Source organism: Xanthomonas sp. WHRI 6108 (assembly GCF_040202385.2).
Lineage (GTDB): Bacteria > Pseudomonadota > Gammaproteobacteria > Xanthomonadales > Xanthomonadaceae > Xanthomonas > Xanthomonas arboricola.
Map to the genome: position 1 here is coordinate 3,602,919 of NZ_CP168198.1, position 230,686 is coordinate 3,833,604.

A 230,686-nucleotide genomic window follows, 5' to 3' on the forward strand; every position below is an offset into this window, starting at 1 on the left:
CTGCCGTGCGGCACGCTGCGCCGCATGCGTGCGCTGCGCCTGCAGCACGGCATCGGCCTGCGCCGGATAGTCGCGACGCAGCCGCGCCTGTGCACCCTGTTTGCCGCCGTATTCCAGCTCCTGCACCACATAGCCGATCAACAGCGGCACCTTGGCCTGTGCACCGTCGGCCAGCAACGCGGCCGGCGCACGCGGCAGCACGCGCCCATCGACGACCGCCTGCAGCCAGATGTAGCCATCGTCATCCAGTGCCGGCACGTCGACACCCTGCCCGGCCTTGATCAGCTGCTCCACCGGCAGCGCGCGCAACTGCGCCAGACGCGTGGCGGGGTCATCGATACCTGCGCGCTTGGCGATCTCCACGCCCAGCGCGCGATTGTCCTCCAGCGAACGCGCCGGCAATCCGAAACCGGCGGTGCCGCTTTGCTCGATCGCCGCCGAAAACAGACCACGTGCCAACGGGCTGAGCATCAGCAAGCCCACATCCTGGCCACCGGCCGACTGCCCGGCGATGGTGACCCGCGCAGGGTCGCCACCGAACTGCGCGATGTTGTCGCGCACCCATTGCAGCGCGGCGATCTGGTCGAGCAAGGCGTAGTTGCCGGCGGCTTGATGGTCGCCATCGCGCAGTTCCGGCAGCGACAGGAAGCCGAGCGCACCGAGCCGGTACTGCAGCGTCACCACCAGCATGTCCTGTGCGACCAGGTTGGTCGGCAGATGACCATCGGCGCCGCCGGCCACATTGGCGCCGCCGTGGATCCAGACGAACACCGGCAGCGGCTTGGCCGGCTGCAGCGTTGGCGTCTGCACTTCCACGTAGAGGCAATCTTCCGTACCGCGGCTGGCCATGGCGTTGTTCCAGCCCAGCGCCGGTTGCACGCACGGGGTGGCGGCCTGGGTCGCATCGCGCACGTCCGACCAGGCAGCGGCCGGTTGCGGCGGCTGCCAGCGCAGCGGGCCCAGCGGCGGCGCAGCAAACGGAATCGCGCGGAACACCGCACTGCCGTCGTCCTGCCACTGCCCACGCACCAGGCCGTGATCGGTGCGCACCTGTGGCGGTGCGGCAGGCGTGGATGCCGCTGCGGCATGCGCGCTGACGCTCAGCGCACAAGCGGCGGCAAGCAGACCGGCACACAGGCGCATCACGACTCTCCACCCAACGCACGGGCACGCCAGGCGGCCTGGAACACGGCGGTGGCCGAGGCCACGTTGAGGCTTTCGACCTTGCCGCTGCCGCGGATCGACAACTGCAGGTCGCAATCGCGCGCGAACTGGCGGTCCATGCCCTCGCTCTCCGCGCCCATCACATACACCAGCCGTTGCGGCAGCGCGGCGGCGAACACGTCCTGGCCGCCCTCCACCAGGGTGGCCGCCACTGCGAAACCGGCCTGACGCAGATGCGCCATCGCCGTTGCGGTGTCGGGCAGTTGCACCAGCGGCACCGCTTCGGCGCCACCTTCGGCCACGCGCGCGGCTGCGCCGGACAGACCCAGCGTGGAGCCGGCAGGCAGCAGCAGGCCGGCCACCCCGAAGTGCGCGGACGAGCGCAGGATCGCGCCGAAGTTGTGCGGGTTGCCCACGCCATCCAGCCACAGCGCCAGCACTGGCCCCTGCGGCAACGCGGCCAGCCAGTCCTGCAACGGCTGCGGGGCAACGCGCAGCACATCGGCCACCACACCCTCGTGGTGGGCGCTGGCGGCGAGCTTGCTGAGATCGGCTTCCTCGACCACGCGGTAACCGATGCGCTGGGCAACGCACCAGGCCAGCAAGGCCTTGAACTGCGGGATGCGCGCCTCGCTCAGGTACAGCTTGCGCACCGCCTCCGGGCGCGCCTTGAACACGGCCTGCACTGCGTTGATGCCGTACAGCCGCAGCTCGCGCGCATTGCCGCCGGACGACGAAGCCGCGGACTGCGGGGCAGCAGGCGTGTAAGCCGTTGGCGCCTGCCGTGCCGGCGTGCGCGCTGCCGGTGCGCGCGGCGCGGCGCGGCCCCAGGGATTGTGCGAGGCGCCGGAGCTGCCGCCATCGCGCGGCGGTCGTCCGCCCCGTCCATCATGCTGTGTCATCGTCGTATCCAAGGTTCGTGTTGCCTGCCGGCGCTGCGGGGACCGAATCGCCCCTTCCGCCACCAGCGGTGTTCGTCATCCTGCAGGCCGGCACAGCCGGCGGTGCAAACGCATTGGCGACGATGGTAAGCCACTGGCGCAACGAGCCGTATACGAGGTAGCCGAGGCGCTGCTTTCGAGGCCCTGCAACACAGGGACTCAGGTTGACGTTGACGCTATGCAGGACACGCGGGATCGGTGCCGATGCCGGTGACGGATCTGCGCCAACTCGCCGCGTGCAAATGCGCCTGGCCCACGCGTTCGCCAGCGCACGTGGCCGGGATCAGTCCAGATCGGCCGGCAACTTCACCCGCGCGAACACGCGCAAATCGTGCAGCCCATCCGGCCGCATGATCGCGCCGCGGCTGCAGCCTTCTTCGACAACGCCGTTGCGCAGCAGCACCCTGGCCGATGCCGGATGGTCCCGCCGCGCCCGACTGGCGGAACATGCAGTTGCCTGTAGCCGTTCCTGATGCGATGTGCGCGGTATCTATCGCCACTGCCGATACCGCGCACCCGGGCCGCAGGCCGCGGCTCAGCGCTTGGTGGTTTGCGCCTGCTTGAGCGCGGCGCACAGGCGGATGGTCTCGCCGGTCTGCGCCATACCGCGGTCGGCGCCGCTGAGCGTGGCCAGGCGCGGCTTGAAGAACGCATCCAGGCGGTCGGCTTCTTCCACGCTGCAACCGCCGGACGCGCCCAGCGCCGGCAATCCGCCGCCGTCGAACGAACCACTGCGCTGCACGATACGGTCGAAGTTGGCGGTGAACCACGGCCACATCGACGCGTGCGAGGCCTCATAACTGTGACCGCGCATCAGCAGGCTCTTCATCTCGCCCACCTTGATCGCATCGGTCAGCGCGAAATCACGCACCTGCTTGAGCAGCGCCGGGTCCTGCAGCGTGCCCAGGGCGGCGATCATGGCGTTGCGCTGCGCCGGGTCGGCATGCGTGCGCAATGCATCGATCAGGCTCTGCACTGCCGGTGCGCCGCGCTCCTGCGCGGTCACTGCCAGTGCGGTGCCGAGCAGATCCGGATTGGCTTTGGAGAAGTCCAGCGCGCCGTTGCCGCCGGCCAGGACCGCATCGCCCTGCGCCAGCAGTGCCTTGCGCACCTCCGCGTTCTGCAGGCGCAGCGCGAACAGCCCGGCCAGCGCCGAGCGCAGGCTGGTGTCGTCGATCGACTCGCCGCTACGCCGCGTGTAACCCAACTGACGCAGACGCGGCAGATACGCCTGTTCGGCCGCCTTGCGCAGTACGTCGCGCTGGGCCTGGCTGGTGGCCTGGTAGCGCCAAATCCACACGAAGCGGTTCAGCAGCGCGGTGGACACATCGGCCGATTCGGACGGCGCCAACTGCTTGAGCGCTGCCAGCACGGCGTCGCCGTCGGTATCGCCGTGGCGGTAGGCCGCATCGATCGCATCGGCATAGGCCAGCTGTTCGTTGTCGTCGAGCTGGCCGACCTGCTTGCCCAGTTCAGCCAGCTGCTTCTTGGGCAGGCTGAAACGGTAGTAGCCGGCGCCACGCGCGTTCGGGAACACCCAGGTGTTCTTGCCGGCGCCATCCAGCACGATGCTGCCGCTGCCGTCTGCGAGCATCTGGCAGGCAATGCCGACCTGGTTCTTGCCCTTGCCGTACTTGACGCACACCGGCACGCCCCATTGCTGCGCGGTGGAGCCGGTGGAACCGAGCGGCAGATAGCGTTGCTGCTGCAGCTTGACCACGGTCTTGCCGCCTTCGCGGGCGAGCTGGGTCTGCAGATACGGCACGCCCGGCTGATTGAGGAAGCTGCGGAAGGCGGCCTTGAACTCCTCGCCCTTGCCGGCGGCATCGGCGATCGCATCGACCAGATCGTCGGCGGTGGCGCTGCCGAACTTGTGCTTGGCGATGTAGGCGCGCATGCCCTGGCGGAACACGTCTTCGCCGACGAAAGCCTCGAACATCGCCAGCACCGCCGCACCCTTCTGGTAGGTGATGCCGTCGAAGGCAGTCTCGATATCGCCGTTGCCGGTGATCGGCTGGCGGATCTTGCGCGCGCTGACCAGGCTGTCGTTGTCCATCGCGTACTGCGCGCCGCCGATGCGGTCCAGATTGGCGCGATATTCCGGGTGCAGCTGCATGGTGATCTTCTGCTGCATCCAGGTGGCGAACGCCTCGTTCAACCACAGGTCGTCCCACCATTCCATGGTGACGGCGTCGCCGGTCCACTGGTGGGCCAGCTCATGCGCATTGGTGTTGAAGGAGCGCTGCACGTTCTCGGCCGGCGAGTCCTTGTCCAGCAACAGCAGCCAGTCGCGGAAGGTGACGAACCCGGGGTTTTCCATCGCACCGGCGCTGAAGTCCGGGGCGGCGACCAGATCGAGCTTGTCGAACGGATAACCGAAGGCGTAATAGTCCTCCAGCGCGGCGATGATCGCCGGGGTCTGGTCCAGCGCCGGGGTGATGCGCGGGCCCTGGCCCTTGGCGGCGATGCCGCGCAACGGGGTCGGGTTGGGGCGCTGCGGGGTGGCCGGCATGGCCGGTACGTCCACCACATCCCAGGGGCCGGCGGCGTAGGCGACCAGATAGGTCGGCAGCGGCACGGTCGGAGCGAAGGTCACCGTCTTCCAGCCCTTGCCGGCCGGCTTGCTCGAGGTGGCGATGGTGTTGGCCAGCGCCTGGTCGTCGGTGGGCACGGTCAGGCTGAGGTCGAACGGAGTCTTGAATGCGGGCTCGTCGAAACCGGGGAACGCGTAGCGCGCGCTGATCGGCTCCATCTGCGTCATCGCATAGGCCTGGCCCTGGTACTTCACCTGATACAGGCCCTGCAGCTGCTGATTGAGCGGCGCGCTGTAGACGATGTCCACGGTGAGCGTCTGCGGCTGCAGCGTGCGGCCGAAATCCAGGCGCACCACACCGGCCTGCGCATCGGCTTGCACGTAGCGTGCCGTCAGCGCCTTGCCCTTGACCGGCTTGACCGTGACCTTGCTGACCTTCAGTTCCTTGCCGTGCAGCCAGAGGTGATCGGAGGCCTGTTTGAGCTGCACGCGGATGCTGGTGCGGCCGCTGAACTCGCTCTGGTCCGGATCGATCTTGAACGACAGGCTGTAACGCTCGGGCACCGCCCAGGTCGGCAGGCGGCCATTGGGCACCGGCTCGCCGGAGGACTGCGCCAGCGCGGTGCCGCAGCACAGCGCAAGGAGGGAGGGAGCAAGCAGGCAGGCAAGACGACGCATTGGCGATTCCGGGCATGGTAACCGCCGAAGTCGACCACAGCAGGCCATGACTGTCATGTGACCTTAGTCATTGCACGACCGATGCGGTGAGCGCGCCGCCCCCAGAAGCAACCGGCCGCGCTGCGGCGTCGCATCGATCGCGCTGGCCTGGCGCTGCCGCGCTCGATGGACACAGCCTGCGCCCCGATGTTTGGGTTTTGTTTGCGATGCAGGCAATGCAAACACCGCGATCAACACCGATGCCGCAGCATTCCCGCGTCGTCGACCACCGGCAGCAGCGCACCGCTGCCGGTGTCACTCAGGCATGACCGCCTACCGACGGCGTCTGCGCCTCCAGGGTTTCCAGCTCGCGCGCCACCGCTTCGGGCGACTTGGTGAATGGCGCAATCAGGCTGTAGAACGCCGGCACCACGTACAGCGACAGCAAGGTGGACAGCGACACGCCGAAGATCACCACCACGCCGATCGTGGCGCGGCTGGCCGAGCCGGGCCCGCCGGCCACCACCAGCGGAATCGCGCCGACCACGGTGGCGATCGAGGTCATCAGGATCGGACGCAGGCGCACCGATGCCGATTCCACGATCGCCTCATGCACGCTGCGGCCTTCGTCGCGCAACTGATTGGCGAACTCCACGATCAGGATGCCGTTCTTGGCCGCCAGCCCCACCAGCATCACGATGCCGATCTGACTGAACAGGTTGAGCGTGCCGCCGGTGACCCACAACCCGACCAGCGCGCCCAGCACCGCCAACGGCACCGTGAGCATGATCACCAGCGGATGGGCGAAGCTTTCGAACTGCGCGGCCAGCACCAGATACACCACCAGCAAGGCCATGCCGAAGGTCAGCAGCACCGCACTGCCGGACTGCTGGTATTCGCGCGATTCGCCCTTCCAGTCCACCTGCGCATACTCGGGCAATTCCTCGCGTGCGGTCTGCTGCGCCCAGGCGATCGCCTCGCCGAGCGGGTAGCCCGGCGCCAGGCCGGCACTGATGGTGATCGCACGCAGGCGGTTGAAGCGATTCAGGGTGCCGGCTTCGGCCACTTCGCTGAGCGTGACCAGGTTGGACAGCGGAATCAGCTCGCCACGCGTGGAACGCACGCGGATGGCGGTGAGATCTTCCGGCGCCATGCGGCCTTCGCGGCCGGCCTGCAGCATCACGTCGTATTCCTCGCCGTTGTCCACGAACGTGGTCACACGGCGCGAGCCCATCATCGCCTCCAGCGCGCCACCGATCGCGGTGACCGGCACGCCCAGATCGGCCGCACGCAGGCGGTCGATGTTGACGCGCATCTGCGGGCGGGTTTCCTTGTAGTCCGAATCCGGGCCGACCAGGCCAGGATTGGCTTCCATGTGCTGCAGGATGCGATCGCGCCACTGTGCGATCTCCGCATAATCCGGCCCGCCCAGCACCAGCTGGAACGGCTGGCCGCGGCTGCGCACCAGGCCGCCGCTCACCTGCGTGCGTGCGCGCACGCCGCTGAGCACGTTGAGCTTCTGCTGCAGTTCGTCGGCCACCTCGGTGGTCGGGCGCGTGCGTTTTTCCCAGTCCTGCAGGAACACGCTGACCCGGCCGGTGTGCATTTCCTCGCTGCTGCCGAAGCCGCCGGGCACGCGTGGGTTGGCCCGCACGATGGGCTTGTCCGGGCCCACGTAGGGGCCAAGGATCGCCTCGACCTGATGCATCTGCCCCACGGTGTAATCGAAGCCGGCGCCTTCGGGCCCGTCGATCATGATCTGGAAGTTGCCTCGGTCCTCGGCCGGCGCCAGCTCGGAGGGAATCCGCCCCATCAACCACGCGCTGGCACCCAGCGCCAACAGCATCAGCAGCGCGAAGATCCAGGTGCGATGCACATGCCGCTCCAGCGAGCGCCCGTACGCCCCGGACACTGCCTGCATGCGGCCATCGAACCAGCGATGGAAGCGGTTGGGCCTGGCCTGCCCGTGCGAGCGCAACAGCTTGGACGACATCATCGGCGTCAGCGTCAGCGCCACGAAGGCCGAGATCGCCACTGCCGCGGCCAATGCCACCGCCAGCTCGCGGAACAGGCGCCCGGTATTGCCTTCCAGAAAGCCCACCGGCAGGAACACCGCCACCAGCACCGCGGTGGTGGCGATCACCGCGAAGGCGACCTGGCCGGTGCCGCGCTTGGCCGCCACCAAGGGCGGCTCGCCCAGATCGATGCGGCGCTGGATGTTCTCCACCACCACGATGGCATCGTCCACCACCAGGCCGATACACAGCACCAGCGCAAGCAAGGTCAGCAGGTTGATCGAAAAATCGAACGCGTACAGCGCGATGAATGCGGCGATCAGGCACACCGGCACCGTCACTGCAGGAATCAGCGCCGCGCGTGCGCTGCCCAGAAACACCCAGATCACCACCAGCACCAGCACCACCGCTTCGATCAGCGTGTGATACACGCGCTCCACCGCCGCATCGATGAAGGTCGTGGTGTCGAAGGCGACGAAGATGTTGGTGCCCTGCGGCAGCGATTTCTGCACTTCCTCGGCCTGCGCGCGCGCCTCGCGTGCAACGTCCAGCGCGTTGGCAGTGGAGTTGCGCACGATGCCCAGGCCCACATTGGGCACGCCGTTGCTCTGGAAGTAGGCGCGGCGCTCGGCCGAGGTCAGCTCGACCCTGGCCACGTCGCCCAGGCGCACCACATAGCCGCCCTCGCCCTTGCTGAGTGGCAGCTTGGCGAAGTCCTCGGGCTTGAGATAACTGCGCTCCACGCGCAAGGTGAAATCGCGCTGCGCCGATTCGATGCTACCGGCCGGCAGCTCCACGTTCTCGTTCTGCAGCGCCGCTTCCACGTCGGCCACGGTCAGTTCGCGCGCGGCCAGTTGATCGCGGTCCAGCCAGATCCGCATCGCATAGCGCTGGCGCCCGCCGATACGCACCTGCGCCACGCCGTCCAGGCTGGAGAAGCGGTCCACCACATAGCGCTCGGCGTAGTCGGACAGCTGCAGCGTGTCCATCGTGCTGGAGCTCATGTTGAGCCACAGGATGGGGTCGGCGTCGGCCTCGACCTTGGAAATCTCCGGCGGGCGTGCCTGGTCGGGCATGCGGTCGGAGACGCGGCTGACCGCATCGCGTACGTCGTTGGCGGCCGCTTCCACATCGCGCGACTGCACGAATTCGATACTGATATCGGAAGAGCCGTTGCGGCTGCGCGCCTCGATGGTCTCGATGCCTTCGATGCCGGCCAGCGCGTCTTCCAGCACCTGGGTGATGCGGCTTTCCACCACCGCCGCCGACGCGCCGGTGTATTCCACGTCCACCGACACGATCGGCGGGTCGATCGCCGGCAACTCGCGCAAGGTCAGCCGGGTGAACGACATCACTCCCAGCACGATCAGCAGCAGGCTCATCACCACCGCCATCACCGGGCGGGTAATGGACAGGTCGGAGAGTTTCATCGTGCTGCCTGCGGACGCGTCGCTGCAGATGCAGGCGCGGCCTGATCGACCACCTTCAGGCCCGGACGCAGCTTGCCGGTGCCGTCCACCACGATGCGCTCACCAGCCTTGACCCCGTCGAGAATTTCCACCTTGCCGTCGCGGCGCTCGCCCAGGCGCACGTCGGCGCGCTCCACGCTGCTGTCGGGCTTGACCCGGAACACGTAGGACTCGCGCCCCACCTGCACCACCGCAATCTCCGGGATCACCACCGCCTGCCGCGCCGGCTGGAACAGGCGCACATCCAGCAACATGCCCGGGCGCAGGCGGCGATCGCCGTTGGGGAAGTCGGCCCGCACCGTCACCGAGCGGGTGGTCTCGTCGATGCGCGAATCGATCGCCGCCACCACGCCTTCGAACTGCTCGCCCGGATACGCCGCCGCGGTGCCATTGACGGTATTGCCGAGCTGCACCAGGCCGAACTGCGACTCGGGCACCTGGAAGTCCACGTACATGCGCGCCACATCGTCCAGCGTGGCGATCACCGTGCTGGAGGTGATCAACGAGCCCGGGCTGATCTGGCGGATGCCGAGCACACCGGAGAACGGCGCGCGCACCTCGCGGTCGGTGATCTCCGCGCGCATCTGCTGCACGCGTGCCTGCGCTGCATCGCGCAGCGCGCGTTGCGTATCGACAGTGGATTTGGCCACCAGTTGTTGGCCAACCAGACTCAACTGGCGCCGGTACAGCTGATCGGTTTCCTCGAAGGTGGCCTGCGCGGCCGTCAGTGCCGCCTGCTGCGAATTGCCGCGCAGCCGCAGCAGCAGCTGCCCGGCCTTGACCTCGTCGCCGCTGTCGAAATTGACCTGCTCCACCACATCGCTCACCGCCGCGGTCAGCGCCACCGATTCGCGCGCACGCACGGTGGCGATCGACTGCACGGTCGAGTTCCAGGGCTGGGTGGTCACCGCCTGCACAGAGACCGGGATGGGTTTGGCGGCGGCCGGCGCGGCGGCCTCACGGCTACAACCGGCCAGCGCAACGGCCAACAAGAGCGCTGCGCCGAAACGCGCGCTGGGTCGAACAAGCATCAGAACATCCTGGCGGGGTACGTCGAAAGTTTAACGACCTAGCCGCCATGGAGTTGACAGAAAGGGCGTGCTTTGCACCATGACCAAAGACCCTTGCTGTGGTCGGCGCGATGCGCTGGCTAGCGCAGCCACCGACACGGCGGCGTGGCTGCCGGACGGGCGCGGCCACCGCTCGGCCGCTGCATGCACGCATTCATGCATGACGGCTTCGCGTTGCCCACACCCACCTGACGCCTGCCGCTATGTCCTGTCAGCCCCGCTCAGCGTTCCAGCCCGAGAAACTCGAGCACATGACGCGCCAGCGCCTCTACGTTCTCACCATCGGCGTGAAGATGGACCTCCGACGCCTCCGGCGCCTCGTAGGGCGAATCGATGCCGGTGAAATTGGGAATCTGCCCGGCCCGCGCCTTGCGGTACAGCCCCTTCACATCGCGCGCCTCGGCGACCGCCAGCGGCACGTCCACGAACACCTCGACGAACTCCCCGGCATCGAAGCGCTCGCGCGCCAGCTGCCGCTCGGCGCGGAACGGCGAGATGAAGCTCACCAGCACGATCAGGCCGGCATCGGCCATCAGCCGCGCTACCTCGGCCACGCGGCGGATGTTCTCCACGCGGTCTTCGTCGGTGAAGCCCAGGTCGCGGTTGAGCCCGTGGCGCACGTTGTCGCCGTCCAGGATGAAGGTGTGATAGCCCAGCGCATGCAGGCGCTTGTCGACCAGGTTGGCGACCGTGGACTTGCCCGCGCCCGACAGGCCGGTGAACCACAGCACGCGCGGGGTCTGGCCCTTGATGCGCGCGCGCGCGGCGCGGTCCACGTCCAGATGCTGCCAGTGCACGTTGCCAGCGCGGCGTAGCGCAAACTCCAGCGTGCCGGCGGCCACGGTGGCATTGCTCTGCCGGTCGATCAGGATGAAACCGCCCAGCACGCGGTTGCGTGCGTACGGCGAGAACGCGATCGGCTCGTCCAGCGCCAGATTGCAGTAGCCCACCTCATTGAGCTCCAGCCGCTTGGCGGCCAGCCGCTCCTGTGTGTTCACATCGACCTTGTGCTTGATCTCGCTGATGCTCGCGGTAACCGTGCGCGTGCCGATCTTCAGCCAGTACGGGCGCCCCGGCAGCAAGGCCGCATCGTCCATCCACAGCAGATGCGCGGCGAACTGGTCGGCCACTTCCGGCGGATCGTCGACGGCGGCAATGATGTCGCCGCGGCTGATATCGATCTCCTCGCGCAAGGTCAGCGTGACCGCCTGGCCGGCGCGTGCGCTGTCCACCTCGCCATTGGCATCCAGCACCGATGCCACCTGCGTGCGGCGCCCGGACGGCACCACCACCACGGCATCGCCCACCCGCACCTGCCCGGCCGCGATGGTGCCGGCGTAGCCACGGAAGTGCTGATGGGGGCGATTGACCCACTGCACCGGCAAGCGGAAGCCGCTGCCGGCTTCCGGCGTCTCCACGTGCACGGTGTCGAGATGCTGCAGCAGATGCGGGCCGCGGTACCACGGCATCCGCGCCGATGGGCTGGACAGATTTTCGCCAGCCAGTGCCGACAGCGGAATGCATTGCACATCGGCGATGCCCAACTGCGCGGCCAGCGCGCGGTAGCCCTCGGCGATATCGGCGAAGACCTGCGCGTCGTAGTCCACCAGGTCCATCTTGTTGACCGCCAGCACCACGTGGCCGATGCCCAGCAACGACACGATGTAACTGTGCCGGCGCGTCTGCGCCAGCAAACCCTTGCGCGCGTCCACCAGCACCACCGCGACATCGGCAGTGGATGCGCCGGTGGCCATGTTGCGCGTGTACTGCTCATGGCCGGGGCAATCGGCGACGATGAACTTGCGCTGGTCGGTATCGAAATAGCGGTACGCCACATCAATGGTGATGCCCTGCTCGCGCTCGGCGGCCAGCCCATCCATCAACAATGCATAGTCGATGCCCTCGCCCTGCGTGCCATGCCGCCGGCTATCGCTCTCCAGCGCGGCAAGCTGATCGTCGAACAGGCGCTTGCTGTCGTACAGCAGGCGCCCGATCAAGGTGCTCTTGCCATCGTCGACGCTGCCGCAGGTGATGAAGCGCAACAGCGGCTTGGCTTCGTGTTGATGCAGGTAGGCGCTGATGGCGCCGGGATTGGGGAGTGGGGATTGGGGATTGGCAAAGGCAGCTGCTTCCTCCGTTCCGTCCACGGCGAACCGCTGTTGCGAATCCCCAATCCCGAATCCCGATTCCCGGCCCATCAGAAATACCCCTCAAGCTTCTTCTGCTCCATCGACGCGCCTGGCGCATGATCGATCATGCGGCCCTGGCGTTCGGAGCTGGTGCTGACCAGCATTTCGGCGATCACCGCTTCCAGCGTGTCTGCAGTCGATTCGATCGCGCCGGTGAGCGGATAGCAGCCCAGCGTGCGGAAGCGCACCGAGCGCAGTTGCGGCGTCTCGCCGTCGTGCAATGGCAGGCGGTGGTCGTCGACCATGATCCAGGCACCGTCGCGCTGCACCACCGGGCGCGGCGCGGCGAAATACAGCGGCACCACCGGTATCCGTTCGCGGTAGATGTACAGCCAGATATCCAGCTCGGTCCAGTTGGACAGCGGAAACACGCGCACGCTTTCGCCGGGTTTGGTGCGCGCGTTGTACAGATTCCACAATTCCGGGCGCTGGTTCTTGGGGTCCCAGCGATGACGCGCGTTGCGGAACGAGAACACGCGCTCCTTGGCGCGCGATTTCTCCTCGTCGCGGCGCGCCCCGCCGATCGCCGCGTCGAAGCCGCCCTGCTCCAGCGCCTGCTTCAGGCCCTGGGTCTTCATGATATCGGTATGCACCGCCGCCCCGTGGCTGATCGGGCCGACGTCCTGGGCGATGCCGTCGGGGTTGATGTGCACGCGCAGGTCCACGCCGGTCTCGGCCGCGCGGCGGTCGCGGAAGGCGATCATCTCGCCGAACTTCCAGCGCGTGTCCACATGCAGCAGCGGGATCGGTGGCGGCGACGGCGCGAACGCCTTGAGCAGCAGATGCAGCAGCACCGAGCTGTCCTTGCCCACCGAATACAGCATCACCGGGGCCCGGAATTCGGCGGCGACCTCGCGCAGGATGTGGATGCTTTCGGCCTCGAGCCGATCCAGGTGTGACAGGGGCAGCAGAGTCATCAGGGTGTCGTGGGCGTCGGCGGGCAGACCAGCCGATGGTAGGGCAAGGCGCCGCAGTGTGTGGCGCGGGCCGCCCACACCCAAATAAGCGGCCGGCATAACGCGATAACGGCTCATCCTTTCTGGCCGCGGCAACGCTTCCCTAACATCACTGGTCTCATCAACCGCCCTGGATCCGAATGACCGCCGCCAGTTCCGCGCTACCGCCCAGCCCCTTGCCCGACGAGCGCAAGGCGCTGCTGGAACGGTTGGTCGACGGCCTGGATGCCGCATCGCTGTGGTGGCTGTCGGGCTACACCGCCGGGCTGGCACAAGGCCAGCCGCCGCGCTCGCTGGCGGTGTTGCCGGGCGGCCAGCCGCACGCGCCGGCGCAGGAAAGCCAGCGCCTGACCGTGCTGTACGGCAGCCAGACCGGCAATGCACGCCGGGAGGCCGAGCAGCTGGCGACAGAGGCCGAGGCCGCCGGACTGAGCGTGCGTCTGTTGCGTGCCGACCAGTACCCCACCCGCGAACTGGCCAGCGAGCGGTTGCTCTACGTGGTCATCAGCACCCAGGGCGAAGGCGACCCGCCGGACGATGCGATCGGGCTGGTGGAATTCCTGGCCAGCCGCCGCGCGCCCAAGCTGCCCGAGCTCAAGTACGCGGTGCTTGGCCTGGGCGACTCCAGTTACGCGGATTTCTGCGGCATCGCACGCCGCATCGACGATCGCCTGGCCGAACTTGGCGGCAGCCGCGTGCAGCCACGCGGCGAAGCCGATCTGGATATCGACAGTGTCGCTGCGCCCTGGCGCACGCAGGCGCTCAAGCATGCACGCGAGCAGCTCAGGAGCGGCCCGCCATCGGCCACCATCACGCCGTTGCGCAGCAGTGCAGCCGCACCGGTGTGGTCGCATCAGCAGCCCTTCCCTGCGGAATTGCTGGCCAACCAGATCGTCAGCGGGCGCGACTTCAAGGGCCCGCAGTTCCGCGTCTACGCCTTGCCGAGCAAGCGCGTGCGCCATCTGGAATTTTCGCTGGAAGGCAGCGGGCTGAGCTACGAGCCCGGCGATGCGCTGGGCATCCGCCATCGCAATCCGCCGGCGCTGGTGGATGCGGTGCTGGAGACGCTGCGCCTGGATGGTCATGCCGCGGTCACCGTCGGCGAAGAGACTCTGGCCCTGCACGAGTGGCTGGCCACCCGGCGCGAACTGACCAAGCTGTCGCGGCCGCTGCTGGCCGCACATGCCGAGCGTGCGCGCGCCGACGAGCTGCAAGCGCTGCTCGCCCCGACCCAGACCGCCGGCCTGGCGTCTTTGCTTGCCGATCACCAACTGATCGACGTGCTGCGACGCTGGCCGGCGGATTGGGACCATGCCGGCCTGCTGGCCGCGCTGCGTCCGCTCACCCCGCGCCTGTACTCGATCGCCTCCAGCCGCAAGCGCGTGGGCGAGGAAGTGCACCTGGTGGTGGACGAACTCACCTACCAGGCGCATGGGCATGCGCACCTGGGCTCGGCCAGCGGCTTTCTGGCCGCACTGCGCGAAGGCGATACTGCACCGGTCTACATCGAGCCGAACGCGCGCTTCCGGCTGCCGGCCGATACCGACCGCGACATCCTGATGATCGGCCCGGGCACCGGCGTGGCGCCGTTCCGCGGATTCGTGCAGGAGCGCGCCGAAACCGGCGCCAGGGGCCGCAACTGGCTGTTCTTCGGCGCCCAGCATTTCAATACCGATTTCCTGTATCAGGCCGAATGGCAACAGGCCTTGCAGCGCGGCGAACTGCACGCGCTGGAAGTCGCGTTCTCGCGTGACCAGGCCGAAAAGATCTACGTACAGCATCGCCTGCGCGCGCGCGGCGCCGAGGTCTACGCCTGGCTGCAGGGCGGTGCGCATCTGTACGTGTGCGGCGCCATCGGCATGGGCAAGGACGTGCACGCCGCCCTGCTCGACATCGTCGCCACCCACGGCGCCGTGGATGCAGAAGCCGCCGCGGCGTATCTCACCCAGCTGCAGGTGGAGGGGCGGTATGCGCGTGATGTCTATTAGTGCCGGGAATCGGGATTGGGGATTGGGGATTCGTAACTGCGGGTTCCCCGGGTCTGGTTGTTGTCGTGCTGCTGCTTGTTTGTTTTTGCCAATCCCCAATCACGAATGCCGAATCCCGTCATGAGCCACTCCGTCGAAGACATCAAATCCGAAAGTCGCCGTCTGCGCGGGTCGCTGGAACAGAGCCTGGCCGATGCGGTGACCGGTGCGTTGCGTGAGGACGATCAGACCCTGATCAAGTACCACGGCAGCTACCAGCAGGACGATCGCGACATTCGCGATGAACGGCGTCGGCAGAAGCTCGAACCGGCGTACCAGTTCATGATCCGCACCCGTACGCCGGGCGGGGTGATCTCGCCCACGCAGTGGCTGGCACTGGATGGCATCGCCACGCGGTACGCCAATCATTCGCTGCGCATCACCACGCGCCAGGCGTTCCAGTTCCACGGCGTGATCAAGCGCGAACTCAAGGCGACCATGCAGGCGATCAATGCCACCTTGATCGATACGCTGGCCGCCTGTGGCGATGTCAATCGCAACGTGCAGGTCGCGGCCAATCCGCTGCTGTCGCAGGCGCATGCCACGCTGTATGCCGATGCCGCGCGGGTGTCCGAGCACCTGTTGCCCAACACCCGTGCGTATTACGAGATCTGGCTGGACGAAGAGCGCGTGTCCGGCTCCGGCAACGAAGAAGAGCCGATCTACGGTGACCGTTATCTGCCGCGCAAGTTCAAGATCGGTTTCGCCGCGCCGCCGCTAAACGATGTGGACGTGTTCGCCAACGACCTGGGCTTCATCGCGATCCTGCGCGACGGCGAGTTGCTCGGCTACAACGTCAGCATCGGCGGCGGCATGGGCGCCAGCCATGGCGATGCGGAAACCTGGCCGCGCGTGGCCAATGTCGTCGGGTTCGTCACCCGCGATCAGTTGCTGGAGGTGGCCACCGCCGTGGTCACCACCCAGCGCGACTTCGGCAATCGTGCGGTGCGCAAGCGCGCGCGCTTCAAGTACACCATCGACGATCACGGGCTGGACACCATCGTGGCCGAGATCGAACGCCGTGCCGGCTTTGCGCTGCAACCCGCCCGGCAGTTCGCGTTCGAGCACAACGGCGACCGCTACGGCTGGGTCGAGGGCGACGATGGTCTGTCGCATCTGACCCTGGCCCTGCCTGCCGGGCGCATCGCCGATACCGACACCGCTGCGCATCTAAGCGGCCTGCGCGCGATTGCGCAATTGAACGTCGGCCAGTTCCGCATGACGCCCAACCAGAACCTCGTCATCGCCGGCGTGCTGGCCAGCGAGCGCGCGCGCGTCGATGCCCTGGTCGCGCAGTACGGCCTGGATGCCGGCAATCGCGCGCCCACCGCGCTGGCACGCGGCGCAATGGCCTGCGTGTCGCTGCCGACCTGCGGGCTGGCGATGGCCGAGGCCGAACGCTACCTGCCCGACTTCAGCGCGGCCCTGCAGCCGGTGCTGGAGCAACACGGGCTGGCCGACACCCCGATCGTGCTGCGCCTGTCCGGCTGCCCGAATGGCTGCTCGCGCCCGTATCTGGCCGAGATCGCGCTGGTCGGCAAGGCGCCCGGCCGCTACAACCTGATGCTGGGCGGCGACCGCCGCGGCCAACGCCTGAACACGCTGTACCGCGAAAACATCACCGAAGCGGACATTCTCGCCGCACTGGAACCGTTGCTGGCGCGCTATGCGGCCGAACGCGATCAGGCCGGCGACGAAGGCTTCGGCGATTTCCTGCATCGCAGCGGCCTGATCGCGCTGCCGCCCTACCCCACACACCGTCACCTCGACCTGGAATTGCTCGCATGACCGCGCTGCCCGCTGCATCGATCACTGCGTCCGCGCTGGACGACCTGGACGCGCTCAACGCGCAACTGGAAGGCCTGCGCGCCGACGAGCGCGTGGCCTGGGCACTGCAATACGGCCCGCAGGAGGCGGCACTGTCATCCAGCTTCGGCGCGCAGTCGGCGGTCACGCTGCACCTGCTCACCCAACAGCGCCCGGACATTCCGGTGATCCTGATCGATACCGGTTACCTGTTCCCGGAAACCTATCGGTTTGCCGACGCACTGGCCGACCGGCTCAAGCTCAACCTCAAGGTGTACCGCCCGCTGGTCAGCCGCGCCTGGATGGAAGCGCGCCACGGCCGCCTGTGGGAACAGGGCATGGTCGGCATCGACCAGTACAACAACCTGCGCAAGGTCGAGCCGATGCGCCGCGCATTGGACGAACTCAATGTAGGCACCTGGTTCACCGGCCTGCGCCGCAGCCAGTCCGGCGGCCGTGCACAGACGCCGATCGTGCAGAAGCGCGGCGAACGCTACAAGGTCAGCCCGATCGCCGACTGGACCGACCGCGACGTGTGGCAATACCTGCAGGCGCACGACCTGCCGTATCACCCGCTATGGGAACAAGGCTACGTGTCCATCGGCGACTTCCACACCACACGCCGCTGGGAGCCGGGCATGCGCGAGGAGGACACGCGCTTCTTCGGGTTGAAGCGCGAATGCGGCATCCACGAGGACATCTGAGCGCGGCGCGCGCTCGTTACGAAGCGGTCCTGCACCACTACGCGTCGAGTTTGCCGGTGGGCACACCGCCGAGCGCATCCCTGACTCGGCGCGTCCGCAGCGCATTGAGGTGACGCGCACGTACTCATGCCGCGGGAACACGTGCCTGACTGCGCTGCATCCAGTAGCGGTCGAACAGCCACATCAGCAACAACGACACCCCGACCAGCGGGAAGATCAGCCCGCAGATCACCAGCAGCGCCAGCAGACCGCGCAGCGTGCGCGGATCGGCCGGCAACGGCGGCACGCCCAGGCCACCGACCGGGCGACGTTTCCACCACATCACCGCCGCGCTCACGCACAGCAGCACGATCGCCGCGCAGGCCAGCAACAGGATCACCTGATTGGCAGTGCCGTATTGCTGGCCCAGATGCACATTGATGCCCCACTCCAGCGCGCGTCCCACTGGCCCGTAATCGCGATAGCGCATGTCCAGCAGCACCGCGCCGCTGTACTGATCCAGATGGATCACGCGCTGGCGCTGCAGGTCGGCCGGATAGACCGAGGCGGTATACACCCCGGTGGCGCCACGCGGTGGCGAGACGCTATAGCCCGGCACGATGCCGAGCGCATCGAACCGCGCCATCGCCGCATCCAGCCCGATGGCACCGTGACCGGGCGCAGCGACGTTGCCGGTGCCGCCGTGCGCGGCATGTTCCGACTGCATTGCATGTTCTGACGGGCTTGGCTGTTCCGCGTGTTCCGCGTGTTCCGCGTGTTCCGCGTGTTCCGCGTGTTCCGCGTGTTCCGCGTGTTCCGAATGTTCTGAATGTTCTGAATGTTCTGAATGTTCCGCACCCGACAGCGTCACACCCACCCGCCCGTCATGCAGCCCCTCATCCACCCCCGCGGTTCCCCGCCCAGGCACCACAGACTCCGGCACCTGCGCCTGCCGCAACGACCATGCCGGATCGGTCGTCTCGGACAAACGCTGTTGCGACATCGGCTGCTGCACTCGCACACCGGCCGGATATCCGAAGTCCTGCCCATTGACCCAGCGATTGACCTGCGCGCCCCACAGCCACGACCACGGCATCCCGGTCAGCGCCAGGAACAGCAATACCGCACCGACGCCGGCACCGGTGACCGCATGCAGATCGCGCCAGAACAGCCGCTGCCCCGGCGTGCCGCGCACGCTGACCACCCCGCCGCGGCGCCCACGCGGCCACCACAGATACACACCGGTCAGCACCAGCACGATCGCCCAGCCCGCCGCCATTTCGATCAAGCCGCGCGCAAACGGCCCGATCAACTCGAGACTGTGCAGCCGGCGAATCGTCCAGGCCAGGGTGCCGTGCTCGGGCAGCGCGCCGAGCACGCGTGCGCGATACGGGTCGACATACACCACCTGCCGCACACCGTGCGTGTCGACCAGCCCGATCTCGGCACTGGCATCGGCGCGTGCGGACGTGGTGTAGCGAAACAAGCTGCCGCCATACCTGCGCTGCGCCGCATCGACCAGGCGTTGCGCAGACACCCGCCGCTCGCCCACGGGCACGACCTTCAAGCCATGGTGCACGCTGCGGTCGATCGCATCCTGGTACAGGAACGCCGCACCGGTCAGCGCCAGGCAGACGATGAAGGGCAGCACCAGCAACCCGGCATAGAAGTGCCAGCGCCACACCGCGCGATAAAAGCGCCAGCGGCCGTCGCGGCGCGGATCGGTGACGCGGCCATCGCCCATAATTGCGCGCATCAGAAGCTCCAGTCCCAGGACAGCGACAACGCACGTCCATCGCCCGGCGAATAGCCGGAACTACCGGTGTCGTACCACGCATACACGTACGCGCGATCGGTGACATTGCGCAGCTGCAGGCTGAGCGCGTTGCGTGCGTCCAGATTCCAGCGCGCGCCCAGATTGAGCAGGGCGTAACCACCGGTGCGCCCCAGCGTATTGCTGCGCTCCAGATAATAATCGCCTTGCGCATTACCCCAGGCGCTCAGCTGCACGGCCGCAGTGAGCTGCCATTCCAGCCCGGCGGTGGCCAGCCAGTGCGGCACGTTTTCGATCTCCTTGCCGCGCGTGGCCGGCGCACTCGGGTCCGGCGTGGCGATGCTGGCCTTCTGCCGCGAGTACGACATCCAGGCCCGCCAGTGCTCGGCCGGCTGCAGGTTCAGTTGCGCATCCCAGCCGCGCCGCAGCGTGCGCCCCACGTTGGCCACATCGCCGACACCGGCCACGCCACTGACGCCCAGGATCGTGGCGACTTCGCCGGAGGCGCGTTGCTCCCAATACGCCAGGCGGCCGTCCATCAGCGCCGATGGCGCGAACTTGAACCCGGCCTCCCAGCCGTCGTTGATCGACGGGCCAAGATTTGCCGGCTGGCGCCGGTACGCGCCATCGCCGCTGCCGATCTGGAAGCTGCGCCCCCAGTTCGCGTACACGCTGCTCTGCCCGGCCAGCCGGTAGCTGGCACTGAACTTGGGCTGCTTGATGGTGCCGTAGTCGTACGTCGGTGCGTAAATGCCGGCACGCACATCGTGCAGTTGCCCATCGACACGGTCGATACGATAGCCCGGCACCAGCTGCAGCCGCTCGACCGGGGTCAGCACCGCCTGTACGTAGGCCCCGCGCGTGCGCAGGTCGTAATCCCAATCGCGCAATTGCGCGCCGCGCACCCGTGCCACGGTGCGGTAGCGCTGCGACTGATTGTCCTGCCACTGCGCATCCACGCCGGCTTCCAGATTGGCCGCCAGCGCGCCCCAATCCGGCTGCCAGTTGCCGCGCAACAGCAGGCCGCGATGGATCTCGTCGGTATCGCGTTCCTGCTGCAGGCCGGCTGCGGAAAAGCGTACCCAGCGCCGATTGCGGTAATCGTTCTGGTAGGCCTTGGCGCTCCACTGCGCAGCGGCGCCCAGCGTGCCGTCCGCGTGCAACGCGGTCTGCCGCAGCTGGCGTTCGCTGCGATCGTCCTGCGCATACGCCGGCGAACTGCGTGGCGCCGCGCGTGCGCTGGCCGCATCCAGATAACCGGCTTCCAGCGCGTGATTGTCGTAGTAACGCGTGGTGAGCCCGGCACGGAAGCCGCCATCGGGGTCGGTATAGAACCACTTGCCGGCAACGCTGCGTTTGCGCGCGTCGGCATGCTCGCGATAACCATCGGAATCGCGCCAGGCCAGCACATAGTTCTGGCTCCACGCGCCATGTTCGAAGCCCTTGCCCAACTGCACCTCGCGCGCACCGAAACTGCCCGCCGTCACGCTCAGGCGGCCATCGTTGCCGCCGGTACGGGTCAGCACATCCACGCTGCCGGCGATCGCATGCAGACCATAGCGTGCATCGTTGGTGCCGCGCACGATCTCGATCGCGCTGATGTCCTGCGCAAACACCGCATCCAGATATGGCATGCCGCCGGCATTGTCGTTGCTGGGGATGCCGTCGATCAGCAGCTTCACTGCGTTGATGCGCCCCTCGCCATTGAAACCACGGAACGAGAACCGCCCCGCATCGGTGCCCATGCGGAACTGGGTGACCTGCACGCCCGGCGCACGCATCAACAGCTCCCAGCTGTAGTCCACGTGCTGATCGTGCAGCAGCTCGCCACCGATCACATCCACCGAACTCAGCACGCGTGCCGTGCTCGGGCTGCGCTGGGTCTGCGCGCTCACCTGCACCTTGCCCAGGGTCAATGCCGCATCCTGCGCCTGCACAGTGCAGGCAGGCCCCCACACCAGCGCCAACGATGGCGCGTACCACAGCGTTTTCAATAATCGCAACCGCATGACCAACCCTTCGCCGTGCCGGCACGGCAACACCGCCGTGCGCCGCGGCAGCACGGCGGGCACAGGCATCACTTCAGGAGAGCGGGTCGTCCATGCAACTGCGTGCGGGCGCGCCGGAAGATCGGGCACGCAATCGCTACAACGCAGCGGACGCCCGCGATGGGGCCAGACTCACGCGTGCAGCGGCGGCCCACGTGCCCCGAGTGCGGCCCAGCGCACCGTCGATGTTGCGCGCGCCTGCCTGTGCGCCGGTGCCGGCGCCGGCCGCGCTTGCAGCAGGCACAGCACCAGCAAGGCCAGCCACGGCAGCAAACGCGCGGCCAGCACGCAGTAATCGCAGGCTTCACCATGCGCGCCTGTGTGTTGGCCGGTGTGCGGCTTGGCGGGCGATGCAGCGGCGGCGTGATGGTGCGCGGCCGTCTGCGCCGGCAGGGCCTGATGGTCCGCATGCAGCGACCCGCCCGCGTCCAGCGCCGGCCCGCTCATGCACATCGGCTCGGGCGACTGCGTCTGGCTCCAACGGCTGATCAGCGGCGCCACCAGCATCAGCAGCACCGCCAGACAGGCGAGCAAGTGCAGGCAAGGGTGGCGGCGGAGCGAAGGCATTGCGCGAGTGTAAGCCGCCGCATGCCGCAGGGGCGATGGTGGCGGCCGGTGCGCGACCGCATGTCGCACCCGTCGGCAACGGCCGCCTTGCCCGCCAGGCTGAGCAGTGGCGGAATCTGCCGATCAGGCACCCTGCAGGCGCGCAGACGCGAGTACAGACGAAGTCCTGAAGGGTCGATGCACGGCCGTTGTCGAGGTCGGTAGTCACAGTTCCAGCAGTGGACGTGACAGCGCGCACATGGCAGGCCCTGGCATGCCCTATGCTTATACGTCATCCATCCACCTGCGCGCGCATGAGCACCGTCCTGTCCGACCCAGCGGCCGAGCCCCTTCCCTGTGCTGCCAAGCCGCCGAGCGAGGCATTGCGCCTTCAGGCGCTGCGCAGTTACGGCATTCTCGACACGCCGCGCGAGGCCGCCTTCGAGGACATCACCAGGCTGGCCTCGATCATCTGCCAGACGCCGATCGCGCTGATCAGCCTGGTGGATGCCGAGCGGCAGTGGTTCAAGAGCGAACTCGGCATGGGCGAGCGCGAGACGCCGCTGTTCAAGTCGATGTGCGCGCATGCGCTGCTCGACAGCGACGTGCTGGTGGTGCCGGACACCCGCGAGGATGTGCGCTTCTCGCGCAATCCGTTGGTGACCGGCGAGGCGCCGTTGCATTTCTATGCCGGCGCCGTGCTCAAGACCAGCGAAGGTCTGCCGCTGGGCACGGTTTGCGTGCTCGACCGCCAGCCGCGCCAGCTCAGTGCCGAACAGGTCGATGCGCTGCGCGCACTCGCACGCCAGACCATGGCACAGCTGGAACTGCGCCGCGCGCTGCAGGTGGCCGAAGAATCCGACCGCTACCGCAGTCGCCTGATGGCCATCGCCGGGCACGACCTGAAGACCCCGCTGCGCACCGCCGCCTACGCCATCGACAAGATGCGCCGGCATGCCAATGTCGATTCGGTGCCGACCCTGGTCACCGCGCGCGATGCGATCAATCTGGTGGCGCGCAACCTCGACGAGCTGGCCACCCTGGCGGCCGCCAGCGAGACCGCCACGCCGGATCTGCAACCGCTGGCGCTGGAAGATGTGCTGCATTCGGTGCTGGGTGTGTGGCGGCAACCGGCGATCGACAAGTGCCTGGCCTTGCGCCACGTGCCCACCTCGCTACGCGTGCGCAGCCATCCCACGCTGCTGACCACCTTGCTCGGCAATCTGATCGGCAACGCGGTCAAGTACACCGAACGCGGACGCGTGCTGGTCGGCGTCCGGCGTCGCCCCGGCCACGCGGTGGTGGAAATCATCGACAGCGGCATCGGCCTGAACCTGGACCACCCCGAACAGGTGTTCCAGGCCTTCCGCCAGGCCGACCCGCGCAGCGACGGGCTGGGCATCGGCCTGTGGATCGTGCACCGCACCGCCGAGACCCTGGGCTGCGAAGTGGATGTGCGCCCACGCCCGGGCGGCGGCACCTGCTTTTCGGTACGCATCCCGCTGGCCTGACCACCGCTCGGTAGCGCCGGGCCAGACCGAGTCAGCGCAGCAGGTGGGCGCTGCTTGCCGGCATTGCGCAGACCGGCAACGCCATGCAGCCGATGCCACGCAAAAAAAAGGCGGACCCGGGCTCCCGACCCGGATCCGCCGCCAAGCACGCCAGGTCTCTCCCCAGGGACCCGGGTGCGCCAGTCGCTCCATTGCGCAGCCTCGCGCAACGGTGGTGCGACAGCGCTAGCAACCGCTTGGCGACACCGACAGACAAACCAGCGATGCGATGTGCCGCATCGCCAGTCCTGCGCCGTCCACCCCTAGACGTCCGAGAGTGTCGCGTGATGGTTGCTATAAGGATTTACGACAGCGCAGCGCGCAACTTGATGCGGCCAGACCACCCCGCCGCCACGGCCCTGACAGCTGTAGGGAGAATCACCGACAGCGCGCATTTTGGCGAGCGCGCGCCGCTTCCCAAGTGATTGATAGAAGAAAGGTTTTCTAGAAAGCGGACGCTGCAGCGCAGCATTCCGATGTGCGTTCGCAGGCTGTCTCAGAGCCCGGAATCGTCCGCATCCTGGCGCGCGAACCAGTCCGCCGAATGCACCTCTTCCGCCGCAACCTCCAGCAGCTGGCGCAGCACCGCCAGCGGAATCTGCACCTGGGTGCCATCGGCCTGCAGTTCCACCCACAACGATTCGTCCCGGGAATCGGCCAGCACCGTCAGTACCGCATGCTCGCGGCCCTCGACGCGTGCCGACAGCTGCAAGGCCATGCCGCCGTCCTGGTCGGGCGACCATAGCCGGCTGAGGGGCGGACGCAGTGGCTCGGTCATCGGTGGCAGTGCCTCACAGTGGCGAACAGGGACCACGCGCGCAGCCGAGGGGAATCGGTACGCCCGGCGCGCAGGTCGCAGTGTACGGACAGTCGTCATCGATTCCGCACACTGACCGCCAGCATGACGCAGTTGCACGGTTGCTACGTGGACGTACTTGCGGCGTGTCCCATGCCGGTACGCGTGCAGGCGCCCCTCAGCGACCGAAGCCCTCTCGCAAACACCGCAGACGTCGTGAGCGAGCGTGCTCGAGGCGCGCTGCAATCTTCGGCAGGCAGCTCAGCTGGTAATGGTCTGGGTCAGCGATTCCCAGGTCGGCGGCAGCGGCCAGGCCGGGGCCTGGTTGCCGTCCAGCACGCGGCGCAGGTCGCGCTTGTCGATCTGCGGCGCCAGCACGTGCACCAGGTCCAGGGCGTAGTCACGCAACACGCGGTCGCGCGGCAGCACCGCCCAGGCGATGCACTCGGCGATCGGCGCCGGTGCCGGCCAGGCGCGCAGGTCCTCGTCGCTGGCGCTGACCGCCATCTCCGCCACCAGCCCGACGCCCAGCCCGGCACGCACATAGGTCTTGATCAGGTCTGCGTCCAGCGCGGTCAGCGCGATGCTCGGCTCCAGCCCGACCTGGGCGAATGCGCGCTGCAGCGACGAGCCCGGCCGCGTGGAGGATTCGTAGCTGATCAACGGGTGCTGCGACAACGCCTGCATGTCCGGCGCAGTGCGCGCCTGATCCAGCGCATGGCCGCGCGGCACGATCACCAGCCGGCGCCAGCGATACAGCGGCACCGCGATGCCGGCGCTCGGTTCGCCGCCGGCGGTGCTGACCACTGCGATATCCGCATCGCCCTGGCTGAGCAGATCCAGCGCCGCACTTTCGGCGGCCTGCTGCAGGTGCACGCTGACCTGCGGATAGGCGTGCTTGATCTGCGCCACCGCCGGCGGCAGCACGAAGCGCGCCTGGGTGTGGGTGGTGGTCAGGGTCAGCTGGCCCTGGCTCTCGCGGCGCTGGTTGGCCGCGTAGGTGCGGATGTTGTTGGCTTCCGACAGCACCGAGCGCGCGCGCTCGATCACTTCCACGCCGGCCGGCGTCACCGCATCCAGGCTGCGCCCCTTGCGCACGAACAGCAGAAAGCCCAGTTCGTCCTCCAGCTGCTTGAGCTGCTTGGACAGACCGGGCTGGGTCGCATGCACACGCGCGGCGGCGAGCGTGATATTGAGCTCGGCATCGGCGATGGCGACCAGATAGCGAAGTTGGGTCAGCGTCATGGGCTTATATCCAAAAAAGCGCGAGGCGCCACGAAGGACTCGACTGTAGAGGAGTTCTGCGGGCCAGCTTATAACCGAACGCTATTTTCAGGGTGTATGAAGTCATTTCCGACCGCTATATGCCGGCGTTACGGTCTGGCCCTCCCCTCTCGATGCGCTGGCCGTGCCCTCTGTGTTCCCGCTTCTTGCCGACCTGCGTGGCCGTGCCGTCCTGGTGATCGGCGGCGGCGCCGAGGCCGAGCACGCCACCGCCGCGCTGCTGCAGGCCGGCGCCGTCCCCTTGGTCGGCGCGCCGGAATTAAGCCCGCAACTGCGCGACTGGGCGCAGGCCGGGCGGCTGCGTTGGCTGGTGGGACGGTTCGAGCCGGCATGGCTGGAGCTGCCCGACCAACCGGTCTGGCTCACCATCGCCGCCAGCACCGCGCCGGACCTCAACGATGCCTTGCGTACTGCGGCCAGCGCACGCCGCCTGCTTACCCACGACGCCACGCCCGCCGCGTCGGCAGCGCCACCTGCACGGTCCCCGGCGCCACGCACCGCGGTCGGCCGGCTCTCCTCCGGCAGCGTGACCCTGGTCGGTGCCGGCCCCGGCGACCCCGGTCTGCTCACCCGGCATGCCGTGCGCGCGCTACGGCAGGCCGATGTGCTGCTCTACGATCGCCTGGTCAGCCCGCAGATCCTGCAACTGGCCCGACGCGACGCGCTGCGCGTGGAAGTCGGCAAGGCCGCCCAGGGCCACAGCACGCGCCAGGAGCAGATCCACGTACTGATGCGCGAGCACGCGCGCGCCGGGCGCCGCGTGGTGCGGCTCAAGGGCGGCGACCCGTTCGTGTTCGGCCGCGGCGGCGAAGAGCTGGAATTCCTGCGCGACCACGGCATCGGCTTCCAGGTCATTCCCGGCATCACCGCCGCGATCGCCTGCGCCGCCTATGCCGGCATTCCGCTCACCCACCGCGACCATGCGCAATCGCTGCGGTTGATCACCGCGCACTGCAAGGATTCGCTGGACACGCTGGACTGGCAGGCGCTTGGCCAGGAACGCCAGACCCTGGCGTTCTACATGGGCGTGGCCGGCCTGGACGGCATCCAGCAACGCCTGCTGCAGGCCGGCCGCGCACCCACCACCCCGTTCGCGCTGGTGGAAAACGGCTCGCGCCCACAGCAACGCGTGATCACCGGCACCCTCGCCAGCCTGGCCGCCACCGCGCAGCAGCACGCCGTGCGCGCCCCGGCGTTGCTGATCCTGGGCGAGGTCGCCGGGCTGGCCGCCAGCCTGCACTGGTTCGGCGCAGCGCCACTGACCGCGCAGCCGCCCCCGCACTCACCCATCGCAACGCCCGACGCGCTCACACTCGCCCACGCAGCCTGATTCCGACGGAGACCCCATGGCCCTGTACGACAACATCCTCGACACCATCGGCCGCACCCCGGTGGTCAAACTCAACCGGCTCGCGCCCGAGCACGTGACCCTGTACGTCAAGGTCGAGTCGTTCAATCCGGGCGGCTCGGTCAAGGACCGCCTGGCGCTGGCGATCATCCTCGATGCCGAACAGCGCGGCCTGCTCAAGCCCGGCGACACCATTGTCGAAGCCACCTCCGGCAATACCGGCGTAGCACTGGCGATGGTGGCCGCCGCGCGCGGCTACAAGTTCGTCGCCACCATGGTGGAAACCTTCTCGATCGAGCGCCGCAAGCTGATGCGCGCCTATGGCGCCAAGGTGATCCTGACCCCGGCGGCCGAGCGCGGCAGCGGCATGGTGCGCAAGGCCAGGGAGCTGGCCGAGCAGCATGGCTGGTTCCTGGCCAGCCAGTTCGCCAACCCGGCCAATCCGGCCTACCACCGCAACACCACCGCGGCCGAAATCCTGCGCGACTTCGCCGGCCACCGGCTGGACCATTTCGTCACCGGCTGGGGCACCGGCGGCACGCTCACCGGCGTAGGCGAAGTGCTGCGCGTGGCCCGCCCGGAAGTGCGCATCACCGCCACCGAACCGGCCGGCGCTGCGCTATTGCAGGGCCAGGACTGGAAGCCGCACAAGATCCAGGGCTGGACCCCGGACTTCGTGCCGGAAGTGCTCAACCGCGAGGTCGCCCACGAAGTGCTCAGCGTGGAAGACACCGACGCGATCAGCGTGGCGCGCCGCCTGGCCGCCGAAGAAGGCATCTTCACCGGCATCTCCGGCGGAGCCACCGTCGCCACCGCCTTGCGCGTGGCCGAAAGCGCGGTGCCCGGCGCGGTGGTGCTGGCGATGCTGCCGGATACCGGCGAGCGCTATTTCTCCACGCCGCTGTTTGCCGACATCAACGAAGGCTCCGACGACGACTGGCTGGCCGGTCTGCCCTGACCGATCACAGCGTTGGTTTGCACGCACAGGCCGCGCCCACAGCGCGGTCTGTGTGTTTGTGGTCGTCCAGTCATTGCGCAGCTGCCCGGTGTGCTGCCGCGTGCCGGCGCGCACATGCCAATGTCGCGGCACTACGCCTGCGTGGATTTTCGTTCGCGTGCGGCGGACTCCGGCGTGCGCATACTCCCCTCCGCGTCAAGGAAACGTTAGGATGGCGGCCGACACAGGGAGAACCGTCGTGAGCAACCGGCCGTATGGATACAGCGACACCCGCGTGTGGCGGGCGCCATGGCTGGTCAAGATCACCTCGCCTGCGCACTTCGCGCTTGCCCTGGGCGTGGGCGCCTGGCTGCAGAGCGCACTGCGGCTGCCATTGCCTGCACCGACGCCACTGGCCTGGATCGAGCTGGCCGGCGGTGTGATCGCCTGTCTGGGGCTGGCGCTGGCGGTGAGCTGCTTCATGCTGTTCGCGCGCCGGCGCACCACCATCATGCCCAGCGGCCATCCCTCACGGCTGGTGCTCGATGGCCCGTATCGCTTCACCCGCAACCCGATGTACCTGGCGCTGGTGCTCAGCTATGTGGGCCTGTGCCTGCAGCTAGGCCTGCTGTGGGCAGTCGTCTTGCTGCCGCTGCCCTGGCTGGCCCTGCAGCGGTATGTGATTCCATTCGAAGAGGCGCGTCTGCGCAACGAATTCGGCCGCCAATACATCGCCTATTGCGCACGCGTGCGGCGCTGGCTGTAAGTCGCCAATCGTGGCGACATCGCTGCTCGGCGATTGAGCGGATCGATCGCAGCCGTGGGTTCGCATGCTTCCGCCGCACGACCGCCACAGCCGTTCCCGGCAATCGCAGCAGATGAGATGAATGGGCGCTAGCGTGCCTGTTCCGCAACGCGCGCCCCATCACGCGTTCCTCATGCAAATCCCATAATTATCTCGCCATGAAGATCGAAGTCTGGCAAGGCGACATCACCGAACTCGACGTTGACGTCATCGTCAACGCCGCCAACGAATCACTGCTGGGCGGTGGCGGCGTGGATGGCGCCATCCACCGCGCTGCCGGCCCGCGCCTGCTGCAGGCCTGCGAGGCATTGCCGCAGGTGCGTCCTGGCGTGCGTTGCCCCACCGGCGAAATCCGCATCACCGACGGGTTCGATCTCAAGGCACGCCACGTATTTCATACCGTCGGCCCGGTGTGGCGCGACGGCAAGCACAACGAGCCGGAGCAACTGGCCAACTGCTACTGGCAGTCGTTGAAGCTGGCTGAGCAGATGATGCTGCATTCGATCGCGTTCCCGGCCATCAGCTGCGGCATCTATGGCTATCCGCTGTACCAGGCCGCGCGCATCGCCGTGACCGAAACGCGCGACTGGCAGCGCTCGCACAAGGTGCCCAAGCACATCGTGCTGGTGGCCTACAACGAGGCCACGTTCAAGGCCTACCAGCAGGCGCTGGCTGCGCAGGAAACCGCTGCCGCCTGACGCCTGTGCGAGGCAGAGGTTGGAGATGACGAGCGCCGCAAGGCGCTCGTTGCGTTTGGGGACTCATGCGGGCGCGTGGCAACCAACACAAACAAAAACGCCGGCATCGCTGCCGGCGTTTTCGCTAGGTGTGCTCCGGCCATGAAGCGGCCGGCCTGCCGATCAACCCTTCCACTTGCCCAGCGCGGCCAGGCCGTTTTCCTTGGCACGCTCATAGATGACCTGCTGCGCCTTGGCGAAGTTGCCGGTCATGTCCTTGGCCCACAGCTTCAGTGCGGCCTGCTGCATCGCGCGGCCGTACGAGAAGCTCAGCGGCCACGGCAGGTTGCCGAGCTGGTGCATCTCGTTGAGGTGCGCGGTGGACTGCTCGTCGGTCTGGCCGCCGGACAGGAACACGATGCCCGGCAGGATCGCCGGCACGGTCGACTTCAGGCACATCACGGTGGACTCGGCCACTTCCTCGACGCTGGCCTGCTCTTCGCAGCCCTTGCCGGAGATGACCATCGAGGCCTTCAGGATGGTGCCTTCGAGCACCACATTCTGCTCATACAGTGCGCCGAACAGCGAACGCAGCGTGGCTTCGGTGACCTCGTAGCAGGTCTCGATGTCGTGGTTGCCGTCCATGATCACTTCCGGCTCGACCATCGGCACCAGGCCCTGCTCCTGGCACAGCGCGGCATAACGCGCCAGCGCATGCGAGTTGGCCTCGATGCAGGTGCCGGACGGGATGTCCTCGCCAATGTTGATGACCGCACGCCACTTGGCGAAGCGTGCGCCCAGCGTGTAGTACTCCTCCAGACGCGCGCGCAGCCCGTCCAGGCCTTCGGTGACCAGCTCGCCCGGCATGCCGGCCAGCGGCTGCGCACCCTTGTCGACCTTGATGCCCGGGATGATGCCGTGGGCGGTCATGTACTCGGCGAACGGCACGCCGTCCTTGGTCTTCTGACGGATGGTCTCGTCGAACAGGATCGCGCCGGAGATGTAGTCGCTCAGCTTGGGCGTGGTCAGCAGCAGTTCGCGGTAGGCGCGACGGTTTTCTTCGATGTTCTCGATGCCGACGCTGGCAAAACGCTTGGCGATCGTGCTGGTCGATTCGTCGATGGCGATGATGCCCTTGCCCGGGGCGACCATGGCCTGGGCGGTTTCGGCAAGCTGTTCGATGCTCATGTAGTTCCTGTGGCAGCTGCGGGGGAGAACGAAAGTATAGCGACGAAAGTTGCAGACATTCCTTCACGGAATGCCTGCAACCGATTACACGTGTCCGGCATGGCGGATGTGTGGCGCGGCTCCCAGCGTGATGCGCACGCTGCGGGCTGCGTGCCCCGCAGGCGCACTCGCACCGCAGACCCTGTCCCGCACAGCACAACGGCGACCCGCAGGCCGCCGCTGTGTCTGTACGCAACGATGTGGATGCAGCGCGTGTGTCGACCGACGACGCACGCGCTGCGCAGGCCGTGCGTTACAGCTCGCCCAGACCGCTGGCGCGGCCGTCTTCGCCCACTTCCAGCAGACGCAGCGTGTTGGTGGCGCCGTGGGTTTCCATATGCTCGCCGCTGGTGAACACCACGCGGTCGCCAGGTCCCATGCGCTCGTTCTCCACCAGCAGGCGGATCGCCGCACGTGCGGCTTCGCGCGGGGTCAGGCCGCGGCTGTCGAAGCTGATCGGGAACACGCCACGCATCATCGCCATGTGGCGGCGCGCGCCATCGTGACGGGTGAAGGCGTAGATCGGCATGTTGGAACGGAAGCGCGACAGATACCGCGGCGTGCCGCCGGACTCGGTCAACGCGACCACGCCGGCCAGACCGATGTGCTCGGACAGGAACATGGTCGCCATCGCGATCGCCTGGTCGGCGCGCTGCAGATTGCGTTGCGCCGCTTCGAAGTCGGTGTCGAACTCGAACTGGCGCTCGGCGCCCAGACAGATGCGCGCCATCGCTTCCACCGCACGCACCGGGTAGGCACCGGCCGCGGTTTCGGCCGAGAGCATCACCGCGTCGGTACCGTCGATGACCGCATTGGCCACGTCCAGCACTTCGGCGCGGGTCGGGATCGGGCTTTCCACCATCGACTGCAGCATCTGCGTGGCGGTGATCACCACTTTGTTCTGCGCCAGCGACTCGCGGATGATCTTCTTCTGCAGGCCCGGCAATTCGGCATCGCCGATTTCCACGCCCAGATCGCCACGCGCCACCATCACCACGTCGGAGGCTTCGACGATCTCGACCAGGTTCTCGATCGCTTCGGTGCGCTCGATCTTGGACACCAGCGCGGCATCGCAGCCGTGCTGACGCGCGATACGGCGCGCGTCATTCATGTCTTCGGCGTTGCGGCAGAACGACACCGCGATGAAGTCCACGCCGATCTTGGCGACGATGCCGATCAGCTCCTTGTCGCGCTCGGTCAGCGCGCCCAGCGACAGGCCGCCGCCCTGCTTGTTCAGGCCCTTGCGATCGGACAGCACGCCGTCGTTGAGCACGGTGGTGACGATGCGCTGCCCCTGCACTTCGGCCACCTGCAGCTGCACCAGGCCATCGTCCAGCAGCAGCACGTCGCCGGCGGCGACGTCCTGCGGCAGGCCGAGGTAGCTGACGCCCACCTGGTGCTGGTCGCCCGCGGGCGCATTGGGGTCGGCCACCAGGTCGAAACGCTCGCCGGTAGTCAGCTTGACCTTGCCTTCGGCAAAGCGTTCGACGCGGATCTTCGGGCCCGGCAGGTCGGCCAGGATGCCGACTTCGGCACCGACGCGCACGGCCGCCGCGCGCACTTCGGCCGCGCGCTTGGCCTGGCCGGACGGGTCGCCATGGCTGAAGTTGAGGCGCACCACGTTGACGCCCGCCTTGAACAAGGCTTCCAGCACACCGGGCGGATCCGTCGCCGGTCCGAGCGTGGCGAGGATCTTGGTGCGGCGTTGACGTTCTTTCATGATGGCCTCCCTGTAAAAGCCGCGAAACTTAACACACGCGTCACCTACCGAGGATGGCATTGCGGCATAGCCACCCTCGTATTCCGGCATGTCCTAAAGACAGTGCGGGACAGTACGTACGCTTTCCGCAGCGCGCTGGCGCGTCGCGGGATGTTGCTGTGGGCTGCCACCCTAACGCGGCAGCGGTGAAGGTCCTACGGGTTGCAGCAGCGGTCAGATGACGGCGAGCGGTCGTCGCAGCGCGGATGCTGCAAGACCCTCACCGCATCCGCGTGCCGCCACCCAACGACGAGCGCCGGCTGCGCTCGCCTGGCGATGCGCGCAGCTGCTCTGTTTGTCACTCCTACGACTGGATCAAGGCGCGCAACCCGGCAGGCGTGTGCGCGATCGCGCCGGCACCGGCGGCACGCAGCTCGGCTTCGTCGCCGAATCCCCACAACACGCCGATGCTGTGGATGCCGTGGTGGTTGGCGCCATCGATGTCCATCCGACGGTCGCCGATCATCACGCAACCGGTCTTGGCGATGTCCAGCCGCCGCAGCGCTTCGGCGATCAGGTCCGGCTTGAAGCGGCGTTCGCCGTCTTCGCTGGCCCCGATCACGTTCTCGAAGCAGGCCCCGAACGGCAGATGCTCGACGATGCGGCGCGCGTAACGCTCGTTCTTGGAGGTCACCACCGCCAGGCGATGGCCGGCGCGGTGCAGGTCGACGACGACCTCACCGATACCGTCGAACACGCTCAGTTCGGTCCAGCCGACCGCGTCGTAACGCCCGCGATACGCCGCCAGTGCGCGCTGCACCAGCTCCGGATCGTCGGGAAAGCAGTCGGTGAAGCTGTCGCGCAGCGGCGGGCCGATCCACGCGCGCAGGGTCTGCGGCGACGGACGCGGCTGGCCCACCGCGTCGAAGGCGTGCACGATGCTGGCGACAATGCCCGGCTCCGAATCGACCAGGGTGCCGTCCAGATCGAAGAACAGCGTGGCTGCACTCACTTGCCGCGTGCCTCGAGCGCCGCCACCGCCGGCAAGGTCTTGCCTTCCAGGAATTCCAGGAAGGCGCCGCCGCCGGTGGAGATGTAGGTGACGTCCTTGGCGATGTCGTACTTGTCCACGGCCGCCAGGGTGTCGCCGCCACCGGCGATCGAGAACGCCTTGGAGCTGGCGATCGCACGCGCCAGCGTCTCGGTGCCATGACTGAAGGGCTCGAACTCGAATACGCCGACCGGCCCGTTCCACACCACGGTGCCGGCGCTGGCGATCAGCTCGGCGTAGCGCGCGGCGGTCTGCGGGCCGATGTCCAGAATCAGGTCGTCGGCCTCCACGGCGTCGAGCGCCTTCACCGTCGCTTCGGCATCGGGCAGGAACTGCTTGGCAACGACCACATCGGTGGGCAACGGAATCTCCGCACCGCGCAGCTTCGCATCGGCGACGATCTGATTGGCGGTGGGAATCAGATCCGGCTCGCTCAGGGACTTGCCGACGCCATGCCCGGCTGCGGCAATGAAGGTGTTGGCGATGCCGCCGCCGACGATCAGCTGGTCGACCTTGTTGACCAGGTTGGACAACAGCTCCAGCTTGGTGGACACCTTGCTGCCGGCCACGATCGCCAGCAGCGGCTTGGCCGGATTATCCAGCGCCTTGGCCAGCGCATCGAGTTCGGCCATCAACAGCGGACCACCGGCAGCCACTGGCGCAAAGCGAATCACCCCATGCGTGGAGGCCTGCGCGCGATGCGCGGTGCCGAAGGCGTCCATGACGAACACATCGCACAGCGCCGCGTACTTGCGTGACAGCGCCTCGTCGTCCTTGCCCTCGCCGACATTCATGCGGCAGTTCTCCAGCAGCACCACCTGGCCCGGCGCGACGTCCACGCCGTCGACCCAGTCGCGCACCAGCGGCACGTCCACGCCCAGCAGCGCAGTCAGGCGCGCGGCCACCGGCGCCAGCGAATCTTCTTCGCTCCAGCTGCCTTCCTTGGGCCGGCCCAGGTGCGAGGTGACCATCACTGCGGCGCCCTTTTCCAGCGCCAGCTTAATGGTGGGCACCGACGCGGTGATGCGCTGCTCGGAGGTGATCTGGCCGTTGTCGATAGGCACGTTGAGATCCTGGCGGATCAGCACGCGCTTGCCGGAGAGATCGAGGTCGGTCATGCGGACGATGGACATGGGGTCAGCTCGCTAGGTCTGGGGATTGGGGAATCGGGATTGGGGAATCGAAAAAGCAGCCGGTAGACGTGGCGCCGATGCCTGGGCGCTGCGCGGATGGATGGCTTGGCGCAGCCGTTGCACGCTGGCGTTGCGCCCGCGTGCAGGTCGCGGAGATTGCAGCTTGCCTGCCGCGCATGTCGCTGCCCATACGGCTGGCGATGCGGGGGATGCTCGGTCGAAGACGACGGGCAATGCGGCTGCCTTGGCGACGGGGGATGCCCATTGTCGGACCTTCGCGCCGCAGCGGCAAACCACGGTGGGGCGCGCGGGTCCTCAGGGGCTGCGGTCGGTCGCCGAATTGCGCAGCAGGCTCACTGCGAAACCACCGACCAGCAAGGCGCCGCCGACCAGCAGCGCCCATAGCAACCAGCGCTTCCAGTCGCGTGGTGTGGCGGCCGGCTGCAGCGCGGCATCGCCGGCCAGCGGCTGTGCCTGCGCGGCGATGTTGGCCTGCGCCGGTTGCCATTGCGCTCCGCGTTCGCGGCGCAGTGCCTGCAGCATCGAGGCCAGCGGCGCATCGCCACGTTGCTGCCGCGCGCTGCCGGCGACCACCGCATACGGCGGCTGCCCCTGGGCGAGGAACATCATCCGCTCCGGCTGGTAGCCCACACGCAGCGTTGGCATCGCAGTGCTGCGCCCTTGCGCGGCGAGCAACCGCCACTGACGGTCGCGCACAGGCGCTGACAGCTGTTGCGGCGGCGACGCGGCGGCGGTGCCAGTACCCAGGCGATACGCCAACCATGGCCCGGCACGTTGCAGCCACGGTGCGTCCTCGGCATCGCGGCTTGCCACGGTCCATTCGACCGCCTCGGCCTGACCGCCGCTGACATCGACCTGGGTGATCGGAAAGCGCCCAGGCAAGGCATACACCACTGCCTTGTCCTGCGCAGTGCCCGGCAATTCCAGCCACAGCGATTGCGGCGGCGCCGAGACGCCGTCCAGTTCCGCATCGACCACGCGCAAGGCCGGCAGCTCGCCGGACACCGGCACGATGCGCAGATAGCGCGCGCCCGCGTCCAACGCGATGCGGCGCTGCCGCAGACGCTGCGCCTGGTTGTCCAGCGCCATCACGGTGGTATCTGCGGCGAGCAGGTGCCAGTCGCGCAGATCGTCGCTGCCTTCCACGCGCAGCCGGGCCTGCACCGGCGTGTTGCCGTCCCAGTCCAGCCACAGCGCGCGCGGACGATCGCGCAACGCGCTGGCATCGATCAGCCAGCTGCCACCGGCGCCTGCAACGGCAGCGGTGCCGGTGGCGAAACGGCCTTCCAGCCGACGCACCGCGCCACTGGCATCGCGTTCGGCGATCAGCTGCAGATCGCCGTTGGCAGGCGCCGCACCGGCCGGCAGCGCGAACAAGGGCAGGCGTTGCCGACGCGGCGCGGCAGCCGGCGCGGCATCCACCGGCAAGAGCGCGGCCGGCATCTCCTCGCCACGCGCATCGATCACCGTGACATCGCGCAGCGCCGGGTCATGGGCGGTGCGATAGATCGCCGCATTCAAGCGCAGCTGATACATGCCGGCGTCCGCGCCGGTTACCTGCAGCGGCCACTGTTGACGATAGTCCTGGCGCACATCGGCTGCCTGCGCCAGCAGCGGCACCAACAGCAGCCATCCCCATTGCCTCGATTTCATGCCTGATCCTTGTCCACGCCATCGTCTCCGCCAGCCTGCTCTTCGGCCACCGGCTGGCGCGGCGGCGCCGGTGCCAGATAGCCCACCACGGTGCACAACAGGCCATAGGCCATGAACGAGCCGATGCCGAGCAGATTGCCCAGATGCTGGCGGTCGACCAGCACCAGCTTGGCCAGCACCAGGCCCATCAACAGCGCACCACCCAGCCACAGTCCACGCTGACCGCGCCGCGAGCCGATCACCCAGCCCAGCACGCCCAGCACGCTCCACACGATGGTCAGGCTGGTCTGCGACAGGGTCGCGCCGATCAAGCCGGCATCCCACGCCACGCCACCCCAGTGATGCACGCTGTGCAAGGTGCTGCCGGTGATCAAGGCCCAGCCCGACACGCCCAGCGCAGTCACCCGCCAGCGTTGCACGGCCAACGGCGCCTGCGCAGACCAAGCCCAACGCGCCAGCAAGGCCAGCACCGCCAGTTGCGCCAGCTCGGCCGGATTGAGCACGGGCAGCCATGGCAATGGCGCCGCGCTCACCGGGTCCAGCAGCACGATCAACCAACCGATGCCCAGCACCGCGAACACACAGCCCAGCAAGGCATTGCGTGCCCGATCGAAACCGGCACCCTGCGGCCATGCCAGCCATGGCCAGCGCAACAGCCCCACTGCCGCCACGATCAGCCAGGGCGCGGCCAGCAAGGCGCAACGCCAGCCATTTGCCAGCACGAACGTATCGGCCAGCCAGGACACGCCCAACGACACCACCAGCGGCCACAGCAGCCACCAGATGAACTGTGCGGCCACCGCGCCGGCGCCGTGCTGCCTGCGCAGGCACCACAGCGCGCGCGTGCCGGCCACGGCGAACGCCAGCCAGGCCAGCGCCCCCCAATGTGCGAACGGTTGCGTATGCGCATGGCTCTGCCACAGCGCCAACGGCGCGGCCAGCGCCAGCCCGAACATCGCCGTCCACACCAGCGCCGTTGCCGGGCGACGCCGATGCACCTCGGCTGCCAGCCACACGCTGAGTGCGACAAAGCCCAGCAGCAGATCCGGCTCGCTGCGCAGATCGCCGGCAAAGCGCAAGATCTCGTGCACACCGCACAGCGCCCACCAGCCCAGCCCCCACAGATACGCCACCAGCGCGCGGCGCGGCTGGCCTGCATCGCGCAGGAACCAGGCACTGGCCCAGCCGGCCAATGCAAGCAGCAAGGTACTCATGCAGGTGGCGTTGGCAACGGCCACCGTGTCGTGGCGCCACGCATCCACACCGAAGGCGACCCCGACCGCCGCCAGCAACTGCAACGCCACCCCGCTGAACTGCGGGATGCGACGCTGCTGCCGCAGTCCCAGCCACAGCAAGCCGGCGCCTTCGAGCGCGAAGACGCTGGCAGTAGCGCGCGCCGACAATGCCAGCGGCACCGCCAGGGTCGCAAAACCGACCGCCAGCATCGCGTGCGCCTGACCCAGCAGGCGCGTGGAGGCACGTCGCAGCAACCAGCTGGCCAGGCCCGCGTACAGCGCCGCCACCGCCAGCGCACACAGCGCCAACGGCAGGCGCTCGCCATCCAGCAGGCGCGCCTGCAACGCGAAGGCCACCAGCGGGGTGCCGAACAACAGGCTGCCGTCGATGAGCTTGCCCGCGCTGCCATCGCCACGCCGCGCGTGCAGTACCGGAATCGCCACATACATGGCGAAGAACAACAGCAGGAACGGCTCGGTCGTGGCGAATTTCGCCGGGGCGTATTGCAGCGCACCCCACAGCGTGCCGATGCCGAAGGTGAAGGCGAATCCGAGCAGGTTCAGCACCCGCCACGGACGCGTCCAGGCGATCGCCACGATGCCGGCATTGAGCACCGCGTAGTACGAAAACAGCGCGACATGATTGCCGCTGCCGGTGGACAGCCAGATCGGCGCAAGGAAGCCGGCCAGCACACCCAGCACCGCCAGCGTGCGCGAATCCTGCACCACCGCCAGCACGCACATGCCGGCAATCAGCACCACGCTGATGCCCATCGCAAGACCCGCGCCGAGCAGCCCGTACAGCTTGAACGCGGCGAATACCGTCAGCAGCAAGCCGCCGATGGCGCCGCCCTGCAACGCCAGCGCAAAGCCCGGCCGCTGCAGCCGTTGCTTCCAGCCGAAGACCAGGCCAACCAGCGCCAGCACACTGATGCCGGCCAGCCGCAGCTCGATCGGCATGCGCATCCAGCCCTGGTCGCTGGCGTACTTCAACAGCGACGCCACACCGGCCAGCAACACCAGCATGCCGACCTTGACCGGCACATTGCCCTCGGTGAACCAGCGCTTCGCTGCGCTGGCCACGCGCGCCAGCGGGCCCGGCCCGGAGGGCACGTGCGCTGGCTGCTCGGACTCGGCAGGCGCAGCGATCAGGGGCGGCGCTTGCACTGCGCTGCGCGCCGCCGACGATGCGGGAGCTTCTGCCGGCAATGCTGGCGGCACTGGCAGTGGTGCGGCCGGCGACGGTGTCGGCGCGGCTTGCAGATCTGCTGCGCGCGGCAGCTCAGGCTCACCAGACGCAGACATACCGACGTCGGACGCCGCTTGCAGCTCCCACGCGCCGGCAGGCGATGGCGATGGCGCTGACCTGTGCACCGCCGCCGCGCCCACACCTGCTGCGCCGCTGGCCTGCCATTGCGCAAGCCGCTGTTCCAGCGCATCCACGCGCCGCCGCAGCCCGGCGATCCACACCAGGGCGATCACCAGCCCTACCGGCACCGCAAGCAGCAACAGCACCACCGTCACAATCATCGTTTCCAACGCACAGCCCCTGAGTCGGCATCCGGCCGACGCTAGCGCCATCATGCTACTCGGCACGCCGACGAAAGTCGCAGGCATAACAGACGTAGCGAGTGGTCGTCGGGTGGGTGAAGGCGCCGGGCGGACACGCAGCCGTTTTTGTTGGCCACTCCTGGAGTGGTTGGGCCGAGGACACCGCCTACCGGCGCGCCTGACCAAGTCGTCAGCCGGCACTCCCGCCAGCAGCAACGCCCCCGGATCGTCTGGTCATCGACCGATCGCGCGCACTACATACGCCACGTCGCGTGATCGCGCAGAGGATGCACGGCCCCACTCTATCCATTCCTGCCCGGCGGCACGCTTCAAGGCGCTACAGCACGCATAAAAAAACCCCGGACCAGCCGGGGTTCTTCGACCGAGCGGCGCGAGGTTTACTTCGCGACAACCCGCACCATTTCCAGGCACTTGTTGGAATAGCCCCACTCGTTGTCGTACCAGGACACCAGCTTGACGAAGGTCGAGTCCAGCGCGATGCCGGCGTCGGCGTCGAACACCGAGGTGCAGGTTTCGCCGCGGAAGTCGGTGGCCACGACCTTGTCTTCGGTGTAACCCAGCACGCCCTTCAAGGCGCCTTCGCTCTGCGCCTTCACTTCGGCACAGATCTCGGCGTAGGTGGCCGGCTTTTCCAGTTCGACGGTGAGGTCGACCACCGACACGTCCGAGGTCGGCACGCGGAAGCTCATGCCGGTCAGCTTCTTGTTGAGCTCGGGGATCACCACACCCACGGCCTTGGCGGCACCGGTGGAGGACGGGATGATGTTCTCCAGGATGCCGCGCCCACCGCGCCAATCCTTGTTCGACGGGCCGTCCACGGTCTTCTGCGTCGCCGTGGCCGCGTGCACGGTGGTCATCAGGCCGCGCTTGATGCCCCACTTGTCGTTGATCACCTTGGCCAACGGCGCCAGGCAGTTGGTGGTGCACGAGGCGTTGGAAACGATCGCTTCGCCCTTGTAGGTGTTGTCGTTGACGCCGAACACGAACATCGGCGTGTCGTCCTTGGACGGTGCCGACAGGATCACCTTCTTGGCGCCCGCGTCGAGATGCTTCTGCGCGGTTTCCTTGGTCAGGAACAGACCGGTGGACTCGATCACCACGTCGGCGCCGACTGCATCCCACTTGAGGTTGGCCGGGTCGCGTTCCTGGGTCAGGCGGATCTTGTTGCCGTTGACGATCAGCGTGTTGCCGTCGACCGACACATCGGCCTTGAAGCGGCCATGCACCGAGTCGTACTGCAGCATGTAGGCGAGGTAATCGGGCTCGAGCAGGTCATTGATGGCCACGATCTCGATGTCATTGGCGAAGTTCTGCACCGCAGAGCGCAGCACGTTGCGGCCGATGCGACCGAATCCGTTGATGCCAACCTTGATTGCCATGTTCACTAGCTCCTGCGGCCGCGATGGCGCGGCGGATGGAAAGGGACCGCCATTCTAGCAGCGTCGCACTCGCGCAGCCGTGCTGCGGCCAGCGCTGCGGCATGTGGCGCTAGGACGTTGTGCCTTGGTGCATGCGTGGTGGGGATTGGGGATTGGGGATTGGGGATTGGGGATTGGGGAATCGGGAATCGGGAATCAGAAGGTGGACACGCTGTGTGGGTACCGGCAACCGACAAGGTGATGGGTCCGGCGGTGCCGGAGCGATGAGGTATGGGCTGACGCCTGCCTGACTTGAGAGCACGTGACGATCTGAGGTGCGGCACGGACGCGGCAATCGAAACCACGCCTTATTTTTCGATATATCCAATCTAATTCAATCACTTACTTTTGACGTCGATACGCTGAAAGGCGTATCTAGGCATATGCCGAACAGCAGCATTTCGGCGCTCCGTGGATTTCGATACTGGCCCTGCCTGCTGAGGCACCCATCCATCACAACGGAGATTCCCCATGCGTCGCACCCTTCTCTCTCTGGTTCTGGCCCTTGCCGCCACCCCGGCGCTGGCTGGCGGCGTGATGCACTACACCGACAAGGCCGCGCTGCCCGCCGATGGCGAAGCGCGCGAAGTCGCTGCGCTGTTCGATACCTGGAACGCGGCGCTGGCCACCGGCAACCCGCACAAGGTGGCCGACCTGTACGCGCCGGACGGCGTGTTGCTGCCGACCGTCTCCAACGAAGTGCGCGCCTCGCGTGCGCAGATCGAAAAGTACTTCGAGATGTTCCTGACCAAGAAGCCGCAAGGCGTCGTCAACTACCGCACCGTGCGCGTACTCGATGACGACAGCGCGGTGGATGCCGGTGTCTACACCTTCACGCTGACCGACAAGGACGGCAAGAAGAGCAAGGTGCAGGCGCGCTACACCTTCGTGTATGAAAAGCGCGACGACAAGTGGCTGATCATCAACCACCACAGCTCGGCGATGCCGGAAGTGGATGCGCCCACGCTCGCCAAGGTCAAGTAAGTGCGCCAGCGCTGCAGCCACCGTCTCGCTGCCTGCTCCACCGCGCACCCAGACGGCGGCGCTCCTCCCCCGCCGCCGCCTGCGCCAGGCACGTCGCGTTGCAGACCGGACGCGATGCGCCGGTGCGATCACCGGCATGGCGCAGATCGCTGCTGCCGCTGCCGGTCCCTGCTCGTATCTGCGCATGACCCACAGCGTCCCTGCGCGGATGGATTGATCAGGATCAAGGCATCCAGCGGGCAAACCATCAAGACTTCACCCATCCCCTGCACACAACGAGAGTTTCCATGCGCATGCGCTCTACCCTTCTGCTCGCCGGCCTGGCCGCCGGCTTCGCCAGCGTCCCCGCACTGGCTCAATCCAAAGGCGACTGGACCGTTGCCGTCGGTGCCCACCAGGTCGCTCCCAAGTCCGATAACGGCCGCCTGGTCGGCGGCACGCTGGAGGCGGACGTCGGCAAGGACATCAAACCGACCTTCACCGCCGAATACTTCATCGCCGACAACCTGGGCATCGAAGTACTGGCTGCGCTGCCGTTCGAGCACGACATCGCGCTCCGTGGCCTGGGGCGTGTCGGCAGCACCAAGCATCTGCCGCCGGTGATCTCGCTGCAGTACCACTTCAACAGCCAGGGCAGGCTCTCGCCGTTCGTTGGCGCGGGCATCAACTACACCCGTTTCTTCAGCACCGACACGCGCGGCGCGCTGGCCGGCAGCGAGCTGGAACTGGACGATTCCTGGGGCCTGGCCCTGCACGCGGGCGTGGACTACAAGCTCAGCGACCGCGGCGCGCTGCGGGTAAACCTGCGCTGGATCGACATCGACACCGAAGCGCGCCTCGACGGCAACCGCATCGGCACCGTCAACATCGACCCGCTGGTCTACGGCGTGGCCTACGTGCACCGCTTCTGAGCCCGGCAGCGTGCGCGATGCATCTCTGGCACACTTGGCGCCCAGGGACGTGAATCCACCGCCGGAGTTGCGGACAGGTTGGTCACGTCGACCGCCTGTCCGACCTATCCGGGGATTCCATGAGCATGCTGATCCGTACCGCCCTCGCCATCGCACTGGCCGCCTCGGCCGCGCCCGCCCTTGCACAATCGGCCGGTCACTGGACCACGGGCTACGGCGCCGGCTATGTCTCGCCCAAGTCCGACAGCGGCAGCTTCGGTGGCACGCGTGCCGAGATCAAGGGCGCACCGGCGCTGTCGTTCACCTACGAATACTTCCTGCGCAACAACCTCGGCATCGAGGTGCATGCCGCGGTGTCGGGCAAGCACGATCTGGAGCTCGAGGGCGTCGGCAAGGTGGGCAGCTACTGGTCGGTGCCGCCGAGCGTGCTGTTGCAGTACCACATCAATGGCTACGGCACGGTGTCGCCGTTCGTGGGTGTCGGCATCAACTACACCACGTTTGTCGGTGAGGACGTCGATGACGCCTTCGGCAATGGCGACCTGAGCTTCGACGACTCGGTGGGCGCCACCGCGCATGTCGGTGTGGACTTCATCTTCAACGATCGCAGCGGCCTGCGGGTGGACGCGCGCTGGACGAATTCGCGCAGCAACGTCGACTTCAATGGCAGCCGGCTGGGCAAGGCGCGGATCGACCCGCTGACCTATGGCGTGTCGTACCTGGTGTACTTCTGAGCATGCCGCAGACGCCACGCTGAGCCGTGGCTGTGCTTCGCCCGGGGACGGCCATCAAACCGTCCCGGACCGATGCGTACAATTGCCGGATGAAGACCTTCTCTCCTCGCATCCTCCTTCTTGCCGCAACCGTGGTCGCGGCCCTCCAGCCCATCAGCGCCTTCGCCTGGGGGCCGCAAGGCCACCGCCTGGTGGCGCGCATTGCCGAGACCGAACTGAGCCCGCAGGCGCAAGCGCAGGTGGCGCAATTGCTCAAGGGCGAAACCAACCCGACATTGGCCGGTGTCGCCAGCTGGGCCGACGAGCTGCGCGAGCACGACCCGGAGCTGGGCAAGCGCTCCGGGCCCTGGCATTACGTCAATCTTGGCGAGCATGACTGCACGTATGCGCCGCCGCGCGACTGCCCGGACGGCAACTGCGTGATCGCCGCGCTCGACCGGCAGACCGCGCTGCTTGCCGACCGCAGCCAGCCGCTGGACGTGCGCCGGCAGGCCCTGAAGTTCGTGGTGCATTTTGTCGGCGACATCCATCAGCCGATGCATGCCGGCTACGCACACGACAAAGGCGGCAATGAATTCCAGCTGCAGGTCGCCGGCAAGGGCAGCAACCTGCATGCGCTGTGGGACAGCGGCATGCTCAACGACCGCCATCTTGATGACGATGCGTATCTGCAACGCCTGCTGGCGTTGCCGGCGACCGCTGCGACATCGCCGGTGCTGCCACCGCCGGCTGCGGCATGGGCGCAGGCCTCCTGCAAGATCGCGGTCACGCCCGGCGTCTATCCGAGCAAGCACGTATTGCCGGACGACTACATCGCGACCTATCGTCCGCTTGCCGAGACCCAATTGCGCGAGGCCGGCGACCGACTGGCCGCCGTGCTCAATGCGGCGCTGGCCGCGCCCTGAGATGGAGACGCCGATGCAGCCCGAGGTGCTTGCGTTCTTTCACGCCGACAGCAACACCTTCACCTATGTGGTCGCCGACGCGGCGACCGGCGCGGCAGCGGTGATCGATCCGGCGCTGGACTATGCGGCCGACACCAGCCAGGTCGGCACGCGCGCCGCGCAAGCCATCGTCGATGCCGTCACCCACCACGGCTGGCAGGTGCAGTGGCTGCTGGAAACCCATGCGCATGCCGATCACCTGTCTGCCGCGCAGTGGCTGAAGCAGCACTGGCCACAGGCACGCATCGGCATCGGTGACGGCATCCGCGATGTGCAGCAGACGCTTGCGCCACGTTGTGCGTTACCGGACGACTTCCGTGCCGACGGCTCGCAGTTCGATCACCTGTTCGCCGATGACGAGCGCTTCGAGCTTGGCACTCTGCAGGTACGTGTCATTGCGGTGCCCGGGCATACCAGCGACAGCATCGCGTACCTGATCGGCGATGCGCTGTTCCCCGGCGATTCGTTGTTCATGCCGGACGCCGGCACCGCACGCTGCGATTTCCCCGGCGGCGATGCACGGCAACTGTTCGCCTCGATCCAGCGCATGTACGCGCTGCCGGCGAACACGCGCGTGTTCGTCTGCCACGACTACGGCCCGGGCGGTCGTGAGGTGGCGTACCAGACCAGCATCGACGAGCAGCGGCGCAGCAATATCCACGTGCGCGACGGCGTGGAGATCGAGGCATTCGTGGCGCAGCGCCAGGCCCGCGATGCCACGCTGCCCGAGCCCAGGCTGATCCGGCAGGCATTGCAGACCAATCTGCAGGCCGGCCGCTGCGACGGCGTGCTTGGCTGACGCGCCAGCGTCGCCACCACGCGGCGCATGATGCACAGCCGCTATGATCGCTGCCTGACCTTGCTGGAGCTTCCCATGCGCACGATCGGTTTTTGGCAGCGCGCGTTCTGCGTGCTGATGCTTGCCCTGCCCGTCCTGGCCACTGCGCAGACCGCGCCGGTGACGGTGTTTGCTGCAGCAAGCCTGAAGGAATCCATGGACGAGGCCGCGGCCGCTTACGAAAAGGCGACCGGCACGCCGGTGCGCGTCTCCTACGCCGCCAGCTCAGCACTGGCGCGCCAGATCGAGCAAGGCGCACCGGCGGACGTGTTCTTTTCGGCCGACCTGGAATGGATGGACTATCTGCAGCAACGCGGCCTGGTCGTGCCGGCGCAGCGTCACAACCTGCTCGGCAATACCCTGGTGTTGATCGCCCCGGCCACCAGCAAGCTGCGCGTGGATCCGCGCCAGCCCGGCGCGATTGCCAAGGCGCTCGGTGACAGCGGTCGGTTGGCGGTTGGCCAGACCAACAGCGTGCCGGCCGGCAAGTATGCCGCCGCAGCGCTGCGCAAACTCGGTCAGTGGGATGGAGTAAGCAATCGCCTGGCCGAGTCGGAAAGCGTGCGCGCCGCATTGATGCTGGTCTCGCGCGGCGAAGCGCCGCTGGGCATCGTGTACGGCTCGGATGCACGCGCCGAACCCAAGGTCCGCGTGGTCGCCACCTTTCCCGCCGATAGCCACGATGCCATCGTGTATCCGGTGGCTGCGTTGAAGAACAGCAGCAATGCCGGCACGGCCGCGTTCGTGCAATGGCTGGGCAGCAAGCCGGCCAGGGCGATCTTCGTTCGCCGTGGCTTTTCGTTGCAGGATTGAGGCGCGCCGTTGTCGATGTTCACCCCGCAGGAGCTGACCGCGATCGGCCTGAGTCTCAAGGTCGCCATCGTTGCGGCCATCGCCAGCCTGCCGCCGGGCATCGCCTGCGGCTGGCTGCTGGCGCGGCGGCGCTTTCCGGGCAAGGCGCTGCTGGACGCCCTGCTGCATCTGCCGCTGGTGATGCCGCCGGTGGTGACCGGCTACGCGCTGCTGGTGGTGCTGGGCACGCAGGGGCCGGTTGGCAGCTGGTTGCTGGAACACCTCGGCATCCAGTTCGCGTTCCGCTGGACCGGCGCGGCGCTGGCATGCGCGGTGATGGGATTCCCGCTGATGGTGCGCGCGATCCGCCTGTCCATCGAAGCGACCGACCGCCGTCTTGAAGCAGCCGCCGCCACGCTCGGTGCGGGTCCGTGGCGGGTGTTCTTCAGCATTACCTTGCCGCTGGCCTGGCCGGGGCTGGTCGCCGGCATGGTGCTGGCGTTCGCCAAGGCCTTGGGCGAATTCGGCGCCACCATCACCTTCGTGTCCAATATTCCTGGCGAAACCCAGACCTTGTCGTCGGCCATCTACGGGCTGATGCAGGTGCCGGGCATGGAATCGGGCGTGTGGCGGCTGGCCTGCGTTGCGCTGGCGATCTCGCTGGCGGCGCTGCTGCTGTCCGAGTGGCTGGTGCGCAGGCCGCATCCGCGCGAGGACGGCTGATGCTCGATATCGACCTGCAGCTGCAGCGCGGCAACTTCCAGCGGCATCTCCACATCCAGGACCAGGCGCGGGTGGTGGCCCTGGTCGGTCCTTCCGGTGCGGGCAAGACCACGGTGCTCAATGCCATCGCCGGGCTGGTGCAGCCGCAGGCCGGGCATATCCGCATCGACGGGCGCTGCCTGTACGACGCCCGGCAAGGCATCAACCTGCCCACGCACAAGCGCAGGATCGGCTATGTGTTCCAGGATGCGCGGCTGTTCCCGCATCTGGATGTGCGCCGCAATCTGCGTTACGGCCGGCATGCGCGCGGCACGGCGCCATTCGGTTTCGACGACGTGGTGGCGCTGTTGGGGATTGGGCCGTTACTGCAACGCCGGCCGCGCAATCTGTCTGGGGGCGAAGCGCAGCGCGTGGCGATCGGCCGCGCCTTGTTGTCGCAGCCGGCGATCCTGTTGTTCGACGAGCCCTTGTCGGCACTGGATCAGGCGCGCCGCGAAGAACTGATTCCCTACCTGCAACGCGTGCGCGACGAGATCCGTCTGCCGATGCTGTATGTCAGCCACAATCCCGACGAAGTGCAGCGCATCGCCGATAGCGTGCATGTGCTGGAATGAGCGCATCGGCACCGGTGATCACCGCATTCAACCAGCTGGCGTGTCCATGAAACAGTATCGAAAACATGCATTCCCGGTGGAGCAGGCGCGCCGCTTCCTGGAACCGGGGCCGGTGGTGCTGGTCAGCTCGGCCCACAAGGGCCAGCGCGACATCATGACCATGGGCTGGCATATGGTGTTGGAGTTTTCGCCCTCGCTGATCGCGTGCTGCATCGCCCCCGGTAACCACAGTTTCGAACTGGTCCGGCGCAGCAAGCAATGCGTGATCAACCTGCCGACGGCCGAACTGCTCGACACCGTGATCGGCATCGGCAACAGCAGCGGTGCACAGATCGACAAGTTCGACCACTTCGGGCTGACTGCCGTGCCCGGCCAACGGGTCGCAGCGCCGGCCATTGCCGAGTGCTACGCCAGTTTCGAATGCCACCTGCACGACGGCCGGCAGATCAACCGCCACGCGCTCTTTGTCTGGGAAGTGGTGAGCGCGCAGGTGGCCAAGCGGCCTGCGCTTCCCAGGACGGTGCACTACCGCGGCGATGGCCGCTTCATGCTGTCCGGCGACGAAGTCTCGCGGCGGCGCCTGTTTGCCTCCGACATGCTCTGATCGCCGCGATGCGCGCGCTCAACGCGCCACCTTGCCGGTGCGCACGCTGACCTTGCCTTGCCGCACTTCGAAGGTGAACGCGAACGACAGCGTCACCGGTACCGGCTGCTGGCTGATGGCGCCGCTGCAATCGTCCAGCGCGGCCGGCTGCGCCACGCCTGCGGCAAACGTGCACAGCGTGGCCGGAACGAACTGCCATTGCTGCACCGTGGTACGCACCGACTGCACCAGATCGACATTGTCCGGCAACAGACCGGCCGCACATTCGTCGCGATCGGACATGGGGTCGACGCGCTGTACCGCGCCGTCGGCGGTCAGGATCACATGCGCGCACACGGTGGTCGGCGGCAAGCTCTGCCGCGGCGAATCGGCCGGCAGCACCGGCGCATCGCTGCGCAGCGCGCGCGGCATGCGAAAGCGCTGTGCTGGCGCCAACGTGTAAGACTGGATGGAGCCGCCACCATTGCCACCCGGTTGCGCGCTCAGCATGCGCTGGTCCACCGAATCTTCGCGCTGGCTGCGCTGCTGTTCCTGCACCCCTTGCGTTGCACATGCGCCAAGCGACAGCGCCAGGATTGCGGCGCAGGTCGGCGCAAGGACGGCCGACAACACGTGGCGAGCAGTTGTCGGGTAGGCGTGGCCAGCGCGCAGGAACCGGCGAGTATGCGCGGCACATGCCAATCCCGGACACCCGGCGCGCCCGCCAGACAGTTGTGCAGTCGTTTTGCTGGTTGCGCTGGATTGCATCACGGCCTCTCCCGCCTTGCGCAGCCCGCTGAAGCACAACCGGCAAGGCGGTTGGACGCTGGCGCCTCCGAGCGCGCGGCGGCGGCATCGGTAGACGTTTGCTCCGGCCCATCCAGTTCGAACTTCACCGGCACGCGCACCGTGGAAGCAATCGGCTTGCCATGTACATAAACAGGTTTCAGCCGCCACTGGCGCGCTGCCTCCAGGACCGCTTGATCGAACACGCCGGCCGGCCTGCTCTGCAAAATATCGATGTGCTGCGGCCTGCCCGCAGAGTCGATGTCGATCTGCAGTTCGACAAAGCCCTCGATACCGCCGTCAAACGCGGCTGCCGGATATCTCGGCGGTTGCATCGTGGCGAAATCCACCGCGTTGCCGGCCGCCAGCGCCGGTTGTGCCGCTAACGCAATGCGTGCCGGCTGCAGGGCCCAGGCGACGGTGCTGACCCCCGCCGCCAGCAGCAGGACCATCGCCACGCGCCAGCGCGCACGTCCGGCAGCGATGGGGGAACCGCGCAGCGCCGCGATCCGCTGCGCCAACGGATGCGATGCAGCCCAATGACAGGCGAGCGGCGTAAAGTCGCGTCCAAGCTGGGTCTTCAGCATGGCGGTGGCGTAACTGCGGCGCTTGCCCGGATGTTGCGTCAGCACGGCCGCATCGCAGGCCAGCTCCTGATCCAGCCGGAACGCACGCCAGCCCAGATGCATCAGCGGGTTGAACCAGCCGATGCAGAGCATCAGCGCCGCCAGCAGGTTGGCATGCAGGTCGCCGCGGCGCAGATGCATGCGCTCATGCGCCAGGATCAGGGCGCGCTCATCGGCGTTGTAGCGCTCACTGAAATCCGCCGGCAGCACGATGCGCGGACGCCAGAGTCCCAACGATGCAGGAAGACCGGCATCGCGCACGGCCGACCAGAGCCGGTCGTCGAGCCGGTGCAACGGCCCCAGGCTGCGCATGAAACGCCGTTGCCGCGTCCACAATCCGATCGCCATCACTACTGCGCCGCCCAGCCACGCTGCTGCCAGCCATGTTGCCCACGCACGACCTTCGCCATGCACGCTGGAGAGCGCAGGCATGGCGGTCAGCGCCGGAAATCCTGGCACCGCGATGCCCAGAGACGGGCCGGGCAACAAGGCCGCCACCAGCGCCAGCGGGACGCAGGACCAGATCGCATACGCCGCCCCGGCACCCGACCGCTTGCGCAGCGGGCGACGCAGGAGCAGGCAGACCAGCAGCGCAGCGGTGGTGTACAGCGTTGCGCGGGACAACAGGACCCAGGCCTCAGTGTTCATCGTCCAGCTCCTTGAGCAGTTGTTTCAGTTCCGCGATATCGGATGCGCTGAGTTTTCCGCGCTCGCTGAAGTGCGCCACCAGTGGCGCCACCCGTCCGCCGAACAGGCGCTGCAGCAATCCCTCGCTCTGTTGCTGCACCCACTGCTCGCGCGCCAGCACCGGCGAATAGAGATAGCGTCGCCCTTGCTTCTCGGCACGGATGGCGCCCTTGCCGAGCAGGCGGTTGAGCAAGGTCTTGACGGTGGGCTCGGCCCAGTCGCTGCGGCCTGCCAGCGCGGCGACCACCTCGTCGGCGCTGCGCGGCGCCGCATCCCAGAGCACCTGCATCACCACCGCTTCGGCGTCACTGATCGACATGCGATTACATCCGTAATTTTTATCGATTACACGCGTAATTAGAATCGATGTCAAACAGTGTGCGCGGGTGCGTCGGCAGCCTCGCCCCACGGATCGCCCTTCAGCCCGTCGCGTTGCCGGCAAAGTGCACGCTGACGCGCAAGCCGCCCAGAGTAGGTGCGTCATCCAGCTGTACGCGCGCCGCATGGGCCACGGCAATGTCGTGCACGATCGACAGGCCCAGCCCGCTGCCTTCCACACCGGTGCCCAGCTCCCGATGGAAGCGGTGGAAGACGCGCACGCGCGCGCCCTCGGGGATGCCAGGGCCGGAATCTTCCACGACCAGGGTCGGTAGCGGTGCGCATTGCGTGCTGACCCGGATGCGGCCACCCACCGGTGTGTAGCGCACGGCGTTTTCCAGCAGGTTGCGCAGCAGCAGCGAGAGTGCGGTTTCCTCGGCAACCACCAGGACCGGTTGCAGGGCCAGTTCCACAGTCTGCTGTCGCTGCATTGCAACTGCCAGCACGTCTTCGGACTCGCTTCGCACCAGGGTGTCCAGGCTCACGCTGCGCCGCGGCAGCGCGGCCACCGCTTCCACCCTGCTCAAGGCCAGCAGCTGCGCGACCATGCGTTCGATGCGGAGCACGTTGGCGTCGAGTTGCTGTTGCGATTCATCGCGTTCCTGCGCGTCGGCCGCCAGGCGCAGATTGGCCGCATGCACTTTCAGCGCGGCAATCGGCGTACGCAGTTCATGCGCGGCATCGGCGATGAAGCGACGTTCGCGCTCCAGCCCGGCCTGCACACGGTCCATCAACCCGTTGACTGCGCGCACCAGCCCGTGCACCTCGCGCGGCATATGCTGCGGTTGCAGTGGCTGCAGGCGCCTGGGATCACGCTCGCCGATCTCGTCGGAGACGCGCACCAGCGAGCGTGTGGCCCAGTTCACCACCGCCCAGATCAACAGCCCCATCAACGGCAGGGCCATCACCAGCGGCACCAAGGTTCCCAGCGCGATGTCTTCGGCAAGCTCCTGACGAATGTCGGCGCGTTCGGCCGACTGAAACCAGCGCCCACCCGGCGAGCGCAGCGTAAAGGTGCGCCATTGGCCATCGGCCAGTTGCACGTCCGCATAGCCGGCACGCAACGGCGCCATCGGTTGCGCCGGCGCGCTGTCCGAGCGCAGGACCAGCGCACCGGCCGCGTTGCGCACCTGAAATGCCAGTTTGGTTTCGTAGGCATGGCCGTCCTTGAACGCCAGCGCCTCGCCCACGCCTTGCGCCTGCCCGTGCCATCCACGGATCACGATCGGCTCGCCTTGCGGCAGATCGCCCAGAGGTTGGTCCACCAGCGACAGCAGCACGCGCGCCGATTGCACCAGACGCGCATCGAACATCTCGCCAGCTTCCTGCAGGCCGGCACGATAACTGAAACCGGCTGCGGCCAGCATCAGCAACGACAGCACGCCCAGCAAGGCCAGCAACAGCGCGCGGCGGATCGAGTTCATTGCGGCGCTTGCGGCGGCAGCGCCGCGGCAGCCTGTGCGGCCTGCTCGTCCAGTGCATAGCCAATGCCGCGAACGGTGCGGATCACCGCCGGCGACAACTTGCGACGTAACTGATGCACATGCACGTCCACCGCATTGCTGGCGACGTCTTCGTCCCATCCATAGAGATGTTGCTGGATGCGTTCGCGACCGGTCGGCCGGCCACGTTGCTCCATCAGCAGCCACAACAGTGCGAACTCGCGGCGGGTCAGGTCCAGATCGCGGCCATGCCAGCGCACCGACATGCCGGCCGGATCCAGCTGCAGCGCACCAGCCTGCAGTACCGGCTGCGCACGCCCGGCCGAGCGGCGCAACAATGCCCGTGTGCGCGCCAGCAGCTCATTGGTGTCGAACGGTTTGCCCAGATAGTCGTCGGCGCCGACATCCAGGCCGAGCGCGCGGTCGGCTGCACGCTCGCGTGCACTGAGCACCAGAATCGGGGTATCCAGCGCACGTGCGCGCGCCTTGCGAATGACCTCGATGCCATCCATGCGCGGCAAACCCAGATCCATGATGACCAGATCCACGGTGGCTTCCTGCAAGGCCATCAACGCACTGACACCGTCATGCACCCAATCCACTGCATAGGCGGCACGCCGCAATGCAGTGCGGATGCCCTCGCCCAGTGAAAGATCGTCTTCGACCAGCAGGATGCGCATATAGGCCAGTCTGGAAGTCGGCTCACGGCTTGGCAAGCTGCGCCCGCACATCTGCCAGCTTGGTGGCCACTTCCTTGCGGCGACCGGCGTCGGCCAGTTGACGTCCCGGGCGTGGCGGCGCAGCGGCAGCCTTCTCGAACGCCGCTGCCGCGCCCGCCCAATCCTTCTGGTCGCGCAGGAAATCGCCGACAAAGTAGTTGCTGTCCAGTCCGTCAGGGTCGATCGCCAGCCCCTGATACAGCAATGCGCGCGCCTTGGCGTCGTCGCCGAAGCCGATCGGCCAACCGGGCACCTGGTAATACAACGCGCCCAGGCTGGTGTACGCCGCGCCGTCGAGCGCGCGCGGCGCGCGCTTGATCGCTTCTTCGAAATCGCTGCGTGCGCGTTTGACCTCCGCCAGGGCGCCCAGGCCGCCTTTTTCCGCGGCCAGACTGGAGCGCACGATGCCGTCCCAGATCAAGGCATCGGCATCGTCGGGCAGGGCGTGGCGCACCTGATCGGCCTGCTGTGCGAGTGCTTCCAGTGCGGCGAGCCGCTGCGGTTTCGGCATCTGGTAGCTGATCGCCGCCCAGCGGTCCTGCACTTGCGCTACCTGCGGCTGCATGCCGGCTGCGCATGCGGCGCCGGCGACCAGGCACAGCCCGAGCATGGTGAAAAGACGCGAATTACGGTAATTGCGGTTCATGGGAAAGCTCCTGCGTGGCGACGCCGCCGCCGTGCCGCGCGTGGCGGCGGATGGTGGATAGCTGTTTGCGTAACGCGCGGTCGACCAGTTCCGGCAGTAGCCCGTTGAGCCGGGCAAAGGCCTTTTCCGGCCATCCCAACTGACGTCGCCTATCGCCGCGCACGATCGACTGCAGCAGCGCTGCTGCCACGTCTGCGGCACGATCCACCGCCGTGCCCAACTCCGCATTGAGCGCGTCCACCGCGGCAGGATTGAACGCAGTGGCCGTGGCACGCGGCGACAGATACTGGAAACGCACCCGCGTATCGGCATGCTCGCGCGCCAGGGCTTCGAACAGACCACGCAGACCGAACTTGCTGGCGCTATACCCGGCAAATCCGGCGAACCCCAGGCTGCCGAAGGTGGATCCGAGCGCCACCATCGCTGCCTCCGGCTGCCGCGCAAACGCCGGCAACAGCGCCTGCACCAGCAGCATCGGCACGGTCAGATTCAGATGCACCATGGCGCTCAGGCTGGCCGGATCCTGATCCTGCAACAGCCCGAACTGGCTCTGCGCATGCGCAAGCACCAGCACCGACGGTGCCGGACGCATCGCATGCACCTGCGCCAGCAGCAACGCACGGCCCGCCTCGCTGGCCAGGTCTGCCGCCACCGGCACCACGCGGCCGGGTGGATGCGCGGCAACCAGCCCTTGCAAGCGCCCGTCCGTACGTCCCACGGCCATGACCGTTGCGCCCGCCTCGACCAGGCCGGCGCACAGCGCGCTGCCGATGCCGCCGCTGGCGCCGGTCAGGATGACGCACTTGCCGCGCAGATCCATCACGCCGCCTCCGCCAGACGCGAGCCGTCGCTGCGCAGGGTGCGAAACAGGTCGCCGTACAACACGTAGAAACGCTTGGCCGCATGCACCACCGCGTGCTGGTCTAGCGGGTCGTCGAGCCGGTTCATCAGCGTCTCGAAAAAGCCGGCATGCTCCACGTCCAGATCGCCATGCGACAACAGATAACTGAAGGCATTGGGCGGCAGCGCCAGCGTTTGCGCGATGCTGTTGGCCGCGCGCGTGGCCAGTGCCACGCTGGTGCCCTCCAGTACCAGCACCATGCCGAAGAAGCCGACCGGGTTGCCGCGCTGGATGGTGTCGTAGGCGTAGCTGATCATCAGCTCGGTCGCCAGCGACGGGCCGGCGAGCACCGCCGCTTCGCGCACCTGCCCGCACGCCACCAGATCGTCCAGGATCCACTCCTGGTGGCCCATTTCTTCTTCGATGTATTCGCCGATGGCTTCGCGCAGCCATTCCAGCCGCGCCGGCAGACGCGCGCCGCAAGCCATCAGCAGCGGCACCGTGTGTCGCACGTGGTGATAGGCCTGGCCGAGGAACGCCACGTAATCGTCGCGGGCGATGTTGCCGGCCAGTGCCGCCTGGATGATCGGTACCTGGGTCATGCGCTCGCGTTCGGCCTGGGTCTGCGCCAGCAGGGATGTGTAAAACGTCATGGAGAAATGCCTTGAGAGAGGACAGTGGCCGGCAATCGATAACTGCGATCGATGGCGGAGTGATAGCGCGCGAGGATCGCGTCGCGGCGGGGGCGCCCGTTGGCCGTGAGCAGGCCCTCGTGTGCGCTGAACGGTGCATCGGCACGGACAAAGCGCGCCACGCGTGCGTAATCGGGCAAACCGGCATTGACCTCGGCCAGCGCCTTGGCGATTGCCGCGTCGTCGCTGCCAGGCCGACGCGGCCACAGCACCGCCACGTTGTCGGCCTGCGCCTCGCCCCACACCACCGCCTGCGCGAGCAATGGATGCTGCAGCAATTCGCTTTCCACCCATTCGGGCGAGACGTTGCGGCCGAAGGCGGTGATGAAGACATGCTTGCGGCGCCCGGTGATGTGGACGAACCCCTCGCCATCCACATGGCCCAGATCGCCAGTGCGCACCGGCCCTGGCGGCATGGCCTGCTCGCCCAGATATCCGAATGCGCGTACGCCGTCGACCTGGATCTCGCCATCGACGATCGCGACCTGCGCATGCGCCAGCGGCTGGCCGACACTGCCGGCACGCACGGCACCCGGCCGGTTGAGACAGACCACCGAGCCGCATTCGGTCAGGCCGTAGCCTTCGAATACCGGCAGCCCCGCCGCAGTTGCGCGCGCCAGCAGACTGGGGCCGACATGCCCGCCACCAACGGCGATGTAACGCAGCGATGCCGGCAAGGCCACGCCCTGCTCGGCAGCGCTGACCAGGGCGAGCAACAGCTGCGGCACCAGGATGACGCTCTCGGGCTGATAGTGCTGCAGGCAGCGCAACAGCGTGGGCACATCTAGCCCGCTGGCGCCGGTGTAGCCGATCTGCGCCAACGACGGCAGCGCCACCTGCGCACCGGACAACAAGGTCGCATAGAGCCCGGCCACGTTTTCCAGCAAGGTGGACAACGGCATCAGGCACAGATGCCGACGCGGCGCGATGGCAGCCGAAGCCTCTATCAGCGAGGTGGCCACCGTGAGCAAACCGTCCGCCGACAGACACACCCCCTTGGGGCGGCCGGTCGTGCCGGAGGTGTAGGTGATGCAGGCAGTGGCGTCCGGCAATGCGGGCCGCGCTGCGACCGCTTCGATCCGCCAGAACCGCAGCGCCTCGTGGTGCAGCGCCGGCAGCGGGCCGCTGCTGCCGGCCGGCGCAGCGGCGGCGGCGTCGGTCACCACGCATTGCGCGCCGCTGGAGGTCAACGCGTGCAGTACCTGGGGGCCGGAAAAGAAAGTCGGCAACGGCACGTGCACGGCATCGATCAGACGTAGCGCCAGATCCAGGATCAACCAGTCCGGGCCGTTGTCCAGCCGGCTGGCGACCCTTGTCAGCCCTGCGGTCTGCAACTGCGTTGCCAGTCGCGCGACAGCATCGGCCAGCGTCTGCGCGTCCAGGCTTCCCGCGGCGGTCAGCACCCGCGGCGCATGCGCGTGCGGCTCACCGAGCAATTGGGCGAAACGTGTGCTCATGCGCCCACTCCCATCTGGTACGCCATTGGCTCGACGCCCTGACGCGCGGCCTGCGGATACAGCGCCTGCCGCTCCAGCAAAAATGCATGACCGGCGGCGACATCGCCGCACACCACCTGCGGTTGCGTGGCGTAGTAGCTGCCCCAGTCGGTGTCGTCATCGCGCAGGCGTGACTGCAAGGCAGGCGCCAGCACCACCGGCTGCAGCTGTAGCCGGTCGAAGGTATTGCGCAGGCCGCGGGTCGCGGTAAACAACACCCAGCGCACGCCTGCGTTGTGCAGCGCATGGGTCATCTGCGGGATCAGCGCGCGTGCGCTGCCGGAGCTGATCGCCGCGAAGTTGCCCACCTCGGCCAGGCCCGAGCGTGCGACCGGTGCGGCCATGCGCCCGGCCAGCGCCGACTCGGCGGGCTCGTCCAGGTACTGCTCCACGAACAACCCGCCAGCGCTGCCAAGCCGCATCCCGACTGCCGCCATCAGCGTGCCGTGGGCATCGCGGTAGACCAGCAACTGCGGCAGGAAGCTGCGCAGCTGCGCACCATAGCGGCGCAGGTAGACCGCAGCGATGAAGCGTTCCGCCTCCTGGCGCTGCGGGTGACCAACCTCGACCAGGCTGGCACTGGCAAATCCAGGACGGGCATACAAACGGGAAGGCGTGGAGGTGATCATGCAGCGCATGCTGGGCCGGCTCGATTAAGTGACCATGAGCCGTGTGTTACCGAGTTGTAAGTTCTGCCGTAGCAATTCGTTGCGTGGCGTCAGGCATCGCCTGACAGCTGTCGGTGCCTGCACCACAGCGCTTTCGGCTACGCTTTCGCGCATGAGTACACATGTCACTGAATTGAGCGCTGCGGTTGCGCACATCCTGCAACGCCTCGATGGCCCGCTGCGCGTCGGCGCGCCGTTGGGCATCGGCAAGCCGCACCGGTTGTTGAACGCGTTGTATGCGCAGCTCAAGCACACGCCGACCCGGCCACTGGCGCTGTACACGGCGCTGTCGCTCAATCCGCCCAAGCCCGGCGCGGGACTGGAGGCACGCTTTGCGGCGCCGTTCATCGCACGCCATTTTGGCGAGGATTTCCCGCGTCTTGCCTATGTCGATGACATGCTGCGCGATGCGCTGCCGGCGCATGTGCAGGTGGAAGAGTTCTACATGCAGTCCGGCGGGCTGCTGCACTCCACCCAGGCGCAGGCCGACTACACGAGCCTCAACTACACCCACGCTGCTGCGGCGGTGGCGCAGCGCGCGCCGAACCTGATCGTGCAGAAGGTGGCGCGCGAACCGGGCGGCACGCGGCTGTCGTTGTCGTGCAACAACGACATCACCCAGGACACGCTGGATGCGGTGCAGGCGCTCGGACTGCCGCGCCCCATGCTGGTGGCGGAAGTGGACACGCAACTGCCGTGGATCGGCGGAACCGCGGCAGTGGAGGAGGCGTTCTTCGATCTGGTGATCGACCTGCCCGGTCCGTCGCCGCGCCTGTTCGGGTTGCCCAGGCAGCCGGTAACCAGCGTCGACTACGCCATCGGTCTGTATGCCAGCGCGCTGGTCCGCGATGGAGGCACCCTGCAGATCGGCATCGGCACCCTGGCCGATGCACTGAGCCATGCGCTGGTACTGCGACATACCGACAACTCCACCTATCGGCGCGTGCTGCAGGCGCTGGACCCGCAACTGGAACAGCATCCTGCGGTGCGCGCCAGCGGTGGCCTGGCGCCGTTCGAGATCGGCCTGTACGGCTGCAGCGAAATGCTCAACGAAGGGTTCAAGCAGTTGGTGGACAGCGGCGTGATCCGCCGCAAGGTGCACGATGATCTGGCGCTGATGCAGCGCATCGCCGACGGCAGCGCCGATGCGGCCGATCACGCGCGCCTGGCCCGCGAAGGCGAGTTTCTGCATGGGGCGTTCTATCTCGGCTCGCCGGATTTCTACCAGTGGCTACGCGAGCTGGATGCGGACACCCGCGATGCCATCGGCATGCGTCGCATCAGCGAGATCAACCAGCTGTATGGCGGCAACGAAGCGCTGGAGCGGCTGCAACGCCGCGATGCACGCTTCTTCAACTCCTGCATGATGGCCACCGCACTCGGCGCGGCGGTGTCCGACGGGCTGGAAGATGGCCGTGTGGTTTCCGGCGTGGGCGGCCAGTACAACTTCGTGGCGATGGCGCATGCCTTGCCGCAGGCGCGCAGCGCGTTGATGCTGCGGGCCACGCGCGATGCCGGTGCACATGCAGCGAGCAACGTACGCTGGAACTACGGGCACACCACCATCCCGCGCCATCTGCGCGATCTGTACATCACCGAGTACGGCATCGCCGACCTGCGCCACCAGACCGATCAGGATTGCGTGCTGGCGATGGCCGGCATCTGCGATGCACGCTTCCAGGACGCGCTACTGGCAACCGCCAAGGCATCGCGCAAGCTACGTGGCGACCCTGCACTACCTGCGCGTGCGCAACGCAACACGCCGCAGGCACTGGAACAGGCGCTGGCGCCGTTCCGCCGCGATGGCAGCCTGCCCGACTACCCGCTCGGCAGCGACTTCACCGAGGTCGAACAACACCTGCTGCGCGCCCTGAGCTGGCTCAAACGCGCCACCGCCGGCAATAGCGCAAAGCTGATGACCGTCTGGCGCGCACTGCTGTCACGCAAGAGCGACGATGCATACGAAGCCGCTGGTCTGCAACGGATGGCACTGGATGCGCCACGCAGCATCGCCGAACGCGTGCAGGCACGGCTGCTGGCGTATGCCTTGCAAAAGACCAGAATGCACTGAGGCGCCGGTGTCGCGAAAAGCGATGCCATGGCGCGTTTTTCGCATTGTGACGCAAGACGGCAACACGGCGGAAAGCCTTGCGTCAAATTTGGCCCGGATGATGGCGACCACCTTCTTTCCGGCCTGGCTGCATGCGCTGCTTATTCGTTGTTTCGGCTGTGAATCCAGGCGATGACCGCACAGCGAAGCCATCACGCGCAAGGCGAAGCAACACACGCAGCGCTGCATTCCTTGGCCTGCTGATGCTGGCCGGCGTGACCGCGCATGCCGCGCCTCGCCTCACCGATCTGCAATACATCGGCAGCCACAACAGCTACCACGCCGGCTTCGCCCCCAGCGAAGCAACGCTGCTGCAACGACTGAGTCCGGAGCTGTTCGCGGCACTGGATTACCGCCATCCGCCGCTGAGGCAACAACTGGACGATGGCGTCAGACAACTCGAACTGGATGTCTTTGCCGATGCCAACGGTGGTCGCTACGCACACCCGGCCAGCGTCGCGCAGATCGCCAAGGCCGGCTTGCCGCCCGCACCGCCCAGCGCACCGGCCGGAGTGATGGACAAGCCCGGCTTCAAGGTCATGCACGTGCAGGACGTGGACCAGCGCAGCACCTGCCAGCCCTTGATCGCGTGCCTGCAGGAAGTGCGCGCGTGGTCGAAGCAGCACCCCGGGCATGTGCCGATCTTCATCCTGCTGGAAACCAAGCAGGCGCCGGTGCAACTGGCGTTTCCGACCGTGCAGCCGGAGCCGTTCGATCCGGCGGCGATGGATGCATTGGATGCCGAACTGCGCTCGGTGTTTCGACCCGGCGAGTATCTCAGCCCCGATCAGGTCCGTGGCAACGCAGCCACGCTCAACGCCGCGGTGCTTGCGCATGGCTGGCCGTCGTTGAGCGAGGCACGCGGCAAGGTGGTGTTCCTGCTCGACCAACGCGCGGCCGGTGCCAGCTACCTGCCCGGGCATCCGTCGCTGCGCGGACGCGTGTGCTTCACCAATGCCGTGCCTGGCCAAGACGATGCCGCGTTCACCGAACTCAACGATGGCCCCGCCGAGACGATCACCCAATTGGTGAAAGCCGGCTACCTGGTGCGCACGCGTACCGACGCCGACCTGAAGGAAGCACTGCAACACGACACCACCCGCCGCGACCGCATGCTGGCCAGCGGCGCGCAGTTGCTCAGCACCGACTTCCCCGCACATGAGCCGGCCGGCAACGGTTACGTGGTGCGCTTCGAAGGCGATGCGGTCGCACGCTGCAATCCGCAGCTGGCGCAGGCGCACTGCAAGGGCGTCGACCTCGGGCACTGAGTCGGGGTCACTGCCGTCGTCGCAATCTCCGCACCACACACAGACCTGTCGCAACGGAAGGCGTCGGCGATGCACACCCGCACCCGCAGTAAGGGGCCGGGCACTCCATCTTCTCCAACCACGCGAGCCATTGCATGCAGTCCCCACGCACCACCCATCGCCTGACCTGCGCCATCGCGCTGGCACTGTCCGCGCCGGCGTTTGCCGAGACGCCGGAGCTCGGCACCACCACGCTGGATTCGGTCAACGTGCAGGCCAAGCACGCCGCCGCACCGGGATCGCTCAACGAACAGCGCCTGTCCAGCAGCGTCAACAGCGTGATGAGCAAGCAGCAGATCGATGCGATCCCTTCGGGCGGCATCGCCGATGTCGTGTCGCACATGCCGGGCCTATCCGCGTACAGCGATATGCACCTGGGCCAGGCCACCACCGGCGAAAACGCCTACGTCAGCATTCGCGGTATGGACGCCAGCTACAACGCCTACACGCTCAACGGCTTCGGCATGCCGGAAACCGATTCATCGACGCGCGCAATCTCGTTGAACATGCTGGCGCCGTTCGGCATCCAGTCGGTGCAGGTGTCCAAATCCCCAACGCCCGACATGCCCGGCGATGCGATCGGCGGCGCGATCGACATGCGCACGCCCAATGCCTTCGACTTTGAGCAGGATGTCTACGCCAAGAGCACCGCGCAGGGCCAGTTCAATGCGCTGGCCTCGAAGCTGGGCGGCAAGGACAGCGGCGGCACCTTCCAGCAGGAGCTGGCCTGGAAGTTTGGCGATGGCCATGCCTTCGGCCTCTACGCATCGGCGTATTACGGCAGGAACAACAACATGGCGCAGGCGCCGGCGCCCAACAGCAAATACGTACCGGCCGATCCCGCCCTCGCCACTGCAACCGACCTGCGCGATGTCGGGCCGTTGATCAGCACCCGCTACAAGTACAGCCTCTACACCAGCCAGATCGAACGCTACGGCGGCAATCTCTCGCTGGATTGGCAAGGCGACAACAGCGCGCTGTACGCGCGTGCGATCTACGGCAGCTACGGCGTCACCGGGCAGCAGGACCAGTCCAGCGCGCGCCTGGAAACCTATCGCAACCAGCCCACCGCCGTGCGTGGCGGCTATTTCAACACGCACGATATCGACGAGAAACTGGCGACGCTGCAGCTGGGAGGCCAGACCACGCTGGGCCGCTTGCGCTTCGACTACGGCAGCTCGGTCGGTCGCGGCACCCGCAGCCGCCCGGACTACGTATCGGCAAGCCTGTATGGCTTTACGCCCGGCAGCTTCGCCTTCGACCTCAGCAACCCCCGCTATCCCAGCATCGCGCCAAGCACGCCTGGCCTGCAGGACTTTTTCTACAACCTGGATTCGTCGTTGCTGTGGAAGGTGCAGGGGCACGACGCCGGCAGTCACGACAACCGCGTCAACGCACACACCGATATCACCTACCAGGTCGATGGCGATGTGCTGGACAGCGTCAAGCTCGGCCTGTCTGCCGACCACTCCGACCGCGGCGCCTACGATCACCCGTTCTTCCACAAGGACGGCAACTTCGTCACCAACGGGCCGTATTTTGGCGGACCCAATTACGCCTTCCCCACCGCAGGCGGGCCGCCACTGAGCGCGATCCCGGGCCGCGTCACCTATCACGCCTTCGACGGCCGCTACGCCGGCCCGTTCAAACTGCTGGACCGCAACTGGATGCTTGCGCAGGCGCTGCCCTACAAGTACGTCGACGATCCCAATGGCGCAGGCGTCTATACCGCCAACGACTACAACGCCAACACCACCTCCAGCACCGAGGCGATCTATTCCGGTTACGCGATGGCCGCGCTGCATGTCGGCTCGGTGAGCGTGCTGCCCGGTGTGCGCTACGAGTTGACACGCTATGCGGCCGAATCCTGGCAATCCAGCGGCGATGGCAGCACCGGCAGCTTCGTCGGCACCGGCAGCACCTATGGGCAAGTGCTGCCGGGCATCAGCATCAACTATCGGCCGGATGACCTCACCGTGTATCGCGCTTCGTTGCGGCGCAGTTTCAGCCGCCCGGCGTTCGGCCTGATCTCCGGCGAGACGGTGTACACCATCGACGATACCCAGAAGGTGGTCGGCATCTCCAGGCCCAATCCCGATCTGCAGCCGAGCAAGGCCGACAACGCCGACCTCTCCGCCGAGTTCTACGATCACAGCGGCGGCGTGCTCAGCGCATCGACCTATTACAAGCGCATCACCGGCTTCATCTACACCTCGCAATCGGCGACCAGCAACGACAACACCCTGGGCGGGCTGGTACCGACCGGCACCACCTTCGAAAACGGCGTACCGGTGACCATGCCGCAGAACGGCGGCACCGCCAAGCTCTATGGACTGGAGCTGGCAGCGAGCAAGCGCCTGCAGGAGTTGCCGGGCCTGTGGAGCAACGTCGGCGTCACCGCCAACCTCACCCTGCAGCACAGCGAAGCAGACAGCAGACGCAGCGACCAACCGGAAAAAACCTGGCTGCCACGCGCACCCGAGCGCATCTACAACTTGGATCTGTTCTACGACGATACGCATCTGCGCGCCGACCTGAGCTACAACTACACGGGCCTGCAATTGCTGGGGCTGACCAGCGACCGGCTCAACTATTACCTGCAACCGGTCAAATCACTGGACTTCACCGCGACCTATCATCTGCCGCACCACGTCGATGTCGGTGTGTCGGCCAAGAACCTGCTCAATGCCGCCACGTTCTACGAAACCCAGGGCAAGTCCAGGCGCTACATGGCCTACGACCCTGGCGCCGACGGCGCCTATGTACAGACCGGACGGGTATACATGCTGACGTTGGGCTACACCTACTGACGGCAGACCTGCAGACAGCTGCGGCGCGATGTCTGCAGCTACAGGGACCGGGTCTGCACCAATCCGTATCGATCGCCTGACTGACATGCAGGCGATCGATTAAGGCGTGGTGCACGACTCTCTCTGCCGCTCGGGTAGAAGCGGCAGGCAGCGGCATCTATGGCAGCTGTGCGGAGGCGAGATGACAGGTATCCACTTCTGACCCGCATCGCGACTGCGTCCCCAGTCAGTCCCGGTGCAGCCATTTCACGCAGACCACGCAGGCGGCTCGGGCAAGGTGCGCTCATGCCTCTTCCGGACCTGCTCATGCCACCACGCATCTACGCTCGCGCCTGCTTGCTCGCCCTTGCTCTGGGCACCTCCCTGTCCGCACTGGCGCAAGCGCCGCAGCCTGCCGCAGCACCTGCGCCGGCACCTGCAGCAACGCCCGCTGCGACCGTCGTGCCGACCGGCCCGCGTTCGGATCTGCATGCGCAGGTGCTGCTGGATCGCGTGCATTTCTCGCCCGGACAGATCGACGGCGAGCGCGGCTCCAACCAGAAGCGTGCGGTGTCCGGATTTCAGGCAGCGCACCAGATCAAGGTCACCGGTGAGCTGGATGACGCCACCTGGCAGGCCTTGCAGGCCGACACCACGCCGGCGTTGGTGCAGTACACGCTCACCGATGCCGATGTGGCCGGGCCGTTCCAGCCGATCCCGAAAGGGCCGGCCGAACAGGCCAAGCTGACGTCGCTGGGCTACACCTCGGTGGACGAGGCGCTGGGCGAGCGTTTCCATGCCGCTCCGGAACTGCTGCGCCAGCTCAACCCCGGCGTGGATTTGAACAAGGCCGGTGGCGTGATCCAGGTGCCCAACATCGACGGCGTCCCGCCACTGACCAAGCCGGCCAAGCTGGTGGTCGACAAGTCCGAGTCGACGCTGCACCTGTTCGATGCCGACGGCAAGGTGTATGCGCAGTTCCCGGTGTCCTCCGGCAGCAAGCACGACCCGCTGCCGATCGGCCGCTGGAAGGTGTTGGGCGTGGCGCGCGACCCGGTGTTCAAGTACAACCCCAAGCTGTTCTGGGACGCGAAGAAGGGCGATCAGAAGGCCACCCTGCCCTCCGGCCCGAACAATCCGGTCGGACGCGTGTGGATCGATCTGTCCAAGCCGCATTACGGCCTGCACGGCACGCCGGAACCCGGCCATGTCGGCAAGACCGAATCGCATGGCTGCGTGCGCCTGACCAACTGGGACGTGGTCAATCTGGCCAGCGTGGTTGGCCCGTCCATGCCGGTGGTGATGCAGGAGTAAGCATGAAACTGCTGATGATGCTGGTGGTCGGTGTCTTGCTCGGTGCAGCCGGCTATTGGTGGTTGGAACGCGGGGCGCCACAGGGGGCGCTGGCACCGGCGTCCGCAGCTGCACCCGCGGTGACAGCGCAGTCTGATGCGTCAGAGGCGGCAATGGCAGCACCTTCTGCAGCTCCAGCGGTTGCCGCTCCAGCCGTTGCCGCATCGTCGCCATCCACCGAGATGATGCCCGCCGCAAACACGCCAGCCGCGCCTGCGTCTGCAGCCGCTCCTGAAGCTGCGAGTTCAGGCAGCGGCCTGCTGATTCCGGTGCAAGGCATCGGCAGCGGCCAGCTGCAGGACACCTTTACCGACGCACGCAGCGAAGGCCGCGTGCACGATGCCATCGACATTCTTGCGCCGACCGGCACACCGGTCATTGCAGTTGCAGACGGCACGGTCGAGAAACTGTTCAACAGCGAGCGCGGTGGCCTGACCGTCTACCAGTTCGATCCGAACGGCACGTACTGCTACTACTACGCACACCTGGAACGGTATGCCGACGGCCTGGCAGAAAAGCAGTCGATCAAGCGCGGCCAGGTCATCGGCTACGTCGGCAGCACCGGCAATGCCGATCCTGCCGCACCGCATCTGCACTTCGAGATCCACCGCCTGGGGCCGGAAAAACAATGGTGGAAGGGAGAGGTCTTGAATCCCTACCCCGTATTGCATGGCGATCAAACCCTGCAGTGATTCACCGAGCGGTGATGCAGACACAGGCCTGCGCGTGATGCGCAGGCCTGTGCATTCAGATCAACATGCCGCCCGATACCTCGATGCGTTGCGCATTGACCCAACCGGTTCCCGGCGCGAGTAACGCAGCGACCACCGGCCCGATATCGTCCGGCAGCCCTGGGCGCCCCAGCGCCGTGACCGACGACACCATCGCATTGACCTGTGCGTTATCGCGCACGCTGCCGCCGTTGAAGTCCGTCTCGATCGCACCCGGCGCCAGCGTATTGGCACGAATGCCACGCGCGCCCAGTTCCTTGGCCAGATAGCGGGTGAACACCTCCACCCCGCCTTTCATCATCGCGTAAGCCGAGGCACCGGGCAGTGCGAAACGTGCCAGGCCGCTGGATACGTTGAGGATGCGTCCGCCGTCGGCGATCAGCGGCAATAACGCCTGGGTCAGGAAATACGGCCCCTTGAGATGGATGTTGACCAGGGCGTCGAACTGCGCCGGCGTGGTGTCGGCGATGGCCGCGTGCAGCCCGGTACCCGCATTGTTGACCAGCGCATCGAACTGCGTGCGATCCCAACCGGCCAGCACCTGCTTCAACTGCTCAGCGAATGCCGCGAACGAATCCGCGTCGGCAACATCCAGCGGCAGTGCCTGCGCACGGCGACCGAGCGTGTGGATTTCGGCGACCACCGCAGCGGCCTCATCTGCCTGGCTGCGATACGTCAGCACAATATCGCTGCCGTCCGCAGCGAGCGCAAGCGCGGCATTGCGGCCCAGGCCGCGGCTGCCGCCGGTGATCAGGGTGATCGGTGAGGTGGTCGACATGGATGGACTCCGGTACGTGTTGGGAAGCGATTGGGGCGATCACAGAGTTGGTCGGTGACCGCTGGCGGGGGTGACATTGCCTGGCCGTGCCAAGACTATTGCGCTTGCCGCGCCACATAAATCGGTCCAACCTGATTGCACCGTTCAAGAACGTCGACCAATCGATGGATACCCTGGAGTCGCTACGCGCCTTCCTGCGCGTCGCCGAGCTCGGCAGTTTCACCCGCGCCGCCGAAACGCTGGGCCTGCCCAAAGCCAGCGTTTCTACAGCCGTGCAGCGGCTCGAAGCCTCGCTTGGGACGCAGCTTTTGCATCGCACGACGCGCCGCGTGCAACTCACCGGCGATGGCACCGCGTTCTACCAGCGCAGCCGCGATCTGCTCGACGACATGGACGAATTGCAGAGCATGTTTCAGCGCGAGCGCAGCCAGCTGCGCGGGCGCCTGCGGGTGGACATGTCCTCCGGCATCGCACGCAATTTCGTGATTCCCGCATTGCCCACGTTCCTGGCGCAGCACCCGCAGCTGGAGGTGGAAATCAGCGGCACCGACCGCCGCGTCGATGTGGTGCGCGAAGGCTTCGATTGCGTGTTGCGCGTGGGCACGCTCGAAGACACCAACCTGGTCGCACGACCGCTCGGCGTGTTTCGCATCATCAACTGCGCCAGTGCCGACTACCTCGCACGACGGGGCACGCCGCAGCGCCTGGACGATCTGGTTCACCACGACCTGGTGCATTACGTGCCGACGCTGGGCCAGCGATCGTCCGGCTTCGAGTACCGCGATGGACCGGCCTACCAGCTACTGCCGATGCGCGGCCCGGTGACGGTCAACAACGGCGATGCCTATCTCGCCGCGGCATTGGCGGGCCTGGGCATCATCCAGGCGCCGGCCAGCCCGTTGCGCCCACACCTGGACAGCGGCGCCTTGATCGAGCTGCTGGCCGCCATCGCGCCAGAACCGATGCCGGTCACCCTGCTCTACGCGCAGCGTCGCCATCTGCCGCAACGCGTAGGTGCGTTCATGGACTGGGTTGCAGAGGTGATGGCACCGTATCTGGAACCGCTGTAGCCCTGACCGTCGATGCGATTACCGGCGCGTCTTCGCGTGTACGTTTGCGTAGGCAGGAAGTGTTTCTGTAGCGCGCCGACATTGGCGGAAGGCATCAGTCGCTTGCGCGTCACTTCGATAGCACCTACGCAAACCGATACCAGCAGGTAGCGCAGGCAGTGCGGCATGCGCCGCAGATCCACGATCACTCCGCTGGCGCCAGACACAAAAACAGGCACCTTCTGCAAGGTGCCTGCATCGTTGCAACACCAGGCCAGGCGCTGATATCGCGCCCGGCCCGGTCTGCGATCAGAACGTGTAGTTGAAGGTCAGCATGCCGTTGCGCGAGGCGCCCCATGCGCCATAGCCACCGTTGAACTGAGAGTAGTAGCGCTTGTCGAGCAGGTTGTCGACATTGAGCTGCACCGAGAACTGCGGCGACAACCGGTAGCGCGCAAACGCGCTGACCAGTGCATAAGCACTCTGCTGAAAGGCGCCGTAGACCGGGTCCACATAGTACGAGCGGTTCTGCCAGTTGACGCCACCACCCACGGTCAGATCGCTCCACGCACCTTGCGGGGTGTAGCTGTTGAACAGCTTGAGGGTGGTGCGCGGCAAATGCGTATTGATCGAGGTGCCGCTGTCATCGCGCGCGGTGTAGTGCGAGGCGCCGAAGGTGGTGTTCCAGCTCTCGGTCACCCGCCCGGACACCTCGAAATCGAAGCCTTCGCTGACCACGCCGTTGGCGGCTTCATACGCCGACTCGCTGCTACCGGGGACGAAGCCGCCGGTGGCCACGCCCAGGTTGTCCTGCTCGATGCGGAACACCGCAAGCGAGGCGTTGAGCCTGTCGTCGAACCACGCTGCCTTGACGCCGGCTTCGTAGCCCTTGCCGGTCAACGGATCCAGGTAGCCGCCAGTGGCATCGCGCAGGGTCTGCGGGTTGAAGATTTCGGTGTAGCTGACGTACGTCGACCACACATCGTTGATGTCGTAGACCAGACCGGCGTACGGGGTGACTTCGGTCTGGCTGTCGGAGAACGGCGCCAGTCCCTGCGTGGCATCGAAGTTGCCGCCATCGATCTGCCAGTCGGTGTAGCGCGCGCCCACCAGCAACTTCAGCGAATCGGCCAGCGAGAAGCGCGCAGCCACGTAGGCCGCCTTCTGCTTGATGGTGCCGGTGCTCTGCACCGTGCGCGGGCTCCAGTTGGGTTCCGGGTAGGCACCGGTCCAGCCGAGGTAGCTGTCCAGCGGCGCCGGGAAATCGAAGGTGCCGTTATTGACGTACTCGCGGCGGTTGTAGCTGGCGCCGGCAACCAGCTGATGCTCGCGACCGAACATCTGGAACGGGCCTTCCGCATAGACGTCGGCGCCATCGGCCTTGCGCTCGGTCAGGTAGTTGCCCGAATACGGCACCACGCCGCCACCGGTGGCACGGTCGAAGCCGAAGATCGTATAGAACGGATAGAACAGGTGATTGGCCGCTTCGGTCTTCTCATGGCTCAGATTGGCCTTGAGGGTCCAGCCGTTGTCGAAGCTCTGCTGCAGGCTGGCGAAGGTGCGCTGCAGGCGCGTGTCCCAGAACGTCCAGTCGGCCGCCGGGTTGAACGAACGGTCATAGTTGGTGCGGGTGCCATCGCTGTAGAACAGCGGGAAGCCGCCCCAGGTGACATCGTTCGATTCCTTCTTCTGGTACTCGTAGCCCACGCTCAGCAAGGTGCTGTCGGTGAGGTCGGCATCGATAATCGCCGAGCCGATCTTCTTGCGCAGGCCGTAGCGGTCCATGTCGGACTCGCCGTCCTGGTACACGCCGATCACGCGCGCACGCACGGTACCTTCGGGGCTGAGCGGCACGGTGACATCGGCCACGCTGCGGGTCTTGTTGAAATCGCCACCGCCCACCGACACGGTGCCGGTGAAGTCGCGGCTGAGCGCATGCTTGCGCACCAGGTTGATCGAGGCCGACGGATTGCCCGAGCCGGTCAGCAGGCCGGTGGCGCCACGCACCACTTCGACGCGGTCGTACAGCGCCACGTCCAGCGCCGAATCGCCGTAGCTCCAGGCCTGCTCCATGTACGCCGGGATGCCGTCGAACTGGTAGTTGTCGATGTAGAAACCGCGCGCGTAGAACTCCAGCCGCTCGCTGTCGCTCTGCGCCACCGAGATGCCGGAGACGTTGTTGAGCACATCGGTGATGCTCTGCAGGTTCTGGTCGTCCATGCGGTCGCGGGTGATCACGGTGACCGACTGCGGGATCTCCCGCAGCGACAGGTTCATGCGCGTACCGGCGGTGGTCTTCTCCACCGTATAGCCCTTGGCCTGCTCGCCCTGCACGATGAGCCGGTCCAGGGTGGTGACCTCGGCATCGCCGGCCGGCGTTTCAGCCAGCGCCTGGCCTGCCGACAACGTGCACAGCGCGGCGAACACCGCATGCGACAGCGCGCGCGGACGCTGCGCAATGGGAAGAAGACGCATTACGGTAGGACGATTCATCACAGCTCCAGCACAGACAGTCGAGGGCACCGGTCGCGGCAAGGCTGCCCGACGGCGAGACAAGGGGGAGGACGTGCCACGCGACCGTGGCAACGCGCCATTTTAATGGGAATGATTTACATTTTAAACAGGTAATTCAGGCCGCCCTGCATCGCGATAGCGGGGAGCGAACGCCACAGCGGCCTCCGGCCGCGACCCGGCGGGCAAACGCCTGCGCACCGGCCACCCGGGCGACGCGCGCTGAGGAAGCCGCCTGCATGCCACCAGGCACGTCGGCTTGCCCGGCCTTGCGGGCACGTTCGGCCAGGTGATCCTCACGCAACACGCCAGGCACCTTCCCACCCCCGCAAGAACCGCGGTTTCCCCGACCGAGGCGATACGTATATGCAAGGTCGCCACGTGCAGCGCAAACAAAAACGCCGGCTTTCGCCGGCGTTTCATTGGAAGCCACTCGGCGCTTCTACAGCGCCTTTGCCGCCTGCACCACATGCTCGGCGGTGATCTTGAAGTACGCGTACAGCTGATCGGCCGGTGCCGAGGCGCCGAAGGTGTCGATACCGACCACATCGCCATCCAGGCCCACGTACTTGCGCCAGAAGCCGGTCACGCCCGCTTCCACCGCCACGCGCTTGCGCACCGCATTGGGTAGCACCGACTCGCGATAGGCCGCATCCTGGCGATCGAACACATCGGTCGACGGCATCGACACCACGCGCGTCTTCAGCCCGGCCGCGTCCAGGGTCTGCTTGGCTTCCACCGCCAGACCGACTTCCGAACCGGTGGCGATCAGGATCACGTCGGGCGTGCCGCCTTCGGCATCGGCCAGCACATAACCGCCGCGCTCGATCAGCTTGAGCTGCTCGGCGCTGCGCGGCTGGTGCTGCAGGTTCTGGCGACTGAACACCAGGCAGCTCGGGCCGTCCTTGCGGGTGATGGCGGCCTTCCAGCTCACCGCCGATTCCACCGCATCGCCCGGGCGCCACACATCGTTGTTGGGGATGTAACGCAGCGAGGCCAAGTGTTCCACAGGCTGATGGGTCGGGCCGTCCTCACCCAGGCCGATCGAGTCGTGCGTGTACACGTGGATGGCATGGGCCGGATTCAACGCGCTCATGCGCACGCCGTTGCGCGCGTAATCGCTGAACACCAGGAAGGTGGCGTCGAACGGAATGAAGCCGCCATGCAGCGCCAGGCCGTTGGCGATGGCGGTCATGCCGAACTCGCGCACGCCGTAATAGACGTAGTTGGCATCCGGATCATCGGTGGCCACCGACTTGCTGGCCTTCCACAAGGTCAGGTTGGAATGCGCCAGGTCGGCCGAACCGCCGATCAGTTCCGGCAACAACGGCGCGAACGCTTCGATCGCCAGCTGCGAGGCCTTGCGCGAGGCGATGGTCTGGCCGTCCTGCTGCGCCTTGGCGATGTAGGCATCGGCCTGGGCGATGAAGTCGGCCGGCAGCTCGGCGTGCGAGCGGCGGGTCAGCTCGGCAGCTTCGGCCGCGTACTGCTTGCCGTACTTGTCGAACAGCTGCTCCCACTCGGCCTGACGCAGCGTGCCGGTGCCACCTGCGCGCCAGCCGGCGTAGATTTCTTCGGGAATCTCGAACGGGCCGTACGGCCACTCCAGCGCCTTGCGGGCGCCCTCGAGTTCTTCCTTGCCCAGCGGCGCGCCGTGCGAGGATTCCTTGCCGGCCTTGCTCGGTGCGCCGAAGCCGATCTTGGTGCGGCAGCAGATCAGCGTGGGCTTGTCGGTGTTCTCCAGCGCGGTCTCGATGGCGGCCTTGATCTTCTCGGCGTCGTGTCCGTCCACATCGCGGATCACATGCCAGCCATAGGCCTCGAAGCGCTCCGGGGTGTTGTCGCTGAACCAGCCGGCGGTGTTGCCGTCAATGGAAATCTGGTTGTTGTCCCAGAACGCGACCAGCTTGCCCAGGCCCCAGGTGCCGGCCAGTGAGGCGGCTTCATGGGAAATGCCCTCCATCATGCAGCCATCGCCCATGAACACCCAGGTACGGTGGTCGACGATTTCCAGCTCCGGGCGGTTGTAGCGCTGCGCCAGCAACTTCTCGGCCAGCGCGAACCCGACCGCATTGGCGAAGCCCTGCCCGAGCGGGCCGGTGGTGGTCTCCACGCCGGGGGTTTCGCTGCGCTCAGGGTGACCGGCAGTCTTGCTGTGCAGCTGACGGAACTGCTTGAGCTGCTCGATCGGCAGGTCGTAGCCAGACAGGTGCAGCAGCGCGTACTGCAGCATCGAGCCGTGGCCGTTGGACAGCACGAAACGGTCGCGGTTGAACCACTGCGGGTTGTTCGGGTTGTGCCGGAAGAAATCGTTCCACAGCACTTCGGCGATATCGGCCATGCCCATCGGCATGCCGGGATGGCCGGATTTGGCGGCTTCGACCGCATCGGCGGCGAGAAAACGGATGGCGTTGGCCAGCTGGCGGCGGGTGGGCTGGGTCATGGGCGTCTATGGAAGCGGAGGGGAACACCGCTGGAAGCGGAGACGCTTATTCTCCCACAGAGCGCGTCAGGGAGCCGGGATTGGGGATTCGGGATTCGGGATTGGTGAAGCCGGAGCCGACCTTGGCAGACTCGTCCGCTGGAAGCGATGCAATCAGTGTCAGACACCGTCGCAACATCGCAAGAACCAACCTGGCGCCTGACGATCGCAGCCCGCTGTGACGAATCCCCAATCCCGACTCCCTACTCCTCGCCCTTGGCAACCAAGGTCGTCAGCGCCAGATCGCCGGTCACGTTCAGCGCCGTCCGGCACATGTCCAGGAAATGATTGACGCCCAGGATCATGCCGATGCCGACCGGGTTGACCCCGACCATCGCGCAGATCAGCGCCACCACCGGCAGCGAGCCGGACGGCACGCCGGCGGTACCGATGCCACCCAGGATGCAGACCAGCATCACCATGAACTGCTGGCCGATGCTCAGGTCCACGTTGAAGAACTGCGCCAGGAAGATCACCGTCACCCCTTCGAACAAGGCAGTGCCGTTCTGGTTGGCGGTGGCGCCCACGGTCAGCACGAAACGCGACACCCGCGGCGGCAGGCCCATCTCGTCGGCCACGCGCAGGGCGGTCGGCAGGGTCGCGTTACTGGAGGCGGTGGAGAACGCCATCATCGTGGCCTCCTGGGTCTGCCTGAAGAAGCCGATCGGCGAACGCCCGGCAAACTTCACCGCCAGCCCGTAACTGACCACCATGTGCAGGCCCAGCGCCAGCACCACCACGCCCACATAAGCGCCCAGGCGGATCAGCAGATCAAAGCCGAACAGCGCGGCCAGATTGAACATGAAACAGGCCACCGCATACGGCGCCAGGCGGATCACCAAGCCGATCAGGGTCATCGAGATTTCGAAGATGCCCTCGATGCCGCGCTTGAGCGTGGCCACTTTTTCGTCGGCGGTCAGCACCATGCCCACGCCGAACATCACCGCAAAGAACATCAGCGACAGGATCGCGCCGTTGCTTGACGCGGCAGCGATCACGTTGCTGGGCACGATCGACAACAGCATGTCCATGCCCTGCGGCTGGGTGCCGGAGCTGGAGATGATCTCGCGGGTGCGTTCGGCGTTCTGCTGGATCAACTGGTTGGCCAGCTGCGGGTCCACGCCGGCACCAGGCTTGAGCGCATTCACCAGCACCAGCCCCAGCAACACCGCCACGCCGGACAGCACGACGGTGTAGCCCAGGGTGCGCCAGCCCACGCGCCCGAGCGCACGGATGTCGCCCATCTCGGAAATGCCCATCACCAATGCCGAAAACAGCAGCGGCACGATCAGCATGAAGATCAGATTGAGGAAGATCTGCGAGAACGGCGTGGTGACGTACTTGGTGACCACGCGCACCCAGTCGGCATCGCTGCCGGCCAGGTAGTAGACGGCCAGACCCAGCAGCAGACCGACGGCGAAGCCAATGCCCATCTTCCAATGCAGGGGCAGGCCCGGGCGGCGTGCGGCGGGGGATGCAGTCATCTGGTCGGGCCTTGATCTGGACACAAGCCCCGGAGCTTAACAAACGCCATCGAAGCGGCCACCTACCCGGCCTGCCGCGGTGCGCCTGCCCGAGGGTAGGTGCACCTCCACGTCAGCCGATACGGGCGCTGGAGCGTTCAACACATCTGGCGCGCTCATTGTGGGGCGGGCACAGCCGATATTTGGAACTGCCTGTACCGAGGCGCGATGCCCAAACGCCTTTGGGACGCCGTGGAATCCGGCCATGAGCTCTTGCTTGCAACCGTGCACACCGACCATCCCGACGGGTCCTTGCCCGCTCACCGTCGCGGGACCTTACGCGGCATGGATGCCGCGTAAGAGCCTACAGGGACGTACTTGCGGCGTGTCCCGCGAGGGTGGGCGGGCAAGGGCCCTGCAGCGAAGTCACAGACCCAACGCCTCGCTTCAGGCTGCACAGGTGAAGAAGTCAGAATGCAACCGGAATCAACACGTCAACGCGAGGCGCAGCATGCTGTTCATGAAGGACCTGCCCCTGTCCCCGCTGCCGATGCAGCGAAACCGATCAAGGCGCCGGCGGATACAGCGGCGCCAAGACCTCCGGCTCCGCAGCTGTGGCATGTCGCCAACGCGGGCCTTTGGCAAAGGCCTCGCGCAATGCCGAACGTGCACTGGTCACGTCGCCATCGCCGCCCCAGCGGGCGCGCTGCATCTGCGCCACCGCCGCCTGCTGCGCCGGGTCGCTCAACGCTGCCAGCACGCTGTCGATATCGGTAACGCCGGCCATGCCGCACAGCACCGCGGCCACGTCGTCCATGCCGCCGGTATCGAGCGCGCGTCGCAGCTCGGCCACACCGTGCGTCACACGCCGGCCGGGCGCAGCTGCATCGCTGGCATTGATCACCGGCGCGCCGTGCGAACCGCCCCGACGCCGTAACAAGGCCCACACCAGGGTGGCAATCCACAGCAGCGCAAAGCCGATCGCCGCAGCGATCCAGCCCCAAGGCCGTTGCGTGGCCGCAGCCTGCTGCAGACTCAGCGTGCCAGCCGCAACGGTTGGCGCAGCGTTATCCGGTGATGGATTGGCTGCAGGCGTTGGCGCGGGCGCCGCAAACGCGCCGCTGCCTGCCGCCACGTCCAGTGTGAGGTCCGGCAACGCCGCGGTCTTGGCTGCCGCCGCACCCACATCCCACCACGCCACCTGCAAGCCGGGCACCACCAGCGGGCCGGCGCGGTTGGGCACGATCGAATAGCGGCGGGTCAGCCGCAGCTGCGGCGAGCCATCCACGAAGCGTTCTTCGTATTGCGGCGGCTCGGCGAACACCTGCGCGTCGGGCACGCTCGGGGTCGGCAATTCGGGGAACTGCGCCTGGGTGGCGCCGCGTGCGCTGGCCTCCACCACGAGCTGTGCCGCTTCACCGGCGGTGGCGAGCTGCGGCGTGGTCGTATACCGCAACTGCAGGCTGCGCAGCGGCAACCACGGCTGCGGCGCGTTGGCCGGTTGTGCGCGTACCTGCAGCGGGATGCTGGCGCTGCGTGCGCTCAGCTCGCCGTTGCCACGACCAAAATAGTCGTCGAAGAAGCCGCCGACCGAGCGACCATTGAAGCGCGCCGACGGCAACACCAGCCGGCCGCTGCGCTCGGGCACCAGCAGATAGCGCCGCTCGACCACGTTGTATTGGCGGTTATTGAGTACCTTGACCGAACTGACGTCGTCGCCGATGCGCTGCAGCGATGCACCATCGGGCGCTTCCAGATCCAGCTCGCCGGACGCCAGCTGCGTGGCGAAATACAGCCGCACCACCACGCCCACACTTTGCTGCACATAGGGCTGCGGATCGTCCACCTGCGTCTGGACGAAGGCATCCTCGTTGCCTTGCGCCGCCGCTGCTGCGCCTGACGCGCTGCTGCCGGCATCGCTTGCCGACGCGCCCACCTGCAACCGCAACGGTTCGGTGCGCTCGTTACCCACGCGGATCGCCGGCACGATCAGCTCGCCGCTCTTGCGCGGCGTCAGCACCACACCGAACAGCGCGCGCACCGTCACCGACCCATTGGTCACCTGCATCTGCTGGTTGGCGCTCTTGGCCCCCAGCGCGAAATCGTTGCGCAACGGCGTGTAATCCGGATCGACACCGCGTTGATCGGTTTCGATATTCAGCATCACCACGTCGCCGGCATTGGCGCTGTCGCGGTCCAGCCACGCGCGCGTGACGGCACCCACCGGTGCACAGGAGAGCAGCATCACGCTGGTCAACATGCCGATCGCCGCGCGGCGCAAATGGTGTGTGCCGATCATCGTCCGTCCCGTTGCCTGCGTTCGTGTTCCAGCCTGAATTTGGTGCGCAGCAGGCTGCCCGGATCATCCGGCACCCGCCGCAACCAGGCATCCACTGCCTGGCGTTGCTCGCGTTGCTCCGGCGTTTCATTCGCCGATGCCGCAGCAGCCTGCTTGCCGTTTGCATCGGCGCCCTTGTCGCCAGCCTGCGCCATCGCCTGCTGCATCTTTTGCCGCTGCGCGGCATCGGCCTGCTGCTGCGCCTTGGCATCGGCCGATTGCGGCGCTGCGTCCTGCTTGCTCTGCTCGCCCTGGCCGTTTTTGGACTGCTGGTTCTGCGAGGCTGCGTCCTGCGGCGTCTGTGCAGACGGCTGATCCTTGCCGTCCTGTTTGCCTTGCGCATCCTGCTTGCCTTGCCCGTCCTGGCCAGGCTTTGGATCGTTCTGCTTGTTCTGCCCGGACTGATTCTGGCCGGAGCCGTTCTGACCGGATTGTTTCTGGTCGTCGGACTGGCCCTTGCCGTCCTTGCCCTTGCCGTCTTTATTGTTCTGCTGCTGACGCTTGCGCGCCGCCTCCACCGCCGCACGATTGGCGATGGCGTCGGGCTGATCCGGATGTTGCTTGAGTGCCCGGTCGTAAGCTGCAATCGCTTCGTCGTACTGGCCCTGCCTGGCCAGCGCGTTGCCGAGGTTGTACAAACCCTCATCGGTGGGCACATTTTCGAAGGCTTTTTGTGCCGCGGCGAAATCGCCCTTGCGATACGCCTGCACGCCGGCATCCAGGCGTTGCTGCTGCACCTGATCGGCGCGTTGCCACAAGGTGCCGTCGGCAGCATGCGCGGGTTGGGCCAATGGCAACACGCACACCAGGGCCAGGATCGCCACAACCGTACGCCGCCGGAACGCCAGCAGTGCCAACAGCATCACCGGCAGCAGCAGCCAGTAGCCCTCGTCCAGCCAGGTCTTGCCGCCGGTGGACTCGGCAGCTTCATCGGCCAGCGGCTGTTGCGCCGGATCGAGCACACCCAGCGCACGCAGGTCCGTATCGTCGGCGGTGATGCGCGCATAGCGACCACCGCCCTGCCCGGCAAGATCGCGCAGGCTGCCTTCATCCAGCCGTGTCTGCGCAATCTCACCGGTCGTGGTGCGATAGGCCGCGCCGCGCGTGCTCCCCACGCCGAGCGCGGACACGCTGAATCCACGCGAGCGCGCCAACCGTGCAGAACTTCCGGCCGCGCGATCGGCGCTGTCGCTGACCAGCAGGATGTCGCCCTGCTTGAAACCCGCCTGCAGCAGCAACTGCGTGGCCGCGTCGATCGCCGCATCGGCGCGTTTGCCGTCCACCGGCATCACCGATGGCGACAGCGCATCCAGGAACAACGCCACATTGGCGGTGTCTTCGGTCAACGGCGCAACGGTGAAACTCTCGCCCGCATAGACCAGCAATGCGACTTCGCCACCGGCCCGCTTGCGCAACAACGTGGCCAACTTGGCCCGCGCCTGCAGCAGACGCGATGGTGGCAGGTCGTTGGCGGTTATGCTGGAAGACAGATCCAGCGCCACCACCAGCGGCATGCTGGAGTGATACACCGGCCGCTCGGTCTGCCGCCAGCTCGGCCCGGTCATCGCCAGCACCGCCAGCGCATAGGTCAGCGCAGCCAGTACGAATCCCAGCCATCCCCGCCGACTGCCGGACACCAGCAGGGTCGGCAACAGATGGGCATCCACGCTTTGCCGCCACACGTCCGCAGCGCGTCGACGCAACTGCCACAGCACTGCCGCCGGCACGATTGCCAACAGCGCCCACAGCAGACCCGGGCGCAGCAGATGCAGCGACTGCAGCCAGCCTGCCAGTTCGGTCAGCGCGTTCATCGCCATCTCCGCGGCAACACATAGGCCAGCAGCGCAATCACGATGGCAGCGCCCAACGGCCAGTAATAGCGTTCCACGCGCGGCTGCACCGAGGGGCCGAGCGCCTTGACCGGCTCCAGCCGATCCAGCTCGGCATAGATGCCTGCCAGTTCTTCGGTATCGCGGGCACGGAAAAAGCGTCCACCGGTTTGCGCGGCGATCTTGCGCAAGCCGTCTTCGTCGATATCGTCGTTGCCCGTGGCCGGAATCGGCACGCCGAACAACGAATAGCCGCCATTGCCGCCGAAGGCGATCGTATGCACGCGCACGCCTTCGGCCTTGGCAAGCTCGGCGGCCTTGAGCGGATTGAGCACGCCTGCGGTGTTGACGCCGTCGGTGAGCAACACCACCACGCGCTGGCCCTGCTTCTGTTCGCGCAGCCGTTTGACCGACAACGCGATCGCATCGCCGATCGCCGTCTCGCGCCCGGCCAGTCCCACCACGCTGTCGGCCAACTGGTCGCGTACCGAGGTCAGGTCGGCGGTCAACGGCGTCAACGCGTAGGCGCGCTGACCGAACACCAGCAAGCCGACCCGATCGCCGTCGCGACGATCCAGAAAGTCCGACAACACCGCCTTGGCGGCGGTTAGGCGATCCACCACATTGCCGCCGAGCACCATGTCCGGCTCACTCATGCTGCCGGACAGATCCACCGCCAGCATCATCTGCCGCGCCTCGCGCGGCGGCTGGATCACATCGCCCAATTGTTGCGGGCGCGCAAGCGCCGCGCACAGGAAAAACCAGCCCAGCCAGGCAAGCCAGCGCGGCACCCGCAGTACCGGTGCCCTGTTTGCCTGTGCAACTGCATGCAGTTGATCGGCGTAAGGCACGCGCAGCGCCGCGGTATCGGCGCTGCGCTGCGGCCAGAACCACATCAGTAACGGCAGCGGCATCAACCACCATGCCCACGGCCATGCGCAGTGCGCCAGCGCATCCTGCCACTGCGACCATTGCAGCCAGTTCATCGCCGGCCTCGCATCAGACTCAGAAACCGCTGCCGCACCAGCGCCTGCACCGCATCCAGATCGGTCACCGCCGGCGTGCGTTGAAAACCGCCGTCCAGCAGCGCGCGCCCCGGTCCCTGCGAAAAGGCCTGCGTCTTGCTCTTGTGCCCGTCCAGAAACTGCAGCCATGCCTCGCCCTGCAGCCGGTCGGCCTGCGCATCGACGCTGCGCGCTGCGCGTCGCAGCAACACCGACAACGCGGCCAGACGCTGCGCAGGAGTCGTTGCGCGCTGCAGCTCGGCATCGAATGCCGCCAGCCAGCGCCGCTGCTGCTGACGACGGCGACGCCACCACCACCATGCGCTGCCAAGCACCAGGACCACTGCCGCGATCACCAGCCACCAGCCCGGCGCCAGCGGCCACCACGACGGCGACGGCGGCAGATGGACATCGCGTAGCGGCAGCGATTGCGGCGACATCGTCATCGGCTCCGCACGGCGCTGCTGCCGCCCAACCAGGCATCGCTGGCGTCGTCGGTGGACAGCCGATGCAAGCGCACACCGCGTGCCTGCAGGACCGCGGTCAATTGTTCCAGCGGCGCCACGAATTCGGCCTGCCAACGCGCGCGTCCGGCCTGCGTGGACAGATCGATCGCGATGCGCTCGCCGCGCACATCGAAGCTGAGTGCGCGGGCCGGTGGCGCCAGCTCCAGCGGGTCGACCAGCACGATCACCACCACCTCGTGATGCAAGGCCAGGCCCGACCAGCGCGTGGCAGAAATCCTGCTGGCGCTGCGCGCATCGGCCAGCACGGTCAGCCGCGCACCCGGGCGCAGCAGCCGCGCGGCATGGTCCAGTGCCACCTCCAGGCCCGCATCGCCGGACGGCGGCTGCGTGTACCAGCGCGCCAACGCATCCAGCACCGGCAACACGCCGCGTTGACCCGAGCGCGGTGCAATCGGCGCTTCGCTGGCAGTGCCACGCAGCGCGGCGATCCGGTCGCCCTGCCGCTGCGCCAGCCACGCCGCGACGGCGCCGGCACGGGCGGCCTGTACCGATTTGTAGCGCACCCGCGTGCCGAAGAAGAGCGCCGGTGCGGTATCGGCCACAATCAGGCTCAAGCGTTCGCGCTCGGCCTGGAACAATTTGGTGTGCGCGCGCCCGGTACGCGCGGTGACGCGCCAGTCGATATGCCGCGCATCGTCGCCGGCCACGTACTCGCGCGACTCGGCGTATTCCATCCCGCGCCCACGCGTTGCCGCCGGCACCGGCCCCACCAGCCCGTGGCGGCCACGCCCTGGCTGCCCGCGATGGGTCGTGGTGCCACGCAGCGCGATCAGCTCCGTCAGCGTCGGCCGCAGTCCATCGCCGGCGATCGACGCCGGAGCGGTGACAGGGGAAGAAGACGGCATCGAAGACATCGGATTCTGGTCAGAGGACGGCATACCTCGGCGACACGCTACCCGATCAGGGCAGCGGAATCTTTTCCAGCAAGGCGGCGACCAGACGCTCGCCATCCCAGCCTTCGGCAGTGGCTTCGTAGCTGGGCAGCACGCGATGACGCAGCACATCCGGCGCAATTGCGCGGATATCGTCCGGGGTCACGTAGTCGCGCCCGGCCAGCCATGCACGCGCCCGTGCGCAGCGCTCCAGTGCGATCGACCCACGCGGGCTCGCGCCCCAGGCAATCCGCCGCGCCAATGCCGGGTCGTAGCGCTGCGCATCGCGCGACGCGAGCACGATCTCGATCAGGTAGCGCTCCAGCTGCGGCGCCAGATGCACGTCCAGCACCACCCGACGCGCGGCAAAGACATCTTCCAGCGGGATCTTGTCGGGTACCGGCTCGTGCTTTTCCAGGGTGTCGCGCGCGGCCTCACGTGCCAGACGCAGGATCTCCGCCTCGGCATCGGCCTGTGGGTAGCCGATACGCACGTGCATCAGGAAGCGATCCAGCTGCGCCTCGGGCAACGGGAACGTGCCTTCCTGCTCGATCGGGTTCTGCGTGGCCATCACCAGGAACAGCTGCGGCAGCGCATAGGTATGCCGCCCGACGGTGACCTGACGCTCACCCATCGCCTCCAGCAGTGCCGACTGCACCTTGGCCGGCGCGCGATTGATCTCGTCGGCCAGCAGGATCGGATGGAAGATCGGCCCGGGCATGAACTCGAACCGGCTGTCCTGCGGCCGCCAGATCTCGGTGCCGGTCAGATCGGAGGGCAGCAAGTCGGGGGTGAACTGTACCCGCGCGAAATCCGCCTCCAGCCGCGAGGCCAGCGCGCGGATCGCGGTGGTCTTGGCCAGCCCGGGCGCGCCCTCGACCAGCAGGTGCCCGTCGGCCAGCAGGGCGATCAGCAATCGTTCGACCAGCGCGGACTGGCCCACGATGCGCTGCGCCAGCGACTCGCGCAGCAGGGTGAATTGACGATGCAACCGGTCCTGGGCGGGCGCGGCAGCGGCTTCTGGGGGCAACAGCGGCGGTGCGTTCATAGGACCAGTGTGACCGATTCGAATGTAATTGGTTCACTACGAAGCGGAAAGATGTTCAGTGAGTGACCGGGTTCATGCTCTCCACGGCCGGCCACACCGTGGGTGAATATCCCGGTGAACATCGCAGGCGGGCTTGAGTGATAGACATCTGGATGGATGAGGCGCGCATGCCACCTGGCGCAGATGACGTTTGCATGCGCCATGGGCATCACTCGAGCAGACCTGGAAAAGAAGAAGGCCGCTTTCGCGGCCCTCTTTTCTCATGGGTTGCGCTTATTGCGCTGCGCTTGCCACTCGCAACACCTTCGGAGTGACGAAAACCAGCAACTCAGCCTTTTCCTTGCTGCGCCCACGCTTCTTGAACAGATTGCCCAGGAACGGGATGTCTCCCAGGAACGGCACCTTCGACACGCTCTCACGGTCCGTGAATTCGTACACACCGCCGATCACCACCGTCTCGCCATCGGCCACCAACACTGCCGTATTGACTTCCCGGCGATTGATTTCCGGCACGGTGCCGTATTGCGGCAAGGTAATGAAGCGTGCCACTTCGTCCTTTTTAACATTCATGTTCAGGAAAACGCGGTTGTCATTGGTAATCGTCGGCGTCACCTTGAGTTCAAGCAGAACTTCTTTGAACTGCACATTGGCCTGCGACCCGCCACCTGCAGCGCCCGCGCCACTGATGGTCACGTAGCCGATTTCGCGGCCCTGCTTGATCACACCCTCACGCTGGTTGGCGGTCACGATACGCGGATTGGAAACGACTTCGCCGCGCCCTTCTTCCTGCATCGCCGACAGCTCGATATCCAGGTTGAAGTGGGAACCCAATAGGGTGTAGGCGAGACCTGCTGCGCCGCTGTTCGTGAAGCCGCCAGCCCCAAGATCGACGTTCAGCCCGGACGGAAACAGATGCGCCGGCAACGTCGTCTGTGTGCCGCCATTAGCGCGTTCCAGAGCAGCTTGCGCAGAGGTGTTGAGGTAGTTGACGTTACTTTCCAGCGAGCCACTCAAAATGCCCCGCCCCGTCGCACCGGTGACTCCAAACCGCGCACCTAAGTCACGTGCAAACGTATCGGTCGCGATCACGATGCGGCTTTCGATCAGCACCTGATCCACCGGCCGATCGATATGCGAAATCAGCTCGCGCATCTGCGCGACCTTCTTTGGAATATCGCTGATCATCAGGGTGTTGGTGCGTTCGTCGGCAACCAGGCGTCCGCGAGGCGACAAAAATCCGTTGTCCTGCTGCCCTGCGCCGCCTTGTCCACCCTGACCACCACCACCGCCACCAATCCCCTTGGCCTCCGTCAGCGCTTTGAAGATCACGGCCGCATTGTGGTAGTTGATCTGCACGTAATCGGTGATCAGATCCTCGCGGTTCTCGATCGCGATGCGGGCGTCTTCCTTGTCCTGCTCGAACTTGGCCAGCTCCGGCTGCGGGGCGACCCACACCACGCCGCCGTCGCGGCGCTTGTCCAGGCCCTTGGCGCGCAGCACGATGTCCAGCGCCTGGTCCCACGGCACGTTCATCAGGCGCAGCGTGACATTGCCCTGCACGGTATCGGAGGCGACGATATTGAGGTTGGATTCCTCGGCGATCAGCTGCAGCACGGTGCGTACCGGCACGTCCTGAAAGTTGAACGTCACCGGGCGGCCGCTGTAACCGCGCGCAGCGATCTGTGCGGCGGCCTGGGTGACGGCTGCGGCGCTGACGCCACCGACCGCAGGCTGGCCCTTGCGCGGAGTGATTTCGACCACGTATTCGTTGCCGGTCTGGTAGGCCAGCGAATCGAACGCGCCCTTGGTCGACAGCACCAGCTGCGACCCCGAGCCCGACGGCTTGACCTCGACGCGCTGCACCGGCGTTGCAAAGTCGGTGACGTTGAGCGGGCGCTGCAGTTCGGCAGGCAGGCGTGCGTTGCTGATGTCGACCAGCACGTTGTCGCCCTGCGTGCGCAGATCCGGGCTGGCGCCCTGGCCGTCGAACTGCAGGATCAGACGGCCAGCGCCATCCTCACCACGTTTGAAATCGATCTTGGACACCGCCAGGCTCGCCGGAGCGGTCTTGGCCGGGTCCTGCACAGGCTGCTTCAGTGCCGCCGCCGAGAACGCGCTACCGCTCGCCAGCGCCAGCGCGAACCCCATCGCGCAGGCCTGGAATACCGCGTGGCGTCGAACCGGACGCAGCCGCCGGGCATTGGAAAACGTCATCGTGCTATCCCCTATCACTTTATTGATCATCCAATGCGAGCGCGGCCGGCCGTTCAAGCCATCCGCCCGCACCGTCCGGCACAAGTTCAATCAGCTCGATGCGGTCTTCGTAGACCCCGGTGACCCGGCCATCGCTCTGTCCCAGATACACGCCCGGCCGCACCCGGTAGGTCACCTTGTCGGGTGCCATGACCAGCGCAACCAGGCCCGAGCCACCGCCAATGGTCCCCACCATGTCGAGGGCGTCGAGCGGATAGGCTTCCAACGGCTCCTTGCGCCGGTTCGGATCCGGACGCGTGCCGTTGCCGCCTTCGGCGCTGACCCAGGCATCGCTGAACGGGTCGCGCATCGACTGCGCCGCATATTCGAACGTCTCGAACTGCTGCATCACCGGCAATGGCTCCAACGGCGGCGCCGGCCGTGCGCGCACTTCGGCGACCCAGGCTTCCAGGTTCGGCGCATCGCCCGGTGTGCTGGTCACCCCGCGCGTACACGCCGGCAATACAGCAATTAACGCCACGCAGGACAGGATCTTGAGCAGTTTCATGGTCATTGGCCGCCCTTCTTCGCAGCGTCGGCCGCGGCCTTCTCCTGCTCTGCCATTTCCTCATCGTCAAGATAACGATAGGTCTTGACCGTGCCGGACAGTTCCAGCGCCCCGCGCGGGGTGATGCCGGCCTTGGGGTCCCTCGGCTTGAGGTTGATGTCGTGCATGGTCAGGATCACCACGCGCGGCAACGACGCCACACCGCTGACGAAGGCACCGAACTGGTGATAACTGCCCACCATGCGCAAGGCGATCGGCTTTTCGGCGTAGAACTCCTTCGGCGATTCCGGGCCCGGCTGGAACAACTCGTTGGACAGGCCGCTGGACAGCGCGGTCTGCGAGATGTCGATGATCAGATCCGGCATTTCGGTCTTGCTGGGCAGCTGCCGCAGCATCTGCTGCAGTACCTGCTCCATCTGCGCGAGCTGCTGCTTGAGCGGCTCCAGATTCACCGCGCGGCCCTGCTGGGTCTCGAACTCGGTGCGCAGCTGCGTTTCTGTGCCTTCCAGGCCTTCGAGTTCATCGCGCTTGCCGCTGATCAACAGGAACCAGGCCAGCACCATGATGAACAGGCCGACCACCACGCAGAACACGATGCGTGCCTGCTGCGGCCAGCCGCCGATGTTGTTGAAATCCAGATCGCTGAGCTTGAATGCTTTCTTACTCATGACGCCGCCCCCTCCTGCGGCCGATTGGCGGACGCCGGCGCTGGCTGCACGGGTGCAGGAGCAGCGGCCGGCGACGTGGCAGGCGCAGGTGCTGCAGGTGCCGCCGCTGGCGCGCCCGCAGGGGCCGTACCGGCTGGCGTTGCACCCGGCGCTTGCGCATCGACCGGTGCGGTGCCGTTCTTGTCGGCCTCGTTCGGATTGGCCAGCTTGACCTTGAGCGTGAACACGTACGGCAGCGTCTTGGTGTCCATCGACGGTCCCGCGGGCTGCCCAGCCTTGTCCTGGCTCTTGGCCTCGATGATCGACAGGTCCGGATTGGTCATCCAGCCCGAGCCTTCCAGGTTGCGCATATAGGTACTGACGCGCGCGTTGGACTGCGAACGCCCTTCCAGGGTCAGGATGTCGCCGTCCTGCTTAATGTTGGTCAAGGCCACGCCATCGGGGATGGTGCGCACCAGCGAATCGAACAGATGCACCATCTGCGAGCGATTGGCCTGCAGTTCCTCGATCACCTTCTTGCGGGCGAGCAGGCGGTCCTTCTTCTTGTCGAGCTCCTTGATCTCTTCGTTCTGCGCCTTGACCTTGTCGATCTCGGCGGTCAGGAACGCATTGCGCTCGGTCTGGCCGCTGATCTGCGCGTCGTAGTAGAACCAGATCAGGACCGACAGCAGCACGCCGCCCAACGCGGCGAAGCCCAGCATCGAATAGAACTCACGCTCGCGCGCCTTCCGGCGCTCGGCACGCCAGGGCAAAAGATTGATTCTTGCCATCAGTCAAAGCTCCTCAGGGCCAGGCCGGTGGCGATCATCAATGCAGGCGCATCCAGCGCCAGCGCGTGGGCCTGGACCTTCGGGCCCAGCGTCATCTGCGCAAGCGGGTTGGCGACCACGGTGGTCACGCCGAGCTGCTCTTCCACCATTTCCGGCAAGCGCGACAGCGCAGCGCAGCCGCCGGCCAACACGATGCAGTCGACGCGATTGAATTCGCTGCCCGCGTAGAAGAACTGCAGCAAGCGGCTGATCTGCTGCACCGTCGCCTCCTTGAACGGCTCCAGCACTTCGACCTCGTAGCTCTCCGGCAAGCCGCCCTGACGCTTGGCCAGGCCGGCCTCCTCGTAAGTCAACCCGTAACGGCGCATCACCTCGTCGGTGAGCTGCTTGCCGCCGAAGACCTGCTCGCGGCTATACAGGCTGCGACCGGAGCGCAGCACGCTCAGCGTGGTCATGGTCGCGCCGATGTCCACCAGCGCAACCACCGCATCGGCGGCCACCGGCAACTCGCTGGCGACCAGGGCGAAGGCGTTCTCGACCGCGAAGGCCTCCACGTCCATGACCTTGGCGGTCAGGCCACCGAGTTCCAACGCGGACTGGCGCAGTTCCACATTCTCAGAGCGCGAGGCCGCCAGCAGCACCTGGACCATGTCCGGGCTGTTGGGCATCGGGCCGAGCACCTCGAAGTCGAGATTGACTTCCTCGATCGGGTACGGAATGTAGTTGGTGGCTTCCAGTTCGACCTGGGCTTCCAGATCGCTGTCGTCCAGATCGGCCGGCATCGGAATCAGCTTGGTGATCACCGCCGACCCGGCCACCGCGGCTGCGGCGTTCTTGGCCTTGCTGCCGGAACGGTTGATGGCGCGACGAATCGCTTCGCCGACCGCCTCGACCTCGACGATGTTCTTTTCCACGACCGCATTCGGCGGCAACGGTTCCACCGCGTAATGCTCCACGCGGAAACGGTTCCCGCTGCGCGACAGCTGCAAGAGCTTGACCGCAGTGGAACTGATATCGACACCAATCAGTGGCGATTGACTCTTGGGTAGAAGCCCCACGGAAACTCCCCTGCCGATGGGCACTTGGACGCTTGTCTGCGCCCTCGTATTAATAATTAAATTTTAACAGGTGACAAGCCCTTCACGCGCATGGCAATGGCCCCGCGACGTGACCCCAGTGCTGTTTCCTGCGATCCCCAGAGTTCGGCCCCAGCCAAACCCGGCGTCATCTATACTCTGTGACCAAGAAATCTGCAATCGGAATCTCTCTTACATGCCCCGTATTCGCCGTTGGCTGGGCTGGATCCTGGCCGCGTTCGTGGTGCTCGCCCTGCTTGGCGCTATTGCTGCCGGCGGCCTGTATTACGCCATTTCCTCCAAGTTGCCGGACGTGCAGTCGCTCAAGCAGGTCGAGCTGCAGGAGCCGATGTACGTCTATTCCAGCGACGGCCGCCTGATGGCCGTCTATGGCGAGACCCGGCGCTACCCCATCCAGATGAAGGACGTGCCGCTGCGCCTGAAGCAGGCCTTCCTGGCGACGGAGGATGCGCGCTTCTACGAACACGGCGGCGTGGACTACAAGGGCATCGCCCGTGCGGTGTGGCTGCTGGCCAGCACCGATGCCAAGCGCGTGCCGGGTGGTTCGACCATCACCCAGCAGGTGGCACGGCAGTTCTTCCTCAGCTCCGAATACAGCTACACCCGCAAGCTCGCCGAGATCCTGCTGGCGCGCAAGATCGAGAGTGAGCTGAGCAAGGACGAGATCTTCGAGCTGTATCTCAACAAGAGCTTCTTCGGCAATCGCGCCTACGGCGTGGGTGCTGCGGCCGAGTACTACTACGGCAAGAAGATGAGCGAGTTGAGCCTGGACGAGATGGCCTCGCTGGCCGGCATCCCCAAGTTCCCGTCCAGCGGCAACCCGATCAGCAATCCGGAACGCGCGCAGGAGCGCCGCGATTACTACGTGCTGCAACGCATGGCCGACCTGGGCTTTGTCAGCCAGGCCGAAGCCGACGCCGCCAAGGCGGTGCCGATGCACGCCAAGCCGCACGAGCCGCCGGTCGAGGTCTACGCCCCGTACGTGGCCGAGCTGGTGCGCCAGGAAATGATCGCCAAGTACGGCGGCGATGTGCTCAACAAGGGTTACCACGTCACCACCACCATCGATGCCACGCTGCAGACCGGCGCCGATGCGGCGGTTGCCGAAGGTCTGCGCCTGTACGACCACCGGCATGGCTGGCATGGGGTGGAGCAGCATTTCGATGTCGCCGCCGATGCGGATGCCGCGGCACTGGCCAAGCATCTGTCGGGTGTGTTCACCCAGGGCGGCCTGCGCGCGGTGATCGTGGCACGCACCAATGCCGACGGCGGCGTGACCGTCGTGCAGAGCGACAAGACCGAGCTGACCCTGCCGGCCAGCGCCAGTCGCTGGACCAACAAGACGCCGGCCAAGCTGCTGACGCGCGGCGACCTGACCCGCATCCGCGCCGGCGAGAAGGACGGCGAGTGGATCATCGACCAGTTGCCGCGCGGCCAGGCCGCGCTGGTGTCGCTGGATGCCAACAGCGGCGCCCTGCGCGCGCTGGTCGGCGGTTTCAGCTTCGCCGGCAACAAGTTCAATCGCGCCACCCAGGCACGCCGCCAGCCGGGCTCCAGCTTCAAGCCGTTCGTGTATGCGGCCGCGTTCGAGAAGGGCTTCAACCCGGCCTCGATCGTGCTCGATGCGCCGGTGGTGTTCCGCGACCGCCGCGGCAAGACCTGGTCGCCGCAGAACGACGGCGGTGGCTTCCGCGGCCCGATGCGCTTGCGCGAGGCACTGGTGCAATCGCGCAATCTGGTCTCGGTCCGCTTACTGGATGCGATCAGCGTCGATTTTGCGCGCAAGTACATCAGCCAGTTCGGCTTCCAGGAAGCCGAGCTGCCGCCCAACCTGTCGATGTCGCTGGGCACGGCTTCGCTGACGCCGTTGTCGGTCGCGCGTGGCTATGCGGTGTTCGCCAATGGCGGCTCGCGGGTGGAGACCTGGATCGTGGACGAGGTCAAGGACCGCGACGGCAATGTAGTCTTCAAGGAAGTGCCGGCGGTGGCCTGCCGTACCTGCGCCCTGCAGGGCGGCAATGTCGCGCCGGTGAGCCAGGTGGTGGACGGCTTCAACTTCGGCGCCCCCGCGCTGCCCAAGTCGATCGAACCGACCACGGCGACGCCGGCCACGCCGGCGGAGACCGCCCCGGCAGCCACTGCCGAAACCAAGATCGCGCCGCGCGCCATCGACGAGCGTACCGCCTACCAGCTGGTCTCGATGATGCGCGACGTGGTCCAGCGCGGCACCGGCACCGCGGCCAAGGTGCTGGGGCGTGAGGACGTCGGCGGCAAGACCGGCTCGACCAACGATCACCGCGACGCCTGGTTCTCCGGCTTCGGCGGCCCCTACGCCACCACGGTGTGGGTGGGTCGCGACGACTTCCGTTCGCTCGGCTATCGCGAGTACGGCGGCAAGGCGGCACTGCCGATCTGGATCGACTACATGCGCGTGGCGCTGAAGGACAAGCCGATCGCCGCCAACGATCCGCCCGACGGCATGACCCAGGCCACCATCAATGGTGCGGTGGAATGGGTGAAGAACGAGGACCTGGATCGCCTGCAGGACTACGACTACGGCCTGCAGGAACAGCAGGACGAGAAGGCCTTCGATATCTTTTGAGGGCCGGGATTCGGGATTCGGGATTCGGGATTCGGGATTGGGGATTGGGGAATCGGAACGGCTTCGTCCGCCCGATTCCCCGATCGGGTTCGTGGCATCGACTGTTTCCGGTTGCAGCAGAAGGGGCCGGGCAATCGCCATTGCGTGATTGCCCTTGCAGGGAGACACCGGGGCATTCGCCACCTCTTCATGCCGCTGTTGTAGAGTCGAACCAGGTTCATTAGGGGAGCCCGGTCATGCATCACGCGCGCGAACACGCCGATACGCGAACCCGAGAACGTCGCCATCGCCTGGCGCACGAAGCGGCCCGGCTGATGGCCGAGGGTGGCATCCGTGATTTTCATCAGGCCAAGCTCAAGGCGGCCAGCCGGCTAGGCATCCACGACGACGCATCGCTGCCGCGCAACCGCGAGATCGAAGATGCGTTGCGCGAGCACCAGCGCCTGTTCGCCGGGCCTGCGCACGGGCTGCGGCTGCGCCAACGCCGCGAAGCCGCATTGCGCGCGCTGGAGTTTCTTAGCCCGTTCCAGCCGCGCCTGGCCGGCCCGGTGCTCGATGGCACAGCCGACGCCAATGCGCCGGTGCAGTTGCAGTTGCACAGCGACGATGCCGACGCCGTGCAGCGCTTTCTGGAAGAACACCGTATTCCGGCCGAATCGCGTACGCGCCGGCTGCGCCTGGACCGCGAGCGCACGGCCGAGTTCCCGGTCTGGCTGTTCAGTGCCGAGGAACTGAGCTTCGACCTGACCGTGCTGCCGTACGATGCCTTGCGCCAGGCACCGCTGTCGCAGCTGGACGAAAAACCGATGCAGCGCGCCTCGGCCGCCCAGTTGCGTCAGTTGTTGGCAGAAGAGGATGGTGGCCACGCCCTGCCGCGCACGCGCTGAGCGCAGCACGCCATGACGCGTGACCACTGACCACAACGCCAACCCGCAAAAGCAAACGCCCCGCAATGCGGGGCGTTCGTTCAAGCAGACAACCGCAGGCGCTTAGCGCTGGCCGGCGTCGGTGTAGTCGCGCTTGTCGTAGCCGGTGTAGATCTGGCGCGGACGGCCGATTTTCATTTCCGGGTCGACCTGCTGCTCCAGCCAATGCGACACCCAGCCGGCGGTGCGTGCAATGGCAAACATCACGGTGAACATTTCCACCGGGATGTTCAGTGCCTTGTAGATCAGGCCCGAGTAGAAGTCGACGTTCGGGTACAGCTTGCGCTGCACGAAGTAGTCGTCCTTCAGCGCGGCTTCTTCCAGCTTCAGCGCCACTTCCAGCAGCGGATCGTTGACGCCCAGTTCGCCCAGCACCTTGTGGGTCATCTCGCGGATGATCTTGGCGCGCGGGTCGAAGTTCTTGTAGACGCGATGACCGAAGCCCATCAGGCGGAACGAGGAGTTCTTGTCCTTGGCCTTGGCCACGGCCGACTCGACGTTGTCGGCGGTGCCGATCTCTTCCAGCATCTTCAGCACGGCTTCGTTGGCGCCACCGTGTGCCGGGCCCCACAGCGCGGTGATGCCCGCTGCGACCGAGGCGTACGGGTTGGCACCGGTCGAACCGACCAGACGCACGGTCGAGGTCGAGGCGTTCTGCTCGTGATCGGCATGCAGGATGAACAGCAGATCCAGCGCCTTGGCCACCACCGGATTGATCTCCAGCGGCTCGCTCGGCACTTCGAACATCATGTGCAGGAAGCGGTCGACGTAGTTGAGGTTGTTGCGCGGGTAGCGGATCGGCCAGCCGATCGAATAGCGGTACGCGGCAGCAGCCAGGGTCGGCACCTTGGCGATCAGACGGATGGCGGCCTGGCGGCGCTGCTCCGGATCGTTGAGGTCCAGGGTGTCGTGGTAGAACGCCGACAGCGAGGCGACCGAACCGGCCAGCATGGCCATCGGGTGGGCGTCATGGCGGAAGCCACCGAGGAAGTTCTTCAGCGACTCGTGCATCATCGTGTGATGCGTGACTTCGTGGTCGAACTTCTTGAATTCGTCCGCGGTCGGCAGCTCGCCGTTCATCAGCAGATACGAGACTTCGAGGAAGCTGGACTTCTCGGCCAACTGTTCGATCGGGTAGCCGCGATACAGCAGCACGCCGTTGTCGCCATCGATGTAGGTAATTGCCGACTTGCAGCTGGCGGTGGCGGTAAAGCCCGAGTCGTAGGTGAACAGACCGGTTTCTTTGGTCAGCTTTGAAATATCGACGCAATCATTGCCAAGCGTGGGCTTGAGAACCGGCAGAACGACCGACTTGTCGCCGGCGTTGAGCGTGACCTGATCAAGATCGGACACTGTGTACGCTCCTTCAGTGGAAGGCGCCTGTCACCAAATGGGCAGGCACGTGATGGAAGTCCAGGGCATCGCCCCGGATCACGTCATTATCGCACAGCAACATTTTGGCCGTCGCTTGGACAGAAGTCGTAGACGCCCCGTCGAAGGCGTGAAAACGAAGTTGCCGCCGCCCAAAAAACAACGGCCGCGCAATGCGCGGCCGCTGCCGGTACAGCCCGTCCTGCAAGCTCAGCGCGCGTAGCGCTTCTGGAACTTGTCGATCCGGCCGCCGGTGTCGATCACCTTGTGCTTGCCGGTATAGAACGGGTGCGAGGCCGAGGAGATATCCACCTTGATCAGCGGGTATTCCTGGCCGTCTTCCCACTTCACGGTCTCTTTCGAGCTCATGGTGGAACGGGTCAGAATCTTGAAATCGGACGTCACGTCGTGGAAGACGACGTCGTTGTAGCTGGGATGAACGTTATCTTTCATGGACTTGGCGCCGGGCTGCCTGGATAAGCCGGGCATTATAGCGGCCTCCAGACGCCCGGCGCAAGATCGCCTTAACCCGCCGCCAGAGCCGCGGCAACCAGGCCGAAGAATTGCGGGCGATCGTAGTCCAGCAGCAGGTTGGCATTGTCGGGGGTGCCATCCCGGCGCTCCCAGTCCACCAGGGTCATGCCGCGGGTGTGCGTACCGGTCAGCTCGATATGCACCGGCCGCTGCTCCAGCCGCTGCGCGCCCTCCGGATGCAGCGCGAACGCCATCGCCAGCGCGTCGGCGGCGTACCAGTGCTCGCCACGGCTGTCTTCGGACCACAGCCGGGTCTTGCGCGAAATCTCTTCGTAGAACCGCGCCTGCGCGGAGTCGGCCGCCAGCCATTGCTCGACATCGCGATGCAGCAGCCCGTGCGCGATGGTGGCTTCCCAGTCGGCCACGTCGAACTGCGGAAAACCGCGGAATACGATATGTGCCGCTTCCGGGTCGAAGCCGATATTGAATTCGGCCGCGGCGGTGATGTTGCCGTGCCCGGTCAGCGCCCCGCCCATCACCACCAGCCGCGCCACGCGCTGCGGCAGGGTCGGATCCAGCGTCAGGGCCAGGGCCAGATTGGTCAGCGGACCGAGCGCGACCAGCAGCAGCTCGCCGGCGTATTCGTGCGACAGGCGCAGGATGGCCAGCGCGGCGTGCTCGGTCTCGGCAGTGCGCTTGGCCGGCGCCAGGCCGACATCGCCGAAGCCGTCGATGCCATGCACATGCGCCGCGTCCACCGAGGGATGTAGCAGCGGCTGCGGGCAGCCCGCATAGACCGGCACATCGTCGCGCCCGGCAATCTCGCACACCTTCAAGGCGTTGCGCACGGTGTGCTCCAGGCCCACGTTGCCGGCGGCGATGGTCAGCCCAACGACCTCATGCCGGGTGTCGTTGAAGGCCATCAGCAAGGCCAGCGCGTCGTCCACGCCCGGGTCGGTGTCGATCAGCAGCGGTATCTTTTTGGTCATGGGATCGGAGATTGGTCATTCGGGATTCGTTGCCGCATCTTCGCAAGGATCGGCGAGGCACGCGAATCGGTTACCCATCCAGATCGCAGCGACCTGGCTCTGACGAATCCCCAATCCCGAATCCCCAATCCCCGCCACTCAAGCAGCGGCATAACGCACCGCGCTGCCGATCCAGCGCGCGACCACGCGGTCGGCAATGTCCGGCGCTTCGGCCAGCAGCCGTTCGGCGAGCACCTGCACGCGCGGCAGCAGCCCGGCATCGCGGGTGAGATCGGCGATGCGGAAACTGGCCAGGCCGGTCTGCCGCGTGCCCAGCAATTCGCCAGGACCGCGAAGCTCCAGATCCTTTTCTGCGATCACGAAGCCGTCGTTGGTCTGCCGCATGGTTTCCAGGCGTTGCCGCGCCATCATCGACAACGGGGCCTGGTACAGCAGCACGCAGCTGGACGCGGCCGCGCCGCGACCGACCCGGCCGCGCAACTGATGCAACTGCGCCAGACCCAGGCGCTCGGCATTCTCGATGATCATCAGCGAGGCGTTGGGCACGTCCACGCCGACCTCGATCACCGTGGTGGCGACCAGCAGATCGGTAAGGCCCTGCTTGAAATCCAGCATCGCCTTCTGTTTTTCCGCCGCCTTCATGCGCCCGTGCACCAGCGCCACGCGCACGCCGGGCAATTGCGCGGACAGCGCTTCGAAGGTGGCCTCCGCCGCCTGGGCCTCGATCCTCGGCGGGCCACCGGGGGGCGCGCCCTTGCCGGGCTCTTCGCTTTCTTCGATCAAGGTGCAGACCCAGTACGCCTGACGCCCTTCGGCGCAGGCGGCGCGGATGCGCTCGACCAGGTCCGGCCGGCGCTCGGCACTGAGCACGATGGTCTGCACCGGCGTGCGCCCGGGCGGCAGCTCGTCGATGGCCGAGACATCCAGATCCGCATAGGTGGACATCGCCAGGGTGCGCGGGATCGGCGTGGCGGTCATCACCAACTGATGCGGCACGCTGCCGGCGGCCGCACCCTTGTCGCGCAAGGCCAGGCGCTGATGCACGCCGAAGCGGTGCTGCTCGTCGATGATGGCCAGCGCCAGATCGTGGAAGACCACCGCGTCCTGCATCAAGGCGTGGGTGCCGACCACCACCTGCGCCTGGCCGGAGGCCACCTCGGCCATCGCCGCGGCGCGAGCCTTGCCGGTGACCTTGCCGGCCAGCCAGACGATGCGCACGCCCAGCGGTTCCAGCCAGCCACGCAGATTGGTCAGGTGCTGCTCGGCCAGCAGCTCGGTCGGCGCTGCCAGTGCGACCTGCTTGCCCTGCTCCACCGCCAGCATCGCCGCCAATGCGGCGACCACGGTCTTGCCGCTGCCGACATCGCCCTGCACCAACCTAAGCATCGGCGACGGTTTTGCCAGATCGCGGGCAATCTGCGCGAACACGCGCTGCTGCGCACCGGTAAGCTGGAACGGCAACGCCGCGCGCAGTTGCCGCACCAGGGTGCCGTTGCCAGGCAGCAGCGGTGCGCGGAAGCGCTGCAAGGCGATGCGCTGGCGACGCAGGCTGAGCTGATGCGCCAATAGTTCTTCGATCGCCAGGCGTTGCTGGGCCGGATGCCCGCCTGCGAGCAGCTGCTGCGGGTCGGTGTTCACCGGCGGGCGATGCATGGTCAGCAGCGCGCTGCGCAGCGAGGGTAGTTGTTCGTCCTGCAGCCAATGCGGCGGCAGCAATTCCAGCGCGGCCTCGGCCGGCAAGCGCTCCAGCGCCTGGCCGATGAGTTTGCGCAACGTGGCCGGGCCCACGCCTTCCAGCACCGGATAGACCGGATCCAGGCTGTCGCCCAGCCCGGCATCCTCGCCCGGTGCCAGCACGCGGTAACTGGGGTGCACGATTTCCCAGCCGTTCTGTCCCGGCTTGGGCGTGCCGAACACCCGCAGCCGCGTGCCTGGTGCGAACTGCGCGACCTGCGCCGCGCGGAAATGGAAGAAGCGCAGCACCACGCTGCCATGCGACTCGTCCGAGACCGCCACCCGCAACACCGGCCGGTAACGGAAGCCGCGCTCCACCGCATCCACACGCCCTTCGATCTGCGCCGGCACGCCGCTCTGCAACTGCGCGATCGTGGTCAGCCGGGTGCGGTCTTCGTAGCGCAACGGCAGATGCAGCCACAGATCCTGTAGCGTCGAGATGCCGCGCGCAGCGAATTTCTCGGCCACCTTGGGGCCGACGCCGGGCAGGCTGGCAAGCGAGGCCTGGCCTGCGACGGCCAGGCGCGGGGTGACGGTCGCTGCGCGCGGCACGGCAGGGCGCTCGAGTCAGCCGAGCTGGATCAGTCGAGCACCATCACCGCGTCGACCTCGAAGCCGGCACCCTTGGGCAGGCCGGAGACCTCGATGGTCGAACGCGCCGGGAACGGCGCCTGGAAATACTCCTGCATCACTGCGTTGACGGCGGCGAACTGACCGAGATCGGTGAGGTACAGGCCCAACCGCACGATCTTGTCGAGCGAGCCACCGGCGGCTTCGGCCACCGCCTTGAGGTTGTCGAACGCGCGGCGTGCCTGCACGCCGACATCGCCCGGCACGATCTCGCCGGTGGCCGGATCCAGCGGGATCTGCCCGGAGAAATACACCGTGTTGCCGGCACGCACGGCCTGGGAATACGGGCCAATGGCGGCAGGCGCCTGGTCGGTATGGATGATCTGGGACATGGCGACTCCATCAACACTGAAAACGAACGCGCATTGTATCGGCGCCTGCCATTGACGGGCGAATGGGGCGTGGGCGGTGACGGCGCGCAGGCGTTGGCCGCCGGCGTAGCGGCGTGTTGCCCGGTGGGCTGGGCATCTTGCAATGGGTTGGTGTCTGCCTGCTCTCGCCCGCCCGCCCGCCCGCGCGCGCGCGATGGCGTGGTGAGGCTGTGCGCGTGCGCCGCTGGAGGCCGCGCGACGGAGCACGAGGCTGCGCACGTCCCCTCATCCGCCCCGACGGGGCACCTTCTTCCGAAGGGAGAAGGGAACGGCGCGCCCCTCTTTTGCTGGACGCTAGCCCCTCTTCCGCTGGAAACGCTGGCCACTGTCCTGCGAAACAGGGCTTGGGTGAAGGCCCGGGCGAAGCCACGCCAAATGCGTTGCACTGTGGTGCGGCAGCGCTGCGGCGCGCGATGCTCCGGGGGTGCGACCTGTGCCGCAGGGTCGTCACGACGCGGTCACGACACCGAGAGACGTGCAGCGCCGCATCATTGCTACCGACTCGGGAACATCGCCTCCTGCGCGGCGGCGCAACAGTCGGCCTGAGCGCTGCGCCACCCAGCGGCCCGCCACTGCGGAAAACCGGCAGGGCTAGGTGATCGGCGCCGGATTGAACAAGGCCAGATCGTTGTGCAGGCGGTGTTGCTCGGTCCAGGTGCGCTGGCCGCTGGCCACGTCCAGATAGCGCCGGAACAACTCCCAGCCCAATTGCTCCAGCGTCTTGTCGCCGGTCGCCACGCCGCCGGCATCGATGTCCATCAGGTCGGACCAGCGCTGCGCCAATTCGCTGCGGGTAGCCACCTTGATCACCGGCACCATGCCCAGGCCGTAGGGCGTTCCGCGCCCGGTGGTGAATACGTGCAGGTTCATGCCCGCCGCAACCTGCAAGGTGCCGCAGACGAAATCGCTGGCCGGGGTGGCGCAATACTGCAGCCCGCGCCCCTTGACCCGCTCGCCGGGCGGCACCACGCCGTTGATCGCCGAGGAGCCGGACTTGGCGATCGAGCCCATCGCCTTCTCCACGATGTTGGCCAGCCCGCCCTTCTTGTTGCCCGGCGTGGTGTTGGCGCTGCGGTCGGCCTGGCCGCGCGCCAGGTAGGCGTCGTACCAGGCCATTTCGCGTACCAGCGCCCTGGCGACATCGGCATTGGCCGCGCGCGGCACCAGCAGATGGATGCCATCGCGCACCTCGGTGTTTTCCGAAAACATCACCGTGGCACCGGCGCGTACCAGCAGGTCCGCCGCCACGCCCAGGCCCGGGTTGGCGGTCACGCCGGAAAACGCATCGCTGCCGCCGCATTGCATGCCTACCACCAGTTCGCTGGCCGGCACGGTTTCGCGCCGACGCAGGTCCAGATGGCACAGGCGTTCTTCGGCCATGGCCATGATCGAACCGACCATGTCGGCAAAGCCCAGGCTGGCTTCCTGCAGACGGTAGACGCCGCTGTCGTCGGCGCTGGCATCGTCCGGCAGCAGGCGCTCGGGCGCGAGTTTCTCGCAGCCCAGGCCCACGATCAGCGCCTGCCCGCCGAAGTTGGGGCTGCGCGCGATATTGCGCAGCGTGCGGATGGGGATGATGGCCTCCGGCGCGGTGATTGCCACGCCGCAACCATAGACGTGATTGATCGCCACCACATCGTCGACATTGGGATACTTGGGCAGCAGCTCGGTGCGGATGCGCTCCACCGCGTGGCCGAGCACGCCCACCACGCACTGCACGCTGGTCATGATGCCCAGGATGTTGCGCGTGCCGACACTGCCATCCCGGTTGCGATACCCCTGGAAGGTGTAGCCATCCAAGGGCGCGGGTGCGGGTGCCGGCTGCAGCGACAGATCCAGCGCGGCCAGATCGGGCGCTTCGGGCATCGCCAGCAATTGCTCGCTCACCCAGGCCCCGCGTGCGATGTCGGCATTGGCGGTGCCGATCACCGCGCCCAGGCGGATCACCGGCGCGCCGGCGGCCAGGTCGCGTAGCGCCATCTTGTGGCCCTGCGGAATGTGTTCGACGGCGGTGAGCCCATCCGGAAAGGTGGCGCCGGCCGGCGCGCCGTCATCGTTGACGACGATGGCGACGTTGTCGCGCGCATGGGCGCGGATGCTGAGCCAACGGGTGGGTTGCTGGGTTGCGGACATCGTGGGGCTACCTTGCAGGCGTGGGGTGGAGTGCACTACCGGTCGGGGCTGTCGAACTGACGGCGGTACTGCAGGATCAAGCGGTTTTCATCGACATTGCGCTGGTAATTGGAGCGGAAGGTGCCGTTGAACCAGATGAGGCTCAAGTGCTTGAAGCGCTCGCTCTGGAATTGATAGGTGGTCAAGACATCGCGGGCCCACTCGCGGCCTTGGCCGGCATAGGTGGCCGGCTGCGCATGGTCGCCATTGATGTAGCGCGCCATGACGCTGAGACCGGGGATGCCGATGCTCTTGCCATCGATGCTGTAACGCAGCTGCCAGCTGCGCTCGCCGCGTTCGAGAAAGTCGTTGATGAAGGTCCAGTTGAAGACATTGCCGTCGGTGCCGCCCGGCCAGGGCATGGCGCTGGGGCCGGACAGGCGTTGATAGCCGGCGCCGAATTCGTGCCCGCCCTTGCGCCAGGACAGCATGCTGCTGAACATGCGGTTGTCGATCGGCCCGGCACGCGACTGGCCGATGTCATCGGTACGGAAATACCGCAGATCCACACGCAGCTGGTCCTTGCCGAAGGTGTGCGTCTGGATCAGGTTATAGAGCTGCTGCCGGTAGATGTCTTCCATCACCGCGCCCTGATAGCGCAGTTGCGTGCCGGGCACGACGCTGTAGGTTGCCGAGAGCAGATTCAACGCATCCGAATCCGGCGTGCCCAGAAAACGGCGATTCTTGTTGGTCAAGGTGATGGGGACGCGCGAATCGCCATCGCGATACCAGGCGCTGGTGAAGCGCGCGAGCAGCAGATCGAGCTTTGGCACGTCCTTGGATTCCAGCGTCACGCCCTGGAATGTTTCCGGCATGATGCGGGTGATGCTGGCGCGCACCAGCGGCTCGTTGGGAATGAAGCTGCCCCACTTCACTTCGGTTTGCGAGGCGCGCAGTTTGAGCGTGGGTGCCACCCGCGTCAGCGCATGTTGCGCAGTACCGTCGTCGTTGCTGGGCAGCAGGCCGGTGCCGCCTTCGGCGCGCACGCCATCGAGCTTGAAATCGCCGATACCCAGCAGATCCAGGCCCGCGCCGACCGGCCCGCGGGTATAGCCGCTACGGGCATCGACCACAAACCCCTGCGCCCACTCGGCACGCTTGCCCTGCCCGTCGCCGCTGCGGAAATCGCGGTTGTAGTAGAAGTTGAGTGCGGTGACTTCGGCCGTTGCGCCATTCCAGAACCCCTCATCGGGTTGTTGCGCACGCGCACGCCCGGCCGCGCCGACCGCCAGCAGCGCAGCGCCGCTGATCGCCATCATGCTTTTCATTACTCGGTTCTCCACCTGCGGTGAACTGGCGGCCGTGCTGCCGGCGCTCCGGCGGCAGGCATCGGGGCGCTTCAGCGCACTAGGCAGGGCCGCTTGTTGTCGAAGGTCCAATTGGGGATCAGCGCCTGCATGGCGGCGGCATCGTCGCGCGCGCCCAGGCTCAGGCTTTGATAGGTGCGATGCGCCGCCTCCAGCGCGTCCATGTCCAGCTCCACACCCAGGCCCGGCTTTGCCGGCACCTGGATCTGGCCACCGACGATCTGCAATGGGTCGTGGGTCAGGCGTTGGCCGTCCTGCCAGATCCAGTGCGTATCGATCGCGGTCACCCGCCCAGGCGCCGCGGCGGCGACATGGGTGAACATCGCCAGCGAAATATCGAAATGGTTGTTGGAATGCGAGCCCCAGGTCAGGCCCCAGTCGCGGCACAGTTGCGCCACTCGTACCGAGCCCTGCAACGTCCAGAAATGCGGGTCGGCCAGCGGGATATCCACCGACTGCAACTGGATGGCGTGGCCCATCTGCCGCCAGTCGGTGGCGATCATGTTGGTGGCGGTCGGCAAGCCGGTGGCGCGACGGAATTCGGCCATGATCTCGCGCCCGGAATACCCATCCTGCGCACCGCACGGATCTTCGGCGTAGGCCATCACGCCGTGCATGCCGCGGCACAGGGCGATGGCCTGATCCAGCGACCACGCGCCATTGGGATCGAGGGTGATGCGCGCCTGCGGAAACCGCGCGTGCAACGCGACAATGGCGTCGATTTCGTCTTCGCCGCGCAGCACGCCGCCCTTGAGCTTGAAATCGCGGAAGCCGTATTTTTCGTAGGCCGCTTCGGCCAGGCGCACCAACGATGCCGGCGTCAAGGCTTCCTGGTCCCGCACAGCCTCCCAGTCATCGCGGGCACCGCTGCCGTCGCGATAGTCGAACGCAGTCTTCCGCCGGTCGCCGATGAAAAACAGATAGCCCAGCACATCCACGGCGCTGCGTTGCTGGCCTTCACCGAGCAAGGCAGCGACAGGCTGGTCGAGGAATTGCCCGAGCAGATCCAGCAACGCCGACTCGATGGCCGTCACCGCATGGATGGTGATACGCAGATCGAAGGTCTGCAGGCCACGGCCGGCGCTGTCGCGGTCGGCAAAGGCGGTGCGCACCTGATTGAGGATGCGCTGATACTCGGCGATGGAGCGGTCGCGAATGAGCGGCGCTGCTTCCTGCAGCAAGCCGGCGATGGCCGCGCCGCCAGGCACTTCGCCCACGCCGGTGCGTCCGGACGAATCGCGCAGCACCAGCACATTGCGGGTGAAGTACGGCGCGTGTGCGCCACTGAGGTTGAGCAGCATGCTGTCCTGCCCGGCGACGGGCACCACGCGGATGTCGGTGATGCGCGGCGTGGCGCCGATGCTTGCAGGTGCGGTGTGGATAGTCATCGAAAGTCTCCCAGGACGGTCACAGCGTTGCGGGCACGGGCATGGACGGGCCGCCGGGCGGCGCCTTGAGTTCCACGCGCTTGATTTCGCCCACCACCACCAGATAGGACACCACCGCCAGCAAGGCATTGAGCCCGACGAAGACCAGCGCCCACTCGAAGGTGCCGGTGGTGGAGACGATGTAGCCGATGACGATCGGCGTGGTGATGCCGGCGATATTGCCGAAGGTATTGAACAGGCCACCGGACAGGCCGGCGATTTCCTTGGGCGAGGTGTCGGCCACCACCGCCCAGCCGAGTGCGCCGATGCCCTTGCCGAAGAAGGCCAGCGCCATCAGCCCGACCACCATCCATTCGGCCTGCACATAGTTGCAGCCGATCATCGTCACCGACATCAACATGCCGACAACGATCGGCTTCTTGCGCGCGACGGTGAGCGAGTAGCCGCGCCGCACCATGCGGTCGGACACATAGCCACCCAGCACGCCACCGATGAAACCGCACACCGCCGGCAACGAGGCCACAAATCCGGCTTCCAGGATCGACATGCCGCGCTCCTTGACCAGATACACCGGAAACCAGGTCAGGAAGAAATACGTCAGCGTGGTGATGCAGTACTGGCCGATGTACACGCCCAGCAACATGCGGTTGCACAACAACTGCTTGGCGTAATGCCATTGCGTGCCCTTGGGCTGGCGGCCGGGCTTGTTGCCCTGCTCCATGTCCACCAGCGCGCCGTTGCGCTGGATGTAGTCCAGTTCCTGCGCGCTCAGGCGCGGATGTTCGCGCGGGGCATAGATGGTCTTGCGCCACACCAGCGCCAGCAACACGCCAGCCGCGCCCATCACCAGAAACACATGCTCCCAGCCCCAGGCATGCACCAGCCAGCCCATCAACGGCGCGAACGCCACCGTGGCGAAGTACTGCGCGGAATTGAAGATCGACGCAGCCAGACCGCGCTCTGCAGTGGGAAACCAGGCCGCCACGATGCGGCTATTGCCCGGGAACGACGGCGCTTCGGCGATGCCGACCAGAAAGCGCAGCACGAACAGCGTGGTGACCGCCCAGGTCACCGGCACCCAGTCGATAAAGCCCTGCAAGGCGGTGAACAGCGACCAGATCAGCAGCGACAGGCCGTACACGCGCCGCGAGCCAAAGCGATCGAGCAACCAGCCGCCGGGAATCTGCCCGGCCACATATGCCCAACCGAACGCAGAAAAAATGAAGCCCATCTGCAGCGCGTCGATGCCCAGCGCATCCTGGACCGCGGAACCGGCGATGGACAAGGTGGCGCGATCGGCATAGTTGATCGTGGTGACCACGAACAGCATCAGCAAGATCAGGTAGCGCCTGCGCGGAACCGTCGTTGAACCGACCGTTTTTGAATCGATAGCCATCATCGTTCCTCACCTATGACGATGGAAGCGCACTGCGCTTCGGTACTCCACGTTGCGCCTGCGGATGGCGTACCGGACCCTCCTCCGGCACGCCTCAGGCATCGTTGCTGCGGCAGCCGTCAGTCGTGTCCCAGCGCGCCATCGACGCGTCGCCATAGCCCGAGCGGGTTGTCGTGCGCGACGGCGGCAGGCAACAGCGCAGCCGGCAGATCCTGGTAGCAGACCGGGCGCAGGAAGCGATCGATCGCCAGCGTGCCGACCGAGGTGCTGCGGCTGTCGGAGGTGGCCGGGAACGGGCCGCCGTGCACCATCGCGTGGCAGACCTCCACACCGGTGGGCCAGTCGTTGACCAGGATGCGTCCGGCCTTGCGCTCCAGCACCGGCAGCAATGCGGCGGCCAGTTCGGTATCGCCCACCTCCATGTGCAAGGTGGCGGTGAGCTGGCCTTCCAGGTGCTCGCTCAGCGCACGCAGCTGTTCGATGTCCCTGCAACGCACCAGCAGCGACGAGGCGCCGAAGACTTCGGCCTGCAGCGCTTCATCGGCCAGGAAGGCATCGGCGTCGGTGCCGAACAACGCCGCCGGACAGCGCCCGGCGTCCGCCGCAGCGCCGCGTGCCAGCGTGCTGACCTGCGGGTGCGCGGCCAGACGCTGCACGCCTTGCGCGTAGGCCTGGCCAATGCCTGCGGTGAGCATCGCTGCCGGCGACACGGCCTGCAGCGTTTGCGTTGCGGATGCGACAAATGCATCCAGCGCCGGCGAATCGATCGCCAGCAGCAAGCCGGGATTGGTGCAGAACTGCCCGCTGCCCAGGGTCAGCGAGCCGACGAACGCTTTGCCCAGATCCGATGCGCGCGCCTGCAGCGCCTGCGGCAACAGATACACCGGATTGATCGCGCTCATCTCCGCATACACCGGAATCGGCTCGCGGCGTGCGGCGGCAATCTTGACCAGCGCCATGCCGCCGGCCCGCGAGCCGGTGAAACCCACCGCCTTGATGCGCGCGTCGGCGACCAGTCGTGCACCGATCTCGATGCCGGCGTCGAACAGCAGTGAGAACACGCCCTCGGGCAGGCCGCATTGCGCCACCGCCGCCTGGATCGCACGGCCCACCAATTCCGAAGTCCCCGGATGCGCGCTGTGCGCCTTGACCACCACCGGGCAGCCGGCCGCCAGTGCCGAGGCGGTATCGCCACCGGCCACCGAGAATGCCAGCGGGAAATTACTGGCACCGAACACCGCCACCGGCCCCAGCGCGATATGCCGCTGCCGCAGATCCGCACGCGGCAATGGCGTGCGTTGCGGCAGCGCCGGGTCGATCCGCGCCTGCAGCCAGCTTCCTTCGCGCACCACGTTGGCGAACAGGCGCAGCTGCCCCACCGTGCGCCCCCGCTCGCCTTCCAGGCGCGGGCGCGGCAGGCCGCTTTCGTGCATGGCGCGTTCGATCAAGGCATCGCCCAGTGCCAGGATCTGCTCGGCGATGGTTTCCAGGAAGACTGCGCGCGCGTCCAGCGTCGTTTCGCGGTAACGATCGAACGCCGCCCGCGCCAACGCACAGGCCTGTTCCAGATCCTGTGCGCTCACCGAGCCGAATGCCGGCTGCAATGCCGCACCGCTGGCCGCATCCAGCGCATGAAATTCCTCCCCTGCGCCGCGCACGTCGCGCTGCCCGATCAGCGATTGGCCCGTGATGCTGTGCATCAGCGGCGTCCTCCAATCAGTTGCTTGAGCTGGGCGAATTCGTCCTCGTTGAGGTCGGCCAGCGGCGTGCGGACCGGACCGGCCGGGCGGCCGACCGCGCGCATGCCGGCCTTGACGATCGACACCGCATAACCGGCGCGGCGATTGCGCAGCACGGTGTACGGCAACACGAAGTCATTGAGCTCGCGGTAGATGGTGACGTGGTCGCGCGCACGCACCGCTGCATAAAACGTCAGCGCCCACTCGGGCAGGAAATTGAAGATGGCCGACGAATACGTGGTCACGCCCATTTCCAGATACGGCAGCGCGAAGGTTTCGGCGGTGGGCAGTCCGCCCACGTAGAGCAATCGGTCGCCAAGGCGTGCGTAGATGCGGGTCATGCGATCCACATCGCCGATGCCGTCCTTGTAGCCCACCAGGTTGGGGCAACGCTCGGCCACCCGCGCCAGCGTCACGTCGTCGAGCTTGGCGTTGGCGCGGCCGTAGACGATCACGCCCAGCCTGGTCGCCTTGCAGACGCGCTCGACATGGTCGGCCACGCCATCGGCATCGCACTCGGTGAGGTACGGCGGAAACAGCAGGATGCCGTCGGCAGCATTGCGCTCGGCAGCCTGCGCCATCTCCATGGCGATCGCGGTGCCGTAACCGGCCGGTGCGATGACCGGCATGCGGCCGGCGGTCTGGGTCACCGCTGCTCGCACGGCGCGATTCACTTCATCCAGCGTCAGCGAAAACAGCTCACCAGTGCCGCCGGCGGCAAACAGCCCCGCAGCCGGGTGCGAGGACAGCCAGTCCAGATTGCTGCGGTAGGCGGGTTCGTCAAAGGCCAGGTCGGCATCGAAATGGGTCACCGGAAACGACAACAGCCCGGCGCCAAGTGCTTGGGCCATTTCGGAAGGGGTGTATCTGCTGCTCATCGGACAAACGCTCCTGGGCGGGGGATGCGGTTGATCCTAGAAACGCAGATCGTTGCCGGTCCAAACCAAAGGACGTATTGTTTGATACACAAGTTGAATCAATCGCGTCATCGATCGATGTAGTGCGCCGCAAATGGCTGCTTTGCAACGCTTTTTCGACAGTACGTAATTATGGCCGGCTGCGCCCGCCAACGTGGTCGTTGGCGTGGCAGCGCCTATTCATCGGCGCTGGCGGCGGAAGGATGTTGCGGGTGCAGCATCAATTCACCTGTTTTGCCATGCGAGGCCCGTCCCCCATGTTCGATCTGCAGCAACTGCGTTGCTTTGTCGCCGTCGCCGACGAACTGCACTTCCGTCGCGCGGCCGAGCGCCTGAACATGACCCAGCCGCCGCTCAGCCGGCAGATTCAGTTGCTGGAGCACAGCGTCGGCACCGCGCTGCTAGAGCGCAACAGCCGGCATGTGCGGCTGACCCAGGCCGGGCGCAGCCTGCTTGCCGAAGCGCGCGCGATCCTGCGCATGGCCGAAAACGCCGGCCTGCGCGCGCGCCGGATCGGCACCGGCGATGCCGGTAACGTGTCGGTGGGTTTCACCGCAGGTGCCAGTTACCGCTTCCTGCCCGAGGCCATCGCGCGGTGGCGCAGGCAAGCGCCGGATGTGGATCTGCAACTCAAGGAGATGGTCAGCCTGGCGCAACTGGACGCACTGGATGCAGGCCGGCTGGATATCGGCCTGTTGCGCCCGCCGATCCAACGCCAGGGCCTGCACAGCCGCTGCGTGGCACGCGAACCGCTGATCGCCGCGCTGCCGGAAGACTCGCCGCTGGCGCACCGCGACAGCCTGCGTCTGCAGGATTTCCACGGCCAGCCGCTGGTCAATTACGCACCGGACGAGGCGCGTTATTTCTACGATCTGCTGGCGCAATTGTTCGGTGCGCGCGGCATCGCGCCGCGCTCGGTGCAATACGTCAGCCAGATTCATTCGGTGCTGGCGCTGGTACGCGGCGGCATGGGCATGGCGCTGGTGCCCGAAGGCGCCAGCGGCCTGCGTTACGCCGGCATCGTGTACCTGCCGCTGCGCGAGGAAACCCCTGCCACGCCGGTGGAGCTGCACCTGGTGTGGAAACAGGATAACGACAACCCTGCGCTGGGTCGTTTGATCGCCTGAGCCGGGCAAGGCGCGTGCGCTGTCACAGACGCACGGCAGCGCAGCCACTGTCCAACGCGGGGACCGGATTCGAAGCAACTGGCAACACGACTGCGCACCGCCGGGCGGGTGCGACCGGTGCCCGGTGCGGCATGGACCACGCGTACACGCCGGCTTTGAGCGCGACGCCGACAGCCACCTGACGACTGCTCGCCACGGTCTGCTCGCCGCTTCTACTGCCGCCCCACGCTCTGCACCACATGCAGGCGCCGCAGCCGGCGCATCACTTCGGCCAGATGGCGGCGGTCGCGGACCTGGATGTTGAAGCGCAGCACCGCCGCGTTGAAATCGCGGTCCAGGTAATCCACGCGCTCGATATTGGACTGGCTCTGCGCAATAGCCGCAGCCAGCTGGGCCAGCACGCCGGTGCGGTTTTCCACCTCGACGATCAAGGCGGTGTCGTAGTCGCCACTGACGCTGGAATCCCAGTCGATCGGCACCCAGCGTTCGGGCGATTTGCGCAGCTCGGCCAGGTTGGGGCAGTCCAGACGGTGCACCACGATGCCCTTGCCGGCGGTGTGGTAACCCATGATTTCGTCGCCGGGAATCGGCTGGCAACAGTTGGCGAAGCTGATCACGCCGCGCTCGCTGCCGTCGATCAGGATCTTTTCGTGCGAATGCTTGGAGTGGCCGCCACCGCGCAATTCGGCGTAGGCCATCAGCGCCTGCGCGGCCTGGGTCGGCATCCAGTTGCCCAGCGCCACGTCGGCCAGCAAGGCTTCCAGGCGTGGATAGCGGTGCTCGGTGAGGAAGGCGTCCAGGCGGCCCTTGGGCAGCCGCTCCAGCGAGCTGTCCATCGCTTCCAGCGCGCGATCGAGCATGCGGTGGCCGAGCTGCACGGCGTCTTCGTGTTCGAGCTGCTTGAGCTGGTGGCGGATCGCGGTACGCGCCTTGCTGCTGACCACGAACTCCAGCCACTGCGGCTTGGGCGTGGCCGAGCGCGCGGTGATGATTTCCACCGCCTGCCCGCTGACCAGCTTGGTGCGTAGCGGCACCAGCTTCTTGTCCACCCGCGAGGCGACCGCGCGGTTGCCCACGTCAGTGTGCACCGCATAGGCGAAATCCAGCGCGGTGGAGTTGCGCGGCAGCGCCAGGATCTTGCCCTTGGGCGTGAACAGATAGACCTCGTCCGGGAACAGGTCGACCTTGACGTTGTCCAGGAACTCCAGCGACGAGCCCGCCGCGCGTTGCGAATCGATCAGCTCCACGATCCAGTCGTGCGCGCGGCTCTGCGCGCTATTGGGCGAGGCCGAGCCGACCTTGTAGGTCCAGTGCGCAGCCACCCCGCGTTCGGCGATCAGGTCCATCTCCTCGGTGCGGATCTGCACTTCGATCGGCGAGCCATACGGGCCAAACAACACGGTGTGCAGCGACTGATAGCCGTTGGCCTTGGGGATGGCGATGAAATCGCGGAAGCGCCCGTCCAGCGGCTTGAAGGTGGCATGCACCGCGCCCAGCGCGTGATAGCAATCGGCCACCGAACGCACCACCAGGCGGAAGCCGAACACATCCATCACCTGGTCGAAGGACTTGTTCTCTTCGTGCATCTTGGAATAGATGCTCCAGGGCGTCTTGATGCGGCTGACCAGGCGGTGCTCCAGCCCTTCCTTGGCCAGCCGCTGCGACAGCTGCACTTCCACCTGCGCCATCGATTCGCGCCGCACCACCGGCTGGCTGCGGATATGTTTTTCGATGATGGCGTGACGCCACGGATACAGCGCGCGGAAGCCCAGGTTCTGCAGCTCGGACTTGATCAGGCTCATGCCCAGGCGCTGGGCGATCGGCGCGTAGATTTCCAGCGTTTCGCGCGCGATGCGGCTGCGCGCCTCGCTGCTCTGCGCGCCCAGCGTGCGCATGTTGTGCAGGCGGTCGGCCAGCTTGATCATGATCACGCGCAGGTCGCGCGACATCGCCAGCAGCATCTTGCGGAAGCTCTCCGCCGCCGCTTCCTGGCGGTCGCGGAACTTGAGCTTGTCCAGCTTGGTGACGCCATCGACCAGCTCGGCCACCGCTTCACCGAATTCCGACGCCAGCTCTTCGCGGGTCAGCGGGGTGTCTTCGATGGTGTCGTGCAGGATCGCGGCGATCAGCGATTCCATGTCCAGGCCGAGCTCGGCGAGTACGCCGGCCACCGCGACCGGATGGGTGATGTACGGCTCGCCCGACTTACGGGTCTGGCCGGCATGCGCGCTGGCGCCCACTTCCCAGGCACGGCGCAGGATCGGCAGCTGCTCCTTGGGAAGGTAGCTGGCCGCGCGTTCGAAGTGCAGGACGTAGTCGGGGATGGCCTGGTCGGAAGACGGAGACGTCACGACGGTCGCCTGGGCAGTGGGGCCTGGGTTCATGCCGGAAGACTATGCCAGCAACGCAGTCACGGCAAACGTTTGCACACTGCAGGCACCAAAGCGGGCCTGAAACGAAAACAGCCCGCGCGTGGCGGGCTGCTCAGATCGATCGCAGCGATGCGAACAATCAATCGTCGTTCTTGGACATGTCTTCGTCGGCAACGACTTCGGCAGCGGCCCATTCCAGCGCTTCGCGTTCGGCGCGCTCGCGCTCGGCCTTCTCGACTTCGTCGATCAGCGCGTTGTCGATCCGGCGTGCGGCGATCTCGCGCAGTGCCATCACGGTGGGCTTGTCGCTGGCGTCGGCATTTTCGATCAACGGCTGCACGCCGTTGGCGAGCTGACGGGCGCGCTTGGACGCCATCATGACCAGCTCGAAACGGTTGTTCACGACTTCCAGGCAATCTTCTACGGTAATGCGGGCCATGCGGGCTCCCGGCGACCAGCAACGGCCGCGCATCGAATGAGGGAAAGGGGGCGGAGTGTACGCCCGGGCCGCCGTCACGGCAACCTGGGCCCATTCAGTTTCCTTTGGAATCAGGGATTTGAGCAGCTCAGTCCAGCAAGGCCCGGATCAACGCCGCGTGCCGCTGCTGTTGCGCCTGCCGGCGCAGCCGGCTGGCGGTGAAGATCGCGCACATCTCCGAGACCGCGGTGTCGAAGGTCTCGTTGATGATGACGTAATCGAACTCTTCGAAATGCAGCATCTCTTCGCGGGCAGCGGCCAGCCGCTGCGCCATCACGTCCTCGCTGTCCTGGCCGCGCTTGCGCATGCGCTCGTCCAGCGCCTGGCGCGACGGCGGCAGGATGAACACGCTGACCGCGTCGGGCACCTTCTGGCGCACCTGGCGCGCGCCCTGCCAGTCGATCTCCAGCAGCACGTCGTGACCTGCGGCCAGCTGCGGCTCCACCGACTGCCGCGCGGTGCCCTTCCAGTCGCCATGCACCAGCGCGTATTCGAAGAAGTCGCCGGCTTCGATCATGCCCTGGAACTCGTCGGCGGAGACGAAATGGTAGTGCTCGGCATGCCGTTCGCCCGGCCGCGGCGCGCGCGAGGTGAACGAGATCGACAAGGCGATCTTGGGATCACGCGCCAGGGTGGCGTTGACGATGCTGCTCTTGCCGGCGCCGGAAGGGGCCGCAACGATATAGAGGGTGCCGCGCATAGGGTCAGGGATTCGGGCTTGGGGAGTCGGGATTCGCGAACGGGCTGCGGACCGGTACCACCGGGGTCGATATGCTACCGGTATTGGCCGCGCCCCGCTGAAACCCGGGATGGCCGTCGACCAATCCCGAATCCCCAATCACCACTCCCGGCTACTCGATGTTCTGCACCTGCTCGCGGATCTGGTCGATCAGCACCTTCAGATCCACCGCGGCGTTGGAGGTGCGGCTGTCCACCGACTTGGAGCCGAGCGTATTGGCTTCGCGGTTGAATTCCTGCAGCAGGAAGTCCAGGCGGCGGCCGACCGGCTCGCGCTGCCTGAGCACGCGGCGGATCTCGGCGATGTGGCTGGACAGGCGGTCGAGCTCTTCGTCCACGTCCAGCTTCTGCAGCCACAGCACCAGTTCCTGCTCGGCGCGCCCCGGGTCCACCGGATGCGGCAGATCGGCCAGCCGGGCGGCCAGCTTGGCACGCTGCCCTTCGCGGATGACGGGAATCAGCGTACGCACCTCGGCGGCGATACGTTCGATCGCATCGATCCGCTCGCTGATCGCATCGGCCAGCTTGGCGCCTTCGCGCTCGCGCGCGGCGACGAAACTGTCCACCACCTCATCCAGCAATGCCAGGGCCTGCGCCTGCAATGCCGGTGCGTCCACGTCCTGCACCTGCAGCACGCCGGGCAGCTGCAGCAGATCGGTGAAGCCGACCTGCAGCTTGGGGAACATGCCGTCAAGGCGCGTGGCCAGTGCGCCCAGTTCCTGCAGCAGCGATTCGTTCACGGCCAGGGTCTGCGCGTTGTCCGGCGCGCGCAGGCGCAGCGCCAGATCCAGCTTGCCGCGGCTGTTTTTCGCCGCCACGCGCTCGCGCAGCAGCGGCTCCAGCGCACGCAGTTCTTCGGGCAGGCGCACGCCCACTTCCAGAAACCGATGGTTGACCGAGCGCAGCTCGCAACCGAGCGTGCCCCAGGGCGTGATGCGTTCGCCACCCGCAAACGCGGTCATGCTTCGAATCATCGTCAGTCCCGTGCCTTCAAAGCGCGAATGGTACCCTAGCGGCCCGCGCTGGCTGACCGCCCCGCCACGCGCCGCCCCAGACCCACCTCCCGACTTCCGGACTCATCGCATGACCTTTTCCCGTCCCAGCGGCCGCACGGCCGACCAGCTGCGCCCGGTGCGCATCGAACGCGCCTTCACCCGTCACGCCGAAGGCTCGGTGCTGGTCAGCTTCGGCGACACCCGCGTGCTGTGCACCGCCAGCGTGGAAAACCGCGTCCCCGGATTCCTGCGCGGCAAGGGCGAAGGCTGGGTGACCGCCGAATACGGCATGCTGCCGCGCTCCACCCACACCCGTTCCGATCGCGAGGCCGCACGCGGCAAGCAGGGCGGACGCACGCTGGAGATCCAGCGCCTGATCGGCCGCGCACTGCGCGCCTGTGTGGATCGCAATGCCCTGGGCGAGCGCACCATCACCCTGGACTGCGACGTGCTGCAGGCCGATGGCGGCACCCGCACCGCCGCGATCACCGGCGCCTACGTGGCGCTGGCCGATGCGGTGAACCTGCTGCTCAAGCGCGGCGACATCAAGAAGCACCCGCTGATCGGCGCCGTGGCCGCGGTGTCGGTGGGCATCTATCGCGGCGAGCCGGTGCTGGATCTGGACTACCCCGAAGACAGCGACTGCGACACCGACATGAATGTGGTGATGAATGACGGCGGCGGCTTCATCGAGCTGCAGGGCACTGCCGAAGGCCACGCCTTCCGCCGCGACGAACTCAATGCACTGCTCGCACTCGCCGAACGAGGCATGAGCGAACTGTTCGCCCTGCAACGCGCTGCACTGGCCGGATGAGCCGGCGCATCGCCCTGACCACCCTGCTGGTCGCCGATTACGACGCGGCGATCGCCTGGTACACCGGTGCGCTGGGCTTCCAGGTGCTGGAGGATCGCGCACTTGGCGACGGCAAGCGCTGGGTGGTGATCGGCCCGGGCAGCGCGCAGGACGCCGGCTTGCTGCTCGCGCAGCCGGCCGACGCCGCCCAGCGCGCGCGCATCGGCGACCAGACCGGGGGGCGGGTGGATCATTTTCTCTACACCGACGACTTCTGGCGCGACCACGCGGCGATGCAGGCGTTCGGGGTGGAATTCTTGGAAACCCCGCGCGAGGAACCGTACGGCACGGTCGTGGTGTTCCGCGATCTGTACGGCACCAAGTGGGACCTGCTGGAGCCCAAGCAATGAAACAACTGGTCCTGGCCAGCGGCAACGCCGGCAAGCTGGAAGAACTGCGCGCCATGCTCGCCGACCTGCCACTGCGCATCGTGGAGCAAGGCGAGCTCGGCGTGGACGATGTGCCGGAAACCGGCCTGACCTTCGTCGAGAACGCCTTGATCAAGGCACGCCATGCCAGCGCGGTCACCGGCCTGCCGGCACTGGCCGACGACTCCGGCCTGATCGTCGATGCGCTCGGCGGCGCACCGGGCCTGTACAGCGCCCGCTATGCCGGCAGCCCGACCGATGCGCAGGCCAACAACGCCAAGCTGCTCGACGCCATGCGCGCCGTGCCGGCCGAGCGCCGCAGCGCGCGGTTTTACGCGGTGATCGTGCTGCTGCGTCACCCGGAAGATCCGCAACCGCTGATCGCCGAAGGCAGCTGGGAAGGGGTGATCACCACCGAACCACGCGGCACCGGCGGCTTTGGCTACAACCCGGTGTTCCTGGATCCGCTGCATGGCCTGACCGCTGCGGAGATGGATACCGCGCTGAAGAACCGGCTGAGTCACCGTGCGGTGGCGCTGGCCACGCTGCAGCACAAGCTGCATGCCCTGTCGCTGTGAACCATGGCCTGACGCAGTGCCCGACCTGATTCCACCGCCGCTGTCGCTTTACGTGCACCTGCCCTGGTGCGTGCGCAAATGCCCGTACTGCGATTTCAACTCGCATGCGGCCAAGGGCGTGCTGCCGTTCGAGGACTACGTGGATGCGTTGATCCGCGACCTGGATGCGGATCTGCCGCTGGTGTGGGGGCGCGTGGTGCATTCGGTGTTTTTCGGCGGCGGCACGCCGAGCCTGTTTCCGCCCGAAGCCATCGACAGATTCCTGCAAGCCGCCGCCGCGCGGCTGCGCTTTGCACCGAATCTGGAGATCACCCTGGAAACCAATCCAGGCACCGCCGAACATGGCCGCTTCGACGGCTATCGCGCCGCCGGCGTGAACCGCCTGAGCTTCGGCGTGCAGACCTTCGACGATGTAGCGCTGCAGCGGCTGGGTCGCATCCACGACAGTGCCGAGGCCGAGCGTGCGATCAAGCTGGCGCAGGATGCCGGCTACGACAATTTCAATATCGACCTGATGTACGCGCTGCCCGAGCAGACCCTGGCGCAGGCCGAGCGCGATCTCGAACGCGCCTTCGCACTGCAGCCTACCCACATGTCGCATTACCAGCTCACACTGGAGCCGAACACGGTGTTCTTCGCGCGGCCGCCCAAGGGCATTCCCGACGACGATGCGGCCTGGGACATGCAGGAACATTGCCAGCGTCTGCTGGCCGAGGCCGGCTACGCGCAGTACGAAGTGAGCGCCTACGCCAGGCCCGGGCGGCAATGCGCGCACAACCTCAATTACTGGCGCTTCGGCGATTACCTGGGCATCGGCGCCGGGGCGCACGGCAAGATCAGTTCCGGCGCCGAACAGCATGTGCTGCGACGCTGGAAGCACAAGCACCCACAAAGTTACCTGGCCAGCGCCGGCAGCGCGGCATCGATCGGCGGCGACGAGATCGTGCCGCGCGAGCGGCTGCCGTTCGAATACATGCTCAACCTGCTGCGCCTGCACGAGGGCTTCGCCCTGCGCGACTTCGAAGTCTCCACCGGCCTGGCCGCGTCGGTCATCGAGTTGCCTGTGGCGCGCGCGATTGCGCAAGGCTGGATGACCGCGCAGGACGGACGCGTGGTGCCGACCGAGCTGGGCCGCCGCTTCACCAATGACGTGGTCGAGCTGTTTCTGGCCTGATCGCGGCGATCGCGGCGCGGCACCGCAGCCAGCACGCCGCGCCATGATCGATAGCGCACACGACAGCATTGGCGCGCGGATCCAGCGAGCCGCGCCACGCGCGCCGTCCGCGTCCGGGTGGCGACCGAATCTGGCCAGGCACGTCTTGCGCCCGCGCGGTCGCTGCCCGGCGGAAAAACATGCTACATAGCTCACGCCTCGCACCGAGCCTGCCTCCCCCGGATGTCCACTCCCGCCTCCTCCCTGCAGCACACGCTCAGCGGCCCGATCGCCGATGCACCGGTTTCCGCGCGCGGACGGCGCCTGCTCGCCGCGCTGCATGCGCATTGCGTGCAGGCGCTCAGCGGGCCGCTGCGGCTGACCATCGTCGAGCTGGAACGCGAGCTGCTGCATCAGGCCGAGCATGCCCGCAACAGCCAGATCCAGGCCGAAACCTATGCGCAGACACGTGACCTGCGCGACCACATCGATCGGTTTCCGCAGGCGTTCCTGCAGCAGCTGGCGCAGGACCTGGCCACGCTGCGCGATCGCCCGTCGCTGATGCCAGCAGCCGATGCCTCAGCGCATCCGCAGATGCTCACCCTGGTGGAGGACACCGATATCGATCGCGATATCGTGCTCAGCGAGATTGCGCGCCGCGAAACCTCCCGCCGCGCCGATGCGCTGCAATTGCTGGCGCAGCGGGTGGCGGTGATCGGCGCGGTGGCCGAGTTCGAACTGGAGGCAGTGCCGCTGGGCCCGTACGCCCTGTGCCGCGTGCTGCGCCAGTGCGGCGAAACGCTGGGACTGAGCCTGGACGGGCAGCTGACGCTGTACCGCGTGTTCGAGCGTCAGGTCATCGAGCGTTTGAACGATCTGTACGAGCGCGCCAACGGCACGCTCGCGCAGGAAGGCATCCTGCCGGGGCTGATCTATCACCCTTACCTGGTCAAGCCCACCCAGGTGCAGACGCGGCGCGCACCGCCTGCAGCAGCCACCGCACCGAAGGATGCTGCGGCCGCCAGCGCGCGCGCGCTGCCGCCGCGCAACGGGCGGCCTGCAACTGGCTGGAGCGGTCAATCGGCACCGACACCGTGGCAGAGCGCCCTGCTGGATCCGCCCGCCATGCCGATGACACTGGCAGCGGCGACCGACGGTGAGCAGGCAGCACCTGCCCTGAGCGATGCAGTGCAGGCGCTCGGCGGCCTGATGTCGTCAGCGCGCCGGTCGCAGGCGGCGGGCAACGTAGGCGCAGCGGCGAATCAAAGCTCTGCAGATCACGGCGCAGCGCCTGCAAGCAGCGCCCAGGCAACACCCGAAAAAGCATCTCCCCGGCTCGCCTCCTCGGCCGTGCCCAAGGCCGCCGTCAGCGACGCACTGGCCAGCCTGCAGGGCACGCTGGCGGCACAGGCAGCGGCAGCGGCGCAGCCGACCGGCATCGATGCGGTGCAGCGCCAGCTGCTGGCGTTGCTGCGGGCGCAACACGGCCCCGACGCCGCGCTGTCGCCGCAGGACACCGACACCTTCGACCTGCTCGGCCTGCTCTACGCGCAGATGCAACGCGAAGTGCGCGAGCAGACCCCGGCGCAGGCCCTGCTCGCCAAGTTGCAGGTGCCGGTGGTGCGCGCGGCCTTGGCCGATACGCATTTCTTCGTGCGCGACCAGCACCCGGTGCGCGAATTGCTCAACACCGTGGCCGAGTCCGGCGCGGTCTGGCTGGGCGACGACGATGTCGACCCGCAGTTGCTGCACAAGCTGGGCAGCGCGGTGGACCGGATCGTCAACGACTACCAGGGCGACGAGGCCGTGTTCGCCGCGGCCAACGCCGATATCCAGGCGCATCTGCGCGCCTTGGCGCGCAAGGCCGACCTCGCCGAGCGCCGCCATGTGGATGCGGCGCGTGGCAAGGAGCGGCTGGAGTCGGCCAAGCAGCAGGCCGAGGCGCGCATCGAGCAGCTGTGCGAGCAGAGCGTCCCGCCGCGCTTCGTGCAGGCGCTGCTGCGTCAGGCATGGTCGGACGTGCTGACGCTGACGCTGCTGCGCCAGGGCGAGCAATCGCCCGAATGGGACGAGCGACAGGCGCTGACCGCGCGCATCGCCGAAGTCACCTGCCGCAGCAAGGGGCAACCTGCCGACATCGCGCTCGGCACCGAGATCGAAACCGCGCTGCTGCAGGTCGGCTATCACCACGATGAAGCGGCGGCGATCGCGCGGCGCCTGTCCACGCCCGGCGGCGAGGACGAGACGACCTCGCGCACCGAGCTCGCCGCCAGGCTCAAGGCGCGCACGCGGCTGGGCGACCAGGGCGACGGCGCACCGCGCAGGGACGTCGCCGGCCCGCGTTCGCCGGCCGAAGAGGCCTGCTACACGCAGCTGCGCAGCCTGCCGTTCGGCAGCTGGTTCGAGTTCGTGATCAACCAGCAGGGCGACCTGCGCCGGCAACGGCTGTCCTGGTACAGCCCGATGACCGGCAACGCGCTGTTCGTCAATCAACGTGGGCAAAAGGTCGCCGAGCACTCGCTGGATGGCCTGTCGCGGCTGATGGCCGGCGGCCAGGCGCGCCTGCTGGTCGAAGAGAAATCGCGGCTGATCGACCGCGCCTGGCATGCCACCGTGCGCACGCTGCGCAGCCTGGCCGGTCAGGCGCCCATTGCAGAGGTCAACCCATGATCCAGGACACCCGCCGCGCACCGCGCCGCCAGCCGTCCGACCTGATACCGGTGACCGACATGCTCAGCGAGGCGCAGATCGGCCGGGTCGGCAATGTCTCGGAAACCGGCATGCTGCTGCTGGCCTCGGTTCCGCTGCACGACGACGCCCTGTATCAATTGCGCTTCAGCCTGCCCGAGCGCATCGGCCGCGCCACCGAGATCGATGTCGGCGTGCATCTGTTATGGAGCGAAGCCGCGCACGCACCCGGGCAGGCCTGGGCCGGCTTCCGCTTCCTGACCATGTCCGAGCCGCATCGCCAACGCCTGCGCGCCTGGATCGCCGAAGAACACATGCTGGGCTGAAGGACAGCATCACCACGATTACGGCAAAATCGCGACCTGTCTTTGCATTGCCGATCGAGCCCCGCATGCCCCAGCCGTCCTTGAGCCACCTGTATTCCGACCACCTGCGCACGCTGACCGCGCGCGCCGACGAGGCGCTGCAGCGCGGCGGCTTCGACCACCTGGTGGTGCCCAGTGGCAGCCTGCATTACCAGGTGTTCGACGACCGCGACTATCCCTATGCGGTCAATCCGCAGTTCAAGGCCTGGGTGCCGCTGACGCGGGTGCCCAACAGCTGGCTGGTCTACACCCCGGGCAAGCGCCCGACGCTGATCTTCTGCCAGCCGTTGGACTATTGGCATGTGGTGCCCGAGGCGCCCAGCGGCTGGTGGGTGGAGCACTGCGACATCCACATCATCCGCACCCCGGACCAGGCCCTGGCGCTGCTGCCCAGGCAGACCGACCGTTGCGCCATCCTGGGCGAGGCGCAGAGCGCGCTAGGTGCGTATGTGCCCAACAATCCGCAGCCGGTGCTCGATTACCTGGACTACCAGCGCGCGTTCAAGACGCCGTACGAACTGGCCTTGCTGCGCATCGCCCAGCAGCTGGCAGTGCGCGGCCATCGCGCCGCCGAAGCGGCCTTCCGCGCCGGCCAGAGCGAGTTCGGCATCCATATGGCCTACTGCGCCGCCGTCGGTCAGGACGCCAACGAACTGCCCTACGGCAACATCATCGCGCTCAACGAGCACGGCGCGGTGCTGCACTACACCGAACTCGGCCAGCAGCCGCCGCAGCCGCTGCGCAGCTTCCTGATCGATGCCGGTGCTTCGGCCTACGGCTACGCCAGCGACATCACCCGCACCTACGCCGCCGACCCCGGCAGCGAATTCCAGGCCCTGATCGATGCGGTGGATGCCGCACAGATCCGCATGGGCCAGAGCGTGCGCAGCGGCGTGGATTACAAGCAGTTGCACGTGGATGCGCATCTGGCCCTGATGGGCATCCTCAAAGACTTCGGCATCCTCACCGTGTCGCCGGAAGCTGCGCTCGCCACCGGCGTCAGCGCGGCATTCTTCCCGCACGGGCTGGGCCATCTGATCGGCCTGCAGGTGCACGACGTGGCAGGCTTTGCGGCCAGCGACCGCGGCGGCCGCATCGAGCGCCCCGCCGGCCACCCGTATCTGCGCCTGACCCGCGTGCTGGAACCGGGCATGGTGGTCACCATCGAACCGGGCGTGTACTTCATCGACATGCTGCTGGACGAAGTGAAGAAGAACGGCCACGCCGCCAGCGTCGACTGGGCGCGCGTTGCGCAGTTCAAACCCTACGGCGGCATCCGTATCGAAGACGAGGTGGTGTGCACCGATGGCGCGCCCGAAAACCTGACCCGCCCGGTGTTTGCCGCCCCTTGAATCCTTCCGCACCGCACGGAGCATTGCCATGAACGATCCACGCCAGTCCTCGCACCCCGACCATCCGATGTATCAACAGATCCAGCGCGGCGTGCATGCAATCGATGCGGCACATGGACGCACACCCGACCAGACCAGCGACCGGCTCAGCGCGGCCTTGTTGCCGCTGGCCAAGGAAGGCGGCCTGTCGCGCGTGGATCATGTGCTGATGAGCGAGGCCAACAATCGCGGCGTGCACGGTGGCGAAAACGTGTTCGTGGTGCAGGGCGACCCGGCCAACCCGGCGCATCTGCGCGCGCACATGAAGACCGAGCAGGCATTGAGCACGCCGGAAGCGCAATCGTTCGCACGCGCACAGCAACTGGTGACGCCAGGCGAACAGGTCCAGCAGCCCGAACGCACCCAGACGCCCCAGCTGGGCCAGTAGAACGGCGCGCAGCACAACGGCCGGGCGCCTCATGTTTGCAAGGCGCCCGGCGCAGCGCGCGTCAAGCGACGCCGCCGGCCTCAGCCGGATACGCCGCGCAATCCCAACCAAACCGGCAGTGCGCGGGTCGCGTGCAGGGCAATGCACCGCTCCAGGTCACGACGGCTCATGGCGTCATGACCGCGCTATGCGCGCAACGCGTCGCGGTCCGCCATCTCCGCTTCGATCTCGTCGGCGCTGCGCGCCAGCGCATCGGTCAGCACCCGATGGCCGTCGGCGGTGATCAGCACATTGTCTTCGGTGCGGATGCCGATGCCGCGCCACTTGGCCTCCACCGTGGTGTCGTCAGCGGAGATATAGAGTCCCGGCTCGATGGTGAACACCATGCCGGGCTCGAGCAGACGCGAGTCGCCAGCCAACCGGTAGTCGCCCACATCGTGCACATCCAGCCCCAGCCAGTGGCCGGTCTTGTGCCGATAGAAGCGCTTGTAATGGCCGTCGGCGATATTGCGCTCCAGCTTGCCCTTGAGCAGGCCCAGCTGCAGCAGCCCCTCGGTCAGGGTCTGCACCGCGGCCAGATGCCCGGCTTCGTAGGGCAGGCCAGGGCGCGCCTGCGCCAGCGCGGCAGCCTGCGCAGCGCCGACCAGATCGTGCAGCGCACGCTGCGCCGGGGTGAAACGGCCGTTGACCGGAAAGGTGCGGGTGATATCGGCCGCGTAGCCGCGGTACTCGGCGCCGGCATCGATCAGCACCAGTTCGCCATCGCGGCTGCGCGCATTGTTGGCGCGGTAGTGCAGCACGCAGGCATTGCTGCCGGTGCCGACGATGCTGCCGTACGCCGGCCACGCATCGGCGGCGCGGAACGCGCACTCCACCTCGGCCTGCAGTTCGTACTCGTGCACACCCGGCCGCGCCAGCCGCATGGCGGCGCGATGCGCGCGCACGCTGATGTCGGCGGCGTGCTGCATCAACGCGATTTCGTCGCGCGACTTGAACAGCCGCTGCTCGTGCAGCAGATGCCCGAGCTCGAGGAATTCGTGCGGCGGCTGCGCGCCATGACGCACCTGCTCGCGCACGCGCTTGAGCCAGCCGATCAGCTTGAGGTCGAAGTCGACATCGCGCCCGAAGTGGTAATAGACGCGGCTGCGCCCTTCCAGCAGGCCCGGCAGGATCTCGTCGACATCGTCGATGGGGTACGCATCGTCCATGCCGTAGCGCTCCACCGCACCTTCCTGGCCCTCGCGCGGGCCATCCCAGGCTTCGCGCTCGGCATCGCGCTCGCGGCAGAACAGGATCGCCTCGCCATGCTTGCGGCCCGGCACCAGCACCAGCACCGCTTCCGGCTCGGGGAAACCGCTCAGATACCAGAAATCCGAATCCTGCCGATACGGGTAGTGGGTGTCGTGGCTGCGCACCCGCTCGGGCGCCGCCGGCAGGATCAGGATGGCCTGATCGCCGGCCATCTGCATCAGCTGCTTGCGCCGACGCGCGTACTCAGCCGCGCCGATCCCGGTGAGTTTTTTCATGGCGGTCGTGCGGTCAGTTCAGACGTTGGCGGAAGCGCGGCCCCATCACGCAGTCGCCATGCAGCAACAGCACCGCCACGCGCACGAACTCCTCGATCTCCGCCAGGGCGGTGTCGTCTTCGTCGGCCGCATCGAAATCGTCGCTGGACGCCTGCGCCAGCCGCGCCAGGTCCTGCAGCGCCTCTTCGCCCTCTTCGGTCAGTGCCGGGCGCTGCTGCGCCGCCAGGCCGAAGCCACCCAGAAAAGCACGACACCAGTCGAACAAGGCATCGGTGCGCGCCGCCAGCGGTGCGCCGTCGTCGATCAGCAGCAGTTCGAAGGCGAAATCGCGGTCTTCCAGCTGCGCCACCGTGGCCTGCCGCATCTGGTCCAGCGCCCCGCCCTGCCTGGGCGCCACCTGCGCGGTGTCGGCCAGGATGCGCGCCAGCCAGTCGCCGCTGTCGGCACCCCCACCGGAGAGCCACCCGCACAGCCCGCCATGCAACTCCGCTGCGGAGGAAGCCAACTCCAGCTGGCGACTTTCGTTTTGCACAGCGGTTACATCGGGCAGATCCATCGGGTCATCCAGGCTGGGAACAGGAGGTGCCGGCACATGGGCCGGCGATTTGACTTCCCAGTGTATCAAGGCACCCCGCGTCGGCCGCCAGCGGCGTGTTCCCTACGGGGTCCGCGCGCGTGACGCCGGCTGCGCCGGGCGCAGCGCAAGCCCTTGTCGGGATTGGCCTGACGGCGGGTAAGCGGGCTGCAATCGGGCGCTTGACCGCCGCGCGCACGCGCCCCTATCGTGAGCGCATGGACAACGCCGCTGCCCTCGCCCAGATCCGCGCCCTTGCCGCCCGTGTGGAGGCCCTGGTCGAGCGCAGCCAGCGGTTGACCGACGAGAACCGCAGCCTGCGTCACCAGCAGGAACAATTGATCGGCGAGCGTGCGCAATTGCTGACCAAGAACGAACAGGCGCGCTCGCGCGTGGAAGCGATGATCGTGCGGTTGAAATCCCTGGAGCAGCACACGTGAGCAACAACGAGCCGGTCAGCGTGCGTATTCTGGATCGTGAATACACCGTTGGCGTCACAGCCGAGGAACGCGAGAGCCTCACCGCTGCGGCGCGCCTGCTGGATCTGCGCATGCGCGAGATTCGCGGCAGCAATCGCATGGCAGCGGTGGACCGCGTTGCGGTGCTGGCCGCACTCAATCTGGCGCACGAATTGCAGCAGCTGCGCGATCAGCAAGCGTTGTACGACCGTGAACTGGCCAACACGCTGGACAGCTTGAATCGCCGCCTGGACAGCGTATCCGACACACCGCGTTGAGGTGCAGTTCGCACTGTCGTCGCAAATATGAACTTTCAATTGCGCCGGCCGACGAATGGGCTAGCCATCGCGCAGCAGAGGTTTATACTTCACCTGCGTTCTCTGCTGTAAACGACAGCGTGCAAAACATGCGCCTTGTCCCTTAATTACGACCACGGGGGCGCGACGAAGCCGGGAGTGCAAGTCCGCCTTGTAGCGGGAAGCCCGATGGCCTCACAACGTCCCCACTTGAACCCCGGGTTCAAGGTCGTTTCGCCCGCATCGTTCACGGCGGAGAATGCAAATCTGAAACGGCGCCTTCGGGCGCCGTTTCTTTTTGCGTGTCTGAAACGCACGGCACGCGCAGTTCGGCTGCGCCGCTGTTGCAATGACTACGCCAAGACATGCGTGCGCCGCAACGTTGCCAGTGCTGCACGCACGCGCTCAGCGACAGGCGAGAGACTTGCCGGCACCGGCGATCGGTGGGACACGCGCAGCTAGGCAGGCGCGTCCACGCCATCGACAATATCCCTCCGCCTATCGCTGCGAGACGCCATGACCGACGACCGAGACGCCTTGCGCCAGCAGTTGCGTGCGCTGCGCCGCAGCCTGCCCGCAGCGCAGCGCCTGGCAGCCGCCGATGCGCTGGCCGAGCGCCTGCTGGCGCTGCCGTTCGCGCCGCAGACCGGCGCGGTGGCCGGGTATTGGGCGATGGATGGCGAAATCGCGCTGCACCGCTGGCAACTGAGCCTGCCGGCCGGCGTGCGCTATTGCCTGCCAGTGCTGGACGGGCGCGTCCTGCGCTTTGCGCCGTGGCGGCCGGGCCAGGGGCTGGTCGGCAACCGCTACGGCATCCCCGAGCCGGACGTGGCACGCGCCGAGCTGCTCGCACCCGAGGAGATGGCGCTGGTGGTGACGCCGTTGACCGGCTTCGACGCGCAGTGCCGGCGGCTGGGCATGGGAGGCGGCTGGTATGATCGCAGCTTCGCGTTCCGGCACCGCCAGACGCCGCCGCCCTGGCTGGTCGGCGTCGGCTTCGCCGCGCAGCAGCGACCCGCCCTGCCCACCGAATCCTGGGACGTGGCGGTGGATGCGATCTGCACCGAACACGCCACCTTCCTGAAAGACGACGCCGTTTCCGTATGACTGCCCGCAAGCGCTACTGGTTGATGAAGTCCGAGCCGGACACGTTTTCCATCGATGATCTGGAACGCGTCGGCACCGAACCGTGGAACGGCGTGCGCAACTACCAGGCGCGCAACTTCATGCGCGACGGCATGCATGTCGGCGATGGGGTGTTGTTCTACCACTCCAACTGCAAGGTGCCGGGCATTGTTGGCATCGCCAAGGTCGCCAGCGCGGCGTATCCGGACGACACCCAGTTCGATCCCAAATCCGACTACCACGACCCCAAGGCCACCCGCGAAGATCCGCGCTGGATGCTGGTGGACGTGGCCTTCGAGCGCAAGCTCACGCGCACGATCGCACTGGACGAAATCAAGCAGCAGGCCGACGCACTGGGCGAAGGCTTCCCGCTGATCGCCCGCGGCAACCGCCTGTCGATCCTGCCGGTGACCGCCGCGCAGTGGAAATTGTTGCTGGCGATGGAGTAGCCGGGAGTAGAGATTCGGGATTTGCGATTTGCAAATCCCGCTCAGCCCAGCCGCTCTTGCGATTCCCCAATCCCGATTCCCCAATCCCGATTCCCGATTCCCCAATCCCGAGCCCCCAAATGTCCGAAGCAAAACGCCTGGCCGCCGAAAAAGCGATCGATTACGTGGAAGACGGCATGATCGTCGGGGTCGGTACCGGTTCGACGGTGGCCTACTTCATCGATGCCTTGGGCCGCATCAGCCACCGCATCAAGGGGGCGGTGTCCAGCTCCGAGCAGAGCAGCGCGCAGCTCAGGCGCCACGGCATCGAGGTGCTGGATCTCAACCACACCGGCAATCTGTCGCTGTACGTGGATGGTGCCGACGAGTGCGACCCGAATCGTTGCCTGATCAAGGGCGGCGGCGCAGCGTTAACGCGCGAGAAGATCATTGCAGAGGCCAGCGAGCGCTTCATCTGCATCGTCGACCCGAGCAAGCAGGTGCCGGTGCTGGGCAAGTTCCCGCTGCCGGTGGAAGTGATTCCGATGGCGCGCAGCCTGGTGGCCCGCCAGATCCTGGCGCTCACCGGCGGTCAGCCGGTATGGCGCGATGGCGTGGTCACCGACAACGGCAACGTGGTGCTGGACGTGCACAACCTGCAGATCACCGACCCGGTGGCGCTGGAGCGCAGCCTGAACCAGATTCCCGGCGTGGTCTGCGTGGGCCTGTTCGCGCGTCGCCCGGCCGATGTGGTGATCGTCGGTGGCGAGCCGCCGCGGGTGATCTGAGCGATCGCGTGCAAGCACGCGCATACGCAGTAGCGGCCCGCGTTGCGAAGCGACAGCGGGCCGGACTCCTGTCACCTGCGATGACGGTACGACGCACCACAGCGGCTTGACGCACGCGGCCGCTTGGCAGATGGTGCGGCATCCCCGCCCACTGGTATGCCGCATGCGCCGTCTTTGCCTCCCCGCCCTTGCGTTGTTGATCCTGCTCAGCGGCTGCGCCAGCAGCGGCGGCACCTGGGTGGAACTGGCCGGCACGCGCTACCAGGTGGAGCTGGCGCAGAACGATGCCGACCGCGCCAAAGGCCTGATGTTTCGCGATGCCATGGCGGACGATCACGGCATGCTGTTCGTCCACGACCGCCAGGAACCGCTGGCGTACTGGATGAAGAACACCAAGATCGCGCTGGATATCCTGTATTTCGACAATGAGCGCCGGCTGGTCTCGCAGCAGCGCGACGTGCCGCCGTGTTCGGCCGGCGACGCCTGCCCGCCCTACCCCAGCAAGCGCCCGGCCCGTTACGTGCTGGAACTCAATGCCGGCCAGGCCGCCAGGCTCAACCTGCAGGACGGCGCCAGCCTGACCCTGAGCCCGGATATCCCAAAGCTCAAGTGAATCTCACGCGACAGGCCCTTCCTGTCAGGAAGTACCGGACTTGAACCACGCGCCGCTTGCCGACACTCTTGGCAGCATGGTCGACATGCTCCCACTTCCCCATTGGACCGCGCTCGCCAGCCTGGACGACGACGCAGTGCCGTTGATGTCCACCGCGCTGCTGATTGCGCGCGACGAGTATCCGCAGCTGGACGCCGAGCTGTACGACACGCTGGTGCAAAGCCATGTCGAGCATCTGCGCCGCGAGGTGGAGGCGATCGACCTGTGGCCGCTGAAGATGGCCGCGGTCAATCGCTACCTGTTCGACGAGCTGGGCTATTCGGGCAATCACGACGAGTACTACGACCCGCGCAACAGCTACCTCAACCAGGTCTTCGAACGCCGCCTGGGCAACCCGATCTCGCTGGCGATGGTGCAGATCGAAGTCGCGCGCCGGCTGGGCATTCCGCTGGCGGGCGTGTCGTTTCCCGGGCATTTCCTGGTGCGTTTGCCGGTGGACGACGGCGTGCTGGTCATGGATCCGTTTAACGGCGGCCGCCCGCTGGGCGTGGACGAGCTGCGCGAGCGCGCGCGTCCGCACCTGGGTGGCGAGATCCCCGACGACCGCGCCCTGGCGCAGATCCTCGACCCCGCACCGCATCGCGCGATCCTGATCCGCATCCTGCGCAATCTGCACGGCGTCTACGCCGATGCCGAGCACTGGGACCGCGCCGCGCGCAGTGCCGACCGCATCCTGAAGCTGGTGCCGGACCAGCCCGAGGCGCTACGCGATCGCGGCATGGCCTATCTGCATCTGGGCCACCGCAACGGTGCACGCCACGATCTGTCGCGCTATCTGCAGCTCAACCCCAGTGCGCAGGATGCAACCAATCTGCATGAGCATCTGGTCGAGCTGAACAGTCAGCGCGCGCGCGCGCACTGAAAACACAGCCTGCGAGGCCATCGCCAGCACTGTGCGAACGTGTGCCGGCGATGTTGTGGCGCGAAAAACGCAGCGACCCAGCTGAGCCGCCAAGGCAGTAGAGCGGCTAATAAAACGTAGAGAGCGGTCGTCAGGTGGGTGCGGACGGCGCGCTCAGAACCGGAGTGTACGAATGGCACATGCCGATCCCGAGCACCGCAGCGCCCGCCTGACGGCGGCGCAGTAGTTTTGTTGGCCGCTCTCAGTCGATCTCTACCATCTCGAAGTCGTCCTTGGTCACGCCGCAATCCGGGCAGGTCCAGGTGTCGGGAACGTCCTGCCAGGCGGTGCCCGGGGCGATGCCCTCTTCGGGGATGCCGTCGGCCTCGTGGTAGAGAAACCCGCAGACGACGCACATCCAGGTGCGGTAGGTGGTCGTGGATGTCTCGCTCATCGGATAATCGCGGTCACGTAACGGTGGGGCTGCATTGTCCCATCCCACCCACCGCTTCCGGAAGCGCTGCCATGCCCGACCTGCACAACGCCCGCGGCGTCTACCTCATCACGCCCGACGAACCCGACACCGCACGCCTGATCGCGCGCACCTTGCCGCTGCTGCCCGCTGTCACCTGGCTGCAGTACCGCAACAAGCAGGCCACTGCGGCGCTGCGCCTGGAACAGGCCAGCGCGCTGCGCGAGGCGTGCGCTGCGCACGATGTGCCGTTGATCATCAACGACGATGCGCAGCTGGCACGACAGGTGGGCGCGCAAGGCGTGCACCTGGGCGAAGACGATGGCGAGGCGGCCGCGGCGCGTGCGCTGTTGGGCGAACAGGCCATCATCGGGGTGTCGTGCTACGACGAGATTGCGCGCGCGCGCGCAGCGGTCGCGGCCGGCGCCAGCTATGTGGCCTTCGGCGCGTTCTTCCCGACCACCACCAAGGTGACGACACGTCGCGCCACGCCGGCGTTGCTGCAGCAAGCCGCAGCGCTGGGAGTGCCGCGCGTGGCGATCGGTGGCATCGCGGCTGCGCAGGTGCCCGGCTTGGTGGCTGCAGGTGCCGAGTTGATTGCAGTGGTCAGCGGCGTGTACGCCGCGCCGGACTCGCTCGCGGCAGTGCAGGCATATCGGGCCGGGTTTGCACGCTAGCGTGGCTGGCAGACGACAGACGTTACCCGCGACACGCGCAAGCGAAGACTCAAGAGACCGAGACTCGAGTCGAAGCGTTGTTTATTAGATGCAGTCAAAAGTCTCGGTGGGTCGAGGGCGCAGTGCCCTCACCGCTCGCGGGACACGCCGTGAATCCGTCCGTGGAGGCTCCTTGGCGGCATCCATGCCGCCAAGGGTCCCGCAATCGGCAAGGACACCGCACCAGGAAATTTGCCGGCTATTTTCTTGAGAGCTTGTTGCGCGGCTTACAGTGGCAGATGAGGCGCTTGCAGGTCGCGTGTTGAAAGCTTGTCCACTGATCGGCTTGCGATAGGGAGGTGGCGGGAAGCTGGCTGACGCATAGTGATTCGACCAGCGCACGCCATGCCCTGCTTGCAACCACGCACACCGACCATCCCGACAGGTCCTTGCCCGCCCACCATCGCGGGACCTTACGCGGCATGGATGCCGCGTAAGAGCTACACGGACGTACTTGCGGCGTGTCCTGCGGTGGTGGGCGGGCAAGAGCCCCGCAGCCAAACTGCAGATCAACCGCTTTACGACTGATCTATGCGCGCGACCAATCCTCCATCAGCGCATACGAATGGCGACGTGACGTACAGACAACAAGGCAGCGACGCGTGCCATCACGCGTCGCTGCCTGGACCGACCTTACCGCCTGGCGCGATTAGAAGTCGTAGCTCAATGTCACCCGGCCCGAGCGCGGTGCCTGGTAGGCCACGACCTGATCCCAGAGCGGATTGGTGGTGTTGTCGGGCAACTGCGAGAACGGGTAGATGTTGGTTGCGGTCTGCTCGTTGGTGATGTTGAACACGTCAAAGCGCAGTGCCAGCTTGCCGGCGGCAAATGCCGGCTTGTAGGTCACGCCCATGTCGAGCTGCGCGATCCAGCCCAGCCGCCCCTGCGAGCCAGGAGGCGACGCCACGCCGGTGCCGGTCTCCGGGTTGTAGCAGTAGTGGTAAGGACCGCCGGTGATCGCGCTGCCACCGTAGCCGGCCGGGTCGGTGCCGGTGTAGTTGTCGCCGTAGTAGTTGCCCAGGCAATTGTGCGGCGCGCCCGAGATCAGGCTGAAGTTGGCCGACGCACCCCATTGCGGAGTGAACTGGTAGAAACCGAACAGCTTGAGCTGATGACGGTGATCGTTGGATTGATCGCCGTTGAAGTGTTCCATCAGCGCCGCGTGGTCCCAGCTCTGCGTGGTGGAAACCGAGGCCTGGCCCTGGTAGCTGCCCAAAGCGCCGCCGGTGCGCCACAGGTCAGAACGCACCTGACCTTCGGTGGTGCCGTAGCTATGCGACCAGACGTAGTTGACCTTGGCGTACCACTTGCCGTCGAACGGACGTTCCAGATTGAATTCGACCGCCGAGTAATTGCGCTTGAACTTCGGGAAGCCGGCCGCCTCGCGGCTCACCGACACCTCATGGAACTGGCCATCGGTGCCGATCACGCCCCAGGTGTTGGTCTGGCCCGGATTGATCAGCGATGCACCGGCAACCTGCGAGAAGTCGATGGTCACGCCCTGCGCGGCCGCAGCGGCGATCAACGCCGTATTGGAAACGTCGTAGTTCTGATCGTCGATCCCCGCATTGAGGCGGCGATGCGTGCCGCGCACGCCCAGCACCCAGCCGGTGTCCAGCTGCTTGGTGAAACCGAGGATGACCTCGTCCTGGTTCTCGCCCTCGATGTCCTTGACCACCGCGGTGCGCACGTCGGCGATGCGGCCGAAACGCGAGTTGGCCGACACGGCCGACCCCAGCTGCTGCGCCAGGATCGGCGTGCCATCGGCGTTGATGCCGCTGTAGGTGAAGTAGGTATCGGTGGTGGTGGCCGGGGTGAACAGGCTCACTGCCGACAACGGCAGGCCGAGGTAATAACGGCCCACGTTGCCGAACACCTTCAGGCTGGAATCGCCGTTGACGTCCCAGCTGAAGCCCAGCCGCGGCGCCCAGGCGTTATCCACTTCGATGTAGGGGTCGCCGAACGGGGTGTAGTTGGTGAACTCGTCCTTGCGCAGGCCGATGCTCAGCAGCAGGTTGTCGGTGACCTGCCACTTGTCTTCGATGTAATAGGCGCGTTGCTTGGCCTCGTACGAATACAGGCTGGTGTTGATGTTGCGCACCACGTAATAGCCGCTGGACCCGTTGACCGGATCGACCAGGCCCGGGCTAGGTGCGCCGATGCCGCCGGCTTCGTTGGCCGACTGGCTGACCAGCCCGCCCGTCCGCAGGCCATTGGGATCGTTGGTCTGGCCATAGGTCCATGCAAAGCCCGGGCCGGACAGCACCGAGCCCACATCGATACCCTCGGACTTCTGGTTATCGATACCGAAGTTGAGCGTGTGGTGGCCGATGCGCCATTCCAGATTCAGGCGTTGATTGTCTTTCTTGTATTCGCGATCCGGTGAACTGACCGAGGTGACCAGCTGATTGCCGATGCGCGGTGTGCCGCCGGTGTAGGCCGGATTCTGCAGCGCGGCACTGTTGATGACCGGCCCGCCGGCCGCGTTGTAGTTGAAGGGCGTCAGCTCATCGGGCGTTTTCATCTTGCCGTACAGCGCGGTCACGGTGAGGTTGTCGCTGAGGTAGCCGGTGTACTTGCCGGTGAACAGGGTCGGGCCGGTCTTCCAGGTGGACTCGTCGGTGAAATAGCTGCCACGCTGGCGATTGACGTAGTCGTAGCGGTAGATCGAACCGTTGGTCTCTGCCTCGTCGCTGGCGCCGGTCACCTCGATCAGGTGATTGTCGGTGATGTTCCAGTCCACCTTGGCGTACCAGCGCTTCTGCTTGTAGTCGTAGTCGGTGAGACCGCCGGTGCGGCCGTTGTCAGTGTCGCGATTGGTGCCGACGCGTACGCCGTCCGAATCCACCTGTTCGGCGGCCAGGAAGAAGAACAGCTTGTCCTGGATGATCGGCCCGCCGACGTAGGCGCTGTAGGTGGTCTGGTTGGCTTCGGCCTCGCTCGCCGGCTGATACAGGCCATTGGCCGAGCGCGCGTAGCGATAGGCGGCGTTGTTGATCGTGCTGCCCTGGCTGTCCGGGCGCCAATAGATGTCGCGCTGATTGGCCTTGAGACCGTTCGGCTCCCAGATCACCGCCGCGCCGAACTTCCACTCATTGGTGCCGCGCTTGCCGATCTGGTTGATCACGCCGCCATTGGCGCGGCCGTACTGCGCGCCGTAGCCGCCGGTGAAGATTTCCTGCTGGTCGATGGCGCCGTACGGCAGGGTCAGGCCGCCCAGATTGTTGCTGATGGTGGTGGTGTTGAAGCCGTTGAGGTAATAGGCGTTTTCGCTGGCGGCCGAGCCGCCGAAGCTGGGCAGCGAGCCACCGAGCGGGCCATTGTCGAAACCGCCGCTGTTGACCACCACGCCCGGTGCGAGCAGCGCGATTGCCTCGGCGGTGCGGCCCAGCGGCAGCTGCTGCAGCTGCTCGGCGGTGACCACGGTGCGGGTGTCCACGCTGCTGACGTCGATGGTGGTCAGGCCTGCGGCGGTGACGGTCACGCTGTCCAGGGTCTGCATGCCGCTGCCCGACGCGGCAGCGAACGAGACGTCGGTGTTGGCGCCGACGGTGATCGCGACGTTCTCGCGCGTCTCCACCACCGCGCCGTCGCGCTTGACGGTGACCTTGTAGGTGCCCAGCGGCAGGTTGCCGGCGGTGTAACGGCCGCGCGCATCCACCGGTACTTCGCGGCTGAACCCGCTGTTGTTTTCCACCAGCACGCTGGTGCCGCTGCTCTGCCCCACGCTGCCGACGATGCTGCCGCTGGTGGACTGCGCGTGGACGCTCCCCATGGCCATGACCAGCGCCAACGCCAAGGCACGCTTCTGGATACTACGGTTCATGCTGTCTCCCCCAAGTCTGGAACTGTCGGCAACGCGACAAAAATGAACGGCGCCAATGGCTACCGGAATCACACTCTCTGAACATCCGCCGCAGGAGGCCAATGACCGCAGGTCATCTGCTCATGCCAAACCGTCGATACCGTCCCGTTCGATCATAGGCAGCCGGGTTGCCCTACCCGCCCGCTCCGACGGGTAGGCAGGCACCTGGTGGGTAGGCGGACAGGGGCCGCAAGCCTGACAATGGCGAATGCGCTGCCCGCAGTCGGGCTGCGCCGCCCCCACTCGGTACCACTCAAGGATCTGCGCGCATGAACCACACCCGCTCCCACGCCCTGTTCGCCCAGGCGCAGACGCTGCTGCCCGGCGGCGTCAACTCACCGGTGCGTGCATTCAAGTCGGTCGGCGGCGAGCCGTTCTTCGTGGCGCGCGCCGATGGCCCGTATCTGTACGACGTGGACGACAACCGCTACATCGACTACGTGGGCTCGTGGGGGCCGATGATTGCCGGCCACAATCACCCGGCAGTACGCGAAGCGGTGGAGCGCGCGATCCGCGACGGCCTGTCCTTCGGTGCGCCGTGTGCGGCCGAAGTCACCATGGCCGAGACGATCCACCGGCTGGTGCCGTCCTGCGAGATGGTGCGCATGGTCAATTCCGGCACCGAAGCCACGCTGTCGGCGGTGCGCCTGGCGCGCGGCGCCACCGGGCGCAACCGCATCGTCAAGTTCGAAGGCTGCTATCACGGCCATGGCGACTCGTTCCTGGTCAAGGCCGGCAGCGGCATGCTGACCCTGGGCGTGCCGACCTCGCCGGGCGTGCCGTCCGGCCTCAGCGAGTTGACCGCCACCCTCAGCTTCAACGACTTCGAAGGCGCCACCGCCCTGTTCGACGAGATCGGCGCCGACGTGGCGGCAGTGATCATCGAACCGGTGGTCGGCAACGCCAACTGCATTCCGCCGCAGGCCGGCTACCTGCAGCATCTGCGCACGCTGTGCACCCGGCATGGCGCACTGCTGATCTTCGACGAGGTGATGACCGGTTTCCGCGTCGCGCTCGGTGGCGCGCAGGCGCATTACGGGGTCACGCCGGACCTGAGCACCTTCGGCAAGATCATCGGCGGCGGCATGCCGGTGGGTGCGTACGGCGGCCGGCGCGACTTGATGGAGCAGATCGCTCCGGCCGGCCCGATCTACCAGGCCGGCACCTTGTCGGGTAACCCGGTGGCGATGGCGGCCGGCCTGGCGATGCTGGAGCTGGTGCAGGAGCCCGGCTTCCACGCCCGCCTGAGCGAGGCCACCAGCGTGTTGTGCGAGGGACTGGAAGATGCCGCGCGCGCGGCCGGCATTGCCGTCACCACCAATCAGGTCGGCGGCATGTTCGGGCTGTTCTTCACCGACGAGATCGTGGAGAGCTACGCGCAGGCCACTGCCTGCGACATCACCACCTTCAATCGCTTCTTCCACGCGATGCTGCAGCGGGGCGTGTATCTGGCGCCGTCGGCGTACGAGGCCGGCTTCATGTCCAGCGCGCACGACGCGGCAGTGATCGAGGCCACACTGGCCGCCGCGCGCGAGGCGTTTGCGGAAGTGGCGCACTGAGGCGTCTTTAGATGTGGCGTTGCCTGCATGCTGGCACGGGCACGCTGACCTTGTGTGGCGTTGAAAGCCAGGCGTGATCGCGTGCCTCGCGATGCTCACCGATGGCGCTGGCCGCAAGGCTCGCGGCACCGATGATGCCTGATGTGTATCTCGACTCCGCGCCGACGCTGAACAGGCGCGGCGCCGGCGTCGTGTCCAGGCCCATGGCGTCCGGATGGACTCGGCTGTTGCCTGGCGCTTGCACGCACCCTGGGCCATCGCTTGCGCCATTCAGGCGGCGGCGCAACGACAAGCTTTGCTTTTGTCTTGTGGCTGTCATACCTTTCTGAAAGGTGTCCACGGATGGGCATGGGTGGGGACCCTCGAAGCAGCCGATATGACGTTGTCGCCGGTCACGGTGACGCGATCTGCATCGCCGCTGTTTCATCACGATCTGCAGCGTGTCGAGCCGGCGCGCTGCCGACGCTTGCCAGGGCCGCCCTCGCCTCATGCTCAAGCCTGTTGCGTTGCTCACACCGCGCCCCTCACCGTCGCGCGATTCCGCCCTTCCCGATTGGCTGCTTGCCAGCAAGCTGGAGCCGCCGCTGCCGCGTACCGGTGCGGTGGTGCGCGGCGCGTTGCTGGCGGCGCTGGATCAGGCCCAGGCCCGGCCACTCACCCTGCTGCTGGCACCGCCGGGATTCGGCAAGACCACGCTGCTGGCGCAGTGGCATGCGCAGCTGCGCGCACGCGAGCACGCGGCCGTGGCCTGGCTGTCGCTGGACGAAGAGGACGCCGATGCCGCGCGCTTCCTTGGCCATCTGGCGTTGGCGATCCAGCACGCAGGTGCCGATCCGGCGCTGTGCGCCGCAGTGCTGCACAACCGCGACCAGGATCCGCGCGAGGCGGTGACGGTGCTGATCCGCGCGCTGCGCACGGCGCCACGGCGCATCAGCGTGATTCTCGACGATTACGACCGGCTCGGCAGCGGCATCGTCGACGAGCTGGTACTGCGCCTGGTCGAACACGGCGGCGGACGCCTGCACCTGCTGCTGGCCACCCGGCGCGTGCCGGCACTGCCGCTGGCGCGGCTGGACCTGCAGGCGCAGCTCAGCCGTCTCGGCAGTGCGCAACTGGCGCTGGATGAACACGAGGCGCAGGCACTGCTGGGGCCCCAGGTCCCGGCGCCGGTGGTGGACGAATTGCTGCGCTACACCGAAGGCTGGCCGGTGGCGCTGCATCTGGCGCGCCTGTGGCTGGAGGGCGGCGCGCAGCGTCAACAGGAGCTGGCCGCGCGTTTCTCCGGCCGCAGTGCACAGATTGCCGCGTACCTGGCCGAACAGGTGGTCAACGATCTGGATGCCGATACGCGCGACCTGCTGTTGCGAACCAGTCCATTGGAGCGCGTCAACGCAGCGCTGGCCGATGCGGTGCGCCAGCGCGACGACAGCGGCCGGCTGCTGGCGCGGCTGGAACATTTCCACGGCCTGCTGGTGCCCATGGATGGCGAGCGCGAATGGTTCCGCTATCACCCCTTGTTTGCCGACTTCCTGCAGCAACTGCTCGATCGCGAACATCCCGGCCAGGCCACGCACCTGCATCAACGGGCCGCACGCTGGTTTGGCGAGCATCAGCATCTGGCCGAAGCGGTGCGGCACGCATCGCGTGCCGAGTGTGGCGACCTGGCCGCCAGCTACATCGCGCGCGCCGGCACCTGGCAACTGGTGCTGACCCACGGCACGCACGAGGTGCGCGCACTGCTCCGGCATTTCGAACACCGCACCATCCGCGACACCCCGGCGCTGAATCTCACCCAGGCGCATCTGCACGCAAGGCTCGGCGAGTTCAGCCATGCGCGCCTGCTGCTGGAACGCTTCCGCGACTTCCCGGCGGCGCTGCGTGAGCCCTTGCAGCGCGACTACACGGTGGTGGTGGCGCTGTTGCGCGATCGCCTCGACGAAATCTGCGGCAATCCGCATGGCCTGACCCAGATCGCCGCGCAGGCATCCGCGCTGGACGAAGACGATCATCTGGGCCGCGGCATGCTGCTGTGCATCTGCGCCACCACCGCCATTGCGCAGGGCGCCTTTGCATTGGCCGAACGCTACGCCCTGAACGCACGCGACGCGATGCAGCGCGGCGGCAGCGAACCGGGCGCAAGCCAGGCGTTGCTGGCATTGGGCCAGAGCTTTTTCTACCGCGGGCAACTCGGCGACGCCGAAGCCTGTTACCGGCAGGCCCTGAACTGGTGCGCGCGCACCCCGCAACTGGATCGCGTGCTGGAGGCCGCCGGCCAGTGCCTGCTCGCGCAACTGCATTACGAACGCGGCCACCACGACGATGCGGCCGACCTGCTGCATCCGGCGCTGGAACTGCTGGAACAGCACGACGGTGGCATGGACGTGCTGGCTTCCGCCTACGACACCGCGCTGGGACTGGAGCGTGTGCGCGACCACAGCGGGCGCAGTGCATTGGCGCTGCTCGAACACGTCGAACAGATCGCCCACGGGCGCAAGCTGACACGCCTGTCCGAGCTGGCGGCAGCATGGCGCTTGATGCTGTTGCTGGAACATCCGGGCAATGCCGCCATCGATGTGGTGATCGCCCGTACCGGCGGCGAATCCGGCTTGGCGCATACGCTGCGCTCGCCCCACCGCTGGCGCGATCGTGCGGCGATGGGCTTTGCGCTGGCACGCTGGCACCGGCTGGCCGGACGCAGCAGTGCCGCGCTGACCATCCTTGGCCAGATCGAACAGGCCTGCCTGGCCAATGACAACCTGTGCCACCTCGCGCGCACCCGCGCACGCATCGCACTGGTGCTGCAGCAGCGTGGCGAACTGGCCGCGGCGCTGCCGCATCTGTACAGCGCGCTCGATCATGTAGCGCTGACGCAAAGCTGGCAGGCGATCGTCGAACTCGGACTGCCGGCCAAGGCGATGCTGCGCTCGCTGCGTCAACACGACCCGCAGACCGTCGGCGGCACCACCCGCGCACTCACCATCCAGGCCCTGCTCGAACGCCTCAGCGGCGACGAGGACCCGGCCGGCGACATCTTCAGCGAGCGCGAGCTGGAAGTGCTCGCGCAACTGGCACGCGGGTATTCCAACAAGCAGATCGCGCGCTGTCTGCACCTGTCGGAAAACACGGTCAAGTTCCACTTGAAGAACCTCTATCGCAAGCTCGATGCACGCAGCCGCGAAAGCGCGTTGGCGCAGGCCTTGCAACGCGGGTTGTTGCGCGCAGCGGATCCGCCCGATAGTCCGGAGACGTCGCCAGGCTGACTACCAGCGCCGGGGCTGGCTTTCGCCGATAAAAATACATCATCTATGATGTATTTTTATCGGGAGCTCACAGCATGGCTGCTCGTATCCTTGTCACTGGCGCCAGCGTTGCCGGCACCACCACGGCCTGGTGGCTTGCCAGGTATGGCCGCGATGTTGAAGTCGTGGAGCGCGCGCCGGCGTTCCGCGACGGCGGACAGAACGTGGACGTGCGCGGCACCGCGCGAGACGTGCTGCGCCGGATGGGCCTGGAGGCGCTGCTGCTCGAACGCAGCACCCGGGAGCGCGGCACCGATTGGGTCACCGAAGACAATCACGTGGTCGGCCGCTTCGAAGCGGCGCACTCCGACACCGACGGCGGCCCGACTGCGGAGATGGAAATCCGCCGCGGCGATATCGCCCGGATCATCTACGAGGCCGCAGCGGCGCAAGGAGTGCGCTTTCGCTTCGGTGACAGCATCGAACACATTGAGCAGCACGACGGCGGCGTCCAGGTCACCTTTGCCGGCGGCCATCAGGAGACCTATGCACTTGTGGTGATCGCCGAGGGCGTCGGCTCGCACACCAGGGAGCTGGTTTTCCCCGCAGAGAATCGGCCGCGCTGGATGGACCTGACGATTGCCTACTTCAGCATTCCGCAGATCGCCAGTGACGGCGTCTATGCGCGGCAATACAACACGCTGGGTGGTCGGGGAGCGGTGGTGAAACCTGCACGCGACGGCAAGTTGGGAGTCTATCTTGGCATCCAGAAGCGACCCGGTCACGAGAACAGCTGGAGCGTGGCGCAACAGCGCGCCTTCATTCGTGCGCAGTTCTCTGCGCTGGGCTGGGAGTTTCCGCGCATCCTGGATGCGATGACGGACGTCGACGACTTCTACTTCGATGTGCTGCGCCAGGTACGCATGGACCGCTGGTCCAACGGTCGGGTGGTCCTGACCGGCGATGCGGCATGGTGCCCGACCGCACTGTCCGGCATCGGCACCACGCTTGCGATCGTGGGTGCCTACGTCCTTGCCGGGGAGCTTGCCAGGCCGGACACGCCGGCAACCGCCTTCGCTCACTACGAACGCATCATGCGTCCCTTCGTCAAACAGGGGCAGAACATTCCCAAGCTGGTCCCGCGCCTGCTGTGGCCGCATACCCGCTTCGGCCTGGCAGTGCTGCGCAATGCCATCCGCCTGGCCAGCCGGCCCGCACTCAGGTCGTTCATCAACAACCATTTTGCACGGGACGCCAATGCCATCGCCTTGCCAAGCTACGAGTAGATCAACCGATTGACCGGGAAAGCCCGTTAAAAACGCAGACTACATCGCGTTCGGCGAAAGACGCTGATGCGCCAACGCCGAAACCAGAAGCAGCGTCCACGACGCTGGTTGGCGCCGCCGCCCACTCCGGTCGCGATCGCCCTGGAGCACGCGACGCAACCGCGTGCCAGCTCCCTCACACTTTACTCCTGCCGCGGCCACGCACACCTGCGGCACGTGACAGCTCAACCGAAACTCAGCGTGCCCTTCATCATCGCCCAATGGCCGGGGAACGAGCAGAAGAAGGTGTAATCGCCGCCCTTGCTCAACTTGCTGGTGGGAAAGCTCACCGTGGTGCTGTCGCCGCCGCCGATCACCTTGGTGTGCGCGATCACGCGCGCGTCGGCCTTGGGCAGATAGCTGTCGGCAATGGTGGAGCGTATGCCGGCATTGGCCACTGCCTGGAAGTCGGCGGACTTGGTCAGCACCCAGTTGTGCCCCATCACCGTGGCGGCCATCTTGCCGGAGTGCTTGAGCGTGAGGTCCACCTGCGTGCAGTCGGGCGCCAGCTTGATCGCGCTCTGGTCGAACTTCATCTGATCGTTGCCGGTGATGGTGACGGCGCAGGTACGCGCCCATGCCGAAGGCGCCAGCAGCACCAGACCAAGCACGGCAAATGTCGAAAACACTTTCAAGGGAACACTCCTGCGTTAAGGGATGCGCGACGCCCAGCGCACCTGGCCACACCAGCGCGTTCGCATGCGCCGGTGGTGCCAGAGTAACGCCTCATGCGTAACGGAAAAAAGCATCCATCGGATCATGCACAGCGGCCGTAGCGTCCGGCAGCGGCAACGGGCCGCGCTTGCCGGCGATCACCTGCACGAAGGCCTGCTTGAAGCGTGCCATCTCCGCGTCGGTTCCGACGGTGATGCGCGACCAGGTCGGCCATACTGGCCAGCTGCGTCCGATGAACACGCCATGGGTGGCCATGTCGTCCTTGAAGCCGGCGGCCGGGCGCTTCACATCGACCATGAAGCAGTTGCTCTCCGAGGCGGTGCAGGCGTAGCCCTGTTTGGCGAGAAACTCCATCACGTCCTTGCGTGTGGCCGCGGTGCGCGCGCGTCGCTGCGGCACCAGTGCGGGATCGCGCAGGCTGGCCAGGCCTGCGGCGGCGGCGGTCACCGGCAGGCTGTTGACGCTGTAGAACATCAGCTTGGCCAGCAGGTCCGGGCGCGCGGCCGCATAGCCGAGGCGAATGCCGGCCATGCCGTAGAGCTTGGAGAAGGTGCGCAACACCACCACGTCCTCGCCCGCGGCGACCATGTCGACCACGCTGCTGGTGCTCTGCGCAAAGTGGATATAGGCCTCGTCCACCACCAGCACGCTGCCCTTGGGCTTGTGCGCCAATGCGTAGTCCAGATCCTTACGTGCGGTGACCGAGCCGGTGGGATTGTTGGGATTGCAGATGTAGATCACGCCGGGGCTGGCGTCGGCGGCGCACATCGCCTGCACATCGTGCGAGAAGTCCTTGCGCAACGGCACCTTGATCAGTTTTGCGCCATTGCGGGTGGCGGCGCGCCAGCCGGATTCGTAGGTGGGATCGGCGGTGACCAACGCGGCGCTGGGCGAGGTGAACGCCAGCATCGTGTAGTCCAGCGGCTCGGTGGAGCCGGCGTAGGCCATCAGGTGATTGACCGGCAGCTTGAGCTCGGCGGCCAGGGTATCCATCAGCTCCCTCTGCACATCGCGCAGGTAGCGTCCGCCTTGCGGTGCGATCTGCGCGATGGCCTTGACCGCGGCCGCCGACGGGCCATCGGGAAACTCGTTGGAGCCGATCATCACCGGCGACAGCGCACTGGCCGGCATCGGCGCGATGGCGGCGGAACGTTCGGCGGCGCTGGCCAGCAGCGGCAGCGCACTTGCACCGGCAGCGCCGGCAAACAGCGCGGAATCGCGCAGAAACATGCGGCGCGAAAGAGCAGTTTTCATGACAACCTCCAGCAGGACGGCACGACGGTTTCAGGGACGAACGGCGACCACTTCGATTTCCACCCGATACAGCGGATTGCCGAGCGCGGCGATCTGGAAGGCCGAGCGTGCCGGCAGGTTGGGCTGCTCCTTGGTGCCGAAGAACTGGCGGTAACCCTCCATGAATCCGTTGAAATCCATCTTGCCGCCCATGGCCGGATCGCCGACCAGAAACACCTGCATCTTCACCACATCGCCCATCCCCAGGCCGAGCGCTGCGAGTTGCTGCTTGATCTGGTTCAACACGCTCACCGTCTGCGCCTTGGTGTCGCCATAGGCGGCAGCCGAATCCTTGGGCGCACTGGCATCCACCACCGCCGGCACCTTGCCGCTGACATAGACAGTGGCCTTGCCGGCAGGAATTTCCACGGCGGCAGCGATGGGGAAATCGCTGTTGGGAATCTTGTGGCGGATCACCTCGGCGGCGTGCGCAGCGGTGAGACCCGCAGACCACACCAGGGCGGCAGTGAGGACGGCTGTCACTGGACGGGACATGGCAACTCCTTGCATGAGAGAGAAGGGGGAATCAGTGGCGCAGCGATTTGACGTCGTCGACGGTGATGCGCTCGGCGTAATCGTTGCCGAAGTGCGTGCGCACATAACTTGCCACTTCGGCCACCTGGCGGTCGTTGAGCATCTCGCCGAAGCCGGGCATGCCGGCGTGGCCGTCGAGCACCATCATGGTGACGTAGGGTCCGGCGGCCAGCTTGGGATTGCCGGCAAGCGCGGGGTATTCGCCGGCACCTTGCGCGCCGCGCCCGGCCGGCATGTGGCAGCCCTGGCAGATCGCCTGGTAGACATCCTGGCCGGATGCCTTGGCAAAGCCCTGCTGCGGGAACAGCTGGGTGGCATCGGAACTCTGCGCCTGCGCATCGTATACGCCCGGCGGCACCAGCAAGGCAGCCATCGCAACGACGAAGCTGGCCGCGGCCAATCGTGGTAACAGACTCATGCGCGACCTCCTCCGGCCAGCACTTTGCGATGCAGACGGCCGACGACATCGTGCGCGGACAAGATCGCGCCCTCCTGCCAGGCCGGAATATAGGAGACGTGTTCACCGGCCAGCGCCAGGCGCCCGTCGATCTGGCACAGCGGCGTGTAGTGCTCGGCACGCGCCTGCTCGCTCCACATGCCGAAACAGCCATGCGTGAACGGCACACGGTGCCAGCCGACCGAAATGCCGTTCTCGAACTCGCGTGGATACTGCGGATGCAGCTGCGTGCCGTATTCGACCGCCTTGCGCACGCGCTGCTCCGGGGGCATCGAGGTGAACTGGTAGGCGTCCAGTCCCCACACGTAGGCACCGAGCAGCACGCCCTTGCCGGGGCTGTGATAGTTGGTGCTGGGATAGCTGATCAAGGTGATCGGCAGATCGGTATAGCTGATGCCGCCGTAGATGGCCTCGTCCTCTTCCCAGAAGCGGCGCTTGAACTGCAGGCCCACCTTCACCGATGCCGCGTACGGCACCTGGCCGATCGCGGTGGTCATCGCGTCGCCGGCGGTGACCGGAATACGACTGAGCACCGACAGCGGAATCGTGCAGATGCACCAATCGGCGCTGGCGATGCGTTCTTCGCCGCCGTGCGCGGCATCCTGCCAGGACACACGCACGCCGTTGCCGTCCTGATCGATCCTGGTGACCTTGGCGTTGTAGGTGATGGCATCGCCAAGCTGCTTCGCGAACGCCTTGCCGATCTGGTCCATGCCGCCCACCGGCTGGAACATGGTGGTCTGCATTTCGTAGTTGTTGCCGGCCGCCAACGTGGTCCACAGACGCGAGCGCAACACGTCCTGCACGCTGAAGGGATCGGAGAACTCCGGCTTGCCCGACAGGCCGCCGCCGGGATACCGCGCAAAGCCGCGCCGCTCGCTGCTGTCCTTGCCTTTGACGTAGCCGAACTTGTGGTCGAGCGCGCCCCAGGTGCGCAAGGACTCCAACAGCACCTCCTGGTCTTCACGGCTCACGCTCTTGTCCAGCGCCTGCTGCTGCGTGCACTTGGCCAGCAGCTCGGACACGTGGCCCTTGTAATCGGCATCGATGGCGCGAAAGCGCTGCGGTTTGCCGCCAAAGCCTTGCTGGCTGTGCAACAGCGCGTTGTAGTTGACCTGGTTGAATGCCTCCAGGGCCACACCGAATTGCTTGCAGTAACTCAGCACCGCCTTGTGGTGATGCGGAATGCGCCACGGCCCTGGATTGAGGTACAGCCCGTCGTCGAACTGGCAATGCTGGGTCGCCCCGCCCAGTTCGGTGTAACGGTCGCCACCACGCAGCGTCCAGTTACGCCCACCGGGGCGGTCGTTGTATTCCAGCACCTGCACGCGGTACCCCGCCTTGCGCAGTTCGAAGGCCGCAGCCATGCCGGCCAGCCCCGCCCCCAGAATCAGCACCGAGGCGCCCTTCGGGTCGCCATCCAGTTGTAGCGGCCCTTTGAAATTTGATTCGGCTGCCATGCCCAGGCTGCTCATCGCCTGGTACATCATCGCGCCGCCAGCGGTCATGCCGATACGCGCCAGCAGTTGCCGCCGCGTCATCGCCCCAGAATGATTGCCTTGCATCAACGCGTAGTCCTTGCATGTCATGGAACGAGTGCGACTGACAAAAAACGCATGACGCGGCCGGCAGTGACGCCGGCCGCATCACCGCCTCAGAACTTGTAGGACAGACTGGCGAACAGCTGGCGCGGTGCGATCAACTGGTACGAGCCGGAACTTTCGTTCGGGAACACCGCACCGATCGCATCGTCCTTGTCGAACAGGTTGTAGACCGACAACTGCAGCCGCCCACCGGCCAGGAACCCGGCATCCTCGCCCTGGTAGCCGAGGCTGCCGTTGACGATGAAGGTGGCATCCACCTGGTCGGTATTGAGCGTGTCGCCGTAGCGCTTGCCGGTGTATTTGGTGTCGAGGTTGGCGAAGAAATGCTCGCCCTCCCAACCGCCGTTGAGGCTGAACATCACCTTGGGCGAGTCCGGCACTTCGTTGCCTTCCACCTGCACCAGGTTGCCGCTGACCGGGCCGAAATAGTTGTCCTGGAACTCGGATTTGTTCCAGGTCAGCGACGCTCCCAGCCGCCAGCCCGGTGCCGGCTTCCACATGCCGGACACTTCCGCACCATAGGTCTGCACGTCGCCGACGTTGGCGTAGATCGTGGGTGCGACCACCAATGGGTCCGGGTCGGTCAGCGCGATGATGCGGTTCTCGTAATCGATCTTGTAGGCAGCGACGTAGCCGCTCCACTGGCTGGATTCGGCGCGGATGCCGATATCGATATTGGTCGATTCCTCCGGCGCGATATCCGGATTGAATGCGCCCGAGGTCAACGCCAGCCGCGGCGCCGAGCTGAAGTTCTCCGCGTAGTTGGCGAATACCTGCACGCCGTCGGCGAGCTGGAAGCTGGCGCCGACCTGCGGCTGGAACCAGTCGCTGTTCTTGATGGTGACATCGCGGCGCACGCCGACATTGAAGTCATCGAGATTGGCGATGCCGTTGTAATCGCGTTTGACATCCAGCCCCTTGGCGCCGAACTCCATGGTGAGCCGGTCATCGAGCAAACGCAGCGTGTCCTTGATGTAGAGCTGCTTCACCTCGGTGGAGAAGTGGTTGTCGTAGTAGATGACGATCGGCAGCGAGCCCTTGAGCAGTGCGCCGGTGGCCGGGTCCAGGTTGTACAGCGGGCGCACCTGGTCGAAGTCGTAGTTCTCGTACCACGCACCGACTTCGAGCTTGTTGTGCTCGGTCTCCCACGACACCGCGGTGGTCACGCCGTAGCGATCGCCGCCCATGATTTCCTCGCGCCGCGTCATCGCACCGACGCGGGTGACATTGCCGTTGGCATCGACGATCTGCGGGTCGTTGATGGCGATGTCGGTGCGCCCTGGCGTACCGGCGATGGCATCGTTGTACAGGCCAGTGGCCGTGCTCGGCGGCGTGCCGCCGACGCCGTAACCATGCTTGTTCTCGTAGTAGCCGGTGAAGGTGAAACCGATCGCATCGTTGAACAGGAAATCGCCGTGCAGGCTGAGCAGCGAGTCGCGGCGGCCGTTCTGCCATTCGCTGTAATGCTCGGCATCCACTTCCGGATTGCCTGTGATGCGTTCGTGCAGATCCCACGCCACCGAGCCGTCGGAGTTGTACGACTGCACGTCGTAGTCCTTGCGGTTGTTGTAGATCCAGCCCAGGGTCAGGTGGCCCACGTCCCAGGCCTGGCGGATCTTGGCTTCAAAGTGATCGCTCTTTTGCGTGGCCGGTTCCATGTCCCACACCCCGCCCTGCGTGCGCGAGGCAGACAGATAGGCGCTGGGGCCGCCTTCCCACCAATCCGGCGTATCCAGCCGCACGAAGCTGCGTACCAGATCGTCCGAGCCGATGGTCTGGGTGAGATTGCCGCTCCAGCTGTCGCCGCCCTTCGGGGGCAGGCTGGTGTAGCGGATCGCACCGCCGAGTGCGTGGTACGACGGCTGGGTGACATCGCCGGAGCCGGCCGACACGGTGACGTCGAGCAGGTTCTCGCTGGACACGTAGCGGGTGATCGGGCCGCCTTCGCGGGTGTCGAAGGTTTCGATCGGGATGCCGTCCAGGGTCACGCCAATCTGGTTGGCGGAAAAGCCGCGGATGGTCATCGAGTCGCCGAATTCGTACAGCCCGAACGGATCGGTGGTCTGCACATTCACGCCGGGCAGGCTCGCCAGTAACTGCTGCGGTGCCACGCCGGGCACCTGGGCCTGGATCTCGGCGACGGAGATGGAAGCCGTGGTGCGCGTGGAGCCGGTACCGACCACGCTGACCGCGTCCAGCGTGCGCGCTTCCTGTGCCAAGACGGGCAGGCTGTGTGCGCCAGCCAGCACCAAGGTCATCGAAGCCAGCGTGCGACCACGCGTGGCAGTGGTGAGAATGGCGGCGACCGACGCCGCCAGTTGATCGGTGTTCAAGCGCTTGCGCATGCAATCGACCCCCTGGATGGTGTGACGTGCTGAGTGACCGGGCCCGCTCCCCAAGACCGGCTGACACCGCGGATGCGGCATGCATCGACCATACCCAGCACAGTTCCACCGCAAGCGCCGCGCGGAGGGTAGGGGCGGCGCGGGTGGGTAGGTTGCTGCCGAATTCAACGATCTGAATGGGTACCATCCCTACCTACCTGCGTGGATCCGGACATACCAGGTCTTGCACGCTTGCCATCCCGTGGCGAATCGACAACGCTGCCCCGCCACATTCCGAGCCCACCCATGCCGCCTGCAGCACCGTCCCTGTTACTGCTCGATTTCGACGGCGTGCTGGCCAGCTATTCGCGGCCGCGCCGTGTGGCGGCACTTGCCAATGCGGCGGCGTGCACGCCGCAGCGTGTGCAACAGGTGTTGTTCGAGCAGGGCCTGGAGCGCGCCTACGACGCCGGGGTGATCGACACGCCGGCCTATCTGGCCCAGCTCAGCGACGGCCTTGGCTGCACGATCGATCGCGCCACCTGGATCGCCGCACGCGTGGCGGCATGCCGCGCCGACCCGGCGGTGCTGACGCAGGTGCTGGCGGTGGCGGCAACCACCGCGGTGGCGGTGCTCACCAACAACGGGCCATTGATGGCGGAAGCGATTGAGCGGATCGTGCCGCCGCTGTTTCCGCTATTGCAGGGCCGCGTGCTGTGCAGCGGCGCGCTTGGCGGCCGCAAGCCCGATGTGCAGGTGTATCAGCGCGCGCTTGCACAACTGGATGCTAGTACTGCGCGCACGTTGTTTGTCGACGATCTATTCGTCAACGTCCGCGGCGCGCGTGCCGCCGGCCTGCATGCGGACACGGTGCGCGATGCGCGGGCGTTGCGGCGGGTGTTGAAACGGTATGGGCTGGGGTGAAGGGCCGGGATTGGGGATTGGGGATTGGGAATCGGGAATCGTTGAGCATCGCGAAGCACTGATCACCCTCAAGGATGACGCAAGACGCTGCTCGCAGCGTTGAACGCGTCGGCGTCCACGGTCAGGTACAGCGTTGGCGCTTTGAGTTCGTTTCGGGTTAATGACGAACGCAAAAGCGAGCCCCTCTCCCGCCGGGTGACTTAGCGCCAATCAAGAAACGCAACGACCCGCGCCGCTTACCCCACCGCGCTTACCGTCGCGGCACCCGCCACGACGGTGCAGAACGCGCAGGACTCCATCACTTCTGCGCCACGTACTCGGCAATGGCCAGGTGCAGGCGTTCCAACCCATCGGCCAGCTCGGCATCGGTCAGATTCAGTGCCGGCACGAAGCGCAACACATCCGGCCCGGCCTGCAGCAACAGCAGGCCATGCTTGGCGGCAAAATCCAGGATCGCCCCGGCCTGCCCGGCATGCGCCGGCGCCAGCACCGCGCCCAGCATCAGGCCACGCCCGCGGATCTGGGCGAACAGGCCGAACTCGGTGTTGAGCGCCTCCAGGCCGGCGCGCAGCGCCGCCGATTGACGCGCTACGTTCTCGGCGATCTGCGGCGAAGCCAGCTTGCGCAGCGCCACGCGCGCCACCGCCGCGGCCAGCGGGTTGCCGCCGAAGGTGGTGCCGTGCGCGCCGAACTGCATGGTTTCGGCCACCTTGGGGCCGGCCAGCATCGCGCCGATCGGGAAGCCGCCACCCAACGCCTTGGCCAGCGTCACGATGTCCGGCGTCACCTGCTCCTGCCAATGCGCGAACAGCGTGCCGGTCCGGCCCATGCCGCACTGGATCTCGTCCAGCACCAGCAGTGCATCGTGCTGGTCGCACAGCGCCCGCACGCGGCTCAGGAAGCCCGGCGCGGCCGGCATCACCCCGCCCTCGCCCTGGATCGGCTCGACCATCACCGCGGCCACATCGCCCGCGGCCATGGCCGCTTCCAGCGCGGCGACATCGTTGAAGTCCACATAGCGAAACCCGCCGGGCAGCGGCTCGTAGCCTTCCTGATACTTGGGCTGCGCGGTGGCGGTGACCGCCGCCAGGGTGCGCCCATGGAAGCTGCCGCGGAAGGTCACGATCACGCGCTTGTCGGCCGGGCGGCCCTGACTGCTGGCCCACTTGCGCACCAGTTTGATCGCCGCTTCGTTGGCCTCGGTACCCGAATTGCACAGGAACACCTTGTGCGCGAAGCGCGAGGCGGTGACCAGCTCTTCGGCCAGCTTCAGCGGCGGCGCACTGAAGAACACATTGCTGGTGTGCCACAGCTTGCCGGCCTGCTCGGTCAGCGCGGCCATCAGGTCCGGATCGTTGTGGCCCAGCCCGCTGACCGCAATACCGGCGGACAGATCCACATACGCGCGGCCCTGGTCGTCCCACACGCGACTGCCCTGGCCACGCTCCAGCACCACCTGGCGCGGGCGATACACCGGCAGGTAGTAATGCGCGAGGGACAGGGGCGAATCGGCAGCGGTGCTCATGATGGTGGGTCACAGAAGCGGAGGGAGAATGCGCATTCTCGCGCATTCGCCGGCCTGCGGCACAATGCGCGGATGCGCCCCTTTTCCGATCCCCAGCTCACTCCCGCCACCGACCACGGCTGGCGCCGGCAATGGTTCGACATCATCTACCGGCACGACACCCGCCCATCGCGCAATTTCGACCTGATGCTGGTGGTGGCGATCCTCACCAGCGTGGTGGTGATCATGATCGACAGCGTGCCGCGCATCCATTCGCATTCGGCGCACTGGCTGGTGCCGCTGGAATGGGCGTTCACGGTCCTGTTCACCGTCGAATACGCGTTACGCCTGGCGGTGGTGCGGCGCCCGCTGCATTACGCATTGAGCGTGTGGGGCGTGATCGATCTGCTCTCGATTCTGCCCAGCTATCTGTCGTTCTTCGTGCCCGGTGCGCAGACGCTGCTGGTGGTGCGTGTGCTGCGCATCCTGCGCCTGTTCCGCATCCTCAAGCTCACCCGCTACATCGAAGAAAGCGGGCAACTGGTGGACGCGCTGTGGCGCAGCCGGCGCAAGGTGCTGGTGTTCCTGTTCAGCGTGCTCACCATCACCGTGATCGCCGGCGCCACGATGTATGTGATCGAAGGCCCCCAACATGGGTTCACCAGCATCCCGACCAGCATGTACTGGGCCATCGTGACCATGGCCACGGTGGGGTTTGGCGACCTGGTGCCGCAGACCACGCTGGGCCGCTTCATCACCTCGGCCCTGATCCTGATCGGCTACAGCATCATCGCCGTGCCTACCGGCATCTACACCGCCGAGCTGGCCAGCACGCTGCGCGAAGGTGGCCACACCGGCAAGCGCGATGCGCGCAATTGTCCACGTTGCGGGCTGGAAGGCCACGCGCCCGACGCACGCTATTGCCGCCAGTGTGCCGAGCCGCTGCCGGAGATCTCCAACGGCTGACGCGGTGCTGCCGACGCGACGCAACGCCTGCGCCCGCCGAGAAGCGGAGGCAGCCGGCTTTGCGGTTCCCATCGGCATGCAACAAGGCTGACATGTGCGGTGGTCTTATCGATTTCGGAACCCTTGGCGGCAAGGATGCCGCTAGGGAGCCTGCTGGCACGGATTCACGGCATGTCCCGCAAGCGGTGGAGGCATCGCGCCGTCGACTCGCCGAACTTTCGATCTCAGCAGCTGATCGCGCCTAAACACGGTCACGCTTCCAGGTCTCGACTTCCTTATGTGGTGTGTTTCGATGGACCTGGATAGTGCTGATGGATCAATCGTAGAACGAATGATCTGTTGCTTTGCTGCGGGGCCCTTGCCCGCCCACCATCGCAGGACACGCCGCAAGTACGTCCTTGTAGGCTCTTACAGGCATCCATGCCGCGTAAGAGCCCGCGACGATGGGCGGGCAAGGACCTGTCGAGATAATCGGTGTGCACGGTGAAAGCAGTGCGCGATCCGCTTACACAACGCGACAGGAATGCCTGCACAGCATCAATGCGACATGCGGTTGCTCATGTCGATCAGATCGTTGTAGCTGGCCAGCACGGCCTGGCGGGTGCCGCCCGGCGGCATCGAACCGCTTTCCAGCAGCATCTGCTCGCTCTTGTTCAGTGGCGTCTTGGTGCGGATACGTTCGACCAGTCGTCCCGACTCGCGCGCCAGCTTGTCGGCGGAGCGTTCCATGTGGCCCCACATCGCATCGCCCTGGCCTATCTTGGCTTTCTGCGCCTCTTCCAGAATGCCTTGATAACGCGCGAGCTGGGACTGCGCTGCGGCAAGATCCGGCGTGTCGCTGTCGAGCACCTGCACCAGCTGCTTGCCTTCTCCGATGATCTTCAGGTGATACCAGGAGGCGCTGCGGCCTTCTTCCTTTTCGATCGCATCGATCTGCGCCTGGCGACGCATGTCTTCGTTACGTTCGAGTGCGGCATTCATGGCTTCGCCGGCTTCGAAGAACGCATGATAGGCCTGCATCAACGGCGCGTGCAGCGCCTTCATGCCCTTGCCGTCGTCGCGCAGATAATCCTCGCGGTCGTAGTAGCGCACCGCTTCGCCGATACGCTCGTTGAGTGCGGTGAACCGTTCCTGATAGGTCTTGGCCACCGGATCGAGCTCGGGGTTAGCCGGCGTTTGCGCCAGCGCCGCAGTCATCGGCGCACCACATTCGTCCACGTGATGCGACAGCACCGTGCCCGGTGCATGGATACCGCTTTCCTTGCCGGTCGGGCCAGCCTCGGGGTCCTGCATCCACTCGATGTATTGCTGGTAGCTCTCATGGATCGGCTGCTCGACGCCGTTGAAGCACGTGATGTAGGCATTGATCTTGTCGGCGCCTTCCACTGCGGCGGCGGGTGCGTCTTTCTGGCAGCCGGCAAGCAGCGCGGCAAAAGCCATCGCCGCGGTGAGCGGCGCATAACGAAGTCGAAGGGTCATCTTGGGTTCCAGTGATGGGTTGAACGAGGTGGCTGCCGCAGCGTGCGGCCGAATGACATCTGGCGCGGCGCACCCTCGGTACGCGCGCGGCGGGTGCAGCACGGCAATTACTGACGATTGCTTTCGAACACCAGCGCGTTGTACGTGTTGAGCAACTTGCGTGGCGAACCCTCCGGCGCCAGTGAGGGGTTGTCCAGCCAGCCCTGTTCCATCTTGCTATAGGGCGTTCGTTCGACCACGCGTTTCACCCGCGCCTTGGCTTGTCTGCGGAAGGTTTCCGCAGCGGTCTCGAAGCTGTTCCAGTCCAGCCTGCCCGGCTCCTGATCGGCCACCTTGGCATGCGCCTCGTCGGAGAGACGGTTGAAGCCGTCCAGCAGCGTATTGACCCGTGGCACGTCGAACTGCTCCTGTTCCAGCGCATCGGCGATCTCCTTGGCGTCGAGCATCATCGCCAGCCGATAGTATTCGCGCGTGCGGCCCTCGCCCTGCTCCAGCATCTTGAGTTTTTCGCGTTGCGCCGCGTCGTTTTGCGTGTCCAGTTCGGCGCTGAAGGCGGTACTGGCATCGGCATAGGTGGCCAGCACCTTCATCAGCTCCGGGTGCAGCTGCTTACCCTTGGCGAACTGGTCGTCTTCGTAGTCCTGACGCGTGTAGTAGTCGGCTACCGCGTGACTGATCGGCTGCAGCGCCTTCAATGCCGCGCGGTAGTCGCGCGCCGCCTTGTCCAATGCAGGCAGCGACGGGTTCGCCGCAGCGGCCGCGCTGACCGGCGCATCGCACTGCTTCATGTCGTAGGCGTCGATATCGTACGGGCCGGTCATGCCGGATTCGCGACCGGTCGGGCCGGCGAACGGGTCCTGCATCCAGCCGGTGTATTGCCTGGCGCCGGCGTGCACCTTCGCATCGATGCGGTTGAAGCAGTCGATGTAGGCGCCGAGCTTTGCGGTCACGCCTTGCAGGGAGTCCGGCTGTTTTTCACTCGTCTTGGCATCGGTTGCAGGCGACGGCGACTTGCCGCCGCAAGCGGCCACCAGAACGGACACGGACGCCGCCAAAACGACTACACGGAACATCGAAGACACGCGCTGTACATCCTTGTTGGAAACGGTTTCAGCCGCGCACGATAGCAAACACGACTGTGAACTCCCTGTGCTCACGCCCGGACGCCGACGGCTTGGCTGTCATGCCGGGGCGCGGCCGCTGGTCCGCCGCATCGATTTTTTCGAATCGCGCTGGCCGCATGCGCCGCTGACGGCGTACCCGTATCAGGCCGGCTGCGCGCGCGGGCCGTTGGCCGCGCTCAGTCGAGAAACAGATCCGGCAACAACGCGCGCGACGGGTCGACCGCGTAGCCGCTCAGGTCGGTGACGCCGGCCTCGGCCAGCACCTGGTCGTCGATCAGGAACTGGCCATGAAATCCGGCCGCCTCGCGCGTCAGCACCGCATGTGCCGCGTCGGCCATGATCTCCGGCCGTCGACACGCGGCTGCGTCCACGCCATCGATCATGTTGATCGCATCGGTGGCGATCACCGTGCGCGGCCATAGCGCATTGATCGCCACGCCTTGCGGGCCGAACTCGGCTGCCAGCCCCAGCGTCACCAGGCTCATGCCCATCTTGGCCAGCGTGTAGCCGGTATGCGCGCCCCACCACGCCGGGTTCAAGGACGGTGGCGGCGCCAGCGTGAGGATATGCGGATTGGGCGCCTGCAACAGATGCGGCAGGCACGCCTGCGCGCACAGAAAACTGCCCCGCGCGTTGACCTGCTGCATCAGGTCGAAGCGCTTCATCGGCGTCTCCAGCGCACCACGCAACCAGATCGCACTGGCGTTGTTGACCAGGATATCGATGCCGCCAAACGCATCGACCGTGGCGGCTACCGCGGCACGCACCTGCGCTTCGTCGCGGATATCGCACTTGAGCGCCAGCGCCTGCCCACCGGCCGCAGTCACCGCCGCGGCCGCGCTGTGGATGGTGCCGGGCAACTTGGGATTGGCCACTGCCGATTTGGCCGCGATCGCCACATTGGCCCCATCCCGCGCCGCCCGCAACGCAATCGCCAGGCCGATCCCGCGCGAGGCACCGGTGATGAGGAGGGTTTTGCCGTTTAGGGTCATGGGATTGGGGATTGGGGATTGGGGATTGGGGATTGGGGATTCGCAAAAGCTTACAACCCGAGCAAGAACGGTGCGGGATTCGGGATTCGGGATTCGGGATTCGCAAAAGCGTATCGCCTCCCCCACTTGCATCGACCAACCCGCAGGCCCAAGCCATACGCTCTTACGAATCCCCAATCCCCAATAACCATTCCCCGCCCCTCAGGGCCTCGGCCCCCGCCCCTCGTTGTCTTCCCAATGCAGCACGCGGCGGGTCACGAAGCGGTAGACCGGCTTGCCGGTGGCGAACCACAGCTTGCGGACCCAGGAGGTGCGCTTGAGCACGCGGCGTTCCACCGGGGTGATCGCGGCCGGGCAGTACATGCGCTTGTGCTTGAGCAGGTGCCGCAGGTCTTCGCGTGCAAGCAGACGCATCCAGGGCGCGCGCGGATTGCCGCGTACCGCCAGCTGGAAATCGATCACCGCCGGGCTGCCGTCGTCCTGCACCAGCCAGTTGGCTTCCTTGGCCAGGTCGTTGTGCGCCACCCCGCGGCGGTGCAACTGCTGCAACAACCTGCGCGCACGGCGGAAGTAGGCCAGATCGCCGCGCGGCGGGCGCTGGTACATCGCGTCGCCGGCCAGATAGCTGCGGTCCAGATGGCGTCCGTCCCAGTGCAACAGACGCGGTGTCCGCGCCAGGCCATCGAGCTGGCGCAGCGCCAGGGCTTCGCGCCGCGCCAGCCACCAGGCCACCCCGCGCAGCAGCCATGGCGCCGCGCTCAGGTCGCGCCGCACGAACAGGCGATCGGCGTCGCGGATCAACAGGATGCGCCCGAAGGTATCGGACTTCAGCGGCAGGTTGCCGGCGGGATCGTCACTCATCCCCCATTGTAGGCGGGGCGCCCGCATCGCCACAGCGTGCGTTGCCTGCATGTCACCGCGGCGTGCGGCGTTGCCAGCCCGCAACCTGAGGTGAAGCGGACCGGGCGATGTGACGAGGGCGCAAGTCACCTCATCGCCATGCCCACCTATAATCGCGGGATGAATTCATGGATCGACGCCACGCTGGAGTGGATCGGACACCACCCCACCCTGGCTGGCGTGGTGATCTTTGCCATCGCATTTTCCGATGCGGTGATCGTGCTCGGCGCCATCGTGCCGGCGCTGCCGTTGCTGTTCGCCATCGGTGTGCTGATCGGGCTGGGTCAGATCAACGGGCCGTATGCGGTGGCCTGTGCCACCCTGGGCGCCTTCATCGGCGATGCGCTCAGTTTCTGGGTCGGCCATCGTTGGGGCCACCAGTTGCACACCTACTGGCCGTTTCGCCGCTACCCGCAACTGCTGGAGCGCGGCGAGCTACTGTTCCGGCGCAATGCCTTCAAGAGCATCCTGATCGCGCGTTACGTGGGCGCGGTGCGGCCGTTCGTGCCGGCCATCGCCGGCATGTCGCACATGCCGTTCAAGCGCTATCTGATCGCCAGCGGCCTGGCCTGCATCTCGTGGGCGCTGCTGTTCCTGGTGCCCGGCTGGGTGCTGGGCACTGCCTACGACGCGGTGGCTGCAGTCGCCGGCCGCCTGTTCGTGGTGGTCGCCTTGCTGGCCGCAGTGATCGGCCTGGCCTGGGCGATGGTGCTGTACTCGTACCGCTGGTCGGCCGGCCACCTGGACGCCTTGCTGGCTCGCCTGCTGGAGTGGTCGCATCGGCATCCGGTGCTGGGCAACTGGTCGGTGAGCGTGTTCGACCCGCGCCGTCGCGAGTCGGTACCGCTGGCGATGATGGCGTTGATGCTGTTGCTGCTGGGCTGGGGCTGGTTCGTGTTGCTGATGGTGGTGCTGGCGCACGGTGAGCCGCTGCGCGTGGACCTGGCCGTGCACGATCTGATGCTGGCGCTGCGCAACCCGCTGGCCGACTACCCGATGGTGGCGCTGGCCTCGCTGGGCGACTGGCAAGTGCTGCTGCCGGCGATCGCGGCGGCAATGGGCTATCTGGCCTGGCGGCGCCGCTGGATGGCGGTGGCGCATTGGGTGATTGCACTGGCCTTCGGCCTGGCGTTGACGCAACTGCTGGGCGCCACCGTGCAGGTGGTGCGCCCGCCGGCGGCCAGCAGCGGTTTCGGGTTTCCGTCGGTGGCGGTCACCATGGCCACGATCGGCTTTGGCTTCTTCGCGCTGCTGATCGCGCGCGAGCTGCCGGGCCGGCGCCGGGTATGGCCGTACCTGGTCAGTGGCGCGATCGTGTCGCTGATCGGTTTCGCCCGCCTGTATCTGGGCGCGCACTGGCTCAGCGACGTGGTCGGCGGCATGCTGTTCGGCATCTTCTGGCTGCTGGTGCTGGGCATCGCCTATCGCCGTCGTGCCACCCGTGCGTTCTGGGTCAAGCCGGTCTCGTGGATCTTTTACGGCGTGTTCCTGACCTGCGCGATCGTGTTCGCACCGCGCAACCTGGGCACCAAGCTGGCCAGGTTCGAACCGCCGCCACCGTTGCTGATGGAGTTGCCCGCCAGCGACTGGTGGGATGGCCAGTGGCGCCTGCTGCCGGCACGCCGCAACGAATTCGACGACGACCAGCGCTGGCCGCTGGACGTGCAACTGGCCGGCCCGCTGGCACCGCTGCAGCGCCAGCTGGAAGCACGCGGGTGGCGCATGCAGCCACAAGCCGGCTGGGAGCAGGCGCTGCATCTGCTGGATGTCGGCGGCCGCCCGGACGAGGTGCCGATCCTGCCGGCCACGCTGGACACGCAGGTCGAAGCGCTGCTGATGGTGCGTCACGCCGGGCCCGGCCATGTGCATGTGTTGCGCCTGTGGCCGGCGGCCGCACGCCTGCAGCCCGGCGCGCAACCATTGTGGGTGGGCAGCACGCAGACGCTGCGCTACAGCCGCCACTTCAGCCTGATCGGCCTGTGGTATCCGCTGCGTGGGGTCGACCCGGCGCTAAGCGCATTACGTGAAGCACTCGGCCCATTGCCGCATCGCGTCGAACAGCGTCGGCGCTCGCAGGTCCCAGTGATATTGATCGACAGCACGTCGACAAATGCGCTGCAGCGAGAGGACAAAGACAGCGCTGCACCACAAACGGAAACCACCGCGTCCGATCCGGCTGCATCGGATCCGTCACGACAGCGTCCTTGATCAATCTGGCAGCAGCAGCGGTCGGCGAACGCGCACTTCTGTAGACAGGAGCCGCCAGGAGAACTTCTTGAACGCTGTACCGATGGCGGCAACGCGCTCGCGTCGCGTGGATGCGGCCGAATGTTCAGCTCAACAGCCTGGTTGGTCGAGTGCGCGTTGCCTCACCGCTCGCGGGACCTTACGCGGCATGGATGCCGCGTCCGCGCAAGAACCTACATGGACGGATTTGCAGCGTGTCCCGTGACGGTACGCGGGCAAGGCCCCCTGCAGCCAGTCTGCAGATCAGCCGCCCTACAACCGACGCATCCGCAGCATTCGATCAGCTCTCGAGCTGACCGAGAGCCTGCGCCTCAACGCCGTCTGGATACGCACAAACCGCATTGATGCAGGCGCGATGCACTCACCACAGCACGCCATCCACCGGCTGCATCGGCTCGGGCGCCTGTTCGCCGATGGCCTGCAGCGCGTCGATTTCCACCGTCCGGCACATGCTGTCCAGCGGCAGGTCGTGGATGGCATTGGCGAACGGGTCGACCAGTTCGTCGCCGATCTTGAGTACTGCCAGGAACATCAGACCTGCCACCGTCGACCCCACCGGCGTCGCATATTGCAGCGTCTCCACCAGGCCGATCGGCAGCAGCACGCAGAACAGCCGCGTGAACAGGTTCGGGTAGAAGCGGTATTGGTACGGCAACGGCGTATTCTTCAGCCGTTCCATGCCGCCCTGCGCGTTGGCGATATCCACCAGGATGCGCTCGACACTGGCTTGTTGAATGCTGTCGATCCAGCCATCGCGACGCGCCTGCTCGACGCTGCGCCCGGTGGTGTCGAGCAGGCCATTGGCGACATTGGTGCGCGTGATCACCGCGGCCACTTCGTCGGCATGCAGACGCGGCTCCAGTGCCATCGCCACCGGCAGCCGCCGCAGCTGGCAGCGCAACGCATTGACGTAGGCGATCTGGCGCAGCGCGATGGTGCGGCCCAGTGCTGCCGCTTCCGGCGCGGACAGGATGCTGACGCTCAGGCGGACCAGATTGCGCGATGCATTGATCATCTGGCCCCACAGCACACGCCCTTCCCACCAGCGTTGATAGGTCGAGTTGGCGCGAAAGCCCAGGAACAACGCCAGCGCCGAACCGAAGATGGTCAACGGCAATGCGGGCGCGCGGAACGGCAGCACGTAGTAGATGATCGTGATCAACACGTCCCACACAAACAATACCGCCAGGGTCCGCCAGACCTGACTGAACACATCCGCCACACGCGGTTTGACATCGATGATCAAGGCACACTCCGTGGATCGAAAACGGGTGACGCCCATGCGCGCATCCACTGCATGGATGCCATCGTGAGCGCACTCAAGCGTGGCGAGTGTGCCGTTGCAGGGGTGCAAGCGCGGTGACGGGTTACGCGCGCGCTTGGTTCACCGCGTCACGGCATCCAGGCCAGCAACTGGTCCAGGCGCCGATGCGGATCGTCCAGCTGCAACAGCGACAGACGCTGCTGCTCGGTCAGCGGCAGCAGTTCGGCCAGGCGCCAGCCGACCCATGCCGCCTGGTCCAGCAGTTCCGGCCCGGCAGAGACGAATTGGCCGCCGACCTGTTCGAGCATGCGCTCGAGCACGGTCGCCAGCAGGCCATGCTCGGGCCGCAGTTCGTCATCGCTGTCGGGCTCGCACCAACTCACCTCGCCAACCACCAACCCGTTGTCGCGGATGCGCGAGCGCTGCACACGGAAGCGACGCGTGCCACGCAGGCGCAGCACCAACACGCCGTCGGCACCGACATCGAAATCCTCGATACGCACTTCGGTACCGAACGCAGCCGGTGTTGCCGGCACGCCGACTTCGCTGCCATCCAGGATCAGGCACACACCGAAGCTGCTGCCGGCGCGGCCGCTCTCGCGCACCAGGTCCAGATAGCGGCGCTCGAACACGCGCAAACCCATTGCCGCACCCGGCAACAGCACGTTGTGCAGCGGAAACAGCGGCAAGGCGCTGGTGTCGGCGGTGGTCGTGAGGCCGGTCATGGGGACAATTGCGCCAGGAAGCGACGCGGCGCGCCATCGAAACCGCCATTGGACATGAACACCACATGGTCGCCCGGCTGCGCAATCGCGCCCAGTGTCTGCAGCAATGCCTCCACGTCATGCGCCACGTGCGCGTCACCGCGCACCTGCGCGATGATCGGTGCGGCGTCCCAGGCCAGTTCGGGGCGATGCAGAAACACCACCGCATCGGCATCGCGCAACGATGGTGCCAATGCCTGCGCATGTGCGCCCAGCCGCATCGAATTGCTGCGCGGCTCCATTGCCACCAGCACGCGCGCCGCGCCGACCTTCGCACGCAGGCCTTGCAAGGTCGTCGCAATCGCGGTGGGGTGATGGGCGAAGTCGTCGTATACGGTGATCTCGCGTGCCTGCCCCAACCGCTCCAAGCGCCGTTTGACACTTTGAAAGCGCGCCAGCGCCGGCATCACCGTTGCCGGATCCACGCCTACCGCATGCACGGCGGCCAGTGCCGCCAATCCATTGAGCACGTTATGCCGCCCGACCAGCGGCCACTGCACCTGGCCGATCTCCACCCCACGCTGCAGCACCGCGAACGCACTGCCGTCGGCGGCGATCAAGCGTGCGCTCCACTCGAGAGAGGCATCGAAACCGAAGCGCTCCACCGGCGTCCAGCAGCCCATCGCCAACACCTCGGCCAGGCGCGCATCCTCGCCGTTGACGATCAGCCGCCCGCGCGCCGGCACCGTACGCACCAGATGATGGAACTGGCGCTGGATCGCGGCCACGTCCGGAAAGATGTCGGCGTGGTCGTACTCAAGGTTGTTGAGGATCGCCACCAGCGGCCGGTAATGCACGAACTTGCTGCGCTTGTCGAAGAACGCGGTGTCGTATTCGTCGGCTTCCACCACGAATTCGCGTCCCTGGCCCAGCCGCGCCGACACCCCGAAGTCTTCGGCCACACCACCGATCAGAAAGCCCGGCGCGCGCCTGGCGGCTTCCAGCAGATAGCTCAGGATGGTGGTGGTGGTGGTCTTGCCGTGGGTGCCGGCGACGGCCAGGGTGTCGCGGCCCGGCAACACCTGCTCGGCCAGCCATTGCGCACCGGAGCTGTAGCGACGGCCGGCATCGAGCACTGCTTCGACCGCCGGGTTGCCGCGCGACAGGGCATTGCCGATGACGACGTCGCTGGCATCGGCCGAAATATTGGACGGCGCGTAGCCTTGTGCCAGCGCGATGCCGAGGGTTTCCAACTGGGTGGACATCGGCGGATAGATGGCCTGGTCGCTGCCCTCTACCTGCCAGCCCAGCTCGCGCGCAAGGGCGGCGACACCGCCCATGAAGGTCCCGGCGATGCCGAGGATGTGGAGTTTGGTCATGGGGCGCATTGTCGCCGATCGCCGGAGTTGCCGGCCATTCCGCCTCGCTGCCGAGCGCAGTGTCAGGAAAGACCTACCGTACTGTCGGGAATTTCCCGATATGCGAACTGCGTCACATCCATCACTATGCTGAACGCCAGTCGCAGCACCCCTTTGGTCCTACTCCCCAAGAGGCCAAATCCCCAGGGAGCTCATGCTGTGGAGCTCTGAGCAAGCTCATTGCTGGCGTTATTCTGCCCCGGGCGTCTTGTACGTCCGGGGTTTTTCTTTTGCGCAATCAATGCGTTATGCAAGCCGCGACGGCTTCCAGCGCGGCGGATGGACCGGGCGCACTGCCCGGCCCGAACCATCTCAGCGACCGAGCGCGGTGCCGATACGTTCCAGCACTTCATCCAGCGAGCCCACGCCGTCCACGCGTGCCAGCTTGCCGCGCTGTTCGTAGAAACCGATCACCGGTGCCGTGGAGTCGGTATAGACCTGCAGGCGCTTGCGCACCGACTCGGGATTGTCGTCCTCGCGGCCCTCGGCCTTGGCGCGGCCGGCGATGCGCTCGACCAGCAATTCGCTGGCCACATCCAGCTGCACCACCGCATCCAGCGGCTGACCGATCTTGCCGAGCAGGTCGTCCAGCGCATTGGCCTGCGCCACGTTGCGCGGATAGCCGTCGAGGATGAAACCCTTGGCGACATCGGCCTGACCGAGCCGCGCCTCCAGCATGCCGAGCAGGATCTCGTCGGAGACCAGATCACCGCGTGCCATCACTTCCTTGGCCTTCAGGCCCAGCGGCGAGCCGGCGGCCACTTCGGCGCGCAGCAGATCGCCGGTGGAAATATGCGGGATCTCAAACTTGTCTTTGAGACGTGTCGCCTGGGTGCCCTTGCCCGAACCGGGCGGTCCCAACAGAACCAATCGCATCAGTGGACTCCACTTTCGAATAAAAACGCGTTGCGGTGGGCGGCGTTAGACTCAGGTCTTCGCCAGCGCTGACCGTATGGTCGTGCAGCTTACCGCATCCGGGGAATGTCCCGGCACTGTCCCCTGCGCCATGTCCCATCGAGGAGCCCGTCCCCTATGTCTACTGGCAACTTGTTGTATGCCCAGTCCGGCGGCGTCACTGCCGTCATCAACGCCACCGCCGCCGGCGTGATCACCGAGGCGCGCGCACGCAAGATCAAGGTGCTGGCCGCACGCAACGGCATCCTGGGCGCATTGCGCGAGGAGCTGATCGACACGTCAAAGGAGTCTGCCGCCACGATCGCCGCCCTGGCGCAGACCCCGGGTGGCGCGTTTGGCTCGTGCCGCTACAAGCTCAAATCGCTGGAAGAAGACAGCGCCAAGTACGAGCGCCTGCTCGATGTGCTGCGTGCGCATGACGTGCGCTGGTTCCTCTACAACGGCGGCAACGACTCGGCCGATACCGCCTGGAAGGTCTCGCAGCTGGCCAAGGCCTATGGCTACCCGCTGCACTGCATCGGCGTGCCCAAGACCATCGACAACGATCTGGCGGTGACCGATACCTGCCCCGGCTTCGGCTCGGCGGCCAAATACACCGCGGTGTCGGTGCGCGAGGCGGCACTGGATGTCGCCGCCATGGCCGACACCTCGACCAAGGTCTTCATCTACGAGGCGATGGGACGCCACGCCGGCTGGTTGGCCGCTGCCGCAGGCCTGGCCGGCCAGGGCCCGGACGACGCACCGCAGATCATCCTGCTGCCCGAGCGGGCCTACGACCAGGCCGCGTTTCTGGCCAAGGTCAAGCAGGTGGTGGAAAAGGTCGGTTGGTGTGTGGTGGTCGCAAGCGAAGGCATTCAGGACGCACACGGCAGCTTCGTCGCCGACGCGGGCGGCGCGGCCGACTCGTTCGGCCATGCGCAACTGGGCGGCGTGGCTTCGTTCCTGGCCGCGCAGGTCAAGCAGGAACTCGGCTACAAGGTGCACTGGACCCTGCCCGATTACCTGCAGCGTTCCGCACGCCATCTGGCCTCCAAGACCGACTGGGAGCAGGCACAGGCCGTCGGCAAGGCCGCGGTGCAATACGCGCTCAAGGGCATGAACGCGGTGATCCCGGTGATCGAACGCGTCAGCGACGCGCCATACCGCTGGAAGATCGTGCCGGCCCCGCTGCACAAGGTGGCCAACCACGAAAAGAAGATGCCGCCCAGCTTCCTGCGCAAGGACGGCTTCGGCATCACCGAGCGCGCCCGCCGCTACTTCGCCCCGTTGATCAAGGGCGAAGCGCCGCTGGCCTACGGCAGCGATGGGTTGCCGAAATATGTGACGTTGAAGAATGTGGCGGTGGCGAAAAAACTGCCGACGTGGGCGGGATGAACGTCGACGTGGGCGACCGGAAGCCGGGGCGCCGGCGGCATCGCCGGCGCCTCGGCGACGCAGGAATGCAACCGATTCCGGCTGTTGAAGCCAATGACGTGTGTGGAATTGCCGTCCGATCCGGCTGAGTCCGTGCCGCGCCCGCTGTCTACTGACCCGGGCTGGCAAAGGAAAGGGCCACGCAGGCAATTGCCGCGATCGACTGTAGGGATTTCCCTACAAAAACGGGCAGAACAAGCCAGGCCGCGCCTGGGCGCCCTCCCCAGAGGTACAGCCTGACCTCGTTAGTAGAATTTTGGTTAAGTGTGTGCCACAGTTTGCGCCAAACCTGCCTCATCGCGCATAAGGATCATGGCCCAGCAGGCAATCCTCCCCCAACGCCCAAGGCGCGCCCCAAGGCGGCAGTCCCTGTCGCAGGGCGCTGTGTATGAGGAAGCAGCCTCACTCATTCGCGACGAGCCGATGATCTATAAAGCCAGCGCTGTCTGCTGACCAAGTATGCCGCCTTCACCTCTGTCCCGCTGCCACTGTTCCCGCTACCCAATCTATACCGAAAAGATAGACGAGACTCGCCATGACCGCATGTTTCCTCCGCCATCCGATTTCCCGCCTTGCCGCCGGCCTGCTGCTCAGCATCGGGCTGTGTGCAGGGCCTGCCAACGCGCAGGTGGTCGTTACCAACCCTACGGGTATGGCAAAGGACCTCAAGGAATATGCGGAACAAGCCAAGCGATGGACCGAGACGATCAAGCAGTATCAACAGCAACTGCAGCATTATCAGCAGCAGCTCATCAAATTGCAGCGCCTGCAGTTCAATGAGCCCCAACTGGAAAACAACTTCGTCTTGCGCGATTTGAGTCATGGGCTGGACGCTTACTGTCCCGGAGCTTCCGGCGTTGCGGGCATTTTTGAAAAAATGGTGCCGATTTCATTGGGCTCGCTTACTGGCAATGATTTGCAGAAAACGCAAAACGAGATTTGCAAGCAAATTGTGGTAGCACAAAACTCGCAGTACAACGAGGCGATTTTGATGATCCAGCGCCTTGTGGAACGCTCCAGAGACTTCGAACGTGTGCAACGCCAGCGCGATGGAGGGGGAGACAAGCAGGGTGCGCTCGCTGCGAACGACAACGAAGTTCAGCGTTATGCGGCACGCAACGCGATGGAACTCAGCCACTGGGAAGCCAGGATGAAGGCCTATGACATTTACATCGCAGGCCTCAAGGACGACCAGAGTCTGCTGGCCAAGCGGGCGCTGGACGGTGACAAGGGCGACATCCTCGGACAGGTCATCCAGGCAGCTGCTTTGAAGATTGCGCTGTCCAAGTAAATGAATTAGCAGGCAACCAAAGCCTCATTACGGTACATAGGCAGACAGCAATGGACGTTTTTTTTCAGGGCGGGATGAACTGGTTGCAGCCGCTGGCGGACGCCAACCTCGGCGACTTCGTTTTCTTCAAACTGGTCAGCGATTATTTCAACCGGGAAATACAGCAGTTCGGCCTCGATTTGATGAAGGAAACCATGAAGTGGGTCAGCACGATCGCGCTGACGGTAACCACGCTCTGGATCCTGATTCTGGGCTACCGCATCGCCACCGGGCAATCGCGCGAGAGTGCAATGGCCACCATGATCAAGGCGGCCAAGGTCGCCATCATCATTAGCGTGGCCTCGGTGGTCGGGGCCAACGGGGCCATGCTGCATCAGACGATGACCCAGAGCCTGGATAAGGAAATCCACGGTCTGTTCACCGGTGACGACGGCAGCACTGCCGAGGATGCCATCGATGACAACCTGGCCTACACCCAGATCGCCTTGGCGGCGCTGGATGCCGTCAGGGTGGATGCCAGCGAGCCTGAGATGCTGGAGAAAAAAGGCAGGGCCGTGATGCTGGCGGGCTTCGGTACCGCCAGCCCACCGATGGCCGCTGGGGCGATGCTACTGCTGTTCAAGTTCACCATGGCTTTCCTGATCGGCATCGGGCCCATCTTCATCCTGGCGCTGGTCTTCGACCAGACCAAGGACCTGTTTAAGAAGTGGTTGTTCTACGTCATTGGTACCTTGTTCTCGATGGCCATGCTGTCGGTGGTCACGGCCATGGTGCTCAAGTTCACCGCGAAGGTGGCCGCGGCCTACTGGGCGGTCAAGTTCATTAAATTCGGCGATGCCGAAGGCTTGTCCAGCCAGGCCCTGCAACAAGGCGGCATCGGCCTGATCATGACCTTGCTCATCGTCACCGTCCCCACCATCGCCGCCGCCCTATGGCAGGGCAATATGGGCACGTTTATGGCCTACTCGGCGTTTGGGACTGCAGCAAGCCCCGGACCCCAGGGGCAGCCGGCTGGGTCGTATATTCCGCAGCATAGACAAAACAATCAGACATCAGTTGAAGGCGGACAGAGCAACACTATCCAAGCAGCAACTAAGTCTATAGCACGGTCGGAACAGCCCGAAGCCGCTGCAGTTGGCTCAAGAGGACTTGCTGCGCAGAATACCCGTGACCAAGGTTAAGTTCCCAACGTGGTCAGGAGATAATTTTAAATGACTTATTTAGCCAGATTTATCTTGGTTGGCATCGCGCTATCTACACTCGGAATTCCCGAGACTAATGCGGAGCAAGGATGCCCGCCAGGTCAATTCCCGATAGGCGGACAGGGAGCCGCTGCCTGCGCGCCAATCCCTCAAGGAGATTCGGTGCAGAAACAACCGAGACCGATCGGAAAGTGGATTAATACCTGGGGGGCAATTGCAAGCGACGGCGGCGATAATCTAGGTGTCTCAGTAGGCGAAAGGGGGAAAAAAAGTGCTCAAGATGCCGCTCTGTTAAAGTGTAAAGAACAAAGCAATCAAGAGTGCAAAATTGAGTTCACCTATTACAATCAATGCGCCGCAATTGTAGAGCCTTACCGTGATGAAAAGGCCATTCCAGGCGTCATGGCATACGCGGGGGCTCCAACTGAAGAAATGGCTAATACTAACGCACTATCTTTCTGCAAAAAGAATAACCCAGCCGCGAAATGCAGATCCATCTATACAGAATGTACGAAGCCCATATTTAAAAAATACTAACTTGCCAGCAAATCACGACATGCCTTCAATCAAAGACATCCACTGAAATCGTAAATTTTTTACTGTTTTTTATGTGATCTTCTGTTCCTCAGTAAGCAGCTCAGTCTAATGCAGACGGTCACTACGAAGTGGCCCCTACTACACAACTACCCCTTCACTTTGCACGCTTGGGTGATGACTGATGACTAGCTCCCTATCGATCTAGCCACCGATACCTTTAAAGCTTTCAACCCGTACCGCTTCAACGTGGCGTCGGTTGACATGTTTCCCCGCGCTTGCTCCACCGCCCATCGCCATGGCAACCCGCAGAGTTCAACAAGCGGACCGTGCAGTAGTTTGAATTTACTACAGCCGGAATATGCAGTTTAAAGAATCGCGGGTCTTTTAGCAGCTAGTACCATGATAGATTGCCTATTGACTGAACTACTTGCTATCAGTTGTCTTGGTTGTCGAACTGATGCATCGCGGCGGCAGAGTGGATCGCTAGGGAGCAAGCTTCGCATCCTACGCCGTGCCCCTCACTATTAAGTGCACGCCAACAACAGAAGCTAGGCTATGATATTCAAGACTGTCAGCTGCTTCATTTTCTTTTTTCCTTTTTTCCTTGCAGGATGCCAGCCCATGACTGCCCCATCCTCAAAATCCGACGCGACGACCAGCGATCCGGTCTACCAGAAGAACCCGCATCCTGCGCAGGCGTATCGCATCACCATGACGATTGAAGATGCGCCAGGGCCGTTCGAATGGATCTCCGGCACGGCGTTTTACGAAATGATCAACCGCGATGCGTGCACACCTTTTGATCGTTCGCTGGGAATGTCGACAAAGCAAAAAGAGGATGCAATCCCCATCCATTTCGACAAAACCAGTGACACGACGTATGTGGCAAGCATCTATGCCGATGGCATGGTCAATGGAGACTATTACGGCAAAGGCGTTTGCAACTTCGAACTCAATGGAGTTGGAATCTCATTGAGAGCCACTGGAAAAAAAGAAGAAACCCGATTCCAACCTACATTGTTCAAAAACGAGATTTATAGCTCAGCACCCAAGATTACCTACTTTTGGAAAGAGCGTTACCCGCAAGCAGATATGGATGATTTTCCTGACGGCGGCGAAGGCAGGCTTGATCAATTTAATGATGATGCGCGGGAAAACACTTTCAAGGTCACCCTGACTACTGCCAAGGTGAACCCATGAGCCTCACTAGCCAGCAGTACGCTGTGCTTTCGAGAGATGTATACGACGAGCCGAAAGGGGCGGGAGAGAACAGCGACCCTGTAAACGTTGGCGGGAATATTTATAAGCGACTCAAATATGCAAATAGCCCATCCGGCTATCAAGGCATCGTCTATCAGCGAGTCGATACAAAAGAGATCATCGTCTCTCACCGTGGAACAGAAACCGAGCGACAGCTCAAAGAAGATGGCCTGTACACCGATGGCGGCATGGTTACGGCACGCTACAACAAGCAAGCTGCCGAGGCACTTGAGTTGACCCGCTATGCGCTCGACTATGCCCACGAATTGGGCAAGGGCGGTAAGCCTCCCCAGGTCACAGTTACCGGCCACTCCCTCGGCGGCGACTTGGCACAAGTCACCGCCCACCACTTCGGCCTCAAGGGCGAGACCTTCAACGCCTACGGCGCAGTCAGCCTGGACCGGCGCATTCCCGAAGGCGGCACCGATGTCATCAACCACGTAATGGCGGGCGACGCCGTCAGTGCTGCCAGCAAGCACTATGGACAGGTCAGGATTTACGCCACGCCACAAGAAGTCGCGGCCTTGCAGAAGGCCGGTTACGCCAATGACCGTAGCCTGTTCGATGACCGCAATCCGGCTGTCGCCAAACCACTTGGAGACTCGCACCGCATCCATAACTTTCTCCCCGTCGATGGCAACGGCAAGCCGGATCGCTCGGTCTTGGAGGACACCAAATCACAGCAACTGGCGCAGCAGTACGCGCCGATGATCGACAAGTACCGCGACGATGTGGCCATGCTACGGGACGGCTTGACCCTGGCATCACGCCACATGCAATCCATGAATGTGGCAGATGGCATCAATCATCTGCGCGGCCCCCTCGCCCCCGGTGCCGGCGCGGCTGAGATGGCGGCCGAGCGCTGGAAAGAAACGCAACAGCGCATGGAGCGCGAAGACAAGCCGGTGCATGTGGCTCCAGGCTGGAAGCTGCCGCTGGGCAATACCCCCGAGCGCTGCGTAGATCCGGGCGCGGCGGCCGTGTCCAATGATCCGTTGTACCGCTCCATCCACAGCAAGTTGCCGGAAGGCACACCCGACGCCGTAGCCATGCATGCCACCGTCGAGGCCAAACGCGCTGGCATCGTGGACGTTAACCAGCTGCGCAGTGTGACCGTACAAGACGGCAATGCGTGGATCATCGGCAACACGCCGGGCTTCCGCGCCAAGGTGGACCTGTCGGCTGACGTGCCGCCGCTGCAAGAGAGCGAGCAGCACTCTCGCGCACTGGACGCTCAGCGGTCGCAGGCGGAAATGACCCAGCAATCGCCTGCACGTGTAATGTAAGGCCATGATCGGGCGAGTCGCACCCATGACTGCCCCAATGCCGACTGTCGGCAGCCCGGTGTGCGCCGCGTGCGACAAGCCGGTTGCAGCCGCTGGCGGACGCCAACCTCGGCGACTTCGTTTTCTTCAAACTGGTCAGCGATTATTTCAACCGGGAAATACAGCAGTTCGGCCTCGATTTGATGAAGGAAACCATGAAGTGGGTCAGCACGATCGCGCTGACGGTAACCACGCTCTGGATCCTGATTCTGGGCTACCGCATCGCCACCGGGCAATCGCGCGAGAGTGCAATGGCCACCATGATCAAGGCGGCCAAGGTCGCCATCATCATTAGCGTGGCCTCGGTGGTCGGGGCCAACGGGGCCATGCTGCATCAGACGATGACCCAGAGCCTGGATAAGGAAATCCACGGTCTGTTCACCGGTGACGACGGCAGCACTGCCGAGGATGCCATCGATGACAACCTGGCCTACACCCAGATCGCCTTGGCGGCGCTGGATGCCGTCAGGGTGGATGCCAGCGAGCCTGAGATGCTGGAGAAAAAAGGCAGGGCCGTGATGCTGGCGGGCTTCGGTACCGCCAGCCCACCGATGGCCGCGGGGGCGATGCTACTGCTGTTCAAGTTCACCATGGCTTTCCTGATCGGCATCGGGCCCATCTTCATCCTGGCGCTGGTCTTCGACCAGACTAAGGACCTGTTTAAGAAGTGGTTGTTCTACGTCATTGGTACCTTGTTCTCGATGGCCATGCTGTCGGTGGTCACGGCCATGGTGCTCAAGTTCACCGCGAAGGTGGCCGCGGCCTACTGGGCGGTCAAGTTCATTAAATTCGGCGATGCCGAAGGCTTGTCCAGCCAGGCCCTGCAACAAGGCGGCATCGGCCTGATCATGACCTTGCTCATCGTCACCGTCCCCACCATCGCCGCCGCCCTATGGCAGGGCAATATGGGCACGTTCATGGCCTACTCGGCGTTTGGGACTGCAGCAAGCCCCGGACCCCAGGGGCAGCCGGCTGGATCGTATATGCTTCAGCAGATAGCGAGGGGCGATCAACAGCAAATAAGTAGGGGAGAAAACTCTGCAAATCAGACAGCGAGAATCACAGGCGAGGTTCCAACTCAAGCATCAACCCCGATAGGCTCACGCGGACAAGCGACACGAGGTAGCGATCAGAGTATTTAGTCGATTCGCCACTCATTTTATTTGTCAATAATAGGTAACGCTGCCATGAGGACCACCCTCTTATTAGCAATTCTGAACTTGCTTGTCCCGATATCTGCCTGGGCGCAAGGCTGTCCAGTGGGGCAATATCAAATCGGAGGGCAAGGGGCTGTAGCTTGCGCACCTAGTCCGCAAGGAAATGAAATCCAGCAGGAGCCCCGCCCCAGCGGGAAATGGATAAAAACCTGGGGAGCAATCGCCAATGACAATAATAATAACTTCGGCGTATCGACCGGAAAAATCAAGAAAGCAGATGCCGAGAAAGTTGCATTGGACAAATGCAGACAAACAAGCCAAAGAAAAGCAAATTACCGCGTGGTTTACGCCTACGAAAATCGCTGCGCAGCAATCTCTGAACCTGCGCGGACCGGATCTCCCACACAAATCGGAAATATACTAACCAGTTACTCTGCCGGCCCTTCGATAGAGGCTGCAAGTAAAGCCGCCATTTCAGACTGCGTAAAGGAAAACTCTGTGAATGAATGCAAGGTGATATATCAGAACTGCTCAGAGCCAATCTTCAAAGCCTATTGATTGATGGATCACAGCATTATTGCCCCTTCTCCAATCCTCCCTTCAAGCCCTGCCTAAGTTTGCGGAGGTCATTACGAACTGATCCCTTTTAAAACAACTCACATCCATCTTCTGCAACTATGGCAGACCAATTGATTTTTGGCTGCTGCTCGATCCATCTACTAGCACCTTTACTGCCGCCTACTCATACTGATCCAATGCAGCGTCGGCACAGCCCTTTGCACGGATCTGCCTCATCGCGTACCGCCGTGGCATGCCGCATAACGCTTAGTTGCTGCGTAGGTAGGTGAGTCGCACCTCATAGGAGTCATGCAGTGGATAGAGCGATCTTCCCCCGTGATGCACATTGGTATTGGTCAGCCGAGAACCCGCACAATCTCCTGATCGTCGCTGTCTTGAGGCTCGCCCTCACCGCCAGTCTGCTTGTCTTAGGATACCGTACAGCCTTCACTGCCCTGCTTAAGCTTGCACATTCTGTGACCATTGTCGGTGCAGTGCTGCATTTTTCCGTTGCGGCACTACTGATAGTGTGGATTGCACATTCAGCGATTGCCTGGAAAAAAGTTGCGCAACCAGGACAAACTGACGGCAGAATTACGATAGCTGACCAGACGATCTTCAACCCGACTGGTATGACCGTGCTGCTACTGCTACTGGCGGTGATTGCGGCATGCATTCCATTGAGGCAATCCCCGAGTTCGGGCTGGTGTTCGGCTTACAGCTCATTGCAGTGATGTTGCACAGCTACAGCATCAAACGCAACGCTGGCAGACTACATGATTCGATTAACCTCTCCTGCACGTTATAGGTTCTGAAAAAACGGGAAACTCAGCTTCTTCTAAATGCCTCACCAAATAGCAGCAGCGTCCGTCTGGCGAGTGCGCAACCGTGTCGTCAGCGACATCTACTAGCTTATAGCGGCTGAGAAAAGTAGCAAGCATCTGCCTAGATACAGATGACGAGCGGCAACTCAGTTATGCAAGTGGCATATGCAACTCACGAGCCCGGCCGCCTCCGTCTGACTACTGTTAAGCAGGCTTGCTCGCCGCTCTTACTGACAGGCCTTGCCTTCCAGCGTCATCTGCGCAGCAAACATCGGCACTTGCGGGATCTTTCCGGCGGCAGCCTGTTGCTTGGCATCTTCCAGATAGATGCGCGACTGGCCTTGGCCATCGAGCTGCGGCTTGGCATCCACAGGCTTGCGCCAGATGCGCACTACCGCCTGCTGCGCGGGGCAGGCTGCGCTGGGGACGCGGATCACGTCGTTGTAGATCCAGCCCGATGCGACGCTGGGCGTGGCCTTGGCGAAATCCACGAAGCGGGCGCGTGGCTGGCAGGTGGGACTGCTGCGCACCACCGACAAGGTATACGGCTGCGCAGCATTGCCGGTGAACACGCCTTCCAGGCGCGCACAGGCTTCTGGAATCTGGCGCAGGGTGTGCACGGCACCGACCGCTTGCGCGGTGCCGGCCGGGCGCTGTTTCAGCTCCGGCGTCGGGTCGGCAGCGAGCGCATGGGCGCTGAGCAGCACTGCAGCGATGGTCACGGCATATGTTGACGCGGCATGGTTGGACATCGTCACTCCTGGATCGGCTCGATCACGTTGGCCGCAGGCTGTCATGCCGCGACTGAACGACGCGCCAAAGCCGCAGTGGTGGCAGCGGCGCAGGCCGCGGCGCATACTCGCCCGCAATCCGGCCACCCGAACATCGCGACGCGCATTGCGGCCTCCATGGCCGTCGAGTCCGTATTCGCCACCCCACTCGCTGCGTGCATCGCCCTTGGTTCGTCCCGACCGGACGACATCCATTCTCTGGGAGGGGTCATGCTGGAACACTACGGGTTACCACTTGCGCTGGGATGTGCGGTCCTGGCAATCGTCTATGGCGGTGTATCGGCACGCTGGGTGATCGCGCAGCCGAGCGGCAACGCACGCATGCAGGAGATCGCCGCCGCGATCCAGGAAGGTGCACGCGCGTATCTCAACCGGCAATACCTCACCATTTCGATTGCCGGCGGCGTGCTGTTCGTCCTGGTCGGGCTGTTTCTGAGTTGGTACACCGCTATCGGGTTTGCGATTGGTGCGGTGCTATCCGGGTTGGCCGGCTATATCGGCATGAACGTGTCGGTACGCGCCAACGTGCGCACGGCCGAGGCCGCACGCCATGGCATCGGCCGTGCGATGGATGTGGCGTTCCGCGGCGGCGCCATCACCGGCATGCTGGTGGTGGGGCTGGGGTTGCTCGGGGTGGCCGGTTATTACGCGCTGCTGCAAGCGATGGGACTGCCGCTGGAGCGCAACCTGCATGCGCTGGTGGGGCTGGCATTCGGTTCGTCGCTGATTTCGATCTTCGCGCGCCTGGGTGGCGGCATTTTCACCAAGGGTGCGGATGTGGGCGCAGACCTGGTCGGCAAGGTGGAAGCGGGCATCCCCGAGGACGACCCGCGCAATCCGGCGGTGATCGCCGACAACGTGGGCGACAATGTTGGCGACTGCGCCGGCATGGCGGCGGATCTGTTTGAAACCTATGCGGTCACCGTGATCGCCACGATGCTGCTCGGCAGCCTGACGTTGAGTGAAACCGGGCCGCACGCAGTGCTGTACCCGCTGGTGCTGGGCGGCGTCTCCATCATCGCGTCGATCGTGGGCGCCTCGTTCGTCAAGGTCAAAGCGGGCGGCTCGATCATGGGCGCGCTCTACAAAGGCGTGGTCGTTTCCGGCGTCTTGGCCGCACTCGCCTACTGGCCGATCACCCAGTCGCTGATGCGCGACAACACGCATGGCGCCACGGCCTTGTACGCCTGCGCATTGATCGGCCTGGTGCTTACCGGCCTGATCGTCTGGATCACCGAGTACTACACCGGCACCCAGTACAAGCCGGTGCAGCACGTGGCCGCCGCAAGCACCACCGGCCACGGCACCAACATCATTGCCGGCCTGGGCGTCTCGATGAAATCCACCGCGCTGCCGGTCATCGCGGTGTGCGCGGCAATCTGGGGCGCGTTTCATTTTGGCGGTTTGTACGGCATTGCAACCGCAGCGACGGCAATGCTGTCGATGGCCGGCATGATCGTGGCGCTGGATGCGTACGGGCCCATCACCGACAACGCCGGCGGCATCGCCGAGATGGCCGAGCTGCCGCCGGAGGTGCGCAACATCACCGACCCACTGGATGCGGTGGGCAACACCACCAAGGCGGTCACCAAGGGCTATGCGATCGGCTCGGCTGCACTGGCCGCGCTGGTGCTGTTTGCCGACTACACGCACAACCTGCAGGCGGCCAATCCTGGCGAGGTCTTCGCCTTCGATCTGTCCGACCACAGCGTGATCATCGGCTTGTTGATCGGCGGCTTGATCCCGTATCTGTTCGGCGCGATGGCGATGGAAGCGGTGGGACGCGCGGCAGGCGCCGTGGTCGAAGAAGTGCGTCGCCAGTTCCGCGAGATTCCCGGGATCATGGCCGGCACCGCCAAGCCCCAATACGACCGCGCAGTCGACATGCTGACCCGCTCGGCGATCCGCGAAATGATCCTGCCTTCGCTGCTGCCGGTGGTGGTGCCGGTGGTGGTCGGGCTGCTGCTCGGCCCGCGTGCCCTGGGCGGCCTGTTGATCGGCACGATCGTGACCGGCCTGTTCGTGGCGATTTCGATGACCACCGGCGGCGGGGCCTGGGACAACGCCAAGAAGTACATCGAAGACGGCCACTTCGGCGGCAAGGGCAGCGAGGCGCACAAGGCCGCCATCACCGGCGACACGGTGGGCGACCCGTACAAGGACACCGCCGGACCGGCGATCAATCCGCTGATCAAGATCATCAACATCGTGGCCCTGCTGCTGGTGCCGCTGCTTTGAGACCGACCTATCGCAAGCCGCGGGTCGATCGAAGCTGATGGAAGCCGGCCCCGGAACGTGCCGACTCACGTTCCGGGGCCCAGGCGCCGTACCCCGGGGCCGTGCGCCGGTGTGCGCCGCGTGCCGGCCTGCTACTGACACGCGACAGGCCTGCGGTAATGATCCCGCGTGCCGTATCGGCTCGCACGTGCCGACGCCGGGCAGGTCCGGCGCCCGCATGCAATCGCTGCACCGGGCAACACACCGCGCCACGGCTTGCGGTGCAAGCGTTCCTCAGAGGCAACCGATCAAGCCGTCATAGATCGGTGGCGCCCCACCGGGCAGTGGCTCGAACAGCGGATTGTTCACCGCCAGGGTGCGGTACATCTCGTCCAGACGCGTCCCTGCCTTCACCGGCGCCGTGCAGCGCCAGACCCGACTGTCCGAGCGCAGGTACCCGCTGCCGGGGTCGACGCTGACCTCGCTGGCCCCGAAGGTCCAGATGCAGCTGCGCACTACCCCGCTGACCCGATGCACCGAGCAACGCAAGCGCAGCGGCTGGTAGTCGCTGAACTCGCCGCCGCAAAAGGTGTCGCCACAGATGTTGTCGAAATCCTGTTCCAGCCGCTGCTCCAGATCGACAAAGGCTTCCCAGCCTTCGCCATTGGCGGGCCAGTCCACCGCATCGACGAAGGTCGGCGCCGGCGTCGCCGCAGAGGCGAGCTGGCAGGCACCGGAGAGCAGCAGCACAACGAGCAAACGCACAGGCTTGAACATGGCAGTTCCCGAGCAGTGGAGGAGTCTGCAGCGTGCGCCGCGCCGCGGGGCGCGACGATCGGGGACCTTCCCGGGATGAATGCGGGCTATGCCGCACACGGCGGTCAGAACATTGCCCATTCAGTGTCGCTGCACCGCAACAGCCGAACGCGTAGAATCGCGCTCCACACACTAGATGACGCCTCGGGAGTTACGCGCATGGGTCTTGAACTGGTCACCTCCGGCAAGAATCTGCCGGAAGAAATCAACGTCGTCATCGAAATTCCGAAGGATTCGGAGCCGGTCAAGTACGAGGTGGACAAGGCCAGCGGCGCGATCTTCGTCGACCGCATCCTGTCCACCCCGATGCGTTACCCCTGCAATTACGGCTATGTGCCCAACACCCTGTGCGGCGACGGCGACCCGGCCGACGTGCTGGTGGTGCTGCCGCTGCCGCTGGTGCCTGGCTCGGTGGTGCGTTGCCGTCCGGTGGGCGTACTGCGCATGAGCGATGAGGCCGGCAGCGACGAAAAGATCCTGGCAGTGCCGATCGAGAAGATCTTCTCCGGCTACGCGCATATCGAGGACATCAACCAGGTGTCCAGCCACTGGATGGAGCGCATCGGCCATTTCTTCGAGCATTACAAGGACTTGGAGAAGGGCAAGTGGGTCAAGCTGGATGGCTGGGGCGGCGCGGCCGAGGCCAAGCGCATCCTGGTGGAGTCGGTGGAACGCTATAATTCCGACGCACCCTGATCCAACGACCGTGACGCAGCCCAGCAACCGCGGGGCGATCGGGATCACGCTTCCGGCGTGATCCCGGTGACCGCCGGCGGCAGATTGGGTACATTGCCGACAGCGTTTGGCCGGTGTCTGTCACCGGTGACTCTTGGGGAAGTGTCTTGCGTATTCTGTTTGTTGGGGACGAAGCCAGTCTTCCGTCCGAATTGAGCGACTATGTCGCCGATCTGGGTGATCAGTGGCAGGTGCAGCAGGTGGCCGACGGCAATTCGGCGATCGAGGCGGCCGCGTTATCGCCGTTCGACGCGGTCATTGTCGCCCCCGTCCTGCCCGATCTCACGTCCGCCACGTTGCTGGGGCAGATCCGTACGCTGCGCCCGGACACCATCCGCATCGCCCTGATCGATGCCCAGGATGGTCAGCGCACCCCGCCGGCTCGCATCATTGGCGTGGCGCACCGCTTCCTGCCGGTGCCGCTGGCCCCGGAAGTCCTGCTCGAAGCCATCACCAGCCTGGAAGAACTGCGCGATCTGCTCGGCAATCCGCGCTTGCGCGCCGCCATTGGCCGGATCGAAAAACTGCCGTCGCCGCCGCATCTGTATCTGAGCCTGATGCATGCACTGGAAGAAGACGATGGCGCCGACGCGGCCGATATCGCCAAGCTGATCGCCGGCGATCCGGCGATTGCCGCCAAGGTGCTGCAGCTGTGCAATTCCGCATTCTTCTCCGGCGGCCGCAGCATCACCGATCTGCGCACGGCAGTGACCCGCCTGGGCGTGGCCACGCTGCGCGACCTGGTCCTGGCCAGCGAAGTGTTCTCGGTGCAGACGCTGACCCCGGCCGAGCGCAATGCGATGCAGCGCCGCGCCCTGCTCTCCTCGCGACTGGCCGCCAAGGTGTTGCCGCCGACCAGCGCAGAACTGGGCTCCACCGCCGCGCTGCTGGCCGATATCGGCTTGTTGCTGCCCGGCGTGCGCGACGAGCGCGAGCCGCCGCTGGAAGGCGGCGACGACCGCCTGGGCCATACCGAAGCCGGTGCTTACCTGCTCGGCCTGTGGGGCCTGCCGATGCCGATCATCGAAGCGGTGGCCTTCCATCGCCACCCGCAGCGCTCCAGCCTGCGCAGTTTCTGGGTGACCGGCGCGGTGCATGTGGCGACCGCATTGGCCAGCGGCGAAACCGTGGACGAAGAGTACCTGTCCAAGGTCGGCGTGCTCGCCCGCCTGCCAACCTGGCGCGAACAGGCCGATACCTTGCTGGGGCTTGCTGAGGCTTGAGCTGCCTGTGAATGAAAAAAAAACGCGGCGAAAGCCGCGTTTTTTTTTGCCGCACCACTGCAGCAAGGCCGCATTGAAACGCAGCCGCTGAAGTGCAGCCGGCACCTCCTTTCCGATCGGCGGCTTGCCACATCAGTGCAGATGTCATCAGTGATGGCAGTGGCGTCGGCTGACCGTCGGCACGGTCGCTTTGATCATGAGGGCCGCAGAGGCCTGCATCGCATCCACCTCACCATAAAAAAAGGACGGGCCTTGCGGCCCGTCCCTCATGCTACAGCGCGTCGATGGATCAGAAACGCTGGGTGTACTTCATGTACACGAAGCGACCGATTTCGAAGCCGCCGTAATAGGCGAAGCTGCTGTTCGGTGCCGAGTACTGCAGCGGACCGCGGTGATCGAACACGTTGTTCGCGCCGAGTGCGATCGTTGCATCCCACGGTGCCTTCCAGTTGACCTGCAGGTCGTGGAAGGTGTTGGAACCGGTGTGGCGCAGCGGATCGGATTCGCCGTTGGCGAAATGGTCGGGGGCGTCGCAATAGCCCTCGGCCAGCGTGATGCAGCTTTCCTTCATGCCCGAGTAGTAACGCAGGGTGTAGTTGACGCCGAAATCACCCAGCGCCCAGTTCACGCCAACGTTGGAACGCACGCGGAAGATGCCCGGCTCGCCGACGCGGCCGATCATGATGGCGTTGCCCGCGCTGTCCTGGCCGGCTTCGTCGTACTTGCTGACGTAGCTGGTCTGCCAATCCAGGGTGAAAGAGCCGATTGCAGTTTCCGGCAAACGGTACTTCACGCCCAGGTCGTAGCCTTCGGTTTCCATCTGGCCGAGGTTGGCCACGCCGTAGGTCATCGAGGAGATATGGCCGTCGGCTGCACGCGTCACGCCTGCGCAGCGCTCCGAATTGCCCAGCACGTAGCAGTCGCGCAGGATACGGTCGACGCTATCGGCGATGATCATGTCGTTGATCTCGTAGCGGTACCAATCCAGCGAGATATCCAGGCCCTGCACCCAACGCGGGCTCCACACCAGACCAGCGGTCTTGCTGGTGGAGGTTTCCGGCTTCAGGTTCGGGTTGGCACCGCTGACGAATTCGTCAGGCGTCTGGCACGGGTAGGTCGTGCAAGGCACGAAGCCCTGACCCAGCTGGGTGTAGCCCAACGGTACGCCGGCATTGGTGCAGGCTGCATTGCCATTGACGCTGTTCGGAGCACCGACGCCGCAGGGATCGATGTAATCCTCGAAGCTGCTGCTCAGGCCGCCGTACAGATCGCTGATGGTCGGCGCACGGAAGCCTTCCGCATAGGTCGCACGCACCAGCAGGTCTTCCAGCGGACGCCAGGTCAGGCCGAACTTGGAGTTCAGCGTGTCGCCGAAGTTGCTGTAGTCCGAGTAACGCGTCGCAGCGTTGAAGGTCAGTTCCTTGGCGAATGCGACGTCGCTCAGCAGCGGCACATTCAATTCGAGGTAGACCTCGTCCAGCGAGTACTCACCCTGCGTGGTCTTGGCACCCAGGCCCGTGCTCTCGCCCGACTGCGCGAATGCGTCAGGAGAGAAGCGGCCTTCTTCCTTGCGGTGTTCATAGCCGACCGCAATGCCCAGGTCGCCAGCCGGCAGTTCAACGATCGAACCGGACAGGTTGGCAGTGAAGCTGGTGGTCTTGGTCAGGCCGGTGTCGGTGAAGGTGGGGAACAGGAATTCCTGCAACGCCGGATCGGCGAGCGAGCCCTGACCTGCAACGTTGTACGGCAGCAACGGGTTCCACGGACGGCACGCCGACAGCGGGGTCGGGTTGGCAGCGGCACCGCACTGTGCAACGCCCTGGCCGTTGATGAAGGACGGGCCCAGTGCCTGACGCGATGCGATCAGGCTCATGTCGCCACGGCTGCGCTTGGTGTTCTCGTTGCGATTCCACAACGCGCCAACGTCCCAGTCCCAGGTCTTGCCACCGAGATCGAAGTAGCCGCTCAAGGTCGGCGCAAAGCGCAGGGTCTTGAGCTGGTTTTCGGTGGCGCGCGGCACTTCCCAAAGGCGGCGACGGAAATCGACGTCCTGGCCAACCGGATTGAACGCGCTGCCGGCTTCCAGCGGCGTGCCGAACGAACCGGACTGGTACGGATAACCCGCGATCTGTCCGTCGGTCGTGCGCTCGTTGTAAGCGATGTCGGCGTTGAAGGTGATGGCATCGGCAACGTCGTAGTTGACGTTGGCAAACACCGACTTCCGCTCGATACCGGTCTGCACCATCATCTGCTGGTTCGAGTTGGCGTACTCGGCCGGGGTGATGGGGTGATAGTCGGCCGGGTTGTTCGGGTTACCACCGGCATTGAGGGTCTGCCACACCGCGGTGTCCGGATCTGCGCAGTCGACCTGCAGCGGATTGCACCACGAGCCGTTCTGGCTGATCGGGCTCCAGCTGTTCGGGGTGGAGTTGGGACCACGCGAGCCATCGCGGCTGAACCAGCGGTTCTTGGCGAACACCGGATCCTGCTTGGAGTACTCGGCCGACAGCGTCACGCCGCCGCGCTCGCCCTGCGAACCGACAGTGAAGGAGTACTGCGTGGTATCGCCGTCGCCCTGACCGAACTGGCCGAACTGCACGCTGGCTTCAGCGCCGTCGAAACGCTTGCGGGTGATGACGTTGACCACACCGGCAATGGCATCGGAACCGTAGATGGACGAAGCGCCATCCTTCAGCACTTCGATACGCTCGATTGCCGACATCGGAATCTGGCTGAGATCCTGCAGACCGGAGGTCGATGCACCCAGACGCTTACCGTTCACCAGCACCAACGTACGCTGCGCGCCGAGGTTACGCAGATCGACGTAGTAACCGCCGACGTCTTCGCCCGACGACAGCGCATCAGCGCGCGAGATCGCCGGCGAACCAGCGGAGGTCAGGTTCTGCAGCACGTCGGCGACGGAGGTCAGACCCTGCTTTTCCAGTGCCTGACGGTCAAGCGTCAAAATCGGCTGCTGGGTCTCGACATCGGCGCTGCGGATGCGCGAGCCGGTGATCTCGATACGGTCCAGCGTGGTGGTCGATTCTTGCGCGACGGCAAATGCCGGCGTCAACGCGATCGCAATACCGGCGGGCAACAGGCCCAGCCGCACTGCGGAGGTGCGAAGGTTCATCAATCTCTCCAGGGTTCGTTAGTGGCGCGTTAAGCGCCCCTGTGCAAATTACGATTGCGTGAACATCGTCGCTTTGCGCGTCACGTTCCGTGGCTTTGCCGAATCTGGCGGATTTGTCGTTTGGTCGCGGTAATGCGATGCGGAGACACCGAAACGCGCACGAAATGCACGCGCAAAGCTGCAGCAATTGTCGAACCCGCTTGCGGCCGCAACCTCACCGATCATCATCGAGGTATCGCGCAGCAGATCGGAGGCGCGTTCCAGGCGCAGGCGCGCCGACAGGGCCTGCGGGCTTTCCTCGTACAGGCTCTGGAACGTCTTGGACACATACCAACTGGAGAAGTTGGTCAGCTGCGCCAGCTCGGCGATGCGCACCACGCGGTCGCTGTTGCCTTCCAGATACAGCCGCGCGCGTTGCATGCGACCGAAGACCTGACGGCGACGGCTGCGCGAACGCCCAGGGCAGCGCTGCTCCTGCGCGATGAAGTCGCGCTGCATCGCAGCCAGATGCAGCAACAACGGGCGTGCCGATGCACCGCCGCTCTGCGCAGCCGCGTTACGCCACAGACGCAATGCAATGCGCAGATCGCCACGCGACAGCTGGCTGCGTCCCGGATACAACGTGGCGTCGGTCAACTCGGCCAGCGACTGCAGACTGTCGCCATCGAGGCTGACGCCGACACAGAGCGCGCTGCGGTCGGCCTGTACGGTGGGATGCGATTCCTTGTCGAAGGCGATCCAGTCGCCGGCGCGCAGACGGAAGCGCCCTTCCTTGGACTCCACCCAGGCGCGGCCGCGCAACTGCACCCACAGCGTGAACGTGGCCGCGGCGGTCCGGATGCTGCCCAGGCGGGAGACCGCCAGACAGGTCGTCGACGTCGGCTCGCTGGCACCGTCCAAGGAAAGTGCGAGCCCGCGATCTGCGGTGATGACCTGTTGCATGGTGGCAGCCCCCTGTACAAAAGAGGGCGTAGTGTTTTGCCGAATCTGGCGTCAGTCAGGAAGTTCCGACGAAGGTCTGCCGAAATTGCCACGAAGTCTTTCCGAAAAACTTACGAAGCAATTTTCCTCAACACGATCAACAGGTTGGATATCACACCCAACGGCGTGGCCAGGCGCTCCGGCAACGCCATGAAGGCAATCGAGCTGCCGTCTTCTTCTGCCAATGCCACATACAACGCGCCGCTGCGCTGATCCACGCTGAAACCATTGATGGTGGTGTACTTGGCCGCATCCATGCAGCGCCCGACACCGCCGCGCAGGTCGCTGTCATAGGTGGCACAGGCGTCGGTGGACGACAGGTAATGCAATTGCCCGCGCGCGCCGGGAGCCCAGCTGCGATAACGCCAGCGCGATGGCTGCTGCGGATCGACCGGTCGCAAGGTGTCGGCGGCCAGCGACGGGGCGACCTGCCATAGCCCGCCGCCGGTCAGACGCGTCAGCAATACCTGGCCGCTGGCGCGGTCCAGCCGCAACTGCGAGACGTCCTGCAGCGACGCCAGCGCGCGCCATGGAGCACTGCGTCTGTCGTAGAGCGTGGCGAAGGTGCGCCCGTCATCGGCGGCAGCCACCACCAACAACCGATCGGGATCGGGAACATGGATCGCCTGCAACGGCCGCGGCTGCGGCACCGGGAGCCGCAGCGCCTTGCCGGTACTCGGGGTCACTTCGAACAGTGCCGCATGCCCGTGCGCATCGCTGCCGCTGACCAGCACGCGTTGCGAGTCGGCCGACCAGTCGGCGGCCTGGCGCGCATCCGGCCGCAGGCCTTCGATCAGGCGCACCGAGCCGGGCTTGCCGACATCGCCCCACCACAGGCCGTACGCACCGGAGCGATTGGAGGCAAAGATCAACTGGCGCCCGTCCGGCGCGATCATCGGCTGATCGTCGCGCCCGCTGGAAGGAAACAGCCGGCGGCGAATGTAGCCGCCATTCATGGGGTCGTGAATGACCTGATAGACGCCAAATTGCGGTTTGCGCTGCACGAAGACCAGATGACCATGCGCCACATCCGGTGCCTGCGCATCGTCCACACCGAGGTCATGCAGGCTGCGGTCGACCAGATCGAGCCGGTAGAGCCGCGCTTCGCTGTCCACACGACGCCCGAAGATCAGCCCGCTGCCGTCGGGCAACCAGCTCCAGCCACGGATATCGGCGTTGTCGTGGGTCAGCCGCTCGGCGGTTCCGCCGCTTGCCGGAATGCGCCACAGATCGCCAAGCTGCGGATTGCGCAGAAACACGATCCAGTGCCCGTCGGGCGAATAGCGCGGCGTGTAGTCAAAGTCGCTCGACTGCGCGCTGTAGCGCAGCGGCTGCCATTGGCCGGTTTCCAGATCCAGCCGCCGCATGCGCGGCGACCCGTGCATGCCGGTCATGCTGCCGAACAGCAGGGCACGGCCGTCCGGCGACCAACTGAAACTCAGCATGTCCGCGCCATCGCAGCGCGCCACCTCGCGTGCGGCAGCCGGGCCGTTGGCAGCAGCGATCATGATGCGGCAGCTGCCATCGGGCGCCTGCCGCGAGAAGGCGATCTCGCGCCCATCCGGTGACCAGGCCGGCAGCCGATCGGAAATACCGGCCGCCGGCGTGTCCAGCACGCGCGGGTAGGCGTTGTTGGTGGTCTTGACCAGGATCGAGGTGCCTGCGCGATCGCTGGTCAGCGAGGCATAGGCCACCATCGCCCCGTCCGGCGACAGGCTGGGCATGAGATCGAAGCCGCCGCCCGCAGTGATGATCTGGTACGGGCGCTTGGGGCTGCCGAGCACTGCCGAGGCCGCTGCCGCGTCGCGATCCGGCGCGCGCATCCACAGCGTCCGCGCCGCCAGTCCCAGCACCACCAATAAGGCCACGCTGGCCACTGCCAAGGCCATCCATCGGCGCTGCCGCACTGCAGCCGACGCAGGCGGAACCAATGCTGGAGGCTGCCGGGTGACCAGGCTGCGCTGCAGCGCGGTAGTGGCGGTGACGCCGGCGGTGCGGTTGCGCTCGTCGGGCTCGTTGTCCAATGCGGTCACCGCCGTTGCGGGCGCGGCAACATCGGCCGGACCGTCCGACGGCTGCTCCCACGCAACCGGGGCCAGCAGCCGATAGCCGGTCTTGGCGATGGTCTCGATATGCTCGAAGCGCTGGCTGCCGTTGCTGGCCAATGCCTTGCGCAGCTGCGTGACCGCCTGGGTCACCACGTCGTTGGTCGGCAAGGTGTCGGGCCAGACCTCGGCCAGCAGCTGCTCGCGCGTCACCACCTGGCCCGGCTGCCGCGCCAGCGTCAGCAATACCGCCAGGGATTTTGGTGCCAGACGCGCGGCGCGCTTGGCACCGGGCGCGTGCACTTCGCGCGAGGCGACGTCGACCACGCATTGGCCGACACGTAACCGGCCCGATGGCATGGCATTAGCGGGAGGAACACTCATCGGCAAGAAACACGCATCGGCATGCAAGGACTACAAAGAACGCAACACGCACTTCGCGCGAAACGCCAAATTCAGCAAAGGACCACAACCAACTGTGTCATGCATCCATTTGGTGCAAATTTTACTCTATGCCTCGTTGCTTCCCTACGACAGGTGGCGACGTCAGGCTCTCTCTCTCTCGCCGACGAATTCAAATAATTACGATGTCCCCTTCGCGCCTCTGGCGCGATTTTTTTATCTGCGATTCAGGAAAATGCCGCGAAATGCTTGCGGGCTGTAACCGCTTGCAACGCAGTCACCGCGCGGCACTTGCGTACCACGCTGCGATCTGACTAAGCCGAAGCTGAATTTTTCCTAAGCAGCCAGTCGGTCTGCTGCAACGTGACGATGCTGCCGCATGTCACGTGGCGCGATACACCTGCGCGCCTTGCGCCAGAAACTGCGCCGACTTCTCTTCCATTCCCGCCGACAAGGCATGCGCCTCGCCCATACCGTGCTCGGCCGCGTAATCGCGCACGTCCTGGGTGATCTTCATCGAGCAAAAATGCGGCCCGCACATCGAGCAGAAGTGCGCCAGCTTGTGCGCCTCCTTGGGCAGGGTTTCGTCGTGAAACTCCCTGGCCTTTTCCGGATCCAGCCCGAGATGGAACTGGTCGTCCCACCGGAATTCGAAACGCGCCTTGCTCAAGGCGTTGTCACGCACCTGCGCACCGGGATGCCCCTTGGCCAGATCCGCAGCATGTGCGGCGATCTTGTAGGCCATGATGCCGTCGCGTACGTCCTGCCGGTTGGGCAGGCCCAGATGTTCCTTGGGCGTGACATAGCAAAGCATCGCGGTGCCGAACCAGCCGATCATCGCCGCACCGATGGCGCTGGTGATGTGGTCGTAGCCGGGCGCGATATCGGTGGTCAGCGGCCCCAGGGTATAGAACGGTGCCTCGCCGCATTCGCGCAGCTGCTTGTCCATGTTTTCCTTGATCAGCTGCATCGGCACGTGCCCCGGACCTTCGATCATGGTCTGCACATCGTGCTTCCAGGCGATCCTGGTCAACTCGCCCAGCGTTTCCAGCTCGCCGAACTGGGCTGCATCGTTGGCATCGGCAATGCAGCCCGGGCGCAGGCCATCGCCCAGCGAAAACGCCACGTCATAGGCTTTCATGATCTGGCAGATGTCTTCGAAGTGCGTGTAGAGAAAGTTTTCCTTGTGATGGGCCAGGCACCACTTGGCCAGGATCGACCCGCCGCGCGAGACGATGCCGGTCACCCGCTTTGCCGTCAGCGGCACATAGCGCAGCAGCACGCCGGCGTGGATGGTGAAGTAATCCACGCCCTGCTCGGCCTGCTCGATCAAGGTGTCGCGAAAGATCTCCCAGGTAAGCTCTTCCGCACGCCCGTCGACCTTTTCCAGCGCCTGATAGATCGGCACCGTGCCGATCGGCACCGGCGAATTGCGGATGATCCATTCGCGCGTTTCGTGGATGTGCTTGCCGGTGGACAGGTCCATCACCGTGTCGCCGCCCCAGCGGATCGACCACACCAGCTTTTCGACCTCTTCCGCAATGCCGGACGACACCGCGCTGTTGCCGATGTTGGCGTTGATCTTGGTCAGGAAGTTGCGACCGATGATCATCGGCTCGCTTTCCGGGTGATTGATGTTGTTGGGCAGGATCGCGCGGCCGCGTGCGATTTCGTCACGCACGAATTCCGGTGTGATGCATTGCTGGATCGCGGCACCGAAGGCTTCGCCCGGATGCTGCTTGCGCAGCATCGCGTCGGCCACCGCTTCCAGGCGCTGGTTTTCGCGGATCGCCACGAACTCCATTTCAGGGGTGATGATGCCGCGCCGCGCGTAATGCATCTGGGTGACATTGGCACCCTCGCGCGCCACGCGTGGCAGGCGCCGCGCAGGAAAGCGCACCGCATCCAGGCGCGCATCGTGCTCGCGGCCGCGGCCAAAGCTGGAACTCAGGCCATCCAGCGCCACGGTATCGCCACGCTCGGCGATCCAGCGCGCGCGCAGCGGCGCCAGACCGGCGGCAAGATCGATCGCGGCATGCGGGTCGGTATACGGCCCTGAGGTGTCGTAGACGCTGAGCGGCGCATTGTCCTCGCCACCGAACAGGGTCGGTGTGCGGGTCAATGCAATCTCGCGCATCGGCACCTGCAGGTCGGCGCGCGAACCCTGCACGAAGATCTTGTGGGAGCCTGGAATCGGCTGGGTCACAGCCTCGGACAGCGACTGGGCTTGTTGCTGCAAAACGGTCGGCGCGGCATTCATGGCGTTCGTCCTGTGTGCTGGAAGACCAGCACCCACGGCGCTGGCCCTGCGAAGGATTCGCAGGCGGACGAAGCGGCGGCGCTCAATGGCGATGCGCCCGTACAGGCACGGACCATCGCATCTAACGAAGCTTCCCTACGCCGGTATCAGCCGGATCAGGTTCGAAGGGACTATCTCAACCGCAGCGCACTGCGGTACCCCCACTTCGGCGGCGATTAAACCACATCGCACCCTGCGCGGCTGAAAAAAATATCGCGGGGCGTCGGCAACGCGCCCGCACCGAGTGCGCCAGCGGCGCATGCCGTTCTGAGCAGCGAACGCTGCCCACCTGGCAGAGCGTGCAGCAGTAGCCTCGCCTTCCACAGCGACATATGTCTCCGCCTGCCACCGCAGGTCGGCGGTGCACACGTGCGGCGTCCGCACGGCATTGCATGGCGCGCCCGCGCACTGTGCGCGGCGCAGCGCAACAAGGCGCCGATTGGCGAAAAACGGTGGCGACACCCGCTCGTTAAATTCCCGCTAAGCCTGCGTGTCGTGTCGATGAAGACGTATATGCGCAGGTGCCATCCAACGGGGATCGCGCTGTCGTTCCTCCTCTACCGGGAATCGCCGTACACATGACTATGTCCACGCTCCACCCGACCCTGCGTCGGGGCTCGCTCGCGATCGCCATCGGCCTGTGCATCACCACCAGTGCCGTTGCCCAGGAACAGACCGACAAGAGTCCGACCAATCTGGACAAGATCGAAGTCACCGGCTCGCGCATCCGCTCTGTCGATGTGGAAAATTCGCAACCGGTGCTGGTGCTCACGCGTCAGGACATCGAGAAGCAGGGCCTGACCTCGGTGGCCGACGTGCTCAAGCGCATCCCCTCCAATGGCGCAACGATGAACTCCACCGTCAACAACGGCGGCGACGGCTCGGCCACCGTGAGCCTGCGCAACCTGGGTGCCTCGCGCACCTTGGTCCTGGTCAACGGACGGCGCTGGGTGTCGGGCCTGTCCGGCTCGGTGGATCTCAACACCATTCCGTCGGCCATCGTGGAGCGCGTGGAAGTGCTCAAGGACGGCGCCTCGTCGATCTATGGCTCCGATGCCATCGCCGGTGTGGTCAACATCATCACCCGTAGCGATTTCGATGGTGCCGAAGTCAATGCCTACGTCGGCCAGTACGGCCAGGGCGACGGTCAGCGCACCTCGTTCGATGCCACCGTGGGCGCCACCAGCGAGCGCGGCAATCTGGTGATCGGGCTGTCCAGCGTCAAGGAAGATGCGGTGATGGCAGGCGACCGCGAGATCTCGGCCGAGCCGGTGTATGGCGCAGGGTCGTCGGCCTACAGCAGCTACTCGGCAAGTGGCCGTCTGCGTGCAGGTGGCAACAGCGGTGCCTGGACCGTGTTGCCCGGCAGCGCAACCGCCAGCGGCGACAGCAATTATCCGCGCTACGGTCTGGACCAGTACACCGCCTTCAATACCTCCGACTACGGCTACAACTATGCCAAGGACAATTACCTGGTCACGCCGCAGAAGCGCGATGCCTTGTACGTGCAGGGCAACTACGCACTTACCGATAACGTGCGCTTCAAGTTCGATGGACTCTACAACCGCCGCCAATCGTCACAGCAGCTGGCCGGCTTTCCGCTGGCCTCGGTCAACACCGGCATCCTGATGAGCGGCGACAGCTACTACAACCCGTACAACAGCGCCTACGGCGGCGACGGACGCGATGTGGGCTGGTCGCACCGGTTGACCGAATTCGCGCGCACCTACCAGCAGGACGTCAAGACCTCGCACGTGTATACCGGGCTGGAAGGCGACTTCCAGTTTGCGGACAGGCAGTTCAGTTGGGATGTGGGCTTTGCGCACAATCAGACCGACCAGACCGAAACCCAGTACGGCGACGTCAACCTGCTCAACCTGGGCAACGCGCTCGGCGCATCCGCCATCGTCAATGGCACCCTGTCGTGCCTGGACAGCGGCGGCGCAGTCATTGCCGGCTGCGTGCCATTCAACCCACTGTCGCCGGCCGGTGGCGTGACTCAGGAGATGCTGGACTACATCCTGTTTACCGCGCACAACACCTATCAGTACAAGAACAGCAGTTTCACCGCCAACCTCACCGGCGATCTGTTCGAGCTTCCTGCCGGCTGGATGAGCTTTGCCGCCGGCGTCGAGCATCGCGAGGAAAGCGGCTTCTCCTCGCCGGATGCGTTGATTTCGGCCGGTTACACCTCGGGCAATTCGTTTACGCCTACCTCCGGCTCGTACACGCTCAACGACTACTACACCGAAGTGGCGATTCCGCTGCTGAAGGATGTGGCCGGTGCGCAATTGCTGGAATTGAGCGCAGCCGTGCGTTACTCGGACTACAACACCTTCGGCAGCACCACCAACAGCAAATTCGGCTTCAAGTGGAAGCCGGTCGCCGACCTGTTGATCCGTGGCAACTACGCTACCGGCTTCCGCGCGCCATCGATCGAAAACCTGTACCTGGGCGCATCGGACAGCTTCGATACCTATTCCGATCCCTGCTCGACCAACAGCACCTCCTACACCGGCGCGATTGCCGCCGCGTGCGCGGCCGGCGGCGTACCGGCCAATTACGTAGCCGAGTACAACAGCGCCAGCGGCAACTCCGGCCAGACCATCTATCCGTTCACCTACACCAGCAACGCCAACCTGCAGCCGGAAAAGTCCAAGAACGCCACGCTCGGTTTCGTCTACAGCCCCGCCTCGGTGCAAGGCCTGGATGTGTCGCTGGACTGGTGGAAGATCAGGATCACCGACGCCATCACCGAATTCAGCGCCAACCAGATCCTGTCGCAGTGTTATCAGTTCAATGTCTCGGCGTTCTGCGACCTGGTCACCCGCGATGCCACCGGCGCCATCACCGGCCTGGTGATCCAGCCGGTGAACGTCGGCGAGCAACGCATGGAAGGCTACGATTTCACCGCGCGCTACAAGCTGCCGCAGACCGCGATCGGCCAGTTCATGCTGACGCTGGATTCGACCTACGTGGCGGTCAACGAGCAGAAGCAGGACGACAATTCGGCCTGGGAAAGCTACAACGGCATCTACCACACCGATAACCCGAACTGGCGCACGCGCGGCACGCTCACCCTGGACTGGAGCTACGGCAACCTGGCCGCCAACTGGGCCGTGCGTTACTACTCGGGCATGAAGGACTACGACTCGGAGCTGGACGACACCGGCAATTATCGCCACGTCGCGGCAACTGCGTTCAACGACATGCAGGTGTCTTACCAATTGCCGTGGAATGCGACTGTGCGCGTGGGTTTGAACAATGTCTTCGACCGCGACCCGCCGGTGGCGCTCAGCGCCTCTGCCAACTCGTTCGATTCGGCCTATGCCATCCCGGGACGCTACAGCTACCTGCAGTACACCCAGCGCTTCTGATCGCGCGCCCTTGGGCCGCCGGGCCCGCTGGCTGGATACGCCGGTTGTCACAACGGCCTCCCTCGGGAGGTCGTTGTGCATGTGCCAGGGCTGACACGCAGGCGGCCGCCTGGCACGCAGCACGCCAGCGGCGCCATGCAGGGACATTTCCACGGCACATCACCCCGCTAGCCTGCAGTCACTACAACAAGAAACCCGCTCTCTCTCCCTGCCGCCGATCTTCGGCGGCTTTTTTTTTTAACGTGCACGCATGCGGTCGCGTCATTCCAGCGTATAGCCCACCCGCAAACCGCCCCAGTGCTTGCGGCCCACAAAGATCGGGGCCGACAGGTCGAACATGATCTGGCCGGTGTCGCGGCGGTAGACCTGCAGGCGATACGGGTCGGTGTGTGCGCCCACGCTGCGGCCGACGCGGTCGGTGAACTTGCGCTTGGTGCGGTTGCCGACCAGATCGCGCTTGGGATCGCCGGTCAGCGGCTGGGTGAAGCGCAGATTATGCGTGGGCACATAGCCGTCGGGATTGGCGCAGATGGCGAACACGATCCACGGATGCGCATCCAGCAGCGGCTCCTGCAAGGCCGGCAACACCTCGTCGCAAAGCGCATCGAAGTCGGTAGTGAACTTGGCCGGCTCCACGCCGGCAATCGGCGTGTAGGTGCGGGCGAACAGCGCCGCTTCGTCGATCTGGCCGCGTGCGATGGCCTGCGCCAGGGCAGTGCCGATACGAGCGGCGGTCGCCACGGTGAGTTCCTTGACGCGCGCGTGCCGGGGCACTGTCAGCGGGTCGGCCGGCAGACGGAACAGGCCCACGCAATCGCGCAGCGTTTCGGTACCGCGCTCCAGCGCCTCGCTGCGTTCGGCCACGTGCGCGGCATGCTGCAGGTTGCTGCGACCCAGCGCCACCACGCCATCGACGGCACGTTCGATGCCGCGAATCTCGCCGTCCTGCGCCTGGATCCGCCCGGCCACCGTGGTCATCGCGCTGCTGGCCTGGCCGAGCACGCGGGTGATGCCGTCGAGTACCGCTTCGGTGCCGCGCGCGGAGGCCGCACCCTCGCCCACTGCGGCGCTGGTTTCGGCCAGGATCGCGCGCACGTCGCGCGCTGCCGCTGCCGCCCGTTCGGCCAGGCGGCGGATCTCGGTGGCGACCACCGCGAACCCGCGCCCCGCATCGCCGGCATGCGCGGCTTCGATACCGGCGTTGATCGACAGGATATTGGTCTGGAACGCCACCGAGTCGATGACTTCGATGACCTCGCCGGCACGCGCGGCGCGACGTTCCACTTCGTGCATGGCCTGGCCCAGCGCATGTGCGGCGGCGACGCCCTGACGTGCGCTGTCGTCGGCACTGGCGGCCAGCGCAATCACCTGCGTCAGATCGGCGTTGACGTCCTGCAGGCTCGAAGAGAGCCGCTGCACCGCCGTGCGGGCACCATCCAGGGCATCGGCCTGCGCCTGCGACTGACGCACCATGCCGTCGTTTTCGGCCACCAGCGGCGGCACTTCGGCGGCGATCTGCACCGACAACGCCACGGCCTGGCGGATCGCTTCGGCCAGATTGCCGAAGCCGGCCTGCAGCCGGCGCCCCATATCGGTCTCCGCCAGACCGGGCGGCAGCAGCAGTTCCAGCTCGCAACCAGCCAACGCGTTGGCGGTGCGCTCCAGCACGGTGCGGTCTTCGTGTTCGGCCTGCAGGCGCGCCACCAGCGGCTGCAGCAGCGGCGAGATCGGCACCGGCCGGCTGTCGTCGGCCAGACGGGTGGCTTCGCGCAGCAGGATCGCGGTTTCTACATGCGGCAACGACAGCATCCAGCCACCGTACTCGCGGTCGCGCACATAGCGCACGCGCCGGGCCGGGTCGTCGCCCGGGGCCGCCCAGACGCCGTCTTCGCCGATCAGATCGGCTGCGGACAATCCCCACAACACCGACGCCGGTGCGCCTTGCAGCTCGCCGGCGGTCTTGCCCAGGACGTCCAGGCCTGCGCGGTTGCAGGCCACCACGCAGGCCTCGGCCGATAGCCGCAACAGCGCGACCGGTGCATCGGGGAGCAGCGCCGCATGCGTTTGCGACGGCGGATCGGGCTGTTGCATCGAGCTCATGGGCTTTCCTAATCCATCACCATCATTAGCGGCGCACTGCGGTTGCAATTGAGCGGCGCCACGCACCGCAAGCGCCCGCTCAGTAGCCGGCGGCCTGCCCGTCCTTGCGGCTTTCCGAAGCGCCGTAATACACCCCGCTGGCCGGGTCGCGCGCGATCGCCTGGTATCCGCCATACGGGCCATCGGCAAAGATCACCCGGTGGCCCTTGCGCATTAGTGCGCGAATGGTGTCGTAGGAGAAGCCGGTTTCCAGGTTGACCTCGCCGCCGTCGCTCATCGCGGTGGCCTGGCCGGTCGGCTCGGTGGAGCCTTCATGCTGGATGCGCGGCGCGTCGCCGGCTTCCTGCAGATTCATATGGAAGTCCACCAGGTTCATCACGATCTGCACGTGCCCCTGCGGCTGCATCGCCCCGCCCATCACCCCGAAGCTCAGCCACGGCTTGCCGTCCTTGGTGACGAAGGCGGGAATGATGGTCTGGAACGGCCGCTTGCCCGGCGCATAGCCGTTGGGGTGATCCTTTTTCAGCACGAACATCTCGCCGCGGTCCTGCAGGATGAAGCCCAGCCCGGGCGGGGCCATGCCGCTGCCCATGCCGCGGTAATTGGACTGGATCAACGAGACCATCATGCCGTCGGCATCGGCCACGGTCATGTAGATGGTGTCGCCTTCTTCCAGCTGCTTGGGCGTGCCCGGCTGCACTTCCTTGAGCGCCTTGTCCATGGAGATCAGCGCGCGACGCTGCGCGGCGTAGTCCTTGGAAATCAGCCTGGCCAGCGGCGCCGGCTGGAACGCCGGGTCGGCATAGAAGCGCGCGCGGTCGGCGAAGGCCAGCTTCTTGGCTTCGGTGAACAGGTGCACATGCTCGGCCGAGCCGTACGGAATCTTGGAGAAATCGTAGCCTTCCAGGATATTGAGCATCTGCAGCGCGGCGATGCCCTGGCTGTTGGGCGGCAGCTCCCAGACGTCATAACCACGGTAGTTGGTGGACACCGGCTCCACCCACTCACCGGTGTGGCTGGCCAGATCCTCGTAACTCAGGTAGCCGCCATTGGCCTTGAAATAGGCACCGATGGTGCGGGCGATGTCGCCCTTGTAGAACGCATCGCGGCCACCGTCGGCAATCTGCTGCAAGGTGTTGGCCAGGTTCGGGTTCTTCCACAGCTCGCCCTTGCGCGGGGCATGGCCGTCGATGGTGAACTGCTCCTTGAAGCCGGGGTACTGCGACAGGCGCGGCACCGAGCGGTCCCAGTAATAGGCGATGGTCTCGGCCACCGGATGGCCCTCGCGGGCGTAGCGGATCGCCGGGGCCAGGTTCTGCGCCATCGGCTTGCGCCCGAAGCGCTCGTGCAGCGCGAACCAGCCATCCACCGCGCCCGGCACCGAGACCGGCAACGGGCCGGTCGGCGGTATGTCCTTCAGCCCACGTCGCTGGAACTCGGCCAGGGTCAGCGACCTGGGCGAGCGGCCCGAGCCGTTGTAGCCGTAGAGCTTGCTGGTCTTGGGGTCCCAGACAATGGCAAACAGATCCCCGCCGACGCCGTTGCCGGTGGGCTCCATCAGGCCCAGCGCGGCATTGGCAGCAATCGCCGCATCCACCGCCGAGCCGCCGTCCTTCATCACATCCAGCGCGATCTGGGTGGCCAACGGCTGCGAGGTGGCCGCCATCGCATGCGGGGCGATGACTTCGGAGCGGGTGGCGAACGGCTGCCCGGTGATCCGGTCGGCAGCAGTGAGGGGCGGCGCGAGCAGCGCCAGGGCAGACATCAACAACACAGGTACGCGACGCATGACAGAAGATCCCCGGACACCACAGGTAAGTGGCCAACCATACCAGCGGGTCGGGCCGCCTCGCTCGACAAGCGCTGCCTGTCAGCACAAATACCGCGCATTTAGTGACTCGCATCGCCCGTCACCACCCTGCAACGATGCGGTTTCAACAGCAACCATGCTGCTGCCACGCGGTTTCGCGCGGCACAGCGCCGATTGATGCGGCCGTTTCATGCGCAAGGGTTGACACCCCACCTGCAGCGATGGTTATCTCAGCCACATGTCGCACCGCCACACCACCTCGAACGCCCCAGTGTCCGCGCCCATCGGCGCGTCGGCAGCGTCGCTTCTCGTGCTCGTACTTATTACCTCGCCAACCGGTGCGGGACGGGACTTCGTGTAGGCAACAGACACACAAGGCTTCGATCAGACCCCGCACCGGCAACGGCGCGGGGTTTCGCGTTTCAGGGACCACCAAAAGTTTCGAATGACATGAACGACATCACCGACATCGCCACCAGCTGCCCTACCCGCGCCGACCACTGCGCTGGTGCAGTGCCTGCGTGGCCGGTGCCGTCGTCCATCCCCGCTTTGCTCGGCCGGCCAGCCCCTGACGCTGCCGGCTGATCCTTTTCCCACTGCCAACCCCGCAAGGACTACTCCATGAGCAACGACACCCAACCGAAAATCGCGATCATCGGCTACGGCAGCCAGGGCCGCGCGCATGCGCTGAACCTGCGCGATTCCGGCTTCGAGGTCACCGTCGGCCTGCGTGCCGGTGGCCCGACCGAATCCAAGGCTCAGGCCGACGGCTTCACCGTGGTGGCGCCGGCCGAGGCGGTCAAGAGTGCCGACCTGGTCGCGATCCTAACCCCGGACATGGTGCAGAAGAAGCTCTACGAAGAGGTCATCGCCCCGAACATGAGGCAAGGCGCCTGCCTGCTGTTTGCGCATGGCCTGAACGTGCATTTCGACATGATCACCCCGCGCGCCGATCTGGACGTGGTGCTGGTCGCGCCGAAGGGTCCGGGCGCGCTGGTGCGTCGCGAATATGAGATCGGCCGCGGCGTGCCGTGCATCTATGCGGTCTACCAGGACACCAGCGGCAAGGCCGAGCAGTTCGCGCTGACCTATGCCGGCGGCCTGGGCGGGGCGCGCGCCAACATCATCAAGACCACTTTCAAAGAAGAGACCGAAACCGATCTGTTCGGCGAGCAGGCCGTGCTGTGCGGCGGCGCCTCGTCGCTGGTGCAGGCCGGGTTCGAAGTGCTGGTGGAAGCCGGCTACCAACCGGAGATCGCGTACTACGAAGTGCTGCACGAACTGAAGTTGATCGTGGACCTGTTTTACGAAGGCGGCATCACCCGCATGCTGGAATTCGTGTCCGAAACCGCGCAATACGGCGATTATGTCAGCGGCCCGCGCGTGATCGACGCCAGCACCAAGGCGCGCATGAAGGACGTGCTGACCGATATCCAGAACGGCACCTTCACCAAGAACTGGGTGGCCGAATACGAAGCCGGCCTGCCGAACTACAACAAGTTCAAGCAGGCCGATCTGGAGCACCCGATCGAGGAAGTGGGCAAGAAGCTGCGCGCCAAGATGGTGTGGCTCAACGGTCAGCAGCAGGCCGCCGCCGCACCTGCGAATCAACAAGCGGCGTAATGCCGCCGCACCCCCACCGCTAACACCGAAGGTCCGCAACGCATGAACACCTCCGCACACAGCACGCCCCGCAACGGCGCGCGCTGGCTGACGCAGGCCCTGGAAGCCGAAGGCGTGGAAACGCTGTTCGGTTATCCGGGCGGCACCATCATGCCGTTCTACGACGCCCTGGTGGATTCCAGGCTCAAGCACATCCTGGTCCGTCACGAACAGGGCGCCGCCCTCGCCGCCAATGGCTACGCCCGTGCCAGCGGCCGGGTCGGCGTGTGCGTGGCCACCTCCGGCCCGGGCGCGTCCAATCTGGTCACCGGCATCGCCGATGCGATGCTCGATTCGGTCCCGATGGTGTGCCTGACCGGCCAGGTCGCCACGCCCCTGCTGGGCACCGATGCGTTCCAGGAACTGGACGTGTTCGGCATGACCATGCCAATCGTCAAGCACAGCTTTCTGGTGCGGCGTGTGGAGGATCTCCCGGAGATGGTGCGCGAAGCGTTCCGCATCGCGCGCGAGGGACGCCCCGGGCCGGTGCTGATCGACCTGCCCAAGGACGTGCAGATCGCCGATGCCTCGCATCTGCCCGATCATGTGCCGGCGGCAGTGTTGCCGCCTCCGGCCCCGGAGGATGCGAAATTGGCCGAAGCGCTGGCGGCCATCGCCAGTGCCGAACGCCCGGTGGTGTACGGCGGCGGCGGCATCGCCCTGGCCGGTGCGGTGGAGGCGTTTCGGCGCTTTGTCGAAGCCACCGGCATTCCCACCGCGCTGACCTTGCGCGGCCTGGGCGCGCTGCCGCATGCGCATCCGGATTATTTGGGCATGCTGGGCATGCACGGCACCCGCGCGGCCAATATGGCGATCCAGGAATGCGATCTGTTGGTGGTGGTCGGCGCACGCTTCGATGACCGTGCCACCGGCAAGTTGAGCGAATTCGCACCATTCGCGCGCGTCATCCATCTGGATGCCGATGCGTATGAAATCTCCAAGCTGCGTACGGCCGACATCGCCGTGCCCGGCGATGTGGCGGTCAGTCTGAAGGCATTGAGCGCAGCACGCGGCAATTGCCAGGCATGGCGCACGCGCTGCTTTGCCAACCGCGAAAAATTCGGCGCGCGTTACGACGCGCCCGGCACCGATATCTACGCGCCGGCGCTGCTCAAGCGCCTGAGCGAAGTGGCCCCGGCCGACACCATCATCGCTTGCGACGTGGGTCAGCATCAGATGTGGGTGGCCCAGCATTGCCGCTTCAGCGATCCGCGCAATCACCTCACCAGCGGGGCGCTCGGCACGATGGGCTTCGGCCTGCCGGCGGCGATGGGCGCGCAGTTCGCCTGCCCCGACCGCACCGTGGTGCTGGTCTCCGGCGACGGAAGTTTCATGATGAACGTGCAGGAGCTGGTGACGATCGCGCGCTGCAAGCTGCCGGTGAAGATCGTGCTGCTGGACAACAGCTCGCTGGGCATGGTGCGGCAGTGGCAGGAACTGTTCTTTGCCGAGCGTTACAGCGAAATCGATCTGTCCGACAACCCGGATTTTGCCGCCCTGGCACAGGTCTTCGGCATCCCGGCCAAGCGCATCATCGCGCGCGGCGATGTCGATGCCGCACTGGCCGAACTGCTGGCGCAACCCGGCCCCGGCCTGCTGCATGTGGCCATCGACGCGCGTGCCAACGTGTGGCCGCTGGTGCCGCCCAACAACGCCAACAGCACCATGCTGGACAGCAATCCCGCACACGCGGCCAAGGAGACATCGCATGCGTTACCGGCTTGACCTGGTGCTGAAGCCGGCCGAAGGCGCATTGGTGCGCGTGCTCGGCATGACCGAGCGACGCGGCTTCCGCCCCTGCGCCATCCAGGGCGCCAGCGCCCCGGACGATGCCGGCCGCTGGCATCTGCAACTGGACGTGGACAGCACCCGCCCGCCGGAGACGCTGCGCCTGCAGCTGGAGAAGGTGTACGACTGCGAGTCGGTGACGATCACCGCGCTGGACTCGGTCGAGGTCGCGGCGTGAACGCCCGGACCTCGCGCGAGCATGAAACTGCTGTCCGGAGGTGTCTTCTCCCGGATCGGCCGTGCGCGTGCCGCAATGCCTGATTCCGGCCGCCCCTCCCCGCAGGAGCCAGACGTAGGCGACGTGGCGGTCAGCGTGGCCGACGTCCTGGCCGCGCAGGCCCGCCTGCGCAAGTATCTGTCGCCCACGCCGTTGCATTACGCCGAGCGCTTCGGTGTGTGGTTGAAGCTGGAAAATCTGCAGCGCACCGGCTCCTACAAGGTGCGCGGTGCCTTGAATGCCTTGCTGGCAGGGCTGGAACGCGGCGACGAGCGCCCGGTGATCTGCGCCTCGGCCGGCAATCATGCGCAAGGCGTAGCGTGGTCGGCGTACCGGCTGGGCGTGCAGGCCATCACGGTGATGCCCTACGGCGCGCCGCAGACCAAGATCGCCGGCGTCGCGCACTGGGGCGCCACCGTCCGCCAGCATGGCAACAGCTACGACGAGGCGTTTGCGTTCGCGCGCGAGCTGGCCGACCAGAACGGCTACCGTTTTCTGTCCGCCTTCGACGACCCGGATGTGATCGCCGGGCAAGGCACGGTCGGCATCGAGCTGGCCGCGCATGCGCCGGACGTGGTGATCGTGCCGATCGGCGGCGGCGGGCTGGCCTCCGGGGTGGCGCTGGCGCTGAAATCGCAAGGCGTGCGCATCGTCGGCGCGCAGGTGGAAGGTGTCGATTCGATGGCGCGCGCCGTACGTGGCGATCTGCGTGAAATCGCTCCGGTCCCCACCCTGGCCGACGGCGTGAAGGTCAAGATTCCCGGCTTTCTGACCCGTCGCCTGTGCGCGAGCCTGCTCGATGATGTGGTGATCGTGCGCGAGGCCGAATTACGCGAAACGCTGGTGCGCCTGGCCCTGGAAGAACACGTCATCGCCGAGGGCGCTGGCGCGCTGGCCTTGGCCGCCGGCCGCCGCGTTTCGGGGAAACGCAAGTGTGCGGTGGTCTCTGGCGGTAATATCGACGCAACTGTTCTGGCCACACTCTTGTCCGAGGTGCGGCCGCGGCCGCCACGCAAGCCGCGTCGTCGCAATACCGAGCGACTTCGCAACGAACGCAGCGCCAAGTCACTTCCCGAAACACCCGTTCTTTCCCGCCCATCCGCAGTCGCTTCAACGCCTGTCACCGCCATCGCCGTAGAGGAGTCTTCCTGGTGAACACGACCGTATCCAACCAGACCCCGCGTATCCGAATTTTCGACACCACCCTGCGCGACGGCGAGCAATCCCCCGGCTGCAGCATGACGCCCCAGCAAAAGCTGGTGATGGCGCGCGCGCTGGACGAACTCGGCGTGGACATCATCGAAACCGGTTTCCCGGCCAGTTCGCATTCGGACCGCGAGGCCGTCGCGATGATCGGCCGCGAGCTGCGTCGCCCCACGCTGGCGGTGCTGTCGCGCTGCCTGCAGGCCGACATCGAGACCTCCGCACGTGCACTGGAGGCGGCCGCCAATCCGCGCCTGCATGTCTTCCTGTCCACCAGCCCGCTGCACCGCGAGCACAAGCTGCGCATGAGCCGCGAGCAGGTGCTGGAGTCGGTGCACAAGCATGTGACGCTGGCGCGCGGCTATATCGACGACATCGAGTTCTCCGCCGAAGACGCCACCCGCACCGAAGAGGATTTCCTGGCCGAGGTGGCGCGCGTGGCGATCGCCGCCGGTGCCACCACGATCAATCTGCCGGACACGGTAGGCTTTACCACGCCGGAAGAGATCCGCGGCATGTTCTCGCGCCTGATCGCCAGCGTGGAAGGTGCCGACACCGTGATCTTCAGCGCGCACTGCCACAACGATCTGGGCCTGGCGGTGGCCAACTCGCTGGCGGCGATCGAAGGCGGCGCACGGCAGGTCGAGTGCACCATCAACGGCATCGGCGAGCGCGCCGGCAACTGCGCGCTGGAAGAAATCACCATGGCACTGAAGGTGCGCGGTGCGTTCTACAACATCGATACCGACATCAACACCCCTCGCATCGTCTCCACCTCGCAGTTGCTGCAGCGCCTGGTCGGCATGCCGGTGCAGCGCAACAAGGCAGTGGTCGGCGGCAATGCGTTCGCGCACGAGTCGGGCATCCACCAGCACGGCATGCTGCGCCATCGCGGCACCTACGAAATCATGCGTCCGGAAGACGTGGGCTGGGAGTCCTCGCAGATGGTGCTGGGCCGCCACAGCGGCCGCGCGGCGGTGGAACAGCGCCTGCGTGCCTTGGGGTACCTGCTGGAGGAAGAAGAGGTCAAGCTGGTCTTCGAGCAGTTCAAGGCGTTGTGCGAAAAGCAGCGCGTGGTCACCGACGCGGATCTGCAGGCCTTGATGCAGGACGCCACCGTGCAGGAAGGCTATCGCCTGGCGTCGATGACCATCAGCGATGTCGGCAGCCGTGCCAATGCGCTGGTGGAACTCTCCGACCCGGAAGGCAATCGCGTGGCCGAAACCGCGCAGGGCAATGGTCCGGTGGATGCGCTCTTCGGCGCACTGGCCTCGGCCACCGGTGTGAAGCTGGAGCTGGACAGCTACCAGGTGCATAGCGTGGGCATCGGCGCAGATGCGCGCGGCGAAGCCAGCCTGAGCGTGCGCCACGATGGCGTGGAATACGAAGGCACCGGCACCAGCAAGGACATCATCGAAGCCAGCGCCCTGGCATGGCTGGATGTGGCCAACCGCCTGCTGCGTCAGCGCGAGCGCGGCGTGGTTGCCGGCAAGACGGCTGCGGTGGCGTAACACCGCTCATTCGCTGGACGATGCAAACCTGACGGCCGGCAGTGTGATCTGCTGGCCGTTCTGGTGTTTGGTGTTCCAACTTTCTTGCAAGGCCGTCGATTTGCTGCGGGCGCCCGTGCGCCTACCGTCACTGAATACGGCGCCGCGCCACCGATCTTGGGGGCAGCATCTGCGGGTTCTGTACGAATGCGTCGGGTTGCTGCAGACGCTTGCACGCGTACCGGTGTGGGACACGCCGCAAGTACGTCCATGTAGGCTCTGGCGCGGCATCCATGCCGCTCAAGGTCCCACGCCGGCACCCGCGCAAGCACCACCAATTGCTATCGGGTGCGGAAAGAAATGCAGAGCGCATGCCGGGCTGGAGGTCCTTCGGAGCGTCCATCCTGGCGACGTGAGCAGATAGGTGGCTTGCCGATTACATCGGCCAGGAAGTCCGCAGGCATCAACACGTGCTTGACGCATTGCTTGCCGATCAGCAGTAGCAATCTTGGGAGCGTGGTGTCGCGTCTGGGGGCGGGACCGTGTGGCGGCATGGATGCCGCCACCGAGCCTCCAGGAATGGATTTACGGCGTGTCCCGACACCGGATGCGGCGCCGCGCCGCCGGCCGACTCCGCCTACCGGTCAATCTTGCGCACGACATCCGGAGTTCCACGCGAATGCGTCGGTTTGCTGCGGGCGCTTGCACGCGTGCCGGTGTGGGACACGCCGCAAGTACGTCCGTGTAGGCTCTGGCGCGGCATCCATGCCGCTCAAGGTCCCACGCCGGCACCCGCGCAAGCACCACCAATTGCTATCGGTTACGGAAAGAAATGCAGAGGGCATGCTGGGAGCGTGGTGCCGCGTCCGGGGGCGGGACCGTGTGGCGGCATGGATGCCGCCACCGAGCCTCCAGGGACGGATTGACGGCGCGTCCCGACATCGGATGCGGCGCCGCGCTACCGACCGACCTGCATGCCGACCACTCCTGCGTACACCATCCGCAGGTTCATGCAGATGCTTCGGTTGAATGATGTGGTCACGGATGAGGCAGCCGCCAAACGAAAGTGGCTATCGTCAGAAGAACGATAGCCACCAGGACAGCCACGACGCATCAAGGAAGCGATCGCTGTTACAGCGCGGCCACCACTGCATCGCCCATTGCCACCGTGCCAACCTTGGTCGTGCCTTCCGACCAGATGTCGGCAGTGCGCAGGCCTTGGTCGAGCACCTTACCGACTGCTTGCTCGATCGCATCAGCGGCAGCAGATTGCGCAAACGTATAGCGCAACATCATTGCCACCGACAGGATGGTGGCCAGCGGATTGGCGATGCCCTTGCCTGCGATGTCCGGCGCCGAGCCATGACACGGCTCGTACATGCCCTTGCTGTTGGCATCCAGCGAGGCCGAGGGCAGCATGCCGATCGAGCCGGTGAGCATCGACGCCTGGTCGGACAGGATGTCGCCGAACATGTTGTCGGTCACGATCACGTCGAACTGCTTGGGCGCACGCACCAACTGCATCGCCGCATTGTCCACGTACATGTGCGACAGCGCGATGTCTGGATAGTCCTTGGCCACTTCTTCGACGACGGCACGCCACAGCTGGCTCGATGCCAACACATTGGCCTTGTCTACCGAACACAGCTTCTTGCCGCGCAAACGGGCCATCTCGAAACCGGCCTTGGCGATGCGGCGGATCTCGCTTTCGCTGTATGGCAGCGTGTCGTAGGCCTGACGCTCGCCGTTTTCCAATGTGCGCGTGCCCCGCGGCTGACCGAAATAAATGCCGCCGGTAAGCTCGCGCAGGATCAGCAGATCCAGCCCGGATACCACCTCCGGCTTGAGCGTGGAGGCCTCGGCCAGCTGCGGATACAACAGTGCCGGACGCAGGTTGGCGAACAACCCAAGCTGCGAGCGGATCTTGAGCAGGCCCCGCTCCGGGCGCAACGATGGGTCGATGGTGTCCCATTGCGGCCCACCGACCGCGCCCAGCAGCACCGCGTCGGCAGCGCGCGCGCGCTCCAGCGTTTCGTCGGCCAGCGGGCTGCCGTACTTGTCGTAGGCCGCGCCACCCAGTTCGTCGTACACCAGGCTGAAACCCAAATCATGTTGCGCATCGATGCGCGTCAGCACCTTGACCGCTTCGGCCATGATCTCCGGGCCAATGCCGTCGCCAGGAAGAATCAGAATCTGCTTGCTCATGCAATCCTCGTCAGTTGGCGCCGCAGCGCCTTGGAAATCAACATCGCGCCACACACACCTGGCATGACCGGCTCATCGGTGACCGCCGGCGACCTTACTGCAGCGCGCCGAACAGCCACGGTTGACGCGCGCGATGGCCTTGCTCGAAGCGACCGATCGCATCGGCGTCCTGCAGGGTCAGGCCGATGTCGTCCAGGCCGTTGAGCAGGCAGTGCTTGCGGAATGCATCGATGTCGAAGCCGTATTCCACGCCATCGGGGCGGCGCACGCGCTGTGCGGCCAGATCCACAGTGAGTTGATAGCCCTCGGTGGCCAGGCATTGCTCGAACAGGGCGTCCACTTCCGCTTCGGCCAGCACGATCGGCAGCAGGCCGTTCTTGAAGCTGTTGTTGAAGAAGATGTCGGCAAAGCTGGGCGCGATCACGGTGCGGAAGCCGTATTCGTCCAGCGCCCAAGGCGCGTGCTCGCGCGAGGAACCGCAGCCGAAGTTCTCGCGTGCCAGCAGCACGCTGGCGCCCTGATAGCGCGGGAAATTGAGCACGAACTCCGGATTGAGCGGGCGCTGGCTGTTGTCACGGCCGGGCTCGCCGATGTCCAGATACCGCCATTCGTCGAACAGGTTCGGCCCGAAGCCGGTGCGCTTGATCGACTTGAGGAATTGCTTGGGAATGATCTGGTCGGTATCGACATTGGCGCGATCCAGCGGCGCCACCAGTCCGGTGTGTTGGGTGAAAGGGGTCATTGAGAGAGGCCGGGATTGAGGATTGGGGATTGGGGATTCGAAAAGGCTGGGGATGGCGGAGCGCTTTTTACGAATCCCGAATCCCTATTCCCGAATCTCCAAGGTCACGCACATCAACAAAATGCCCGCTGACCGCCGCCGCTGCGGCCATCGCCGGGCTGACCAGATGGGTGCGGCCGCCGGCGCCCTGGCGGCCTTCGAAATTGCGGTTGGAGGTGGAGGCGCAGTGTTCGCCGCTGCCCAGCTTGTCCGGGTTCATCGCCAGACACATCGAGCAACCCGGCTCGCGCCATTCGAAACCGGCGTCCAGAAATACCTTGTCCAGGCCTTCGGCCTCGGCCTGCGCCTTGACCAGGCCCGAGCCGGGGACCACCAACGCCTGCTTGATCGTGGAGGCGACCTTGCGGCCCTTCGCAACCGCAGCGGCCGCACGCAGGTCTTCGATGCGCGAGTTGGTGCACGAGCCGATGAACACCCGGTCCAGGCGGATCTCGGTGATCGGCTGGTTTGCGCGCAAGCCCATGTACTTCAGCGCGCGCTCGATCGAATCGCGCCGGGTCGGATCCTGTTCGGTTGCCGGGTCGGGCACCAGCTGATCCACCGCCAGCACCATTTCCGGCGAGGTGCCCCAGCTGACCTGCGGCTTGATGTCTTCGGCGCGCAGCTCCACCACCGTGTCGAAGTGCGCGTCGGCATCGGAGACCAGCGTGCGCCACAGCGCGACCGCCGCCTCCCAGTCGGCGCCCTTGGGCGCAAACGGGCGACCTTGCACGTAGGCAATGGTCTTTTCGTCCACCGCCACCATACCAACGCGCGCACCGGCTTCGATGGACATGTTGCAGATGGTCATGCGGCCTTCCATCGACAGCGCGCGGATCGCGCTGCCGGCAAATTCCAGTGCATGGCCGTTGCCGCCGGCAGTGCCGATCCTGCCGATCACCGCCAGTACGATGTCCTTGGCGGTCACGCCGAACGGCAGCGTGCCTTCCACGCGCACCTGCATGTTCTTCATCTTCTTGGCGATCAGGCATTGCGTGGCCAGCACATGCTCGACCTCGGAGGTGCCGATGCCGTGCGCCAGCGCGCCGAACGCGCCATGCGTGGAGGTGTGCGAATCGCCGCAGACCACGGTCATGCCCGGCAGGGTGGCGCCCTGCTCGGGGCCGACCACATGCACGATGCCCTGGCGCGCATCGTTCATCTTGAACTCGAGGATGCCGAAGTCGTCGCAGTTCTCGTCCAGCGTCTGCACCTGCAGCCGCGAGACTTCGTCGGAGATCGACTCCAGCCCGCCCTGGCGCTCGGCACGCGTGGTCGGCACGTTGTGGTCGGGCGTGGCGATGTTGGCGTCGATGCGCCAGGGCTTGCGCCCGGCCAGGCGCAGGCCTTCGAACGCCTGCGGCGAGGTCACTTCATGCAGGATGTGGCGGTCGATGTAGATCAGCGACGAACCATCGTCGCGGCGCGTGACCTCGTGTAGGTCCCACAGCTTGTCGTACAGCGTCTTGGCAGTCATTGCGGCGATCCGGTTGGCGGATGGTGGGAGCACCCACCTGGCTGCGTTCGATGCTAGGAGCTTGCCTTGGATAACGCAAATTCATATTGTTTATTCAACAAATGAAATTTGGGAATGGCAATGGATCTGGCAAGCCTCAGCGCCTTCGTGGCGATCGCCGAGAGCGGCAGCTTTTCGGCAGCCGGCGAGGCCTTGCACCTCACCCAGCCGGCGGTGAGCAAGCGGATCGCCTTGCTGGAAGCGCAACTATCGGCGCGACTGTTCGACCGCCTTGGTCGCCAGGTGGTGCTGACCGAGGCCGGCCAGGCCTTGCTGCCGCGTGCGCAACGCATCCTGGCCGAGCTGCAGGACACCCGCCGCGTGCTGGAGCATCTTGGCGCGGCGGTCGGCGGGCGCCTGAGCCTGGCCACCAGCCATCATGTCGGCCTGCATCGCCTGCCCGCCCTGCTGCGCGGCTTCGCTGCGCAACACCCGCAGGCAGCGCTGGACATCCAGTTTCTGGATTCGGAGCTGGCCTACGCCGCGGTGCTGCGCGGCGAGGTGGAGCTGGCGGTCACCACGCTGGCACCGGATACGCGTGCGCCGCTGCGCGCGCAACCGATCTGGCATGACCGCCTGCAGTTCGTGGTGGCGCCGGATCACCCGCTGGCCGCGTTGCGCGCGGTGTCGCTGGAAGATGTGGTGGCGCATCCGGCGGTGCTGCCGGACCCGGGCACGTTCACCCATCGCATCGTCGCCGGCCTGTTCGCCGAGCGCGCCCTGGTGCCGAGCCTGCGCATGACCACCAACTATCTGGAGACGATCAAGATGCTGGTGTCGGTGGGCCTTGCGTGGAGCGTGTTGCCGGAGCGCATGATCGATCATCAGATCGTGGCGCTGCCGCTGCCCGACGTGGCGCTGTCGCGCGAGCTGGGCTGCGTGACCCATGGCGGGCGCACCCTGTCGCGCGCCGCGCAGGCATTTGTCGCGTTGCTGCATGCGCAGGCGGACCAGTTGCAGACGTGAGCGCGGCAACTCCACGCAGCCGGCAACGCAGCAGCCTTATTGATCCACCAACCGATCGCGCCCCAGCCGCTTGGCGTGGTACAGACGGCGGTCTGCCAGCGCCAGCAATTCGCGCCGGCTCGGTGCCTCATCGCTCATCGCCATGCCCATGCTGGCGGTGCAGCGCACCGTCGTGCCCTGCGTCTGGACAGCGATCGCGGCGAGCCGCTGGCGCATGCGCTCGAACAAGGCGCGCGCCTGTGCCGCGTCCACACCCACTGCCGCGAGCAGAAACTCTTCGCCACCGTGGCGCGCGGCAAAGCACTGCGCCCGATCCTGTTCGCTGAGTGCTTCGCCGATCGCGGACAGCACCGCGTCACCGACCTCGTGGCCGTATTCGTCGTTGATGTGCTTGAAATGGTCGATATCCATCAGCACCAACGCCAACGGGGCGCCACCGGCGTGCGCATCGTCGAACCATTGCTGCAGGACCCGCTCGGCCTCGCGGCGATTCGGCAGGTCGGTCAGCACGTCATGGCTGGCGCGGTATTCGAGCTGGCGCATCAGCGCTTCGCGCTCCTGGCTGGCCTGCTGCAGCGCGAGGTTCTTGTCGCTCAGCTCGCGTGTGCGTGCGTCGATCACCGTATTGAGCTGGCGCTGACGGCGGCGGTAGTTGGCGGTACGCCACAGATAAAACCCGTAGATCAGGCTGCCCAGCCCGAGGATGCCCAGGGCGATCACTTCGCCACGCCGCCACCACGGCGGCGCCAGCGCGATCACCAGGCTGGATTCGCCCAACAGCGCGGTCTGCCGCCAGTCCACCGGCAGCGACATCGCCTGGACACGGAAGCGGAAACGGCCCGGCGGCAGATTGGTGTAGACCGCCTCGCTGGCGCTGTCGGCGTCCACCCAGTCCGGGTCGAAGCCCTCCAGCCGGTAGCGGTAGCGCACCTTGTCCGGGCCACGGAAATTCAACCCGGCATAGCCGATGGCGATGCGCCTGGTCTCCGCACCGAAGCGATGCAGGCCAGTGAGCGGCTGCACCATGCCGTCGACCAGCAGGCGCTCGAACACGATCGGCACGCGATGGCCTTGCAAGGTGCCCACGCGCGCCGGATCGATCACGCCCAGGCCCGCAGCGGTGGGGAACAGCAGCTGCCCGGACTGCGTCATCCAGCCGGCCGGCGCGCTGCTGCCGTTGCCCTGATTGCCGGGCATGCCGTCGCTGCGATCCACCACCTCCACGCTCAACTGCTCGCGCGTCCCGGCATCGAGCTGGTCGAAGTCGCTGCGCGCGATGCGGAACACGCCATGGTTGCTCGACAACCAGAAATAACCGCGGCCGTCGTCGATCACCCGGAACACCTTGTCGCGCGGTAGCCCGACCCGGTGGTCGTAGACGCGAAAGGTCTCACCACTCAGCCGCAGCAGGCCACGATCGCTGGCGATCCACAGGTCGCCCTTGGCATCGCGCAGAAAGTCGAAGGCGTTCTGCCCGGGAAAATCCTGCTCGCCCAGCCATGCGCGCGTGCTGCCGTTTGCCGACAGCGCCGTCATGCCGCGATCGGTGCCGATCCACACGGTGCCCAGCGTGTCGCGATACAGCACCTGCACCGAGCCATCGGGTACGCCGTCGGCGGCGGTGTAGCGGCGTGCCTTGCCATCGCGCCAGCGCACCAGCCCGGCCGTGGTGCCGATCCATAGCGTCTGGCCATCCGGCAACACCGCGCGCACCGACAGCGACGGCAGGCCGTCGGCCGCACCGATGCGCGCCAGCACGCGACCTTGCGCATCCAGCCGCACCACACCCTGGCTGTAGGTGCCGGCCCAGACGCCGCCATCGCCGGCGTCGGCCAGGGCCAGCACCGACTGCTCCAGCACGCGTCCGCCCTGGTTCGGCACCACCGACACGCGACTGATCTGACGATCGCGCCAGCGGTCCAGGCCCACCGCGCTGCCCACCCACACGGTGCCGTCGCCGGTCTGCAACACCGTGCGCACATAGTCCGAGGCCAGCCCGTCCTCGTGGGTGATGCCGTGCGCGGCGCCCTCGGCAATGCGGAACAGGCCGTGCGTGCTGCCGACCCAGATCAGGCCCTCGGCGTCTTCCAGCAGCGCCGGGCTGGCCACTCCTGAAATGGCGATCTGTTCGTCGGGCGCATTCGCACCGCTGTGGACCACCAGCGTGCCCGAGGGCAGGCTCATCCACAGATGTCCGCGCCGGTCCAGCAGCAATGCATCCACGCGCTGGCCCTGGCGGAACCGCTGCAGGCCGCCGCCGCGGCTCCACCACCACACGCCGTCGTCGCCTGCAACGAGCAGGCCGCCCTGACGATCGCCGGCCAGCCGCCGCACCGGTGCGGCGCGCATCCCATGTGCCTTGCCCCAGGCCTCGGCTGCGCTGCCGTCGCGGGGCAGACGATAGAGCCCGACTTCGGTACCCACCCATAAATCGCCACTGCCCTCGGCCGCCAGCGCGGTGATGCGCGCGCGCGGCAGGCCGGCCTGGCGACCGACGTCCACCACCCGCCCATCCGGCTCGATGCGGTACAGCGTCTGCGGCGTGCCGACCCACAGCGCGCCGTCGGCGCGTCGCAGCAGCGCACTGACCGCCAGGTGCCGCGCCGAAGCGTCGCCCAGTTGCTGCCAGTGGCCGTCCTGGTAGTGGTAGACCCCGTCGAATGCGGTGCCGAACAACATCCCGCCGGTGCTGTCGCGTATCACCACGAACACGCCTCCCAGCTCGACGCCCGGTGTGTTCTGGCGGTCATACACGGTGAAGTCGCGGCCGTTGAAGCGCGCCACGCCTTCCCAGGTGCCCAGCCAGATCAGTCCGTCGGCGCCCTGCGCGACCGCATGCACCAGGTTGTGCGGCAGGCCGTCGTCCATGCTCCAGCGCGTGACGGTGTGATACGCGGTATGGGTCGGCGGCTGGGCGCCGGCCGGCCACACGCCGAGCAGGATGCAGGCCAGCAACGCCCATCGCCACAGCAGCCCGGTCCGCCGCACGCATGTGCTGCGGACGCAGCCTGTATGCGCATGCGCCCCGACCCTGTCCACGCTCTCCCATCCCCTCGTCGTGCCGGCAAAAGAGGCTGCCGACATGCGCCGACAGACCGTTAGTCAATCTATCACCGGGGGTTTTTCGGCGCCCTAGGTGGATTCCCCACAAGGATGGGACGCACCATGACACCGGGAGGCATTCAGTTGAAACAATTATTGGCCATCACCAAGCGGGGGCGCAGCTAACGCGGTGGCGCGATCTTTCCTGAGTGCTTCAAGGCGCAGCGCGGGCGGCGAGTATAAATATAGAACCCGATGGTCTAGTATTGGCGGCATGTCCAGCTCGCCCCCCCTCAAGTCCAAGGCCAAGAGCAACGGCCCTGGACGGCCCAAGGATCTTGGGAAACGCGCCGCCATCCTGGGCGCTGCCCGCACCATGTTCATGGAGCAGGGGTATGCCGGTGTCAGCATGGATGGCATCGCCGCGCAGGCGGGCGTGTCCAAGCTCACCGTCTACAGTCATTTTGGCGACAAGGAGAGCCTGTTTTCCGAGGCGATCCGTGCGCAATGCCAGCACATGATGCCGGACGACCTGTTCGACCACGCCCCCGAGGGCGCGCTGCGCGATCAGCTGATCGAAATCGCTGACGCCTTCTTCGCCATGGTCAGCACCGACTCGGCCATCGCCACCCACCGCATGATGATGGCGCCGGGTACCGGCGATGTGCATGTGCGCGAGATGTTCTGGGACGCCGGCCCCAAGCGAACCCAGCAGGCGCTGGCCGACTTCCTGTCCGCGCGCGTGGCCGATGGCCAGCTGAAGATCGACGACGTGGCGCGTGCAGCCTCGCAGTTCTTCTGCCTGCTCAAGGGCGAGCTGTATGCGCTGATGATGTGCGGCCTGCATGGCCAGCCCACCCGCGCGCAGGTGGACGAGCACCTACAGGCCAGCGTGGATTTCTTTTTGAGGGCGTATGCGCCGCGCTGACCGCCCCCGGCCTTTGGTGGCGATGACTTCCGGCACTGCGCCGTTTGGCGGCGCGCAGCGATGCTAGATGCGCCAGTTGCCCCGTGCACCGGTAAAATGCCTGCCCCACCGCGTTGGATAACCGCACCATGACGATCGATTTCTCCCAGGCCCGCGAAAAGATGGTCGAACAGCAGATCCGGCCATGGGACGTGCTGGACCTGCGCGTGCTCGAGGTGCTGGCGCGCCTGCCGCGCGAAGCCTTCGTGCCCGAGGCCTACAAGACCCTGGCCTATGTCGATGTGGAAATCCCGCTGTCGGCCGGCCACAAGATGATGAAGCCGGTAGTGGAAGGCCGCATGTTGCAGGCGCTGGATCTGCAGCCGGGCGAAGACGTGCTGGAAATCGGCACCGGCAGCGGGTTTTCCACTGCCTGCCTGGCCGCGCTGGCCCGCGAAGTGCTGAGCCTGGAGATCGACCCGGCACTGGCCGCCGCTGCACGCGCCAATCTGGATAGCAGCGGCCTGGGCAGCAATGTGCGGATCGAGACCGCCGACGTGTTCGGCTGGCAGAGCGAGCGTCGCTTCGATGCCATCTGCGTGACCGGCGCGGTCGAGTCGCTGCCGACGCAGTGGCTGCAGTGGCTGCGCCCGAACGGCCGGCTGTTCGTGGTGCGCGGTCACGATCCAGTGATGGAAGCGGTCCTGGTCCGTGGCGACGTCAACGCGCCGCGCATCGAATCGTTGTTCGAAACCGACCTCGCCTATCTCCAGGGCGCCGCACCGACGCCCCGATTCCAATTCTGATTCCCAAGGAAGCTTCCCCGATGATCCGCCGATCCCTCGTCCTGGCGCTGGCCGCCGCCCTGTCTCCGATGGCTGCGAACGCCACCGATCTGCTGCAGGTCTACGAAATGGCCCGCAACGGCGATCCGCAGCTGGCAGTGGCCGAATCCACTCGCTTGGTCAATCGGGAAGGTCAGGTGCAGGCGCGTGCGGCGTTGTTGCCGCAGTTGGACGGCACCGCCGGGTACACCCAGTCGCACCGCGAGCTGGAAGGCGTGGATGGCCGCTCGACCACCAAGCAGCGTCAGTACGCGATCCAGGGCAACCAGACCATCTTCAACTGGGCGCAGTTCGCCAATCTGCGTGCACAGCGCGAAGTGGCCAAGGCGGCGGACTTCACGCTGGAATCGGCCAACAACGACCTGATCACCCGCACCTCGGCGGCGTATTTCCAGGTACTGGTCGGCATCGAATCGCTGGCGGCGGCAGAGACCAACGAAGCGGCCGCCAAGAAACAGTTCGACTACGCCGACAAGCGCCTGGAAGTGGGCCTGGCCCCGATCACCGACGTGCACGAAGCGCGTGCCCAGTACGACCAGGCGCGTGCCGATACGATCAATGCGCGCAACACGCTGAAGGATTACTACCAGGCGTTGACCGAGCTCACCGGCCAGCCGGTGGTCAGCCTGCGTGCACTGCCGGAAGAGTTCCGTCCGGAAGTACCGGCCGCCTATGCCAACGTCGATCAACTGGTGGCCACCGCCATCGCCGACAATCCGGCGTTGAAGGCGCAGCAGTTGCAGGTCAGCGCCGCCGAGGCGCAGGTCAATGCCGCGCGTGCGGGCCACTACCCCACCTTGAACCTTGGCGCCAATATCGGCCGCACCAACAGCTGGGGAGGCGCAGGCACCGTCGACCAGGCGGCCGGCAACTTCACCACCAGCGGCCGCGACATCGATACCGATTCGATCGGCATCACGCTGTCGATTCCGATCTTCGCCGGCGGCGCCACCCAGTCGGCCGTGCGTCAGGCGCTGTCGCGTCGCGATATCCAGCAGGACACCTACGAGCAGCAGAAGCGCGCGCTGGATCGCAACACGCGCAATGCCTACCAGACCGTGGTCGCCGGCATCAGCGAAGTGGAAGCACGCCGCCTGGCCGTGGTCTCCGCACAGGCCGCATACGACGCTTCGCAGGTGGGCCTGGAAGTCGGCACGCGCACCGTGCTGGACGTGGTGCAGAACCAGCGCACCTTGTTCCAGGCGCAGTTGAACTATGCGCAGTCGCGCTACAACTTCCTGCAGAACCGTCTGCTGCTGGGCCAGGCGATCGGCAAGCTCGACATCACCGACCTGCAGGACGTGAACCGCCTGCTGTCGCAGGATGCCGAGTCCAAGCTGCAGGGCAGTGGCTCGCTGCAGTAATGCGGGCGGATAGGTAACTAAAAAGGCGGGCGCAGGCCCGCCTTTTTTATGTCCGATGCACACGCGTACCTGGCTGCGTGCGATCCCTGCGATGACTGCGGCATTAGCCGCTGATCTGCGACTTGGCTGCAGGGCCCTTGCCCGCCCACCATCGCGGGACACGCCGCAAGTAGGTCCCAGTAAGCTCTTACGCGGCCTCCATGCCGCGTCAGGTCCCGCGACGGTGAACGGGCAAGGACCAGTCGAGATGGTCGGCGTGCAGGTTTGCAAGCAATTTCGACAAAGCAACCGGCGAACTCTCTGCTGCGGTGTCCTCGCCGGTTGCGGGACCGTATGGCGGCAGGGATGCCGCCACAGAGCCTCCACGGACCGATTCACGGCGTGTCCCGCGAGCGGCGAGGACACCGCACGCTCGACCAATGCGGCTTGAGACTCTCCAGATGACGCCCAAAGCGGCTGATCACACGACTGCGCGATCGCCACGCCCTGTTGGCACTCCAAGGCCGTTGGCTGACGCGCATTAGCGTGACTGCGGCAGGATCACTGCAATGCTGCAGTGCAGGCGCAGTGACATCCTCAGGACGCCGCGCCCTCGCTCACCACCGGCGGCAGGTCCGGCGCGATCTGCACCAGCGTCCGCGCCACCGCGCCCTTGCCATTGGCGACCAAGGCCAGCCCCGCCGCGGCCATCGCCTCGCGTTGGGCAGGGTCGCCGAGCAGGCGCGCAAGATCGTGGTAGACGCTGTCGGCATCGTCGCAGATGGCCACCGCATCGGCCTCGCGCATGCGCCGCGAAATCTCCGAGAAATTGTGCAGATGCGGGCCGGTGACCGCCGGCGTGCCGACCGCCGCCGGTTCGAGCAGATTGTGCCCGCCGATCGGTTGCAGGCTGCCGCCGACGAAGGCGACCTGCGCGCAGGCGTAGAAGCTCATCAGCTCGCCCAGGGTATCGATGACAAACACCTTGTCGCGCGCCTGCGGCCATTGCTGGCTCTTGCGCGTGGACACGGCCCAGCCACGCTCGCGCGCCACGGCCTCGACCTTGGGAAAGCGCTCCGGGTGGCGCGGCGCCCATAACATCAACAAGTCAGGAAACTGCAGCAGCAGGCGCGCATGGATGTCGGCCACGGCCGCTTCCTCGCCTTCGTGCGTGCTGGCGGCAATCCACACCGGCCGCGTTGCCGGCACATGCGTATGGAACTGCGCGACCAGCGCCTGCAACTGCGCAGGCGCGGCGATATCGAATTTGAGATTGCCCAGTGCGATCACCTGGTCGGGCCGCGCACCCAGCGTGATGAAGCGTTCGGCATCGTCGTGCGACTGCGCCGCCACGCAGGTGACGCTGCGCAGCGCGCGGCTGATCAACGGCGCCAGCAGGCGATAGCCGCGTAGCGAGCGCGCCGACAACCGCGCGTTGAGGATGTACACCGGAATCCTGCGGTCGCGGCAGCCGAACAACATGTTCGGCCACAGTTCGGTTTCCAGGATCAACGCCAGGCGCGGCCGGAAATGCTCCAGGAACCGGCCAACGCTGCCAGGTACGTCATAGGGCAGATACACGTGGTCCACCGCATCGCCCCAGACCGCGCGCACGCGCTCGGAGCCGGTGGGGGTGATGGTGGTGATGACCCAGCGGATATCCGGACGCTGCGCGCGCAAGGCATTGACCAGCGGCGCGGCGGCATTGACCTCGCCCACCGACACCGCGTGCACCCATACGCGCGGGCGACCGCAGGCATGCGTGTAAGAGGCATAGCGCTCGTTCCAGCGGTTGAAGTATTCGCGCACGCGAAAACCGCGCCACACCAGGTGGTACACCGTCACCGGCAGCAACAGGTACAACAGCGCCGAGTACAGTCCGCGCAACAGCCATTCGATCGGGTCTTTCCGCATCGCTGCAGGATACGGGAGCGTTGCGGCGTGCGCATGTGCACGCCGACGCGCGCGCGTGATCCCTTAGAATTGACGCATGTCCGAACCCGCCAACGTCGCTGTCCGCCCTTCCCTGCGCAACCCCAGGCACTGGCCGATGTATCTGGCCCTTGCCGTCATGGTGATCGCCGGGCGCCTGCCCTGGACGCTGCAGCGCGCGCTCGGCCGTGGCGTGGGCTGGATCGCGATGCGCCTGGCCGGCACACGTCGGCGCGCTGCCGAGGTCAACCTCAAGCTGTGTTTTCCCGAACAGGACGATGCCTGGCGGGCGCGGCTGTTGCGCGACAGTTTCGATGCGCTGGGCGTGGGCCTGTTCGAATTCGCACGTGCCTGGTGGGGCAGCATCGATGTCATCCGGCCGGGTGTGCAGGTCGAAGGGCTGGAACATCTGCAGCGTCTGCAGGAACAAAAGCGCGGCGTGTTGCTGGTGTCCGGCCACTTCATGACGCTGGAGATGTGCGGGCGGCTGCTATGCGATTACGTGCCACTGGCCGGCATGTACCGCAGGCATCGCAACCCGGTGTTCGAGTGGGCGGTCAAGCGCGGGCGGCTGCGCTATGCCACGCACATGTTCGCCAACGAGGATCTGCGCGCCACCATCAAGCACCTCAAGCGCGGCGGTTTCCTGTGGTACGCGCCGGATCAGGACATGCGCGGCAAGGACACCGTGTTCGTGCCGTTCTTCGGGCATCCGGCCTCCACCATCACCGCCACCCACCAGTTGGCGCGGCTGACCGGCTGCGCGGTGGTGCCGTACTTCCATCGGCGCGAAGGTGGCCGCTACATCCTCAAGATCGCACCGCCGCTGGCAGACATCCCCTCCGACGATGTGATCGCCGATACCGCGCAGGTCAATGCGGCGATCGAGGACATGGTGCGCGAGGCGCCGGACCAGTACCTGTGGATCCATCGGCGCTTCAAGCGCCAGCCGGGCGGGCGCAGCGAATTCTATCGCTGATGTCGGCGGGCCTCATGCCTGCGCTGCGTGCAGAAGCCGCAACGCACGGATGTGCGGCGGGTCAGCGCGGCGGCGGCTGATCTGCGTCGTCGTTGAGCAAGGCACCGGCATACAGGCCGGCCAGCATCAGGCTCAGCCCGCCCCAGAAGCTGGAATAGAACGCCAGATGCGTATTGAGCGGGAACACGGTTGCCACCAGCGCGATCATTGCCGGGCGTGCCTGCGCGCGCGCGGCCAGGCTGGAATAGCGCCACGCGCGCCAGGCCTGGGCCGCACCGGCCAGCCACAGCAGCAAGCCGATCACCCCGGTTTCGGCCAGGATTTCCAGCACGATCTGGTGCGCATGGAAGGCCGGCCCGTCGCCCCATGCCGGCGCCTGCGCGGGGGCCGGATTGCAGGCCGGATACGCCTGCCGAAATCCGCGTGCGCCCACGCCATTGAGCGGATGCGCGCGGATCATGCACAGCGCCGCGCCCCAGATCTGCGCACGCCCGGACAGGGCCTGGTCGACGCCCTGCTCGCCGTCGCCGAAGGCCAGGGCGGTGCGCTGGATGCGCTCGCGCGCCTGCGGCGCCACCGCCACCACGCCGGCCGCCAGCAGCGCGCCGATCAGCGCCACTCCCAGCAGGCGACGGCCATCCAGCAACTGCCAGCCGGACAGCAGCACGATCACGCCATAGGTGATCCACGACGCCCGCGAACCGGCCAGCACCAACACCACCCCGACCGCCGCCGCAGCGCCTGCCCAGGCCCAGGCATGGCGCCGGCCCAGCGCCAGCAACAGGAAGGGCGACAGGCTGGCCAGGGTCTGGCCGAACTTGAGGTTGCACGGCCCCAGCACGCCGCTGAGGCGGTCGACCAGGGCCAGCTCCTGCGGTGTGCACAGGCCATGCCCGCTGATCAGCTGCTTAATCTGATCCAGGCCGAAGAACAACGGGCTGTTGCCGAACGCGGCCTGCAGCAGCGCATCCAGCGTCCACACCGCGCCGATCACTGCCAGGCCGGTGAAGGTACGCCGACGCCGCTGCGCATTGGCCACCGCGATCGCGCACAACCACATGAAAGGCAGATAGCGCAGATCGGTGGCCGACTTGCGCAGCGCGCGGCCCACGTCCACCGCATCGAACGCCGACAGCATCTGCGGCAACCAGTACGCGAAGAACAACACACTGGTCAGCGCCCAGGCCGCACCGCTGAGCAGCCGGGTGCCGCCGCGGAAGCGCGCATGCAGCAGGCGATACGCCGCAAACAGCGCGCCCAGTGACAACACCGTCTCGGCCAGCCCGGGCGTGGGCCACAGGGCAACGAACAGGATCACCCACAGCGGCGCCCAGCGACCGGCATCGGGCGTCAGCACGGACGCGGGAGGGATGGCCTCAGCGGCGGAGTTCGTCATAGACCTTCAGGGTGGCCGCTTGCATGGCCTGCAACGTGTAGGGAAGCACGGCGGGCGCTGTCGGCGCCTGCTGCAACAAATGAAGCGCCTGGGTGCGCAAGGCAGCGGCATCGAAGGCCGGCACCGCGCCGCCGGGTTGCAACTCGGCCAGCAGCTCGCCGACGCCGCCATGCGCCCACCCCAGCACCGGCCGGCCTACCGACAAGGCCTCCACCACGGTGCGGCCGAAGGCCTCGGGTTTGCGCGACAGCTGCAGCACCAGATCGCTGGCGGCGTAGGCCTCGGCGATGCGTGCGGTGGGTTCGGTGAAGGCGACCGCCTCGGCCACGCCCAGTCTGGTGGCCTCGGCTTCCAGCTCGCGCAGATAGGTTTCGCGGCCCGGCTCGCGCGCGCCCGGCAGCCACAACCAAGCCGCCACGCCGGCAGCGCGCACGTCGGCGAGCAGTTGCAGACCGTCGGTGTGCCCCTTCAGCCGGGTACCGCGCCCGGGCAGCAGCAGCAGTGGCGCATCGGCCGGCAGGCCGGGCAGCATGCTCTGTGCCCAGGCGCGCGCGCGGCGATCCGGATGCGGGCGACGCGGAAACTGCGCGATATCGACACCGCGCGGTATCGTGCGCAAGCGCGCGCTGTCGGTCTGCGGATAGTGCGTGCAGACGTACTCGCGCACCGTCTGCGACACGCAGATCACCCGCTCGCCGTAGGTCATCACCGCGCTGTAGCGGCTGGGCGAGTTGAGCCCGTGCACGGTGGTGACAAAGCGCGGCCGCGTGGCCTGCGGCATGCCGCGCAACGCGTACCAGCCCAACCAGGCCGGCAGGCGCGAACGCGCATGCACGATATCGGCACCCAGTTCGGCGAACAACCGGCGCAGGCCGATCACGTGGCGCAAGGTCAGCAGCGACTTGCGCCCGATGTCCAGGGTGAGATGTTCGCCGCCCGCCTCCAGCAGCGGCTGGACCAGGCGACCGCCGGCCGACACCACCACCGCGCGGTGGCCGGCGCGCACCAGCGCGGCGGCGATTTCCAGGGTGGAGCGCTCGACGCCGCCGGACTGCAGCGCCGGCAGCAGTTGCACCACGGTCAGGCGGTGCATCCGGCCAGGATCAGTCGGCGAGCACGAACAGCGCGCCGCAGTACGGGCACTTGGCTTCGCAGTTGGGCTCGTCTTCGATCGGCAGGTATACGCGCGGATGCGAGTTCCACAACGCCATCTGCGGCGTCGGGCAGCTCAGCGGCAGATCGCTGCGATGCACGGTGTAGCGCGATTCGGCATTGGCGGGCGCGGTGGCGGTCTGGCTCATGGCGGCACGATCGTAGAGGCAAAGGCAGAGCGCGGATTCTAGCAGCCTGCGTGGTGATCGGCCCATTGAGCGGGCGACGCCGGTTCGGGTGGCGATGGTCTCGGCGCCAGCGCGGGCGCCGGCAACCTCGAGAGATGCTCAAGATCCAGCAGAGCCCGGCCCCCCTACAGGCACGGCAGCGCCACCCCAGCCGGACATCGCGCTTATCATCGCCTGACCATGGCGCACCGCCCCGCGCCTGCGCCCCGTGTCCGGATCGCCCGCAGCACTCGGCCGGACCTGCCCTGCGGCATCGCACCCTAAGGAGACATCGCCACGTGACCTCGTCTGTTGTGCTGTTGCACCCGCGTGAGCTGTGGCTCCGGCTGGTTGTCGCCCTGGGCTGCGCTGCGCCGCTGTCGGTGAGCGCAGCAATTGAGTTTTCGAGTTCGTTCGAGCCCGGGCAGCCGTTGCCGGTGAGCGCAGCGGCAGGCGATGTGCAGATTGCCATCGGCACCGGCCCGGCCGCGCCATATGCGGCCAAGCCCAACGCCGGCTACAGCGGTGCGCATGCATTGCGGTATCAAAGTCATGCTGCAGGTGGGCGGCGCACCCTGTTTACCGCCGATGTGCCGATCGGTGCCGATACGACGCTGTCGTGGCTGGTATTGCCGGAGAGTGTGGGCGGCGAGCATGTGGCATCGACCTATGTGTCACTGGATCTGCTGCTGGACGACGGCACGCGCGTGTCTGCCAGCGCTGCGCGGGATCAGCATGGCGTCGCGCCAGCTGCGCAGGCGCAAGGCGAGTCGAAGACGCTGTATCCGCAGCAATGGGCGCGCAAGGCGGTGCGGCTGGGCGACGTGCCCGGCCTGCGTGGCCGCCGTGTGCGTGCGATCGAGCTGGACGTTGCGCCGCCCGCAGGCGCGACCAGTGCCGGTTGGATCGACGATATCGCGCTTGCCGAGGTGCCGCTGACGCCGGCAACGCGTCCGTCGGATTGGGTGCTGACCACGCGCGGCACGCAATCCAATGGCACGTTCTCGCGCGGCAATAATTTCCCTGCAACGGCCGTGCCGCATGGTTTCAACTTCTGGACGCCGGTGACCGATGCGGGCACGCTGACCTGGCTGTATCGCTGGAACGAACATAACGATGCGGACAATCGCCCGCGCCTGCAGGCGTTGTCGCTCAGCCATCAGCCCAGCCCGTGGATGGGCGACCGCCAGACCTTTCAGGTGATGCCGTCGTTGGCCGCCGGCGTGCCGCCAGCCGATCGCAAACAGCGAGCACTGGCGTTTTCGCACGCCAATGAAACTGCGCGTCCCTATCGCTACGCGCTGCAGTTGGACAACGGGATCCAGGCCGAGATCGCACCGACCGACCATGCCGCGCTGTTCCGCTTTCGCTTCCCGGCACAGGGCGATGCCAATCTGGTGTTCGACAATGTGGACGCGCGCGGCGCGCTGCGCCTGGATGCGGCAACACAGACGCTCTCCGGCTACACCGATGTGCGTAGCGGGCTATCGACCGGGGCCACGCGCATGTATGTCTATGCCAGCTTCGACACGCCGTGGAAAACCAGCGGCCTGAGCGATACCGGCCGGCCCACCGGCTGGATCAAGTTCGATCCAGGCAGCACCCGGCAGGTGCAGATGCGCATTGCCACCTCGCTGATCTCGCTGGATCAGGCCAGGCACAACCTGGCCCTGGAAATCGCGCCGCAGGCAACATTCGAGCAGGTTGCCGCGCGTGCGCAGGACGCCTGGGATGCATTGCTGGGACGCCTGGAGGTGCCCGATGCCACCGCCGACCAGAAGACCACGCTGTACTCCAACCTGTACCGCCTGCACCTGTATCCCAACTCCGGCCATGAGAACGTCGGCAGCGCCAGCGCATCGGACTGGCGTTACGCGAGCCAGAGCAGTTGGTCGGACGACAACATCGATGGCAGCGCGGTGCGCAGCTTTGCGCCGATCCGCGATGGCCGGGTCTATGTCAACAACGGCTTGTGGGACACCTTTCGCACCGCGTGGCCGGCGTACGCCTTGTTCGCGCCCGACGATGCCGGTGCGCTGGTGCAAGGCTTTCTGGAGCAGTCGCGCGCGGGCGGCTGGGTGGCGCGCTGGTCGTCGCCCGGCTATGCCGATCTGATGGTCGGCACCAGTTCCGACGTGGCCTTTGCCGATGCCTGGCTCAAGGGCGTGCAGGGCTTCGATCCGCTCGAGGCGTATGTTGCCGCACGCAAGAACGCCACCGTGGTGGCGCCCGACAGGCACGTCGGCCGCAAGGGCATGGCGCGTTCGACCTTTCGCGGTTATGCCGACACCGACACCCACGAAGGCATGTCGTGGTCGATGGAAGGCGCGCTCAACGACTTCGGTATCGCCAACATGGCCGATGCGCTGGCCACGCAGGCGAAAACAGCCACGGCGCGCGAGCGTTACGCGACCGAGGCTGTGTATTTCCGTCACCGCGCGGCGGGCTATTCGGCCTTGTTCGATCCGGCGATCGGGTTCTTCCAGGGCCGCACCCCGGACGGCAACTGGCGCGTGGACGCGGCACGGTACGATCCGCGCGTCTGGGGCCACGATTACACCGAATCCAGCGGCTGGACGTTTGCGTTCACCGCACCGCACGATGGGCAAGGCCTGGCCGCGTTGTATGGAGGACGCGCCGGTCTGGCAGCGAAGCTGGATACGTTCTTCGCCACCCCCGAGACCGCCGAGGCCAGGTTCGCCGGCTCTTACGGCTCCACCATCCACGAAATGACCGAAGCGCGCGACGTGCGCATGGGCATGTACGCGCACAGCAACCAGACCGCGCACCATATCCCGTGGATATACCTGTACGCCGGGCAGCCGTGGAAGACGCAACGCCTGACCCGCGAGATCCTGGCGCGCCTGTACCTGGGCAGCGAGATCGGCCAGGGCTACCCCGGCGATGAGGACAATGGCGAAATGTCGGCGTGGTATCTGTTCGCAGCGATGGGCTTGTATCCGTTGCGCATGGGTACGCCGGACTATGTGATCGGCTCGCCGCTGTTCACGCACGCCAGCCTGCGTTTGCCCAATGGCCGGACGCTGACGGTCAATGCGCCGCAAAATTCGCCGCAAAACGTGTACGTGCAATCGCTCAAGGTCAACGGCAAGCCCTGGCGCAAGACCTGGTTGCCGCATGCAGACCTCGCCAGGGGTGCGACGCTGGACTTCGTCATGGGGCCGACGCCCTCGCGCTGGGGCACCGGGCCGGACGATGCGCCGCCATCGCTGACGCCTGCGGGTGAACGCCCTGCCCCCTTGCGCGATGTGCTCGGAGACACGGCGCGCATCACCCTGGCCGATGGTGGCGATGTCGCTGCGCTGCATGACGACGATGCGGGGACGGTCGCTGCAGTTGCATCGGCATCAGCACTGACGTTCAGCGGCATGGCGCGCGGCACGCCGACGCTCTACACGCTGACCAGCGGCAACGCGGCGATTGCGGCAAGCGGATGGACGCTGGAAGCGCGGACGGCCGATGGTGCCTGGAAGGTGGTCGATCAGCGCCGCGAGGAAACGTTTGACTGGCCATTGCAGACGCGGCCGTTTCGCATTGCCTCCCCGGGTGCGTATGCCGAGTATCGGCTGCGATTCAGCGCACCTGCGAAACTGCAGCTGGCGGAGATCGAGTTGCTGGGGGCTGAGCCCGCGGCGCGTTGAGGCGCCGGTCTCGTATCGCTGATCGCGCTGCTTTCTGCAGGCAGGCGACTGCAGGATGCAGGCACCCGCTCACGCGATCGACGGAATTGCACGGGGCTGCCGGAGCGGGGTTTTACTGCAAGGTCAGCAGCGCTGGTAACCGTCCCCTCACCCCAACCCCAACCCCCGCTCCGCGCGCCGGCCCGCGCTTGCGGCGCGGGCGCTTCAAGGCACGCGTGCCAGTGGCGCGCAAGCAGTGCCTTGTCGCCCCGATGGGAGAGGGGCGTTGGCGCGGCACGTGGGGTGCCGCTAACGGATCGGTCTTTGATGTTTCCCGGTGGGGGATCTCAATCGCTATTTCTTTCGCTGGCGGTCTTCTCGGCATCGCGCTGCCGGCGGATCTGCGCATCCACCGCCGCGATCGCGGTCATGTTCATCACCCGGCGCGAGGTGGCGCTGGTGGTGAGGATGTGCACCGGCTTGGAGATGCCCATCAGGATCGGGCCGATCGCCACGCCGTCGGTGAACACGCGTACCAGGTTGTAGGCGATGTTGGCCGCTTCCAGGTTCGGCAGCACGAACAGGTTGGCGCGGCCCTTGAGCGTGCTGTTGGGCATGATCTGCTTGCGCAGCGCCTCGTCCCAGGCGGTGTCGCCCTGCATTTCGCCGTCGATGTTGAGCTCGGGCTTGCGCTTGAGCAGGGCTTCGCGCACCTGGCGCATCTTCAGCGCATCGCGCGAGTCGTGGCTGCCGAAGTTGGAGTGCGACAGCAGCGCGATATTGGGCTCGATGCCGAACAGCTTGAGGCGGTACGCAGCCTGCAGCGTCGCCTCGACCACCTGCTCGACGGTGGGGTCTTCCTGCACATGCGTGTCCAGGAAGAAGAACACGCCCAGCTGGTTGATCACGCCGGTCATCGCCGAGGTGGAGCTCACCCGCGGCTCCAGCGGAATCACGCTGCGTGCGTAGCCCAGCTTCTTGTGAAAGCGGCCGACCACGCCCGACAGCATCGCATCGGCTTCGCCACGCGCCACCATCACCGCCGCGATCAGGGTCGGACGCGAGCGCATCAGTTCCTTGGCGGCGGTGACGGTCACGCCGCGACGCTCGGTGAGCGCGTGGTAGTACTGCCAGTATTCGTTGAAGCGGGGGTCGTCGAGGATGTTGGTAATCTCGAAATCCACTCCGGCGGTCAGGCGCAGGCCCATGCGCTCGATGCGCGCCTCGATGACGTCCGGGCGGCCGATCAGGATCGGGAACGCCAGGCCTTCGTCGACGACGTTCTGCACCGCGCGCAGCACCACTTCCTCTTCGCCCTCGGCATACACCACGCGCTGCTTGTCGGCGCGCGCGCGGTCATAGACCGGCTTCATCATCAGGCTGGTGCGGTAGACGAACTGGCCGAGCTTGTCGCGGTAGGCCTCCATGTCGGTAATCGGGCGCGTGGCCACGCCCGAATCCATCGCCGCCTGCGCAACGGCGGACGACAGCTCCACCAGCAGGCGCGGGTCCAGCGGACGCGGAATCAGGTATTCCGGGCCGAAGCTCGGGGTCTCGCCGCCGTAGGCCGCGCCCAGGTCGGAGGCCTCGCGCCGCGCCATCGCCGCAATCGCCTTGACGCAGGCGATCTTCATTTCCTCGTTGATGCCGGTGGCGCCCACGTCCAGCGCGCCGCGGAACAGGTAAGGGAAGCACAGCACGTTGTTGATCTGGTTCGGGTAGTCCGAACGGCCGGTGCCGATGATGCAATCCGGACGCACCGCCTTGGCCGCTTCCGGGGTGATTTCCGGGTTGGGATTGGCCAGCGCGAAGATCACCGGCTGGCGCGCCATGCTGGCGACCATCTCCGGCTTGAGGATGCCGGCCGCCGACAGGCCCAGGAAGATGTCCGCACCCTCGACGATCTCGGCCAGGGTGCGCTTGTCGGTGTCGCGCGCGTAGCGCTGCTTGTCCGGGTCCAGGTCGGTGCGGCCGGTGTGGATCACGCCGTCGCGGTCCAGCGCCAGGATGTTCTCCGGCTTCAGGCCCAGCGAGACCAGCATGTTGACGCAGGAGATGCCGGCCGCGCCCATGCCGGTGGTGGCCAGCTTGACCTCTTCGATCTTCTTGCCGGTGACCACCAGCGCGTTGAGCACGGCGGCACCGACGATGATCGCGGTGCCATGCTGGTCGTCATGGAACACCGGGATGTTCATGCGCTCGCGCAGCTTGCGCTCGACGATGAAGCACTCCGGCGCCTTGATGTCTTCCAGATTGATGCCGCCGAAGGTCGGCTCCAGGCTGGCGATGATGTCGACCAGCTTGTCCGGGTCGTTCTCGTTGATCTCGATGTCGAACACGTCGATGCCGGCGAACTTCTGGAACAGCACGCCCTTGCCTTCCATCACCGGCTTGGAGGCCAGCGGGCCGATGTTGCCCAGGCCCAGCACCGCGGTGCCGTTGGTGATCACCGCCACCAGATTACCGCGCGCGGTGAGCTCGCTGGCCTGGGTGGGTTCCTCGACGATCGCCTCGCAGGCGAAGGCCACGCCCGGCGAATACGCCAGCGACAGATCGCGCTGGGTCAGCATCGGCTTGGTCGCGGTGACCTTGATCTTGCCGGCCGGCTGCTGGCGGTGGTAGTCGAGGGCGGCCTGTTTGAAGTCGTCGTTGGACATCGGCTGTGTGGGTCTCGAAGGCGCAGGAGGGCTGAATTCTACCCTCCTGCCTGAACAAGGGCCTGTCGCGCAGCTGTCGGCGTGGCAGGAAGATCGCAGGCTGCAGCGCGTCGTGCGCGGCGGCCAGGGTGGGCTGGAAGCGGAAACGGCCCTGCACCCCGCCGGCAGCGCCGACGGAATACAGGGCCGTAGGAAGCATCAGCGTGCGCTGATCGGGGCGACGACGTCGGTCGAGGCCACCGGTGCCTGCAACGGCGGCGAGCCGCCATCCAGCACCAGCTTGAGCTGGTCGCGGTCCAGCGCATTTTCCCAACGCGACACCACCACGGTGGCAACCGCGTTGCCGATGAAGTTGGTCAGCGAGCGGCACTCGCTCATGAAGCGGTCCACGCCCAGGATCAGCGCCATGCCGGCCACCGGCACGTCCGGCACCACCGACAGCGTGGCGGCCAGGGTGATGAAGCCGGCGCCGGTCACGCCGGCCGCGCCCTTGGAGCTGAGCATTGCCACCGCCAGCAGGGTGATCTGCTGGCCCAGGCTCAGGTCCACATTGGTGGCCTGGGCGATGAACAACGCGGCCAGGGTCATGTAGATGTTGGTGCCATCGAGATTGAACGAGTAGCCGGTCGGCACCACCAGGCCCACCACCGACTTCTCGCAGCCGGCCTTCTCCATCTTCTCCATCAGCGACGGCAGCGCCGACTCCGACGAGGAGGTCCCCAGCACCAGCAGCAGTTCGGCCTTGAGGTAGCGGATCAGCTTGAGCACCGAAAAGCCGCACAACCGGCACACGATGCCCAGGATCACCAGCACGAAGAACAGCGAGGTCAGGTAAAACGACCCCACCAGCCAGGCCAGGTTGACCAGCGATTCCACGCCGTACTTGCCGATGGTGAAGGCGATCGCACCGAACGCACCGATCGGCGCGGCCTTCATCAGCATGTGCACCAGGCGGAACACCGGCGCGGTCAGCGCTTCCAGGAAGCTCAGCACCGGGCGGCCACGCTCGCCGACCAGGGCCAGCGCGATCCCGAACAGCACCGCCACGAACAGCACCTGCAGGATGTTGCCATCGACGAAGGCGCTGACCAGCGTGGCCGGGATGATGTCCATCAGGAAGCCGACCAGGCTCAGCTCGTGCGACTTCTGCACGTAGGTATTGACCGCGCTCTGATCCAGCTCGGCCGGGTTGATGTTCATGCCGGCGCCGGGCTGCACCACGTGCGCCACGATCATGCCCACGATCAACGCCAGCGTGGAGAAGAACAGGAAGTAGGTCATCGACTTGGCGAAGACCCGGCCCACCGTCTTGAGGTGGGTCATGCCGGCGATGCCGGTGACGATGGTCAGGAAGATCACCGGGGCGATGATCATCTTCACCAGCTTGATGAAGGCATCGCCCAGCGGCTTCAGGCTTTCGGCGAAGGCCGGCTCGAAGTGGCCCAGCAGGGCACCCAGGACGATCGCCACCACCACCTGGAAATACAGCTGACGGTAAAACGGGACGGGCGCCGGCAAGGGGCCGGCAGGCTTGCTAATGTGCATGACGCCACTCCGAGGGAACATAGAGGGTGCCTGAGCAGGTACCCGGTGCGGGCATTCTGGCCGTACGTCACAGCCCGAGCCGATAGCCCATTGGTACTACGCACTGTCCCCGGGCTGAACGTCGCCTTACACTTCAGCCGCGCCACCACCGGCCGTTAATTCCGTTTAACGCAGACACCGATTCCTGTGTTGTTGGCCGTCCGGAACCTGCGCGCTTGCTGAAGCTGTTCAGTGCGACCGCCATGGCAGAACGCCCGGCCCCTTCTCCTTGCCGAAGACCACACCTATGCGCCTCAATCCGCTCGTTCTCGCGTTGGCCATCGCCGCCGCGCCCGCTGCCGCCAATGCGGCCACCTCGCTGGAAAACTGGCCCACCAAGTACACCTTCGGGGATGGCACCGAGCTCGGCCTGACCGGCAACTATGCCTACGACGACAACAACTTCTCCGGCGACGACCGCCTGGAAGACCGCACCGACTTCCGCCGCAAGGAATTCGGCGCCACCCTCAAGAAGAAGGGCGTCTACGACGCCATGGTGTATTTCGACTTCGAGTCCAAGCTGTGGCTGGACGTGTTCTTCCGCGTCGAGACCAAGGCGCTGTTCGGCCAGGACTACGGTCGCGTGCGGATGGGCTACATGAAGGTGCCGGTGGGCCTGGAAGCGGTGCAGAGCTCGCGTGCTGGCAGCTTCATGGAACTGGGCCTGCCGATCCAGGCGGTGTTCCAGGGCCGTCGTACCGGCGTGGAATGGACGCTGGAGCGCCAGCAGTACCTGCTGCAGGCCGGCGCCTACGGCGGCAAGGACCTGCAGGGCGACAACCCGGGCACCACCCAGGCCGTGCATGCCGCCTGGACCCCGTTCAAGGCCGAAGGCAACGTGCTGCACCTGGGCCTGGCCGGTTCGGTGGAAAACCCGCGCGGCTTCAGCGACGGCCGCGGCGTGTCGTTCAGCCCGCGCGTGCGCCTGCGTGCCCGCCCGGAAGCCGGCCTGACCGACGTGCGCCTGATCGACACCGGCACCATTCTCGATGTGGACCACGTGATCCGCGCCGGCGTGGAAGCGGTGTGGATCCACGGCCCGTTCTCGCTGCAGAGCGAAGCGCTGCGCGCCGAGGTGGCGCGTAACGACAACCTGCCGCATTACATCGCGCAGGGCCAATACCTCTATGGCACCTGGACGCTGACCGGCGAGTCGCGCAGCTATGCCGGCGGCGTACCGGGCAACATCAAGCCGGCGCACGACTACGGCGCGGTCGAGCTGACCGCCCGCTACAGCCGCCTGGATCTGGAAGACAACCGCGTCAGCGGCGGGCGCCAGCACGACACCACCATCGGCGCCAACTGGTACCTCACCAGCCACTTCAAGATGCAGGCCAACTACAGCTGGGTGGATGCCACGCGCAACGGCGTGCATGAAACCCCGCATGTGATGGAGCTGCGCGCGCAGGTGCAGTTCTAAGCCTTATCGCGCAACGCTGACCCAGGCCTGGTCGGCCGCGGCTTGGCTTCGGTTGACCGCTTCAACGCGGCAACCTGGCCGCTCACGCAGCATGCAGCCCACTGCGGCCGCTTCCTTCCGGGGATGCGGCCGCAGTTGTTTTTGGAGGCGCCGTGGCGGCGATGGCTGCACGATGCATCGGCGCACCGCCATACTTGTCGGCATGTACGCCTCGCAACGCCGCCGTCTGCTGCTCACCCTGACCATCGTGTTGGGCGGCATGCTGGTGGCCATGCTGGCGGCCGGGCATTTTGTCGAACAGAACGCCCTGCACGAGGAAAGTGCCACCGTGCGGCGCCAGCTGCGCCTGTACGCGCAGGCCCTGCAGCAACGCATCGATCGCTATCGCACGCTGCCGCAGATCCTGGCGCTGGACCCGGAACTGCGCGCGGCCGTTTCCGGCCCGCTGTCGCCCGCGCAGGTAGAGCGGCTCAATCGCAAACTCGAGCGCGCCAACAATGTCACCCAATCCTCCACGCTGACGCTCATCAACCGCGACGGCATTGCGCTGGCTGCCAGCAACTGGCGCGCAGCGCGCAGCAACGTGGGCGTGGACTACGCCTTCCGCCCGTATTACCAGCAGGCATTGGCCAACGGCAGCGGCAGTTTCTACGGCATCGGCATGACCACCAGCGAACCGGGCTACTTCCTGTCGCAGGCCATCGTCGATGCCGGCGGCCAGGTGCAGGGCGTGGTGGTGATCAAGATCGCGCTGGCCGCGCTGGAACGCGAATGGCTGCAAACCCCGGACATCGTGCTGGCCTCCGACGCGCATGCGGTGGTGTTCCTGGCCAGCCGCCCGCAGTGGCGCTACCGCATGCTGGCCCCGCTGAGCCTGCGCGACCGCAGCGAATTGCGCAGCACCCGCCAGTACGCCGACCAGGGCCTGCTGCCGCTGCGGCGCCGGCTGATCGAGCAGACCGGCAACGGTGGCGTGCTGGCCGAGGTCAGCGACCCACCGCTCGCCGGCCCGGTGCTGTGGCAGACCCTGGAGGTGCCCGAAAGCGGCTGGCGCCTGCATCTGCTGCACGACACCCGCGCCAGCGCAGCGGCCGGCCGCGCCGCGGCGATTGCCGCGGCCGGTGCGTGGTTGGCACTGGCCTTGCTGTGGTTGTTCGTGCAGCAGCGGCGGCGCCTGTCCGCGTTGCGTCAGCGCAGCCGGCACGAGCTGGAAACGCTGCTGCAACAACATGCCGAAGAACTGCGTACCGCGCAGGATGGCGTGGTCACCGCCGCGCAACAGGCCAACGCCGGTCTGAGCCGCAGTCTGGAACACCTGCCGCAGGGCGTGGTGGTGATCGACGAGGCGCTCAATCTGGTGGCGTGGAATTCGCGCTATGTGGAGCTGTTCCGCTTCCCGCCCGAACTGCTGAAGATCGGCCGGCCGATCGAAGACCTGTTCCGCTTCAACGCACGCCGCGGCCTGCTCGGACCGGGGCCGATCGAAGCGGCGATCGAACGCCGCCTCAATCATCTGCGCAGCGGCAAACCGCATATGCGCGAGAGCGAAAAGGAAGACGGCACCGTGCTGGAAATCCGCGGCAATCCGCTGCCCGATGGCGGATTCGTCACCAGCTATGCCGACATCACCAGTTACAAGAACGCCGCGCGCGAGCTGCGCTCGCTGGCCGATGCACTGGAACACCGCGTGGCCGAACGGACCCGCGACCTGGCCGCGGCCAAGCGCGAGGCCGAGAGCGCCAATCGCTACAAGACCCGCTTCGTCGCCTCGGCCGTGCACGACCTGCTGCAACCGCTCAACGCCGCGCGCATGTTCGTCTCGGTCCTGCGCGGACAGGTGGGCGAGCCCGGCAGCGCGCGCGTGGTCGACAACATCGAAGGCGCGCTCGCCGCGCAGGACGCCATCCTCAACAGCCTGCTGGACATCTCGCGGCTGGAGGCCGGCAGCCTGAAGACCCAGGTGCGCGATTTCGCCATCGCCCCGCTGCTGGAAACGCTGGCCCGCGAGTTCGGCATCCTGGCTGAAGACCGCGGCCTGGTGCTGGACTGGGTGCCCACGTCCGCGGTGGTGTTGAGCGATGAAAACCTGCTGCGGCGCATCCTGCAGAACTTCCTGTCCAACGCCATCCGTTACACCCCGCGCGGGCGGGTGCTGATCGGTTGCCGTCGTCGCGGCGGCTGGCTGCGCATCGAGGTGCACGACCAGGGGCCCGGCATTCCCGAGGCCTTGCAGGAAGAGATCTTCGAAGAATTCCGGCGCCTGGACGACGGCGTGGCCAACGACCGCGGCGCCGGCCTGGGCCTGGCCATCGTCGAGCGCATCGGCCGGCTGCTCGGCCACCGCATCGGCCTGCGCTCCTCGCTGGGCAGCGGCAGCGTGTTTTCGGTGACCGTGCCGCTGGGCGAACGCGCGGCCATCGTCAGGCAATTGCCGCCGCCAACCACCACCACCGCAGAAAACGCCAACGACCCGATCCTGCACGGCTGCCGCGTGTGGTGCGTAGACGACGACCCGCGCGTGTGCGAGGCCAGCCGTGCCCTGCTGGAACGCTGGGAATGCCGCGTGGACTTCGCCGGCGGACCCGATGAGGCATTGGCCGCCGCCAGCCCCGACGAGGTGCCGGAGCTGCTGTTACTGGATGTGCGCATGGGCGAGCACTACGGCCCCATGCTGCTGCCGCAGCTGGTGCAACGCTGGCAACGCGAACCGCGCGTGATCCTGGTCACCGCCGAACCCGACCCGGCGCTGCGCGAACACGCGCTCGACCTGGGCTGGGGATTCCTGACCAAGCCGGTGCGCCCGCCCGCGCTGCGCGCACTGGTCACCCAGATGTTGTTGCGGCGCGGATAGGTTGCCCGGCTGCCGGCACGGCATGCGGCCTAGCAGTTGATGCAGAGCGGAAGCACACGCGCTGCTCAGGACCGATCTGCGCATCGGCAGCTCGAGACAGCGTTCGTTTCTACGCCCTGGATCGATAAACGCCCACGCCTCGCGGACTCCCTGCATGCACCTGCTGCATGCCACGTTCGTCGCATCGCCGCCAGGTCGAGTCGAGCATTGCTCCGGGGCGGGTTGATGTTCAACGCGCATCAGTCGATGAGAAAGCAGCAATTATCAATGCCGGCCCGCTCCACCAGAATCGATCGCCTCACCTATCAGACGCACGTGCATACCTATCGTGGAGGGCGATCTATGCAGACTTCGAACCTTGAGGCAACGCGGCAGTCGAAACTGGGGATGGTGCTGAGGGTGACCTCGGGCAACTTCCTCGAGCAGTTCGACTTCTTCCTGTTTGGTTTCTACGCAACCCAGATCGCCGCGGTGTTCTTCCCGGCGAGCAACGAATTCGCCTCGCTGATGATGACCTTCGCAGTGTTTGGCGCAGGCTTTCTGATGCGCCCGCTGGGCGCGGTGATCCTGGGCGCCTACATCGACGATGTCGGCCGCCGCAAGGGCTTGATCGTCACCCTGGCGATCATGGCCAGCGGCACGGTGCTGATCGTGCTGGTGCCGGGCTATGCCAGCATCGGTTTGTGGGCACCGGCACTGGTGCTGCTCGGACGGCTGCTGCAGGGCTTCTCGGCGGGTGCCGAAATGGGCGGTGTGTCGGTGTATCTGGCCGAGATGGCCACGCCGGGGCGGCGCGGCTTCTATGCCAGTTGGCAGTCGGCCAGCCAGCAGGTGGCCATCGTCGCCGCGGCCGCCATCGGCTATGCGCTCAACCAGCTGATGCCGCCGCAGGATCTGGCGCAGTGGGGCTGGCGGATTCCCTTCGCCATCGGTTGCGTCATCATCCCCTTCATCTTTTTGCTGCGGCGGCGCCTGGAAGAGACTGCGGAATTCGCGCAGCGCACCCAGCGGGTGACGATGAAGCAGGTGATGCGCGGGCTGGCGAACAATGCCGGCACCGTGATTGCCGGCGGCTTGATGGTGGCGCTGACGACGACCGCGTTCTATCTGATCACCGTGTACGCACCGACATTCGGCAAGAGCGTGCTCAAGCTCAGCACCGGCGACGCCTTGATCGTGACGCTGCTGGTGGGCATCTCCAACTTCCTCTGGCTGCCGATCGGCGGCGCGCTCAGCGACCGCTTCGGCCGCAAGCCGTTGCTGGTGACCATGGCGGTGGTGTGCGCACTGAGCGCCTATCCGGTGCTCGCGTTCCTTGCATCCGCACCGAGCTTTGCGCACATGTTGCAGGCGCTGCTGTGGCTGTCCTTCCTCTACGGTATCTACAACGGTGCCATGATTCCCGCGCTTACCGAACTGATGCCGGCGCATGTGCGGGTGGCGGGCTTCTCGCTCGCCTACAGCCTGGCCACGGCAGTCTTTGGCGGGTTTACGCCGGTGATGTCGACCTGGCTGATCCATGTCAGCGGCGACAAGGCGGCCCCTGGGTACTGGTTGGTGTTCGCGTCGGTGTGCGCACTGTTGGCGACGCTGTTCCTGTATCGCCGGCATGGCAACGCAGCGGCAGCGACCGGCCTCGATACGGCTGCGGGAGCGGCGAAATGATGCGGGCTCTCTGGAAAAAATTGCTCGCTGCGGTTGTCACCACGGCCCTGCTGTCGCCGGCCGCAGCCGCGCAGGATCTGACCGTGATGACCTCCGGCGGTTTCACTGCCGCCTTCGAACGTCTGGCGCCGCAGTACAGCAGGCAGACCGGGGTGACGGTTGCGACACTGCACGGCCCTTCGATGGGACAGACGCCGCAAGCCATTCCCAACCGGCTTGCGCGTGGCGAGCATGCCGATGTGGTGATCATGGTGGGCAGCGCGCTGCAGAAATTGATCGATGCAGGACTGGTGGATCCGGCATCGCGGGTGGAGCTGGCCGATTCCCGGATCGGCATGGTGGTGCGCAGTGGCGCACCCAAGCCGAAGATCGATACCGTCGAGCAGTTCAAACACGCGTTGCTGCAGGCCGATTCCGTTGCCTATTCCGACAGCGCCAGTGGCGTCTATATCGAGACCACGCTGTTCAAGCAGCTGCAGATCCAGAGCCCGATGATGGCCAAGAGCCGCAAGATCGAACGCATCCCGGTGGGCTCGGTGGTGGCCGACGGCAGTTATCAGTTGGGCTTTCAGCAGATGGCCGAACTGCTCCCGGTGGCAGGCGTGGATGTTGTCGGCAAGATCCCCGAACCGCTGCAGTCGATCACGCGCTATGCGGCGGGTGTGCCGGTCAACGCGGATCATCCCGCAGCGGCCAGGCGCCTGCTTGCCTACCTGCAGTCGGGTGACGCGCAGGCGGTTGCGCGCGCGACCGGCCTGGATCCGGTCTCACCGTGAGCGCGCGGGCATCCGTCGCACCAGTTCCGCCAGCTCGAGCGCAGTCGGTGTCAGCGTCCGCCCACGGCGTTTGAGGATCCCCACGTTGCGCAACACCTCCGGTTCGACCAGCGGCACCGCCGCCAGCACCGGATGCGGGCCGGAGGGCATGGCGATCGAAGGAACGGCGGCAATGCCGACGCCGGCCTCCACCAAGCCCAGCAATGTAGTGACGTGGCGGGTTTCGCAGATGCTCGGCTGCTCCGGCGTGAATGCAGACAGCGCCCGGTCCAGCACCAGCCGGTTGCCCGAGGTCTTGTCGAGCGTGATGTAGTCATGGCCATAGGCTTCCTGCCAGCTGACCTGCTCGCGTCCGGACAGGGGATGGTCCCGGCGGCAGGCGATCACATAGCGCTCCTGCAGCAACGGCTCGAACTCGACCTCCGGTGCCAGGTTGCCGCTGAAGCTGACGCCGAAATCCGCCTCGCCGGAGGCCACTGCCGCACTGACGTGACTGGCGCTGCCATCGAACAGCCTGATGCGAATCTTCGGAAACAGCTGATGCAGCCCGTGAATCGCCTGGGGCATGAAGTAGTACGCCGCAGACGGCACGCACGCCACGGTCACCGTGCCCATCCGGCTGGATCCGGCATCGCCGATGCTCATCAACGCCATGTCCAGGTCGTCGAGCATGCGCTCGACCTGCGGCATGAACGCCTGCCCGACCGTGGTGAGCGCGACCTTGCGCGTGGTGCGCTCGAACAGCTTGACGTTCAACGCCGACTCGAGCTTGTCGATCCGGCGGCTGAGCGCCGGCTGGGTGATGCGGATGCGTTCGGCAGCGCGGCGGAAGCTGCCGTTTTCGGCAACGGCACGGAATGCCTGTAGATCGTTGAGGTCGAATTTGATGGTCACGATGCCGCGGCTGCGATGTTCGATGGCGGTCGCCATAGCATAGACAGTTGCCTGCTGCACTGCGTGCGCAGACGCCTGCAGACGCGGCGCGCGCGGCTTGCAACATTCGTGCAGGCGGTCATCGCCGCAGGAATGCACACGCCTGTTTCCGACGCAGGTGATACCTGCACGCGCGGCGCATGGCTCGGGCATCGCCGCGATGCTGCCAACGCGCGCATTCGCAGCGCACGACGCTGCGGCATGCCCAGCGTGGCGGCGCTCGCGCCTGCTAGAATGGCGATAATGATTCCCATTTAATCTTCACCTTTTGCGTTGCCGTGCATATGCTGCGTATGTGCCGACCGCGCCTTGGAGTTCCTTGCCCGATGAAGTCTCCCGTCTCCGGATCGGCCGGCATGCCGTTCGTTGCCACCTTCTGCCTGCTCGCCTCTGCCACCGCGTCCGCGCAATCGGACGTCACCGACACGCTGGACACCGTGGTGGTCGCCGCCTCGCGCTCCAACATGACCGTGGCCGAATCGCCGCAGACGGTGTTGATCATCGACAAGGCGCAGATCCAGCAGCAGCTGACGATCTCCAGCAACTCCTCCGACCTGCTCGCCAACCTGATTCCCTCGTACACGCCCAGCCGCGGCAAGATGAATGGCAGCGGCGAAACCCTGCGCGGGCGCACGCCGTTGATCCTGATCGACGGCGTGCCGCAGTCCAATCCGATCCGCCCCACCGGGCGCGAAGCGCACACCATCGACTATGCGATGGTCGAGCGCATCGAAGTCATCCAGGGCGCCAATGCCATCAACGGCCTGGGCGCCACCGGCGGCACCATCAACATCATCACCCGGCGCCCACAGGACGGCTCGTTGAACCAGCACATCGACGTGCAGGCCACCGCACCTACCTCCGAAACGCGTGCGGAAACCACCAGCGTCGAGACCCGCTACCGCGTGGACGGCCGCTCGGACAGGCTCGATTATCTGTTCTCGGCCAGCTACAGCGACCAGGGCCTGTATGTGGATGGACAAGGCCGGCCGATCGGCGCCGACAACACCCAGGGCGACCTGATGACGTCCAAGAGCTACGACGTGCTGGCCAAGCTCGGCTACGCGCTCACCGACACCCAGCGCCTGAGCGTCAGCGTCAACCGCTACCGCATCAAGAACGACAATGACTACATCGGCGTCGCCGGCAACCGCGCGCAAGGCCTGCCCACCAGCTCGGTGCGCGGCACCCCGCAAGGCACCGCGCCCTGGAACGATGTGCTGACCTCCAGCCTGTCGTACACCCATGACGATCTGGCCGGCATGCAGCTGAGCGTGATGGTGTTCAACCAGGAATTCGAAGGGCTGTTCGGTGCCGACAACTCGTCCACGTTTCAGGACCCGCGCATCGCCCCGGTCGGCACCTTGTACGACCAATCGCGTTCGGTCGCCTCCAAGTGGGGCAGCAAGATCAGCCTGACCAGGGACGACCTGCTCGACCGCCGGCTCAAGCTCACCGGCGGCGTCGACCTGCTGGCCGACACCGGCAAGCAGGATCTGTACGGCACCGGGCGGACATATGTCCCCGAGTCGGACTACCGCAATCTGTCGCTGTTCGTGCAGGGCGAATACAAGCTGCTGCCCACGCTGACCCTGCATGCCGGCGTGCGCCGCGAAGAAGCCGAGTTGCAGATCGACAGCTACCAGACGCTGTGGCGCTACAACCGGGTCGCTGTCGAAGGCGGCACGCTCGACTTCAACCAGACCCTCTACAACACCGGCCTGGTCTACACGCCGCTCGAGGGTGTGAGCTTTTTCACCAGCTATTCCGAAGGCTTCGGCATGCCGGACGTGGGCCGCGTGCTGCGCGCGATCAACACGCCGGGCACGCGCGTGGCCAGCCTGAGCACGCTGGAGCCGATCCTGACCAAGAGCGTGGAAGCGGGCACCCGCCTCACGCGCGGCGCCTTCGACGCGGACCTGAGCTACTTCCAGTCCAACTCGGACCTGGGCACGCGCGTGGTTCCGATCAACGGCGCCTTCATGATGAGCCGCGAAAAGACCCGCGTGCAGGGCGTGGACGCCAGCCTGGGCTATCGCCTGGATGCGGCACATCGCCTGCGCCTGTCCTATGCCTACACCCGTGGCCGCTACGACAGCGATAACGATGGGCAGCTGGACGCACGCCTGGATGGGCTCAACGTGGCGCCCAACCGGGTGATCGCTTCGTGGTCGGCGCAGTGGACGCCGAAGTTCTCCTCGTTCGTGCAGGCCCAGCATGCCTTCAGCCAATCCTTCGACGAGGCCGACAAGCGCTTCAGCGGCTACACGCTGGTGGATGCGACCTTCAACTACGCGTTGCCGCGTGGCGCAGTGCGCATGGGTGTGTCCAACCTGTTCGACAAGCAGTACATCACCTACTACTCGCAATCGGCCCTGGTCGAACCGCTGCGCTACTTCGCCGGGCGCGGCCGCACCATCACGCTGGGCTATTCGCTGGATTTCTGATGGCGTGGCGTGATTGTCAGCAGCGCGCGCGATACGCCTGCGCACGCGTGCCGCTGCGCATGGATGCCGATTCGTCGCGTCGTTTAGATGCAGTCAACAGCCTAGGCGGTCGAGGGCGCGGAGCCCTCGCCGCTTGCGGGACACGCCGTGAATCCGTCCGTGGAGGCTCGGTGGCGGCATCCATGCCGCCACACGGTCCCGCAAGCGGCAAGGACACCGCACAAACAGTTTGCTGGCTGTTTTATTGAAAGCCATGCGCACCAATCAACTCGACTGGTCCTTGCCGGCCCACCGTCGCGGGACCTTACGCGGCATGGATGCCGCGTAAGAGCCTACATGGACGTACTTGCGGCGTGTCCCGCGAGGGTGGGCGGGCAAGGGCCCTGCAACGAAGTCGCAGACATCAGCGTCTTGGTCGCTCAATCGCCTCCCAGTAGCGCGCATTCCTGCGTGACGATGCCGAGGTGACGATCCGGACGATCGGGCAAGGATGCCGGATCACCAGGCTCACGCCGACCCGGCGGCCCGCGGCACAGTGCATCGCAACACGCACAACGCCACTACCGGGAGACACACCGCATGAGTCAGACACTGTCGCTGGACCACTATCGCCTGCTCGGCCGCTCCGGACTGCGCGTCTCGCCACTGTCGCTGGGCACCATGACCTTCGGCGAAGACTGGGGCTGGGGCGCGGACGCGGACGAAGCCAGGCGCATCTTTGATGCGTATGCCGACCGCGGCGGCAATTTCATCGACACCGCGGTCAACTACACCAACGGCGGCTCCGAGCGCATCCTCGGCGCGCTGCTCAAGCACCGCCGCGAGCACTTCGTGCTGGCCACCAAGTTCACCATGGCGCGCGATCCGGACAACATCAACGCCGGCGGCAATCATCGCCTCAACCTGATCCGCTCGGTGGAGACCAGCCTGCGCCAGCTCGACACCGACCGCATCGACCTGCTGTACCTGCACGCCTGGGATTTCACCACCTCGCCGGAGGAAGTGATGCGCGGGATGGAGCATCTGGTGCA

Annotated in this window: 175 protein-coding genes, 3 other RNA genes, 1 pseudogene and 1 riboswitch (2 of these 180 only partly in view); of the genes and pseudogenes, 79 read left to right on the forward strand and 100 right to left on the reverse strand. The window is 66.0% G+C overall.

Annotation, left to right across the window (positions count from 1 at the left end; genetic code table 11):
- From ABQ039_RS15160 to cysD, 8 genes and pseudogenes are all read right to left on the reverse strand, one after another.
- A protein-coding gene (locus tag ABQ039_RS15160; protein ID WP_349777968.1) for a carboxylesterase family protein crosses the window boundary here: on the reverse strand, positions 1-1,146 show its 5' portion. 369 nt of this gene lie to the left of the window's left edge; the window shows 1,146 of its 1,515 coding nt (coding positions 1-1,146); it begins with the start codon at positions 1,144-1,146; its stop codon lies off the left edge, out of view.
- Complete coding sequence (locus ABQ039_RS15165; protein WP_349777967.1) at positions 1,143-2,066, reverse strand: TrmH family RNA methyltransferase; 924 nt, start codon at positions 2,064-2,066, stop codon at positions 1,143-1,145. Before ABQ039_RS15165 ends, ABQ039_RS15160 begins: the two co-directional genes overlap by 4 nt.
- Positions 2,067-2,388: 322 nt before the next feature.
- Positions 2,389-2,571 (reverse strand): annotated as a pseudogene (locus tag ABQ039_RS15170) (GNAT family N-acetyltransferase); the annotation flags it as partial.
- Positions 2,572-2,640: 69 nt separating this feature from the next.
- Positions 2,641-5,316 carry a M1 family metallopeptidase gene (locus ABQ039_RS15175; protein WP_349777966.1) on the reverse strand — a complete coding sequence of 892 codons (2,676 nt, stop codon included), beginning with the start codon at positions 5,314-5,316 and terminating at the stop codon, positions 2,641-2,643.
- Positions 5,317-5,614: 298 nt separating this feature from the next.
- Positions 5,615-8,740, reverse strand: coding sequence for an efflux RND transporter permease subunit (locus ABQ039_RS15180; protein ID WP_349777965.1), 3,126 nt, complete (start codon positions 8,738-8,740; stop codon positions 5,615-5,617).
- Positions 8,737-9,810, reverse strand: coding sequence for an efflux RND transporter periplasmic adaptor subunit (locus tag ABQ039_RS15185; RefSeq protein WP_039525759.1), 1,074 nt, complete (start codon positions 9,808-9,810; stop codon positions 8,737-8,739). The genes ABQ039_RS15180 and ABQ039_RS15185 overlap by 4 nt, the downstream gene beginning before the upstream one ends.
- 260 nt (positions 9,811-10,070) lie before the next feature.
- On the reverse strand, positions 10,071-12,047 hold the full coding sequence (gene cysN / locus ABQ039_RS15190) for a sulfate adenylyltransferase subunit CysN (protein WP_349777964.1): 1,977 nt from the start codon (positions 12,045-12,047) through the stop codon (positions 10,071-10,073).
- Positions 12,047-12,955 carry a sulfate adenylyltransferase subunit CysD gene (gene cysD, locus ABQ039_RS15195; RefSeq protein WP_167709535.1) on the reverse strand — a complete coding sequence of 303 codons (909 nt, stop codon included), beginning with the start codon at positions 12,953-12,955 and terminating at the stop codon, positions 12,047-12,049. Before cysD ends, cysN begins: the two co-directional genes overlap by 1 nt.
- A 179-nt stretch (positions 12,956-13,134) precedes the next feature.
- Here cysD and ABQ039_RS15200 point away from each other — a divergent pair, with 179 nt between their 5' ends.
- The 3 genes from ABQ039_RS15200 to ABQ039_RS15210 all read left to right on the forward strand — a co-directional run bounded on the left by ABQ039_RS15200 (position 13,135) and on the right by ABQ039_RS15210 (position 17,531).
- Positions 13,135-14,982, forward strand: coding sequence for an assimilatory sulfite reductase (NADPH) flavoprotein subunit (locus ABQ039_RS15200; protein WP_349777963.1), 1,848 nt, complete (start codon positions 13,135-13,137; stop codon positions 14,980-14,982).
- A 120-nt stretch (positions 14,983-15,102) separates the two neighbouring features.
- Entirely contained in the window at positions 15,103-16,809 is a 1,707-nt protein-coding gene (cysI, locus tag ABQ039_RS15205) for an assimilatory sulfite reductase (NADPH) hemoprotein subunit (protein WP_039519314.1), read from the forward strand.
- Positions 16,806-17,531 (forward strand): phosphoadenylyl-sulfate reductase, encoded by a 726-nt coding sequence (locus ABQ039_RS15210; protein ID WP_065050325.1) that lies wholly within the window; start codon positions 16,806-16,808, stop codon positions 17,529-17,531. The genes cysI and ABQ039_RS15210 overlap by 4 nt, the downstream gene beginning before the upstream one ends.
- Before the next feature lie 124 nt (positions 17,532-17,655).
- On the opposite strand, the gene ABQ039_RS15215 is transcribed toward ABQ039_RS15210, so the two are convergent.
- The 3 genes from ABQ039_RS15215 to ABQ039_RS15225 form a co-directional block, all read right to left on the reverse strand.
- A complete protein-coding gene (locus ABQ039_RS15215) occupies positions 17,656-19,266 on the reverse strand; it encodes a PepSY domain-containing protein (RefSeq protein WP_349777962.1) in 1,611 nt (536 codons plus the stop codon).
- On the reverse strand, positions 19,266-21,269 hold the full coding sequence (locus ABQ039_RS15220; protein ID WP_349778087.1) for a TonB-dependent receptor: 2,004 nt from the start codon (positions 21,267-21,269) through the stop codon (positions 19,266-19,268). Before ABQ039_RS15220 ends, ABQ039_RS15215 begins: the two co-directional genes overlap by 1 nt.
- A gap of 195 nt (positions 21,270-21,464) precedes the next feature.
- Positions 21,465-21,899 (reverse strand): DUF2946 family protein, encoded by a 435-nt coding sequence (locus ABQ039_RS15225; protein WP_349777961.1) that lies wholly within the window; start codon positions 21,897-21,899, stop codon positions 21,465-21,467.
- A gap of 293 nt (positions 21,900-22,192) precedes the next feature.
- On the opposite strand from ABQ039_RS15225, the gene ABQ039_RS15230 reads away from it, so the two are divergent.
- The gene (locus tag ABQ039_RS15230) at positions 22,193-23,389 is read left to right on the forward strand and encodes a GAF domain-containing sensor histidine kinase (RefSeq protein WP_349777960.1); all 1,197 of its coding nucleotides are present in this window, start codon (positions 22,193-22,195) and stop codon (positions 23,387-23,389) included.
- 535 nt (positions 23,390-23,924) lie between these two features.
- On the opposite strand, the gene ABQ039_RS15235 is transcribed toward ABQ039_RS15230, so the two are convergent.
- A complete protein-coding gene (locus tag ABQ039_RS15235) occupies positions 23,925-24,206 on the reverse strand; it encodes a hypothetical protein (protein ID WP_104576725.1) in 282 nt (93 codons plus the stop codon).
- Positions 24,207-24,485: 279 nt separating this feature from the next.
- On the reverse strand, positions 24,486-25,469 hold the full coding sequence (locus ABQ039_RS15240) for a LysR family transcriptional regulator (RefSeq protein WP_024938173.1): 984 nt from the start codon (positions 25,467-25,469) through the stop codon (positions 24,486-24,488).
- A 163-nt stretch (positions 25,470-25,632) separates the two neighbouring features.
- On the opposite strand from ABQ039_RS15240, the gene cobA reads away from it, so the two are divergent.
- The 4 genes from cobA to ABQ039_RS15260 all read left to right on the forward strand — a co-directional run bounded on the left by cobA (position 25,633) and on the right by ABQ039_RS15260 (position 29,296).
- On the forward strand, positions 25,633-26,838 hold the full coding sequence (cobA, locus tag ABQ039_RS15245; RefSeq protein WP_104576727.1) for a uroporphyrinogen-III C-methyltransferase: 1,206 nt from the start codon (positions 25,633-25,635) through the stop codon (positions 26,836-26,838).
- A 16-nt stretch (positions 26,839-26,854) separates the two neighbouring features.
- Positions 26,855-27,814: a cysteine synthase A gene (gene cysK / locus ABQ039_RS15250; RefSeq protein ID WP_016902280.1), complete on the forward strand. Its 960-nt coding sequence runs from the start codon at positions 26,855-26,857 to the stop codon at positions 27,812-27,814.
- Between the two features lie 238 nt (positions 27,815-28,052).
- Positions 28,053-28,559 (forward strand): isoprenylcysteine carboxylmethyltransferase family protein, encoded by a 507-nt coding sequence (locus ABQ039_RS15255; RefSeq protein WP_349777959.1) that lies wholly within the window; start codon positions 28,053-28,055, stop codon positions 28,557-28,559.
- A 197-nt stretch (positions 28,560-28,756) separates the two neighbouring features.
- Entirely contained in the window at positions 28,757-29,296 is a 540-nt protein-coding gene (locus ABQ039_RS15260) for an O-acetyl-ADP-ribose deacetylase (RefSeq protein WP_024938170.1), read from the forward strand.
- A gap of 162 nt (positions 29,297-29,458) precedes the next feature.
- Here the strand turns inward: ABQ039_RS15260 and ABQ039_RS15265 are convergent, their stop codons facing one another.
- The 7 genes from ABQ039_RS15265 to gap all read right to left on the reverse strand — a co-directional run bounded on the left by ABQ039_RS15265 (position 29,459) and on the right by gap (position 40,245).
- Positions 29,459-30,463 carry a class I fructose-bisphosphate aldolase gene (locus tag ABQ039_RS15265; RefSeq protein WP_016902277.1) on the reverse strand — a complete coding sequence of 335 codons (1,005 nt, stop codon included), beginning with the start codon at positions 30,461-30,463 and terminating at the stop codon, positions 29,459-29,461.
- Positions 30,464-30,755: 292 nt separating this feature from the next.
- The gene (gene pyk, locus ABQ039_RS15270) at positions 30,756-32,222 is read right to left on the reverse strand and encodes a pyruvate kinase (RefSeq protein WP_024938169.1); all 1,467 of its coding nucleotides are present in this window, start codon (positions 32,220-32,222) and stop codon (positions 30,756-30,758) included.
- Positions 32,223-32,565: 343 nt separating this feature from the next.
- Positions 32,566-33,213 (reverse strand): HAD family hydrolase, encoded by a 648-nt coding sequence (locus tag ABQ039_RS15275; protein ID WP_054592162.1) that lies wholly within the window; start codon positions 33,211-33,213, stop codon positions 32,566-32,568.
- Positions 33,210-34,385, reverse strand: a complete 1,176-nt coding sequence (locus tag ABQ039_RS15280) for a phosphoglycerate kinase (RefSeq protein ID WP_184608655.1) — start codon at positions 34,383-34,385, stop codon at positions 33,210-33,212. Before ABQ039_RS15280 ends, ABQ039_RS15275 begins: the two co-directional genes overlap by 4 nt.
- Positions 34,386-34,700: 315 nt before the next feature.
- Complete coding sequence (locus tag ABQ039_RS15285) at positions 34,701-36,059, reverse strand: DUF3999 domain-containing protein (RefSeq protein WP_184608653.1); 1,359 nt, start codon at positions 36,057-36,059, stop codon at positions 34,701-34,703.
- Complete coding sequence (locus tag ABQ039_RS15290) at positions 36,056-38,824, reverse strand: DUF2339 domain-containing protein (protein ID WP_374057870.1); 2,769 nt, start codon at positions 38,822-38,824, stop codon at positions 36,056-36,058. Before ABQ039_RS15290 ends, ABQ039_RS15285 begins: the two co-directional genes overlap by 4 nt.
- A gap of 419 nt (positions 38,825-39,243) precedes the next feature.
- Positions 39,244-40,245: a type I glyceraldehyde-3-phosphate dehydrogenase gene (gene gap / locus ABQ039_RS15295; protein WP_024938165.1), complete on the reverse strand. Its 1,002-nt coding sequence runs from the start codon at positions 40,243-40,245 to the stop codon at positions 39,244-39,246.
- A gap of 510 nt (positions 40,246-40,755) precedes the next feature.
- On the opposite strand from gap, the gene ABQ039_RS15300 reads away from it, so the two are divergent.
- The 9 genes from ABQ039_RS15300 to ABQ039_RS15340 all read left to right on the forward strand — a co-directional run bounded on the left by ABQ039_RS15300 (position 40,756) and on the right by ABQ039_RS15340 (position 47,428).
- Positions 40,756-41,268, forward strand: coding sequence for an SgcJ/EcaC family oxidoreductase (locus ABQ039_RS15300; RefSeq protein WP_102251397.1), 513 nt, complete (start codon positions 40,756-40,758; stop codon positions 41,266-41,268).
- Positions 41,269-41,555: 287 nt separating this feature from the next.
- Positions 41,556-42,179, forward strand: coding sequence for an OmpW family protein (locus ABQ039_RS15305; protein ID WP_046344068.1), 624 nt, complete (start codon positions 41,556-41,558; stop codon positions 42,177-42,179).
- 119 nt (positions 42,180-42,298) lie between these two features.
- Complete coding sequence (locus ABQ039_RS15310; RefSeq protein ID WP_024938162.1) at positions 42,299-42,913, forward strand: OmpW family protein; 615 nt, start codon at positions 42,299-42,301, stop codon at positions 42,911-42,913.
- 89 nt (positions 42,914-43,002) lie between these two features.
- Positions 43,003-43,818, forward strand: a complete 816-nt coding sequence (locus ABQ039_RS15315) for a S1/P1 nuclease (RefSeq protein WP_050570440.1) — start codon at positions 43,003-43,005, stop codon at positions 43,816-43,818.
- Between the two features lie 13 nt (positions 43,819-43,831).
- Positions 43,832-44,656 (forward strand): MBL fold metallo-hydrolase, encoded by an 825-nt coding sequence (locus ABQ039_RS15320; RefSeq protein ID WP_349777957.1) that lies wholly within the window; start codon positions 43,832-43,834, stop codon positions 44,654-44,656.
- Between the two features lie 75 nt (positions 44,657-44,731).
- On the forward strand, positions 44,732-45,508 hold the full coding sequence (modA, locus tag ABQ039_RS15325) for a molybdate ABC transporter substrate-binding protein (protein ID WP_047127728.1): 777 nt from the start codon (positions 44,732-44,734) through the stop codon (positions 45,506-45,508).
- A 15-nt stretch (positions 45,509-45,523) separates the two neighbouring features.
- Entirely contained in the window at positions 45,524-46,210 is a 687-nt protein-coding gene (gene modB, locus ABQ039_RS15330; protein ID WP_184551181.1) for a molybdate ABC transporter permease subunit, read from the forward strand.
- Positions 46,210-46,824, forward strand: coding sequence for a molybdenum ABC transporter ATP-binding protein (modC, locus tag ABQ039_RS15335; RefSeq protein ID WP_016902262.1), 615 nt, complete (start codon positions 46,210-46,212; stop codon positions 46,822-46,824). The genes modB and modC overlap by 1 nt, the downstream gene beginning before the upstream one ends.
- A gap of 46 nt (positions 46,825-46,870) precedes the next feature.
- Positions 46,871-47,428, forward strand: a complete 558-nt coding sequence (locus ABQ039_RS15340) for a flavin reductase family protein (RefSeq protein WP_104563628.1) — start codon at positions 46,871-46,873, stop codon at positions 47,426-47,428.
- A gap of 18 nt (positions 47,429-47,446) precedes the next feature.
- Here ABQ039_RS15340 and ABQ039_RS15345 read toward each other — a convergent pair whose 3' ends face one another.
- The 11 genes from ABQ039_RS15345 to ABQ039_RS15395 form a co-directional block, all read right to left on the reverse strand.
- A complete protein-coding gene (locus ABQ039_RS15345) occupies positions 47,447-48,040 on the reverse strand; it encodes a hypothetical protein (protein WP_374057809.1) in 594 nt (197 codons plus the stop codon).
- Positions 48,029-48,104, reverse strand: a non-coding RNA gene (locus ABQ039_RS15350) — sX9 sRNA. The genes ABQ039_RS15345 and ABQ039_RS15350 overlap by 12 nt, the downstream gene beginning before the upstream one ends.
- Before the next feature lie 70 nt (positions 48,105-48,174).
- Complete coding sequence (locus tag ABQ039_RS15355) at positions 48,175-49,467, reverse strand: TonB family protein (RefSeq protein WP_184608646.1); 1,293 nt, start codon at positions 49,465-49,467, stop codon at positions 48,175-48,177.
- Positions 49,457-49,825 (reverse strand): BlaI/MecI/CopY family transcriptional regulator, encoded by a 369-nt coding sequence (locus tag ABQ039_RS15360; protein ID WP_065032764.1) that lies wholly within the window; start codon positions 49,823-49,825, stop codon positions 49,457-49,459. Before ABQ039_RS15360 ends, ABQ039_RS15355 begins: the two co-directional genes overlap by 11 nt.
- A 100-nt stretch (positions 49,826-49,925) precedes the next feature.
- Positions 49,926-51,287, reverse strand: a complete 1,362-nt coding sequence (locus ABQ039_RS15365) for an ATP-binding protein (protein ID WP_024938154.1) — start codon at positions 51,285-51,287, stop codon at positions 49,926-49,928.
- 17 nt (positions 51,288-51,304) lie between these two features.
- On the reverse strand, positions 51,305-52,006 hold the full coding sequence (locus tag ABQ039_RS15370) for a response regulator transcription factor (protein WP_184608644.1): 702 nt from the start codon (positions 52,004-52,006) through the stop codon (positions 51,305-51,307).
- 22 nt (positions 52,007-52,028) lie between these two features.
- Positions 52,029-52,691, reverse strand: coding sequence for a hypothetical protein (locus ABQ039_RS15375; protein ID WP_065032765.1), 663 nt, complete (start codon positions 52,689-52,691; stop codon positions 52,029-52,031).
- Positions 52,672-53,511, reverse strand: coding sequence for an SDR family oxidoreductase (locus ABQ039_RS15380; protein WP_184609506.1), 840 nt, complete (start codon positions 53,509-53,511; stop codon positions 52,672-52,674). Before ABQ039_RS15380 ends, ABQ039_RS15375 begins: the two co-directional genes overlap by 20 nt.
- Positions 53,511-54,185 (reverse strand): TenA family transcriptional regulator, encoded by a 675-nt coding sequence (locus ABQ039_RS15385; RefSeq protein ID WP_024938151.1) that lies wholly within the window; start codon positions 54,183-54,185, stop codon positions 53,511-53,513. Before ABQ039_RS15385 ends, ABQ039_RS15380 begins: the two co-directional genes overlap by 1 nt.
- Positions 54,182-55,681 carry an AMP-binding protein gene (locus ABQ039_RS15390; protein WP_184608641.1) on the reverse strand — a complete coding sequence of 500 codons (1,500 nt, stop codon included), beginning with the start codon at positions 55,679-55,681 and terminating at the stop codon, positions 54,182-54,184. The genes ABQ039_RS15385 and ABQ039_RS15390 overlap by 4 nt, the downstream gene beginning before the upstream one ends.
- Entirely contained in the window at positions 55,678-56,325 is a 648-nt protein-coding gene (locus ABQ039_RS15395; RefSeq protein ID WP_184609503.1) for a thermostable hemolysin, read from the reverse strand. The genes ABQ039_RS15390 and ABQ039_RS15395 overlap by 4 nt, the downstream gene beginning before the upstream one ends.
- A 175-nt stretch (positions 56,326-56,500) precedes the next feature.
- Here ABQ039_RS15395 and ABQ039_RS15400 point away from each other — a divergent pair, with 175 nt between their 5' ends.
- The 5 genes from ABQ039_RS15400 to ABQ039_RS15420 all read left to right on the forward strand — a co-directional run bounded on the left by ABQ039_RS15400 (position 56,501) and on the right by ABQ039_RS15420 (position 64,639).
- Positions 56,501-58,459, forward strand: a complete 1,959-nt coding sequence (locus ABQ039_RS15400; protein ID WP_349777956.1) for an acetyl-CoA hydrolase/transferase C-terminal domain-containing protein — start codon at positions 56,501-56,503, stop codon at positions 58,457-58,459.
- A 131-nt stretch (positions 58,460-58,590) separates the two neighbouring features.
- Complete coding sequence (locus tag ABQ039_RS15405; protein WP_374057810.1) at positions 58,591-59,766, forward strand: phosphatidylinositol-specific phospholipase C1-like protein; 1,176 nt, start codon at positions 58,591-58,593, stop codon at positions 59,764-59,766.
- Positions 59,767-59,900: 134 nt separating this feature from the next.
- Positions 59,901-62,615, forward strand: a complete 2,715-nt coding sequence (locus ABQ039_RS15410) for a TonB-dependent receptor (RefSeq protein WP_349777954.1) — start codon at positions 59,901-59,903, stop codon at positions 62,613-62,615.
- A 363-nt stretch (positions 62,616-62,978) separates the two neighbouring features.
- Positions 62,979-63,908 carry a L,D-transpeptidase gene (locus tag ABQ039_RS15415; protein WP_349778085.1) on the forward strand — a complete coding sequence of 310 codons (930 nt, stop codon included), beginning with the start codon at positions 62,979-62,981 and terminating at the stop codon, positions 63,906-63,908.
- Between the two features lie 2 nt (positions 63,909-63,910).
- On the forward strand, positions 63,911-64,639 hold the full coding sequence (locus ABQ039_RS15420; RefSeq protein ID WP_184456657.1) for a M23 family metallopeptidase: 729 nt from the start codon (positions 63,911-63,913) through the stop codon (positions 64,637-64,639).
- Between the two features lie 55 nt (positions 64,640-64,694).
- Here the strand turns inward: ABQ039_RS15420 and ABQ039_RS15425 are convergent, their stop codons facing one another.
- Positions 64,695-65,456, reverse strand: coding sequence for an SDR family oxidoreductase (locus ABQ039_RS15425; RefSeq protein WP_184456655.1), 762 nt, complete (start codon positions 65,454-65,456; stop codon positions 64,695-64,697).
- Between the two features lie 98 nt (positions 65,457-65,554).
- On the opposite strand from ABQ039_RS15425, the gene ABQ039_RS15430 reads away from it, so the two are divergent.
- Positions 65,555-66,526 carry a LysR family transcriptional regulator gene (locus tag ABQ039_RS15430; protein WP_184456959.1) on the forward strand — a complete coding sequence of 324 codons (972 nt, stop codon included), beginning with the start codon at positions 65,555-65,557 and terminating at the stop codon, positions 66,524-66,526.
- A 288-nt stretch (positions 66,527-66,814) separates the two neighbouring features.
- Here ABQ039_RS15430 and fhuE read toward each other — a convergent pair whose 3' ends face one another.
- The 14 genes from fhuE to ABQ039_RS15500 form a co-directional block, all read right to left on the reverse strand.
- Complete coding sequence (gene fhuE, locus ABQ039_RS15435) at positions 66,815-68,998, reverse strand: ferric-rhodotorulic acid/ferric-coprogen receptor FhuE (protein ID WP_349777953.1); 2,184 nt, start codon at positions 68,996-68,998, stop codon at positions 66,815-66,817.
- Positions 68,999-69,458: 460 nt separating this feature from the next.
- Positions 69,459-71,459, reverse strand: a complete 2,001-nt coding sequence (gene tkt, locus ABQ039_RS15440; RefSeq protein ID WP_349777952.1) for a transketolase — start codon at positions 71,457-71,459, stop codon at positions 69,459-69,461.
- 242 nt (positions 71,460-71,701) lie between these two features.
- The gene (locus tag ABQ039_RS15445; protein WP_349777951.1) at positions 71,702-72,982 is read right to left on the reverse strand and encodes a dicarboxylate/amino acid:cation symporter; all 1,281 of its coding nucleotides are present in this window, start codon (positions 72,980-72,982) and stop codon (positions 71,702-71,704) included.
- 544 nt (positions 72,983-73,526) lie between these two features.
- Entirely contained in the window at positions 73,527-75,260 is a 1,734-nt protein-coding gene (locus ABQ039_RS15450) for a BatD family protein (RefSeq protein ID WP_349777950.1), read from the reverse strand.
- Positions 75,257-77,110, reverse strand: a complete 1,854-nt coding sequence (locus ABQ039_RS15455; protein ID WP_349777949.1) for a tetratricopeptide repeat protein — start codon at positions 77,108-77,110, stop codon at positions 75,257-75,259. Before ABQ039_RS15455 ends, ABQ039_RS15450 begins: the two co-directional genes overlap by 4 nt.
- Positions 77,107-78,114 carry a VWA domain-containing protein gene (locus ABQ039_RS15460; RefSeq protein WP_024938137.1) on the reverse strand — a complete coding sequence of 336 codons (1,008 nt, stop codon included), beginning with the start codon at positions 78,112-78,114 and terminating at the stop codon, positions 77,107-77,109. Before ABQ039_RS15460 ends, ABQ039_RS15455 begins: the two co-directional genes overlap by 4 nt.
- Positions 78,111-78,572 (reverse strand): DUF4381 domain-containing protein, encoded by a 462-nt coding sequence (locus ABQ039_RS15465; RefSeq protein ID WP_065032800.1) that lies wholly within the window; start codon positions 78,570-78,572, stop codon positions 78,111-78,113. Before ABQ039_RS15465 ends, ABQ039_RS15460 begins: the two co-directional genes overlap by 4 nt.
- Before the next feature lie 2 nt (positions 78,573-78,574).
- Complete coding sequence (locus tag ABQ039_RS15470) at positions 78,575-79,537, reverse strand: DUF58 domain-containing protein (protein WP_065032776.1); 963 nt, start codon at positions 79,535-79,537, stop codon at positions 78,575-78,577.
- A gap of 22 nt (positions 79,538-79,559) precedes the next feature.
- Complete coding sequence (locus ABQ039_RS15475; RefSeq protein ID WP_024938134.1) at positions 79,560-80,579, reverse strand: MoxR family ATPase; 1,020 nt, start codon at positions 80,577-80,579, stop codon at positions 79,560-79,562.
- A gap of 273 nt (positions 80,580-80,852) precedes the next feature.
- Positions 80,853-82,793, reverse strand: coding sequence for a type IV pilus secretin PilQ family protein (locus tag ABQ039_RS15480; RefSeq protein ID WP_349777948.1), 1,941 nt, complete (start codon positions 82,791-82,793; stop codon positions 80,853-80,855).
- A gap of 19 nt (positions 82,794-82,812) precedes the next feature.
- Entirely contained in the window at positions 82,813-83,346 is a 534-nt protein-coding gene (locus ABQ039_RS15485; RefSeq protein ID WP_024938133.1) for a pilus assembly protein PilP, read from the reverse strand.
- Positions 83,343-84,008 carry a type 4a pilus biogenesis protein PilO gene (locus tag ABQ039_RS15490; protein ID WP_024938132.1) on the reverse strand — a complete coding sequence of 222 codons (666 nt, stop codon included), beginning with the start codon at positions 84,006-84,008 and terminating at the stop codon, positions 83,343-83,345. Before ABQ039_RS15490 ends, ABQ039_RS15485 begins: the two co-directional genes overlap by 4 nt.
- On the reverse strand, positions 84,005-84,778 hold the full coding sequence (locus ABQ039_RS15495; protein WP_024938131.1) for a PilN domain-containing protein: 774 nt from the start codon (positions 84,776-84,778) through the stop codon (positions 84,005-84,007). Before ABQ039_RS15495 ends, ABQ039_RS15490 begins: the two co-directional genes overlap by 4 nt.
- A complete protein-coding gene (locus ABQ039_RS15500) occupies positions 84,778-85,836 on the reverse strand; it encodes a pilus assembly protein PilM (RefSeq protein WP_039423791.1) in 1,059 nt (352 codons plus the stop codon). Before ABQ039_RS15500 ends, ABQ039_RS15495 begins: the two co-directional genes overlap by 1 nt.
- A 118-nt stretch (positions 85,837-85,954) precedes the next feature.
- Here ABQ039_RS15500 and ABQ039_RS15505 point away from each other — a divergent pair, with 118 nt between their 5' ends.
- Together ABQ039_RS15505 and ABQ039_RS15510 are read left to right on the forward strand one after the other, a co-directional pair.
- Complete coding sequence (locus ABQ039_RS15505) at positions 85,955-88,477, forward strand: penicillin-binding protein 1A (RefSeq protein ID WP_104576063.1); 2,523 nt, start codon at positions 85,955-85,957, stop codon at positions 88,475-88,477.
- A 236-nt stretch (positions 88,478-88,713) separates the two neighbouring features.
- The gene (locus ABQ039_RS15510) at positions 88,714-89,364 is read left to right on the forward strand and encodes a hypothetical protein (protein WP_039519223.1); all 651 of its coding nucleotides are present in this window, start codon (positions 88,714-88,716) and stop codon (positions 89,362-89,364) included.
- A 102-nt stretch (positions 89,365-89,466) separates the two neighbouring features.
- On the opposite strand, the gene ABQ039_RS15515 is transcribed toward ABQ039_RS15510, so the two are convergent.
- From ABQ039_RS15515 to kdgD, 11 genes are all read right to left on the reverse strand, one after another.
- Positions 89,467-90,756: a citrate synthase gene (locus tag ABQ039_RS15515; RefSeq protein WP_024938127.1), complete on the reverse strand. Its 1,290-nt coding sequence runs from the start codon at positions 90,754-90,756 to the stop codon at positions 89,467-89,469.
- A gap of 228 nt (positions 90,757-90,984) precedes the next feature.
- Positions 90,985-91,227 (reverse strand): type B 50S ribosomal protein L31, encoded by a 243-nt coding sequence (locus ABQ039_RS15520; RefSeq protein WP_024938126.1) that lies wholly within the window; start codon positions 91,225-91,227, stop codon positions 90,985-90,987.
- Positions 91,228-91,298: 71 nt separating this feature from the next.
- Entirely contained in the window at positions 91,299-92,237 is a 939-nt protein-coding gene (locus ABQ039_RS15525; RefSeq protein WP_126966769.1) for a nucleoside hydrolase, read from the reverse strand.
- A 138-nt stretch (positions 92,238-92,375) separates the two neighbouring features.
- Positions 92,376-94,523: an ATP-dependent DNA helicase RecG gene (gene recG, locus ABQ039_RS15530; RefSeq protein WP_024938124.1), complete on the reverse strand. Its 2,148-nt coding sequence runs from the start codon at positions 94,521-94,523 to the stop codon at positions 92,376-92,378.
- A 29-nt stretch (positions 94,524-94,552) separates the two neighbouring features.
- A complete protein-coding gene (locus ABQ039_RS15535) occupies positions 94,553-94,933 on the reverse strand; it encodes a RidA family protein (RefSeq protein ID WP_024938123.1) in 381 nt (126 codons plus the stop codon).
- Between the two features lie 630 nt (positions 94,934-95,563).
- Positions 95,564-97,105 (reverse strand): galactarate dehydratase, encoded by a 1,542-nt coding sequence (gene garD, locus ABQ039_RS15540; protein ID WP_184608619.1) that lies wholly within the window; start codon positions 97,103-97,105, stop codon positions 95,564-95,566.
- Positions 97,106-97,140: 35 nt separating this feature from the next.
- Positions 97,141-98,412, reverse strand: a complete 1,272-nt coding sequence (locus ABQ039_RS15545) for an OprD family porin (RefSeq protein WP_184608617.1) — start codon at positions 98,410-98,412, stop codon at positions 97,141-97,143.
- 71 nt (positions 98,413-98,483) lie between these two features.
- On the reverse strand, positions 98,484-99,839 hold the full coding sequence (gudD, locus tag ABQ039_RS15550; protein ID WP_184608615.1) for a glucarate dehydratase: 1,356 nt from the start codon (positions 99,837-99,839) through the stop codon (positions 98,484-98,486).
- 19 nt (positions 99,840-99,858) lie between these two features.
- The gene (locus ABQ039_RS15555; RefSeq protein WP_349777947.1) at positions 99,859-101,238 is read right to left on the reverse strand and encodes an MFS transporter; all 1,380 of its coding nucleotides are present in this window, start codon (positions 101,236-101,238) and stop codon (positions 99,859-99,861) included.
- 116 nt (positions 101,239-101,354) lie between these two features.
- A complete protein-coding gene (locus ABQ039_RS15560) occupies positions 101,355-102,935 on the reverse strand; it encodes an aldehyde dehydrogenase (NADP(+)) (protein ID WP_046344128.1) in 1,581 nt (526 codons plus the stop codon).
- A complete protein-coding gene (gene kdgD / locus ABQ039_RS15565) occupies positions 102,935-103,852 on the reverse strand; it encodes a 5-dehydro-4-deoxyglucarate dehydratase (RefSeq protein ID WP_046344130.1) in 918 nt (305 codons plus the stop codon). Before kdgD ends, ABQ039_RS15560 begins: the two co-directional genes overlap by 1 nt.
- 296 nt (positions 103,853-104,148) lie before the next feature.
- Between kdgD and ABQ039_RS15570 the strand changes: the two genes are divergently transcribed.
- Positions 104,149-105,018 (forward strand): LysR family transcriptional regulator, encoded by an 870-nt coding sequence (locus tag ABQ039_RS15570; protein WP_046344132.1) that lies wholly within the window; start codon positions 104,149-104,151, stop codon positions 105,016-105,018.
- Between the two features lie 212 nt (positions 105,019-105,230).
- Here the strand turns inward: ABQ039_RS15570 and ABQ039_RS15575 are convergent, their stop codons facing one another.
- The 4 genes from ABQ039_RS15575 to ABQ039_RS15590 all read right to left on the reverse strand — a co-directional run bounded on the left by ABQ039_RS15575 (position 105,231) and on the right by ABQ039_RS15590 (position 109,580).
- On the reverse strand, positions 105,231-107,402 hold the full coding sequence (locus ABQ039_RS15575) for a bifunctional (p)ppGpp synthetase/guanosine-3',5'-bis(diphosphate) 3'-pyrophosphohydrolase (RefSeq protein WP_024938122.1): 2,172 nt from the start codon (positions 107,400-107,402) through the stop codon (positions 105,231-105,233).
- A gap of 127 nt (positions 107,403-107,529) precedes the next feature.
- Complete coding sequence (rpoZ, locus tag ABQ039_RS15580) at positions 107,530-107,829, reverse strand: DNA-directed RNA polymerase subunit omega (protein ID WP_002812428.1); 300 nt, start codon at positions 107,827-107,829, stop codon at positions 107,530-107,532.
- A gap of 127 nt (positions 107,830-107,956) precedes the next feature.
- Entirely contained in the window at positions 107,957-108,568 is a 612-nt protein-coding gene (gene gmk, locus ABQ039_RS15585; protein WP_016903572.1) for a guanylate kinase, read from the reverse strand.
- 151 nt (positions 108,569-108,719) lie between these two features.
- The gene (locus ABQ039_RS15590; RefSeq protein ID WP_349777946.1) at positions 108,720-109,580 is read right to left on the reverse strand and encodes a YicC/YloC family endoribonuclease; all 861 of its coding nucleotides are present in this window, start codon (positions 109,578-109,580) and stop codon (positions 108,720-108,722) included.
- A 109-nt stretch (positions 109,581-109,689) separates the two neighbouring features.
- Here ABQ039_RS15590 and rph point away from each other — a divergent pair, with 109 nt between their 5' ends.
- The 8 genes from rph (at position 109,690) to ABQ039_RS15630 (ending at position 117,385) form a co-directional block, all read left to right on the forward strand.
- Complete coding sequence (rph, locus tag ABQ039_RS15595; protein WP_039519212.1) at positions 109,690-110,415, forward strand: ribonuclease PH; 726 nt, start codon at positions 109,690-109,692, stop codon at positions 110,413-110,415.
- Positions 110,412-110,804, forward strand: a complete 393-nt coding sequence (locus tag ABQ039_RS15600) for a VOC family protein (RefSeq protein WP_016903569.1) — start codon at positions 110,412-110,414, stop codon at positions 110,802-110,804. The genes rph and ABQ039_RS15600 overlap by 4 nt, the downstream gene beginning before the upstream one ends.
- The gene (gene rdgB / locus ABQ039_RS15605) at positions 110,801-111,400 is read left to right on the forward strand and encodes an RdgB/HAM1 family non-canonical purine NTP pyrophosphatase (protein WP_349777945.1); all 600 of its coding nucleotides are present in this window, start codon (positions 110,801-110,803) and stop codon (positions 111,398-111,400) included. Before ABQ039_RS15600 ends, rdgB begins: the two co-directional genes overlap by 4 nt.
- A gap of 16 nt (positions 111,401-111,416) precedes the next feature.
- Entirely contained in the window at positions 111,417-112,574 is a 1,158-nt protein-coding gene (gene hemW, locus ABQ039_RS15610; protein ID WP_039519207.1) for a radical SAM family heme chaperone HemW, read from the forward strand.
- Positions 112,575-112,796: 222 nt separating this feature from the next.
- A complete protein-coding gene (locus ABQ039_RS15615) occupies positions 112,797-115,223 on the forward strand; it encodes a DUF1631 domain-containing protein (RefSeq protein ID WP_184608608.1) in 2,427 nt (808 codons plus the stop codon).
- Positions 115,220-115,567 (forward strand): PilZ domain-containing protein, encoded by a 348-nt coding sequence (locus ABQ039_RS15620; RefSeq protein WP_046344154.1) that lies wholly within the window; start codon positions 115,220-115,222, stop codon positions 115,565-115,567. The genes ABQ039_RS15615 and ABQ039_RS15620 overlap by 4 nt, the downstream gene beginning before the upstream one ends.
- 65 nt (positions 115,568-115,632) lie before the next feature.
- Entirely contained in the window at positions 115,633-116,958 is a 1,326-nt protein-coding gene (gene pepQ, locus ABQ039_RS15625; protein WP_349777944.1) for a Xaa-Pro dipeptidase, read from the forward strand.
- Between the two features lie 28 nt (positions 116,959-116,986).
- A complete protein-coding gene (locus ABQ039_RS15630) occupies positions 116,987-117,385 on the forward strand; it encodes an XVIPCD domain-containing protein (RefSeq protein ID WP_054592124.1) in 399 nt (132 codons plus the stop codon).
- Positions 117,386-117,570: 185 nt separating this feature from the next.
- Here the strand turns inward: ABQ039_RS15630 and ABQ039_RS15635 are convergent, their stop codons facing one another.
- Entirely contained in the window at positions 117,571-118,911 is a 1,341-nt protein-coding gene (locus ABQ039_RS15635) for an aminopeptidase P N-terminal domain-containing protein (RefSeq protein ID WP_160955203.1), read from the reverse strand.
- 13 nt (positions 118,912-118,924) lie between these two features.
- Positions 118,925-119,467, reverse strand: a complete 543-nt coding sequence (locus ABQ039_RS15640) for a YecA family protein (protein ID WP_024938111.1) — start codon at positions 119,465-119,467, stop codon at positions 118,925-118,927.
- A 236-nt stretch (positions 119,468-119,703) separates the two neighbouring features.
- On the opposite strand from ABQ039_RS15640, the gene ABQ039_RS15645 reads away from it, so the two are divergent.
- The 8 genes from ABQ039_RS15645 to ABQ039_RS15680 all read left to right on the forward strand — a co-directional run bounded on the left by ABQ039_RS15645 (position 119,704) and on the right by ABQ039_RS15680 (position 124,115).
- Complete coding sequence (locus ABQ039_RS15645) at positions 119,704-119,925, forward strand: TIGR02449 family protein (RefSeq protein WP_024938110.1); 222 nt, start codon at positions 119,704-119,706, stop codon at positions 119,923-119,925.
- Positions 119,922-120,221, forward strand: a complete 300-nt coding sequence (locus ABQ039_RS15650; protein ID WP_039512407.1) for a cell division protein ZapA — start codon at positions 119,922-119,924, stop codon at positions 120,219-120,221. Before ABQ039_RS15645 ends, ABQ039_RS15650 begins: the two co-directional genes overlap by 4 nt.
- 96 nt (positions 120,222-120,317) lie before the next feature.
- Positions 120,318-120,502, forward strand: a non-coding RNA gene (gene ssrS / locus ABQ039_RS15655) — 6S RNA.
- Between the two features lie 253 nt (positions 120,503-120,755).
- Entirely contained in the window at positions 120,756-121,346 is a 591-nt protein-coding gene (locus ABQ039_RS15660; protein WP_065032791.1) for a 5-formyltetrahydrofolate cyclo-ligase, read from the forward strand.
- Entirely contained in the window at positions 121,343-121,813 is a 471-nt protein-coding gene (locus ABQ039_RS15665; RefSeq protein ID WP_016903558.1) for an EVE domain-containing protein, read from the forward strand. Before ABQ039_RS15660 ends, ABQ039_RS15665 begins: the two co-directional genes overlap by 4 nt.
- A gap of 119 nt (positions 121,814-121,932) precedes the next feature.
- The gene (rpiA, locus tag ABQ039_RS15670; RefSeq protein ID WP_016903557.1) at positions 121,933-122,580 is read left to right on the forward strand and encodes a ribose-5-phosphate isomerase RpiA; all 648 of its coding nucleotides are present in this window, start codon (positions 121,933-121,935) and stop codon (positions 122,578-122,580) included.
- A 163-nt stretch (positions 122,581-122,743) separates the two neighbouring features.
- On the forward strand, positions 122,744-123,193 hold the full coding sequence (locus ABQ039_RS15675; RefSeq protein WP_349777943.1) for a DUF192 domain-containing protein: 450 nt from the start codon (positions 122,744-122,746) through the stop codon (positions 123,191-123,193).
- A 40-nt stretch (positions 123,194-123,233) separates the two neighbouring features.
- On the forward strand, positions 123,234-124,115 hold the full coding sequence (locus ABQ039_RS15680; RefSeq protein WP_024938107.1) for a SirB1 family protein: 882 nt from the start codon (positions 123,234-123,236) through the stop codon (positions 124,113-124,115).
- A gap of 104 nt (positions 124,116-124,219) precedes the next feature.
- On the opposite strand, the gene ABQ039_RS15685 is transcribed toward ABQ039_RS15680, so the two are convergent.
- Positions 124,220-124,296: non-coding RNA, sX9 sRNA (locus tag ABQ039_RS15685), on the reverse strand.
- Between the two features lie 60 nt (positions 124,297-124,356).
- Positions 124,357-124,596, reverse strand: a complete 240-nt coding sequence (locus ABQ039_RS15690) for a rubredoxin (RefSeq protein WP_024938106.1) — start codon at positions 124,594-124,596, stop codon at positions 124,357-124,359.
- 23 nt (positions 124,597-124,619) lie between these two features.
- On the opposite strand from ABQ039_RS15690, the gene thiE reads away from it, so the two are divergent.
- Positions 124,620-125,243, forward strand: a complete 624-nt coding sequence (thiE, locus tag ABQ039_RS15695) for a thiamine phosphate synthase (RefSeq protein ID WP_349777942.1) — start codon at positions 124,620-124,622, stop codon at positions 125,241-125,243.
- Between the two features lie 688 nt (positions 125,244-125,931).
- Here the strand turns inward: thiE and ABQ039_RS15700 are convergent.
- The gene (locus ABQ039_RS15700) at positions 125,932-129,108 is read right to left on the reverse strand and encodes a TonB-dependent receptor (RefSeq protein WP_160955201.1); all 3,177 of its coding nucleotides are present in this window, start codon (positions 129,106-129,108) and stop codon (positions 125,932-125,934) included.
- Positions 129,109-129,416: 308 nt separating this feature from the next.
- Between ABQ039_RS15700 and hemL the strand changes: the two genes are divergently transcribed.
- From hemL to ABQ039_RS15715, 3 genes are all read left to right on the forward strand, one after another.
- Positions 129,417-130,706, forward strand: coding sequence for a glutamate-1-semialdehyde 2,1-aminomutase (gene hemL, locus ABQ039_RS15705; RefSeq protein ID WP_024938103.1), 1,290 nt, complete (start codon positions 129,417-129,419; stop codon positions 130,704-130,706).
- Between the two features lie 488 nt (positions 130,707-131,194).
- Positions 131,195-133,966 carry a LuxR C-terminal-related transcriptional regulator gene (locus ABQ039_RS15710; RefSeq protein WP_349777941.1) on the forward strand — a complete coding sequence of 924 codons (2,772 nt, stop codon included), beginning with the start codon at positions 131,195-131,197 and terminating at the stop codon, positions 133,964-133,966.
- A 74-nt stretch (positions 133,967-134,040) separates the two neighbouring features.
- A complete protein-coding gene (locus ABQ039_RS15715; RefSeq protein WP_349777940.1) occupies positions 134,041-135,231 on the forward strand; it encodes an FAD-dependent monooxygenase in 1,191 nt (396 codons plus the stop codon).
- Between the two features lie 224 nt (positions 135,232-135,455).
- Here ABQ039_RS15715 and azu read toward each other — a convergent pair whose 3' ends face one another.
- The 6 genes from azu to ABQ039_RS15745 form a co-directional block, all read right to left on the reverse strand.
- Entirely contained in the window at positions 135,456-135,905 is a 450-nt protein-coding gene (gene azu, locus ABQ039_RS15720; RefSeq protein ID WP_016903022.1) for an azurin, read from the reverse strand.
- A 91-nt stretch (positions 135,906-135,996) separates the two neighbouring features.
- Entirely contained in the window at positions 135,997-137,199 is a 1,203-nt protein-coding gene (locus ABQ039_RS15725) for a pyridoxal phosphate-dependent aminotransferase (RefSeq protein ID WP_349777939.1), read from the reverse strand.
- A gap of 30 nt (positions 137,200-137,229) precedes the next feature.
- Positions 137,230-137,733, reverse strand: a complete 504-nt coding sequence (locus tag ABQ039_RS15730; protein ID WP_184613095.1) for a RidA family protein — start codon at positions 137,731-137,733, stop codon at positions 137,230-137,232.
- Positions 137,734-137,764: 31 nt separating this feature from the next.
- Positions 137,765-138,190 carry a cytochrome c gene (locus tag ABQ039_RS15735; RefSeq protein WP_349777938.1) on the reverse strand — a complete coding sequence of 142 codons (426 nt, stop codon included), beginning with the start codon at positions 138,188-138,190 and terminating at the stop codon, positions 137,765-137,767.
- Entirely contained in the window at positions 138,187-139,794 is a 1,608-nt protein-coding gene (locus tag ABQ039_RS15740) for a flavin monoamine oxidase family protein (protein WP_024938097.1), read from the reverse strand. Before ABQ039_RS15740 ends, ABQ039_RS15735 begins: the two co-directional genes overlap by 4 nt.
- Positions 139,795-139,883: 89 nt before the next feature.
- A complete protein-coding gene (locus ABQ039_RS15745; RefSeq protein ID WP_180968642.1) occupies positions 139,884-142,166 on the reverse strand; it encodes a TonB-dependent receptor in 2,283 nt (760 codons plus the stop codon).
- A 297-nt stretch (positions 142,167-142,463) separates the two neighbouring features.
- On the opposite strand from ABQ039_RS15745, the gene ABQ039_RS15750 reads away from it, so the two are divergent.
- Positions 142,464-143,081, forward strand: a complete 618-nt coding sequence (locus ABQ039_RS15750) for an HAD-IA family hydrolase (protein WP_349777937.1) — start codon at positions 142,464-142,466, stop codon at positions 143,079-143,081.
- Positions 143,082-143,379: 298 nt separating this feature from the next.
- On the opposite strand, the gene ABQ039_RS15755 is transcribed toward ABQ039_RS15750, so the two are convergent.
- Complete coding sequence (locus tag ABQ039_RS15755; protein WP_024938094.1) at positions 143,380-144,606, reverse strand: acetylornithine transaminase; 1,227 nt, start codon at positions 144,604-144,606, stop codon at positions 143,380-143,382.
- 72 nt (positions 144,607-144,678) lie between these two features.
- Between ABQ039_RS15755 and ABQ039_RS15760 the strand changes: the two genes are divergently transcribed.
- Complete coding sequence (locus ABQ039_RS15760; RefSeq protein ID WP_024938093.1) at positions 144,679-145,551, forward strand: ion transporter; 873 nt, start codon at positions 144,679-144,681, stop codon at positions 145,549-145,551.
- A 537-nt stretch (positions 145,552-146,088) separates the two neighbouring features.
- Here the strand turns inward: ABQ039_RS15760 and ABQ039_RS15765 are convergent.
- The 4 genes from ABQ039_RS15765 to ABQ039_RS15780 form a co-directional block, all read right to left on the reverse strand.
- Positions 146,089-147,030 (reverse strand): YiiG family protein, encoded by a 942-nt coding sequence (locus ABQ039_RS15765; protein ID WP_104575490.1) that lies wholly within the window; start codon positions 147,028-147,030, stop codon positions 146,089-146,091.
- A 107-nt stretch (positions 147,031-147,137) separates the two neighbouring features.
- Entirely contained in the window at positions 147,138-148,112 is a 975-nt protein-coding gene (locus tag ABQ039_RS15770) for a YiiG family protein (RefSeq protein WP_024938091.1), read from the reverse strand.
- Between the two features lie 218 nt (positions 148,113-148,330).
- Positions 148,331-149,146 (reverse strand): NAD(P)-dependent oxidoreductase, encoded by an 816-nt coding sequence (locus ABQ039_RS15775; RefSeq protein WP_184632491.1) that lies wholly within the window; start codon positions 149,144-149,146, stop codon positions 148,331-148,333.
- 201 nt (positions 149,147-149,347) lie between these two features.
- A complete protein-coding gene (locus tag ABQ039_RS15780; RefSeq protein WP_154832598.1) occupies positions 149,348-150,007 on the reverse strand; it encodes a serine/threonine-protein kinase in 660 nt (219 codons plus the stop codon).
- A 159-nt stretch (positions 150,008-150,166) separates the two neighbouring features.
- Between ABQ039_RS15780 and ABQ039_RS15785 the strand changes: the two genes are divergently transcribed.
- Positions 150,167-152,254 (forward strand): VTT domain-containing protein, encoded by a 2,088-nt coding sequence (locus ABQ039_RS15785; protein ID WP_349777936.1) that lies wholly within the window; start codon positions 150,167-150,169, stop codon positions 152,252-152,254.
- 400 nt (positions 152,255-152,654) lie between these two features.
- Here ABQ039_RS15785 and ABQ039_RS15790 read toward each other — a convergent pair whose 3' ends face one another.
- From ABQ039_RS15790 to ABQ039_RS15805, 4 genes are all read right to left on the reverse strand, one after another.
- A complete protein-coding gene (locus tag ABQ039_RS15790; protein ID WP_024938088.1) occupies positions 152,655-153,539 on the reverse strand; it encodes a bestrophin family protein in 885 nt (294 codons plus the stop codon).
- Between the two features lie 146 nt (positions 153,540-153,685).
- The gene (locus ABQ039_RS15795; protein WP_349777935.1) at positions 153,686-154,282 is read right to left on the reverse strand and encodes an LON peptidase substrate-binding domain-containing protein; all 597 of its coding nucleotides are present in this window, start codon (positions 154,280-154,282) and stop codon (positions 153,686-153,688) included.
- Positions 154,279-155,649, reverse strand: a complete 1,371-nt coding sequence (gene mpl, locus ABQ039_RS15800; protein ID WP_349777934.1) for a UDP-N-acetylmuramate:L-alanyl-gamma-D-glutamyl-meso-diaminopimelate ligase — start codon at positions 155,647-155,649, stop codon at positions 154,279-154,281. The genes ABQ039_RS15795 and mpl overlap by 4 nt, the downstream gene beginning before the upstream one ends.
- Before the next feature lie 342 nt (positions 155,650-155,991).
- Positions 155,992-156,555, reverse strand: a complete 564-nt coding sequence (locus ABQ039_RS15805) for an adenylate kinase (protein ID WP_024940086.1) — start codon at positions 156,553-156,555, stop codon at positions 155,992-155,994.
- Positions 156,556-156,711: 156 nt separating this feature from the next.
- Here ABQ039_RS15805 and ABQ039_RS15810 point away from each other — a divergent pair, with 156 nt between their 5' ends.
- The 9 genes from ABQ039_RS15810 (at position 156,712) to ABQ039_RS15850 (ending at position 166,071) form a co-directional block, all read left to right on the forward strand.
- Positions 156,712-157,968, forward strand: coding sequence for a 6-phosphofructokinase (locus ABQ039_RS15810; RefSeq protein WP_046344185.1), 1,257 nt, complete (start codon positions 156,712-156,714; stop codon positions 157,966-157,968).
- Positions 157,969-158,542: 574 nt separating this feature from the next.
- Entirely contained in the window at positions 158,543-159,298 is a 756-nt protein-coding gene (locus tag ABQ039_RS15815; protein WP_184608570.1) for a hypothetical protein, read from the forward strand.
- A 50-nt stretch (positions 159,299-159,348) separates the two neighbouring features.
- Positions 159,349-160,479 (forward strand): type IV secretion system protein, encoded by a 1,131-nt coding sequence (locus ABQ039_RS15820; RefSeq protein WP_349777933.1) that lies wholly within the window; start codon positions 159,349-159,351, stop codon positions 160,477-160,479.
- Between the two features lie 30 nt (positions 160,480-160,509).
- Positions 160,510-161,037 (forward strand): DUF4189 domain-containing protein, encoded by a 528-nt coding sequence (locus ABQ039_RS15825; protein ID WP_080715672.1) that lies wholly within the window; start codon positions 160,510-160,512, stop codon positions 161,035-161,037.
- 621 nt (positions 161,038-161,658) lie between these two features.
- Complete coding sequence (locus tag ABQ039_RS15830; RefSeq protein WP_184612116.1) at positions 161,659-162,237, forward strand: hypothetical protein; 579 nt, start codon at positions 161,659-161,661, stop codon at positions 162,235-162,237.
- Positions 162,234-163,583 (forward strand): hypothetical protein, encoded by a 1,350-nt coding sequence (locus ABQ039_RS15835; RefSeq protein WP_349777932.1) that lies wholly within the window; start codon positions 162,234-162,236, stop codon positions 163,581-163,583. Before ABQ039_RS15830 ends, ABQ039_RS15835 begins: the two co-directional genes overlap by 4 nt.
- An 83-nt stretch (positions 163,584-163,666) precedes the next feature.
- Positions 163,667-164,764 (forward strand): type IV secretion system protein, encoded by a 1,098-nt coding sequence (locus ABQ039_RS15840; protein WP_104568005.1) that lies wholly within the window; start codon positions 163,667-163,669, stop codon positions 164,762-164,764.
- A gap of 45 nt (positions 164,765-164,809) precedes the next feature.
- Entirely contained in the window at positions 164,810-165,337 is a 528-nt protein-coding gene (locus ABQ039_RS15845; protein WP_184611282.1) for a DUF4189 domain-containing protein, read from the forward strand.
- A gap of 314 nt (positions 165,338-165,651) precedes the next feature.
- Positions 165,652-166,071, forward strand: coding sequence for a hypothetical protein (locus ABQ039_RS15850; RefSeq protein WP_225874103.1), 420 nt, complete (start codon positions 165,652-165,654; stop codon positions 166,069-166,071).
- 317 nt (positions 166,072-166,388) lie between these two features.
- On the opposite strand, the gene ABQ039_RS15855 is transcribed toward ABQ039_RS15850, so the two are convergent.
- Positions 166,389-166,913 carry a hypothetical protein gene (locus ABQ039_RS15855; RefSeq protein ID WP_054593075.1) on the reverse strand — a complete coding sequence of 175 codons (525 nt, stop codon included), beginning with the start codon at positions 166,911-166,913 and terminating at the stop codon, positions 166,389-166,391.
- 249 nt (positions 166,914-167,162) lie between these two features.
- On the opposite strand from ABQ039_RS15855, the gene ABQ039_RS15860 reads away from it, so the two are divergent.
- Complete coding sequence (locus ABQ039_RS15860; RefSeq protein WP_054593074.1) at positions 167,163-169,190, forward strand: sodium-translocating pyrophosphatase; 2,028 nt, start codon at positions 167,163-167,165, stop codon at positions 169,188-169,190.
- Positions 169,191-169,463: 273 nt separating this feature from the next.
- On the opposite strand, the gene ABQ039_RS15865 is transcribed toward ABQ039_RS15860, so the two are convergent.
- Positions 169,464-169,946, reverse strand: coding sequence for a hypothetical protein (locus tag ABQ039_RS15865; RefSeq protein WP_184611284.1), 483 nt, complete (start codon positions 169,944-169,946; stop codon positions 169,464-169,466).
- Between the two features lie 198 nt (positions 169,947-170,144).
- Here ABQ039_RS15865 and ppa point away from each other — a divergent pair, with 198 nt between their 5' ends.
- Together ppa and ABQ039_RS15875 are read left to right on the forward strand one after the other, a co-directional pair.
- The gene (ppa, locus tag ABQ039_RS15870) at positions 170,145-170,681 is read left to right on the forward strand and encodes an inorganic diphosphatase (RefSeq protein WP_005990841.1); all 537 of its coding nucleotides are present in this window, start codon (positions 170,145-170,147) and stop codon (positions 170,679-170,681) included.
- A gap of 113 nt (positions 170,682-170,794) precedes the next feature.
- Positions 170,795-171,943, forward strand: coding sequence for an HDOD domain-containing protein (locus ABQ039_RS15875; RefSeq protein ID WP_024940091.1), 1,149 nt, complete (start codon positions 170,795-170,797; stop codon positions 171,941-171,943).
- Positions 171,944-172,232: 289 nt separating this feature from the next.
- Here ABQ039_RS15875 and ABQ039_RS15880 read toward each other — a convergent pair whose 3' ends face one another.
- From ABQ039_RS15880 to thiC, 4 genes are all read right to left on the reverse strand, one after another.
- Positions 172,233-175,076 (reverse strand): TonB-dependent receptor, encoded by a 2,844-nt coding sequence (locus tag ABQ039_RS15880; protein ID WP_349778672.1) that lies wholly within the window; start codon positions 175,074-175,076, stop codon positions 172,233-172,235.
- A gap of 48 nt (positions 175,077-175,124) precedes the next feature.
- A complete protein-coding gene (locus ABQ039_RS15885; protein WP_024940093.1) occupies positions 175,125-176,018 on the reverse strand; it encodes an AraC family transcriptional regulator in 894 nt (297 codons plus the stop codon).
- Between the two features lie 110 nt (positions 176,019-176,128).
- Complete coding sequence (locus tag ABQ039_RS15890) at positions 176,129-178,462, reverse strand: winged helix-turn-helix domain-containing protein (protein WP_184611286.1); 2,334 nt, start codon at positions 178,460-178,462, stop codon at positions 176,129-176,131.
- Positions 178,463-178,886: 424 nt separating this feature from the next.
- Positions 178,887-180,764, reverse strand: a complete 1,878-nt coding sequence (gene thiC / locus ABQ039_RS15895; RefSeq protein ID WP_184611288.1) for a phosphomethylpyrimidine synthase ThiC — start codon at positions 180,762-180,764, stop codon at positions 178,887-178,889.
- Between the two features lie 114 nt (positions 180,765-180,878).
- A riboswitch (TPP riboswitch) is annotated at positions 180,879-180,976 on the reverse strand.
- 432 nt (positions 180,977-181,408) lie between these two features.
- On the opposite strand from thiC, the gene ABQ039_RS15900 reads away from it, so the two are divergent.
- The gene (locus ABQ039_RS15900) at positions 181,409-184,180 is read left to right on the forward strand and encodes a TonB-dependent receptor (protein ID WP_154833377.1); all 2,772 of its coding nucleotides are present in this window, start codon (positions 181,409-181,411) and stop codon (positions 184,178-184,180) included.
- Positions 184,181-184,441: 261 nt separating this feature from the next.
- On the opposite strand, the gene ABQ039_RS15905 is transcribed toward ABQ039_RS15900, so the two are convergent.
- Positions 184,442-186,280, reverse strand: a complete 1,839-nt coding sequence (locus tag ABQ039_RS15905; RefSeq protein ID WP_349778673.1) for a methyl-accepting chemotaxis protein — start codon at positions 186,278-186,280, stop codon at positions 184,442-184,444.
- Between the two features lie 79 nt (positions 186,281-186,359).
- Positions 186,360-188,069: a gamma-glutamyltransferase gene (gene ggt / locus ABQ039_RS15910; protein ID WP_166770336.1), complete on the reverse strand. Its 1,710-nt coding sequence runs from the start codon at positions 188,067-188,069 to the stop codon at positions 186,360-186,362.
- 642 nt (positions 188,070-188,711) lie between these two features.
- Between ggt and ilvC the strand changes: the two genes are divergently transcribed.
- The 5 genes from ilvC to ABQ039_RS15935 all read left to right on the forward strand — a co-directional run bounded on the left by ilvC (position 188,712) and on the right by ABQ039_RS15935 (position 194,471).
- Positions 188,712-189,713 (forward strand): ketol-acid reductoisomerase, encoded by a 1,002-nt coding sequence (gene ilvC, locus ABQ039_RS15915; RefSeq protein WP_349778674.1) that lies wholly within the window; start codon positions 188,712-188,714, stop codon positions 189,711-189,713.
- Between the two features lie 42 nt (positions 189,714-189,755).
- Positions 189,756-191,477 (forward strand): acetolactate synthase 2 catalytic subunit, encoded by a 1,722-nt coding sequence (gene ilvG, locus ABQ039_RS15920; protein ID WP_104589723.1) that lies wholly within the window; start codon positions 189,756-189,758, stop codon positions 191,475-191,477.
- Entirely contained in the window at positions 191,461-191,718 is a 258-nt protein-coding gene (locus tag ABQ039_RS15925; protein WP_024940102.1) for an ACT domain-containing protein, read from the forward strand. Before ilvG ends, ABQ039_RS15925 begins: the two co-directional genes overlap by 17 nt.
- A 123-nt stretch (positions 191,719-191,841) precedes the next feature.
- A complete protein-coding gene (locus ABQ039_RS15930; protein ID WP_374057871.1) occupies positions 191,842-192,912 on the forward strand; it encodes a threonine dehydratase in 1,071 nt (356 codons plus the stop codon).
- On the forward strand, positions 192,909-194,471 hold the full coding sequence (locus ABQ039_RS15935) for a 2-isopropylmalate synthase (protein WP_024940104.1): 1,563 nt from the start codon (positions 192,909-192,911) through the stop codon (positions 194,469-194,471). Before ABQ039_RS15930 ends, ABQ039_RS15935 begins: the two co-directional genes overlap by 4 nt.
- A 1,110-nt stretch (positions 194,472-195,581) precedes the next feature.
- Here the strand turns inward: ABQ039_RS15935 and leuB are convergent.
- From leuB to leuC, 3 genes are all read right to left on the reverse strand, one after another.
- Complete coding sequence (gene leuB, locus ABQ039_RS15940; protein ID WP_349778670.1) at positions 195,582-196,655, reverse strand: 3-isopropylmalate dehydrogenase; 1,074 nt, start codon at positions 196,653-196,655, stop codon at positions 195,582-195,584.
- Between the two features lie 94 nt (positions 196,656-196,749).
- The gene (gene leuD, locus ABQ039_RS15945) at positions 196,750-197,397 is read right to left on the reverse strand and encodes a 3-isopropylmalate dehydratase small subunit (RefSeq protein WP_046344204.1); all 648 of its coding nucleotides are present in this window, start codon (positions 197,395-197,397) and stop codon (positions 196,750-196,752) included.
- A gap of 67 nt (positions 197,398-197,464) precedes the next feature.
- The gene (gene leuC, locus ABQ039_RS15950; protein WP_349778669.1) at positions 197,465-198,913 is read right to left on the reverse strand and encodes a 3-isopropylmalate dehydratase large subunit; all 1,449 of its coding nucleotides are present in this window, start codon (positions 198,911-198,913) and stop codon (positions 197,465-197,467) included.
- 120 nt (positions 198,914-199,033) lie between these two features.
- Between leuC and ABQ039_RS15955 the strand changes: the two genes are divergently transcribed.
- The gene (locus ABQ039_RS15955) at positions 199,034-199,918 is read left to right on the forward strand and encodes a LysR family transcriptional regulator (protein ID WP_039525576.1); all 885 of its coding nucleotides are present in this window, start codon (positions 199,034-199,036) and stop codon (positions 199,916-199,918) included.
- A 36-nt stretch (positions 199,919-199,954) separates the two neighbouring features.
- Here the strand turns inward: ABQ039_RS15955 and ABQ039_RS15960 are convergent, their stop codons facing one another.
- Positions 199,955-203,002: a diguanylate cyclase gene (locus tag ABQ039_RS15960; RefSeq protein ID WP_374057811.1), complete on the reverse strand. Its 3,048-nt coding sequence runs from the start codon at positions 203,000-203,002 to the stop codon at positions 199,955-199,957.
- A 232-nt stretch (positions 203,003-203,234) separates the two neighbouring features.
- Between ABQ039_RS15960 and ABQ039_RS15965 the strand changes: the two genes are divergently transcribed.
- From ABQ039_RS15965 to ABQ039_RS15975, 3 genes are all read left to right on the forward strand, one after another.
- Positions 203,235-203,888 carry a TetR/AcrR family transcriptional regulator gene (locus tag ABQ039_RS15965; RefSeq protein ID WP_065032828.1) on the forward strand — a complete coding sequence of 218 codons (654 nt, stop codon included), beginning with the start codon at positions 203,235-203,237 and terminating at the stop codon, positions 203,886-203,888.
- A gap of 128 nt (positions 203,889-204,016) precedes the next feature.
- Positions 204,017-204,673, forward strand: a complete 657-nt coding sequence (locus ABQ039_RS15970) for a protein-L-isoaspartate O-methyltransferase (protein WP_024938983.1) — start codon at positions 204,017-204,019, stop codon at positions 204,671-204,673.
- Between the two features lie 20 nt (positions 204,674-204,693).
- Positions 204,694-206,076 (forward strand): TolC family outer membrane protein, encoded by a 1,383-nt coding sequence (locus tag ABQ039_RS15975; protein ID WP_102580728.1) that lies wholly within the window; start codon positions 204,694-204,696, stop codon positions 206,074-206,076.
- Positions 206,077-206,652: 576 nt separating this feature from the next.
- Here ABQ039_RS15975 and waaA read toward each other — a convergent pair.
- Positions 206,653-207,969, reverse strand: a complete 1,317-nt coding sequence (waaA, locus tag ABQ039_RS15980) for a lipid IV(A) 3-deoxy-D-manno-octulosonic acid transferase (protein ID WP_039514563.1) — start codon at positions 207,967-207,969, stop codon at positions 206,653-206,655.
- 76 nt (positions 207,970-208,045) lie between these two features.
- Between waaA and ABQ039_RS15985 the strand changes: the two genes are divergently transcribed.
- The gene (locus ABQ039_RS15985; RefSeq protein ID WP_104571392.1) at positions 208,046-208,966 is read left to right on the forward strand and encodes an LpxL/LpxP family Kdo(2)-lipid IV(A) lauroyl/palmitoleoyl acyltransferase; all 921 of its coding nucleotides are present in this window, start codon (positions 208,046-208,048) and stop codon (positions 208,964-208,966) included.
- A gap of 61 nt (positions 208,967-209,027) precedes the next feature.
- Here the strand turns inward: ABQ039_RS15985 and ABQ039_RS15990 are convergent, their stop codons facing one another.
- From ABQ039_RS15990 to ABQ039_RS16000, 3 genes are read right to left on the reverse strand one after another with little or no spacing between them, the layout of a single operon-like run.
- On the reverse strand, positions 209,028-210,362 hold the full coding sequence (locus tag ABQ039_RS15990; protein WP_184611303.1) for an O-antigen ligase: 1,335 nt from the start codon (positions 210,360-210,362) through the stop codon (positions 209,028-209,030).
- Positions 210,343-211,455 (reverse strand): glycosyltransferase, encoded by a 1,113-nt coding sequence (locus ABQ039_RS15995; protein ID WP_184611305.1) that lies wholly within the window; start codon positions 211,453-211,455, stop codon positions 210,343-210,345. The genes ABQ039_RS15990 and ABQ039_RS15995 overlap by 20 nt, the downstream gene beginning before the upstream one ends.
- Before the next feature lie 10 nt (positions 211,456-211,465).
- A complete protein-coding gene (locus tag ABQ039_RS16000) occupies positions 211,466-211,663 on the reverse strand; it encodes a zinc-finger domain-containing protein (protein WP_016902555.1) in 198 nt (65 codons plus the stop codon).
- Positions 211,664-211,980: 317 nt separating this feature from the next.
- Here ABQ039_RS16000 and ABQ039_RS16005 point away from each other — a divergent pair, with 317 nt between their 5' ends.
- Entirely contained in the window at positions 211,981-215,343 is a 3,363-nt protein-coding gene (locus ABQ039_RS16005) for a GH92 family glycosyl hydrolase (RefSeq protein WP_184611307.1), read from the forward strand.
- A gap of 326 nt (positions 215,344-215,669) precedes the next feature.
- Here ABQ039_RS16005 and ABQ039_RS16010 read toward each other — a convergent pair whose 3' ends face one another.
- On the reverse strand, positions 215,670-217,979 hold the full coding sequence (locus tag ABQ039_RS16010; protein WP_104542332.1) for an NADP-dependent malic enzyme: 2,310 nt from the start codon (positions 217,977-217,979) through the stop codon (positions 215,670-215,672).
- Between the two features lie 198 nt (positions 217,980-218,177).
- The gene (locus ABQ039_RS16015; RefSeq protein WP_016902552.1) at positions 218,178-219,524 is read right to left on the reverse strand and encodes a dicarboxylate/amino acid:cation symporter; all 1,347 of its coding nucleotides are present in this window, start codon (positions 219,522-219,524) and stop codon (positions 218,178-218,180) included.
- Positions 219,525-219,810: 286 nt separating this feature from the next.
- Between ABQ039_RS16015 and ABQ039_RS16020 the strand changes: the two genes are divergently transcribed.
- The 4 genes from ABQ039_RS16020 (at position 219,811) to ABQ039_RS16035 (ending at position 226,275) form a co-directional block, all read left to right on the forward strand.
- Entirely contained in the window at positions 219,811-220,983 is a 1,173-nt protein-coding gene (locus tag ABQ039_RS16020; protein ID WP_016902551.1) for an OprO/OprP family phosphate-selective porin, read from the forward strand.
- Between the two features lie 202 nt (positions 220,984-221,185).
- Positions 221,186-223,834, forward strand: a complete 2,649-nt coding sequence (locus tag ABQ039_RS16025; protein WP_349778671.1) for a PAS-domain containing protein — start codon at positions 221,186-221,188, stop codon at positions 223,832-223,834.
- Positions 223,835-224,149: 315 nt separating this feature from the next.
- Entirely contained in the window at positions 224,150-225,499 is a 1,350-nt protein-coding gene (locus ABQ039_RS16030) for an MFS transporter (RefSeq protein ID WP_102255967.1), read from the forward strand.
- On the forward strand, positions 225,496-226,275 hold the full coding sequence (locus ABQ039_RS16035) for a substrate-binding domain-containing protein (protein WP_349778667.1): 780 nt from the start codon (positions 225,496-225,498) through the stop codon (positions 226,273-226,275). The genes ABQ039_RS16030 and ABQ039_RS16035 overlap by 4 nt, the downstream gene beginning before the upstream one ends.
- On the opposite strand, the gene ABQ039_RS16040 is transcribed toward ABQ039_RS16035, so the two are convergent.
- A complete protein-coding gene (locus tag ABQ039_RS16040) occupies positions 226,267-227,169 on the reverse strand; it encodes a LysR family transcriptional regulator (protein WP_026064333.1) in 903 nt (300 codons plus the stop codon). The genes ABQ039_RS16035 and ABQ039_RS16040 overlap by 9 nt on opposite strands.
- Positions 227,170-227,534: 365 nt before the next feature.
- Between ABQ039_RS16040 and ABQ039_RS16045 the strand changes: the two genes are divergently transcribed.
- Positions 227,535-229,655 carry a TonB-dependent receptor gene (locus ABQ039_RS16045; protein WP_349778666.1) on the forward strand — a complete coding sequence of 707 codons (2,121 nt, stop codon included), beginning with the start codon at positions 227,535-227,537 and terminating at the stop codon, positions 229,653-229,655.
- A gap of 579 nt (positions 229,656-230,234) precedes the next feature.
- Positions 230,235-230,686: the 5' end (the start) of an aldo/keto reductase gene (locus ABQ039_RS16050; protein WP_349778665.1), read on the forward strand. Its footprint extends 619 nt past the window's final position; 452 of the gene's 1,071 nt are visible here — the first part of the coding sequence; it begins with the start codon at positions 230,235-230,237; its stop codon lies off the right edge, out of view.

Excerpts from the sequence above, each read along its gene's own strand:
- gap (WP_024938165.1), bottom strand. The coding sequence starts at position 40,245 with ATGGCAATCAAGGTTGGCATCAACGGATTCGGTCGCATCGGCCGCAAC.
- ABQ039_RS15715 (WP_349777940.1), top strand. The coding sequence starts at position 134,041 with ATGGCTGCTCGTATCCTTGTCACTGGCGCCAGCGTTGCCGGCACCACC.
- ABQ039_RS15640 (WP_024938111.1), bottom strand. The coding sequence starts at position 119,467 with ATGGATCTGCCCGATGTAACCGCTGTGCAAAACGAAAGTCGCCAGCTG.
- ABQ039_RS15405 (WP_374057810.1), top strand. The coding sequence starts at position 58,591 with ATGCGCTGCTTATTCGTTGTTTCGGCTGTGAATCCAGGCGATGACCGC.
- rph (WP_039519212.1), top strand. The coding sequence starts at position 109,690 with ATGACCTTTTCCCGTCCCAGCGGCCGCACGGCCGACCAGCTGCGCCCG.
- ABQ039_RS16015 (WP_016902552.1), bottom strand. The coding sequence starts at position 219,524 with ATGCACATTAGCAAGCCTGCCGGCCCCTTGCCGGCGCCCGTCCCGTTT.
- ABQ039_RS15575 (WP_024938122.1), bottom strand. The coding sequence starts at position 107,402 with ATGAACCCAGGCCCCACTGCCCAGGCGACCGTCGTGACGTCTCCGTCT.
- ABQ039_RS15465 (WP_065032800.1), bottom strand. The coding sequence starts at position 78,572 with ATGTCGCCGCAATCGCTGCCGCTACGCGATGTCCATCTGCCGCCGTCG.
- leuD (WP_046344204.1), bottom strand. The coding sequence starts at position 197,397 with ATGACCCCTTTCACCCAACACACCGGACTGGTGGCGCCGCTGGATCGC.
- ABQ039_RS15830 (WP_184612116.1), top strand. The coding sequence starts at position 161,659 with ATGACTGCCCCATCCTCAAAATCCGACGCGACGACCAGCGATCCGGTC.
- ABQ039_RS15370 (WP_184608644.1), bottom strand. The coding sequence starts at position 52,006 with ATGCGCATCCTGCTGGTCGAAGACGATCTTTCACTGGGCGAGGGCATC.
- ABQ039_RS15480 (WP_349777948.1), bottom strand. The coding sequence starts at position 82,793 with ATGACGTTTTCCAATGCCCGGCGGCTGCGTCCGGTTCGACGCCACGCG.
- ABQ039_RS16025 (WP_349778671.1), top strand. The coding sequence starts at position 221,186 with ATGTACGCCTCGCAACGCCGCCGTCTGCTGCTCACCCTGACCATCGTG.
- ABQ039_RS15495 (WP_024938131.1), bottom strand. The coding sequence starts at position 84,778 with ATGGCAAGAATCAATCTTTTGCCCTGGCGTGCCGAGCGCCGGAAGGCG.
- ABQ039_RS15795 (WP_349777935.1), bottom strand. The coding sequence starts at position 154,282 with ATGACCGGCCTCACGACCACCGCCGACACCAGCGCCTTGCCGCTGTTT.
- ABQ039_RS15215 (WP_349777962.1), bottom strand. The coding sequence starts at position 19,266 with ATGCGCGCAATTATGGGCGATGGCCGCGTCACCGATCCGCGCCGCGAC.
- ABQ039_RS15525 (WP_126966769.1), bottom strand. The coding sequence starts at position 92,237 with ATGACCAAAAAGATACCGCTGCTGATCGACACCGACCCGGGCGTGGAC.
- ilvG (WP_104589723.1), top strand. The coding sequence starts at position 189,756 with ATGAACACCTCCGCACACAGCACGCCCCGCAACGGCGCGCGCTGGCTG.
- ABQ039_RS15740 (WP_024938097.1), bottom strand. The coding sequence starts at position 139,794 with ATGCAAGGCAATCATTCTGGGGCGATGACGCGGCGGCAACTGCTGGCG.
- mpl (WP_349777934.1), bottom strand. The coding sequence starts at position 155,649 with ATGCGCCCCATGACCAAACTCCACATCCTCGGCATCGCCGGGACCTTC.
- ABQ039_RS15180 (WP_349777965.1), bottom strand. The coding sequence starts at position 8,740 with ATGAAACTCTCCGACCTGTCCATTACCCGCCCGGTGATGGCGGTGGTG.
- ABQ039_RS16020 (WP_016902551.1), top strand. The coding sequence starts at position 219,811 with ATGCGCCTCAATCCGCTCGTTCTCGCGTTGGCCATCGCCGCCGCGCCC.
- ABQ039_RS15710 (WP_349777941.1), top strand. The coding sequence starts at position 131,195 with ATGCTCAAGCCTGTTGCGTTGCTCACACCGCGCCCCTCACCGTCGCGC.
- ABQ039_RS15960 (WP_374057811.1), bottom strand. The coding sequence starts at position 203,002 with ATGTCGGCAGCCTCTTTTGCCGGCACGACGAGGGGATGGGAGAGCGTG.
- modC (WP_016902262.1), top strand. The coding sequence starts at position 46,210 with ATGCTCGATATCGACCTGCAGCTGCAGCGCGGCAACTTCCAGCGGCAT.
- cysI (WP_039519314.1), top strand. The coding sequence starts at position 15,103 with ATGAGCCACTCCGTCGAAGACATCAAATCCGAAAGTCGCCGTCTGCGC.
- ABQ039_RS15755 (WP_024938094.1), bottom strand. The coding sequence starts at position 144,606 with ATGAGCACCGCTGCCGATTCGCCCCTGTCCCTCGCGCATTACTACCTG.
- ABQ039_RS15225 (WP_349777961.1), bottom strand. The coding sequence starts at position 21,899 with ATGCCTTCGCTCCGCCGCCACCCTTGCCTGCACTTGCTCGCCTGTCTG.
- ABQ039_RS15880 (WP_349778672.1), bottom strand. The coding sequence starts at position 175,076 with ATGAACCTTCGCACCTCCGCAGTGCGGCTGGGCCTGTTGCCCGCCGGT.
- ilvC (WP_349778674.1), top strand. The coding sequence starts at position 188,712 with ATGAGCAACGACACCCAACCGAAAATCGCGATCATCGGCTACGGCAGC.
- ABQ039_RS15635 (WP_160955203.1), bottom strand. The coding sequence starts at position 118,911 with ATGAAAAAACTCACCGGGATCGGCGCGGCTGAGTACGCGCGTCGGCGC.
- ABQ039_RS15615 (WP_184608608.1), top strand. The coding sequence starts at position 112,797 with ATGTCCACTCCCGCCTCCTCCCTGCAGCACACGCTCAGCGGCCCGATC.
- ABQ039_RS15905 (WP_349778673.1), bottom strand. The coding sequence starts at position 186,280 with ATGAGCTCGATGCAACAGCCCGATCCGCCGTCGCAAACGCATGCGGCG.
- rdgB (WP_349777945.1), top strand. The coding sequence starts at position 110,801 with ATGAAACAACTGGTCCTGGCCAGCGGCAACGCCGGCAAGCTGGAAGAA.
- ABQ039_RS15810 (WP_046344185.1), top strand. The coding sequence starts at position 156,712 with ATGTCTACTGGCAACTTGTTGTATGCCCAGTCCGGCGGCGTCACTGCC.
- ABQ039_RS15380 (WP_184609506.1), bottom strand. The coding sequence starts at position 53,511 with ATGGATCTGCGCGGCAAGTGCGTCATCCTGACCGGCGCCAGCGGCGGC.
- ABQ039_RS15305 (WP_046344068.1), top strand. The coding sequence starts at position 41,556 with ATGCGCATGCGCTCTACCCTTCTGCTCGCCGGCCTGGCCGCCGGCTTC.
- ABQ039_RS15320 (WP_349777957.1), top strand. The coding sequence starts at position 43,832 with ATGCAGCCCGAGGTGCTTGCGTTCTTTCACGCCGACAGCAACACCTTC.
- ggt (WP_166770336.1), bottom strand. The coding sequence starts at position 188,069 with ATGCGTCGCGTACCTGTGTTGTTGATGTCTGCCCTGGCGCTGCTCGCG.
- hemL (WP_024938103.1), top strand. The coding sequence starts at position 129,417 with ATGAACCACACCCGCTCCCACGCCCTGTTCGCCCAGGCGCAGACGCTG.
- ABQ039_RS15425 (WP_184456655.1), bottom strand. The coding sequence starts at position 65,456 with ATGTCGACCACCTCACCGATCACCCTGATCACCGGCGGCAGCCGCGGC.
- ABQ039_RS15230 (WP_349777960.1), top strand. The coding sequence starts at position 22,193 with ATGAGCACCGTCCTGTCCGACCCAGCGGCCGAGCCCCTTCCCTGTGCT.
- ABQ039_RS15290 (WP_374057870.1), bottom strand. The coding sequence starts at position 38,824 with ATGATTGTGACGGTGGTGCTGTTGCTGCTTGCGGTGCCGGTAGGGCTG.
- ABQ039_RS15835 (WP_349777932.1), top strand. The coding sequence starts at position 162,234 with ATGAGCCTCACTAGCCAGCAGTACGCTGTGCTTTCGAGAGATGTATAC.
- gudD (WP_184608615.1), bottom strand. The coding sequence starts at position 99,839 with ATGACTATCCACACCGCACCTGCAAGCATCGGCGCCACGCCGCGCATC.
- pyk (WP_024938169.1), bottom strand. The coding sequence starts at position 32,222 with ATGAAAGAACGTCAACGCCGCACCAAGATCCTCGCCACGCTCGGACCG.
- ABQ039_RS15400 (WP_349777956.1), top strand. The coding sequence starts at position 56,501 with ATGAGTACACATGTCACTGAATTGAGCGCTGCGGTTGCGCACATCCTG.
- ABQ039_RS15555 (WP_349777947.1), bottom strand. The coding sequence starts at position 101,238 with ATGATGGCTATCGATTCAAAAACGGTCGGTTCAACGACGGTTCCGCGC.
- ABQ039_RS15865 (WP_184611284.1), bottom strand. The coding sequence starts at position 169,946 with ATGTTCAAGCCTGTGCGTTTGCTCGTTGTGCTGCTGCTCTCCGGTGCC.
- ABQ039_RS15660 (WP_065032791.1), top strand. The coding sequence starts at position 120,756 with ATGACCGACGACCGAGACGCCTTGCGCCAGCAGTTGCGTGCGCTGCGC.
- waaA (WP_039514563.1), bottom strand. The coding sequence starts at position 207,969 with ATGCGGAAAGACCCGATCGAATGGCTGTTGCGCGGACTGTACTCGGCG.
- cysK (WP_016902280.1), top strand. The coding sequence starts at position 26,855 with ATGGCCCTGTACGACAACATCCTCGACACCATCGGCCGCACCCCGGTG.
- ABQ039_RS15360 (WP_065032764.1), bottom strand. The coding sequence starts at position 49,825 with ATGTCGATCAGTGACGCCGAAGCGGTGGTGATGCAGGTGCTCTGGGAT.
- ABQ039_RS16035 (WP_349778667.1), top strand. The coding sequence starts at position 225,496 with ATGATGCGGGCTCTCTGGAAAAAATTGCTCGCTGCGGTTGTCACCACG.
- tkt (WP_349777952.1), bottom strand. The coding sequence starts at position 71,459 with ATGACCCAGCCCACCCGCCGCCAGCTGGCCAACGCCATCCGTTTTCTC.
- ABQ039_RS16045 (WP_349778666.1), top strand. The coding sequence starts at position 227,535 with ATGAAGTCTCCCGTCTCCGGATCGGCCGGCATGCCGTTCGTTGCCACC.
- ABQ039_RS15460 (WP_024938137.1), bottom strand. The coding sequence starts at position 78,114 with ATGAACTGGCTGCAATGGTCGCAGTGGCAGGATGCGCTGGCGCACTGC.
- ABQ039_RS15240 (WP_024938173.1), bottom strand. The coding sequence starts at position 25,469 with ATGACGCTGACCCAACTTCGCTATCTGGTCGCCATCGCCGATGCCGAG.
- ABQ039_RS15750 (WP_349777937.1), top strand. The coding sequence starts at position 142,464 with ATGCCGCCTGCAGCACCGTCCCTGTTACTGCTCGATTTCGACGGCGTG.
- ABQ039_RS15390 (WP_184608641.1), bottom strand. The coding sequence starts at position 55,681 with ATGAGCACACGTTTCGCCCAATTGCTCGGTGAGCCGCACGCGCATGCG.
- ABQ039_RS16010 (WP_104542332.1), bottom strand. The coding sequence starts at position 217,979 with ATGTCCAACGACGACTTCAAACAGGCCGCCCTCGACTACCACCGCCAG.
- ABQ039_RS15470 (WP_065032776.1), bottom strand. The coding sequence starts at position 79,537 with ATGCCGTCCTCTGACCAGAATCCGATGTCTTCGATGCCGTCTTCTTCC.
- kdgD (WP_046344130.1), bottom strand. The coding sequence starts at position 103,852 with ATGAGCAGCAGATACACCCCTTCCGAAATGGCCCAAGCACTTGGCGCC.
- rpiA (WP_016903557.1), top strand. The coding sequence starts at position 121,933 with ATGTCCGAAGCAAAACGCCTGGCCGCCGAAAAAGCGATCGATTACGTG.
- ABQ039_RS15815 (WP_184608570.1), top strand. The coding sequence starts at position 158,543 with ATGACCGCATGTTTCCTCCGCCATCCGATTTCCCGCCTTGCCGCCGGC.
- ABQ039_RS15520 (WP_024938126.1), bottom strand. The coding sequence starts at position 91,227 with ATGAAAGATAACGTTCATCCCAGCTACAACGACGTCGTCTTCCACGAC.
- ABQ039_RS15450 (WP_349777950.1), bottom strand. The coding sequence starts at position 75,260 with ATGATCGGCACACACCATTTGCGCCGCGCGGCGATCGGCATGTTGACC.
- leuC (WP_349778669.1), bottom strand. The coding sequence starts at position 198,913 with ATGACTGCCAAGACGCTGTACGACAAGCTGTGGGACCTACACGAGGTC.
- ABQ039_RS15620 (WP_046344154.1), top strand. The coding sequence starts at position 115,220 with ATGATCCAGGACACCCGCCGCGCACCGCGCCGCCAGCCGTCCGACCTG.
- ABQ039_RS15385 (WP_024938151.1), bottom strand. The coding sequence starts at position 54,185 with ATGACGTTTTACACATCCCTGCTGGCGCAGACCCAGGCCGAACGCGAG.
- thiC (WP_184611288.1), bottom strand. The coding sequence starts at position 180,764 with ATGAATGCCGCGCCGACCGTTTTGCAGCAACAAGCCCAGTCGCTGTCC.
- ABQ039_RS15420 (WP_184456657.1), top strand. The coding sequence starts at position 63,911 with ATGAAACTGCTGATGATGCTGGTGGTCGGTGTCTTGCTCGGTGCAGCC.
- modB (WP_184551181.1), top strand. The coding sequence starts at position 45,524 with ATGTTCACCCCGCAGGAGCTGACCGCGATCGGCCTGAGTCTCAAGGTC.
- ABQ039_RS15760 (WP_024938093.1), top strand. The coding sequence starts at position 144,679 with ATGCGCCCCTTTTCCGATCCCCAGCTCACTCCCGCCACCGACCACGGC.
- ABQ039_RS15490 (WP_024938132.1), bottom strand. The coding sequence starts at position 84,008 with ATGAGTAAGAAAGCATTCAAGCTCAGCGATCTGGATTTCAACAACATC.
- ABQ039_RS15375 (WP_065032765.1), bottom strand. The coding sequence starts at position 52,691 with ATGAACCGCAATTACCGTAATTCGCGTCTTTTCACCATGCTCGGGCTG.
- gmk (WP_016903572.1), bottom strand. The coding sequence starts at position 108,568 with ATGCGCGGCACCCTCTATATCGTTGCGGCCCCTTCCGGCGCCGGCAAG.
- ABQ039_RS15235 (WP_104576725.1), bottom strand. The coding sequence starts at position 24,206 with ATGACCGAGCCACTGCGTCCGCCCCTCAGCCGGCTATGGTCGCCCGAC.
- ABQ039_RS15340 (WP_104563628.1), top strand. The coding sequence starts at position 46,871 with ATGAAACAGTATCGAAAACATGCATTCCCGGTGGAGCAGGCGCGCCGC.
- ABQ039_RS15665 (WP_016903558.1), top strand. The coding sequence starts at position 121,343 with ATGACTGCCCGCAAGCGCTACTGGTTGATGAAGTCCGAGCCGGACACG.
- ABQ039_RS15890 (WP_184611286.1), bottom strand. The coding sequence starts at position 178,462 with ATGCCATCGGGCCGGTTACGTGTCGGCCAATGCGTGGTCGACGTCGCC.
- pepQ (WP_349777944.1), top strand. The coding sequence starts at position 115,633 with ATGCCCCAGCCGTCCTTGAGCCACCTGTATTCCGACCACCTGCGCACG.
- cysD (WP_167709535.1), bottom strand. The coding sequence starts at position 12,955 with ATGACTCTGCTGCCCCTGTCACACCTGGATCGGCTCGAGGCCGAAAGC.
- ABQ039_RS15545 (WP_184608617.1), bottom strand. The coding sequence starts at position 98,412 with ATGAAAAGCATGATGGCGATCAGCGGCGCTGCGCTGCTGGCGGTCGGC.
- ABQ039_RS15845 (WP_184611282.1), top strand. The coding sequence starts at position 164,810 with ATGAGGACCACCCTCTTATTAGCAATTCTGAACTTGCTTGTCCCGATA.
- cysN (WP_349777964.1), bottom strand. The coding sequence starts at position 12,047 with ATGGGCCGGGAATCGGGATTCGGGATTGGGGATTCGCAACAGCGGTTC.
- ABQ039_RS15260 (WP_024938170.1), top strand. The coding sequence starts at position 28,757 with ATGAAGATCGAAGTCTGGCAAGGCGACATCACCGAACTCGACGTTGAC.
- modA (WP_047127728.1), top strand. The coding sequence starts at position 44,732 with ATGCGCACGATCGGTTTTTGGCAGCGCGCGTTCTGCGTGCTGATGCTT.
- ABQ039_RS15455 (WP_349777949.1), bottom strand. The coding sequence starts at position 77,110 with ATGAACGCGCTGACCGAACTGGCAGGCTGGCTGCAGTCGCTGCATCTG.
- ABQ039_RS15970 (WP_024938983.1), top strand. The coding sequence starts at position 204,017 with ATGACGATCGATTTCTCCCAGGCCCGCGAAAAGATGGTCGAACAGCAG.
- ABQ039_RS15175 (WP_349777966.1), bottom strand. The coding sequence starts at position 5,316 with ATGCGTCGTCTTGCCTGCCTGCTTGCTCCCTCCCTCCTTGCGCTGTGC.
- ABQ039_RS15445 (WP_349777951.1), bottom strand. The coding sequence starts at position 72,982 with ATGACTGCATCCCCCGCCGCACGCCGCCCGGGCCTGCCCCTGCATTGG.
- ABQ039_RS15280 (WP_184608655.1), bottom strand. The coding sequence starts at position 34,385 with ATGTCCATCGTCCGCATGACCGACCTCGATCTCTCCGGCAAGCGCGTG.
- ABQ039_RS15990 (WP_184611303.1), bottom strand. The coding sequence starts at position 210,362 with ATGACGAACTCCGCCGCTGAGGCCATCCCTCCCGCGTCCGTGCTGACG.
- ABQ039_RS15590 (WP_349777946.1), bottom strand. The coding sequence starts at position 109,580 with ATGATTCGAAGCATGACCGCGTTTGCGGGTGGCGAACGCATCACGCCC.
- ABQ039_RS15785 (WP_349777936.1), top strand. The coding sequence starts at position 150,167 with ATGAATTCATGGATCGACGCCACGCTGGAGTGGATCGGACACCACCCC.
- ABQ039_RS15535 (WP_024938123.1), bottom strand. The coding sequence starts at position 94,933 with ATGTCCCAGATCATCCATACCGACCAGGCGCCTGCCGCCATTGGCCCG.
- ABQ039_RS15210 (WP_065050325.1), top strand. The coding sequence starts at position 16,806 with ATGACCGCGCTGCCCGCTGCATCGATCACTGCGTCCGCGCTGGACGAC.
- ABQ039_RS15700 (WP_160955201.1), bottom strand. The coding sequence starts at position 129,108 with ATGAACCGTAGTATCCAGAAGCGTGCCTTGGCGTTGGCGCTGGTCATG.
- ABQ039_RS15265 (WP_016902277.1), bottom strand. The coding sequence starts at position 30,463 with ATGAGCATCGAACAGCTTGCCGAAACCGCCCAGGCCATGGTCGCCCCG.
- ppa (WP_005990841.1), top strand. The coding sequence starts at position 170,145 with ATGGGTCTTGAACTGGTCACCTCCGGCAAGAATCTGCCGGAAGAAATC.
- rpoZ (WP_002812428.1), bottom strand. The coding sequence starts at position 107,829 with ATGGCCCGCATTACCGTAGAAGATTGCCTGGAAGTCGTGAACAACCGT.
- ABQ039_RS15885 (WP_024940093.1), bottom strand. The coding sequence starts at position 176,018 with ATGCAACAGGTCATCACCGCAGATCGCGGGCTCGCACTTTCCTTGGAC.
- thiE (WP_349777942.1), top strand. The coding sequence starts at position 124,620 with ATGCCCGACCTGCACAACGCCCGCGGCGTCTACCTCATCACGCCCGAC.
- ABQ039_RS15855 (WP_054593075.1), bottom strand. The coding sequence starts at position 166,913 with ATGTCCAACCATGCCGCGTCAACATATGCCGTGACCATCGCTGCAGTG.
- ABQ039_RS15825 (WP_080715672.1), top strand. The coding sequence starts at position 160,510 with ATGACTTATTTAGCCAGATTTATCTTGGTTGGCATCGCGCTATCTACA.
- ABQ039_RS15300 (WP_102251397.1), top strand. The coding sequence starts at position 40,756 with ATGCGTCGCACCCTTCTCTCTCTGGTTCTGGCCCTTGCCGCCACCCCG.
- ABQ039_RS15995 (WP_184611305.1), bottom strand. The coding sequence starts at position 211,455 with ATGCACCGCCTGACCGTGGTGCAACTGCTGCCGGCGCTGCAGTCCGGC.
- ABQ039_RS15485 (WP_024938133.1), bottom strand. The coding sequence starts at position 83,346 with ATGACCATGAAACTGCTCAAGATCCTGTCCTGCGTGGCGTTAATTGCT.
- ABQ039_RS15600 (WP_016903569.1), top strand. The coding sequence starts at position 110,412 with ATGAGCCGGCGCATCGCCCTGACCACCCTGCTGGTCGCCGATTACGAC.
- ABQ039_RS15765 (WP_104575490.1), bottom strand. The coding sequence starts at position 147,030 with ATGACCCTTCGACTTCGTTATGCGCCGCTCACCGCGGCGATGGCTTTT.
- ABQ039_RS15735 (WP_349777938.1), bottom strand. The coding sequence starts at position 138,190 with ATGAGTCTGTTACCACGATTGGCCGCGGCCAGCTTCGTCGTTGCGATG.
- ABQ039_RS15805 (WP_024940086.1), bottom strand. The coding sequence starts at position 156,555 with ATGCGATTGGTTCTGTTGGGACCGCCCGGTTCGGGCAAGGGCACCCAG.
- ABQ039_RS15185 (WP_039525759.1), bottom strand. The coding sequence starts at position 9,810 with ATGCTTGTTCGACCCAGCGCGCGTTTCGGCGCAGCGCTCTTGTTGGCC.
- ABQ039_RS15860 (WP_054593074.1), top strand. The coding sequence starts at position 167,163 with ATGCTGGAACACTACGGGTTACCACTTGCGCTGGGATGTGCGGTCCTG.
- ABQ039_RS15780 (WP_154832598.1), bottom strand. The coding sequence starts at position 150,007 with ATGAGTGACGATCCCGCCGGCAACCTGCCGCTGAAGTCCGATACCTTC.
- ABQ039_RS15965 (WP_065032828.1), top strand. The coding sequence starts at position 203,235 with ATGTCCAGCTCGCCCCCCCTCAAGTCCAAGGCCAAGAGCAACGGCCCT.
- ABQ039_RS15410 (WP_349777954.1), top strand. The coding sequence starts at position 59,901 with ATGCAGTCCCCACGCACCACCCATCGCCTGACCTGCGCCATCGCGCTG.
- ABQ039_RS15985 (WP_104571392.1), top strand. The coding sequence starts at position 208,046 with ATGTCCGAACCCGCCAACGTCGCTGTCCGCCCTTCCCTGCGCAACCCC.
- ABQ039_RS15510 (WP_039519223.1), top strand. The coding sequence starts at position 88,714 with ATGCATCACGCGCGCGAACACGCCGATACGCGAACCCGAGAACGTCGC.
- ABQ039_RS15165 (WP_349777967.1), bottom strand. The coding sequence starts at position 2,066 with ATGACACAGCATGATGGACGGGGCGGACGACCGCCGCGCGATGGCGGC.
- ABQ039_RS15355 (WP_184608646.1), bottom strand. The coding sequence starts at position 49,467 with ATGAACACTGAGGCCTGGGTCCTGTTGTCCCGCGCAACGCTGTACACC.
- ABQ039_RS15955 (WP_039525576.1), top strand. The coding sequence starts at position 199,034 with ATGGATCTGGCAAGCCTCAGCGCCTTCGTGGCGATCGCCGAGAGCGGC.
- ABQ039_RS15975 (WP_102580728.1), top strand. The coding sequence starts at position 204,694 with ATGATCCGCCGATCCCTCGTCCTGGCGCTGGCCGCCGCCCTGTCTCCG.
- ABQ039_RS15560 (WP_046344128.1), bottom strand. The coding sequence starts at position 102,935 with ATGCACAGCATCACGGGCCAATCGCTGATCGGGCAGCGCGACGTGCGC.
- fhuE (WP_349777953.1), bottom strand. The coding sequence starts at position 68,998 with ATGAATCGTCCTACCGTAATGCGTCTTCTTCCCATTGCGCAGCGTCCG.
- ABQ039_RS16000 (WP_016902555.1), bottom strand. The coding sequence starts at position 211,663 with ATGAGCCAGACCGCCACCGCGCCCGCCAATGCCGAATCGCGCTACACC.
- garD (WP_184608619.1), bottom strand. The coding sequence starts at position 97,105 with ATGTCCGCAACCCAGCAACCCACCCGTTGGCTCAGCATCCGCGCCCAT.
- ABQ039_RS15285 (WP_184608653.1), bottom strand. The coding sequence starts at position 36,059 with ATGAAATCGAGGCAATGGGGATGGCTGCTGTTGGTGCCGCTGCTGGCG.
- ABQ039_RS15675 (WP_349777943.1), top strand. The coding sequence starts at position 122,744 with ATGCGCCGTCTTTGCCTCCCCGCCCTTGCGTTGTTGATCCTGCTCAGC.
- ABQ039_RS15570 (WP_046344132.1), top strand. The coding sequence starts at position 104,149 with ATGTTCGATCTGCAGCAACTGCGTTGCTTTGTCGCCGTCGCCGACGAA.
- ABQ039_RS15730 (WP_184613095.1), bottom strand. The coding sequence starts at position 137,733 with ATGTCCCGTCCAGTGACAGCCGTCCTCACTGCCGCCCTGGTGTGGTCT.
- ABQ039_RS15200 (WP_349777963.1), top strand. The coding sequence starts at position 13,135 with ATGACCGCCGCCAGTTCCGCGCTACCGCCCAGCCCCTTGCCCGACGAG.
- ABQ039_RS15475 (WP_024938134.1), bottom strand. The coding sequence starts at position 80,579 with ATGAACGCACCGCCGCTGTTGCCCCCAGAAGCCGCTGCCGCGCCCGCC.
- ABQ039_RS15775 (WP_184632491.1), bottom strand. The coding sequence starts at position 149,146 with ATGACCCTAAACGGCAAAACCCTCCTCATCACCGGTGCCTCGCGCGGG.
- leuB (WP_349778670.1), bottom strand. The coding sequence starts at position 196,655 with ATGAGCAAGCAGATTCTGATTCTTCCTGGCGACGGCATTGGCCCGGAG.
- ABQ039_RS15925 (WP_024940102.1), top strand. The coding sequence starts at position 191,461 with ATGCGTTACCGGCTTGACCTGGTGCTGAAGCCGGCCGAAGGCGCATTG.
- ABQ039_RS15310 (WP_024938162.1), top strand. The coding sequence starts at position 42,299 with ATGAGCATGCTGATCCGTACCGCCCTCGCCATCGCACTGGCCGCCTCG.
- ABQ039_RS15820 (WP_349777933.1), top strand. The coding sequence starts at position 159,349 with ATGGACGTTTTTTTTCAGGGCGGGATGAACTGGTTGCAGCCGCTGGCG.
- ABQ039_RS15630 (WP_054592124.1), top strand. The coding sequence starts at position 116,987 with ATGAACGATCCACGCCAGTCCTCGCACCCCGACCATCCGATGTATCAA.
- ABQ039_RS15645 (WP_024938110.1), top strand. The coding sequence starts at position 119,704 with ATGGACAACGCCGCTGCCCTCGCCCAGATCCGCGCCCTTGCCGCCCGT.
- ABQ039_RS15725 (WP_349777939.1), bottom strand. The coding sequence starts at position 137,199 with ATGAAAACTGCTCTTTCGCGCCGCATGTTTCTGCGCGATTCCGCGCTG.
- ABQ039_RS15315 (WP_050570440.1), top strand. The coding sequence starts at position 43,003 with ATGAAGACCTTCTCTCCTCGCATCCTCCTTCTTGCCGCAACCGTGGTC.